Here is a 230,686-nt window from a genome sequence, read left to right as displayed (position 1 = left end):
GACGGTTATGCCATAGCCGGAACCTGGCAAATTGGCCTATCTTACCCCTCGAAAAATTGTCGCCACCAACCTGCATTAGCTGCGATGGAACTACCCATGCCAAACCTGCTCAAAGCCGCCGCCGACCGAGCGTCCGGCTGGCCCCGGCAAGCCGCCACCTACGCCGGCAACGCCTTCGACCGTGTCTTCCGCGCCGCCAGCCTGGTGCAAGCCGGTCAGACCCCATTCGACACCCTGCACAGCGACGGCCTGGTCAGCCTGCGGTACTACCCACCGCTGGACGAAGACTTCATCGAGCTGGGCGACGCGGTTATCCCGGTCGAACGCCAGACCCACCGGACCCCCATCGTCATCATCCCGCCGCTGGCGGTGAACATGCTCATCTACGACCTCTTTCCCCAACGCAGCCTGGTGCGCTTCCTGCGCGCCAAGGGCTTCGAGGTCTACCTGATCGACTGGGGCGTGCCCACCCGGGCCCACAGCCACTACAACCTGCACACCTACGTGGCCGAACTGCTGCCGGCTGCCCTGAACCGGGTCCGCCAGCACAGTGGCGAGCAGGAACTGTCCCTGCACGGCTGGAGCCTGGGCGGCATGTTCACCCTGTTCTATTCCGCCCTGAGTCGGGACCAGCACATCCGCAACGCCATCGTGGTGGGGTCGCCCATCGACAGCCACGCCTCCGGGCTCATGGGATTGCTGTACCAGGGCGTGTCCGGCGCGGCGGACTTCGTCCAGCGCCGCACCGGCTTCAAACTGCACGACCTCAAGCCAGACTGGTTTCACAGCCCCGGCTGGGCCAACACCATTGGCTTCAAACTGACCAACCCCATTGGCAGCTTCAAAGGTTACTGGGAACTGCTGATCAAACTCGGCGACCGGGATTTCGTCGCCGACCACGCCACCACCTCGGCCTTCCTGGATCGGATGGTGGCCTATCCGGGCGGAATCGTGCAGGACGCCATGGTGCGCCTGTTGATCACCAACCAGCCATCACGGGGAAAAATCCAGATCGGCGACGACGTGGCCCGACTGGAAAACGTCACTGCCAGCGTCTTCGCCATCGCCGGGGAAACCGACACCCTGGCGATGCCCGACGCGGTCGCCAAGATCCAGCAGCACATCCGTTCCACCGACGTGACCTTCCGGGTCGTACCCGGCGGCCACATGGGCATCCTGGCCGGCAGCAAGGCGCCAAAATCGAGCTGGTTGGAATTGGCGGACTGGTTGGCGGAACGGTCGGACTAAACGCCGTGGCCGGAGACGGCCCTCAGAAAAGTTTGGATGTTTGGTGGTTGGATTCTTCCAAAACTGTGCGGAGCCATGGATGGCGGAGCTCAAGCGCTACAGGGATGTACTTGAGCGGGTTTTGGAAGAATCCAGCCACCGAACAGGCCGCCAGCGCTAGAGGTTAGCCAGGGTTTCCGGAAGCTCACTCAAAGAACCAATCACCGCCGACGGCTCAATCCCCCAGTCCTCGAACACCTTCTCCGCATCCCGCTTAACCCAAACCGCCAGCAACCCGGCCGCCCGCGCCCCGATCACATCCCAGGCATTGCTGGACACCAGGCACAACGGCTCGTCCCAGGCCCCGGTCTTGCGTCGGGCATAAGCGTACACCGCCGGATCCGGCTTGAAGCTCTTCAGATCGTCCACCGACACCAGTCCTTCGAACTGGTCCAGCAGGTTGTTGTGACCCAGGACCTTCTCCAGTGCCGGATAGGAGCCGTTGGAAAACGCGAACAGCGGGTATTGGCCCTTCAGGGCTTTCAACGCCGGCAGGGAATCGTCAAACGCCGGCAGCGACAGGTAGGCGGTCATCAGCTCGTCTTCCCGCGTGCTCGACAGTGGCAGCTTGTAGGTCGCCATGGCGAAACGCAGGGCCTGACGGGTACAGACGCCAAAATCCTCGTAGGCCCGCATCAGCCCCTTGCGGAACGAAAACTCCAGCTGCTTCTCGCGCCACAGGGCCGCCACCCCGGAGGCCGCTTCGCCAGCATCCTGCTTCAACAGTTCCGACATGCCCATGGGGTCCACCAGGGTGCCGTACACATCAAACGCCAATCGCATGGTCATTTTCACTCATCCTCATCCAGTCGGGCCTCGGTGGCCGTATCATTGATCAGAGTTTCATTGAACGATCACTCAACCCTAACAGATCTGCCACCGCATGCGTCAGCCTCGGACTGAGAACCTTCGCTGCTTCACCCCTCGACCGACGTTCGCCCGAGCCCGGGCGGCCCTGGCCGGCCTGGTGCTGCTGTTCACCACCGGCTGCTCGTCCAGCTCGGCCCTGTACACCCCCGGACCCGACCGCCTGGACGCCAACCCCTTTGTCAGCTTCGAGCAATACCAGAGCCGGGTGCGCAGCTACCTGGATAGCAACCTGGTAGCGATCGACGGCTACCCCCGGGCGCAACAGATCGACTGGAACCTGCCATTCCGCCAGCCCGCCGCCAACCACTGCCCGGGCGACCGGAGCACCGGCCTGCTGCTGGTTCATGGCCTGAGTGACTCGCCGTTCGTGTTCCGCGACTTGGCCGAGTCCCTGGCGCAAAGGTGCGTGGAGGTCCGCACCCTGCTGCTGCAGGGCCACGGCACCCGGCCCGGCGACATGATCACCGCAGACGCGGCGGTGTGGCGCACGCAAGTCAGTACCCACTTTCAGGCCCTGGCACGGGACGTGGACCGCGCCTTCATCGGCGGCTTCTCCCTGGGCGGCGCCCTGGCCACCGAATACGCCCTGTCCGGCGAGGGCGCCCGCCCCGACGGCCTGGTGGCGCTGGCACCGGCCTGGCAACTGAACGGATTGCGTAACTATCTCTGGCTGGCCGGCGTCGCCCGGGTGTTTGCCGATTTTGTCGAGGAAGAACCGGAGCTCAACCCGGTCAAGTACGAGTCGGTAACCATCAACGCCGCGGTGCAGATCGGCGAGGTGCTCAAGCGCACCCAGACCGCCATCGACCAGCCAGGCGCCGGTGAGCTGCCGCTGTTCCTGGTGGCCACCGAGGCGGATTCGGTGATCAACCTGGATTACCTGACCGGCCGGTTCCACGACCGCTTCGCCCACCCGGACAGCCGCCTGCTGGTGTTCCGGGACACCCGGCAGGCCTGGCCCGCGAACCGCGAGGACGGGCGCACCACGTTCTTTAACAGCTATCTGCCGGACGCCAACATCCTGGAAATGTCGCACCAGTCCCTGGCCATCGCCCCGGACAACGAACTCTATGGCCTGGGCGCGCCGCTGCAACGCTGCCTGGAGCCCAATGGCCTGTCCCTGAACGCCTGCCAGCAGTTGCCCGACACCGAGCTGTGGTTCAGCGCCTGGCACGACGGCGCCCGATCGGTACCCACCAGCCGCCTGACCTACAACCCCTGGTACGACCAGATGGTCGCGAGCCTGACCGAGTTCCTGCAGCCCGCCCCCAGCCGGCGGCAATGAGGTTTCGCCCGGCGCCATCGCCTGGGGTAGACTGCATTCATGAACTCCGTTGATACATTCAATCTCGACATCCGCGCCCTCGGCACCTTCGTGGCGGTGCTGGACGAGGGCAGCGTGTCCCGGGCCGCGGTCAAACTGGGCGTCAGCCAATCGGCGGTCAGCCACACCCTGGACCGGCTGCGCCAGGCCCTGGGCGACCCCCTGTTCGTCAAATCCGGCCGCGGCATCGCCCCGACCCGCTACGCCCTGCAGGCCGGCCCGCACATCCGGCAGATTCTGGACGATCTGCAATCCCTGGCCTCGGGCCCACCGTTTTCACCCGACACCGCCGACTTCACCTTCACCATCGCCGCCAACGACTACCAGCGCGACCTGCTGCTACCGCCGCTGGCGAAGACCCTGCGCCAGCAGGCGCCGGGCATCCGCCTGCAGGTGATCCCGTCCGGCATTCCCAGCGCCGACATGCTGCGCAAGGACGTGTGCGACCTGATCGTCTCGCCCCATGCGCCGGAAGCCACCGACATCATGCAGCGGGGCCTGATGGCCGACCGGATGGTGGTGTTCTACGACCCGTCCCAACGGGACGCCCCCCGGGATCTGCCCGAGTACCTGAAAGCCGACCACATCGCCCTGCTGTTCGCCACCGGCGAAAAACCGGGCCTGGAGAACACCTTGGCCGCCCGCGGGCTGACCCGGCGCACGATGGTCACCGTGTCCAACTTCTCCGGTCTGCCGGAGTTCCTGCGCGGCACCGACATGCTGGCCACCGCCCCGGAGCTGATGAGCCAACACCTGCTCCGGGATTTCGCCTGGACGCCCCTGCCCTTCGAGTTCAAACCCTTCACCCTGCTGATGCTCTGGCACCGCCGCAACCAGAACGACCCGGCGCACCGCTGGCTGCGCAACCAGGTGAATGCGGTGGCGGCCACCATGAACGGCCTGAACCCGTAATCAATCAATATTGTTCATATATTGTATGAGGCCTGCGGTCGTTATTTTCTCAGGCGTCAGCCCATAGACTTCTCTTCCGATATTTGATCGCTGACTGGTGGGTGGGCGATCCAAAACTGTGCGGAGCCATGGATGGCGGAGCTCAAGCGCCACAGGGATGTGCTTGAGCGGGTTTTGGATCGCCCACCCACCAGTCGGCAGCCCCCGAAACAGGAAGACAAATGCTGACCCTAACCAGTGTCTGGACCACCATTCTGCTCGCGGCCGCCGTAGCACTCGGCCCGCTGGCGACCGATATGTACCTGCCGGCGCTGCCGCAGATCGGTCGTGACTTTGGTGCCGGCACCGACCAGGTTCAGTTGACCCTGAGCCTGTATTTGGCCGGCTTCGCCCTGGCCCAATTGATCTGCGGGCCGCTGGCCGACCGCTTCGGCCGCAAGCCGATCATGATTGCCGGTTTCGTGCTGTTCGCCGTGGCCAGTGTCGGCTGCGCCTTGGCTACCAACATCGAAACCCTGATGCTGTGCCGGGTGCTGCAGGCGCTGGGCGGTTCTGCCGGACCGGTGCTGGGGCGCGCCGCGATTCGGGACATCTACACACCGCGGGAAGCGGCCAAGATCCTCGCCATCCTGGCCAGCATCATGGCGCTGGCACCGGCGGTGGCGCCCACCATCGGCGGCGTCCTGGTGGCCAATCTGGGCTGGTCATCCATTTTCCTGGCCCTGGGCGGTTATGCCCTGGTCATGGCGCTGGTGGTCGCGTTCGGCATCCCGGAACCCATGCGCCCGGACTATCGCCAGCCACTACGGCTGTGCAGCCTGCTGCGGAACTACCGGAGCATCGGCACCGACCTCAGTTTTCTCGGCTACACCCTCACCAACGCACTGATTTACGCCGGCCTGTTCGCCTTTCTGTCGGGCTCGTCGTTCGTACTGATCGACTTCCTCGAGGTGGCGCCGGAACACTTTGGCCTGTTCTTCGCCTGCATGGTGGTGGGCTACGTCAGTGGCAACCTGACCGCGGTGCGCCTGGGCCGCACCTTGATGCCGGACCAGATTCTGGTGCGGGGTCTGGTGATTGCGGTGGTTGGCGGCGCGCTGATGGCCGGCCTGGCCCTGGCGGGGGTCTACAACGTCTGGGCCGTGATCCTGCCGCAAACCCTGTTCATGGTCGGCACCGGCATGGTGCTGCCCCAGACCATGGCCGGCGCCATGGCCAATTTCCCGCGCATGGCGGGTTCCGCCTCGGCCCTGTTCGGTTTTGGCCAGATGGCGGTGGCCGCGGTGGCCGGCGTGCTGGTCGGACACCTGCACGACGGCACCTCGGTGGTCATGGCGGTGATCATCGCCACCTGCGCCTGCGCCGCCCTGGCCAGCTACCTGCTGCTGGTGCAACGCCACCCGGCCCCCGGCTTCGAACCCCAGGAGGCTTCGGCCCAGTAAAACGCGGCCTACGGGTGCAAGACGCGTCAATCTGGGCTACAAAGAGAGGATTGAAACGCTTCAACCCACACGCACCCTAAAAAGGACGCTTCATGAGCAAGGTCAATCTCGACGGCAACCCGATCGAACTGAGTGGTAACTTTCCCAAACCGGGCGAGAATGCGCCGCCCTTTACCCTCACCAGCAGTGGCCTGGACGAGGTCAAGCTGGACCACTGGGCCGGCAAGCGCAAGATCCTGAACATCATCCCCAGCATCGACACCGGGGTGTGCGCCGCCTCCACCCGGAAATTCAACGAGAAGGCCAGCGGCCTGGACAACACCGTGGTGCTGGTCATCTCCGCCGACCTGCCCTTTGCCGCCGCCCGTTTCTGTGGCGCCGAAGGCCTGAAGAACGTGGAGACCCTCTCCACCTTCCGTAACTACAGCTTCCAGCAGGACTATGGCGTCGCCATCCAGGACGGCCCCCTGGCCGGGCTCTGCGCCCGCGCGGTGGTTGTTCTGGACGACAGCAACAAGGTGCTGCACAGCCAGCTGGTCGACGAAATCAAGGACGAACCGGATTACGAGGCGGCGCTGAAAGTCCTCTAAGCAAGCCCTCCGGTCAGCCGGTGGGTCGTTCTGACACACGCTGTGACTGCGTCCGTGTCCGCACGGTTTCAGAGCGCCCGCCGGCTGACCATCCGAATCACTTCGCAGACCTGTTAGTATGAACAGCCCAACTCAACCAAGACCCTGACTCCGGCCTGTGAACCCTCCTTCCCAATCCGCCAGCCTGCCCCGCCAGCTCTACACCATGACCTGGCCGATGCTGTTCGGCGTGCTGTCGCTGATGACCTTCCAGCTGGCCGACAGTGCCTTTATCGGTCAGTTGGGCCGCGATCCGCTGGCGGCGCTGGGCTTCACCCTGCCGATGCAGCAATTGATCATCGGTCTGCAGGTGGGCCTGGGCATTGCCACCACCGCCATCATTTCCCGCACCCTCGGTGCCGGCGATGAGCTGCGGGCGAAACGCCTGGGCGGGCTGGTGATCACCGTCGGCGGCAGTCTGGTGTTCGCACTCTGCGCCGGCCTGTGGCTGCTGCAGAGCTGGATCATGACCGCCCTGGGCGCGGAACAGGCCCTGCTGCCGATGATCCGGAGCTACTGGATTCCCTGGCTGGTGGCCGCCTGGACCGGGGCGGTGCTCTACTTCGGCTACAGCGTGTGCCGGTCCCACGGCGACACCAAGTTGCCCGGCTACATGATGGTGGCCACCAGCCTGCTCAACATCGCCCTCGATCCCCTGTACATCTTTGTCTTCGACTGGGGCCTGCCCGGTGCCGCCTGGGCCACGATTACGTCGTTCGGTCTGGGCTGTCTGGTGATTTACCCGAAGCTGGTCCGGCGGGACTGGGTCCGGTTTGATCTGGGCCAGCTGGCCCTGGGTCAGGCCCTGAGGCAGCTCAACGGCATCATGGCGCCGGCCATGGTCAGTCAGCTGATGCCGGGGGTGTCGGCGATGCTGGCCACGGCCCTGGTCGCCGGTTTCGGGTCCGCGGCGGTGGCTGCCTGGGGGCTTGGCACCCGTCTGGAGTTCTTTTCCATTGTGGTGGTGCTGGCGCTGACCATGTCGCTGCCGCCGATGATCGGGCGCCTGCTGGGTGCCGGCGATATCGAGCAGATTCGCAAGCTGGTGCGCATTTCGGTGCGTTTTGTGGTGGCCTGGCAGCTCGGCATTGGGCTGCTCTGGGTGGTGGCGTCCGGTCTGGTGTCAGACCTGTTCACCAGCGACGCCGACGTGCAGGAGGTGCTGACCGGCTATCTGGTGCGGGTCCCGCTCAGCTACAGCGGGCTCGGGGTGTGCATGCTCATGGTGTCGGTGTGCAACGCCCTGGGCCTGGCCATGCGCGCTCTGCTGGTCTCGACCCTGCGTCTGTTCCTCTGCTTCCTGCCGCTGCTCTGGCTGGGTAGCCAACTCAATGGCATTTACGGGCTGATGAGTGGCGCCCTGGTGGGCAATCTGTGCGCCGGCATCATGGCCTACGGCTTCTATCGGGCCGGCATGACCAAGCTGCGGGCGGAACCGTCAGTCGCCAAAGCGTGACCGGAAGGCCTCCGGCATGGGCGCGACCTGCTTTTTCCGGTAGTCGAAGAACACGAACCCGTACTTGGCCAGGGCCACCGGTTGGCCGCTCTCGGCCTTGGTCACCCGAAACACGAAATCGCCCCCGTAGTTGTTGAAATCCATCAGCCCCACTTCGAAGCGCAGCATTTCCGGGAAGAAGGATTCCGACTGGTACATGGTGGCCAGGTCGGTCACGATGATACCGACGCCATCCTTGCCCGCTTCCTGGAGGCCGTAGCTGACCAGGAACTGGGCCCGGGCTTCGGACAGCATGGAGATCAGGGCGTCGTTGCCCAGGTGGTTGGCGCCGTTGATGTCGGTGATCCGGACCGGCATTTTGGTCTCGAAGCAGAAGACGTCGTCCGGGAAGGCGAGTTTGATGCGGGCCACGTTGGGTACCTGTCTGGCGGGATGGGGTTACGAGGGCAGAATGATACGCCTTTGCCGGGTGCTGTTCATCCTGTGGTGAATTCCGTTATCTTGCCTGTATAACCATGCGCATCTTTTCCTGGCGTACAGGGCATTGAACCAATCCCGACAAAACCCGCTCAAGCACATCCCTGTGTCGCTTGAGCTCCGCCATCCCTGGCTCCGCACAGTTTTGCCGGGATTGGTTCAATGCCCTTGCCAACCTGGCTCGCGCGCCCCTTTGCTTTGAAAACGGGAATCCTATGGACATTCGCCCTGCTGCCACTCTGGTTTTGAGTCGGGACACCGACGACGGTGTTGAAGTTCTGCTGCTGCAACGCACCTGGGACGCGGTGTTCCTGCCCGGCTATTTTGTCTTCCCCGGGGGCGCGGTCGACCAGCAGGAAGCCAAGGCCCGGGCCCATGCCCACGGGCCGGAGGACGCCGAAATCAGTCAAACCATGAGCCTGGATGAGGGCGGTGCCGACTACATGCTGGCCGCGGTGCGGGAGTGTTTCGAGGAAGCCGGGATTCTGTTGGCGGCGGACCGCAACGGCCAGTTGATCGGCGGCGACCACCCGGTGCATCAGGACCGTGATGCGGTGTTTCGGGGCGAGCTGAGTCTGGCTAAGCTGTGTCAGCGGCATGGCCTGAGCGTGCCGCTGGACCGGCTGGCGTATCTGAGCCACTGGACCACGCCACCCGGGCCACCGCGGCGCTTCGATACCCGTTTTTTTGTCACCACCGCGCCGGCCGGCCAGATCGCCAGTCACGATGGCACCGAGACCATCGACCACCTGTGGATAAACCCCACGCAGGCGCTGGAGGATCATCGCAGCGGCAAGCGTCTGCTGGGTTTGCCCACGCTGCGGACCCTGCGGGTGCTGAGCGACTTTGACACCACCGAGGCGCTGATGCGTTACGCCCACGCCAATCCGCCGGAGGCCTATCCAAGCGAACCCTGGCCGGCCCGGAAGAAGGACAAGCCGATCACCCTGGAGCCCGGCTCCCCGGCCTACGACGAGGCGGTGGAGCTGGACCCAGAGGGCGAGGGTTCGACCCGGGCCGAGATCATTCCGGGCGAGCCGGTGACGGTGGCAGCCCGGGTCATCCGGCTGACCGCGCCGAATCCGGGCATGATGACCGGGCCGGGCACCAACACCTATCTGCTGGGCCATGAACGCTTCACCGTGCTGGATCCCGGGCCCAATCATGAGGGCCACATCGAGCGCATACTGGAGCTGACCGGCGGGGTGATCGATCAGGTCATCGTCACCCACACCCATCCGGACCACTCCCCGGCCGCGGCGACCCTGAAGGCCCGGACCGGCTGCCGGGTGATGGGGCTGGCCGCGCCCGAGGGGCCGTCCCAGGACCGCACCTTCACCCCCGATGACGAACCGGACCATGGCGACCTGATTGTCACCGAGGCCGGCATCCTCAAGGCCATCCACACCCCGGGCCACGCCTCCAACCACGTGTGCTACCTGCTGCCCGGACCGGACCTGCTGTTCTCCGGCGATCACATCATGCAGGGTTCGACTGTGGTGATTAACCCGCCGGACGGCGACATGAAGGCCTACCTGGAGTCCCTGTACGACCTGCTGGGCGAGTCGCTGCGGATCATCGCCCCGGCCCATGGCTTTCTGATCGGTTACCCGGAGGCGGTGGTGGATTACCTGATCACCCATCGCCTGGCCCGGGAGCACAAGGTCCACAAGGCCCTGTCCAGCGCCCAGGCCCAGTCGCTCAAGGCGGTCACCGCCAGGGCCTACGACGATGTCCCGGAAGCCCTGCACGGGCTGGCCGCGCGCTCCGCCCTGGCGCACCTGTTGAAGCTGGAGGCCGATGGCCGGGCCCACCGGGACGACGCCGAGACCTGGCGGGCGGTCTGAAGCCGCCCGGATCCCCTCGCTGTAACACAATCACAACCAAAATTCGCAAAACTGCCACATCGTGCGGGCAGGCTGCCGGGTATAAATAGGGTGCTGGTCATTTTATGACCAAGCAGTTACCCCATTCATTTACCGGCACTTCATGAAAGTGGCATTAAACCTTTGTCACAGCTGTATTCATGACCGCCAGGTGCGCTCTATGCTTGGGCGCTTACTGACGACGCGTGAGGAATTATGCTGTTTCACGGGCTACACAAACTGACCTGGTTTCCCCTGATGTCCGGCCTGCTGGTGCTGGGCCTGCCGGCGTTTGCCGCGGCGGAGACCACCACCTCGGAAAACGACAAGACGCCGGAAACCATGGTGGCGGCGCTGGCCGAGGACGAGAACGTCGAGGATGTGGAGCGCTCGGAGCCACGGGCCGACGCCAACAGCGACGCCCAGCCCGAACCCCAGCCCAAGACCACCGCGGCTCAGGCCACGCCCACCAAGCCCGCCAGCAAGGTGGCACCCAACATTGACCTGAAAGAGGTGGCGCCCGCGCCCGAACCGACCACACCGGCACAGGCGCCGGTCACCGAAACCGCCGCCCAGGAAGACAGCGAGGTTCGTCCCGGCGAAGAGACGGTCACCGCGGCACCGGTCAGCACCGAGCCGCAGCCGGCCAAGAGCTTTACCCTGCTGGACAGCGAGGTGCTGCCCGGCACCTCCACCCGTCTGGCCTGGTCACCCGGCATCCAGATCGCCGGCCTGTCCCAGCCGACCCCGGTGCTGGTGGTGAATGGCGCCAAGGCCGGCCCGACCCTGTGCCTGACCGGCGCCATCCACGGCGACGAACTCAACGGCATCGAGATCATCCGCCGCACCATGTACGACCTGGATCCGGAAAAACTGTCCGGCCGGGTGGTCGGTATCCCCATCGTCAACCTGCCGGGCTTCCAGCAGGGCAGCCGCTATCTGCCTGACCGCCGTGACCTGAACCGGCACTTCCCCGGCAGCCCGGACGGCAGCCTGGCCGACCGCATTGCCCACTCGCTGTTCGAGAACATCATCCGGCGCTGCAACATGCTGGTGGACATCCACACCGGTTCCCTGAAACGCACCAACCTGCCCCAGCTGCGGGCCGACATGAACAACGCCGACGTCGCCACCTTCACCCAGGGCTTTGACCGCATGGCCGTGGTGCACAGCTCCGGTTCGCCCGGCATGCTGCGCAGCGCCGCGGTGGCCGCCGGGATCACCACCGTGACCATGGAGGCGGGCGAGTCGCACCGCATCCAGGAGCACCAGATCGAGGCCGGAGTGAACAGTCTGACCAGCCTGATGGAACGTCAGGGCATGATTTCCCGGATGTTTGTCTGGGGCGATCCGGAGCCGGTGTACTACGACTCGGACTGGATCCGGGCCCAGCACGGCGGCATCCTGTTCAGCGAGGTCGAGCTCGGTGCCCGGGTGTCCGAAGGCGAAATCCTCGGCTACGTCGCCGACCCGATCACCAACGCCCAGTTCCCCATTCGGTCCAGCAGCAACGGCCGGATCATCGGCATGGCGGTGGACCAGGTGGTGATGGCGGGCTTCGCCGCCTACCACATTGGTACGGAGGCAGAAGTTCCAGGAGAGTAGTATCCTAGGCATTTTCTCGGAATCCACCTGGCCAAAGAGTCTGCGAGTGCCTTCAGAAAATCCTGGATACCTGTCAAAACTGCCCGGCCTGGCCTACGTCGGGTTGGTGCTCACCCCCCTGTTCTGGGCCGGCAACGCGGTTGTGGCCCGGGGCACGGTGGATGCCATTCCGCCCCTGTCCATGGCGTTCTGGCGCTGGGTCATCGCCCTGGCCATCCTGCTGCCGTTCGGCCTGCCCGGGATCTGGCGCCATCGCCAGATTATCCGTCAGCGCCTGGGCTCGATGCTGGCCCTGGCGACCTTCAGCGTCGGTGCCTTCAACTCGCTGCTGTACCTCGCCGCCAACACCACCACCGCCACCAACATCGCCCTGATCAACGCCACCATCCCGATTTTCGTCGCCCTGATGTCCTGGCTGTTGCTGGGTGACCGCACCCGACCCATCCAGGCCCTGGGGATTGCCCTGGCGGTGACCGGCATCGTCACCGTGGTGGCCCGGGGCGATCTGGCGGTGCTCACCGGCCTGCAGGCGCAGCCGGGGGATCTGATCATGGTCGCCGCGGTGTTCAGCTGGGGCCTGTTCTCGGTGTTGCTGCGGCGCCAGGCCGTGCCGCTGCCGGCCCTGACCTTCCTGACCACCCAGATCCTGCTCGGGGTACTGGTCATCCTGCCGTTCTACCTGACCGACCTGTTGGCCTTCTCCGGCGGCTTTGAGCTGTCCGGCGCCACCCTGGCACCGCTGCTCTATTTCGCCATTTTCCCGGGCATCCTGGCGTACGCCTTCTGGAACCACGGCGTACACGCCATCGGTCCGTCCCGGGCAGCCATTTTCATGTACCTGACCCCGGTGTTCGCCTCGATCCTGGCCGGTATTTTTCTGGGCGAAACCCTGGGGCGGTTCCATGTCATCGGAGGACTGCTTATTCTTTCAGGATTGATACTCGCAACCCGCGCCGGCCGGACGGCACTGGCCGACCGCAAACCGGGCTGAGACAAGGAGGCAAATATGATTGGCTTACGCGTATCCGGCGGCTTCCTCGCCCGCCTGTTGCTGGTTCTCGGTCTGGGCTTTAGCGCTAGCGCCCTGGCCCAGCCCTGCGATCCCGACGAGGCTGGCTGGCAACCCACCCGTTACTACACCGCCGGCGCGGCGGTGTTTCATGAGGGCCGCTGGTTCCAGGCCCGACAGGTCAACGAGGGCAAGGAGCCAGGCATCAGTTTTGACTGGAAGGAACTGGACGAAGCACCCGAGTGCGACGCCGCCCAGAAGGCCAAGCAGGAAGCCGCCGCCAAGGCTGCCACCGAGGCCCCATCAGGTACCACCGGTGGCCAGGACGGCAACCCGACCCTGTGCGAAGCACCCGAGCAATGGCGCTTCGCCGGGGACTACAACCCGGACGACCTGGTCATGCACGGCGGCATGGTCTGGAAAGCGATCGGCAAGACCCGCGGCGACATGCCCGGCATGGACGCACCGCCCAGCTGGCGCGAGGTGGAAGACCACTGCGCCCTGAAGAAGAAAATCGAGCTGGAAACCCAGTAATCAGCCCCGCGCCGCCAGGGCGTCGGCGATCCGGTCCAGGACCTCGGTCAGCACCGAACGCGGGCAACCGATGTTCAGGCGCATGAAGCCCGAGCCCTGGTCGCCGAAGGTGATGCCCGGATTCATGCCCACGCCGGCGTCCTGGACGAAAAAGCGCTTCAGCTCGGCGTCGGTCAGCCCCAGGCTCCGGCAATCCAGCCACAGCAGGTAGGTGGCTTCCGGCGCCGACACGCTCACTCCGGGCAAGCGCTGTTTGACCTGCTCGCAGACATAGTCCCGATTGGCCTTCAGATAGCCCAGAAGTTCGTCCAGCCAGGGCCCACCGGCCCGATAACCCGCCTCGAAGCCGGCCACACTGAACGGATTGCACTGGGGCATGTGCAGGGTCTGAAAAATCTCCTTCATGGCCCGGCGCCGCTCCGGATCGGCAATGACCAGCGCCGACAGCCCCAGGCCCGGCAGGTTGAAACTCTTGCTCGGCGCCACCGTGGTCACCAGTGCATCGCCCGGCTCGGCCAGGGTCGCCAGGACCCGGTGCCTGGGCGCATCGTCATAGGTCAGGTCGCAGTGGATCTCATCCGATACCACCACCAGACCGTGCCGGCGGGCGATGGCCAGGACCTCGCGCAACTCCGCCTCACTCCAGATCCGACCTACCGGGTTGTGCGGCGAGCACAGGATCAGGACCCGGGCGTCGGGCCGGGCCGCGCACTGTTCCAGATGCTCCAGATCCATGTGGTACCGGCCGGTGCTGTCGTCCCGGCGCAGCGGGTTTTCGATCACGGTCCGGTCGCTGTGTTGCACCGAGCTGAAGAACGGCGGGTACACCGGTGGCTGCACGATCACGCCCTGCCCCGGCTCGGCGTACGCCATGCAGGCGGCGTGCAGGGTGGGCACCACCCCCGGCGCCATCAGGATCCAGTCCCGCTCGATCTGCCAGCCGTGGCGGTCGGCAAACCAGTCGATCATGGCCTGATACAGGCTGTCCGGGAACAGGGTGTAGCCGTACACCGGGTGCTGGGCCCGCTCGACGAGGGCCTGGGTCACCGCCTCGGGGGCGGCAAAATCCATGTCCGCCACCCAGACCGGAATCACATCCTGCTTGCCGAACACCGCCTTGCGGGCGTCGAATTTCACCGCGTGGGTGTGGTCTCTGCTCAGGGTCTGGTCAAACGATCGGCTCACGGCGGCCTCCCTCATCAATACGGTCACTGGGTACGGATTGCCGGTATTGTGGGGCCCGGTCGGGACCATCGCAAGCGCCCGGCGCCGGCACCTGGTCTTTGGCTTTGGTCGAACATCCCTGAATAATGCTTGCCCAACCGGTCTGGTACTTGCGAACCTAATGGTTTCGCCGCCGATTTATTGATCACCCTGCGGAGCTTCTGATGATTGCGCAAATCCTGTCCACCATGTTGCCGGTCTTCGTCATCGCCGGCTGTGGTGCGCTGTACGGCCGCTACCGGACACCGGACATCCAGGGCCTGAACATCCTCAACATGGAGCTGTTCGTGCCCATGCTGGTGTTCGCGGTACTGGCCGACCAGCAGGCGCCGCTGCAGGAATACGCGCAACTGGCCCTGGCCGCCACGGTGGTGGTGCTGGGCTCGGGCATCGTGCTCTACCCGTTGGCCAAGGTGCTCAAGCTGAATCTGAAAACCTTCCTGCCGCCGATGATGTTCAACAACTCCGGCAACATGGGCATCCCCCTGCTGGTGCTGGCCTTCGGCGACGCCGCCCTGCCCGCGGCGGTGGTGCTGTTCATTGTCGAGATGCTGCTGCACTTCTCGGTCGGGCTGTACATGCTCGACCCCCACACCTCCATCGTGCAGCGCCTGAAACTGCCCATCGTGTTCGCCAGTATCGCCGGCCTGGCGGTCAATCTGGGCGGCGTGCCGCTGCCGGAATGGCTGCTGGAAACCCTGAACATGCTGGGTGGGGTGTGCATCCCGCTGATGCTGTTCGCCCTGGGCGTGCGCATGTTGGACATCGATTTCAGCGACTGGAAGCTGGGCATGCTGGGCGCCATCGCCTGCCCCGCCAGCGGCCTGATCCTGGCCTGGCCGATGATCGCGCTGCTCGACCTGCCCGGCCTGCAGGTGGCCGCGCTCTGGGTGTTCGCGGCGCTGCCGCCGGCGGTGCTCAACTACATGGTGGCCGAACAATACCGGCAGGAGCCCCACAAGGTGGCCTCCCTGGTCCTGCTCAGCAACCTGGGCAGCCTGGTGGTCATCCCCATCGTGCTCGGTCTGGTGTTTGCCCAGGGTTACGTCTGATCGCCCTCGGTCAGCGCTGGATCCGGAACAGGCTCACCCGCGACTCCAATTGACCGGACAACACCGCCAGATCGCGGCTGGAACCGGCCACCTGTTCGGAACCGGCCGAGGTCTCCACGGTGGCGTCGTGGATGCGACTGATGTTCAAATTCACCTCCTCGGCCACCGCACTCTGCTCTTCCGACGCACTGGCGATCTGCGCGTTCATGTCGTTGATGGCACCGACTTCCTCCCGAATGCTGGCCAGGGCCCGTTCCGCCGCCCGGGTCTTCTCCACCGTTGCGCTGGCCAGGTGGCGACTGTTCTCCATTACGTCCGCAGCCGCCGTGGCGCCGGACTGGAGCGAACCGATCATGTCCTGGATTTCCCGAGTCGACTCCTGGGTCCGTGACGCCAGGGATCGGACTTCATCGGCCACCACCGCAAACCCTCGACCATGGCTGCCAGCCCGGGCGGCCTCAATGGCAGCGTTCAGGGCCAGCAGATTGGTCTGTTCGGCGATGGCGTTGATCACTTCGATGATTTTTTCGATGTTGGCGCTCTCTTCCGACACCGTTTGCACCGTATCTGCCGCCTGCTCCAGAGTCTCGGCCAGATCGCCAATGGCGCTCGCGGTCTCCTGCACCACCCGGTTGCCACTGGCCACCTCCTGATCGGCTTTCTGGGTCGCGGTGGCGGCATTGGCGGCAAAACCGGACACCTCGTTCACCGTGGCCGCCATCTGATGAATCGCCGTGGCCATTTGTTCGGATTCGCTGGCCTGCACCCGCACCTGCTTGCTGTTGTTGTCGGAGGTGGCCTCCAGTTCCACCGACGCCGCCTTCAGTTCCTCGGCGGCGGAGCGAACCTCCCGGATGATGCCGGCCAGCCGGCCGACCGTGTCCTGCAGCGCCCCCATCACGCTGTCGGGGTAGCGGGTGCTGAGATTCTGGTCCAGCACCCCGTCCGCCAGTTGCCGAATGGCTTCGGACACGGCCTCCGGCTCAGCACCCAGGGTGCGTCGCAGGCGACGGATGATGATCCAGGCGATGGCCGCCCCAAGCAGTACCGCTAATCCGGTCACCATCAGGTTGAGTTGATTGAAATTGCCGGCGGTGGCTCGCACGGCGGCAACGTCCGCCGCAATGACGTCCTCCTGGTGGTCGATGAAAGCGTTCACCCGCGCCAGCCACTCGGTGTACGCCGGCGCCACCTGGTCCAGCAGAAAACGCTGGGCAGCCTGGACGTCGCCCCCCTGACGCTGGTCCAGCATGGTCGAGGTCAGGGCCAGGGTCTGGCGCTCGATCATCTTGATGGCCGATAGCAGCTCACGTTCAGTCGCCGTGGCGTCGGTCGCCGTGAACAGTTCGTCCATGGCCCGGGCATTGTCCCGGTAGAACGTCTTGAGCCGGTCGATGTCGGCCAGGTGCCGTTGCAATGCCCGATCCGAATCCACCAGGACCGCATCCCGAATCGCGATCGCCCGATCATGGACGCTGCCCCGGAAGTTGATGGCGTGGCGCTGCTTCACTGCCGCGCCATCCTCCACCGAGGTCAGGGTGCGGTCGATGAAGCCGACACGCTGGTTTCCGATCACGCTCACGACCAGCATCAGGGTCAGTATCAGCCCGAATCCGAGGGCAAGGCGTTTTGCGACAGTCAGCGGACCAAACATGGGGTCTCCAGCCAGGTTGAATGTAATGAACCTATACTTTCACCCGCCATCCAGGATTGGATCAGTCAATGAAGCCCCGCCCTCTGATTTTTAACATTAATTGTCATTGCTGAAATGAATGTTTACCCAGTCCGCACCTGAGGCTTGCAACTGGCCAGTCTTTGACCGATGGTTAATCACAAATCCGGTTGATTTCATTGACGATATGGAGGTCTCCCCATGAGTGTCCTGCTCCTGCTGATCAGTGCCCTGGTGCTGATCTACCTCGGCGTTGGCGGTACCACCGCGGCCGCGGTGCTGTGCCTTGCCACCCTGATCGGCCTGTTCCAGGACGGTTGGCACCTGCTCAGCATCCTGGCCGGCGGCGCGCTGCTGGCCCTGGCGCTGATTCTGGTGCTGCCCGGCGACCTGCGCCTGGACAAGCTCAGCCGGCCCCTGCTGGGCTGGGTGCGCAGCCGGCTGCCCAGCCTCTCGGACACCGAGGCCGAGGCGTTGAAATCCGGCTCGGTGGACTGGGATGGGGAGCTGTTCTCTGGCCAGCCGGACTGGAACAAGCTGTTCGATGCCCGTCCCGCCCACCTCACCAGTGAAGAACAGGCGTTCCTGGATGGTCCGGTGGAAAAGCTCTGCGCCATGCTCGACGACTGGAAGATCACCCACGAGCAGTACGACCTGCCGGACAAGGTCTGGAAATTCATCCGCGAACAGGGCTTCTTCGGGCTGATCATCCCCAAGGAAGACGGCGGCCTGGGCTTCTCCAACACCGCCCACTCCGAGATCGTGATGAAAATCTCCACCCGCAGTGTGTCGGCAGCGGTGACTGTGATGGTGCCCAACTCCCTGGGCCCGGGCGAACTGCTGATGCACTACGGCACCGACGAGCAAAAGCATCACTACCTGCCGCGCCTGGCCAAAGGCGAGGACATTCCCTGCTTTGCCCTGACCTCCCCGGTGGCCGGCTCCGACGCCGGCGCCATCCCGGACAAGGGCATCGTCTGCAAGGGCAACTGGAACGGCGAGGAAGTGCTGGGTCTGAAGGTGACCTGGAACAAGCGCTACATCACCCTGGCCCCGGTGGCGACCCTGATTGGCTTGGCCATCAAGGTGTACGACCCGGACAAGCTGCTCGGTGGCAGTGACGACATCGGAGTGACCTGCGTGCTGGTGCCGCGGGACACCGACGGCGTCAACGCCGGCGCCCGACACCTGCCCATGAATACCGTGTTCATGAACGGCCCGACCTGGGGTACCGACGTGTTCATTCCCATGGACCAGATCATCGGTGGCCAGGACATGCTGGGCAAGGGCTGGACCATGCTGCTGGAGTGCCTGTCCATCGGTCGTTCCATCTCGCTGCCGGCCCTGGGCACCGGCGCCGGCAAGGTCGCCAGCCTGGCCACCGGCTCCTACGCCTACACCCGGGAGCAGTTCGGCCGCTCGATCAGCCAGTTTGAGGGTGTCCAGGAGGCGCTCGAACCCATCGCCGGCTACACCTACATGATGGATGCGGCCCGGCTGATGACCGCCGGCATGCTCGACCGGGGGGTACGGCCCTCGGTGCCCTCGGCAGTGCTGAAATACCGCAATACCGACCTGATGCGCGAGGTCATCAACCACGCCATGGACGTGGTCGCCGGCCGGGGCGTGATCACCGGGCCGCGCAACTTCCTGGCCCGGGCCTACCAGGCCGTGCCCATCGGCATCACCGTGGAAGGCGCCAACATCCTGACCCGCAGCCTGATGATCTTCGGCCAGGGGGCCATCCGCTGCCACCCGTTCATCGTCGAGGAAATCGAAGCCGCCGGCATGCAGGACCAGGACCAGGCCGCGAAGAAATTCGACGCCATCTTCTACCGGCACCTGGCCCACACCACCCGCAATGCCCTGCGGGCATTGCTGCTGGGCCTAACCCGGGGCTGGCTGGAATCGGTACCCCGCCAGGGCAACATCCGGCCCTGCTACCGGCAGCTGGCCCGGTTCTCGGCCGCCTTTTCCCTGATGACCGACGTCACCCTGCTGACCGTCGGCGGTGGCCTGAAGGCTCGTCAGCGCCTGTCCGGTCGTATGGCCGACTGTCTTACCCACCTGTACTACGCCTCGGCGGTGATCAAACAGTGGCACGAGGAAGGCTACCCGGACGATCAGCGGCCGCTGGTGGAATGGTCCCTGAAGACCTCCCTGCGGGATCTGCAAAAGGCCATGCGCGAGGCCATCATCAACTTCCCAGTGCCGGCCCTGCGCTGGCCGCTGCGGCTGTTGGTGTTCCCGCTCGGCGCCACCGGCCTGAATGGCCCCGATGACCGCCTGGGCGCGGAAGTGGCACACAGCATCGTCGACGACACCCCGCTGCGCCAGCGCATCAGCCGCGGCGCCTACGTCAACATGGACCCGGAGGATTCCCTGGGCCGGGTGCTGAACGCCTACAACTTGGCACACGCCACCGAAGACGTGCGCCACCGCCTGCACCAGGCGGTCCGGAACCGCAACGAGGACGAAGTGGACGGCATTGCCCTGCTGATGGGCCACCAACGCAAGGAACTGGTGGACTGGGCCTGCGCCGAGGGGGTGGTGAAAGCAGACGAGTGCGAACAGCTGGAGGAGGCGCTGACCGCCCTGTACGACGTGATTCGGGTGGACGCCTTCGAGGGCGATGGCCTCAAGGCCCTGGCCCGCTGCGCCAAAGGCAAGCGCAAGGTGGTGGAACGGCCACCCAAGGACTGAGCGATGCCCCGGCGGGGGCTTTGCGGCCCCCGCCAGGCGCTGACTCAGCGATTCAGGATATCGATGATTTCCCGCGTGTCCTTGATCACCGTGTAAATGCGATCTTCCAGTTCAATACGCTGGCGATTGTTGCCGATATCGCGAATGTCGCCATAGCGCAGCAGGTCCCGGTCGAAGTAGTCCCCGCGCCGATAATCCAGTTTTTTCTGCCAGCCCGGTGGCAGCGGCTCGCCCCGTTCGACCTTTTTCTGCAGACCCGGCGGCAGGCCGCCGTCCGACGCTGGCTTGGCCATGACGGTATTTGCGCCTACCAGCAGTGCCAGGGCGGCACCGAACATCACTGATTTCGTCATTGATCGACTCCTCATCACTGCGTGTCCTTGGCACGTTACCACGGGACGACGCCGGAGGCTGTTACCGTTCGGTCATGGGCGGGCGCCGGCTATTCGCCCCGCAAACCGCCGCGAATGGCCTCATCCACCAGCCAGCGGCGCAGCAACTGCAGCCCCCGTTCGCCGCGTCGGCTGGTCTTCCAGGCAAAGAAGAACTCGTCGCCGGTCATCACCGGATGACAGGGCAGCCGAACGAAATCCTCGGAATCCTTGCGGGTGCTAAGCATGTAGTCGTTGGTCAGGGCGATGCCCTGGTGGAAACGCGCCGCTTCCAGGGCCAGCAGCATGTGACTGAAGTGCTGGATCCGCGCCTGCGGCGGCAGGCCCAGCTCTACCGCCTTGTACCAGGCCTCCCAGTCACCGGCGGCTTTCTCGAAAATGCTGTGGGTCGAGAGTAACGGGAACCGGGCTATCTCCTCCGGTGTGATCGGAACGTCCACCGCCTCCAGTTCCTCCCGACCCAGCTCGCGTCGGATCTTCTGCCAGTAGTCCTGGCTGCACACCGGGAACAACCGCTCCACGTACAGCAGCTCGTAACTGTAGGCCGGCGAGTCCCGGTGGATAGTAATGAAACAATCCGCCACCCGGTCCGACAGCACCGGACTCTCGGTACTCATCTCCAGCGCCAGCTCCACCTGCGGGTGCAACCGCTGCAGCTCCGGCAACCGCGGTACCAGCCAGCGCACCGCAAAGGAGCTGAACACCGACAGCCGCAACCGCGACTCCTCATGGCCCAGCAACTGCTCACTGGCGCGCTCGATCTGCAGCAGCGCCGAGCCTATGCCCTCCAGGTACTGACGACCCTCGTCGGTCAGGGTCAGGGTTCGGCCACTGCGCCAGAACAGCTTCTCCCCCAGGTAGGTTTCCAGCTGTTTCATCTGGTGACTGACCGCACTTTGGCTAACCGCCAGCTCGTCGGCGGCCAGGGAAAAGCTGTTGAGGCGGGCAACGGCCTCGAACACTGGCAGGGCTTTCAGGGGTGGCAGTTTCATTATCTATTTTTCTAATGGCAATGGAATAAACATCATTTTATCGGATAGTAGCACGCCACTAGAATGCCTGACACAAGCTGAGGGCGCCCCGGGAACCACCCTTTTCAAAACTGTGCGGAGCCAGGGATGGCGGAGCCCAAGCGCCCCATGGAGGGGCCGCAGGAGCGTGTTTTGAAAAGGGTGGTTCTCGGGGCGCGGACTCCATAAATCGGTAACAGAGGAGGTCAAAACATGTCAGGCAAAACCGTAAACAGCGCCATTCTGTTGCTGGTGATCGGCAACGCCATGGCATTGATCTCCGACGTCTTCATCAAGCTGCTGGAACCCGGCGCCCCGGTGTTCCAGTTCGCCTTCCTGCGCTGTGTGATCACCCTGGCCCTGCTGTTGCCCCTGGCTGGCCAGCTGGACAAGCGCAATCTCTTCGCCGGTTTCAGGATCCACGCCGTGCGCGCCCATATCCATCTGGTCGGCATCCTGTGCATGGTGGTGGCCCTGGGCAACTTGCCGCTGGCCACCGCCAACGCCATGTTCTATGCCGCACCGATCCTGGTTATGGTGCTGTCGGTGTTCGTGTTCCGGGAGCGGCTGACGCCACTCAGCGTGGTCGCCGTGTTCAGCGGCTTTGTCGGCATCCTGGTGATCCTGCGGCCGCTGGAGTTCAACTGGGCCGTGATTGCCGCCCTGGGCTCGGCCCTGGCGCTGGCCATCAACGCGGTCATGGTGCGCACCCTGCCGAAACAGCAGACCACCGTGCACAAGCTGTTCCTGAACTACCTGCTGATTCTGCCTGCCGCCGGCGCCCTGGCCTGGTGGGAAGGCGCCGCCTGGGACACCGGCATACTGATCAGCGCCCTGGGTTCCGCCCTGTTCATTCTGGGTTACAACATCACCGTGTTGCTGGCCTACCAGCAGGTGGACGCCAACCAGGTCACCAGTGCCGAGTACACCGGCCTGATCTGGGCGGTCGGTATTGGCTGGGTGGGCTTTGGCGAAGTACCGGACCTGTGGTTCCTGGCCGGCAGCCTGATGATCGTGGTGCCGCTGATCCTGATCGGCCTGCGTCATCGGCGTCGGGAGCCGGCGCGGGGCTTCAATGGCGGCAAGGCCCGGTACGCCTCCGAATCGGTTTGAGCCCGAGCTAGGCCTTGTCGCTCGTAACCGAGCGCAGCTGGTGTTCCAGGGCGAAGGTGTGCGGGCAGTCAGCGCCCAATTTTCGCAGGGAGTCCGCCAGCCGCAGCAGATACTCGGCGTTGGGACCACTGGGGCCGGAGGCGCTGGCGATCTGGCGGGCGATGTCGGCGTCCGGGGCGTGGCCCAGGAAGGCCTCGTTGTCCTCGGTGGCGATGTACACCAGGCCTTCCCGGTGGCTGCCGTCCTCGAAGGTCAGGGTGGTAGCGAAGCGCAAATAGCCGTTCTTCTCGCGCACATCCAGGTGCTCGAACACCTTGGGCGAAACCCGGTAGGCCATACCCTTGCACACGGCGCCGGGGCTCTGGATCAGGGTCACCACCCGGCCGGGCGCCTCCGGAGTGCCGCGATGGTCGTGGGAGCCCTGCCAGAATCGCCGTTCCCAGCCCCGGATACTGGCCGGGCGGCGCTCCAGAAACGGGAAATCCACCTTGTAGATCAGCGAGCCGTAGCCAAACAGCCAGATGGAGGACACGCCATCGAAATTCTGGCGGGTCCGGTTGTGTTCGATGGTGTTGGCAGACATACGGCTCTCGCTGCGACCTACAACGGCTTTAATCCTAAGTGGAGGCAATGAAACCGGCAATACCGGTCAATACAATTTCCGCCGCCATGGCGGACAGGATCAGGCCACTGATCTTGGACAGGATGTTCAGGCCGGTCTTGCCCAGCGCCCGCTCCAGGTAGCCGGACAAGCGCAGCAACACCGCAAGCACGAACAACCCGGCCACCAGGCCCAGCAGGCCGCCAGTCACCTCCGGCACACTCTTCAGTTCGGCACCGTACACCATGATGGCACCGATGGTGGCCGGGCCGATCATCACCGGGATGGCCAGGGGCACCACCGCGATGTCGTCGCGGTCTTCCTCCGGCAGGCCGGTGGCGTGGTTACGGGTGCCGCTGGTGACCAGGCTGATGGCGGTCAGGAACAGCAGGCTGCCGGCACCGATCCGGAACGAATTCAGAGTAATGCCGACGGCACTGAACAGCAGCGGACCAGCAAAGAACAGCACCAGCCCGAGCACAAAGGCGGAGATGCAGGCGCGGCGGATGATCGACGCCTTTTCCGGCGCCGACAGGCCCCGGGTCAGCGCCAGGAACATGGTGACCACGAAGAAGGGCGCCAACAGGAACAGAAAGCGCAGGGTGCTGCTGAGAAAGGTGGAAAAAAAGGTTTCGAGCATACCGGACAATCCAGAACGGGTTGAAAGGCGGCAAGTCTAGTGCCGTTCGACGGTTTGCGCCGTAAGGAAGTGAACGTATTCGGTTTTTCCGCCAACAGCAAGCCAGCCGTCAGCGCGGCCGGTGCACAAACACCCAGTTGGTGGCGACGTTGTCGCACACGATCACCGCCGGGTTCACCGGCTCGCACTGGCCCAGGTCCCGGGGCAGGTCCTGGTGGTATCGGGCCTGGACCGCCAGGGTCTGCTTGTCCTGCTTGAGCAGCTGAAAGGTCTGCTCCATACGCGAGGCGAAGTCCACACCCCCGGCTTCCAGGGTGTGAAAGGCATTGTGGAAGGCGGTGAAGCTCATGGTGTTGGCGCCCAGGCCAATCTCCAGCATCTTCGGGATGTAGCGGTCGTAGGCCTGGGACAGATAACGCCGCACCGCCTGCTCGTCGCTGTGGTCGCCGCTGAAGAGGCTCAGTCCCAGCCGGTTGTCGGCGTCCAGCACGCCGGGGCCGAGGTTGCCATTGGGCTGGTTCAGTGCCAGCTGGAACGACCGGTTCGGGCACCGGATCTGCTCGCCGCTAAGCCGGCAGCCCTTCAGCGACGGACTCGCCGACGGCTCCGGGCCAGTCGGCGCGGCCTTCTGCGCCGAAATGGCTGAGGTGTTCGGTGCCGGGGTCGGCGTCGAGGGTTGGGGCAGGGTCAGTCCCAGACGCTGGGCCGGGCGTTTCAGCAGCAGCGCCTGGACCTGGGGGGCGTTGCGGCGAAAATCCGATTGCGACGGCAGCCCCTGGCCACCGCCCTGCTCCACCACCTGGCAATACAGTCGCTCCAGCTCGGTCTCGGCGCTGCTCAGGCAGGCCTCGGCCTGCGCCAGCCCCGGACTGAGCCCCAGCGCCAACAGCCATGGGCACGCCGCCCTAGGGCTCATCGCTCTGCCCCATGATCGCCCGGGCCACCAGATCCTCGATCCGCCGGATGTTGTCCTCATCCCCTTTCTTGCCGGTCAGCACCACCTGGGACCCGATGGTCGCCACGTACAACAGCAGGGACAAATCCCGGACCCGCTGCGGGTCACGGCTGAGCCGGCCCAGCAGCTCGCAGTTCTGATCGATCCGCGCGGCATCCACCTCGGCCACCAGGTCCGCGGCGTAGTCGTCGCGCCGGGCAAAGTCCCGAACCGCCAGCTCCACCCGCAAACGGCGGACACTGCGCGCGGCCTCGGTGAGCAGGAAGTCCAGGGTTTTACGCAGCTCGTCGTCGACGTCGCCGCCCTGGGGTTTCCAGTACTGCAGCTCGTTCAGCCGCCGGTCCCGCCAGCGATTGAGGAAGCTGACCACCAGGTCCTCATGGTCGCGAAAGTGCCAGTAGAAGCTGCCCCGGGTCACCCCCAGCTTCTTCGCCAGGGTCATCACCCGCAACTGGCCAAACCCACCGGCCGCGATTTCACCGGCGGCGCCATCGAGCCAATCGTCGCGGGTCAGCTGGTTCTTTTCCGACGGCGTTCGGCCGCGGTTTCTGGGGGACTGGGCTTGGGTCATGTCCGGCGTCGGGTCCTGGGGTGGTCGGTCTGGTCAGCGCTTGGTCGGCATTCTACCCCATCGGGGGCGGCCACATCGAAAGCGTTGACCGGCATTAAAACATACATTAGTGTATGGATTAACAATACACCAGTGTATGGAGCCATCTCATCCCAGCTCCCTGCACCGCCACACCAACCATGTCAGTATCAGGGAGCTGCCTCATGAGTACCGCCCACTACGATGTGCACGGCAACATTGCCGTCATCCGACTCGACAACCCGCCGGTCAACGGCCTCGGCCTGGCACTGCGCCAAGGCATTGTGGATGGCGTCCTGCGGGCGGAATCCGACGACGCCGTGAAGGCAGTGGTGCTGATCGGCTCCGACCGGGCCTTCTCCGGCGGCGCCGACATCAGTGAATTCGGCACCGACAAGGCCATGGCCGAGCCCAACCTGAACACCGTGATCAACTACGTGGAAAGCAGCCGCAAGCCGGTCATCGCCGCCATCAGCGGCGCCTGCATGGGCGGAGGATTAGAGTTGGCCCTGGGCTGCCACTACCGCATCGCCAAGCCGGACGCCCAGATTGCCCTGCCGGAGGTAAAACTCGGCCTGCTGCCGGGCGCCGGCGGCACCCAGCGCCTGCCCCGGGTGATCGGCGCCGAGCACGCCCTGAACATGATCGTCTCCGGCAGCGTGGTGCCGGCCAAGCAGTTCAAGGGCAGCGCGCTGTTTGACGAACTCATCGACGGTGAGCTGCTGGACGCCGCCATCGCTTACGCCACCAAGGTGGTGAACGAACAGCTGCCACTGAAGAAAGTCCGCGACCTGAAGGTGCGTCACGACAACCCGGAAGGCTTCTTCATGTTCACCCGCAACACCGTCGGGGCCATGGCTAAGAACTACCCGGCTCCGCTGAAGTGCGTTGATGCGGTTAAAGCCGCCGTCACCATGCCCTTCGATAAGGGCATGCAAGTGGAACGCGAAGCCTTCCTCAACCTGATGCAGACACCGGAATCCCGGGCCCTGCGCCACGCCTTCTTCTCCGAGCGCCTGACCAGCAAGATCGCCGATGTGCCGGCCGATACCCCGGTCCGGGACATCAAGAAAGTCGGCGTGATCGGCGGCGGCACCATGGGCACCGGCATCAGCATCAACTTCCTGAACGCCGGCATCCCGGTCACCCTGGTGGAAATGAAGCAGGAAGGCCTGGACCGGGGCGTGGCGGCGATCCAGAAGGTCTACGAGGGCCGGGTCAAGAAAGGCCGCATGTCCGAAGACGATGCCCGCGCCAAGATGGCGCTGCTGACCCCGTCCCTGTCCTACGACGACCTGGGCGACGTCGACGTGGTGATCGAAGCGGTGTTCGAGGAAATGGGCGTCAAGCAGTCGGTGTTCGAGAAACTGGACGAGGTGTGCAAGCCCGGCGCCATTCTGGCCTCCAACACCTCCACCCTGGATCTGGACAAGATCGCCAGCTTTACCAAACGCCCGGAAGACGTCATCGGCCTGCACTTCTTCAGCCCAGCCAACATCATGAAGCTGCTGGAAGTGGTGCGCGGTGAGAAAACCGCCAAGGACGTGCTGGCGACCGCCATGAAACTGGCCAAGGCGATCAAGAAGACCGCCGTGGTCTCCGGCGTGTGCGACGGCTTCATCGGCAACCGCATGATCAATCAGTACCAGCGGGAGGCCCTGCTGATGCTGGAGGAAGGCGCCAGCGTGCAGCAGATCGACAAGGCCATCGAGAAGTTCGGCTTTGCCATGGGCCCGCTGCGCATGGCCGACCTGGCCGGCGGCGACATCGGCTGGGCCATCCGCAAGCGCCAGTACGCCGAGAACCCGGACATGGTGAAGATGGTGGTCGCCGATCGCCTGTGTGAAATGGGCCGCTACGGTCAGAAGACCGGCGCCGGTTTCTACCGCTACGAGCCGGGCAACCGCAACGCCCTGCCCGATCCGGAAGTGGACAAGGTGATCGACGAGGTGCGCGCCGAGCTGGGCATCACCCCGCGCAAGATCAGCAACCAGGAAATCGTCGAGCGCTGCGTCTACGCCCTGGTCAACGAGGGCGCCCAGATCCTGGACGAGGGCATCGCCCAGCGCGCCTCCGACATCGACATGGTCTACCTGACCGGCTACGGCTTCCCGGTATTCCGGGGTGGCCCCATGCGCTACGCCGAGGAGGTGGGCCTGCCCAACGTGGTGCGCGCCATGCAGGCCTTCACCGAAGACCGCCACACCCAGCCGGGCTTCTGGGAGCCGGCCGCCCTGCTGGCCCAGCGCGCCGCCGACGGCAAGGGCTTTGACGCCAAATAACCGGTCCACGAATTGATCCGGGGCGGCCACTCCCTCATCGCAAGGCCGCCGCTCCGAGCTGAGGAGAATTGTTATGTCCAATGATGTTGTCATCGTATCCACCGCCCGCACGCCTCTGGCCAAGTCCTGGCGCGGCGGCCTGAACATGACCCACGGTGCCACCCTGGCCGGTCACGCCATCCAGCACGCGGTCGAGCGCTCCAAGGTCGACCCGAACGAAATCGAAGATGTACTGATGGGCTGCGCCCTGCCCGAGGGCTCCACCGGCAACGACGTCGCCCGCATGGGTGCGATTCGCGCGGGCCTGCCGGTCACCGTGGCCGGCGCCACCATCAACCGGTTCTGCTCCTCCGGGCTGCAGGCCATCGCCATGGCGGCCCACCACATTGCGGTGGATAAGGTCCCGGTGATGGTCGCCGGTGGCGTGGAGTCCATCTCCACCGTACAGGCCAACCTGAACCAGAACTACTTCATGGAACCCTGGCTCGCCAAGCACAAGCCCGAACTCTACTGGCCCATGCTGCAGACCGCGGAAACCGTCGCCCAGCGTTACGGCATCAAGAAAGAGGACATGGACGAGTACGGCGTGCGCAGCCAGCAGCTGGCCACCCAGGCCCGGGAGGATGGCAAGTTCGACGACGAGATCGTGCCCATCACCACCACCATGGGCGTCGCCGACAAGGCCACCGGCCAGCTCAGCAGCCAGGAAGTGACCGTCAGCCAGGACGAAGGCATCCGCCCGGGTACCAACCTCGACGGCGTGAGCAAGATCCGCTCGGCGATGGAAGGTGGCGTGGTCACCGCCGGCAACGCCAGCCAGTTCTCCGACGGCGCCTCCGCCTGCGTGCTGATGGACGGCAAGATCGCCGAACAGCGCGGCGCCACCCCACTGGGCATCTTCCGCGGTTTCGCCGTCGCCGGCTGTGAGCCGGATGAGATGGGCATCGGCCCGGTGTTCGCGGTGCCCAAGCTGCTCAAGCGCGCCGGCCTGACCGTCGACGACATCGGCCTGTGGGAACTCAACGAAGCCTTCGCCGTGCAGGTACTTTACTGCCAGCGCAAACTCGGCATCCCCATGGACCGCCTGAACGTCAACGGCGGCGCCATCGCCGTCGGCCACCCCTACGGCACCACCGGTTCCCGCCTGGTCGGTCACGCCCTGATCGAAGGCAAGCGCCGGGGTGTGAAGTACGTGGTGGTGACCATGTGTGTCGGTTCCGGCATGGGCGCGGCCGGCCTGTTCGAGGTGGCCTAAACCCCAACGTTAACGGGTCAACCCGAGAGCTCAGACCGGCGGGCGGGAGGGGCCTTCCAAAACCGTGCGGAGCCATGGATGGCGGAGCTCGAGCCGTACAGGGACGTCTTGAGGCGGGTTTTGGGAGGCCTCTCCCGCCCGCCGCAACACCACAAGGACAAACCATGAGCGTACAACAGCTATTCGATCTGACCGGCAAGGTCGCCTTCATCACCGGCGGCTCCCGCGGCCTGGGCCTGCAGATGGCCGAGGCCCTGGGTGAACTGGGCGCCAGCGTGGCCATCAGTGCCCGCAAAGAGCACGAACTGGAGGCCGCCAAAGCGCATCTGGATGGCCTGGGAGTGAAGGTGGTTACCATCGCCGCCGATCTGGGCAACCTGGAGGGCATTCCGGGCGTGGTGGATCAGGTGGTCGAGCAGCTGGGTGACATCGACATTCTGGTCAACAACGCCGGCGCCACCTGGGGCGCGCCCGCCGAGGACTATCCGGCGGAGGGCTGGATGAAGGTCATGAACCTGAATGTGAACGCCAGCTTCTTCCTGACCCAGACCGTGGGCAAGCGCTGCATGATTCCGCGCAAGACCGGCAAGATCATCAACATTGCCTCCATCGCCGGGCTGTCCGGCAACCCGGAAGGTATGCAGACCATCGCCTACAACACCAGCAAGGGCGCCATGGTGAACTTCACCCGGGCCCTGGCCTCGGAGTGGGGGCGGCACAACATCAACGTGAATGCCCTGTGTCCCGGCTTCTTCCCGTCGAAGATGTCCCAGGGCTTGCTGGACGCTCAGGGCGACAGCATGCTGCAACGCATCCCCCTCAACCGCTTTGGCGGCGAGGAGGATCTCAAGGGTGCAGCAGTGCTGATGGCGTCCGAGGCCGGCCGTCACATCACCGGGCAATGCCTGGCGGTGGACGGCGGCACGCTTGTGGCGTAACCGGACGGGGCGACGCGCGGCGACCGCCGTGCGTCAGACCGCGACCGCGGCCTCTCCGACGGTCACGGTGTCCGTTTCGCAGTGGTACTGGGCTGAATCAAACTTCTGGGTCTGCTGACGGAACTGCCAGGTGAAGCCCGGCCAGAGGGTGGTGTTCTTGCCATTTTCGTTCACGTACCAGCTCTGGCAGCCGGTGTGCCAGACCGAGTCGCCGAGCTTGGCATGGACCGAGGCGTTGTACCGGCTCTGGGCCTCCGGTTTCACTTCCACGCTGCGCCAGCCCCGCCGTTCCATCTTTTTCACGGCATCCAGCACGTACTGAATCTGGCTTTCGATCATGTACACCATGGAGCTGTGGCCAAGCCCGGTGTTCGGCCCCATCAGCAGGAAGAAATTGGGGAAGCCGGCGACGGTGCTGCCCTTGTAGGCTTCCGCACCATCCTTCCAGGCCTCGAGCAGATCCTGGCCGCCACGCCCGCTCACCATGCCGGCGGGAATCGGGTCCTGGGCCTTGAAGCCGGTGCCGTAGATGATGCAGTCCACCGCCCGCTCCCGGCCCTGGTTATCCACAATCACGTTGCCGCGCACTTCGCGAATGCCGCCGGTCAGCACCGAGACATTGTCCTGGGCCAGCGCCGGGTAGTAGTTGTTGGAGATGAGCACCCGCTTGCAGCCAAAGTGGAAATCCGGGGTTACCTTCTTGCGCAGTTCCTTGTCCTTGATCTGGCTGCGAATGTGGCGCCGGGCCTGGAGCTCACCGACTTTCAGGATACGCGGGTTGCCGACAAAGCCGAGCACCCGGCCCTCCAGCATCCAGTACAGGCTCTGGCGGTAGGCGTTCAGGGTCTGGGGGAAGCGGCGGTACAGCAGCTTCTCCAGGGGCTGAATGGCCCGGTCCGGTTTGGGCATGATCCACGGCGGCGTGCGCTGGTACAGGTCCAGCTGGGCGGCGTCCTTGGCCACTTCCGGAACGAATTGGATGGCCGACGCGCCGGTGCCGATCACCGCCACCCGCTTGCCGCGCAGGTCGTAGTCGTGGTCCCAGTCCTGAGAGTGGAAGCTCTTGCCGGTGAAGCTGTTGATGCCCTTGATGTCCGGGTAGGCGGGGGTGCTCAGCCCTCCCATGCCGGAAACGACGATGTCGGCCTTGAAGCGCTGGAACTTGGGCAGGGCCTGGTCGCTGCGGTCCAGGGTGTCGCCCGGTTTCAGGCCTTTCACCTGCATGTAGGACCAGAGTTCCGGGCTGTTGCAGGTTTCCACCGTCCAGTGGGCGCGGGCCTCGTCGTAGCGGGCGCCGGCCACGTGGGTGTTCAGCTGGATGTGTTCCATCAGGCCGTATTTTTTTGCGCAGTGGCGCAGGTAGGCTTTGATTTCCGGCTGCTGGGCGAAGCGCCGGCTCCAGTTCGGATTCTGCTCGAAGGAGAACGAGTACAGCGCCGACTGCACGTCGCAGGCGCAGCCCGGATAATGGTTTTCATGCCAGGTCCCACCCACGTCGTCGCTTTGTTCCAGTATCACGAAATCGTGGTAGCCGGCTTCCTTGAGTTTGATGCCCATGCCCAGGCCGGAGAACCCGGTTCCGATGATGGCGATCTTGGTGTGTTGGCTCATGGCAACCTCGTCTTCCTGGGGCCGATTTGGCCTTGTCTGTTGTTGTCGATGCCGTCATGATGACGGCGGGTATACACATGTATACATAGAAAAGTAGACAGCTGTATACTGCTCGGCATAGGCTTTTGTTTAATTGGCCCGGGACGACTGATGACTGTCCCGATTGCCCAAATTCCGGGGGAGGAGGCGATCGCGAAGAGCTTTCCGAAACCCGCTCGAGCCCGTCCATGGGACGCCTGAGCTCCGCCATCCATGGCTCCGCACAGTTTCGAAAAGCTCTCCCCGATCCCCTCACCAAGCGTGGGGGCGGGGTGGACAGGGCTTCTGGAAATGCTTGGAGCCAGGGAAGGCGGAAAGCAAGCGTACAGGGATGTACTTGCAGCGGTTTCCAGAAGCCCTGTCCACCCTGCCCTGGCACCTAAAGTGAGGTCGCAATGAGCGTTCTATCGGGCGGAAAACTGAAACTGATCCAGGCGGCGCTGCGACTCATTACCCAGAGCCGGAGCCTGACCTCGCTGGGGTTGCGGGAACTGGCGCGGGAAGCGGGTCTGAACCCGAATACCTTTTATCGGCATTTCCGGAACCTGGACGAGTTCGGTTTGCAGGTGCTGGGGTACATCGCCGAGGACATGAAGGCGGGAGTGCGGGAGCTGCGCCGGACCGCGGGCTCGTCCGAGCAGGCCGCCCACGACACGGTGCAGTACGTGTACCACTATTTTCTTGCCAACCCGGCCGCCACCACCGTGGCGGTGCGGGAACTGCACGGCGCCTCGCCGTTGCTGCGTCAGGCGCTGCAGGGCCAGCTGGATGCCAGTGCCCGGGAGATGGCCGAGGACATCATCGACCGGCAACTGGTGAGCGAAGTGCCGCCGGAGACCATCCAGGAAATCTCTCACATGACCATCCGCTACATCCTGTTCCGGGCCATGGATTACATCGACCAACCCGGTGAACGGGAGCGCATCCAGAAGGAGACCGAGCGGTTCATCAACCGTCAGTTTCGGGGTGCCCTGGTGGAGCAGTTGACGGTGGAGCAGCTGCAGGCCCTGGCCCGGCCCCAGTAGCCCGGCCGCTCGCGGTTACCGGGTCCACCCTTCCAGATAGGTTTCCCCGTCCGCGTACAGGGACGCGAATTCGTCCTCGGGCACCACGGTCACGGCGATCTCGGGTTCGTGCTCACCGCCACCAAGCAGGACCCCGCGCATGGGGGTGATGTCGGAGAAATCCCGGCCCCAGCCCAGGGTAATGTGTTCCAGGCCCGGGCGCAGGGCGTTGGTGGGATCCAGCTCGAGCCAGCCAAACTCCGGCACGAAAACCGCGACCCAGGCATGGGTGGCGTCGGCCCCGATCAGTCGGGATTTTCCGGCCGGGGGGTGGGTAAGGATGTAGCCACTCATGTAACGCGCCGCCAGGCCAACGGATCTCAGGCAGGCCAACATGATGTGGGTAAAGTCCTGGCACACACCCCGGCGCGCCTCGAAGGCCTCCTCCACCGGGGTAAAGGTCTCGGTGGCCGACGGATCGAAGCTGAACTCCTTGTGGATCAGTCGCATCAGCGCATCCGCCGCCTCCACCAGGCTGCGTCCGGGCGTGAAGGCGCGCTCGGCGTAGGCGGCGTAACGGGAATCGATGGGCACGTTGGTGGAGGCAAAGCGGAACGCAGTGGCCTCCAGGTGGTCCTGGGCGAAGGTCCGGTCCGCCCGGTAGCGCAGGCTGTCCCGCACCGTCTCCCAGGGCAGTTTCAATGCCGATTTCGGCAGCTCCGGCCGGGCCAGCAGCTCGACCCAGAACTCGCTGGTGATGGACAGGTAGTCGTGCTCGGCGATGTAGTGAATGGCGGTGATCTGGTTGCCCAGGCTGTCCAGGAAATTTCGGCGCATGGACGGTTCCGGCGAGATCGCCAGATGATGCTCGAGGTTGCGCTGCCAGGGCAAGGTGCGGGGGGTCATCCGCAGCAGGTGATGGGACTCCCCCACCATCGAGTCGTACTGGTACCGGGTTTCGTGGCGCACGTGATAGCGAACAAAGGTCATGATGGCCGCCTCACTGCCCGGATGCCGACCGGTGCGGATACCGGGTGTGGATAAAGTACTGGCGCTGTATTTCATCGGACACGCGGTACACCGCCGCGCGGATGTCCAGCAGCAGGTCGCCCAGGGCTTCACAGGCCTTGTCCGGCCGCTTCTTCTCGAACGGGTGCAGATCCAGGGCCTGCAGTCGCTGCAGGCAATCGCCCAGTTCCGGCGGGAACAGCTGGCCCGTTTTCCGGCCCATCTCGGGCAGCTCTTTCTGCAGTTCGCACACCTGGAACATCACCGAGTGCGGGTTGCTGGCATCCATCACCACCGTGTGGAGCACGCCGAGCAGTTCCGGGATCCGGCGATAACGGGTCCGGTAGGTGACTTCCGAGTTGGCCACTTCCAGCAACCAGTCCAGCATCGCGTAGCGGCTGAACCGGTCGCTGAACAGCGGCACGCTGATCAGGGTACACAGGTTCGCCAGTCGCTCCAGGCGCCGGCCAACCACCAGAAAGACCCAGCTGGCATCCCGGGTGATGTCGTCCATGGCAAAACCGGACAGCGAGACACAGTCCGCCAGCACCAGATTAAGCGCCCAGCGGGCGCGTTCCGGCGTGGTTGGCGCCGGCGTCAGCGGTCGGCCCAGCCGGTTCAGCGTGCGCCAGTTGTCGGCCGACAGGCGATCCCGAACCTGGCTGGCATTGAACAGCAGGCCCTGGAGCACGGCGGCAATGGAGCCGGGTTGGCCGGGGTCGCTGACCGCCGCCAGCAAGGCCCCGGGCAAGGGCTCGCGCGGTTCGTCCTCGTCTGGCTCGGGCAGGGTTCCGAACAGGGTGGCGGCCTGCTGCAACCCCAGCAGCGCTTCCTCATCGACCCGCTCGTGCCCGGACAGGCGATTGAAGGCGGCTCGCAGCAGCCGGGCCGTGCCCTCGGCGCGCTCCGAATGACGGCCCATCCAGAACAGGTTCTCGCCCACCCGGGACGGCGTGTCCCGCTCGCCCTCAAGCAGATCGGACACCTGCAGCCGCTTCTTGAGCATCGAGGTAACCGGGGCACTGCTCCGGGCCTGCACCCAGGTGTCCTTGGACAGGCCGCCCCGCTGCATTGAGATGACTTCGACGCCATCGTCCATGGCCACCCGGGTCAGGCCCCCGGGCATCACTTTCCAGCCCGATGGCGTGGCCGCCGCGAACAGCCGCAGGCCGATGGAGCGGGTCGCCAGCGGCTGGTCCGGATCGCCTTTCCAGACCGGGGCCTGGGACAGGTGCACCAGCTCCTGGCCAACGAAGGCATGGGGGTGCGCCCGCATCTTTCGGATCAGCGCGTCCCGCTCGGCGCCCTTTACCTGATAGCCGAACACCGGCTCCATGCGCATGGTGCCGAAGGCGGGTTTGACCACCAGCTCATCCAGATGGGCGATGACGTAATCCAGCGCCGGCTTCTCGCCACACCACCAGGACGCCACGGACGGCATGGCCAGGGGCGAACCCAACAGCTTCTTGGAGATTTCCGGCAGGAAGCCGAACAACGCGGCGCTTTCCAATACCCCCGAGCCCAGGGCGTTGGCCATCAGCACCTTGCCGGCGCGCACCGCCCCCAACAGCCCGGGCACCCCCAGGACCGAATCGGCGCGCAGCTCGAGCGGGTCGCAGAAGCCGTCGTCGAGGCGGCGGTAGATCGCGTGCACCCGCCGCAGGCCCTGCAGGGTCTTCAGGTACACGGTGTCGTCACGCACGGTCAGATCCTGCCCTTCCACCAGCGGAAAACCGAGGTAGCGGGCCAGGAACACGTGCTCGAAGTAGGTTTCGTTGAAGCGACCGGGGGTCAGCAGCACACACAGCGGCGAGTCCGGGCCGGCCGGGGACAGGCTCGCCAGGCTGCTCTGGAAACCCTGGAAGAACTCCGCCAGGTGGCTGACCGGCAGGTTGTGGAAGGGCGCCGGAAACGCGCGGGAGATCACCAGGCGGTTCTGCAGGGCGTAACCCGCGCCCGAGGGCGCCTGGGTGCGATCGGCCATGACCCACCAGCCGCCATCCGGGGCCCGCGCCAGATCCAGGGCATAGAGGTGCAGGAATCGGTCACCCGCCGGCCGGATGCCCTGGCATGGCCACTGGAAACCGGCCTGACCGTAAACCAGTGCCGGCGGCAGCAAACCATCCTTCAGCAGGGTCTGGGCGCCATAAAGGTCCGCCAGCACCCGATCCAGCAGTTCCGCGCGCTGGGCCACGGCCCCCGCCAGCCGCTGCCATTCCTCCGCACCCAGCACCAGCGGCAGCAGGTCCACCTCCCAGGGGCGGGTGTCACCGCGCGGGTCCTCGTAGACGTTGTAGGTCACCCCGTCTTCGGCAATGGCGGCAGCCACCGCCTGGGACCGCAGGTTCAGCCCCTCCACCGACTCGTGGTTAAGCTGTTGCAACAGGGGTTGCCAGTGGGATGCCGGCCCGGCCCCGAGGGAGCCCAGCTCATCGAACCGATCAGGCACCGGGTCATACTGGCGGAGTATGTCCGTCACTGCTTGCTGCTTCGCCACCGCGTCCAGGGCTCCGTTGGTCTATTTGGCTGAAAGCATAGCCGCTCTACCTCCCAGGGAGCCAGCACCAATCGCCACCCAGCCTCGTCATTCCCCAGTCATACCCATGCCCCGCCCGGGCCACACCAGCCTCAGTTGTGATGGCGCAGATCGAGGGTGAACGGGAATTCTGGGTGCTCCGGCACTGGCCGCAACGGCTGCCGGCCGGAGTGGTGGCCCATCCGGAAGAACCGCGCCATGCGCCGGCCCTCGGCCTCGAAGGCGTTGACCGGCAGGGTTTCGAAACTGCGCCCGCCCGGATGGCTGACGTGGTATTCACAGCCGCCGAGGCTGCGCTCGTTCCAGGTGTCCACCACATCGAACACCAGCGGGCCGTCCACGCCGATGGTCGGGTGCATGCACTGGGCCGGCTGCCAGGCCCGATAGCGAACGCAGGCCACGTATTCGCCCACGGTGCCGGTCGGCTGCAGCGGCAGCGGCACCTCGTTGCAGGTGATCTGGTAGCGGTCCGGGGCGGCGCCGCGCACCTTGACCTGTAACCGTTCCAGGGACGAATCCACATACCGGGCCGTGCCGCCGATGGCACCGTGTTCGCCGGTGACATGCCAGGGCTCAAGCGCGGAGCGCAGCTCCAGGGCCATGCCCTGGACCTGGTAATCGCCAATGCGCGGGAAACGGAATTCGAAGTGCGGCGCAAACCAGGCCGGCTCCAGGGCAAAGCCCCGGCCCCTCAGGTCTTCGATCACGTCCTGGAAGTCCTGCCAGACGTAATGCGGCAGCAGGAACCGGTCGTGCAGCTCGGTGCCCCAGCGCACCAGCCTGGGCGGCGCGTAGGGCTGCTCCCAGAACCGGGCGATCAGGGTCCGCAACAGCAGTTGCTGGGTCAGGCTCATGCGCGCATGGGGCGGCATTTCGAAGGCCCGCAGCTCGAGCAGGCCGTGGCGGCCGCCGGGGCCGTCCGGGGAATAGAGTTTGTCGATGCAGAACTCCGCCCGGTGGGTGTTGCCGGTGACGTCGGTGAGCAGATCCCGCAGCAGCCGGTCCACCAGCCAGGGCGCCACGTCCTTACCGGGCGGGCACAGCCGCTCCATTTCCTTGAACGCCAGCTCCATCTCAAACACATGGTCGTTGCGGGCCTCATCGATTCGGGGCGCCTGAGAACTGGGGCCGATGAACAGCCCGGAAAACAGGTAGGACAGGCTCGGGTGGTTGTGCCAGTAGCTGATCAGGCTGCGCAGCAGATCGGGCCGGCGCAGGAACGGCGAATCCTCGGCCTTGCTGGCGCCCAGCACGAAATGGTTGCCGCCGCCGGTGCCGGTGTGGCGACCGTCGAGCATGAATTTTTCCGGGGTCAGGCGGCACTCGTAGGCGTCGGCGTACAGGCTCTCGGTCTGCTCCACCAGCTGGTCCCAGGTCTGGACCGGGTGCACGTTGACCTCGATCACGCCCGGATCGGGGGTGATCCGGAAATGGCTCAGCCGGGGGTCGGACGGCGGCTCGTAGCCCTCCAGCAGCACCGGCTGCTCCAGCTCCGCGGCGGTGCTCTCGATCGCCGCCACCAGCGCCAGATAGGGCTCGACTTCCGCCAGCGGCGGCATGAACACCCGCAAAATGCCGTCCCGGGGTTCCACGCACATGGCCGTGCGCACGATGTCGGCGGCGGATTTGCCCTTGGCCGGTTTTTTCCCTTCGGCTTTGGCGCGTTCCCCGGCCGGCGCCTTGTGCCACTGCCGGATGGCCTCGCTGGACAGTAACTCGCCCCGGGGCGCGAACGGATCCGGGCCGTGGATCCAGGGGTACTCCGCCTCCGCCACCCAGGGCTGACTGTCGAGCGGCAGCCGGTGACCCATGGGCGAGCCGCCGGGAATCAGGTAACAGCGCTCGCTGCGCAGGAACCAGGGCCCGCTGCGCCAGCCCTCGCCGTTTTCCGCAGCCCGCAGTGGCAGGACATAGCCCACCGGGTGGTCCAGGCCCCGGCTGAAGATGTCCTGCAGCTGTTTGCGCTCCAGCGCATTGTCGAGCCTGGACTCGAACGGGTCGACGTTGACCGGCAGCCGCCGCTCCCGCCACAGGTAATAGAAGGCGTCCTCAAAGGCCGGGAACACCTGGCTGGTGCCGACACCCAGGCGTTCGGCCAGGGCGTTCAGGAAGCGTTCGGCCTGTTCCGGGGTCGCGGTGTTGTCCTTGCGCTCGTCCGCCAGCCAGCGCTCGTCGGACCAGAGCGGTTCGCCGTCCTTGCGCCAGTAACAGTTCAGGGACCAGCGGGGCAGCGGCTCGCCCGGGTACCACTTGCCCTGGCCGAAATGCATCAAGCCCCCGGCGCCATAGCGGGCCCTCATGCGCTGGTACAGGTCGATCGCGCGCAGGCGCTTGGTGGGGCCCATGGCCTCGGTGTTCCACTCAGGTTCGTCGCGCCCATGGGTGGACACAAAGGTGGGCTCGCCGCCCTGGGTCAGCCGGACATCCAGCTCGTCCAGGCGCTGATCCACCTCGTGCCCGAGGTGATAGATCTGCTGCCACTGGGTGTCGGTGTAGGGCTTGGTCACCCGGGGCGCTTCCCAGATCCGGGTCACGCTCATGTCGTGCTGGAACTCCACCTCGCTGTCCTCGACCAGACCGGTGATCGGGGCGGCCGAAGACGGCTCCGGACTGCAGGCCAGGGGGATGTGGCCCTCGCCGGCAAACAGGCCGGAGGTCGGGTCCAGGCCGACCCAGCCGGCACCGGGCAGGTACACCTCGCACCAGGCGTGCAGGTCGGTGAAGTCGGCCTCGGGTCCGGACGGGCCGTCCAGGGCTTTCTGGTCCGCAGTCAGCTGGATCAGATAACCGGACACAAACCGGGCCGCCAGACCCAGGTGCCGGAGGGTCTGCACCAGCAGCCAGGCGGAATCCCGGCAGGAGCCGGAGCCCTTCTCCAGGGTTTCCTCGGGGGTCTGCACCCCCGGCTCCATCCGGATCAGGTAATTGACCCGTTCGGACAGCGCCTGGTTGAGTCCGACCAGGAAATCGACGCTGCGCTGCTCGGCGCGATCGATCGACGCCATCCACTTCTCGAACAGCGGCGTTTTCTCCAGCTTTCGGAAGTAGGGGGCCAGCTCGGCGCTCTGCCACTCCTCATAGCTGAATGGAAAGGTTTCGGCGCTGGGCTCCAGGAAGAAATCAAACGGGTTGATGACCGCCATCTCCGCCACCAGGTCCACGGAGATCCGCAATTCCTGGGTTTTTTCCGGGAAGGCCAGGCGCGCCAGGTAGTTGGACTGGGGGTCCTGCTGCCAGTTGACGAAATGGCCCTCGGGCTCGACGTTCAGGGAATAGCTCAGGATGCGGGTCCGGGTGTGCGGACAGGGCCGGAGCCGCACCACCTGGGGCCCCAGGGTCACCGGGCGATCGTAGCGGTAATGGGTGGTGTGGCTCAGGGCAACGTGGATCGACATGGCGTGCTTCTCACATCAGAAGGATTGCAGGGGGCTCAAACGGTCTCGTACACCGGGAACCAGGTTTCGCAGATGTCCTCGTGCAGTTCCCCGATCTCCAGTTGCAGGGTTTCCAGAAAGGCGATGCCCTCGCCCTTGCGGATCAGGGTATCGACATCCGCGTCCCGGGTGTGCCTGACCGCCTGCAACGCTGTGCGCAGGGGAATTTCATTGCGCGGCAGACGCTCGAGCGAGCCGGCGACCTCGTTCAGGCTGTGCAGCACCGACCGGGGAAACGGCTCGTTCTGCAACAGGAAGCGGATCACCGATGGCCCGTTGACCCGACGCCGGACGTTGTGACGGTACATCTGGAACGCGCTCTGGTAGCGCAGCACGCTGGTCCACAGTAGGCCGCCGTATGTCTCGGAGCCGTCCCAGCCATCCAGGAACTGCAGGGCACCGACCTCGATCTGGCGGGTTGCCATGTCGGCCCGTTCCAGGTTCCGGCCCACCCGGATGAACTCGTAGCCGGCGTCGTGACTCATGCACCCGGCCAGCAGCCCGGTGAGGGTCTGGCAACAGCTGACGATTTCGGCCAGGAATTCGTAGCGGGCCCGTTTGCTGATGCCGCTGTCCACGTGGTCCCTGACGAAGCGGTAGAGTTCGTTGATGACTTCCCAGGCGTCGGTGGGCACCTGATCCCGGGTGGTGCGCACGTTCTCCCGGGCGGCCCGCAGGCAGGAGGCGATGGAGCTGGGGTTGTAGCTATCGGCCACCAGGAATTTGACGCAATTGCGCTCATCCGCCTTCTGGTAGTGCTGGTCGAAAAGGCCACCCATGCCGGTGACCGCCACCAGCCCTTTCCAGGACAGGCGGGCATCGCGGGGCATGTCCAGGGCCAGGGAATTGAAGGCCATGATCATGCGGGCGTTGTTCTCGGCACGCTCCAGGTACCGAGCCATCCAGTAGAGTCGTTCGGCTACGCGTGACAGCACATCAATTCTCCTCGTCCACGATCCAGGTGTCCTTGCTTCCACCGCCCTGGGAGGAATTCACCACCAGGGAGCCCTTGCGCATCGCCACCCGGGTCAGGCCGCCGGCGGTGACGTAGGTGCGCACCCCCTGCAGCACGAACGGCCGCAGATCCAGATGCCGGGGCGCCAGGCCTTCCTCGGTCAGGGTCGGTGCCACCGACAGGCTCAGGGTCGGCTGGGCGATGTAGTTGCGGGGGTTCTTGTTGATCAGTGCGGCGAATTCGGTGCGCTGTTTCTTGGTGGAGTGCGGCCCCACCAGCATGCCGTAGCCGCCGGACTCGTTCGCCGGTTTGACCACCAGCTCCTCCAGGTGCTCCAGCACGTACTCGCGCTCCTGCTTGTTGACGCACATCCAGGTCGGCACGTTCGGGATGATCGGCTCCTGGTCCAGGTAATAGCGGATCATGTCCGGGACAAAGGTGTAGATCACCTTGTCGTCGGCGACCCCGGCGCCCGGGGCGTTGGCCAGGCCAACCTTGCCGTTGCGCCAGGCCCGCATCAATCCGGGCACGCCCAGGGTGGAATCGGCCCGGAACACCTCCGGGTCCAGGAAGTCGTCGTCGATGCGACGGTAGATCACATCCACCCGCTCCAGGCCCTCGACCGTGCGCATGTACACGCAGTCGTCCTCGCCCACCACCAGGTCCTGCCCTTCCACCAGCTGGGCGCCCATGCGCTGGGCCAGGAAGGAATGCTCGAAGTAGGCGGAATTGAAGATACCGGGGGTCAGTACCGCGATCTTGGGGTGATCCTGGGGCCGGGGCGAGATGGAGGCCAGCATGTCGAACAGCTGGTCGGTGTAATCGTCCACCGGCAGGATGCTGGTGTTGTCGAACAGCTCGGGGAACACCCGCTTGGTCAGCTGCCGGTTCTCCAGCATGTAGGACACGCCCGAGGGCACCCGGAGGTTGTCTTCCAGCACGTACACGGTGCCGTCCTTGTCCCGCACCAGATCGGAGCCGCAAATGTGGGCCCAGACCCCGAGCGGGGGTGTGAAGCCCCGGCATTGCTCGCGGAAATTCTTCGAGTTGGCGAAGACGTACTTGGGGATGACCTTGTCCTTGACGATCTTCTGCTCGTTGTAGATGTCGTTGATGAACATGTTCAGGGCGGTCAGCCGCTGGGCCAGGCCCTGCTCGATGGTCTCCCATTCGCGCAGGGAAATGACCCGGGGAATGATGTCGAAGGGCCAGGCCCGGTCGATGTTTTCCCCTTCGCTGTAGATGGTGAAGCTGATCCCCGTTTCCAGGATCGCCAGCTCGGCGGCATGCTGCCGGGCCTGGACTTCCTCGCTGTCGAGATTGCCCAGGTACTCGGTGATGGCGGTCGCCGAGGGCCGGGGCTGGCCCTTGGCCTTGATCAGCTCATCGAAGAAATCGTTGGGATCGTAGTTCTTCCAGTCAATCTGTTGGTTCTTTTTCATGTTGCGTCCTTACGCTCTTGACTGCCCAGAGCCATCGGCCGAATTGACGTCCGACGTCAGCCGTTGTGGATGATTCGGTGCACCAGACGGAGTTTTTCCACCACCCGATCCGCCAGCACGAAGGGGTAGGCGAAGTCGTGCCCCATGCTGCGATTCAGACTGTTCAGCGCCAGCGTCAACGGCAGCCAGTGCTTGATCAGCTCGTCGAAGCAGGTGGCCTGGTAGGGGTCGAAGTCGGGATCCGCGGCGACGCTGACATCCGCCTCGTGTCTGGCCTGGACCCGAAGTCCGAACTGCCACGCCGTTTCCAGTGTGTCGACCATATGCAGGTAATGTGCCCAGGTCTCGGCCCAGTCTTCCCAGGCATGGCTGCTGGCGTAGGCGCTGATGTAGTCGTTTTGCCACTGGGCCGGCGGGCCCTGCTGGTAATGCTGGTCGAGCGCCTGCCGGTAGTCCCGGGTGTCGTCCCCGAACAGGTCGCGGACCGGCGCCAGCCAGGTGCTGTTGCGCACCAGCTGATCCCAGTAATAGTGGCCGGATTCGTGGCGGAAATGCCCCAGGACGGTGCGGTAGGGCTCCACCATCTGGCCGCGCATGCGTTCCCGCTCCACCGGATCGGCCTCGGCGATGTTCAGGGTAATTACGCCCTGGGCGTGGCCGGTCAACACCCGGGAGCGCTCATCGAACCGGGCCGGCTGGTCCGCCAGAAAGTCAAACGCCAGGCCCGCCTGCTCCTCCTGGCGCGGCGCGCAGGGCAGCCCCAGGCGCAGCAGGGCATACACCAGTCGGCGCTTCTCTTTTTCCAGTCGATGCCAGAGGCCGTAGTGACTGGTGACGCCGAGGTCGGGGATGGTGCGGTTCAGCCGGCAGGCCACGCAGTAGTCGTGGTCATCCGAGGCCGGCACCAACCAGTTGCAGGCGCCCTGATTCTTGTAGTTGGCACAAAGACGGTACTGGCCAGCCCCGCCTACCGAGACCCAGGTGTCCTGGCCCTGGGGATCGACCGCCAGCAGATCCATGGCGCCCGGATCAAAACCCAGGGCGGTACCGCAACTGGTACAGCAACTGTTTTCAAAGTACAGCAGGTTGGCGCAGCGGCCGCAGTAAAACAGCTTCATCGGGGGGCGTCCTTGGCCTTTTCACGCATTACCGTCCTACCCAGTATTGGCGATAACGGCCGAAGTGCAAGCCGGCCCGACGATACCCGAGCAACGGTCCGGCCGAGCAATTTCCGCGTAAATCCGAGAACTTGAACTAGCATGTAGGTAATCCCAGCAAGGCTTGATCGGGCCATCCGGAGGACACAACAACAATGATCATCGGTATCCCCAGGGAAATCTTCGAACATGAACGCCGTGTCGCGGCCACCCCGCCGTCCGTGCACAAACTCATCGGCCTCGGCTACCAGGTGGTGATCGAGGCCGGCGCCGGCGAGGCCGCCAATTACGCCGACAACGCCTATGAGAAAGCGGGCGCGGCCATCGCCACCGACACCAAATCACTGTGGCAGGAAGCGGATTTCATCCTGAAAGTTCGGGCGCCGATGGAAAACCCAGCGCTGGGCAGCCACGAAGTCGACCTGATGCAGGAAGGCGCCTTCCTGGCCAGTTACATCTGGCCGGCCCAGAACCCGGACCTGCTGCAGAAACTCGCGGCCCGCAAGATCACCAGTTTTGCCATCGACAGCCTGCCGCGGATCAGCCGGGCCCAGAAAATGGACGCCTTGAGCGCCATGGCCAACATCGCCGGCTACCGCGCGGTGATCGAGGCCGCCAACCACTTCGGCCGCTTCTTCACCGGCCAGGTCACCGCCGCCGGCAAGGTTCCGCCGGCCAAGGTCATGGTCATTGGCGCCGGGGTCGCCGGCCTGGCCGCGGTCGGCGCCGCCAACAGCCTGGGCGCCATCGTGCGCGCCTTCGACACCCGGCTGGAGGTCAAGGAACAGATCGAAAGCATGGGCGCGGAATTCCTGCAGCTGGACTTCGGTGACGAGGAAGGCAGCGGCAGCGGCGGCTACGCCAAGCAGATGAGTGATGAATTCATCCAGGCCGAGATGGCGCTGTTCGCCGAGCAGGCCAAGGAGGTGGACATCATCATCACCACCGCCTTGATCCCCGGCAAGCCGGCGCCCCGGCTGATCACCGAGGACATGGTCAAGTCCATGAAACCGGGCAGCGTGATCGTCGATCTGGCCGCCGAGCGCGGCGGCAACTGCGAGCTGACCGAGCCGGGCGAGGTGGTGGAAAAACACGGGGTCAAACTGATTGGCTATACCGACCTGCCCAGCCGCATGGCCAAAGTGGCCAGCGACCTGTACGCCACCAACCTGTTCCATCTGTTGTCCGACCTCACCCCGGACAAGGACGGCCAGCCCGACGTGAACATGGACGACGACGTGATCCGCGGCCTGACCGTGGTGCACGGCGACGACGTCACCTGGCCACCGCCCGAGCCGGAGGCCCCGGTCAATCCGCAGCCGGCGCCCGGCACCGAGGAGCCGTCAGCGGCCCAGAAGGAGGCGGCGCACAAGGAGTCGCAGCGGCGCAGCCTGATGGGCAAGGGCGTGCTGTTGGCGGTCACCGTAGGCGCCCTCTACGCGGTGGGCGCTCACGCTCCGGAGAGTTTCCTCAGCCACTTCACGGTGTTTGTGCTGGCCTGTTTCATCGGCTGGCAGGTGATCTGGAACGTCACCCCGTCCCTGCACACACCGCTGATGAGCGTGACCAACGCCATCAGCGGCATCATCGTCATCGGTGCCATGCTGCACCTGGCCCAGGCCGAGCATTTCCTGGTCGGGCTGATGGCGTTCGTCGCGGTGCTGATTGCCAGCATCAACGTGGGGGGCGGCTTCCGGGTCACCCATCGCATGCTTCAAATGTTCCGCAAATAGGAGGCGCCCAGCATGAGTAGTGGTCTCGTCAGTGTGGCCTATGTGGTCGCCAGCGTGTTGTTCATTCTCAGCCTGGGTGGCCTGAGCCACCAGGAATCGGCCCGGCGCGGTAACTGGTACGGCGTCGCCGGCATTTCCATCGCCCTGGTCGCCACCCTCGCCAGTGTCAGCGATGACGGTCTGGTCTCCATCGTCATCGCGGTGCTGGCCGGCGCCAGCGTCGGCATCGCCATCGCCAACCGGGTGGAAATGACCCAGATGCCGCAGCTGGTGGCGTTGCTGCACAGCTTCGTCGGTCTGGCCGCGGTATTCGTCGGCTTCGCCGGCTACATCGAACCGCTGCGGCCAACCGTGGGCACCGAGCACACCATCAAACTGGTGGAAGTGTTCGTGGGCATCTTCATCGGCGCCATCACCTTCACCGGCTCCCTGGTGGCCTGTGGCAAGCTTGACGGCCGCATCGCCAGCAAGGCCCTGACCCTGCCCGGTCGCCACGCCATGAACCTGGCGGCGCTGGCGGTGTCGATCCTGCTCGGCGCCTGGTTCCTGGGCACCGACAGCATGGCCCTGGGCATCGTGGCGCTGGTGCTGATGACGGTGATCGCCTCGGTGCTGGGCATCCACCTGATCATGGCGATCGGCGGCGCCGACATGCCGGTGGTGGTGTCCATGCTCAACAGCTATTCGGGCTGGGCCGCCGCCTCTATCGGCTTCATGCTCGGCAACGACCTGCTGATCGTGACCGGGGCCCTGGTGGGCAGCAGCGGTGCCATCCTCAGCTACATCATGTGCAAGGCCATGAACCGGTCGTTCATCAGCGTCATCCTCGGTGGCTTCGGCCAGACCAGCAGCAGCTCGGCCGCCGCCGGCGCCGACCAGTCGGTGCAGGAAACCAACTCCGAGGAAGTGTGTGAGGAACTGCGCAACGCCCAGTCGGTGATCATCGTACCCGGCTACGGCATGGCGGTGGCCCAGGCCCAAAATGGCGTCAGCGAGATGACCAAGCTGCTGCGGGACCGGGGCGTGAACGTGCGCTTCGGCATTCATCCGGTCGCTGGCCGCCTGCCCGGGCACATGAACGTGCTGCTGGCCGAGGCCCACGTGCCCTACGACATCGTGCTGGAGATGGACGAGATCAACGACGATTTCCCGACGACCGACGTGGTGCTGGTGATCGGCGCCAACGACACGGTGAACCCGGCCGCGGCCGAAGACCCGGGCAGCCCGATTGCCGGTATGCCAGTGCTGGAGGTGTGGAAGTCGCACCGGGTGGTGGTGCTGAAACGGGGCATGGCCACCGGTTATTCCGGGGTGGAAAACCCGCTGTTCTTCAAGGACAACACCCACATGCTGTTTGGCGACGCCAAGGACAGCATCGACAAGCTGGTCAGCGGCTTGCGGGGTTAGCGAACGACAGACAAGTCGGAACGAAAAAGGCCGCCCGGTTTTCCGCGCGGCCTTTTTTCAAACGCTTACTCGGTGGTGTTGTAGACGTAGGAGGACACGGTGCCGTCCTCGTTGAAGCGCACCACCAGGTCGGTGGTCTCGGCGTCGCCGAACGCGGACCAGCGGTATTTGCCGTAGGTCCAGGTGCGCTTGCCGTCTTCCACACCGGTGCGCCAGGGCTCACCAAACAAGGCCTGAATATCGGCGCGGGTGGTTTCGCCGACGGTGATTTCATCCACGTTGTGGGTGGCAAAGTCCCGGCCCACGGTGGCACAACCGGCCAGGGTCAGAATCGCGACCAGGGCTGTGATCTTCAGTACTGCTGTCTTGAACATCCTTCAACTCCCTTGCTGTGCGAGGAACCGTCCGAGTACGGCCCGGTTCCGATGATTGAGACGCCCTCATCATAGAAGATCTGTCGCCAAACGCGATTACGGCTACGACAGGTTCCGGTTATCCACAGGCATAAAAAAAGCCCCGGAATTCCGGGGCTTTCAGGGGTCAACGCTTCGGGGATTTGATCAGACGCTAGTACAGCTTGGTCAAAGACTTCTTGGCGAACGGCTCGACCTCACCAATCCGGCCTTCCTTCACCTTGACCAGCCATTCCGGGTCCTGCAGCAGCGCCCGGCCGACGGCAATGAGCTCGAATTCCTTGGCGTTCATGCGCTCGACCAGCTCGTCGATGCCGGACTGCTCGACCGCCTCCTGCTTGCTGGCAAAGGTGCCGCTGATGAAGTCCTCGGTCAGGCCGACGCTGCCCACGGACATGGTCGGCTTGCCGGTCAGCTTCTGGGTCCAGCCGGCCAGGTTCAGGTTCGAGCCTTCAAACTCCGGCTCCCAGAACCGGCGGGTGGAGGCGTGGAAGATATCGACGCCGGCGTCCACCAGCGGCTGCAGGAACGCGTCCAGTTCTTCCGGGCTGTTGACCAGACGGGCCTCGTAGTCCTGCTGCTTCCACTGGGAGAAGCGCAGCATGATCGGGAATTCCGGGCCAACCCGGTGGCGTACCGCCTCGACGATCTCGACCACAAATCGCAGCCGGTTTTCCAGGCTGCCGCCGTACTCGTCGTCGCGCTGGTTGGTGCCTTCCCACAGGAACTGGTCCAGCAGGTAACCGTGGGCGCCGTGGATCTCGACGCCGTCAAAGCCCAGGGCCTTGGCGTCCTGGGCGGCGTCGGCGAAGGCGGTGATCACGTCCTGGATATCGTCCCTGGTCATGGCCTTGCCGTTGGGCTTGCCCGGGGCAAACAGGCCGGACGGGCTGTAACCCGGCACCGACGGATCCGGCTCGGTGCCTTCCTTGCGGACCGCACCCACGTGCCACAGCTGCGGGAAGATGGCGCCACCGGCCTCGTGCACGGCATCGACCACCTGCTTCCAGCCGGCCAGGGCGTTGTCCCCATGAAACGCGGGCACGTTCGGATACCCGTTGGCGCCGGCGTGGTTCACGGTGGTGCCTTCGGTGATCAGCAGGCCAACCCCGTTCTCGGCGCGGCGGCGGTAGTAGTTGACCACCTCCTCGTTCGGCACGTTGCCCGGCGAGAAGTTGCGGGTCATGGGCGCCATGGCCACGCGGTTGCGCAGCTTCAGGCTGTGGAGCTCAAACGGTTCGAAAAGCGGTCCAAGATTCATGGTCATTGCGGTCACTCCTCGTTGAGAGTGGAGATTGGCTGGTGGCAGTCGCCGACAATTACGTAGCGACCTTCCTAATCTGGTTTCTTTACGCAACCCTATTCAATCTGGTTTTACAATGCAACCCTATTCGGTACACTTCCGATCATGGCCAGAAAACGTTTTGACGATTCCAACTGCTCCGTCGCCCGCGCCCTCAATGAAGTGGGCGACTGGTGGTCCCTGCTCATTGTGCTGCACGCCATGTACGGCACGCGCCGCTTTGTCGACTTCCAGCAGGAACTCGGCATTGCCAAGAACATCCTGTGCGACCGCCTGGCCCGCCTGGTGGACAACCAGGTACTGAAAAAGGTGGACGTGGGTGAGCACGGGTCGCGCTTCGAATACCGCCTGACCGAGAAGGGCCGGGACCTGTTCCCAGTGGTGATTGCCCTGCGCCAGTGGGGCGACAAGTGGAATCCGGCCCCCGACGAAACCCCGCTGGATCTGCGGGACCGGGCCACGGGCCGACCGATCGGTGCGGTCGAGGTCCAGGACGCCGACGGCCAGTCGCTGTCGATTCGGGATGTGTTCGTACCGGTCACCGAGGCCGCCGACAAGAAACGCAACGCCGGCTGATTCCGCCCCTCCCCCACAGACCGCCCGCCGGTCGTGCTGTTCAGACCTGCAATGAAATGATAATATTTTTCATTTGCATTTCTATCTGACGCATTCCTATGAGCCTACCGCCCTCGTCCGGCGCGCCACTTCGCCGGCGCGTGACCGCTGTTCTGTGTGCCCTGCTGTGCCTGCCGACGTTGTTGCCGGCCGTCGGTTCGGCCGCGCCCGCCCAGGCACGGGTGATTCATCATGCCCAGGGCAGCACCACCCTAGCCGGCAGTCCGCAACGGGTGGTCACCCTGTTCCAGGGTGCCAACGACACCGCCGTCGCGCTCGGCGTCACCCCCGTCGGCGTGGTCGACGCCTGGGCCCAGGGCGCCAACTACGACTACCTGGACGCCGCCCTGGCCGGGGTGCCGCACGTGGGGCTGGAAACCCAGCCCAGCATGGAAGCCATCGCCATGCTGGAGCCGGACCTGATCATCGCCTCCAAGCGCCGGCACGAGCGCATCTACCCGCAATTGTCCCGCATTGCCCCGACCGTCTCGGTCGACACCGTGTTCGACGTCGAGGAAACCCTGGCGGTCATGGGCCAGGCCTTGAATCGCGAAGCCCGGGCCGAGGCCCTGTGGCAACAGTGGCAGCGGCGTCTGGCCGAGGTGCGCGGGCAACTGCAGGCGAGCCTCGGTGACCGATGGCCGCTGTCGGTCACCCTGCTCAACGTCCGCGCCGATCACGTGCGCATCTACCTGGGCGGCAGCTACGCCGGCACCGTGCTGGATCAGCTCGGTTTCCGGCGGCCGGCTGCCCACCCGAGCGACCAGTGGGTACTGAAACTCACCACCAAGGAAAGCATCCCGATCATCGACGCGGACCGGATTTTCGTGTTCATGGAGGACAGCCCCGCGGTCCGGGACAACTACCAGGCCTGGACGGGGCATCCGCTCTGGCAGAATCTGCAGGCGGAAACCAACGGCGCGGTCTACCCGGTGGATGCCGTGGCCTGGAACCTGGCCGGTGGCCTGATCAGCGCCCACCGGATGCTCGATCAGGTGGCGCATCACTTCGGCCTGGAGCCCAGCCCGTGACCGCCATCACCGCAATCCACACCCGCGCCGGCCGGCTGTTGGCGGGCCTCCTGCTGCTGGCGACGGCCCTGGCCGCCAGTCTCAGCCTGGGCCAGACCAATCTGGCGCCGACCACCCTGATGGCGGCGCTGACCGCGTTTGATCCGAGCAACACCCAGCATCTGATCGTCGCCGACTCGCGTCTGCCCCGGGCGGTGATCGCCGGCCTGGTGGGCGCAGCCCTGGCGGTGGCCGGTGCGCTGATGCAGGCACTGACCCGCAACCCGCTGGCGTCGCCGGCGATCTTTGGCGTCAACGCCGGTGCCGTGTTCGCCATCGTCGTGGCCAGCACGGTGCTGACCGTCTCCGCCCTCAGCCAACTGCTGTGGGTGGGCCTGGCCGGTGCCTTCGGCGCCGCGCTCCTGGTGTTCGGCCTGGGCTCTGCCGGCGACCGGGGGCCCTCGCCGCTGCGCCTGGTGCTGGCGGGTGCCGCGGTTTCGGCCCTGTTCATGGCCTTTACCCAGGCCTTGCTGGTCACCAACCAGCAGGGTCTGGACAGCGTGCTGTTCTGGCTGGCCGGCTCGGTCGCCGGCCGGTCGCTGGACATGGTCTACCCCACCCTGCCGCTGTTGCTGCCGGCCCTGGCGCTGAGTCTGACCCTGGGTCGCGCCATCAACCTGCTGGCCTCCGGCGACCAGGTCGCCCAGGGTCTGGGCCAGAACGTGGTCGGGCTGAAACTCCTGCTCGGCGTGCTGGTGGTCTGCCTGGCCGGCACCGCGGTGGCCCTGGCCGGCAACGTCGGCTTCGTGGGCCTGATCGTGCCGCACATGGTGCGCAGCTGGCTTGGTACCGACCATCGCTGGCTGTTGTCCGGCAGCGCCGTGTTCGGCGCCGCCCTGGTGCTGATGGCCGACACCCTGGGGCGCTTCCTGATCATGCCCCAGGAAATCCCTGTGGGCGTGATGACCGCCCTGATCGGCACCCCGGTGTTTATCCTCCTGGCCCGTCGGGGGCTGAACCATGGCTAAATCCCTGCGGGTGCGCGCCGGCCCCCTTGCCTTCGCCCTGCCCGGACGGACCATCGCGGTAACCGCCGCCCTGATACTGGTGGTTGCGGCAGTCATGCTGCTGTCCCTGTCCCGGGGCACCGTCGCCATCGGGCCGGGCACGGTGCTTCAGGCCCTGCTCGGCCAGGCCGAGGGGCCGGAAGGGTTTGTGGTCAATACCCTGCGCCTGCCGCGCACGGTCATGGCGTTCCTGGTGGGGGCGGCCCTGGCGGTGGCCGGGCTGATCCTGCAGGCCCTGGTGCGCAACCCCCTGGCCTCGCCCGACATCATCGGCATCAGCGGCGGCGCGTCCGTGGCTGCGGTGGCGTTTTTGTCGTTTCTCGCGCCGCAGCTGGGGGCCCAGTGGCTGCCTCTGTTTGCCATTGCCGGGGCGCTGCTCGCCGCCGCCGGCATCTATCTGCTGGCCTGGCGCTCGGGCGTCACCCCGGCCCGGCTGGTACTGATCGGCATTGGCCTGTCGGCAGCCATGGGGGCGGCCACCACCCTGATGATCACCCTGAGCCCGATCGCCACCACCATGACCGCCTACATCTGGCTCACCGGCAGCGTGTACGGCAGCGACTGGGCCGACGTGCAGGCGCTGCTGCCCTGGCTGGCGCTGCTGTTGCCGCTGGCGCTGCGTCACGCCCGCGCCATCGACCTGCAGGAATTCGGTGACACCCTGGCCACCGGGCTCGGTCTGCCGGTGCAGCGCAACCGCCTGCTGTTGCTGGTGCTGAGCGTGGCCCTGGCGGGCGTGGCCGTGGCCCACGCCGGCGCCATCGGATTCGTCGGTCTCATGGCGCCACACATCGCGCGCCGGCTGGTGGCGCGACAGTTTGCCGGTCTGGCGCCAGTCACCGCCCTGATCGGCGGAATGCTGGTGGTGCTGGCCGACCTGGTGGGCCGGACCCTGTTCGCGCCGCTGGACGTGCCGGCCGGGGTGTTTGTCTCCGCCATCGGCGCGCCGTTTTTCATTTACCTGCTGTTCCGGCAGCGGTTCTGACCTGGAGTTCTCATGTCGGCTGAGCATGCCCCCCTGACAAGTCGCCAGCTCGCCCTCGGGTACGACAACCACCCGGTCATCCACGACCTGGATCTGGCGGTACCGCAAGGCGCCGTCACCGTGCTGGTCGGAGGCAACGGCTGCGGCAAGTCCACGCTGCTGAAAGCCTTTGCCCGCTTGCTCAAGCCCGAGCGCGGCCAGGTCCTGCTCGATGGCAAGGCCATCCTGAGCCAGCCCACCCGCACCGTGGCGCAGCGGCTGTCCATCCTGCCCCAGAGCCCGACCGCACCCGAGGGCCTGACCGTGCACCAGCTGGTGTGTCAGGGCCGCTACCCGCACCAGCGCTGGCTGCGGTCCTGGACCGACGCCGACGAGCGGATCGTCCACCAGGCCCTGCGGGATACCGACCTTGAGGCCCTCGCGGCCAGCCCGGTGGACCAACTGTCCGGAGGCCAGCGCCAACGCGCCTGGATCGCCATGACCCTGGCCCAGGACACCGACATCCTGTTGCTGGATGAGCCCACCACCTACCTCGACCTGGCGCACCAGATCGAGATCCTCGACCTGCTGGCCGACCTCAATCGCCGGTCCGGCAAGACCATCGTGATGGTGCTGCACGACCTCAACCTGGCCTGCCGTTACGCCCACCACATCGTGGCGCTGAGCCAGGGCCGGGTGCATACCCAGGGCCCACCGGCCACCGTCGTGACCGAAGCCATGGTGCGGGCAGTGTTCAACCTGGGCTGCCAGATCATCCAGGATCCGCTGTTCGGAACGCCCCTGTGCGTGCCCTACGGCGCCAGCCGACCCACGGCGTCGATCGGAGCCGACCATGCCGATTGCCCTTGATCCCGGCCAGCGGGCGGAACTGGCGGAGCATTGCCTGTTGCAGCCGGCGACCGCCTGCGACCCGGCCTGGTCACTGCCGGCCGTGGACCTGCTCGACCCCGACAGCTGCCGGGCGCTGCTGGACCGGCTGGGGCCGGTCATTGGCTCCCCCAACCGCTACATCACCGCGTCCCTGCTGGCCAAACGCCTGGCGTTCCTGACCACGGGCCTGGCGCTGTACGGGATGTCGGTCCTGGACCGGGGCCTGGACCTGGCCCTGGCCAACTGGCGGCTGGATTACCGGCACCAGGACGGGCTCTGGCGCTCGCAGATGCCCCTGCTCGACCAGCGCGCCAGCACCCCGCAACCCGGTGCCCGCGAAGCCTGGCGGGCATCGGTGGTCCAGACCCTGTTTGCCGAGGGGCTCGCGCCGCTGTGGCAATCGCTGCACCAGAGCGCCCGGGTGCCCCTGCCGGTGCTGTGGGAAAACACCGCGGTGCGGGTGTACTCGCTCTACGAAAAGCGCCTGACGGCGGAGCGGCACCCGGCCCGACAGGCTCAGATCCAGGCGGATTTCCACTGGCTGGTGGCCCAGGCCCCCGCCGCGGTGTTCGGGGCCAGCCACAACCCGCTCCAACGCTTTTTCCGGCCGCGCCAGCCCGCCACGGCCAGGCCCGGCACCCGGATCCGGAAAACCTGCTGTTTCTACTACCGCGCCACCGACCCGGAGACCTATTGCGGCACCTGCCCGCTGCCCCACGCCCGCTGCAAACGGCAGACGGCGTGATCGCCACTTGTTGTTAATGAGTCTCATTTGTAAATACGTATTTATTGCATTAAACTGCGCCCGGTTTCCAAGCGACCCATTTGCAACCAGCAGGATGACACCATGGCACTGAGTTCCTTCCCCCGCAGGCTCGCCTTGCTTTCCCTCGCCGTGGCCGGCGCGTCGGCCCAGGCGGATGCCCCGACCACCCTGGACGAACTGGTGGTCACCTCCAGCCGTTCCGGCACCGAGCTGTCCAACTCGTCCCAGGTGGTGACGGTGATTACCCGGGAACAGATCGAACAGCAGCTGACCCTGTCGTCCGACTCCTCCCGGGCCCTGGCCAACCTGCTGCCGGCCTACACCCCGAACCGGGAGAAGATGACCGGCTCCGGTGAGACCTTCCGTGGCCGCAAGGCGCTGTTCCTGATTGACGGGGTGCCACAGTCCAACCCGCTGCGCAGCACCGGCCGCGCCACCCACACCATCGACCTGTCCATGGTCGAGCGCATCGAAGTCATCCACGGCGCCAACGCCATCCATGGCCTGGGCGCCACCGGCGGCATCATCAACTTCATCACCCGGCGCCCGACTGGCGACACCGTGCGCCAGCACGCCAGCGTCCAGGCTACCGCGCCGACCGATTACCCGGATTCCGACTCCCTGGGCTACAAGCTCAACTATCGGGTGGAGGGCACGCGCGAGGATTTCGAGTACCTGGTGGGTGCGACCTGGGAGGAACAGGGCGTGTACAAGGACGCCAACGGGAAACTGGTGGGGGTCGACAACACCCAGGGTGACCTGATGAATTCCCAGGCCTACGACGTGTTTGCCAAGCTGGGGTACTGGCTCGATAACGACCAGAACCTGGAGTTCGAGGTCAATCGCTACAACGTCAAAGGCAATCAGGACTACGTCAGTGTCGATGGCGACCGCGCCAACGGCGTGCCGACGACCTCGGTGAAGGGCGATCCGGTCGGCAAGGCGCCGCGCAACCAGGTCCTGACCACCAGCCTGAAATACCAGCACGACGACCTGTACGGCACCACCTTCAACGCCCAGGTCTACAACCAGCAGTTCGAGGGCCGGTTTGGCGCGGTCCTGACCCCGACCTTCCAGGATCCGGACATTGCCCCGGAAGGCACCCTGTACGATCAGTCCCAGGCCGAGTCCGACAAGGTCGGCGCCAAACTGACCGTCACCAAGGCCGGACTGCTGGATGACCGCTTGAAACTGACCACCGGTTTCGACGTGCTGAAAGACACCACCGCCCAGACCCTGGTCCTGACCGATCGCTACTGGGTGCCGGAGACCGATTTCATCAACTACGCCCCGTTCCTGCAGGCCGAACTCAAGGCCCTGGACAACCTGATCCTGAATGCCGGCGTGCGTCATGAGCGGGCAGAACTGGAGGTCGACACCTTCCAGACCGTGGCCTCGGCCAACGGCGTGACCGTTGACGGCGGCAACCCGGATTTCGAGGAAACCCTGTTCAACGGCGGCCTGGTGTACAAGCCGCTGACCTGGCTGAGCCTGTTTGCCAACTACTCGGAAGGCTTCGGCATGGCGGATGTGGGCCGGGTCCTGCGGGGCATCAACCAGCCCGACCAGGACGTTGACGACTTTCTCGACCTGCAGCCGGTGGTCACCGAAAACCGGGAAGTGGGCTTTCGTGTCGATTACGCGCCGGTCGATTTCGAGTTCAGCTACTACCAGTCCGATTCCGATCTGGGCTCACGCCTGACCATGATCGACGGCACCTACTTCGTGCAGCGGCAGAAAACGGAGATCGACGGTTTCGAGGCCACCCTGGGCGCCGACTTCTCGAACCGCCACCGGGGCGAGCTGGCGTATTCCCACATCGATGGCGAGTTCGACAGTGACGGCGACGACCGGGTCGACACCAAGCTAGACGGCCTGAACATTCCGCCCAACCGGCTGACCGCCAACTGGCAGGCCCGCTGGACCGACCGCTTCTCGTCCCTGATCCAGGCCAGCCACGCCTTCGACCGGGACTTCGACGACCCGGAGAAGGAGTTCGACGGCTACACCCTGGTGGACGCCTCGGTCGGCTACCGACTGTCCACCGGCGAACTCAGCCTGGCCATCGCCAACCTGTTCAACGAAGACTACATCACTTACTACTCCCAAAGTGCCCAGGTGAATGACACCCGCTACTTCAAGGGTCGCGGACGCACGCTCACGGTGGGTTATGCCGTCGACTTCTGACCCGGACACAAAAAAGGCCGCCCGATTGGGCGGCCTTTTTCGTTACGAGGTCTGGCGGTTGGCCGACCGGCCGGCCTGGCCGCCGGAACGGCCCCGACCACCACTGCGGCCACCCGGGCGGGCATTGCCGCTGCGGGGTTTGCCCGCCGGCTTGCCCTGGCGCCCGCCGTTGCCATTGCGGTTGCGGGCCTTGCTCGGGTCGGCCTTGGCCTTGGGCTTGAGCGGCAGGATGTTGGTCGGCTCGAAGCCCTCCACTTCCTTGCGCGGCAGCTGCTTCTTGATCAGCTTTTCAATGCCCGCCAGCAGCTTGCCCTCGTCGGCACTGACCAGGGACAGGGCGTGGCCACTCTCGCCGGCACGGCCGGTGCGGCCGATGCGGTGGACATAGTCCTCCGGCACGTTCGGCAGCTCGAAGTTCACCACCTGGGGCAACTGCTTGATGTCCAGACCGCGGGCGGCGATGTCGGTGGCCACCAGCACGCGGATGCCACCCTGCTTGAACTCGCTCAGGGCCCGGGTCCGGGCGCCCTGGGACTTGTTGCCGTGGATGGCCGCGGCGGTGATGCCGTCGCGCTCCAGCTTCTGGGTCAGGCGGTTGGCGCCGTGCTTGGTGCGGGTGAATACCAGCACCTGCTCCCAGTTGTTGTCGCGCACCAGCTTGCTCAGCAGCGCGGTTTTCTGCTTCTGGTCCACCGGGTACACCGACTGCTTGACCTTCTCGGCGGTGGTGTTGCGCGCGGCCACTTCCACCTGCACCGGGTTGTCCAGCAGGCCCTGGGCCAGGGTCCGGATCTCGTTCGAGAAGGTGGCGGAGAACAGCAGGTTCTGGCGCTTGGCCGGCAGCAGCGCGAGGATCTTGCGGATGTCGCGAATGAAGCCCATGTCGAGCATGCGGTCGGCTTCGTCCAGCACCAGGATCTCGATCTCGTCGAAGCGCACGGCGTTCTGCTGGTACAGGTCCAGCAGGCGACCGGGGGTGGCCACCAGCACGTCCAGACCCTTGCGCAGCTTCATCATCTGCGGGTTGATCTTGACCCCGCCGAAGACCACGGCGGATTTGGTCGGAATGTACTTGCTGTACAGGGTCACGCTGTCGTGGACCTGGGCCGCCAGCTCCCGGGTCGGGGCCAGGATCAGGGCACGCGGGCCCTTGCCGGAGCGCGGCCGATCGGCCAGGCGCTGCAGCAGCGGCAGGGTGAAACCGGCGGTCTTGCCGGTGCCGGTCTGGGCCGCGGCCATCACGTCCTTGCCGGACAGTACCGCGGGAATGGCCTTGGCCTGGATCGGTGACGGGGTATCGTAGCCCTGATCGGCGGTGGCACGGACCAGCTGCTCGGACAGACCGAGGGAAGAAAAGCTCATATAGGTTCAACTCTTGATTGATCTGCCTCCACTCACGCCGTAACCGGTGAATGCGGGCAGAGTCCATGCGTGGGCATGGAGAAAAAGACGACTACGATCACGCGCCGCAAGCGGGGTGATGTCCTCTGACAGGTCGTATGGATGGTTCGCAAGACGGCGTTTTGCCGGAAACTGCGGAATCCCTAGAGGCAGGATGCGGGCACACTAACAGAGGCCCCGGGAATAAGCCATAGGTGTTTGCCAGCCCGGGGCCTGTGGATAAGTCAGCGGGTCGCGGCGCTGGCAAAGGCCGCCAGGGCCTTGGTGACCTTATCCAGCACCGGGTCACAGCCTTCGATGCCGTGCCGGGCCTTGAGGTAGGCCGGGTCGTTGTAGCCCAGCCAGACCTGGCCGTCGGCGTCCTGCCAGACCAGCGCCTTCTGGGGCAGATCCGCCGCCACGCTCTGGCTGCACTGCATCAGCGGCGTACCCACTTTCGGGTTGCCGAAGATCACCAGCTCCGTGGGCCGCAGGCTGGCGCCCACCGACTCGGCATTGGCGGCATGGTCAATGCGCGCCATTACGGTCATGCCCTTCTCCGCCAGCACCGCCTCCAGCCGGTCGGCGGTCGCCGCCACGCTGTGGCTGCTTTTGACCACGATCAGCCCGTCCGCCGCCTGCGCCAGGCCGGCAGCGAGCAGCGTCATCAGGGTGATGACCAGGATCCGAATGGTGTTCATAGTCTGTGTCCTCCTGAAAGCCATGCAGCATCAATACTAGACGATGCCCGCAAGTCCGGGGCCCGATCGGATAGGCCGTCAGGGCATCCGATTGGCGCGACAGCGAGTACCATGGAGTACGCCTACGTGTTTATACGTACCAGCCATCACCCAGCAAGAGCGTGGTCATCATGTTTCGATGGAAGTTCTCAAGCAGTCTGCTCGCCCTGCCCCTCCTGATCGCCGGTTGCACCGACGGCTCCGGCCCGCACACCGCGACCGACCTGCAACCGCCCGGTGAGACCGGCGTCCTCAAGGTTGCCACCCGCAACGGATCCACCACCTATTACCTGGACCGTCACGAGAACCCGGTGGGCCCGGAATACACCCTGATCAGCGACTACGCCAGCGCCCGTGGCTGGGAGGTCGAGTGGACCATGCACGACTCCACCCGCGCGGTGCTGCAGTCCCTGGACGCCGGCACCACCCACCTGGCGGCGGCCGGCCTGACCCATCGCCCGTCCCGGACCGAACGCTTTACCCGCGGCCCAGCGCACACCGAGATCACCGAGCAGCTGGTGTGCCACCGGGACGCCCGCCCGCTGCCACGGCTGGCCGAACAGATGCCCGGCACCGAGATTGTGGTCACCGCCGACTCCAGTTACGTCGAAACCCTGAACGGGCTCGCCGACCAGCATCCGGGCATCGAATTTACCGAGGACCCGAAACGGACCACCGAAGTCATCCTGTCGGCGGTGGCCGAACAGGACATCGCCTGCACCGTGGCCGACTCCAACATTGTCCAGGTCATGCGCCGTCATTTCCCCCACCTGGAGGTGGCGATGAATCTCACCGGCGGCCAGAACCTGGGCTGGTACCTGCCAGCCGGCGCCGACGATCTGGCCGCGGACGCCCGGGAATGGATGAACAGCGTCGACGGCGACGAAGCCCTGGGTCGCATGGAAAATCGCTACTACGCCTACATCGGGGATTTCGACTTCGTGGATCTCCGGGCCCTGAATCGCCGGATCGAGGAGCGCCTGCCTGAGTTCATCGATGAGTTCCGGGAAGCCGAGGCCAAAACCGGCATGCCGGCGGACCTGCTGGCGGCGCTGTCGTACCAGGAATCGCACTGGGACCCGGAGGCCAAGTCGCCCACCGGAGTGCGCGGCATCATGATGCTGACCCAGAGAACCGCAGAATCCCTGGGTGTGGATAACCGGCTCGATCCGGACGCGGCCATTGATGGCGGCGCCCGCTACCTGGCGGACCGGCACCAGCGTCTGCCGGACACCATCCCCGAGCCGGACCGCACCTTCCTGGCCCTGGCCAGCTACAACATCGGCCGCGGCCACCTGCTGGATGCCCGGGAGCTGGCCCGCTCGCTGAACAAAAACCCGGACTCCTGGCAGGACATGGTTGAGGTGTTACCCCTGAAAGCCGACAAGCGGTACTATCCCAGCACCCGCTACGGGTATGCCCGCGGCTACGAGCCGGTGCACTACGTGCAACGGATCCGCAACTACCGGGATGTGATTCAAGCCGCCTTCGTCGACTAACCACTGCCAGACTAACCACGACCAAAGGAGAGCGCGGTCGCCAGCGACCGCCCGACACCATGCCAAAACGGATCCTGTTCTGCCTTGCCCTACTCGCTCTGACCCTCACCGCCCAGGCGGCCCAGGACGAGGCGCCCCTGCGGGTGGGCATCACCGAGGTACCACCGTTCGTAATGAAAACCGGGGACGGACGCTGGGAAGGCATCAGCATCGACCTCTGGCGCGCCGTTGCCGACGGCATGGAGCGGGAGTTCGAATGGGTGCCGCTGGCATTTCCGGATCTGCTGACCGCCACCGAGCAGGGCACCATCGATGTGGCGGTGGGCGCGCTGACCATGACCGCGGACCGGGAGAGCCGGTTCGATTTCAGCCACCCGTTCTACACCACCGGACTCTCGATCGCGGTGCCGCCGCAGCCGGAGCAGAGTCTGCTGGGCAGCCTCAAGGCGATGATCAGCTGGCAGTTCCTCAGCGTGGTGCTGGCCCTGGGCGGCTTGCTGCTGGCGGTGGGTTTTCTGCTGTGGCTGGTGGAGCGCCGGAAGAATCCGGACCAATTCGGCGGTTCGGCCGCCGAGGGCATTGGCGCCAGTTTCTGGTGGGCGGCGGTGACCATGACCACCGTGGGCTATGGCGACAAGGCCCCGGTGTCTTTCACCGGCCGGCTGATTGCCCTGGTCTGGATGTTTGCCGGTTTGATCATGGTGGCCAGCTTCACCGCGGCCATCACCTCGTCGTTGACGGTCAACAACCTGCGATCCGGCATTGAGGGCGTCGACGACCTGCCCGGCAACGTCTTGGCGACCATTGACAACACCGCCAGCCAGCGCTTTCTGGAGGAGCAGCGCATTCGCTACCGGTCCTACCCGAATCTGACCGCCGCCATGGTGTCGGTGGCCGAGGGCGAGACCGATGCCATCGTCTACGACCGGGCGCTGCTGCGCTACCGCAACCAGCAGCTGGGGGTCCGGAAACTCACCATTCTGCCCGGCATTTTTGCCGAACAGCTCTACGCCCTGGCCATGCCCGAAGGCCACCCGCTGCGGGCCCGGGTGTCGCAGCAAATCCTGCGCATGACCGAGTCCGACGGCTGGGCCGGGGTCCAGGCCAGCTACCTGGGCAACGAGTAGGTCAGGAGCCGAACAACGCCGAGCGCAGCGGCCGCAGGAACCCGCCCGAGGCCGGCGCCCGGGCGTGGGTGCGCTTGCCGTCGAATTCCAGGTAGCCGTCCTCGATCGGATCGAAGCGCAGGATTTTCACGTCCTCGAGGTAGTTCTGGCCTGCCCGCCAGGGCCCGTGGGTGCCCTGGCGCGGCAGCCGGTCGGCGGCGCGCCGGATGTAGCCGGCATTGAGCGAGCCCAGCACGGTCTCGTCGCTGGCACTGTTCTCGGTGTCCCGGGCCACCACGGTCTGATGCCCGCGCCGGTCCATCAGGTTCATCAGCCGGCACAGGTACTCGGCGGCGATGTCCACCTTCAGGGTCCAGGAGGCGTTGGTGTAGCCGTAGATCATGGCGGCGTTGGGCAGGCCCTCCACCATCACGTTCTTGTACACCACCCGATCCCGGAGTTGCAGTTCCTGGCCATCCACCCGCGGCCGGATGCCGCCGAGCATCTGGATGTCCAGGCCGGTGGCCGGGACGATGATGTCGGCCTCGAGAAAGGCCCCGGATTTCAGTCGGATGCCAGTCTCGGTAACGCGCTCGATATGATCGGTGGCGATGGACGCGGTGCCGGCCCGCAGGGCGTGGAACAGGTCGCCGTCCTTGACCACACACAGGCGCTGGTCCCAGGGATCGTAGTCCGGGGTGAAATGGCGCATGTCGGCCACGCCGGCCACCTGGCGCCGGATGATGCCCAGAAACACCTTGCGCATGAGTTTCGGATTCTTGCGCGAGCGCTGGTACAGGAAACGGGCGATGGCGACGTTACGGGCCCGGGTCAGCCGGTAGGCCAGCCGGTCCGGCAGGACCTTCTGCAGGCCCAGGGCCAGCTTGTCGGAGGACGGCAGCGGCATCAGGTAGGTCGGGGAACGCTGCAGCATGGTGACGTGCCCGGCCTGCTGGGCCAGGGTCGGCACCAGGGTGATGGCGGTGGCGCCGCTGCCGATGACCACGACGTTCTTGCCGGCGTAATCCAGGTCCTCGGGCCAGTGCTGGGGGTGGACCATCCGACCCTGGAAGGTCTCGGCCCCCGGGAAATCCGGCTGGTAGCCCTGATCATAGTTGTAGTAACCGGTGCAGCCGATGAGGAAGTTGGCGGTGTAGGTGACCGGCTCGCCCGTCGCCTCGTTGCGGGCGGTCAGGGTCCAGACCTTGTTGACGCTGGACCAGTCGGCGTCGGTCACGGCCTGGCCGAAGCGGATGTGGCGCTCGACGTCGTGCTCCCGGGCCGTCGCCTGGACATAGCCCTTGATCGAGGCGCCATCGGCCAGCACCTTGTCGCCCACCCAGGGCCGGAAGTTGTAACCGAAGGTGAACATGTCGGAATCGGAGCGGATGCCCGGGTAGCGGAACAGGTCCCAGGTGCCACCGAGGGCCTGGCGGCGTTCGAGGATGGCGAAGGATTTGCCGGGGCATTCCCGGCGCAGGTGGCAGGCCATGCCAATGCCGGATACCCCGGCGCCAATGATCGACACATCGAAATGTTGCTCGCTCATGTCCGGCCTCGTGCGGTCGTCGTTGTTATTTTGATCAGGCGTTGGCCCCAAGATATCCCAGCCGGGACCGGCAGGGAATCGGCCGACTGGTCTTAGCGGGCCATTGTATGCGCGGCGTCACAGATGGCGGTGGCGGCATGGTCGGCCCAGAGCTGATAGGCCTCCCGGCCGGGGTGAAAGCCGTCGGCGGCCAGGTAGCCCGGCTCCAGCGGGAAGCCCACCGACAGGTAGCGGGTCTGGGCCTGATCGGCGCAGAACGCCGCCATCAGGGCGTTCAACTGCCGGGCCCGCAGCCCCAGGTACCACCGCAAGGGCTGCGGCAGGGCCGGAAACAGATGCATGGGCGGGATTGCGGTGAACAGGATCTGGCGGGCGCCAAACCGGCCCGCCAGCAGGCCGGACACCTCGTGCAGGTGCGCCAGCCAGGGCCGGTCGGCGGTGCGGCCGGTGACGTCGTTGACCCCCATCGACACCAGCACCACATCGAAGCGCTGGCTCGGTGCCTGTTGCAGGACCCGCAGCAAATCCCCGGAGGTTCGGCCGGTTTCCGCCCAGAGCTGCCAGTGGAGCCGGAACTCCCGGCCCAGGCTGGCCACCAGGCGCCCGGCCAGGGCCTCATCCTGGCGCTCCACGCCCACCCCGGCGGCCGCCGAATCACCCAGGATCAGCAGGCGCAGCGCCGGGCCGGCCCCCAGCTCACCGGCGCGTTCGCCCTCGGCCTCGGGCAGACGCGGCGTCACCCGGCGCACGTACCGGCCCTGCCCCAGCAACAGCGGGCCAAGCGCGAGGGTCGAGAGCGGATAGAGCATGGTAAAGGGTCCCATGGTGGCTGGCCCGTCGTGGTTGCAAGGACGGGCCGGGGGAATGGACAAACCATAGCCCAGCCCGCCCGCCACCGGCAACAAATGCCGGTAGGGGTTTGAGCCTGACCCGACGCTATGCCACAGTTCCGGGCTCATCCACAGCGGAAGTCCCGACCCCATGAAAACCGTGTTCTCCCTCCTGCACAGCCGGCGTGCCGTCAAGACCGAACTGGACGGTGGCGTCCTGATCGAGCCCCACGAAAAGCCGTCCCGGGCCGAAACCATCCTGGCCCGGGTCAAGGGCCAGGCCCTGGGGGAGATCCTGGAACCGGAGGAATTCGGCCTGGATCCCATCCGCCGGGTCCACAGCGCCGATTACGTCGAGTTCCTGGAGCACTGCTGGACCGACTGGCTCGCCGCCGGCAAACCGGGCGAAGCCATTCCGGCGGTCTGGTGCGGGCGCGGCATGCGCGCCCGGGTGCCCAAGGACATCGACGGCCGGCTGGGCTATTACAGCTTTGCCGCCGAAACCTCGATTTCCGACGGCACCTGGGAGGCGGCGCGGGCCTCGGCCAATGTCGCCCTGACCGCGCAGAAACTGGTGGCCGGCGGCGAACGGGCCGCCTTTGCCCTGTGCCGGCCCCCGGGCCATCATGCCCACGCCGACCTGTTTGGCGGCTACTGTTTCTTCAACAACGCCGCCATCGTGGCCCAGGCGTTCCGGGACCAGGGCGCGCAACGGGTGGCCATCCTCGACGTCGATTTCCACCACGGCAACGGCACCCAGGCCATCTTCTACCAGCGCCGGGATGTCCTGACCCTGAGCCTGCACGGCGACCCGGACTTGGTGTTCCCGCATTTCCTGGGGTTTGAGGACGAAACCGGCGAGGGCGAGGGTGAGGGCTACAACCTCAACCTCGTCTACCCACCCGGCACGCCGTACGCGGTCTGGAGCCAGGGCCTGGAAACCGCCTGCCAGCGCATCGCCGGGTTCCAGCCGGATGCCCTGGTGGTGGCGCTGGGTGTGGATACCTTCGAGGAGGATCCGATTTCCTTCTTCAAGCTGAAATCGGACGATTACCTGACCCTGGGCCAGCGCCTGCAGCGCCTGGGACTACCCACGGTGTTCACCATGGAAGGCGGGTACGATGTCGACGCCATCGGCGTCAACGCGGTGAACGTGATGCAGGGCTTTGATCGGGGCTGAGCCCCGCGCCGGGGGCGTCGGGCTCAGCCCTTGAAGCCCTTGCCGAGGATGTAGACTTCCCGGGACCGGGAACGCGAGGAGTCGGGCTTGCGCACCACCACCTTGTCGAAGCTGGCCCGCACGGCTTTCAGGTAGTCGTCGTAGCCCTCGCCCTGGAACACCTTGGCCAGGAAGCTGCCCTTGGGTTTGAGCACCTGGTTGGCCATGTCCAGGGCCAGTTCCACCAGGTACATGGACGCGGCCTGATCGGCCACGGCCACGCCGCTGATGTTGGGCGCCATGTCGGAGATGACCACATCCACCGGGCTGTCGCCCAGGGTGGCCATGATGTCGTCGAACACCGCGTTTTCGGTGAAATCGCCCTGGATGAACTCGACCCCGGCGATCGGATCCATTGCCAGGATGTCGGAGGCGATCACCCGGCCCTTGTGGCCCACCAGCTTGGCCGCCACCTGGGACCAGCCGCCGGGCGCCGAACCCAGGTCCATGACCACCATGTTGGGGTGAATCAACCGGTCCTTCTTGTTGATTTCCAGCAGCTTGTAGCTGGCGCGCGAACGGTAGCCGTCCACCTGCGCCTGTTTCACGAAGGGGTCGTTGACGTGTTCTTCCAGCCAACGGTTGCTGCTTTTGGATCGGGCCATGGGGATTCAGTCGTGTCGGGAAACTAAGCCGCTATTGTACGTGCCGCGCCCGGCGCCGGCAAAATCCTGACATCCGGCCCGCACGCACGTACAATCGGCGTCTCCCTGCCGCCCTCTGTCCCGACCGGATGGCCCGGGCGGCGCCAGCGCATCAACGGGCGATTGCCGTGAAACTGACCGACATCCGGAAACTGCACCAGAAAAAATACCGCCAGTCCCTGGGCCACTACCTGGTGGAGGGCGAGCACCTGGTGCTGGAACTGGAGAAAGCCGCGGCCCGGCAGCCCGGTCTGAACCAGGCCGAACTTTACGTTACCGACGCCTACGGCGACTGGCGCAGCCCGTTCCCGACCCACCGGGTCAGCGACCGCCAGATGGCGCAGCTGGCCGACACCCGCACTCCCCAGGGCATCCTGGCGGTGGTGCCCATGCCCGAACCGGGCCATCGCCCGGTCACCCAGGCGGGCGAGAAGGCCATCTATTTGCACCAGGTTCAGGACCCCGGCAACCTTGGCACCATCCTGCGGACCCTGGCCTGGTTTGGCGGCTTTCGCTGCCTGCTCAGCCCGGGCAGTGTCGATCCTTACAACCCCAAGGTGGTGCGCGCCAGCATGGGCGCGCTGTTCCATGTCCCGCTGGAAATCGAGGTTCCCCTGTCCCAGCTGGCCAAGCGTTACCGCCGCATCGCCTGTCTGGACCTCCAGGGCGAGGCCCTGACCGCACCGGCGTTCCGGCAGCACGACTGTTACCTGTTCGGCAACGAGGCCCGGGGCGTGCCGCAGGAGGCCCTGGCGGATCTGGCCGCCACCCCCTTCACCATCGCCGGGGCCGGCGCCATTGAATCCCTCAATCTGGCCACCTCGGTCAACATCTGCGCCTACGAACTGGTGCGCGCTCAGTAACCGCTGGCCACCGCGCCCTGATCGTTCAACGCCGCCGCAAAGGCATCCAGCAAGGCATCCGCGCTCTGTCCCTCCCGGCTACGGTCCGGGTTCAGTGCCCGGCTGAACTGGTCGAACCGGACCCGCTGCCAGTTGCCCGGGGCGAGAATCCGTTCCACCCACGCCAGGTTGCTCCGGGTGGCCGGCTCCAGCTGGTAACTCAGCATCGCCGAGGACCCGGCGAAATCAGCGCCCCGGTGGTAGTCGTGCAGCAACAGCATCAGCAGCCCGCCGCCCATGAAGTGCCGCCCCAGGCTGACCGCCAGGTCGCCATCCCGGATGGCCGCCAGGGCCCGGGGTTCCCAGTCGATACCGCCGACCACCAGATCCACGCCCGGCTGCAGACCGGCCGAGCGGGCCGCGGCAATGGCGCCCAGGGCCATGCCGTCGCTGGCGTTCCAGATCGCGGTGGCCGTGGGGTAACGTTTGAGCAGCACCCGGGTCTTCTTGTGCGCCTCGGCTTCGCTCCAGTCCGCGTGCACCAGTTGGGACAGCGCCGCCTCCTGGCTCTCCACCACGGTCAGCAGACCCAGATTGCGATCGGTCGCGGCCGAGGAGTCCAGGGTGCCGGTCAGCGCGATCATCGCCGGCGCCGTGGCGGGCGCGCGCCCGGTCAATTGTCGGGCCTGCTGCCCGAGGAGCTGGGCCAGGGCCTTGCCGCCGCCGACATTGTCCGGCGCCAGATGGCCAATCCAGTTGGCGACCTGCTCCCGGGGCAGACCCAGCAGCTCCCGGGTTTCCTCGGGCACGTCGGTGTTGAAGGTGAACACCTTGACCCCGGCCTCACTGGCCAGGGCCACCATGCGCGCGGTCACGTTCTCCTTACACATGAACACCAGATACTCAGGTTTGTCCGGCCGCGCCAGCACCTCTTCCGCCAGCTGCAGATAGCTCAACCGGTGCCGTTTCTGGTCGGTCACCACCTCCAGCTCCACGTCCAGATCGTCGGCCACGGCCTGCATAAAGCCCGAGACCAGGCCCCAGAACCGGGAGGTATCCGGCGACAGGAACACCACCCGGGCCGGTTCGGCCGCGGCCAGGGCTGGCGCCGCGGTCAGCCAGGCCAGCAGGCAAAACATCCAGATTGTCCAACGTCCGTTCACGGCACCCAGTCTCCACACCCATAGCCGGTCCAATATCCACGGGAACCCGGGCGGAGGTCAAGCTGGGCCAGCGGGCGCGGTCGGCAATCGGAGACAAAAAAAGGGGCGTCGGATCGCTCCGACGCCCCTGCTCTCTCACCCGGAGTGGTCCCCGGTATCAGGCGGCCTGCTCTTCGTCGTCTTCCGCCGAGTTGCGGATGAGGAAGTCGAAGGCGCTCAGGGCGGCCTTGGACCCCTCGCCCATGGAAATGACGATCTGCTTGTACGGCACGGTGGTGGCATCGCCGGCGGCAAAGACACCCGGAATGGAGGTCTCGTTGCGGTCGTTGACGATGATTTCACCGTGCTGGCTCAGCTCGATGTCGCCTTTCAGCCACTCGGTATTCGGCACCAGGCCGATTTGTACAAACACCCCTTCCAGGGAGATGTGGTGCTCCTCACCCGAAGTCCGGTCCTTGTAGTTCAGGCCGTTGACCTTGCCATTGTCACCGGTGATTTCGGTGGTCTGGCCGGAGGTGATGATTTCCACGTTCTTCAGGCTGCGCAGCTTCTTCTGCAGCACCTCATCGGCGCGCATCTCGGCCCCGAACTCGATCAGGGTCACGTGACCGACGATACCGGCCAGGTCGATGGCGGCCTCAACGCCGGAGTTACCGCCGCCGATCACGGCCACGCGCTTGCCCTTGAACAGCGGGCCGTCACAGTGCGGGCAGTAGGCCACGCCCTTGTTGCGGTACTCGTCCTCGCCGGGCACGCCCAGCTGGCGCCAACGTGCGCCGGTGGACAGCACCAGGGTCCGGGCCTTGAGTGAGCCGCCGTTGGCCAGGCGCACCTCGTGGGCCAGCCCCGGCTTGGCCGCCGGAATCAGTTTCTCGGCGCGCTGCATGTTCATGATATCGACGTCGTATTCCTTGACGTGCTGCTCCATGGCACCGACCAGTTTCGGGCCCTCGGTGTATGGCACGGAGATCAGGTTCTCGATACCCATGGTGTCGGCCACCTGGCCACCGAAACGCTCGGCGGCGATACCGGTGGAGATGCCCTTGCGCGAAGCGTAGATCGCGGCCGAGGCGCCCGCCGGGCCGCCACCGATCACCAGCACCTCGAAGGTGTCCTTCTGGTTGATCTTCTCGGCCTCTTTTTCATCGGACTTGGTGTCCAGGCGCGCGACAATCTCTTCCAGGGTCATGCGGCCCTGGCCCCAGGCTTCGCCGTTCAGGTACACGCTCGGCACCGCCATAACCTCACGCCGCTCGACCTCGTCCTGGAACAGGGCGCCGTCGATGGAGGTGTGCTTGATGTTGGGGTTGAGCACACTCATCAGGTTCAGGGCCTGGACCACGTCCGGGCAGTTCTGACAGGACAGGGAGAAGTAGGTCTCGAACTCGAACGAGCCCTCGAGCTCCTGCACCTGCTCGATCACTTCTTGGGCCGCCTTGGATGGGTGACCACCAACCTGCAGCAGGGCCAGCACCAGGGAGGTGAATTCGTGGCCCATGGGAATACCGGCAAAGCGGACCCCGATGTCGCTGCCGATGCGGTTGATGGCGAAGGACGGCCGGCGCACGTCGTTCGACTCTTCGGTCCGCAGACTGATCTTGTCGGACATGGGCTCCAGCTCTTCCAGCAGCTGCCTGAGCTCCTGGGACTTGTCGCTGTCATCGTAAGCCGCCACCAGCTCGATCGGCTGCTGCAGCTTGTCCATGTACGCTTTCAATTGCTCCTTGATACCGGCATCCAACATAAAACGCTTTCCTCTCTGGTTACTGTGAAACCAACGGATTGATTTGTAACTTGGTTCAGAACTCAACTGCTGCCAAAGATAAGGGTTGGCCGGCGAGGCCTCAAATTGATTGGCCCAACCTGTTTGATAGATGTTTGCTATACGGCGGGCATACGTTGATAGTTCATACCCGATTTTGCCCCACCTGCCCCCGCCGGCCCAGCCGCAGCCGCAGTTGTTTTTCCCCTTCCAGGGCCAGGAACAGCAGCACCCCGACCCCCAGGATCAACACCAAGGCGGACAGTGGCATGGCTTCGGTCCGAAACACCCGTTGCAACGCCGGCACGTAGGTCAGCGCCATCTGCCCGACCAGCACCAGGGCCACGGCCAGCCACACCGGTTGCGAGCCCAGCAGGCGGCGCCAGGTCAGCCGGGGCAGGGCCAGATTGCGGATAAACAACAGCTGGAACACTTCCATCGCCACCAGGGTGTTCATGGCCATGGTCTGCGCCAGGGCAACGCTGTAGCCCTGGGCCAGGGCCAGGCGGTACACCCCGAATACCCCCACCAGGAACAGGGTCGCCACCAGCAGGATGTACCAGACCAGGCGGCCGGTGAGCAGGGGCTGATTGCGCGGTCGCGGTGGCCGCTGCATAACGTCAGTCTCGCCGGCCTCAAACGCCAGGGCGATGCCCAGGGTGACCGCGGTCACCATGTTGACCCACAGGATCTGGATCGGCGTCACCGGCAGGGCCAGCCCGGCCAACAGGGCCAGCAGGATGACCGACGCCTCGCCGGCGTTGGTGGGCAGGGTCCAACCGATCACTTTGCGGATATTGTCGTGGATGATGCGGCCCTCGCGCACCGCCGCCACGATGGAGGCAAAGTTGTCGTCGGCCAGGACCAGTTCCGCGGCTTCCTTGGCCGCTTCGCTGCCTTTCTGGCCCATGGCGATGCCGATGTCGGCGCGCTTGAGCGCGGGCGCATCGTTGACCCCGTCGCCGGTCATGGCAATAACCTGCCCCCGGGCCTGCAGGGCCGTCACCAGCCGCAGCTTGTGTTCGGGACTGGTGCGGGCAAAAACATCGGTGTCCGGGATCACCGACGCCAGTTGCGACTCGGTGAGCCCGTCCAACTCCACCCCGGTGAGCACCCGCTCGGGCTGTTCCAGACCGATGGCCCGGGCAATGGCCTGGGCCGTGGCGCCGTGGTCACCGGTGATCATCTTGACCCGAATGCCGGCGCTGCGGCACTCGGCCACGGCGGCCACCGCTTCCGGCCGGGGCGGGTCCAGCAGGCCAACCAGTCCCAGCAGCACCAGCCCCTCTCCCAGGTCCGACCGGGCCAGCACCACCTGTCCGGCCGACACCGGGCGCAGCGCCAACGCCAGCACCCGCTGGCCCTGGGCGGCAATGGCCCCGACCTGCGCCAGCCACCAGACCCGATCCAGCGGTGCACCGGTCAGGTCCTTGGCGCGCTGTTCGGTGCACAGGTCGAGCAGGGTCTCCGGCGCGCCCTTGACCAGGACGCAGGCCTGATTCTGATGATTGTGGTGCAGGGTCGCCATGTAGCGGTAGTCGGTGTCGAAGGGAATGGCATCGGTCCGGGTCCACTGCTGCTTCAAGACCCCGGCGGACAGGCCAAGACGGGTGGCAAACGACAGCAGGGCCCCCTCCATGGGATCGCCCTCCACCCGCCAATCGCCGTTGCCGTGCTGCAACTCGGCGTCGTTGCACAGGCCGGCCACTCGGGCCAGCTCCTGCAGGCGTGGGTCGGCGTCGGCGACAACCACCCGACCGTCCTCCATCAGGGTGCCGTCCGGACCATAGCCGGCGCCGTCCACGGTCAACTGTCGCGCCGCGGTGACGACCGTTACCACGTTCATTTCGTTGCGGGTCAGGGTGCCAGTCTTGTCCGAGCAGATCACCGATACCGCGCCCAGGGTCTCGATCGCCGGCAACCGGCGAACGATGGCATGGCGCCGGGCCATGGCCTGGACCCCGACCGCCAGGGTGATGGTCAGCACCGCTGGCAAACCTTCCGGAATCGCCGCGACCGACAGTCCGACCACGGCCATGAACAGGTCGGCGAAGCCATAGTCCAGCCACCAGTGGCCGTAGACCAGCATCAGCACCGCCAGGGTCAGGATGAACAGGGTCAGCCAGCGGGCGAACACCTGCATCTGGGCCACCAGGGGGGTGGTCAGCTGCTCGACCCCCGCCAGCAAGTGGCCGATGCGCCCAATTTCGGTCTCGGCGGCCGTGGCTACCACCACCCCGGTGGCCTGACCGGTGACCACCGAGGTGCCGCTGAAGGCCATGCAACTGCGGTCACCCAGTGCCAGATCGCCGGCCACGGGCTCGGTCCGCTTGTCCACCGGGACCGATTCGCCGGTCAGGATGGCCTCCTGCACCCGCAGCTCGTGGCTTTTGAGCAGGCGCAGATCGGCCGGCACCCGGTCCCCCGCCTCCAGCAACACTATGTCGCCGGGCACCAGGTCGGCGCTGGCCAGGGTGCGCCGGTGGCCGGCCCGCACCACCGAGGCCTGAAGCGCCAGCAGGGTTCGCAGCGCGGCCATGGCCTTCTCCGCCCGCCCCTCCTGCAGGTCACCGATGACCGCGTTCAGCACCACCACCGCTAGGATGACTGAGGTATCCAACCAGTGGCCGAGCAACGCGGTCATGGCCGCCGCCACCAGCAACACGTAGATCAGCACGTGATGAAACTGGCCCAGGAAACGGCGCAGGTGGCTGCGTCCGGGCGGCTCTGGCAGGCGGTTGGGACCATACTGGCGGGTCCGGGCCACCACCTCCGACTCGGTCAGTCCGGACCAATCGCTGCCCAGCTCGGTCAGAACCTGAGCCGGGGATAACTCCTGCCAGGGCTTGCTGGATGGCACCGCAACCTCCAACTCTGTGGCCGCTCTCCAGCTTTCACTTTAGGACGAATAGCGCATGTTGGGATGGATTGGACTCAACTATCATGGAGGGAGCATCTCAGGCCAACTCGCATTTTCAACTCCGCGATCAGATAAGGCAGCACATGTTCCTAGACCGCTTTCACACCATTGAGGACGGGCGTGTTCACATCAACGCGCTCCAGGCCAGCCGATTCGCCAAGGAAATTGCCGGCGATTTCAACCCGATCCACGACCCGGACGCACGCCGGTTCTGTGTCCCGGGTGATCTGCTGTTCGCGGTGGTCCTGTCCCGGTTTGGCCTGTCCACCGCCATGACCTTCCAGTTCAAGAACCTGCTCGGCGATGGGGTGGCGCTGGAATTCCGCGAACCGGCGCCGGACACCATTGAGGTCTGCGACCAGAACGGCAAGGTATATCTGGAAGTGACCCGCAGCGGCCCGGTAACCCGCGACGAGACCCTGATCGAGGATTTCACCCGCTGCTACGTCGCCGCCTCGGGCAAGAATTTCCCGCACACCCTGCAGCCGCTGATGGAATCCAAGGGGGTGATGTTCAACCCCGACCGGCCCATGGTGATGTACGAGAGCATGAGTCTGGCGCTGGAGCGCCTGGACGCCGTGTCCCTGGATCTTGAGCTGCACGACGCCGATCTGGAGGCCAATGGCAAACGAGGCAATGTCACCCTGGAATACCGCCTGCTGTCCGACGGCCAGCCGGTGGGCGAGGTCGCCAAGCGGCTGGTGCTGGGCGGGCTCCGGCCCTACTGCCCGGACGCCATGGCCGGCGTCCTGGAGGAGTTCTACCGACTCAAGGCCCGGGGCGTGGACTACGGCAGCACCCCGTAACCGGCGGATTTGACCAACCCAACCCGAACAACAACGGAGACCCGAACAATGGCGATTCAGGTAGGCGATCGACTGCCCGATGTAGAACTGCAGGTGATGGGCGAGAACGGCCCGGAGAAGGTCAGCACCGGCCAACTGTGTGCCGGTCAGAAAGTGGTGATTTTCGCGGTGCCCGGCGCCTTCACGCCGACCTGCTCGGCCGCGCACCTGCCCGGCTTCGTGGTCGACGCCGACAAGATCAAGGCCAAGGGCGTGGATCGCATCATCTGCACCTCGGTCAACGACACCTTTGTGATGGACGCCTGGGGCAAGGCCCACAACGCCGAGGAAATCGTCATGCTGGCCGATGGCATGGGCGACTTCGCCAAGGCCCTGGGACTGACCCAGGATCGCACGGCCAACCAGATGGGCATTCGCAGCCAGCGTTACGCCATGATCGTCGACGACGGCGTGGTCAAGCTGCTCAATATCGATGAGAAGGGGCTGGAATCGACCAGCTCGGAAGCCATCCTGGCGGCGCTCTGAGGCGCGGTGGTTTGATTCCGCCGTTTTTTCTGAGCCCAAACGCAACGAACCCCGGAAAACCGGGGTTCGCTGGTGGTATCGGGCCCGCTTGGCAGACCCTCTACGCGGCGTTTACCTGAGGGGTAACGCTTAGATCTTGCCGACCAGGTCCAGAGACGGAGCCAGAGTCTCTTCGCCTTCTTTCCACTTGGCCGGGCAGACTTCACCCGGGTGCTTACGCACGTACTGGGCAGCCTTGACCTTGCGCATCAGGTCGTCGGCGTCACGGCCGATGCCTTCCGCGGTGATTTCCATCGCCTGGATCACGCCATCCGGATCGATCAGGAAGGTCGCGCGATCTGCCAGGCCCTGGCCTTCACGCATCACACCGAAGTTGTTGGTGATGGTGCCGGTCTGGTCGCCAACCATGTAGTAGTTGATCTTACCAATGGTCTCGGACGCATCGTGCCACGCCTTGTGGGTGAAGTGAGTGTCGGTGGACACGGAGAACACTTCGACGCCCAGCTTCTGCAGCTCTTCGTACTTGTCGGCCACGTCGCCCAGCTCGGTCGGGCATACGAACGTGAAGTCGGCCGGGTAGAAGAAGAATACCGCCCACTTGCCTTTCACGTCGGCTTCGCTGATCTCAACGAACTCGCCCTGTTTGAAGGCAGTTGCGTTGAACGGCTTAATCTCGCTGTTGATGATGCCCATACAAGAACACTCCTCATGGATGAATTAACGGAACGATTAATTTACGGCGCCCAGACTAACGATTCGTGACGCCCGGATAAAATTGATAATTCCCAATCTTAAGATAGGCACTGCCTATTTCAAGCCAGCACCCTGAAAACCTACCCGAACCTAAATGGCGACAAATTTGCAGACTTCAACTCTTGCCGGGGCCGCGATGAACTAAACTTAACGCTCTAGCCGGGAGGGAATCGGCCATGGTTCGCTGCCTTCTGCTTGTGCTCTTCGTGTCACTGTCGGCCTGTGGTGGATCGGGCGGGGGCGGCGCCAGCTTCGGCCTGGCCGGGCGCCCCGGCAACACCCAGTGCCTGGCCTTTGCCGCCTCCGGCGAGGTTCAGTTGACCGCCCTGGTGCCCAATCTTGCCTTCGACGCGCCGCTGCTGATGGTGCCCCACCCCAGCCAAAACACGGTGGTCTACGTGCTGGAACAGGCCGGCACCGTGTACCGGGTGGACCTGGCCACGGAAACCCGCAGCGTGCTGGTCAATCTGGCCGATTTTTACCCGATCAGCGACCCCGCCAGCTGCCTGGAATGCGGCCTGCTGGGCATGGCCTTCGACCCGGCCTTCGCCGACAACGGTTACCTGTACCTGTCATTCACCCAGGGGCCGCCGAGCCTGACCTCCTACGTCGCCCGTTTCCAGTCCACCGACAACGGCCAAAGCCTGCGCGGCAACGGCGCCGGGGCCCTGGAGCGGTTCGACCTGATGACCCAGGCCCAGCCGTACCGGAACCACAACGGCGGCCACATCGCGTTCGGACCGGACAATCTGCTCTATATTGGCCTGGGCGACGGCGGCGATGCCAACGACCCCCAGAATCGGGCCCAGGACCTGTCGACCCGGCTGGGCAAGATGCTCCGCTACACCGCCGATGGCAGCCCGGCCAGCAACGGCGTGTCCGGCTCGGTGCCGGAGATCTACGCCTACGGCCTGCGCAACCCCTGGCGCTGGAGCTTCGACCGCAGCACCGGGGCACTCTGGGCCGGGGATGTCGGTCAGGACGATTTCGAGGAAATCAACATCATCACCCGGGGCGGCAACTACGGCTGGCGCTGTTACGAGGGCTTCCAGCGCACCGCCAACAGTTGCAGCGTCTCCAGTGGGTTTGAACCGCCGGTGCATGCCTACGGCCGCGGTGATGGCATTTCCGTGACCGGGGGCTACGTCTACCGGGGCGGCGCCATTCCCCCACTGCGCGGGGCCTATCTGTTCTCCGATTTTGGCTCCGGCACCCTCTGGGCCCTGACCCGCCGGCCGGACGGCAGCTACCAGCGCCGCACCCTGCTGGAGACCGGTCGCAACGTGGCGTCCTTCGGCCAGGACAATCAGGGCGAGCTGTATCTGGTCACCACCACCGGGCTGTTCCGCATTGACCCGGTGGTGGAGGAGATCGAGCTGCCCCAGCGGCTGTCGGACACCGGCTGCGTGCAGGCCAATGCGCCCTGGCAGCCGGCGGACGCGCTGATTCCCTATCAGCCGATTGAGGGGTTCTGGTCCGACGGCGCCGACAAGACCCGCTACCTGGCTTTGCCGGACAACACCACGGTAGGCCTGACCGACACCGGCGATTTCGAGTTTCCCCGGGGCTCGGTGCTGGTCAAGAACTTCAGCCTGGACCAGCGTCCGGTCGAGACCCGGCTGTACCTGCACAACGCCGACGGCAGCTGGTCCGGCTACAGCTACCGCTGGGACGAGGCCGGCTCCGACGCCGAGCTGGTGGCCGGCAGCCAGGACGTGGACCTGGGCGGCCAGGTCTGGCACTACCCGTCGGCCGGTGAGTGCACCCAGTGCCACACCCGGGCGGCCGGCTTCACCCTGGGCCTGGAAACCCTGCAACTGGACGCCCCCTTCACTTATCCACAGACCGGGATCAGCGCCAACCAGCTCGACACCCTGGCCGGCATCGGCGTGCTCGAACGCGCGCCCACCCCGGCCCAGCGCAGCCGCCGCCTGAGCGCCAGCACCGACCCGGACGCCAGCCTGGAGGCCCGGGCCCGCAGCTACCTGCACAGCAACTGCAGCCACTGCCACAGGCCCGGCGGCACCACCCAGAGCAGCATGGACTTGCGGTTTACCACGACCCTGGGCACCACCGGCACCTGTGGCATCGCCCCCAGCACCGAGGACCCGGACCGGCCCGGAGCGCAACTGCTCGCACCCGGGGATGCCGCCAATTCCCTGCTGCACCTACGCATGCTGGCCGGGGACAGCGACCGGATGCCGCCGATCAGCACCCTGCGGGTCGACCAGCGCGGCGCGCAACTGGTGGCGGACTGGATCGACAGCCTGGCCGGCTGCAATTGACGACGGTTTCGATCGGCCAAAAAAAAGCAGGTGGCCCGTAGGACCACCTGCTTTTCGGCACGGCTCTGGCGCTTCAGCCCGCCAGTTCGATCTTGCGATAATCCAGGACGTTTTCCTTGGGTGAGCTCTCAATGCTCGCCACTTCGCGGCGCTTGGTCGCCAGGATGTAAGCGAAGCAGCCGAAGTAGAGGGCGATCACCAGGGCGCCAACCCACTGGATGCGCAGGAAGTCGAGCTGGAACAGCATGGTCAGGCCAATCATGGCCACGACATTGAAGATCACGTAGTTCATGCGACCCAGCCGCTGGGCGGTCAGGTTCAGGTTGTCGGTGTACAGCCGGATCAGCGAATCCAGCGAGTTCACCACCATCAGCACGCCCACGGTGATCATGGCCAGGTTGGTGAAAGCCGCCACTTCCAGGCCAGCGTCGTGGTAGTAGTAAAGCACCGAGAACCACACGCCGATGGCGATGGACGGCACCACCAGCATGGCGATCAGCAGCTGCCAGGTACGGATGCCGCTGACGAAGCGCGCGGTGAACTGACCGATCATGATACTCCAGGAGAACCACCAGAACAGGTAGAACTCGTGGTAGTCGTTGATCGGCAGGAAGAACTGGTGGATGTTGGTGAAGTACTCACCCAGCAGGCCCACCGTGCCCAGGAAATCACCCGGGCTGCCTTCGCCCGACGCGAACGCCCGGATCCACATACCGGCAATAAGCGCGATAAACAGGGCGCTCGAACTCAGGCTGAGAATGCGCACGTACTTGATCTTCGAGCTGGAGTAGACCGCCAGGCCGATGGAGGCAAAGACGATGGCGTAGAAGGTGGGCACCACCGATTCGCCGTCGCCAATTTGCGGCAGGTACCAGGGCAGGTTGACCAGCAACAAGTAAGCGGTGAAGGCGCAGGTGCCGATGATCACCACGTTGTTAACGACTTTCACCAACGGAATCTCGAAGAACTTCACCCGCGGCTCGATGATCGCGAAGTAGAAGCAGGTCAGGAAGTAGAAGCCCCAGATCAGGAAGGCCCAGAACCCGAACTCAATGGCCAGTGGGTTGGCGAAGCCGTACTCCGGGTTTTCGGAGACGTTGCCGTAGCCGCCGAATTCGGTCAGCGGGAACATGATGAGGCCGACGTCCAGTCCCGAGGTGAACAGGATGGCAATGAAGGTGAGCGTGCGCACCGGCGTCACGCCAATGCACTGCAGATCCCACCACTTGTACAGAATCAGCGCGATGGCTGCGAAGGTGAAAATCAGTCCTGTGGATAACCAGAGTGTCATGCGGACCTCCAGTCACGGTTGTTATTGATTGTGAACAGCATGGGTGTTCCTCCTCTACTTTGAAGCTGTTGCTCGTTCGAATCGGACACAAACCCCCGCGTTTTCTGATGACGGGCCAGGACTTGCCTATCTGGCGCCCAGGGATCGACTGGCACAGTCGTCGCGCTGATAGGGAAATCCTGATGGTTTGCAAAACCCCGGAGGCGTTGCACCTCCGGGTGGGAGCGCGCGGGCCGCGCTAGCTCAACGCCCGCTTGGCGGCTCCCGGACGCTGACGCGCCTGCCACTGGTCGTCCATGACGACGGGCGCGTCAGAAGGTTGCAGGGGCTCCTTGCCCCGGATCAGATCGGCCGCCCGCTCGGCCACCATGATGGTGGGCGCGTTCAGGTTGCCGTTGGGTATGGTCGGGAAGATGGACGAGTCCACCACCCGCAGGTTCTTGATGCCACGGACCCGGGTCTTGGGGTCCACCACCGCCAGCTCGTCGGTGCCCATCTTGTTGGTGCACGAGGGGTGATAGGCGCTTTCCACCGCTTGGCGGACGAAGGCGTCGATCTCCTCGTCGGACTGCACCTCGGCGCCGGGCTGGATCTCCGGACCGCGGTAGGCGTCCATCGCCGGCTGGTTGATGATCTCCCGAGTCAGACGCACGCAGTCCCGGAAGCCTTCCCGATCGGCCTCGTGCTCCAGGTAGTTGAAGCGGATGCGCGGGGCCTGCTTGGGATCGGCCGACTGCACGTGAACAAAGCCCCGGCTCTTGGGCTTGTTGTGGCCGATGTGCAGCTGGAAGCCGTCACCGGCGAAGGCTTCCTTGCCGTCGTAGCGCATGGCCGCCGGCAGGAAGTGGTACTGCAGGTCCGGCCATTCCACCCCGGCCTTGGACCGGATGAAGCCGCAGGACTCGAAGTGGTTGGTGGCGCCCAGACCGTCCTTCTTCAGAATCCAGCGCAGGCCGATCTTGAGCTTGTTCCACCAGTCCAGCTTGCCGTTCAGGGACACCGGCTTGTTGCAGCGGAACTGGAAGTAGAACTCCAGGTGGTCCTGCAGGTTTTCACCGACGCCCGGCAGCTCGTGTTTGACCTCGATGCCGGCCTGCTCCAGCACCTCGCGCCGGCCAATGCCGGACAGCTGCAGCAGGTGCGGGGAACCGATGGAGCCGGCGGACAGAATTACCTCTTCCGCGGCCTTGGCCTCGTGCACCTTGCCGCCCTGCTCGTAGCGCACGCCGGTTGCGGTCTTGCCGTCCAGCAGCACCTGATGCACCAGGGCGTGGGTGACCACGGTCAGGTTCGGGCGCTCCATGGCCGGGCGCAGGTAGGCGTTGGCAGTAGACCAGCGCCGGCCATTCTTCACGGTCATGTGCATGGCCCCGAAGCCTTCCTGCTGGGCGCCGTTGTAGTCCTTGGTCGGGAAGTAACCAGCGTCGATGCCGGCGTCCACGAACGCCTGGTACAACGGGTTCTGCATGTTGTTGCCGTTGTTGACCCCGAGCGGGCCATTATCGCCCCGGTAGTCGTCGCCGCCGAAGGCCCAGGTTTCGGCCTTCTTGAAATAGGGCAGCACCTGGCGGTAGTTCCAGCCCTCGGCGCCCTCGGATTCCCACTCGTCAAAGTCCCGGGCGTGGCCGCGGACGTACACCATGCCGTTGATCGAGGACGAGCCACCCAGCACCTTGCCTCGGGGGCAGTGCATGCGGCGGTTGTCCAGGAACGGCTCCGGCTCGGTCTCGAACTGCCAGGCGAATTTCTTGGTGTTCATCGGGATCGACAGCGCGGTCGGCATCTGGATGAAGATGCTCTTGTCGCTGCCACCGGTTTCCAGCAGCAGCACCCGGTGCCGGGCGTCTTCGGTCAGCCGGTTGGCCAGCACGCAGCCCGCGGAACCGGCCCCGACGATGATGTAGTCGTAACGTTGTTCACTCATACACTCACTCCGGTCGGTTCACAGGCTTAAAACGGCGCGTCCAGGTCTTTCATGCCCACGTACACCGACTTGATCTGGGTGTAGTGCTCCATGGTGACCTTGCCGTTTTCCCGGCCGATGCCGGACAGCTTGTAGCCGCCCACCGGCATTTCCGCCGGCGACTCGCCGTAGCTGTTGATCCAGCAGATGCCGGCCTGGATCTGGTGGATGACCCGGTGCGCCCGGCGAATGTCGCTGGTGAACACGCCGGCAGCCAGGCCGGTGTCGGTGTTGTTGGCCCGGGCAATCACCTCGTCCTCGTCGGAGAAGGTGAGCACGGACATCACCGGCCCGAAGATCTCCTCGCGCACGATGGTCATGTCGTCGGTGCAGTCGGTGAAGATGGTCGGCTCCACGAAGTAGCCGCCCTGGGCGTCTTCCGGGGCAAAGGCCCGGCCGCCGTGGCTCAGGGTGGCGCCCTCGGCAATGCCCTTGGCGATGTAGCCGAGCACCAGGTCCCGGTGCTTGCTGGAGATCAGCGCGCCAAAGTTGGTGTCCGGGTTCATCGGGTCACCCGGCTTGATGTTCTTGCGGGTGCGCTCCAGCAGCCGTTCCATGAACCGGCCGTAGATGTTCTCGTGCACGAACACCCGGGTGCCGTTGGTGCAGATCTCACCCTGGGTGTAGAAGTTGCCCACCATGGCGGCGGAGATGGCGTTCTCCAGGTCGGCGTCGTCGAAGATGATCAGCGGCGACTTGCCACCCAGCTCCATGGTGACGTCCTTCAAGGTGGACGACGCCGCTTCCATCACCTTCTTGCCGGTGCCGACTTCGCCGGTGAAGGACACCTTGGCGATGGCCGGCTCGTGGGTCAGCCAGGCGCCCACTTCGGCCGCACCCTGCACCACGTTGAACACCCCGGCCGGCACCCCGGCCTCGGTGAAGATTTCCGCCAGTTTGATGGCGCCCATAGGCGTCTCTTCCGACGGCTTGAAGATCATGGCGTTACCGCAGGCCAGCGCCGGTGCCGATTTCCAGCAGGCGATCTGGATCGGGTAGTTCCAGGCGCCGATGCCGGCGCAGATGCCCAGCGGTTCGCGCCGGGTGTAGTAGAAGTCACCGCCCAGGTCCTGCTGGTTGCCTTCCAGCGACGGCACCAGGCCGGCGAAGAATTCGATGGCGTCGGCGCCGGTGACCACGTCCACCGCCTCGGCTTCCTGCCAGGGCTTGCCGGTGTCGCGCACTTCACAGGCGGCCAGTTCGTCGTTGCGCTCGTGCAGCAGGGCCACGGCCTTGCGTAGGATCCGGCTGCGCTCCATGGCTGGCATCGCCGACCACTCGGCAAAGCCGGCGCGGGCACTCTCGATGGCGGCTTGCTGCACCGACTCGTCGGCCACTTCCACCTCGTAGATCACCTCACCGGTGCCCGGATTCACCACCGGGAACGCCTCACCGGAACTGTTGGCGAGGAAACGGCCGTGCACGTAGTTCTGGAAACGGGGGATTGAGTTAGCCATATGCGTTGAAACCTCTCGGTGATGAATGATCCGCGTTGGCGCCCGCCAGGGTTTCCCGGACAAACCGTTTGCACAGGATTTCCCCGGCCTCGAAGCCCTCCTGGGGGTCGAGACTCAACGCGCTGCGCAGCCAGAACCCGTCAATCATGGCCGCCGTTTGCCGGGCCGCTTCCGTCGCCGCCTGGGGCGACAGAGCCTGGGCAAAGGAATAGCGAAGATTGCTGTACAGGCGCGCATTGTTGATTTGCTGCAGTCGCTTGAGCCCCGGTTCGTGCACCGAACGGGCCCAGAAACTGAGCCAGGTGTGGGCGGCCAGCTCGGAACGCTGGAACCCGGAAAAATTCGATTCGATGATGCAGTTCAGCCGCTGTATCGGCGAGCCGTCGGTCTTCGACATGCGCTCGCGCAACTCCTTGCCCAGCTGATCCAGCAAGTAGCGCAAAGCCGCCTCGATCAGGCCCTGCTTGCCGCCGAAATAGTGGCTGATGATGCCGGACGACATACCCGCCCGCTTGCTGATGCTGACGATGGTGGTGTTCTGCATGCCCAGCTCGGCAATTGAGCGCATGGTGGCGTCGATCAACTGCTGCTTGCGGGTGTCTTTCATTCCAACTTTTGGCATAGCGACTTCACTGCGTTATCGGTCCAATTTTTATTAATTGAACGTTCAATTAAAATAAAGGCTACAGAAAAGACCGGCGGGCTTCAACCTTGGGACCGACTCAGAACGTCAGGGTCACGCGTCCGGTCAGGCGACCGTCCTCGTCGGAAATCGCCGACTCGTTGGTGAGCGGGCGGCCGTATTCCAGGAACCCGGACAGGTCGCCGGCCACCAGGCGGAACCCGAGGCCAGCCGCGGCGGCTGAATCCCGACTGCCGGTGCCATGCTGTTCTGCGGTGGCCAGCCCGTAGTAGACGAAGGGGGTGATCGCCGCCGGCCAATCCCAGGGGTTGGCAAACCGACGCCGCAGTTCGACTTCGGCTCCGGCGCCCCGGTCGCCGGCAAAGGCCCCCGGCTCATAGGCGCGGGCAAACTGACTGCCACCGATGACGAATTTCTGGGAGCTGGGCAGATGGTCGGTGGCGTACTGCCCTTCCACCAGCGTGCGCACGGACAGGCCGGCCGGCAGCCGGTGCCAGAGGGTGTATTCCGCCCGGGCGATCTGGAACGACAGGTCCACGCCGTCGTCGGACTGGCTGCCCCGGCGACTGGCCCCGAGCCCGTCGATGCCGGCGCGGCCGGTCAGCACCAGGCGCTGGGCCCGGTCGGTGGTTTGGTGCAGGGCCCGGTAACCGATGTCCGCCAGCCTCAGGTCCTCGTCGAGTTCCCGGGTGCCGCGGTCGGTGCGGGTGTAACCCCGGGCCGTGAGCGCGGCAAACACGTCGCTCTCCATCTGGTCGGTGTTGTCCAGGCCGTAGCTCCATTCCGCCCCATGCTCCTGAAACCGGTACACGGTGCGACCCGGCGCCGACGGGTTGTCGAGCAAGGCCCGGCCGATCCGGGTGCCCAGGGTCAGCTTGGAACGATCGCCGGGGGCGGTCACCACCTCGCCACCGGCGACCCGGTAGGCGTCGGACGCCAGAGTGTGCAGGCCAAACACCGAGGCCTGGTGAACGACCGGCACCGGGTTGGCCACCGCCACCTGCCCGATCACCAGATCCCGTCCCAGGCGTTTGTCGCCCTCGGAGCTGTAACTGAGAAAGCCATACCAGTGGGTTTGCTTGCGCAATACCAAGGTGAACCCGCCGCCCTGTTCCCGGTTGCCGGTCGCCTGCGGTTCGGGCGCCAGGGCCACCTGATGGGTGGCCTGGTAACTGTTGACCACGTACTCCACATGACGCTTCGACACCGGTTGCACCGCCTGTAGCGGCGAAAAGGCCTGACGGATCCGGCGCGTCTCGGCCTGGTCGGCCCCGCGCACCTCAATGGCCGCCACCCGAGGTTCCGTCACCTGCACCAGCGTCACCCCGTCCACCGTGTCATGGGGTGACACCGTGACCGACGGCGCATAGAAGCCCCGATCGGTGTAAAGCTGACGAACCTTGGAGGCCAGGGTCGAACGCACCTGGCCGTTCAGTTTCTTGCCGATGCTGGACTGGTAGACGGGCCCGAGCTGATCCGGGTTGAACACGGTCACGCCCTGAAAAACCACGGCGCCGACGATGGGTTCGGGCGATGTGGCCGCGACAACCGAGACGGAACAGCTAAAGATATGTACAAATAATATACAAACCACTACAGAAGTTCGCACCACATTCTCCGCGACTGAGCTACTCTGGAAAGGTAGACCAGTTTTGTCGGTGCGAGAGCAATCTGTTGGTCGAATAGACGCAGGGACAGTTGGCTGGCCGAATTACGCAGTGATCAGTCGTCGTTCAGGGAGAACGCGCATGAACCAATCCACCCCCCAGACCGCGCCGGTCCCGTTCCTTGTCTGCCTTTTGCTCACGCTGGTACTGGCCCTGGCCTCAGCCGGAGCGTCCGCCGAGCCCGTCACCGTAGACATTGCCCAGGGTACGGTCGAATACCGCCACGACAGTGAAGGCCCTTGGCAAGCCGTGACCGCCGGCGACAGCCTGCCGATTCCGGTGGAAATCCGCACCGGTCCAGACACCAGCGCCCAGGTCCGCCAGGCCGGCACCTTCTTCGAGGTCAGCGCCGACACCCACATCCGGCTCAGCAACGAGGACGAACAGGCCGACGGCCTGGTGTCCCGGGTCAAGCAATGGATTGGCACGGTGTTTTACGACGTCGAACGCCAGCCCGACACCTTCCAGGTAGAAACCCCGTTCCTGGTGTCCACCGTCAAGGGCACCCAGTTCACCATCGTGACTACCGACTCGGCCTCGTTCGTGACCCTGAAGGAGGGCCGGCTCGAGGTGGTGGACCGCGAAACCGGCAACACCCGGACCCTGAATCCCGGCGACATCGCCAGTGTGTCCGCACTGCAGGCCGAAATCAGTTCCCTGCTGCAGACCCCGGATGCCCTGCCTGCCGCCGAGCAGCAACAGGCCCTGGCCATCGCCCGCGTTGATTATCGGTTTGGCCAGACCGAACAGGGCGACACGCAGTTGGTGGCTCAGGTTGCCAGCAGCCTCGGTCTGCAGGCGGATCTGGGCCTGACCGCGGGCCTCGGCGGGTTGGGCATCGACGCCAGCGCGGATCTGGCCTCCGACCTGGGGGCGGATCTGGTGGCCGACCTGGGTAACGAACTGGGCACTGATGTGGGCTCCATGCTGGGCGGTGACCTGGGCCTCGATCTCGGCCTGGATCTGGTTGCCGATATCGGCTCCGACATCGGGGCCGAGATAGGCGCGGAGATCGGAGGCGACCTGGGCCTGGACTTGGATCTCGACCTGGATGACGACTTGGATCTCGACCTGGATGACGACTTGGGCGGCGATCTGGGTGATGACCTGGGCGAGGCCGTCGGCGGCATTGGCGGTTCCGTCAACAACCTGCTGAATTGATCTAGGATGCCGCGGTAATGCCTGTCTCATGACCAGTGCCACTAACTTTAGCCGCAAACGCAATGCCATACTGGCGGCCGCGCTGGCCGGGATGGTGCTGGTGGTGCTGTGGTTCACGGATGCGCTTCGGGACCTAGACCGCCAGATCCAGGATCAGTGGTTCGCGCTGCTGGCGGCCCCGGTGGCAACGGACATGGTCATTGTCGAGATTGACTCCGCCAGCATCGCCGATGTTGGTCTGTGGCCCTGGCCGCGAGAGCTGTTTGCCCAAGCATTGCAGCACCTGGAAGCGGCCGACGTGCGCTCAATCATGGTCGATGTCGACTTCAGCGCCCGCTCCCGGCCAGATCAGGACCAAGCCCTGGCCCAGGCGCTGGCGGCGGTATCCCTGCCGGTCTACCTGCCGGCGTTTGTCCAGCAGACCTCGTCGGTGGATAACACCCTGATGCTGCGACAACCACTGCCGGAATTCGCCGAACACGCCCAGCTGGTGTCGGTGAACCTGCACCCGGACACCGATGGCCTGGTGCGCCGACTGGGAACCGGCTTCAACTGGCAAGGCCAGCTCTTCCCGGGCGCCTGGATTGCCATGACCTCTGGCGCCCACACCGCCACCTGGATCGACTTCAGCATTTCCCCTAGCTCCTTCGATTACGTCAGCTTCTCCGATTTGATCGCGGGGCGGATCGACCCCGAACGGCTACGGGACAAGAAAATCTTCCTCGGTGCCACCGCCATCGAGCTGGGCGACACCCTGGCGGTGCCGGTGCATCGGGCGCTGCCCGGGGTGGTGCTGCAGGCACTGGGCACCGAAACCCTGAACCGGGGCGGCCTGTACCGACTGACGGCCGCAGCCGAGGGCACGTTACTACTGCTGGCCTGGCTACTGGCGGCCCTGGTGTTTCCCCGGCTGACCTGGACTCAGGGGCTGGCCGTCCTTGCGCTGGCTTTGATTGCCGCTCCGCTGGCGGCGGTGTTCGCATTTCAGAACCTGCACCTGATCCTGAACATTGTTTCCCCAACTCTGGCCCTGGTTTTGGTATACGTCGCCGCCAACATTGCCCGGCTCGACGCCGTCACTCTCGAACACTTGTGGCTGCAGATCACCCTGCGGGACCACCAGGCCATCCACGACCGGATCATCGCCACCGCCAACGACTGCATCCTGTGCCTGAACCAACAGGGCCAGATCACTCAGGCCAATCCAGCCATGCTCCACTTGAGCCACTCCTCCTCCGCGCAGCTCATCGGCAGCCACGTGCGGGACTGGCTGCCGGACATCGACTCGGAACTGGCCAACCTGTCGGGCAAGCCGTTCGACACCGTGTTGCTGGCCAGCGACCACCGAGAGGTGCCGGTGGAGGCCATCATCAGCACCGTGGACCTGTCGGCCGAGCCGCTGTACACCATTGTGCTGCGGGATCTGACCGACCGGGTCGAGCGCGAGCGGGAGCTGGAGTACCAGGCCACCCACGATCTACTGACCGGGCTGCTGAACTGGCCCGCGCTTTTCTCCCGCATCAACCAGGACTTGCGCCAGGGGCAAACCGGCAGCCTGTTGGCGGTGAACCTGGACTACTTCCACGAGGTGAACGACACCTATGGCCAGGCGACCGGCGACCATGTGCTGAAAACCATCGCCGCCCGCATCGCCCACACAGTCAGCGACCGGCATCCAGCCGGCTGGGTGGCCCGGGTTGGCGGCGACAGTTTTGCGGTCTGGCTGCAGGGGCTGGGGTTTGCCGACGGCGGCCAGGACCTGGCCGAGGCCATCATGGCGGCGGTCGAGCAGCCCCTGCCCCAGGGTCCGCACGGCACCGACGGCGACATCACCCTGCAGGTGTTCTGCACCATCGGTATCGGCAATGCGGCCACCGCCGTACCGGAGCCAATCGGCACCGCCAGCCCGGAGTTCCGCTCGGCCAAGGCCCTGTGGCGCTGCGCCGAAGATGCCCTGCGTCGGGCCAAGGCCCGTCAGATCGCCATGCACTGCTACAGCACCGCCGACCAGCTCGCGGCCGGTCAGCGCCTGCAACTGGTGCCGGCCATACGCGCCAACATCGAGAGCGACGCCTTCAACCTGCTGTACCAGCCCAAGATTGACCTGGCCACCATGGGGGCCTTTGGCTGTGAGGCACTGCTGCGCTGGCCCTCGGACCGGGGTCCGGTGGTGCCGGTGATGACCCTGATTGAGGTGGCGGAAAACTCCCGGCAGATTGCCCCCCTGACCCGCTGGGTGGTCCAGACCATTCTCGCCCAGGAACGGGACTGGCAGGCCCGTGGCCTGCCGCGCCACATGGCCATCAACGTGTCGGCCCGGCTGATGCAGGACCGGCACTTCATCACCGAGCTGCAGGCGCTGCTGGCCTCCTCCACCGGCTATTTCCATTTCGAGTTCGAGATCACCGAGACCGCGCTGATGAGCTCCCGGGAGCTGGCGGTGGAACTGGCCAGCAGCCTGGCCCAGAGCGGCAGCAGCCTGGCCATCGACGACTTCGGCACCGGCTACTCCTCGCTGGCCTACCTGAAGGATCTGGACGCCTCGATCCTGAAGATCGACAAGTCGTTCGTGACCAACATCGACACCCACCGGGACAACCAGGCCATCGTGCGCTCCACCATCAAGATGGCCCACGAGCTGGGCATGCAGGTGGTGGCCGAGGGCATAGAAACGGAACGGGACGAGCGCTACCTGCAGTCACTGGGCTGCGATTACGGGCAGGGTTACTACTACGCCAAGCCCCTGACCGTGGAGCAACTGGCGCAATGGCTGGCCGGCCGCCAGCAGCAGACCACCGAGACCAACCACCGCTGGCCTTCCGACCTTCAGCCTTTCCGGCGGTAGAAGGGGTCCGTCCAGCACTTGGGCAGGGCTTCGCCGGACGGGAACCCCAGGGCCGATTTCTCAAAGAATTCCGGGTCCTGGGCCTCCTCGCCGTAGTGCATGCAGCCTTTGACCCGGGTGATGTGGGGGTCGAACAGGGCGTGGGTATCGGCAATCTCGATCAGATGACCGGTTGCGCGTTCTGCCATAAACATAGAGTCCTCCTGGGCATCCCCTGGGACGAAAAGGGTCAGTGGCCCGGCGGCTCCTCGGTGAAGGCACTGAGGTGATAGGCGGCCGCCTGTTCCACCTCCTCCATGCCGCACACCCGGGGCTCCGGCACCGGACCGCCAGCCAACACATCGAGCACCGAGCGCACCCCGTACGACAGCGATTCGGTGTTGTAACCGCCCTCCAGCACGAACGCCAGCCGGCCGTCACAGAGCCGGTCGGCCAGCGCCCGGACAATGCCGGTCATGGCCGCGAAGCCCTCGTAGGAGACGTTCAGCGCCAGGTCGTACCAGTGGGCATCAAACCCTGCCGAGACCAGGATCAGGTCCGGTTTGAAGTACTCGGCCGCCGGCACCAGGATGTCGTTCAGGGCCTTGAGGTAGGCCACGTCCCCGGCGCCGCCGGGCATGGGCACATTCACCGTGGTGCCTTCACCCAGGCCCGCCCCGACCTCGTACAGGCCGCCGCTGCCCGGGTAGAAGGGCGCGGCGCGGTGGATATCGAAAAACATCACGTCCGGGTCGGCCCAGAAAATGTCCTGGGTGCCGTTGCCGTGGTGGGCGTCCCAGTCGAGAATCAGAATGCGCTCGCAGCCCAGTTCACTGTGGGCGTGGGCGGCCGCCACCGCCACGTTGTTGAACAGGCAGAAGCCCCGGGCCCGCACCGGTTCGGCGTGGTGGCCCGGCGGTCGCACCAGGGCAAAAGCGCTGCGGGTGCGCCCAGACACCACCGCCTCGACCGCGGCCACCGCGGTACCGGCCGCCACCTCGGCGGCTTCGACACTGCCCGGCGACACCGCGGTGGTGTCGACATCAAGCCAGGCATGCTTGTCGCGCAGGGAAAACACGTCGTCCAGATAGGAGGTGGTGTGGACCCGGCCCAGCTGCTCCCGGGTGGCCACCTGACCGCCGGCAAACTCCAGGCCGGCAATGGGGTCGCGCTCGAGCAGATCCAGAATCGCCTGGATCCGCCCCGGGTGTTCCGGATACTTCCACTGCACATTCAGGCCCGAGAGAATGCTGCGGACCCGTTTATCGAGACGCCCCGGCAGGAAGGCCGCGTTGACGTCGGGGGAATGGTTGAGAACTCTGTCATCGTAGAAAACGGTGACCTTACTTGGCTCTGACACGGTGCGCTCCGGAGTCTGGAATTGCCGCGGACGTGTACCACGTCCGCCGGACCGATACCGAAAGCATAGTCAAAGAACCCGGGGAGGGCAGGAATGACCGCCGCGACCCTCAGGACCCCGGTCGCTGGGCCTCGCCGGCGTCGTCGGTCGGGGGTGTCCAGATCGGCACGTCGTCCTGGGTCGGCGGCTCCCAGTCCTGCTGCATGGCGCTGCTCAGGGCCTCCTCCAGCTTCATGAACAGCTCGCCGTAGCGCGGGCTGAAGCTGATGCCCTCCTCGATTTCCTGCCAGGCCTCGAACAGCTCGTCCTCGTGGGCCTGCTCGTTGTCCAGGAAGGTCCAGGTCATCTGCTTGGCCCGCAGCGGGTGCACGCCCATGGCGGTCAGGGCGTGGCCGCCCAGTTCCAGCGCCGAGTGGTAGGTCTCGCTCACCACGTCGTCGGCACCGGCCTTGCGCAGCTGGTAGCTGTGGCCGCGGTCAAAGGCCCGGGCCAGGACCCAGACCCCGGGGTAGAACTTCTTCACCTGCTCCACCATGCGCACGGTCCGGTCCCGGTCATCGATGGCCACCACCAGCAGCCGGGCCTCGGCGATGCCGGCGGTCTCCAGCAGGTCGAGGCGGCTGGCGTCGCCAAAGTAGCTCTTGATGTGGATGCGCCGGACCGTTTCGATCTGCTCGATCTCATGGTCCAGCACCACGATGGGGATGTTGTTGGCGCGCAGCAGCCGGCACACGATTTGCCCGAAGCGGCCGATGCCGGCGACTATGACCGGCGCCCGGTCGTGGATGTCATCGGCCGGGCGCTCGTCGTTCTTGGACCGGCGGTACCGGGGCAGCACCACCCGGTCGTAGACGATGAACAGCAGCGGGGTGAGGAACATGGACAGGGCCACCGCCAGGGACAGGATCTTCGAGGTCTCGACCGGGATCACCGAGTTCTGCACGCTGTAGGTCAGCAGCACGAAGCCGAATTCCCCGGCCTGGGCCAGGCTCAGGGTGAACAGCCAGCCGTTGCTGCCGCGAATCCGGAACAGCAGGGCCAGCATCAGCAGGATCAGGCCCTTGACCACCATCACCGCCAGCCCCAGCGCCAGCACCGTGCCCCACTCCGCCGCCAGCACCTGGAAATCAATGCCAGCGCCCACGGTGATGAAGAACAGGCCGAGCAGCAGGCCCTTGAACGGCTCGATGGTGGCTTCCAGTTCGTGCCGGAACTCACTGTTGGCCAGCACCACGCCGGCCATGAACGCGCCCAGGGCGGGCGAGAGATTGACCAGGCTCATCAGCGCCGCGATGCCGATCACCAGCATCAGTGCGGTGGCGGTGAAGATTTCCCGCAGGCGCGATTGCACCACGTACCGGAACAGCGGCCGGCTCAGGTAGTAGCCGCCAACGGTCACCGCCGCCATGGCGCCGACCACCACCAGCGCGTGGGCCCAGGCCGGCAGGTGCGCCACCAGGCTCAGGCTGCTGCCGTGGCCGGCGTCGGCACCGGCCTCGGCCGCCAGCTCGGGCAGGCTGAGCAGCGGAATCAGCGCCAGCATGGGAATGACCGCGATGTCCTGGAACAGCAGCACCGAGAAGGCGCTGCGGCCACCTTCGGTCTTCACCAGGCCTTTCTCATTCAGGGTTTGCAGCACAATGGCGGTGGACGACAGGGCGAAGATCAGGCCCACGGTCAGTGCGGTCTGCCAGGGCAGTTCAAACCACCAGGCCACCGCCGTGCCGGCGGCCGCGGTCAGCACCACCTGCAGCCCGCCGAGGCCAACCAGGCGCACCCGCATGGCCCAAAACGCCTTGGGATCCAGCTCCATGCCCACCAGAAACAGCATCATCACCACGCCGAATTCGGCAAAGTGTTGGATGGTGGTGGCCTCCTGCCCGACCAACCCGGTCACCGGCCCGATGACCACGCCGGCCACCAGGTAGCCCAGCACCGAGCCGAGCCCGAACCGCTTGGCCAGCGGCACGGCGATCACCGCCGCCACCAGATAGATGAATGCCTGGACAAAATACACCGTCATTACCGGGCTCTCCCTGTGCGAATGCAGTGGGAGTATAGCCCAGGGGTCATCACGACAGAACGAGGGTGAGGCTACCGGCCAGCAGCCCGGACACCAGCAGGCAGCAAACCGACATCCACAGGTTCCAGCGCAGGGCGGCGTCCCGGGCGCTGTACCCGGTCAGGCGCTCCAGCAACAGGGAATTGGCGGAATAGGGCGTGCCCGCGGTGGTCAGGCCCCAGCCGGCGACCATGGCCATGCCCAGGCCGAGCACGGCACCCACCGGCCAGATCGGACCCAGCACGCCGCCGGTCAGGGTGCCGGTGACGATGGGATTGAACCCGAGCATGCCGCCCAGGAAAAACACCCAGGGCACGCTGAATGCCGCCACCGGGTAGGCCCAGCCGGGCAGACTGAACCCGGCGCCAAGCCACTGGGCGGCAAAGACGCTGATCAGGGTACCCAGGAACGCGGAACCGCCGACGATCACCAGTTCGTTGCTCATCGGGGCCATGGACGGCAGTTGCGCCGGCGCGCCCCGGGCCTTGCGCACGGCCAGGCCCACCAGCACGGCGCCAAAGCAGCTCAGGGTGACGGCGCGGGAATAACTGAGGTCGAACGCACCGCTGAGGCTGAAGGTGGCGACACAGATGGCGCCGATGATGCCGGCAAAGCGCAGCCAGGGCGCCAGGCGCTGGAGCCGCGACACCGGTTCGGCGGGCCCGGGCACTGGCAGGTCCGGCTGTTCCGGCTCCCGGAACACCCCGCCCACCAGCAGGTACAGCACCGCCAGGGGCAGGCTGACGGCAATCAGTTCCCAGCTTTTCAGGGCGGGTACGAAGGTGATGGTCAGTACGATGGAAATGGACAGGGGCGAGAAAATCGGCGACGCGCCGAACCCGCGCAGCACGCCCCGGGAGGCGTTGCGGGTGGTGGCGGTGTCGCCGCGGTCATCCATCTCGCCACGAATCATCGTGGCCATGACACCGACCGAGCCGAAGTTCAGGGGCATGGACAGGAAGCCGGTGCCAAACGCCACGCCGTAGTATCGCACGATGGGTGAACCGGCGAACACCTGCCGGGAGATGGCCCCCAGGTCCGCGGACCGGCCCAGCATGGCGGACAGCAGCATCACCGTCAGGATCAGCGCGGTCAGCCGGGTCATGCTCGCCGCCGCGGCCGGCAACGCCGACGGGGTGAACACCGCTGCCAGCGCCAGGGTCAGCACCACCAGCACCAGCAGCATGCGCGACACCCACCGCAAGTCGCGCCAGCCCAGCAGGATGGCGGCAAACACCAGGACCGCGCCCAGTTCACCCACCCCGGGCAGGAACGACAGAATACCTGCCCCGAGCGCGGCGTAAGCCAGCCCCGAGCGTGTGCTGAGCAGGAGGTGCATGGGAACATCCTTGGATTGTGTAAAACAGCGACGACCGGAATTGCAAACTAGGCCCAGCCGATTACCGCCGTCAATCTTTTTAGAACTTTTCTCAGAATTTAATTTCACCAAGTAACACACGCCATTTGTCCCGGATTGGCTCGAAAATCAACCATTCCCAGCCGCAGAGCTCCCCTCTTTCGGTTGTTTTGAAGAAATAGGTGTATTGACAAACCATTCCGGCAAGGTCTAGTTTGAAAACCCTGATAACAAAATCATATTTCGCACAGCAAAACCTCTAGCAACACCACAACAACGACCATAAGAGGATTGTTTATGTCACGCCTGACCCGGGGCTTGCTCGGCCTCACCCTCAGCACCCTGCCCGCGCTGGCCATCAGCGCCGACAACGTCACGCTGCCCAACACCCTGGCGATGACCGCCTACGGCACCGGTTCCGCCGGCTACAGCCAGATGGTGTCGATCGGCAACCTGCTGCAGAACGAATACGGCACCTCGGTGCGCATCCTGCCCGGCGAGAACGACGTCTCGCGCATGACCCCGCTGAAAATGGGCCGCGTGCCGCTGTGTGCCTGCGGCATCGCCAGCTACTACGGCTCCGAAGGGGTCCTGATGTTCGCGGACGAAAACTGGGGACCCCAGCCGATCCGAGTCATCACCACCTCGATTGCCAGCTTCGGCCTGGGCATTGCCGTGGCCGGTGACATTGACGTCGAGTCCCCGGAGGATCTGCGGGGCAAACGGGTGTCCTGGATTCGCGGGGACGACGCCCTGAACCTCGGCACCGAAGCCTACCTGGCCTTTGGCGGCCTGACCTGGGACGACGTCGAGAAGGTCGAGTTCCCGGGCTACGGCCGCGCTTTTGAAGGCATCATCGCCGACCAGACCGACACCGGCTTCACCGTGAGTGTGGCACCGCCTCCGCAACAGCTGGCCGCCAGCCCCCGAGGCATCGTCTGGCCGAAACTGGACCCGGCCGACAAAGAAGGCTGGGCCCGCCTGCAGGAAGTGGCGCCCTACTTCCAGCCGCACACGGTGACCTCGGCCGCCGGCGATTACGGCAAGGACAAGCCCTGGGTGGGCGCCAGCTACCCGTACCCGATCCTGGTTGCGAACGCGTCGGCCGACGACGAACTGGCCCAGAGCCTGATCCGCGTGTTCAACGAGGACTACGACAAGTACAAGGACGCAGCCCCCGGTAACGCCGGCTACCACCTCGACAACCAGAACATGAAGTGGGTCATTCCGTTCCACGACGCGGTGGTGGACTACTACAAGGAAATCGGCCACTGGACCGAAGACATGCAGGCGCACCAGGACATGCTGGTGGAGCGCCAGCGCATCCTGAAAGACACCTGGGACGGCTATGTGGCGAACGATCCGCCCTCGGACCAGGACGCCTTTGCCAAAGGCTGGATGAGCGCCCGCGCCAAGGCGCTGGAAGCCGCCGGCATGAACCCGGTGTTCCGCTGATGCCAACGGCCGGGGCATGCCGCACGTGTGCCCCGGCCCGCCCGCTGTTTTCCTGCCCCGCTGTCCATCATGCGTTCGGAGTTACCCGCCATGTCTTCTGAAACGGAACAATCGTCCTCGCCGGAGAACATCTCCGGTATCCGCCAGCTCACCGGTTTCTGGCTCTGGGTACCACGACTGGCCACCGTCGTCCTGACGCTGCTGACCCTGGATTACCTGTTCAACCTGCAGTTGATCAACGTGGTGACCCAGGTCGAAAGCCAGTTCTTCTACTGCGTCGTCACCCTGATGCTGCCGCTGGTGTATTTGCTCTGGCCCATGAACCGGTTCGCCCCGAAGGACCGGGTGCCCTGGTACGACGCCGCCCTGTTCGTCGCCACCGCGGGCATCTGCGGCTTCTTCGTGATCAATGCCGAACCGATCCTGGACCGAGGCTGGGAATACGCCGCCCCGGATTACGCCATGGTGATGAGCTTCCTGCTCTGGGGCGTGATCATCGAAGCGGTGCGCCGGGCTGGCGGCCTGCCCATCGCCACCATCGTCGGCATCGCCAGCCTCTACCCCATCTTCGCGGACCTGGTACCGGGCCCGATCCAGGGTTTCCCGTCCTCGCCGGAACAGACCGCCATCTACCACGCCATGAGCCGTGAAAGCGTGATGGGCATTCCGCTGCAGGCCTTTGCCAACCTGGTGATCGGGTTCCTGCTGTTCGGCGTGGCGCTGCAGCAAACCGGCGGCGGCAAGTTTTTCATCAACCTGGCGTTCGCCCTGCTCGGCCACGTGCGCGGCGGCCCGGCCAAGGTCGCGGTGTTCTCCAGCGGCCTGATGGGGTCCATGAGCGGCAGTGTGATCACCAACGTACTGACCACCGGGGTGCTGTCGATTCCCGCCATGCGCCGGGTCGGCTTCGGTCGCTCTTACGCCGCCGGCGTCGAGGCCTGTGCCTCCACCGGGGGTGTCCTGATGCCGCCGGTGATGGGCGCCACCGCCTTCATCATGGCGGCGTTCCTGAACGTGCCCTACGGCACCATTGCCCTGGCCGCGGCGGTCCCGTCGGTGCTCTATTTCCTGGGCCTGTTCATCCAGATCGATGCCTACGCTGCCCGCCATGACCTCAAGGGTCTGCCGGCGGAGGAGCTGCCGTCGATCCGCCAGACCCTCAAGGAAGGCTGGTACTTCATCTTCGTGTTTGCGCTGCTGATCTGGCTGCTGTTCTTCCTGCGCCAGGAGGCCACCGCGCCCTTCTACGCCACCGCGCTGCTGCTGGTGATCAACCAGATCCTGCCCTACCAGCGCTGGGGCTGGCAGCAGGTGAAGGACTTCTTCTCCAGTTCCGGCAAGCTGTTCGCCGAACTGATCGCCATTCTGGCCGGGGTCGGCCTGCTGGTGGGTGCCCTGTCGGTGACCGGCCTGTCCGGCACCATCGCCAACGACCTGATCTTCCTGGCCGGCGGCAACACCCTGGTATTGCTGCTGATGGGTGCCCTGACCAGCTTCATCCTCGGCATCGGCATGACCGTCACCGCCGCCTACATCTTCCTGGCCGTGGCCCTGGCGCCGGCGCTGATCAACGGCGGCGGCATGGACCCGCTGGCGGTGCACCTGTTCATCCTGTACTGGGGCATGCTCAGCTTCATCACCCCGCCGGTCGCCCTCGGCGCCTTCGCCGCCGCCACCGTGGCCGGCTCCCGGCCCATGGAAACCGGGGTACAGGCGATGCGCCTAGGTAGCGTGATCTACTTCATTCCGTTCCTGTTCGTGCTTAACCCGGCGCTGATTTTCCAGGGCAGCTGGTCCGACATCCTGGTGGTGATCACCCAGGCGATCGCCGGGGTGCTGTTGATCGCCGGGTCCATGCAGGGCTACCTGCTGGGCGTCGGCAACCTGACCCACAGCCGGCACCTGCAGTGGCCCATCCGCCTGGCGCTGGTCGCCGGCGGCCTGTTGCTGGCGATTCCAGGCGGCGGGCCGGTACCCCTGAGCAATCTGGAGTTGTCGATGATCAGCGCCGCGTTGATTGTGCCGGCGATCGTGGCGGCCTCGATCGCCAGCCGCAGGAACCGGGCGATCGCGCCAGACCGGCGCTATCAGCGCACGGTGTAAACCGCAGGACGAGGGGTAGCAGGGGTTTCGTGGGGATGAAAGATTTATTCGACAAATGTCGGACCATCACCTACATATTCTTCGATGCTCTCTTAGCACAGGAGGCTAAGACCATGAACCCCATCAAACCCCTCGTTCTTGCAGTCTCCCTAATTGCAGTATCCGGACCCACCTTCGCAGGCAGCGACAGCGGCCTGTACCTGGGCGCCTCGGCAGGCCAGGCCAACCTGGACTTTGACGGCGAACGCGCCGACCTGGACGAAGTCCGGGACGTGGAAATCGACTTTGACGACGACGATACCGCCTACAAGATTTTCGTGGGCTACAACCTCGGCCTGATCCCGCTGGTGGACCTGGCGGTGGAGGGCGCCTACGTCGATTTTGGCAACTTCAACGGCCGGGTCGACACCAACGACAATTCGGACTTTGAAGTGGACGGCTGGACCGGTGCCGCCCTGGCCGGGGTCAACCTGGGTCCGGTGGGCGTGTTCGCCAAAGCCGGCTTCATCAGCTGGGACGGCGAGCTGGAGAACATCGGCGACGACGACGGCACCGACCCGCTGTACGGCGTGGGCGCCAAGTTCAGCCTGTTCTCGCTGCAGATCCGGGCCGAATACGAGCGTTACGACCTGGACGATTTCGACATCGACTACTACTCGGTCGGCGCCGCCATCACCTTCTGATCGAGCCTTACCTCGGCAAACAGCTGGTCGGCCACCAGGGCGACCAGCTCCCGCACGATGGCGCCGTGGCGCCGGGGGTGACGATGGCTGCAGAAGCTCAACGTGGTGCTCAGCTCCGGCTCCGCAAACTCCACCACCTTGTTGCGACTGGCCCAATCCGCGGCCAGGGAATGCTCAACCAGACCATAGCCAAGACCGGCCGAGACCATGGCCAGCGCGGTGTATTCGTCCTCGGAGGTGGCTACCCGGCGTGAACGCTGCCAGTCCGGGCCCATCAGCTGCTGCAACATGCCGTAGAAGGGACAACACTGGGTCGGCCAGACCCAGGGCAGCGCCATGACCTCGCCCGGCTCGGTGGGCAGGGCCGCCAAAGGGGTGTTGGCCGGACCGATCACCGACACCGCCACATCGGTCAGGTAACGGAATTCCAGGTTCTCATTGGGCCATTGGCCGTAGACAAAGCCGGCGTCCAGTTCGCCGCTGGCGACCTTGTCGACAATGACGTTGGAGGAAATGGTGCGCAGCTCCAGCGACACCGACGGCAGGGTCCGGGCACAGAGCTGGATCAGCCGGTCCACCCGCAGGTGTTCCGGCGGCGCATTGATGCCGACGGTGACCGACACCGACTGGTGCTGGCCCAGCTGGCGCGCCAGGTCGGCCATTTCCTCAACCCCACCCAGGGCCTTGCGGGCCGGCACCAGCAACAGCTCCCCTTCCCGGGTCAGCACCATGCCCTGACTGTTGCGCTCGAACAGCCGGACACTCAGGGCGGACTCCAGCTGTTTCAGGTGTTCGCTGACCGCCGAGGGCGTGCTGTGACGGCGCTGGGCGGCGCGGGTCAGATTGCTTTCCTCGGCCACCAGGACAAAGGATTTCAGGCGGTCGAGCTTGAGGTTCATGGCATTCATGTTTTCCGAACGCTCCATCCAAAGAATACTGATAGATACCGCCAGCCAGGAGCCCTAGAGTGTTTTCCATAGGCTTCGCGTTCAGCATACCGCAACGCGATTGATGAGAGGAAGACGACAATGACTAGCCCCAGCAGCTTCAACACCACCCTGGCCCAAGACTCTTTTGACACCGTGTGCCAGACTCTCAACGACTGCCAGACTCGGCACCTGGCCCGGCGGCGGAAACTGATCGCCCTGCTGCGCCAGTGGTGGCTGCGGGCCCGCCAGCGGGCCTCGCTGCGCCGCCAACTGATGGAAATGGACGTGGCGCTGATCGAGCGGGACATCGGCGTGCCGTCCGGCAGCCTGCAGGAAGAAGCCAGCAAACCCTTCTGGCGCGACTGACCAAGGAGACCATGGATGACCACGCTGACCATTGCCAACAAGAACTACTCGTCCTGGTCCCTGCGGCCCTGGCTGCTGATGACCGAACTGGGGATTCGCTTCCGGGAGCGGTTGCTGCCCTTCGGCGACGAGGCCACCTGGACGGCATTCCGAGCCGAGGACGGCAGCGGCAAGGTGCCGGCACTGGCAGACGGGGCGGTGACGGTCTGGGATTCCCTGGCCATCATTGAGCACCTGGCCGAGCAGTACCCGGCGGTCTGGCCCCAGGACCCGGTCGCCCGGGCCTGGGCCCGCAGCGCCTGCGCCGAGATGCATTCCGGCTTCCAGGCGCTGCGCGACCTGTGTTCCATGAACATCGCCATCACCGTGCGCCTGACCAGCCTGCCCCAGGCTCTGGAGAAGGACATCCAGCGCATCACCAGCCTCTGGCACCAGGGCCTGGAACGGTTTGGCGGCCCCTACCTGGCCGGTGACCGCTTCACCGCGGTGGACGCCTTCTTCGCGCCGGTGGTGTTCCGGTTCAACACCTACGGTCTGAGCCGCAGTCCGGTCATGGCCGACTACATCAACCGCATGCTGGCCCAGCCCGGCATGCAGGCCTGGGCCGAGGCGGCGCTGCGGGAACCCTGGCAAGACCCCAGCCACGAGGCTGAGTGCCTGCACATCGGGGAGCTGGTGGAAGACCGCCGGTCAGCGTCGGCGCGACCCGCCGAGGATGCCGCCGAGTAGCCCCCGGAGAATCTGCCGCCCCAGCTGGCTGCCCACCGACCGGGCCGCGGATTTTGCCATGGCCTCCACCAGTCCCTGGCGCCGGCCCTTGCCCCAGAGCAGCTCGGACAGCGCGCTGCTTTCCGGCGCCTCGGCGGTGGCCAGGGCCGATGGGGCCTGCGACTCGGCAGCCTCCACGGCCTGCTCGGCACGGCGGGCCAGGATTTCATGGGCCGACTCGCGGTTGACGGGGGTATCGTAGCGGGCGCCCACCGGGCTGCGACTGCGCACCTCAGCCCGCTCCTCGTCGGTAATCGCGCCCATGCGACACCGGGGCGGTGCAATCCGGGTGCGCTCCACCGGCAAGGGCACGCCCTTGTCCTGCAACGTCGACACCAGGGCCTCGCCCACGCCCAACTCGGAGATGACCTGGGCGACATGCAGCCCGGGATTGGCCGCAAAGGTTTCGGCTGCGGTCCGGACCGCTTTCTGATCCCTGGGGGTAAAGGCCCGAAGCGCGTGCTGGAAGCGGTTACCCAGCTGGCCCAGCACCTCACCGGGCAGATCGTCCGGAAACTGGGAACAGAAATAGACCCCCACGCCCTTGGACCGGATCAGGCGCACCACCTGCTCGACCCGTTTCACCAGGATCGGCGGGGCGTCGTCAAACAGCAGGTGCGCCTCATCGAAGAAAAACACCAGCCCGGGTTTCTCCGGGTCACCCACTTCCGGCAGGTTTTCGAACAGCTCGGACAGCAACCACAGCAGAAAACTGGAGTACAGACGCGGCTTCAGGATCAGCTGATTGGCGGCGAACACGTTGATGATGCCCCGGCCACTGAGGTCGGTGGTCATGAAGTCGTTCAGATCCAGCGCCGGCTCGCCAAACATCCGGTCACCGCCCTCCCGCTCCAGGGCCAGCAGCGCCCGCTGGATCGCCGCCACCGACTGGGGACTGACCAGGCCGTACGCCTTGGAGATCGCCTTGCGCGTCTCGGTGACCAGCCCCAGCAACGCCCGCAGATCCTCCAGGTCCAGCAACAGCAGGCCCTGGTCATCCGCCAACCGGAACACCACCTCCAGCACCCCGGTCTGGGTCTCGTTCAGTTCCAGCACCCGGGCCAGCAGGTTGGGCCCCATCTCGCTGATGGTGGTGCGCACCGGATGACCCAGGCTGCCGTACAGGTCCCAGAACACCACCGGACTGGCTTCGTTGCCATAGCCCTGCACGCCCAGCTCCGCGGCGCGCTGGAACAGGCGATCACTGGCCTCGCCGGGCTGCGACAGCCCGGCGACATCGCCTTTCACATCGGCGATAAAGACCGGAACGCCCATGCGGGAGAAGCCCTCGGCCAACACCATCATGGTGACGGTCTTGCCAGTGCCGGTCGCGCCGGCAATCAGGCCATGGCGATTGCCGAATGGCCCCAACAGGTGAACGGGCTGGTCGCCCTTGCCTACCAAGATCTTGTGCACCGGAAAGGCCCTCCCTGGAGGCGCTGTCCCCGCAGCGCCTTACCAGCAGTATAGTCGTCGTCAGCCCGACCGAAGCCTACTCGTAGACGTCGTGCAGGGTCAGCGCTTTGAAGTCCGGAGTGACGCCCAGTCCGGGCCGGTCGCTCAGGGTCATCCGGCCGGCGGAGACCTCCGGCGCCCCGTCCGCCAGCTGCACGGTGTTGTAGTTGTGCAGGTCGGTGGTGTTGAGCAGGACCCGGGACGGGGTACTGGCCGCCAGATGGGCGAAGGCGGCGGTGGCAATGCCGCTGCCCCAGGCGTCTTCGATGGTCAGGGCAATGCCGGCGTCGACACACAGGTCGCGAATGACCCGGGACGGCGTCAGGCCGCCAAACTTGCTGACCTTGAGCGCCATGGCATCCATGGCGTCGTCCTCGATGGCGCGCCGAACCTCGGCCAGGCAGGTCAGGCTTTCATCCAGCTTGATCGGATGCCGGGTCCGGCGTCGGACCGATCGGCATTCCTGGTAGCTGCGGCAGGGCTGCTCCAGATACAGGTCCACCCCCTCGACCGCCCGGGAGAACTGCAGGGCCTGATCGACCCGCCAGCCCCCGTTGATGTCGCCCACCCAGATTTCGTAGGGCGATTTCTTGCGACTCAGGGCCTGCACCAGCTCGATGTCCTCGACCACCCGGTGACCCAGTTTGAACTGGATGTGGCGGAACCCCTCGGCCCGGAACCGGGCCAGCGACGCTTCCATGTCCGCCGGCTCGTCCAGGGGGACAATCCGGTGCAGCGGCAGCGAGGGCGTCAGCAGGCCACCCAGGAGGGTGTAGACCGGCAGGCCGGCGGCCTTGCCCAGCAGATCCCAGCAGGCAATATCGATGGCCGCCTTGGCCACCGGCTGGCCCGCCAGGGCCTGGTCCATGCGTTCGTGCAGGCGGGTGATGTGACAGGGGTCCTCACCGAGCACCACGGCAGCCAGCATGGCCAGACAGGATGGCAGGCCCTCGGCGAACGCCGGCATGTAGTTGGGGCCGCAGGGGCAGACCTCGCCGTAGCCCATGAGCCCGGTGTCGGTGGTCAGTACCACCACGGTGCTGGTGAACGCCTGGTGTGAACGACCACCGGCGAACGCGTACGCCTTGCCGGCGTACGGCAGTGTCGCGGTGTACACCGCCATGCTCTCGATGCGCATAACCCGCCTCCCCTGGCCGGTTCTGTCTACCTTGAGCATAGACCGGCCAGACCGCCGGCGCCCGCTAGCGGCGGGGATGAACCGGGTTGGCGTAGCCGTCGCCCTTGACGCCCAACCGGTCCAGATAGACGTGCAGTTCAGCCTCACTGAGGTCGACGTACTCCAGCACCCGGCCGTAGAGCATGGCCGTGGGCACATTGCGGCCCTGCAGTTCCTGCTGGGTCTGGTGGAGGACATAGAGGATCACCCGCTCGGTGCGGGTCAGACCGTCCCGGACGTCAGGGGTGTGGTCAAGGACGGCCTGCCACTGCTCGGGGGTCACGACGCCACTCCCGCATCGCGGGCGACTGCCAGCGGCGCCCGGTCATGGTCGGCCGAGGCGGCGAAAACGTAGGTAGCGCGACCGCCATGCTTGGCCTGATACAGCGCCTCATCGGCGCAGTGAATGACGTGGTTCAGGGAACTGAAGTCGGATGCCGATCCCTGGCAGATCCCAATGGAACAACTGAGAGTGCAGCCACCGGGACTGCCCTCGTTTGCCAGCGCCTGCGCTTGCCAGCCCCTGAGAATTTCCTCCGCACGTGCGCGGCACTCGGGCTCGCTCATGCCGGGCGCCACCACCAAGAACTCCTCGCCCCCGTAGCGGCCAAGTACATCGGTCTGGCGCCGGAACACCGATCGCAACAGATCCGCCTGAATGCGGATCGCCCGATCGCCCTGCTGATGCCCGTAGCGGTCGTTGAACTGCTTGAAAAAATCCAGGTCCAGCATAAACACCGCCACCGGCTGCTCAGAGCGCTGCAACACAGCGAACAGTGTTTCCGATTCACTCATCAGGGCGCGTCGATTCGAGAGACCGGTCAGCGCGTCGGTGGTGCTCAAGCGGACCAATTCCTCGTTGGCGGCCTGTAATTGCCCCAGCAGGTAATCCAGTCGATGCCGGCCGATCACGCCAATGAACAGGGAGGCCAGCACAAAGCCGGCACTGATCAGGGTGAAATTCCCGTACACCGGATGCGCCACCATCAACGCCGAAAAGCCCACTGAGCTAAACAGCATCAGCGCAACGGCGTAGCGAAACGCCATGCCGAGCACGAAAAAGCCAAAGAAGGCGTAGAGCAGAGTGCCCTCGTAGGGAAAGCTGAAGCCGGCACGCGCCCAGCACAGGTAAATCAGGTAGTAATTCGCGTAAGTCAGCGCCATGACGGTCAGCAGAAACGCGGGCTGGCGAAATTCAGGGAATCGGGGGTGAAAAGTGAACGCGAGCAGGGCAACCACCAGGGGCAGCTGAACAAACAGGCGATTGGTCAGGTACGCCGCCTCCAGTTCGACCGGCAACAGCTCCAGATCACCGATCATGAACAGGGCTATCAGCACGCCGCCAATCGTAATAAACAGACGCACGCGGGCAGTTTCGCTCAGGGATGCTTTCATGAAGGACAGCGCACTATGTGTATTTCCTAATCATATCACCAACCATAGACCCCCTCGGATCAAAGGCGAAAAATTGACAATAATTCACAGTTTTTTAGACAAACTTTTGCTAGCTTCCAGGTGCCCAACCAAACGCAAACAATAACAATGGACACAAAAACAATGATGAAACCGGCACAATGGGCGCTGATCGCGCTTTTTACCCTTTTTTCTTTATCCACCCACGCCGCCGACACCCTCGACTACGGCCTCTACTGGTTTGACGGCAACAACACCTCGGTGAAAGCCGTGGAGGCGGACGGCACCGTCAACACCGTGCCCCTGTCCTACTACGACCCGTCCAAGCCCACCATCGTGCACTTCCACGGCTGGCAGCCGGGTTCGGCCACCCGAGGCAATGGATACGACCGGGAAGATTTTCGGTTCGTTTGGGGCAGTGAAGATGTGATCACTTCCACCGCCTGGAAGAACCAGGGCTGGAACATCGCCTACTTCTACTGGGACCAGTTTGCCGACGAATCCGAAGTGAAGGACGCGGAAGCCAAGATGTGGAGCGCCACCGGCCCGCGCGGCATGCGCTACCGCCTGAGCGACGGCAGCTACAGCACCCAGCACTCACCCAGCAAATCCGTGGGCCAGATTGCCTTTGAGCAGGTGACCGCGGCCCTGGCCGGCAACACCTCCTCCTACCTGCGGCTGTCCGGTCATTCCCTGGGCAACCAGCTCGCCACCATCGTGGCCAGCAAGATCAGCGACGCCGTCTACGCCGGCGACGTCGGCACCAACGTGCTGGTGGACCGCCTGGAGCTGCTGGACCCGTTCTGGTCCCAGGACGGCAAGGGCTACCTGGGCGATGCCAATGGCGACGGCGCCAACGACTGGGTCGGCGAGCGCACCCGCTGGACCATCGAGGAGCTGATCCAGCGCCACAACACCCCGGTGACCTGGTACAAATCCTCCGGCATCCAGGACGTCTGGATCGGCGACCGGAACACCGCCCTCGAGGGCATCGTCAGCTTTATCCACAACCGGTTCTGGTATCTGGCCTCCGGTGACTACGTCAACAAGCACAACCACGTGGTGCCCTGGTACTTCCGCTCCATGGCCTCCGCCGCCCCGGAGGAAGTCACCATCAACTGGCGCAACCAGCGCATCCCCACCGGCCTGGATGCCGCCAGCGCCGCCACCGCGGACAGTCGCATCGGCGCCATGATGGGCGACACCTACCACTGGGATCAGGTGGAGGGCCGCTACACCGCCGACCCGCAGGACGACCAGTTCGAACGCAAGAACTACTGAGTACACCCGATCCTACCCAGGCACAAAAACCGCGGCCCAGGGTCGCGGTTTTTTTGTGCCCGGATCACCATCACCGGGATCGGCCGGTTGCCTGCACCGACCTGCCTGGGCCACTATCAAAAGACAGCCTGCATGGGAGTACAGCAATGCCCACCATTGGATGGATCTTCCTGATCCTCGCCCTGGCCCTGATCGTCGGTGGCCTGATGATCCTGCGGGATTCGGCCCACAGCATGAAGATTTCCGACGAGAAGATGAAAAAGATCCGGGAGCGCCAAAAGGAACTTGAGGCCCAGGACAACGAGGACGACGACTGGAAATGATGTCGCCGACGAGCACAGAGGCGGGTTTGGCTTGCACAACAACCTGTTAGCAGCCTGTACACATTTTTCTACAGAAAACTGATTCAGATCTGCCGCCAACGGGCGATACGATTGGAAGCTGTTGCATTGAAAAATAACAACTAGAGCCTGAGGCCGGACATTCGTTGGTAAGCCACCTGTGATCCTAACCAAAGCTTTGCGTGTCACCGTTATCCTCTTGTGTGTGTTTGCCTGCAGTATTGCACAGGCCGAGACGCAGCCAATCACCGTGGCCGACGAGTCCCCCATCGAGTCTCGTTTCGAATTCTGGGAGGATCCCAGCGCCCAGGCCGGACTGGCCGATGTGCTTGCCCTGCCCGACAGTGACTGGCGCCCGCGAGATTCCGGCAGTGCCTCCTTCGGAATGACGCCCTCGGCCTACTGGTTACGCGTCGCCGTGCGCAATGGCACCCCGCAACAACTCAACCTGATTGCCGAACTGGCCTACTCCCAGCTGGACGACGTGGTGTTCCACGTTTTCGACGGCCAGTCCCGGGTGCACCGGTTCGCCACCGGCGATACCCGACCGTTCTATCCACGCGAGGTGGAGCACCCACACATGCTGCTGCGTTTCGCCCTGGCGCCCCAGCAGACCAAGACCCTGTACGTGCGGGTGGAAACCGCCGGGCCAATGATCCTGCCACTGAAGATCTGGCGCGAGAACCAGTTCTTCGGCGCCGCCTCCAACGAACAGAAACTGCATTTCTTCTACTACGGCTGCCTGGTGGTGATCGTGCTGATCAACCTGGCGGTGTTCCTCACCCTGCGGGAACGGCTGTACCTGTATTACGCCCTGGCGATTTCCGGGTACCTGCTGTTCTTTGCCTCCAGTGAGGGCTACAGCTTCCAGTTGCTGTACCCGGACGCGCCCTGGTTGCACGCCCGGGCTCTGCTGGCCTCGATGCCGATCCTGGCGCTGTTCTCGGTGCTGTTCTGCCGGAGTTTCCTGAAGGTGGCCAGCCACAGCCCACGGCTCGACCTGGCCATGCGGGTGATGATCTGCTTCGAGGTGGTCAACTTTGCGGCCGCCCTGACCCTGGACTACAACTTGGCCATGAAGATCTCCGCGTTCTCGGCGCTGGTGTTCTTCTCACTGCTGTTCGTCGCCGGCCCGATCACCTGGGCCGCGGGTGTCCGCGCCGGCGCCTTCTTCACCCTGGCCTGGACGCCGCTGACCATTGGGGTGCTGGCCACCGCCGGCCGGGCCCTGGGCTTCTTCCCGGTCAACTTCATGACCGAATACGCCATGCAGATTGGCTCCGGCCTGGAGGCGTTCATCCTGACGCTGGCCCTGGCCGACCGGCTGTACCAGGAACGGGAAGACAAGATTCAGGCCCAGGCCCACAGCCTGCGTGAGGAAAAGGCCCGCAGCGAAGCCCAGTACCGGTTGACCGAGGCCATGACCCACGATGCGGTGACCGGCCTGCCGAATCGCAACCGGTTCGAGCGCATGGTGAACGAACAGCTTGCCAACCACCCCAATGGCCAGTTCATGGTGGGTGTGGCTCGCATTACCCGGCTCGATGAGATCAATCGTACTCTGGGTCTCACTCGCAGCGAGCGCCTGCTGAAGCGGCTGGCACAGCAGATGACGGAACTGGCCTCGCAGTTGCCCAACGTTCATCACAGTCGGGATGACCTGGGTCGTGTTGAATGCGTGTATCAGCTGTCCGGCGACAGCTTTGGCATTCTGGTTCGGGCAGACCGGACCCAGGATGACTTCAGCCGCTTGAACCAGGCCCTGGCGCTGCTTTCCGAGCCGGTGCCGCTGGATAACCTGGCCATCGAGCTGCACCCGAAATTTGGGGCGTCGCTTTACCCCAATCACGGCACCAATGCCGCCCTGCTGATCCGCAACGCCCACGTGGGCATGGAGATTGCCCCCCGCGGCCCCTACGCCACCGGCTTCTATTCCCGGGACCTGGACATCTACAGTGAGGGCCGGCTGACCCTTATGACCGATCTACGCGAGGCGCTGCGGACCGATCAGACCGATCTCCACTACCAGCCCAAGCTCTGCCTCAGCACCGGCCAGATCATCGGTCTGGAGGCGCTGATCCGCTGGCACCACCCGCACCGGGGCTGGGTTTATCCCTCCGATTTCATTCCGCTGGCGGAGGAAACCGGGGTCATTACCGAGCTGACCCGCTGGGCGGTGACCCGGGGCCTGAGAGACTTGGCCGGCCCACTGGGCCACCTGACCAACCTGGGGCTCTCAATTAATATTTCTGCCCGGGATTTGAGCGCTGCCGGTCTGAAAGAACGGATCGAGACCGTTCTTGGCGAACATAAAATCGAAGCCAGCCGACTGACCCTGGAGCTTACTGAAACCGCCGCCATGGAAGACCCGGAGAAAGGCCTGAAGGCCCTGAATGCCCTGGCCAACATCGGTGTTGGGGTATCCGTTGACGATTTTGGCAGCGGCTACTCGTCGCTGTCCTACCTGAAAGAGCTGCCGGCTACTGAAATCAAGCTCGATCGCGCGCTGATCACCGACGTCTGCAGCAGTGAGAGTTCGCGGGTCATCGTCGAAACCGCCATCAACATGGTGCACGGCCTCGGCTACCGGGTGATTGCCGAAGGGGTGGAAGACGAGGACACCGCCCGGCTGCTCAAGGACCTGGGCTGTGACCACCTTCAGGGTTATTGGCTCTGCCACCCCTTGCCGCTGGCAGACCTGCTAGACTGGCTGTCAGAGCAGGCACCGGCGCGGTCCCGGGAATCCAGAGCCCAATCGCTGATGCGATAGCTGCTCTCGACGGAACCGAGGAAACAGGAGCGGGCGATCGCGCAACACCGATCGCCGGCGCGGATAACAACAGCATAAACCGTTGGGACGGACCCCTGGTTCAGACACTCATGACTGCTAAGACCCCCGCGCTTGTCCGGTACCTTCTGGCCTGCCTCCTGTGCCTGGGTGGCGCCTCCGCGTTGGCCCAATCCCCCGTCGACGTCGGCGCAGACGAACGCGGCACCCAGACCACCGGGCACAGCCAGGTCCTGCACGACCCGGACGGCCACCTGAGCCTGGCCCAGGCCGACGCCGCCCAGGCCGCCGGCAACTTCTCCGCCCTCACCAGCAAAGGCTCCACCGGACTGCAGCCCGGCGCCCATTGGAGCTACGTCCAGCTGCGCAACCCCGGCCCGGACCCCGCGCACCTGCACTTGGAATACGTGGACCACCAGCTGATCGAACTCGACGCCTACAGCCGGCCGCTGGGTACCGGCGACTACGCACCGGTTGCCCGGCTGTCCATGGAACAGCCATTCTCGCACCGGCCGGTGGCCCACAACCGGTTCGTGGTGCCGCTCACGGTGGCGGCCGGGGAAACCCGTGAGCTGCTGGTGCGCTACGGTTCCCGGGAGAGCGGCTACACCTTCCCGGCCCTGCGCATCTGGTCGCCAGAGCACCTGGAAACCCGCCAGCTGCGGGAAACCACCCTGACCGGCTTTCTGTTCGGTGGCTTCTTCCTGATGTCGATCTTTGCCCTGGTCGCCGGGGTGGTCAGCGGCAAGCTGCTGTTCTACGTCTATGCCCTGTACGCGCTGTCCAAGCTCACCTGCTGGAGCACCATCCTCGGCTACACCCATCAATTCGTGCTGCGGGACCAGTTCCACTGGAGCCTGATGTCCATCAGCGGCGCCGTCACCATTGTGCTCGGGCTGCTGTTCGCGCGGCTGTTCCTGCAGACCCGCGCACACACCCCGCGGCTGGACTACCTGCTGCTGGCCATGATCGGCAATGGCGGCCTGCTGCTGATCGCGGCCCTGTTCCAGATCAAGCCCCTGGCCCTGGTCACCATCACCCTGGCACTGCTGCTGTACCCGGTGGTGATCGGTGCCGGCCTGCTGCGCTGGCGCCAGGGCCAGACCGAGGCCGCCATCTTCTCCCTGGCCTGGGGGGTCCTGGTGCTGGGGCTACTGATGCAGGCACTCCGGGACCTTGGTCTGGTGCCGCACACCCCATTCAACTACTACTGGCCACCGGTGGCCTCGTTTACCGAGATGCTCACCATCATGTTCGCCATGGGCTTTCAGATGCGCCGGGTCTACCTGGACAAGAAGGCCGCCGAGCAGCAGTACCGGGAACACCTGGAGCTGTCCAAGGCCCAGCTGGAGGAGGAGGTGCGCCTGCGCACCCGGGAGCTGGAGCAGGCCAAGCTGGTGGCCGAACTGGAGGCCCGGACCGATCCCCTCACCGGTATCCTGAACCGGCGCAGTTTCCTGACCGACGCCGCCGTGCGGGTGAAACTGGCCCGGCGCCAGCGCAAGACCTGCTGCCTGTTCATGTTCGACCTGGACCATTTCAAACGCATCAACGACTCCCTGGGCCACAGCACCGGGGACCAGGTGCTGTGCGCCTTCACCGACACCATCCGCCAGCGCATCCGGGAAACCGACGTGTTTGGCCGGCTGGGAGGCGAGGAGTTTGCCCTGCTGGTGGAGGAACCCAAGGAATCGGTGATTGCCCTGGCCGAGCGGCTGCGCATGGACATTGCCGCCACCCAGGTGCCGGTGAACAACCGGGTGGTCACCATCACCGCCAGCATCGGCCTGGCGTTCACCGAGGGTGAGGCGAGCGTGGAGGAACTGCTGAACCAGGCGGACGAAGCCATGTACCAGGCCAAGCTGGAAGGCCGGAATCGGGTGGTCGAAGCCGGCGTCGCCGGCTGACCGGGATGGCGAGATCCACCAAATTTATGTCATTTATGACCGTCTGATTTTATCCACAGCTGTGCCACACTCGGGTCATCCAACAACGACAACAACCACGACCGAGTCTTTTGCCATGACCGACACCAAGACCCACTACCGCACCTGCAACATCTGCGAGGCCATGTGCGGCCTGGAAATCCAGCATCGGGACGGCGACATCCTGTCCATCAAGGGCGACCGGGAGGATCCGTTCAGCCAGGGCCACATCTGCCCGAAGGCCGTGGCGCTGCAGGATTTCTACCAGGACCCGGACCGGCTGAAAACGCCACTGCGCAAAACCGCCGATGGCTGGCAGGACATCAGCTGGCAGGAGGCGCTGGAGGAAATCGCCACCCGGTTCCGCGGCCTGCAGGCGGCCCATGGCCAGGATGCCGTCGGGGTCTACCTCGGCAACCCCAACGCCCACAACTTCGGCAACGCCATCATGCTGCCGGGCTTCTTCAAGGCCCTGGGTACCAACAACCGCTACAGCTCGGCGTCCGCCGACCAGCTGCCCCACCACGTGGCGGCCAATTACATGCTGGGCGCGGGCATGCTGATCCCGATTCCGGACATCGACCACACCGATTTCATGCTCATCATCGGCGCCAACCCGATTGTCTCCAACGGCAGCCTGATGACCGCGCCGGGGGTGGGCAAGCGCCTGAAGGCCATCCAGCAGCGCGGCGGCAAAGTGGTGGTGGTCGACCCGCGCCGGACCGAAACCGCGAAAAAAGCCGACCAGCACCTGTTCATCCGGCCAGAAACCGACGCCCTGCTGATGCTGGCCCTGGCCCACACCCTGTTCGACGAGCAGCGGGTCACGCTGGGCCATCTGGAGCCCCGCATTGCCGGCCTGGCGGAGCTGGCCGAGGCGGTCAAACTCTACACCCCGGAGGCGGTGGCACCGGCCTGCGGCATCGACGCGGCCACCATCCGCACCCTGGCCCGGGACATGGCTTCGGCCCGGAGCGCGGTCTGCTACAGCCGCATGGGCGCCTCGACCCAGTCCTTCGGCGGCCTGTGCCAGTGGCTGAACAACGTGCTGAACATTTTGACCGGCAACTTCGACCGCCGGGGCGGGGCCATGTTTCCCCAGCCGGCGTTCGATCTGGTGCGCAACAAGAAAGGCAAGCCCAGCTCCTACGGCCGCTACCAGTCCCGGGTGCGCAAGCTGCCCTACTTCAACAACGAATTCCCGGTGGCCACCCTGGCCGACGAGATCCTAACCCCGGGTGAGGGCCAGATTCGCGCCATGATCACCATCGCCGGCAACCCGGTGCTGTCCAGCCCCGACGGCGCGCGCCTGGATCAGGCCTTTGCCAGCCTCGAGTTCATGGTGGCGGTGGACATCTACCTGAACGAGACCACCCGCCATGCCGACATCATCCTGCCGGCCACCACCGGACTGGAGGTGCCGCACTTCGACGTGTTCTTCAACGCCTTCGCGGTGCGCAACACCGCCAAGTATTCCGAGCCCCTGTTCGAGAAAGCGCCGGAGCAGAAGCACGACTGGGAAATCCTGCGCGACCTGGCCCTGCAACTGACCGGACGCGACGACGATGGCACCACCCCGGAGCGAATGCTGGACGCCGGCCTCCGGCACGGTGCCTACGGCAAGGACGGCATGAGCCTGGACCACCTGAAGGCCCATCCGCACGGCGTTGACCTGGGCCCCCTGCAGCCCTGCCTGGAACAACGGCTGCAGACCGAAGACGGGATGATCCAGATCGCACCCCAGCTGTTCCTGGACGATCTGGACCGGCTGGATGGCCTGTTGCAACAGGCGTCAGACCAGGACTATCCGTTCTCGCTGATCAGCCGCCGGCTGCCTCGCAGCCACAACACCTGGACCCAGAACTCGCACCGGCTGGTGAAAGGCAGGAACCCCTGCACGGTACAGATGAGCCAGGGGGACGCCGAACGGCTGGGGCTGAGTGATGGCCAGACCGCCGAGGTGCGGTCGGCCACCGGCAGTATCCGGCTGCCGGTGGAGATCACCGGGGACATGTTCGACGGCGTGATCAGCATTCCCCAGGGCTGGGGCCACAACCGCAGCGACACCGGCATGACCGTCGCCGCCACCCAGCCGGGGGTGAGCATCAACGATGTGACCGATGCCGGCCGGGTCGATGCCCTCACCGGCAACGCCGCGTTCAACGGTCTTCGGGTGGCGGTCCGGGCGGCCTGACGCCCGCGTTCCGGCGCAGCTCCTGCACCGCGATCACCCCCAGGGTGACGACGGTCAACGGAATGACGAAATAGAGCATGACGCTGCTGAACGGCGTCAGGGCGTCGTGGTGGGTCGCCGCCAGCACCAGATAAAGCGTGTAGGCGACGTAGTAGCCCAGCAGCACCACCGCTTCCTGGCGGCTGATGACGCCACCGGTGAACAGGATGGGCAAGCAGGCGAAGGCCACGGCGATCATCACCGGGATGTCGAAGTTCAGGGCGGCGGCGGACACGCCAATGCCCTCAGGCGCAATCAACGCGGTGACCCCGAGCACACCCATGATGTTGAACAGGTTGCTGCCCACCACGTTGCCGACGGCAATGTCCCGTTCGCCCCGGATGGCAGCAACCACCGAGGTCACCACCTCGGGCAGCGAGGTGCCGGCGGCGACCACGGTCAGCCCGATCACCAGCTCGCTGATGCCCAGGGCCTGGGCAAACCGGATGGCGCCATCCACCAGCCAACCGGCGCCCAGCACCAGCAGCACCAGGCCCCCGACCACCAGCAGGACGTTGGTTGGCCAGCGGCCGGTGCCACGCCGGTCCGCCTCGTCCGCGTATTCCCCGGCCACCGCCGGGCTTTCCCGCCGGCTCTGCACGATGGCAAACCCCACATACAGCGCCAGCGCCAGCACCAGCACGGCGCCCTCCACCCGGCCGATGACACCGTTGAGGGCAAACAGCAACACCGTCACCGAGAGCGCAATCATCAGCGGCACATCCAGGCGGATCAGGCGCTGAGACACGGTCAGCGGGGTAATCAGCGCGGTCAGGCCCAGAATGAACAGCACGTTGAAGATGTTACTGCCCACCACGTTGCCCAGGGCGATGCCGGCCTGATCGGCGAACGCCGATTTCACGCTCACCGCCAGCTCCGGCGCACTGGTGCCAAAGGCCACCACCGTGAGGCCGACCACGATCGGGGAAATACCGAACACCGCCGCCAGCCGGGACGCGCCCCGCACCAGCAGCTCGGCCCCCACCACCAGGAACACCAGGCCGGCCACAAACAACATCAACGCCATACTTACCTCCGTGTTGGTTCAACTCGCATGGGATGCGCAGGGTGTTAGCGGGGTTTGTACTGGGTGGGACAGAACCCGCGGCTGACGTCCGGCGACCGCAGCCGCCGGTGTTTGGTGTTGCGGCCAGACACCCGTTTGCGCCAGAGTCTGAAACTACCGGGTTTCAGGTTGCGGCGCATGAACCGGATCACGTCCTGCTCCTTCAGCCCGAACTGGGCCTCGATAGCCTCGAACGGGGTCCGGTCTTCCCACGCCATCTCGATGATTCGGGACTTCTCACTGTCGGTATACACGCACAAACCTCTACCAGAAAATTCAGTCTAGTTCATACGCTTATCTTTGGTGGGCAGGATCAGGTTGGCAAACGATGGAAACAGGGGGCGGAGGGGAAAACCATCGCCGGGCTGGGGACGCCCGGCGACCGAACGGGGCTTATTGCGCGGTGATGGTGGTCATCACCAGCTTGCCGTCCTTCTTGATCGGGCCGTCTTCCTTGGCGCCCAGGGTGTACTCGAAGATGCCGGTTTTCATGCCGCCCTTCTCGCTGTGCACCATCAGCATCAGCATCTCACCAGGCTTCACTTCCTCGGTCAGAATCGCGTTCACATCCATGTTCTTGCCCTTTTTCAGGGGCGCGTGCGCGACCACCGGACCCGGCTTCATGGCCTCGTCGGTGCGGTGCACCACCAGCCAGCCGTTCTCTTCCGCCATCACCTTCTTGGCGGTGACGGTGCCCGCGGCCACCGACTGGTCATCGCCCCAGACCATGGCCTCGCCATGGTGTCCGGCCTGGGCCACGCCACCGATCAAGGCGCCAGAGATCAATGCGGTCACAAAAGCGGTCGTCTTTACGTGCTTGTTCATTGCCTTCTCCTTACGGTCAGATGGGCCCACCGGGTGAAATTCGGGATGGGCTACTGGCAGCTACGGCGTGGCAATCGGGAAAGTTTCAGCGTTGGTCAGTTTTTTTCCGCACCGGCCGGATACAGGTAGCCGTGGATGGCCGGACCGGTGGGCTGGCCGGTGGGGGAGCCGCCCGGCGGCTCCAGGCTGATGCCAAAGGTCGCCTCACGCAGCAAGGCCGGGTCGTATCCACTCAGGGCGCCTTGGTCCAGCTCCAGGTTCTGGCCCAGGACCCCGACCGAGCGCGGGTTGGGGCCCAGTTCGTCGGCCTTTATCCACAGCTGGTAGGACTTGTCCGGCTGGGCCTGCGCCGTGACCGGGCGGATGTTCAGCCGGCGCTGCTCCAGGTCAACCGTCAGCAGGAAGGCCGGCTGCTGGTCGTTGTGCTGGAACACCGCCACAAACGAGGACGGCGCCGGCTCAGGCTGAAGCATCAGCACCGCGACCAGCACCAAGGCCGCGGCCGAGGCGACGGCCGTGCTCCAGCGCCAGCGCCTGAGCTGACGGTTCAGGCGGACCACCTGACCCGACGAATCGGCATCGGCTTGCGGCGCCGCCGGCGCGCCCTGGTCCAGCAGGCGCTCAATGCGGGCAAACAGTTCCGGGTCTGGTGCCACCGGCGCCACGTCATCGGCCATGCCTGCCAGGCGCTCTTCCCAGGCGGCGATGCGCCGGTCCAGGGCGGCATCCTGTTCCCGTTGCGCGCGCAAGGCATCGCGCTCGTCCGCCGGCAGCGTCCCCAGCACGAACTCTGCAATCTGTAGGTCCAGGTCGTCGCGCTCGGTCATGATTCCAGACACCCCTTGATGGCCTGCAGCGCCCGGCGCAACTGGGTTTTCACTGTGTTCAGCGGCTGCCCATACTGGCTGGCCAGTTGATCACGGGACCAGCCGTTCAGGTACGCCAGCCGCACCATGTCCTGCCGGTCCTTCTCCAGTTGATCGATGCACTCGTTCAGGTGTTTCACCGCTTGCTGGTCTTCCATCGTTTGCTGGGACGTCGGCTCCCGGCCGGCCACCTGGTCCATCTCATCGTCGGTAACGGTCCGCCCGGCGGGATGCTTGCGCAGCTCGTCGATGGCGCCGTTGCGGGCGATGGACACCAGCCAGGCCACCGGCGTCGACTGCTTGCTGTCGAACAGCCCGGCCTTGTGCCAGACCTTCAAGAAGGTTTCCTGCACCACATCATCGGCCCAGGCCCTGTCCCGGAGGATACGCAACACCACCCCCAGAAGTTTCGGTGCCATGGCCTGATAGAGCTGAGCAAAGCCAGCACGGTCCCCGGCAGCCACCCGGCCAATCAGGGCACTGACCTCCGTCGCCGTGGCAGCGGTCGGGGTCGTTTGGGAGGAAGAATCGGTATTCGTCGGGACATCTTGAAGCATGCTGCGCACCGGCACGGATTGAAGGCTTCAGTGTAGGCGATCAGGGGCGTGTGTCTAATGACTGCCGCAATTCCACCATCACGCTTTGATCCACCTTAATCAGCCCCCGCTTGGGTCGGTCCAGATCGATGATCAGGAACACGATCATGGTGATCAACAGCGACACCAGCACGATGGGCGCAAACATGCGCTCACCCGTGAGGCCCGCGGAGTAGCCCATGATGCCGCCAGAGGATATGAACACCAGGAACAGCAGGATCAGCACCACTTCCGGCACCTGCATCTGCAACAAGGCGTTGCGCTTGCCCTGGCTGTCGATGACCTGATTGAGGGCATTGACGAAGGCACCGGTGGTCACCGGCCGGGGGTCGGCCTCGGTGGCGGCAATCGCCAGGGCCCAGAGTTCGTTCTGCAGGCGAACGATTTCCTCGTTGTAGCGCTCACGGTCTGCGGTTTTGGTCAGGTCAATCTGGCCGATGTCCACGCGCAGGCCCACGTAATCCCGGAACAGACGCTCGGCGTCGGCCTGATACTGCTCGGGCAGCAACTGGATGCGCAAGGTAGCGGTACCGATGGCGTTGGCCTCGTCGATCAGCGCCATGCTCCGGTTGTCGAAGCGCTGCATGGACATGCTGAAAGTAAAGCCCAGCAACAACGCCAGCAAGCCCAGGATGCTGGCCTGGATGGACCCGGTGAGGGATTTGATCTCGCTGTTGGTGCGGGCCTGGACAAAGCGCCCGACCCGGAACCCGACTTCGTTGAAGACCACGATCGCAACGAACAAGACGGTCACGATGACGAGGCTGTTGTAACCGTAGAGCAGTTCCGGTTGATCCATGAAAATCCTTATCGGGCCGAAGCTTACTGCTGCCATTAAGAGGCAGATTGGCGCTATTAGATCACCTGTCGCAGTCCTTATCCAGGCCCAGGCCACACCATGTGTGTACCGGCCCTAGCCTTTAGGCACGTAGGGTCGAACATCCCAGCAAAAATAGCGTTTCAGCGCGCTGTTCGCCTCCTCTTCCTTCTGGCGCCAGCCGTAGACCTTGGGTTTGCTGGTCTCGATGGCCAGGGTGCCGAACACCAGCCAGTCGTAGATCGCCAGGGTGGAGGTTACGTTCTTGGCGGAATTGGGGCCGCGGGCGTGGTGATGGTGGTGTTGGGTCGGGAACACCAGGATGTGGGCCAGCGCCCACATGCCCTTGCGGACCCAGGCCCAACGGTGGTTGTGGAAATACAGATCGTAGTTCCAGTTGACGTGGGTGTGCGCCGCCCAGAGCCCCTTGAACGCCGTGCCGATCAGGAACACCTCCACCAGCCCCAGGTACAGGCACAGCAGCTGGAAGGTGTAGTTGGGCATGATCAGCCACCAGGCCCACCCGTTCACGAAGGTCTGGGTCACCGACAACTGGCCCTTGTTGTCCTGGCCACCGGACATGTGGTGCGGGCGGTGGTTCATCTTGTAGAAGGCCTGAACCCACTGCAGGATCCGGTTATCCGGCCGGCGGCGGTGAGCAAATAGGTGGAAACTGCCGTGGATAAACTCCTCCACACAGAAGAACACGATCAGGGTGGGCCAGAAGTAGGCCTGCTCCAGCCACGCCAGTGACCCGGCACTGCCGGGCATCAGGGTCGACAGGCCCAGGGTCAGGACCAATAGCACCAGCGGCCGTTGCACCGCCACCATCATGAACGTGGCCAGGAACGCCATGCGCCAGTCCTGCTTGCTCTTGCGGCCATCGCGGGTGCGGCCACTCACGACCTCCCAGAGGGCGGTGACCAGGATAAACGCCGTGACCAGCATCGTCAGTTTTTGATCGTCCATTTCTTGTTCTCCGAGACGAGGGTTAGGGGACCCCTCTGACGCTACGGCGGCGGGTTATATTTTCCTATTCAATATTTGGTATAAGCTTTATCCATGAAACTGAACTTACGAAGCGTCGACCTCAACCTGCTGCCGGTGTTCGATGCCATCATGGAGGCCGGCCAGCTCTCACGGGCGGCGGAAACCCTGGGCATGAGTCAGCCGGCCATCAGCGCCGCTTTGCAGCGCCTGCGCCACACCCTGGGCGACCCGCTGTTCGTGCGTACCCACCAGGGCATGCTGCCCACGCCCCGGGCCCGGGAACTGCACGGCCAGCTCAGCCAGCAGTTGGCGGCCATGCGCGACACCCTGGACCCGGCCAATCGCTTCACACCGGCCACCAGCCAGCGCCGCTTCCGGGTGCTGAGCAACGACTATTTCGAACTGGTGGTGTTGCCGGCGCTGCTGGCCCGACTGCGGCAGGAAGCGCCGGAGGTGGTGGTGGAAGTGGTGCTGGCCGCCGACGATGCGCCCCAGAAACTGGTCACCGCCGAGGCGGATGTGGCGGTGGATGCCTTTGCACCGGAGAACGACCGGTTACGGCGGCAGGTGCTGCTGGAAGAGCGACTGGCGGTGGTGGCGCGCAAGCAACACCCGGTCCTCAAGGGCCACTGCAGCAAGCAACAGTTCCTGGAGGCGGAACACGTGGTGCTGCCGGCGCGCAATCGCCGACTGCCCCTGGACCAGATCCTGAACGAACCGGGTTGGCAGCGGCGGACCGGCGCCCAGGTCACCCAGTTCACCAGCCTGCTGACCACCTGCAGCGGCTCCGACCTCATTGCCACCGTGCCCGAACGTCTGGCCCGCCAGTACGCCGAGGCCCTGGGCCTGCAGACCCTGCCATTTCCGGCCGAAGTCCCGGCCCTGCCGGTGTACCTGTTGTGGTCACCGGTGATGGACAGGGACCCGGCCCAGCAGTGGTTCCGCGAGCACCTGCTGGCCAGCGTCAGAACCTGAGGGCTGCGTCTGTTTTGTTTAGGCCTCGCGCACGCCTGCCAACTCGCGGGTAAGGTCGGCGGCCGGAATCTCCTGGCAGCCGCGGGCGTTCTGGCCACTCCACAGGGGTGAGAAATCGCCACTGCCCTGGCTTTCGGCCTTGGCCCGCAGGGGCGCAATGGCGGTGGTGGCGAGCGGGAACGCCGGGGCCGCGCGGCTCATGGGCCCGAGCTCGCGCATCACCCGATTGACGATGCCCCGGGCCGCGCCGCCGCTGAACAGGTTGGTCAGCGCGGTGACCCGGCTGGCGTCGGAAGTCAGGGCCTGCCGGTGCACCGGCTTGGTATGGGCTTCCGGGCACAGCAGATACGCGGTGCCGACCTGGGCGCCGGCCGCGCCCAAAGCCATGGCCGCCTGCACGCCCCGGGCATCGGCGATGCCGCCGGCGGCGATCACCGGCACCTCAACCGCTTCCACCAGCTGCGGCACCAGGGCCAGGGTACCAACCTGGGTGTTCAGGTCGCGGGTCAGGAAAAACCCGCGATGGCCACCGGCTTCCAGACCCTGGGCAATGATGGCATCCACCCCCCGGGCTTCCAGCCAGAGCGCCTCCTCCACCGTGGTGGCGGTGGACAGGATCTTGCCGCCCCAGGCACGAATGCGGGCCATCAGCTCGGGCTCCGGCAGGCCAAAATGAAAACTCACCACCGCCGGTTGGAAGTCCGCCAGCACCTCCGCCGCCTCGGCACTGAACGGCGCCCGGCCCGCCTGCGGGGTGATGCTGTCCGGGTCGATGCCCAGTTCCCGGTAGTACGGCGCCAGGGTCTCGCGCCAGTGCTGCTCGGCGGCGGCGTCCGGTTCCGGCGGGGTGTGGCAGAAGAAATTGACGCTGTAGGGCTGGGAGGTCTTCTCGGTCAGCGCCTGCAGCTCCGTGCGCAGGCCATCGGCACTGAGCATGGCGCAGGGCAAAGAACCCAGGCCCCCGGCGTTGGACACCGCCGCGGCCAACTCATGGTTCTGCACCCCGGCCATGGGCGCCTGGATGATGGGAAGTTCGATGCCGAGCAGTTGCTGGATGGTCATTGGAGTCCTCGTCAGTAAGTTGTGCCTGTCGTTCGGTCTCTTAGGCCCTAATCCGGGAAAAGCACCGACCAACAATCCGGGGAGCCGGCGAACAACCCAAGCCCATCCGGCGCGGGTTTTCCACAGGGGCGCGTCGGCACTGCCTCGGCCACCGACGCCGCCCTGGGCGCGAAGTACAGTTTTACGTGGCAATGCAGACCACCCTCGGACTCATGGCGAATAAACACCGCCATGGCCGGTGGCCTGCCCGCCTGCTGGTAAGCGGCGGCAAAACGGTGTTCGACCCGGTCCTGCTGCTCCCCCGCCAACATGGCATCGCCCAGATCGGCAACGTACCAGGTGGCCGGATCCGGCGCGGGCCCCAATGCCTGAAAGTCGCTTGTGTGTAAGTCCCTGATGATCATGCCTTAGCGCGCCCGCCCTCTCCCGGGTGAAAAGCCCTGAGAGTGTAGCGCGATCGGCGGAAGTGGGGCGAGGAGAAGTGACTGATGACTGGGCCAGAACCCAGGCCCGGCCCAATCATCAGGCCCGGGCGCTTAGTCCCGGGCTCTGCGGCGGGACAACCCCAGGCCGGCCAGGCCCAGACCCAGCAGCGCCAGGGACCCGGGCTCAGGCACGCCCCGGACTGCGGAGAAGGAATAACTGCCGCCACCGCTGGAACAGCAGGCCTCGGTCAGCATGAAATCGAAGCTGTGGGTACCGGCCGACAGGAACAGGCCGACCAGGCTGCCGGAGAACAGCGAGCCGGCACCGGGGTTGGCGCTGGTCCAGGTCTGCACGCTACCGTCCAGCACCACCGCGAATTCGTCACCGATGACACAGCAGTCGTCGATGGCGACGTCGATCAGGGCGTCGGTGGCCACGGTGATTTCCCAACCGTCGGCGGGGTTGGTCTGGTAGGTACCGGGGGTGCTGCCGAACTGAAAACTGCCGGACAGCCCGGTCAATGGATCAATGGTGATCGGAGCCGCCTGCACGCCAGCGCCAAACAGGAACAGAACTGCAAAAACGATATTTTTCATGGGGTTCTCTCGTTTGAATGGAAGTTACTGCAGTCGTCCCTAAAGCCATATCCATACCAGATTGCTATCCCCATGATCTGCATGGCTTTTTCGAGTAACCCGTATGTCCTGTCAAACAATCCGTAAAGAATCTCGACGGGAGTGTTTCAAAACTGTGTCACATTTTTCAGTCACACCCCCGTGAAACAGGCCCTCAGCGCCCACCCATGAAGCCCTGGGTGATGTCCCCACACCGACATGGAGCCGAAACACACACTTTTTCAGGGAGTGGTTATGCTGGATTACGAGCCAGGCATCGGCGCCAAACCGTCGCTGGCGCCCCATGTGGCAGACCAGGAGCGGCGGTTTGGAAAACTCCACTGCGGCGGGCAGATCGAAGCGTCGATTCGGGAGATGTTGGCGCAGGTTAACCAGTGCGTGGCGCAAACATGATGATCGCCATGCCCACCAGCGCCACGCCGGAGCCGACCAGATCCCAGACGGTTGGCCGAACGCCGTCCACCGCCCACAGCCAGAGGATGGCCATAAAGATATACACACCCCCGTATGCGGCATACACCCGGCCGGCGGCTGTGGGGTGCAACGACAGCAACCACGCGAAGGCGGCCAGGCTCAGTGCTCCCGGCACCAGAAGCCAAACGGATTTGCCCTCGCGCAGCCATAGGTAAGGCAGGTAACAGCCGACGATTTCGGCCAGGGCGGTAACGAGGAACAGGCCCACGGTTTTCAATTCAGGCAAAAGCACGTACTCCTTGGCAGTAACCCACTGATCAACGGCCGTTATCGTGATCGATCACGATGGCGCTGGCAAAAACCGATGCACAACACGACGAGAAACACCGCGAGCGTGGGCAGAAGCACATAATCCAAATACCCCACCAACGCCGACAGCCCCACAACCGCAAACAACCACACCAGCACCGGAGTGAAGCAGCAAAGCGCTGCAATCGCGCTGCCAATGGCACCGATCTTTAGAAGCCGATTCCCTTTCTTCATGGCCTCAGCAACAGGATTGATCGAGCTGAACCGGCGGACAGGGGGTGTCGCCGTAGGAGCAGAAAACGCAACAATCACCCGGCTTTGGTTTCAGCAGGGTCTTGCAGTGCTTGCACTCATAGAAGTACTGGCACGCGTCCTCCGGCATCGTTTCCACTTGCTTGTGCCCGCAGGCCGGGCAGGTGATCTCAGCGATGAGTTTGGGCTTCATCGTGCTTTTTCACTCCTAGTCGAAGAATTCTCGTCCGGTCCCGAAGGGGCCACAGCCAGGACCGGCCGAGAACTTTCTGTCACCTACGTGTTGATTCCACCTGATGGACCCAATCACATGTGATGCCGGCCTTTGCGTGATGCCTATGAATCGCTTCCGCATCCGGGGCATCCAGCACGCAATAGATCTTGTCGTCCTGTTCGCTGAACAGGATGTCATGGTGCGTAACGCCAAACTCATCCGGCGGCGAGTTCTGCAACTTCTTCAGCTCATCCGCTGTGAATGGCGACATTGCATGAGAGTCGATGAACTTAGGCATGGTAGGCACCTCCTCCCGCGCTAATGGTATGCACTGAGCGTCTCGAGGCGGGAAATGCAAGGCGTTCGATTGCAGCTCCTCGTTGCGTAAGACCACGCAACAACTTTAATTATAGAAAAAGTTCGTGAAGGCAACGAGGTTCAGGGTTATTGAAGTGGGGGGAAGTACAGAACCAACTTGAATGATTGGTTGGGCATTTTTCAGTCTCCCGCACCGCACGGAGATGCCGGCAATTTGCCAACCAAAGTTTGCTGCCACGCAGTAGCGATCTCTTGCGAACCGAATACCCTATGTAGGTCCCCACCAGAAATTGGCCCCAAAATTGTCGCCCTCAAGAACTCTCGATCACCGACCATTAGGCGGCCCACGCGGCCAATGTTTGCTTCAGTGAACCTCTCAAAATTCGTGGATCCAACTTTTGTCAGCTTTACGTGAACCGGCCACCCATTTTCGGTCTGCGCGCCCACTGCCGCCTGCTGCACGTAGGCCGAACAAAGGTGAAAGTTTGGGTCAGCTCCTGCAACCAAAAACCCGGGGATAATCAGCAATAGAATTGCGACCCATTTCATCGTGACGATTGTCTAACACCCCGCTAAAAGGCGAGCGAAGCGAGTCCTAGTGAAGGCCACGCTTTTTTGTGGCCGAAACGAAATTCAGCGACTTGTTAGAAGTATCTATAGATTTCACTTAGCGTCACCTCAGCTTCTTCTCCAAAGATATATAGTTTGCCGCCATCTTCAATGAATTGAACAAGTATCGACAATACTAACTTTTGAGCCTCTTTGAGAGCCTGCCATGAATCTATGCCATGCATTGCTGCTAGGTTTTCATGGAGTCCTTTCATTAATACGGGGCATGCCCAAGAGTCATTTCCCTCGTCCTTTTGAGGAACTCCAACAGCCACTACTACTTCTGTACGTTCCCCGCTTGGCTTTACTGCTTCAAGATGTCTTTGGGCTATGTATTCCATGCGTAAACCTCTAACGCTAGCAGCAGGGGTGCGACGTCAGGAGCGTCCCTTGCCTGTAATTGTTAAGGATCAGCTAACCGGTAGATCAAGCCGGACACCAAAGTTACCTTGATCTCTTTTTGACTTTTTCCAGCCACCCACGATCACGGCCTTACAAAAGAATATGGGATTTTGATCTTCAAACTCTTTGACTTGCTTTCTGAAGTTGCGAGCATCTTTACGAGACAAGTACCCAACAGTTTTCCCCTCCACAGATACACAAACCGCTTTACTATCGTGAGGGTTTTCATCTTCTAGGTAGAGCTCGGCATCTACATAGTGCTCTGCACTCGACTCTTTTTTACCACCACAAATGTCCGATAACGCATCTTGATAGCTAGCTTCACCGACAATATCAAACTCATACGTTCCTGGTCCCGGCAGGTTGATGGAAGCGGAAGACCTTTTCGGCATCAGCACCCGCAGGGCGATTACTGCCAAGACGACAATCAGGACGATTACTACGGTAGTAGACATAACTTTCCTTAACGCCTGCAGTTGCGGCAGGGGCGGAGCGCAGCGTAGTGCCTGTCCGACAACCTGCATTGGTTAAATTTCGCTTCAATCGTTATCGCGTGAGGACATGAGTTCTTCGTCACCATCTAGATCAAGTTCATCTTGCAAAGATGCTTCGTCATCATCTGGCATGTCATCCAGCTCTTCGATATCACGAAGTTTTTCTTTTAGCTCCATTCTCTCAAGATAGGTCTTCCGCTTTTGTTCCCTCATGGGTTCAGCAATCCTAACTGCTGTTTTCCGATCTCGGTACAATGTGTGATAAATGTAATCGAGTTCGTGAGATCTGACGCTGTAAAAGGTAAATAAGCCCTTCATTGTTCGTCCGTCGCCACATACTTCCAATAAGTAGCTATTCACACCAATCCTTTTCCTATCGACGTGAGTCAACATAACCTGCAAAAACCGATCGCGTATTTTTCCGGAGACATTAAAGGTTCTTACAGCTTCAAAATCGTCCAGAATTGACTCATCTGGATAATCGCGATTCCAAGTGAATGTAGCCGTTCCAGAGACCGAATCTGCGTCTTGATTTAAATTTATGGTGATCTCTTGAGCCATAAATGGATCAATGCAATGCCATTCTCCAGAAACATCAACGCCTGAGTAGATGAGTGAGCGGAACCAAGGAATAAACACTCTACGAATCAATGTCGCGAGTAATAAAATAAGGACGGAGGAAAGTACCCCAGACACTACACCGATGCCTATTGCCTCTATCACCTGCTCACTCCTTGAAATTTAACAGTGTATTCAACGAACGCGGGCGTATATCACGCGTTCGTATAACTCCATTTAGAGCGACTGTCCCGACGCCCACAAAACACCCGTTTTTCAGGGTCTTAAAGCAAAAACGCGACCAACTGGTGGACGGAGTTGTAGGCCCTCTAGCTCCGGCTCGTTACCGGTATTAAGGGCGTATAACTCCAAATCTGCAATTTACTGCATCAAACGTATCAGAGAGTTGGGCATTTTGCCCGGAGGAGGGCCGGAGTTTTGCGAATCCGTTCGTCTAACTCCGGCCCTAGGGGAAGGGTTACCACTCCAACTGCGCACCCGTCTGATATTCAATCACCCGGGTCTCAAAGAAGTTCTTCTCCTTGCGCATGGTGGCCTGCTCGTCCAACCAAGGCGAGACGTTCCGGGCGCCCGGGAAGGGCTCGTCCAGGCCGACGGTGCGGGCGCGGCGGTTAGCCACGAAGCGGAACTGCTCGCTGTGGTACTCGGCGGAGTAGCCGAGGATGGGGTCGCGCAAGATGTAGTTGGCGTAGGCGCTTTCGGCGGCCTCCGATTCGTCCCACATTTCGCGCACGGCTTTCGGGTCGAAGGTGATGTTTTCCTCCTCCACGATCTGGTTCACCACCTTCAGGCCGAAGGAGAAGTGCATAGCCTCGTCCCGCAGGATGTACTGCAGCTGCTCGCCGGTGCCGCGCATCAGGCCGCGGCGCTGGAGCGCGAAGATCGGGCTGAAGCCGTTGTAGAACCAGGTGCCTTCGAACACCGCCGCGAAGAACAGGTAGGACATGATGAATTCCTGCAGGTCGTCGCGGTTGCGCAGGTTCATGTCCGGACGCATGGCGGCGTCCAGCCGGCGGTTGGCGATCTGGATCTTGCCGTTGATCGCCGGTACCACCCGGTAGCGGTTGTAGATCTCGCTCTGGTCCAGGTTCAGGGTCTCGATGCAGTGCTGGTAGGCCCAGGTGTGCATGGCCTCCTCGTACACCTGCCGGGCCTGGTAGATCTGCAGTTCGGGCGCGCTCATCTTCTCCATCACCGCCAGGCCGATGTTGCGCATGGCCAGGATGTCGGAGGTGGTGAGATAGGCCAGCACGTTCTCGTACACGTGCTTCTCCGGGGCGGTCAGCCGGTGGTGGTAGTCGTGAACGTCCTGCGCCATGTTCACGTCCAACGGCGTCCAGTGGTTCTTGTTGGCGTTCATGAAGTACTCCCAGGCCCAGGGGTACTTGAACGGCGCCAACTGGTTGATGTCGGTCTCGCCGTTGATCACGCGCTTGTCGTCCACGTTGACCGGCGCCGGGCCGGTGCGGTCACCGGCGGCGGCTGTGGTCTGGGCTTTCGGTTCGTCGTCCCAGTCGAGCATAGTCATGGCTCCTGAAATAGAAGTAAGTGGTTACTGACAGGCTTCGCAGTCGGGGTCGTCGATGCTGCAAACCTGGGGCTGCGGCGCCATTGCGGGTGTCGGCGCGGCGGCCGGAGCGGTCTTCTCGGCGCCGGTGGCACCCAGAGAGCGCAGGTAGTAGGTGGTTTTCAGGCCCCGTTCCCAGGCCAGCTGGTACAGGGCGTCCAGCTTCTTGCCGCTGGGCTCGGCCATGTACAGGTTCAGGCTCTGGGCCTGGTCCAGCCACTTCTGCCGGCGCGCGGCGGCTTCCACCAGCCAGCGGGCGTCAATCTCGAACGCAGTGGCGTAGCGGGCCTTGAGTTCGGTGGGAATGCGATCGATCTGCTGCACCGAGCCGTCGAAGTACTTCAGGTCGTTGACCATGACGTTATCCCAGAGGCCTTCGGCCTTCAGGTCCCGCACCAGGGAAGGGTTCACCACGGTGAACTCGCCGGACAGGTTCGATTTCACGAACAGGTTCTGGTACGCCGGCTCGATGGACTGGGACACGCCCACGATGTTGGAGATGGTGGCGGTCGGCGCGATCGCCATCACGTTGCTGTTGCGCATGCCGTTCTTGGCGATCAGCTCGCGGATCGGGGTCCAGTCCAGTCGGGCCTCGGTGTTAACGGAGAAGTCGCCGTCGCGGCGGGCGTCCTGCACCAAACTGATGGAGTCGATGGGCAGGATGCCCTGGTGCCACAGGGAACCGTCGTAGGTCTCGTAAGCGCCACGCTCACCGGCCAGGGTGGCGGAGGCGCGAATGGCGAAGTAGCTGAGCTGCTCCATGGCCAGGTCGGCGAATTCCACCGCCTCGGCGCTGGCGTAGGGCAGGCCCAGTTGGTACAGGGCGTCCTGGAAGCCCATCAGGCCCAGGCCAACCGGGCGATGCTGCAGGTTGGAATTGCGCGCCTGGGGCACCGCGTAGTAGTTGATGTCGATGACGTTATCGAGCATGCGCACGGCGGTGGTCACGGTGCGCTCGAGGCGCTGCACATCCAATTCGCCATCGGCAATGTGGGCGGCCAGGTTCACCGAGCCCAGGTTGCACACGGCGATCTCATCGGCGTTGGTGTTCAGGGTGATTTCGGTACACAAGTTAGAACTGTGCACCACGCCGCGGTGCTGCTGGGGCGAGCGCAGGTTGCACGGGTCCTTGAAGGTGATCCACGGGTGGCCGGTCTCGAACAGCACGGTCAGCATCTTGCGCCACAGCTGCTTGGCCGGGATTTTCTTGAACAGGGCGATCTTGCCCTGCTCCGCCAGTGCCTCGTAGTGCTCGTAGCGGGTGCGGAATTCGTTGCCGTAGAGGTCGTGCAGGTCGGGCACGTCGCTCGGTGAGAACAGGGTCCAGTCCCGGTCTTCGCGCATGCGCTCGATCAGCAGGTCCGGCACCCAGTTGGCGGTGTTCATGTCGTGGGTACGGCGGCGCTCGTCGCCGGTGTTCTTGCGCAGCTCGAGGAATTCCTCGATGTCCAGGTGCCAGCTTTCCAGGTAGGCACAGACCGCGCCCTTGCGCTTGCCGCCCTGGTTCACCGCCACGGCGGTGTCGTTGACCACTTTCAGGAAGGGCACCACACCCTGGCTCTGGCCATTGGTGCCTTTGATGTGGGAGCCGAGCGCGCGCACCGGGGTCCAGTCGTTGCCCAGGCCACCGGCCCATTTCGACAGCATGGCGTTGTCGCGAATGGCGCCGTAGATGTCTTCCAGATCGTCGCCGACGGTGGTCAGGTAGCAGGACGACAGCTGGGAATGGCGGGTGCCGCTGTTGAACAGGGTCGGCGTGGAGGCCATGTAGTCGAAGCTGGACAGCAGCTCATAGAATTCGATGGCGCGGGCGTTGGGGTCGTCCTCGCGCAGGGCCAGGCCCATGGCGACGCGCATGAAGAACACCTGGGGCAGTTCCAGGCGGGCCTTGTTCCAGTGCAGGAAGTAGCGGTCGTACAGGGTCTGCAGACCGAGGAAGCCAAACTGGCGGTCGCGCTCCGGTTGCAGGGCGGCGCCCAGGCGCTCCAGGTCAAAGGCGGCCAGGGCTTCGTCCAGCAGTTCGTAACGGATGCCGGCGTGGATGAACGCGCTCAGGGCCTGTGGATAAAGTTCCGCCAGCGGCACGTCTGTGGATAAGTTCAAGGCCGACGCGGTTTCCAGGCGCAGCTGCTCCAGCAGCAGGCGGGCGGTGACGGCGCTGTAGTCCGGCTCCTGCTCGATGCGGCTGCGGGCAGTCATCACCAGGGCGGACAGCACGTCGTCTTCGGCAATGCCGTCGTACAGATTGGTGAGGGCGTCTTCCACCAGGGAGTCGCCGTCGATGCCTTCCAGGCCGGCTCCGGCCTGCTCCACCTGCAGCTTCATCAGGCCCAGGTCCAGCGGTGCGGTCTCGCCGCTGGCCTTCTTCACGGTCAGGTGCGGGTGCGCTTCCACCGGCGCATGCAGGGCGCGCTCACGGGCGTGCTCTTCCCGGTACAGGACGTAGGCCCGGGCCACCCGCTGCTCTTCGGCGCGCATGAGCGCCAGTTCCACCTGGTCCTGGATGTCTTCGATATGGACCTTGCCGCCAGCCTTCAAGCGCCGACCAATGGCCTGCACCACCTGCTCGGTGACCCGGTGCACGGCGTCGTTGATGCGGGCGGACCCGGCGGCCTTGTCGCCTTCCACGGCGAGGAACGCCTTGGTCACCGCGACGCTGATCTTGGACGGATTGAAACCAACGAGGGTGCCGTTGCGTTTGATAACCTGAAGAGATTCGGTGTTGACCGGGGCCGAGGGCTGGGCTTCGGCCAGAGCAGAGGCGGACATGCTGTGTTCTCCTGAGTGCGCGTTGAATTCCATAACCTTCGCGTACGCAGGACGGAGCGGGGGGCGCAGGCAGCGCCTGGCGTTACTTCCCTGTCCGTTTGCTGCTCACCTTATCGGGCCGAATGCAGGCGCCTGAGTCGCGAAGGTGCAGTCGCGCTGTTTTCCGATGGACCGGAAACAGCACCTCCCTGGCAGGTCTTCGGACTCAGGAGCGTGAATCGTGTGATTCGACCTCGCGTGGCGACTTCCCGGCGGGTGCCAGTGTCGTGATGCCACGCTCGTTCTCCAATACCGCTGCGCGTCAGTTCCGGATTCTCACCGGATTCCCGATACCGCGATGTTCAAAAAAACAACATCTGGTATTTGACCAAGGATGAAAACACTATATACACGATATTGGGGTTGAACAAGGTGGGAAAACAAAAAAGGCCCCCGAAGGGGCCAAACACGTGAATCGTAACAACTGTTTTAGTCAGTGACTGATCATCCAGGGCCGCATGGACGGAAACATCTTCTTGCCATCCGCGGTGTAGAACAGCATGGATTTGCCGGGTTTCGCGCCTCCACAGCCGCAACTGCGGCTGTGTTCGGCGTCGTGCGCCCGCCGGTCCGCTGTCGAAAACACTGGCTCATAGCGCGACCGCTCGTTGCGCTCCTGAGCTTTGCGCTTGGTAGGGTCCATCGCGGCGATCTCTGGCGGCAGCACGATTACCCGAGGCGACAGTACCTTACAGGTCGGGCATTCCGCCGGTTTGGCCGCGTCCTCCATGGTGGCCAGCGTGTTAAACAAGCCATGCTCGCGGCACTTGTAATCGTAAACGGGCATGAGACTTACTCCTTGTCTTTCGACAGCGGCACATCCATGCCACCACTGACCTTCTTCTGCGGACCATCGGCCGACGGGTTGATGTCGAAGTCAAAAATGCCCGTTGGCAACCACAGCGTGGCGCAAGCGTTGGGGATGTCGACAACCCCGCTGATGTGGCCTTCCACCGGTGCACATCCGAGAATCGCGTAGGCTTGGGCCTTGGTGTAACCAAACTTGGTCATGTATTCGATGGCGTTCAAGCAGGCCTGACGGTACGCGACATGGACATCTAGGTAGTGCTGGCCACCGTCTTCATCCACGGAGATGCCCTCGAAGATCACGTAATCGTCGTAGCGCGGCTTGATCGGGCTGGGTTTGAACACCGGGTTCTTGATGCCATATTTCCTGACACCATCCTTAATCAGGTTGACCCGCAGGTGGATCCAGCCGGCCATTTCGATGGCGCCGCAGAAGGTGATTTCACCGTCGCCCTGGCTGAAGTGAAGGTCACCAACCGACAGCCCGGCACCGTCCACGTACACCGGGAAATACACCTTCGAGCCCCTGGACAGGTCTTTGATGTCGCAGTTACCCCCGTGCTCCCGGGGCGGCACGGTTCGGGCCGCTTCGGCACCGGCCGCCTTGGCTTCCTCACCACGCATCTGACCCATGTGGGCGGTTTCGCCGTTCGGCAGTGTGGCCAGCTCCGGAACCCGTTCTGGATCGGTGGCCACCAGTCCGGCCTCCCGCTTGTTCCAGGTATCGAGCAGTTCCTTCGAAGGCAGGCAGCCAATCAACCCCGGGTGAATCAGGCCGGCAAACTCCACGTTCGGGATGTGGCGCGACTTGGTGAACATGCCATTGAAGTCCCAGATACTTTTCTGAGCGTCCGGGAAGTGTTCGGTCAGGAATCCGCCGCCATTCTGCTTGGAAAAGAAGCCGTTGAAACCCCACTGGCTTTCCTCAAAGGTGCCAATATCCAGAATGTCGACTTCCAGCAGATCGCCGGGCTCGGCGCCCTCAACACCAATCGGACCGGACAGGAAGTGCACCTGGCTGAGGTCCACATCGCGCACGTCGTCCGCGCTGTCGTCGTTCTTGATCTGACCACCGGTCCAGTCGTAGCACTCAACAATGAAATCGTCGCCCGGTTTTACCGTGGCCACGAGGGGGATATCCGGGTGCCAGCGGTTGTGGACTTTGTCGTTCTCGTAGGCCGACTTGTTCAGGTCAATCTTGATGATGGTTTCAGCCATAGCGGGCGCTCCTTGGTATTGGCTTGCACGATTGGTGACGGCTCTACTATCGGCAATCCCGCGCTTGCGCGGTATTCGCGAAATGCCCCCGGTCCCTACGTCATTCGACGTATTGGCTCACCCTGATGTCACGGTCGTGAACATCGGCCCTGAACCGCGTAATCTCGGGTTGCGCCAGCAAGGCACCGGCAACGGCGGGTTCCAGTCGCTGCCGGAACGCTCTCATCATTTCCCGGGCGCCGTAGCGACGGTCGTAGCCCTGGCACAGGTGGGACCGGAGCTGGGGCGACAGCCACAACTCAGCCTGCTTGCGCGCCAGGCGGCGGTTGAGTGCGGCCAGTTCAATGTCCAGGAGGGCATCCAGCCAGTCTCCGGCGAGGTTGTTGAAGGTCAGGATCTGGTCGATCCGATTCAGGAATTCCGGGTCGAAGTGGCGGCGAAGGGCGGCATCCCGAATGGCCTCGCCCCCTGTGGGCGACACACCCAGCCAGCGTCGCCAGCCACGCTGGAAGCGCTGTTCGTGAGCCTCGGCGTCCAGGGCACCGGCGTTGCTGGTCATGAAGATCAGGGTGTTCCGGAAATCGATCTCCCGATTGCCAGCAGGCAGCACCAGGCGACCCGTGTCCAGCACGTTCATCAGGGTGCGAACCACGTCCTTGTTGGCTTTCTCGATCTCATCGAAGAGCACAACTCCCGGCTTGCTGAACGAGCCCTGAACCTTTTCCGGATCAAACAGGCTATGGCCCTCCTTGCTGCCGACATATCCGGGTGGGGCCCCGGTCAGGGCGGCCGCATAGTGCTCCTGTGCCAGGGTGTTCATGTCGATCCGGCAGAGCGCATCCTGGTGACCGTGGATAGCCTCGGCAATCAGCCGCACCGTTTCGGTCTTGCCGACCCCGGTGGAGCCGAGAAACAGATGCACCGCCAGCGGCCGGTTTTCCGCCCCAATGTCGGCTTTCACCCGCACCAGCATGGCTTCCATGGCGGCAAGCGCCTCATTCTGGCCCACAATGTTTGCCCGCAGGCGGGTCATCACGGCCTCGGGCTGGAACCGGAACCGGGAAACACGAACCGGGCCTGAATTGGCCCGGTTCGCGTCGATGGATTCCCGGTTGGCTTCCAGCCGTTCATTGATAAACGGCATAACCACCTCCCGGGCTTAGGCCCCTGCGGATTTTTCCCGGCCCTCGACGGGCAGTTCCCCAACCGGGCATTCGGCCACGCCGACGGTTGATCGCGTCATGGCCTCCACGTTTTCCTGGGCTTTTTGCGCATCCATGACCCAAGTGCGATAGAACTCGAACGGACAGTCTGCGATGCCCTTGTCGCCATCGCCCGAGGCATGGACTCCGGAATAACCCCGGTGCAGCAGTTTGAACAGGTGGTTCTGGGACTGGTCGTTAGCGCGGGCATCGCGAATCTGGCTCACGGACAGCTGGGCGTACTGCACACCCATGTCTTCCTCGCCACATTCGCCCAGGGTACGGCCATCAAAACCGATGATCGCGGAGTGGCCGAAGTAGGAATAGACGCCGTCAAAACCGGAAGCATTGGCGACAGCCACATAGCAGTTATTGGCCCACGCCATGCTCTTGGCCATCATGACCTGCTGTTCCTTGGCCGGGTACATGTAGCCCTGGCAGCGCACGATCAGTTCCGCGCCCTTCATGGCGCAGTCGCGCCAGATCTCGGGATAGTTGCCGTCGTCGCAGATGATCAGGCTGATCTTCATGCCCTTCGGGCCCTCGGTGACATAGGTGGTGTCACCCGGGTACCAACCTTCGATCGGGCACCAGGGAATACACTTGCGGTATTTCTGGACGATTTCGCCCTCGTTATTGATCAGAACGAGGGTGTTGTAGGGGGCCTTTCTCGGATGGTCCTCATGACGCTCACCGGTCAGGGAAAACACGCCCCAGGTGTTGGCCTCGCGGCAGGCAGCGGCAAAGATGGCGGTTTCGTCACCCGGGATAGTGGCGGCGGTTTCCATCATCTCGTCGTTGTCGTACATGATGCCCATGGTGCTGTATTCCGGGAAAACCACCAGGTCCATGCCCGGCAGCCCCACTTTCATGCCCTTGATCATGTCTGCAATCTTGCGGGCGTTGGCCAGGACCTCGTCCCGCGTGTGCAGGCGGGGCATCTTGTAGTTCACCACCGCGACGCCGACGGTATCATTGCTGCTGGAAATATCACCGTGTCTCATCGTTTTCCTCCTCGTTAAACCGCCAGGTAACTGGCTATTTTTTCCTGATCGGCCTCAGCCCGGCTCTCTTCGTGCACAATGCTCCCCTTTTCGATCACCAGAATCCGGTCGGCGGTGTCCATCACGAAACTCAACACCTGCTCCGACACCACGATCGACAGCCCCCGTTCGTCCCGAATACGCCGAAGGGTCTGCGCCATGTCCTTGATGATGTTGGGCTGGATGCCTTCGGTGGGTTCATCGAGCAGCAGCACCTTGGGTCGGGTGGCAAGCGCTCGGGCAATCGCCAGCTGTTGCTGCTGGCCGCCAGACAAGTTGCCGCCCCGACGGTTCTGCATTTCCTTGAGCACCGGGAACAATTCGTACAGGTCTTCGGGAACTTTCTTCTCCCCCACCGCGGCCAGTCCGGTCTCGATGTTCTCCTTGACCGTCAGGGTCGGGAAAATCATCCGGCCCTGGGGCACGAACCCGAGACCGGCGCGAACACGCTGGAAACTCTTGAGATTGGAGAGGTTAGTGCCATCCAGGCTGACCTCACCGCCCTTGGTGGCGGTCATGCCCACCAGGGACTTCATCAGCGTGGTCTTGCCCATGCCGTTGCGGCCAACGACCGCCACGATCTCGTTTTTGGTCACATCGAGGTTCAGGTCCTCGATGATGGTGCTCTGGCCATAGGCCACCGAATGATGTTTAACGCTCAGCATGGTCAGTGCCCCAGGTAGACTTCGACGACTTTCGGATCCGACTTCACGTGCTCGATGGACCCTTCCGAGAGAACCTTGCCCTGGTGCATGACCGTCACCCGGTCCGCGATGTCGCCGACAAACTGCATGTCGTGCTCGATCACCAGCACCGTGTGGTCTTTGGTTATGACCTTGAGCAATTCCGCGGTTTTCTTGCGTTCAGCCACCGACATGCCGGCCACCGGTTCGTCCAGCATGAGCAGGGCCGGCTTCTGGATCAGCAGCATGCCGATCTCCAGCCATTGCTTCTGGCCATGGCTAAGCAGAGCGGCGGGCTGGTCGAGGGCGTCAGCCAGGAAGATGGTTTCGGCCACCTCCTGCACCGCCTCGACCACGGCAGGATCGCGTTTGAACGCGAGGGCGCCCATCACGCTGTGGCCCCGGGGGAAGGACAGCTCCAGGTTCTCGAACACCGTTAGGTCCTCGAACACCGAGGGGGTCTGGAACTTGCGGCCGACGCCGCTGTGGACGATCTGGTGCTCTTTGAGTTTCGTCAGTTCCTTGCCCCCAAACTTGATAGAGCCGGCGGTGGCCTTGGTCTTACCGCAAATCAGGTCCAGTACCGTGGTCTTGCCGGCCCCATTGGGACCGATGATGACCCGGATTTCCTTTGGATCGAGGTAAAACGAAAGGTCATCCACCGCCTTGAAACCGTCGAAGGACACGGTGAGTCCCTCCACCGCCAGCAGGAAATCACCACTTTTTGCTTTGCCTGCATTCATCAGGATTTCTCCGGGCTGTAGTGATCGATCATCGGGTCGTAGTCGCGCTCCCGGGTTTCAACGGTGGCGGGTTTCCGTGCCTCGGGTATCGGTTCCGGTTTTGCCACTTTCGGCTTGCGCTTGAACAGCCGCTCTTCCAGCGGCATGACGTAGCTCTGGTACAGGCCGGCCAGACCGTTCGGAAACGCCAGTACCACGCCGATGAACAGGGCACCCATGGCAAACGGCCAGAGCTCGGGGAAGGATTCGGAGAAGCCACTCTTGGCGGCGTTCACCAGCAGTGCGCCGTAGACCGCACCGAGAATGGAGAGCCGGCCGCCGAGGGCGCAGAAGATCACCATTTCGATGGAAGCGACGATGCCGATGAACGACGGCGACATGAACCCCACGATCAGCGTGAACAGGGCACCACCAATCCCGGCGAACGCGGCCGCCAGGCAGAACACGAAGATCTTGAACGCGGCGACGTCATAGCCGGAGAAACGCACCCGGTTTTCCTGCGCATTCATGGCCACCAGGATGCGGCCGAGTTTGCGGTTCTGTACCAGTCGCGCCACAAACAGGGACAGGAAGAGCATGCCCACGCAAACGAAGTAGAGGGTGGTTTTGGCGGCATCGGTCCGGATGTCCCAGCCCATCAAGGTCTGCAGGTCGGTAATGCCGTTGACGCCCCCGGTATAGCCCTGCTGTCCGATGATCAGGATGGTCAGGATGGCGGCGATGGCCTGGGTGATGATGGCGAAGTACACCCCTCCCACCCGCCGGGTGAACATGGCGAGACCGATGGCGAACGCCAACAACATCGGCACCCCAATCACCGCAATCAGCGTGAAGGAAAAGCTGTGGAACGGTTCCCAGAACCAGGGCAGTTCAGTGAGCTGGTTCCAATCCATGAAGTCCGGAATGCCCGGCGTCGACTGGATGGCGGTGGCCTCGGGAGTGGAGGCTTCCAGCTTCAGGAACATCGCCATGCAGTAGCCGCCAAGACCAAAGAACACGCCCTGACCAAGACTCAGGATGCCGGCCTTGCCCCAACACATCACCAGACCGATGGCGACGAATGCATAGGTCAGGTACTTGCCCACCATGTTGAGCCGGAAGGGATCCAGTGCCAGGGGCAAAATCACCAGCAGCAGTGCGGCCAGGGCGAGGTAGTAGAGCCCCTCGCGGGAGGTAAACCAATTCAGAACAGACGGTGTTTTCATGACGGACTCCTAGCGACGGACCTTGAGGGCAATCAGGCCTTCGGGGCGCAACATGAGAATGCCTACGACCACCAACAGGGTGAGTACTTTGGCCATGGAACCACTGAGGAAGAACTCCATGGTCGACTGGGCCTGGGAGATGCCGAACGCGGACACAATGGTGCCGATCAGGCTCTGTGCGCCGCCAAAGACCACCACCAGGAAGGTGTCGACGATATAGGCCTGGCCAGACGAGGGACCAGTGGAGCCGATCATGGTGAACGCCGCACCGGCAATACCGGCAATGCCGCAACCGAGAGCGAAGGTGGCCCGGTCAATACCGGCGCTGTTGATCCCTACCGCTTCCGCCATGGGACGGTTCTGGACTACCGCGCGAACCTTTTTGCCATAGCCGGAGCGATACATGAGCAGGTACACACCCACGGCAATGGACAGCGCAATGATCATCACGAACAGACCGTTGATCGGCAGTTCGACCAGGTCAGTCACCTGGAACGCGCCCATCATCCAGTCCGGCAGTTCCACGCCCACCTCCCGGGCACCAAAGATGGACCGATAGGCCTGTTGCATGATCAGGCTGAGGCCCCAGGTGGCCAAGAGGGTGTCCAGGGGCCGGTGGTACAGGTGCCTTATCATGAGCCACTCAACGAGCGCCCCCAGGGCGGCGCAGATCAGAAAGGCCAACACCATGGCAACAAGGAAGTAACCGCCGAACAGTCCCGGCAGATAGCTTTGAAAGAAACCCGAGGTCAGGTAGGTGGTGTAGGCGCCGAGGATCATGAACTCCCCGTGGGCCATGTTGATCACCCCCATCTGACCGAAGATGATCGCCAGGCCCATTGCCATCAGAACGAAGACTGAAAACAGGGAGAGCCCGGCGAACCCCTGCATGGCAAATATCGACATCAACTCACTGCTGGTGTAGCCATCAAACATGACCGTTTCTCCCGTTCATACCAACATGCTTCGCGTTGTAGCGGCATAGGTTGCCGGCGCCCGGGGGCGCCGGCGGTCAAGCCTTACTGGTAGCCCTCGGGGAACGGATCCGGCTCCATCAGCTCCTCGGTCTCATAGACCACCTGGTACTGGCCATCCGTCTGAGCGCGGCCGATTCGGGTCTTGGACCAGAGGTGATGGTTTTCATGGATGCGCACGTAGCCTTCCGGTGCCTTGTTGAACTCGATACCGGCAAAGACTTCGCGGATCTTGTCGATGTCAAAGGAGCCCGCTTTTTCAACGGCGGCTTTCCACAGCCACGGCCCAAGGTAGGCAGCCTGGGTCACATCGCCGATGACCATGTCGTCGCCGTAGGTCTCCTTGAACGCCTTGACGAACTCCTGGTTGTTGGGGTTATCCAGGCTCTGGAAGTACTTCATGGAGGCGTAAATGCCTTCCACGTTCTCACCACCGATGCCACGGATTTCATCCTCGGTGACCGAGATGGTCAGCAGCAGCGGCTGCTCGTCCGTGAAATCAACGCCCGCGGCTTTCATCTGCTTGTAGAAAGCCACGTTCGAGCCACCGACCACGGATGCGAAGATCACGTCCGGTTTCTTCAGCTTGATCTTGTTGATGACCGAGTTGAACTGGGTGTGGCCCAGGGGGTAGTACTCTTCACCCACCACTTTCAGGCCCAGCTTGTCGATGTGTTTGCGGGCGATCTTGTTGGAGGTGCGTGGCCAGATATAGTCGGAGCCCAGCAGATAGAAGGTCTTGGCGCCCTTCTCTTTGACCGCCCAGTCGATCCCCGCCAGGATCTGCTGGGTGGCTTCCTGGCCCGTGTAGACCACGTTCGGCGACTGCTCGAGGCCCTCATAGAAGGTTGGGTAGTAGAGCATGCCGTTGTACTGCTCGATCACCGGCAAGATGGCCTTGCGGGAGGCTGAGGTCCAGGCACCGAAAATAGCCGCGACATCATCCTGACGCAACAGCTTGCGGGATTTCTCGGCAAAGGTTGGCCAGTCGCTGGCGCCGTCTTCCTGAACGTATTCGATTTGACGGCCAAGTACACCGCCGGAGGCGTTGATCTGGTCGATGGCCAGTTTTTCCGCCTGCACCGAACCGATCTCACTGATGGCCATGGTGCCGGTGATCGAATGCAGAATGCCGACGGTGACGCTGTCGTCGGTAACCGCCAACCCAGTGGTGTTGACCTCAGCGGTGCTTGGCACTGCCGCCTGGACGGAGGTTGCCAGCATGACCGACGCCGCCAGTGTCATCAGGCTCTTGCGAAACCCCAGCCCCTTGCCTATCGACCGCCCATTGGCGGTTAACTCTGTAGTACCCATGGTGAATCCTCGCAGTGTTTGAAAAGCCGGTACCGCACCTCCTCGCGAAAGCACAGCGCCCACGACAAACATTCTGCTCAGCCCCCTTGTGGGTGCCCATTCGGCAATCACCCCAGCGCACTACGTCATTTGACGCATTCCGGTACTGGCCCAAACCGGCTAAAACGCAGGTACCCGTGCTCACCTGACCAGAGATCCAGTCACCCCGAGCGATGGCACGGAACTTGTTTTGGCTTTCTGATCCGGTGCCCAGAACACCAAACCGCACCAAAACCGGGCATTGTCCCGGCCAAGTACACAGGCAAGGCAGCGATGGCCGCACGACAGAACATTTTCCGGGTTCGACGCAGTTACAATCAGTGGGTCGCCAATCAAACCCTGGAAGACTACGCCCTTCGATTTACTGCCAAGAGCGCACGACGCTGGTCCGCAGCACGGGTCAGTAACACCGCGCTGGGCGCCATTTCGTTCCTGGCCATGGAGGCAATTGGGGGCTCCATCACCCTGCACTACGGCTTCGATAATGCCGTGGTCGCGATTCTGCTGGTCAGTCTGGTGATCTTCCTGACCGCGATCCCCATCAGCTATTACGCGGCTCGCTATGGCGTGGATATCGATCTGCTTACCCGGGGCGCGGGCTTCGGTTACATCGGCTCCACCATCACTTCGCTGATTTACGCCTCGTTCACCTTCATTTTCTTCGCCATTGAAGCGGCCATCATGGCCATGGCCCTGGAAATGCTTTTCGACATTCCCCTGGTTTTGGGCTATCTAATCTGCGCGGTCGCCATCATTCCACTGGTGACCCATGGCATCACCACCATCAGCCGCTTCCAGGTCTGGACCCAGCCGGTATGGGTTCTGCTCCAACTCGCCCCGTTTGTGTTCATCATTTACGCCGACGCATCTTCCATCAGCGACTGGACCCAATTCGAGGGCGCTTTGGCCACCAACAATCAGGGTCTGAACGTGGTGATGTTTGGCGCGGCGGCAGCCGTAGTTTTTTCACTGATTGCCCAGATCGGCGAGCAGGTGGATTTTCTTCGGTTCATCCCGGAACCCCGTAACCAGGAGGAAAAACGGCGGTGGTGGCTGGCGGTGATGTCCGGGGGGCCAGGCTGGATTGTCATCGGCATGCTAAAGATTCTGGCGGGGTCGTTCCTGGCGGTCTTGGCACTGAACCAGGGCGTCTCTCCTGAAGAAGCCGCCGATCCGACCCAAATGTACCTCGTGGCATTCAATTATCTGACTAACTCGCCTGACGTGTCCCTGGCCATGGCAGGTATTTTCGTCATCCTGTGCCAGCTCAAGATCAACGTCACCAACGCCTACGCCGGCTCCATTGCCTGGTCCAATTTCTTCTCGCGTTTGACCCACAGTCACCCGGGACGAGTCGTGTGGCTGTGCTTCAATGTGGCCATCGCCCTGCTGGTGATGGAGTTGGGGGTCTACCGGGCACTCGAAGAGACGCTAGGCTTTTACGGCATCATTGCCATCGCCTGGGTAGGCTCGCTAGTCGCGGACCTGGTGATCAACAAGCCGCTGGGACTCAGCCCTCCTCACATTGAGTTCAAGCGGGCCCATCTCTATGACATCAACCCGGTCGGCGTCGGTGCCATGATCACCGCTTCCGTGGTCGGCATCACCTGCCATACCGGCATCCTCGGCAGCTATGCCGAAGCCCTGTCCCACTTCATCGCCCTGGCAACCGCGCTGGCCACCGCGCCGCTGATTGCCTGGCGCACCGACGGCCGGTTCTACACTGCCCGTCCGTTTACCCCGATCGCCACCGATCAGGAACTGGTGCAGTGCTGCATCTGTGAGCACCGATTTGAGCCAGAAGACGTAACCGGTTGCCCGGTGTACGAAGGCACCATCTGCTCCCTGTGTTGTTCCCTGGATGCCCGATGCGGCGACGCCTGCAAGCCCGGGGCGGGCTACCGGGAACAATTGCAACAATTCCTGGGCAAGCTGGTTCCCGATGCCATTCTGAGCCGGCTGCACTCCCGACTGGGCCATTTCCTGACCTTACTGGTACTGATCAACGGGCTCTCCGCCCTGCTGCTATCCCTGATTTACTTCAAGACTCCCGTGGCTTCGGAGCCGGAAGCTCTGTTGCTCTCGATCACGCTATGGAAGGTATTCTTCATTCTTGTCATCGTGACCGGGGTTGTCTGCTGGCTCTTCGTTCTGGCTCATGAAAGCCGGGTGGTGGCGGAAGAGGAGTCTTTTCGACAGACACGGCTACTAACCGAAGAGATTGTTGCCCACGAACGCACCGATCTGGCCCTGCAACAGGCCAAGGAACAGGCAGAAGCGGCTAATGGCGCTAAAAGTCGATATCTCACGGGCATCAGTCACGAACTCCGATCACCCCTCAATGCCATCCTCGGTTACGCCCAGCTGATGGAAAATGACGAGACCGTACCTCCCCATCGCCAGGAGGCACTGGGTGTCATTCGTCGCAGCGGGGAATACCTCGCCGATCTGATAGAGGGTCTGCTGGACATATCCAAGATAGAAGCCGGCCGCCTGGATTTGCATCGGGACCAGGTGCGCATCGAGTTGCTGATGGAACAGCTGGTTACCATGTTCCGACTCCAAGCGGAGGAAAAAGGCCTGGCCTTTGACTACCACTGCCCCTACCCCCTTCCCGAGATGGTAACAACCGACGAGAAGCGCCTTCGCCAGATTCTGATCAACCTGCTGTCCAATGCCATCAAGTACACCGATAAGGGCGGCGTCTCTCTCAGCCTTCGTTATCGAAGCCAGGTGGCGGAGTTCACCGTGCAGGACACGGGTGAGGGCATCTCCCCGGAAAACATTGAACGCATCTTCAGGCCCTTCGAACGCATTCGCACCCCCGGTCAAAGTCGAATTGGCACCGGACTGGGCCTGACCATTACCCGCCTGCTTACGGAAATCATGGGAGGGGACATCAGTGTCGACAGCAAACCTGGCCGGGGCAGCACCTTCAAGGTCAGCCTGATGTTATCGAGTGTACACAGCGCCAGCCCACGGTCGATCTCTGCACCAGCAAAACGCATTTACGGTTACCACGGCAGCCGCCGAAAAGTGCTGCTGGTGGACGACGATCAGTCCCATCGCCAGGTAGTCCGGGCCATGCTGTCGCCGCTCGGATTCGAAATAACCGATATTGGCAATGCCTTGGAGGTCCTGCCAACCGTTGCGGACCAACGACCGGATTTGGTGCTACTCGATGTATCCATGCCTGGTCAGACTGGCTGGGAAGTACTGCAGCGGTTGCGAGCGGAGAAACATGGAATGCCCGTGGTCATGGTGTCTGCCGACGCCAATGAGGGTCAGCACGCCAAAGACTCCCCGAGACTGCATGACGGTTACATCATCAAACCGGTTCGGCTGAACCTGCTGTTGGACACCATTGGCCAGGTGCTCAATCTGGAATGGCGGTTCAAGAAGAGCGCCGAGCCGTTGGCGGCCATTCCGGTCTCCGACAACGGTGACTTGCCGCTGCCCGCATTGCCCCACCGGCTGGAACTGGCAGACCTCGCCCGCATTGGCCACCGCAAGGGTCTGCTGGAAGCCCTGCATGGTTTGAAGCACCGAGGCGAGGCGGCCGAACAATTCACCCTTGAATTAACCCAACTCACCAACGACTTCCAGTTTGAAAAAATACTGGCACTGCTTGAGGTGACTGAAGATGAACCTTCCTGAAGATCGCAAGACCGTTGTGATGGTCGTGGATGACGCGATCGACTCCATTCGCATGGTCAATGACGCCCTGGAGGCAGCGGGCATGACGGTGCTTGTGGCCCTTGAGGGCAACCAGGCGCTTACCATCAGTCAGAACATCACACCCGATGTGGTTCTCATGGATGCGTTGATGCCACACATGGACGGTTTCGAGACCTGCCGACGGTTGAAGGAGAACCCGGCTTTTACCGACGTCCCCATCATCTTCATGACGGGCCTGAGCGACACCGAGCATGTGGTCATGGGCCTGAATGCGGGTGGTGTGGACTATGTCACCAAACCCATCAACACCACGGAGATGCTGGCACGCATGGACGTCCATCTGACCAACGCCCGCATGACCCGGAGCGCACGCAGTGCCCTTGATACCGCCGGCCAGAACCTGTTTGCCGTGGACCGTGGGGGCAATTTGTTGTGGAGCACTCCCCAGGTGAGCCGGTGCCTCCCGGATGCCAACCATCCGGAATACGAGCGCATTCAGGGCAAGCTCGAGGAATGGCTCGGTCACCGCCTTGAACCCGGGCATATGATGCCTCTCCGGATCATGGACACACCCAGATCGGTGGAATACCTTGCGCTGGTCGACGGCAGGGAGTACCTGCTCCGGCTGAAAACGCCCCAAAACCAGAACAGCGCCGCCGCGGCCCTGCGCGAAAGATTCCAGCTCACCCTGAGAGAATCGGATGTGCTTCTGTGGATTGCCAACGGTAAGACCAATCGGGAAATTGGCGAGATCCTCGACATGAGCCCGCGCACCGTAAACAAACACCTCGAACAGGTTTTCCGGAAGCTAGGGGTCGAGAATCGAACAGCGGCCGCGGCTGGCGCCATAAAACTGTTGGCAACTCTCTAATTTTGCTGGGCACTTTTTGGGATATGGGCTGTCACCTCGGTAATCCCACGCGCTCTGAAAAAGGAGAGCATTTTGCCTCGAACAAGACTAAGAACCCTGATTCCAGCTCTCACGCTGGCTGCGAGCCCCTGGCTACTAGGCAACGCCCAGGCCGACAGCCCCACCCTGCCCGCCTTCTCCACCCTGACCAGCCTGGACAAAAGCGCCGGTTGGGAGCCACTGGAATTTCCCAAGATCGAGCAGCATTCCCGCTACGAGCTGGTCACCGAGAACGGCACCCAGGTGGTGCGGGCCCAGACCGACGGCGGCGCCTCCGGGCTGATCGCCCGGCTCAAGGTAGAACCGTCGGAGTCGCTGGTGCTGCGCTGGCGCTGGAAGGTGTCCAATGTGTTCGAGCGCGGCGATGCCCGCAAGAAATCCGGGGACGACTACCCAGCGCGGATCTACGTGGCGTTCGAGTTCCAGCCGGACAAGGCCGGCTTTTTCGAGCGCGCCAAGCGCAAGGCGGTGGAGGTGGTGTTCGGCGAGACCCTGCCGGGCAATGCCCTGAATTACATCTGGGCCAACACCGTGCCCGAGGGTGAGATCGTGCCCAACCCCTACACCGACCAGACCATGATGGTGGCGGTGAATTCCGGCCCGGAGCGGGTTGGTGAGTGGGTGACCGTGGAGCGGGACATCATGGCGGACTACCGGGAAGCCTTTGGCGGGGCGCCGCCGCCGGTGGTGGGCATCGCCATCATGTCCGATTCCGACAACACCGGGGAAAGCGCCACCGCCTGGTACGGCGATATCACCCTGGCACCCTGATCAAGCATTGACGCCTAGCGGTAGGCCTCGGGGAAGCCGGGAATCACGAAGCCCGGGTCCAGCTCCCGCACCGGCGGCACCTGGCCGGCGTCCACCAGGCGCAGGTAGGCGTCGTCGAACTGCTCACGCAGGATGGCGGCCCGGGGGTGGGCCAGGGAGAACAGCCAGGCGGTGTTGCGGGTGCGCACTTCCGATTCCTGAAACCGGTAGTTGGGGTTCACATCCAGGATCTGCTGGATCGGCTGACGGTAGTCGAGCAGGTAATCACCGCGGTTGCGCTTGAGCATGTCCAGGGCCGAGCGGTGGTTGGGCGCTTCGGTGATGCGGATGTCCTCGGCCTCATTGAGCCAGTTGATCAGACCGGCGTAGGTGTATCCGGCAATCACGATCACGGTCTTGCCACTGAGCTGGTCCAGGTGCGCCAGCGGCTGGGTCTGTTCCGGGCGATAGAACACGCTGAGCTGGGTCGACATGGGGCTGACCCAGCTTTCCAGCACTTCCCCGTCCAGACTCGGGATCTGGGTCAGTCCCGGCCAGACATCGATCTGGCCGTTCTTCAGGTACAGGTACACCCGGCTCACCGGCAGGTAGATGAAGTCCGGCACATAGCCGGCCTCGCGCACCACCTTGCGGGTGATGTCGATCATCGTGCCGTCGGCATTGCCGGCGGCGTTGCGGTAGGTGTAGGGCGGAAACTCCACGTAGGCGATGCGCAGGGTCTGGCCGGAGCCGGTCTGACTCCAGGCCATTGACGGCGCCAGCAGGGCCAGCACAAGCAGCCAGAGACCCATAACCACGGGGCGGAAACAACCGGAGTTGGTGCGAGAGTTACTGCGATGGTTCATTCAAGCTTTTTTTATAATCGGTTTTCGCAGAGCTTAACAGACCAACAGAAATCTGCACTGATTGGTTCCGAAATTTATCGAACGGGGCCTTAAATGTGGTTGATGACCATGTACAGGCCCACTCCGCCCATCACCAGGGTGTAGGGGAAGGCCATCACCACCATGCGCCCGTAGGACAGCCGCACCAGCGGCGCAATGGCGGAGGTGAGCAGGAACAGGAACGCGGCCTGGCCGTTCGGGGTGGCCACACTGGGCAGGTTGGTGCCGGTGTTGATGGCCACCGCCAGGGCCTGGAAATGCTCCTTGCTGATGCTGCCGGCATCCAGCGCCTGCTTGACCTCGCTGATGTACACCGTGGCCACGAACACGTTGTCGCTGATCATCGACAGCACGCCGTTGGCGACGAAGAACCAGCCCGGCTGGTTGCTTTCCGGCAGGCTCAGCACCAGGTCGATGATGGGCTTGAACAGGTGCTGTTCGTGAATCACCGCGACCACGGCGAAGAACACCACCAGCAGTGAGGTGAACGGCAGGGATTCCTGGAACGCCTTGCCGATCTGGTGCTCGTCGGTGATGCCGGTGAACGAGGTAATCAGAATGATGACCAGCAGGCCGATCAAGCCCACCTCGGCCAGATGGAACGCCAGCCCCACCACCAGCACGGCGGCGGCGATGGCCTGGACCCAGAGCGCGGCCTGGTCGGCCTTGGTGCGCTTGGCGCGCTCGTTCTCGGCAAACTCTTCCAGCACCTTGCGCACCGGCTTGGGCAGGCGACCGCCGTAACCGAACCAGCGCAGCTTCTCCAGCGACCAGCAGGTGACCAGACCGGCGGCCAGCACCGGCAGGCTGACCGGCGCCATGGTCAGGAAGAAGCCGGCGAAATCCCAGCCCACCACCTTGGCGATCAACAGGTTCTGGGGCTCGCCCACCATGGTCGCGACACCGCCCAGGGCGGTACCGATGGCGCCGTGCATCAGCAGGCTGCGCAGGAAGGCGCGGAAGTTCTCCAGGTCTTCCCGGTGCAGCTCGACCACTTCCTCGTCACTGCCGGCGTTGTGGTCCTTGTGATGGTAGCCCTTGCCGGACGCCACCTTGTGGTACACCGAGTAGAAACCCACCGCCACGCTGATGATCACCGCCGTGACCGTCAGGGCGTCGAGAAACGCCGACAGCACCGCGGCGGCGCAGCAAAACAGCAGCGACAGCGCGGACTTGGAGCGCACCCCCACCAGGATCTGGGTGAAGGTGACCAGCAGCAACTCCTTCATGAAGTAGATGCCCGCGACCATGAACATCAGCAGCAGAATCACCGGGAAATTGGTCAACACCTCCAGGTACACCGCGTCCGGGGTGGTCAGCCCGATCAACAGCGCCTCCACCGCCAGCAGGCCACCGGGCAGCAGCGGGTAGCACTTCAGGGCCATGGCCAGGGTAAAGATAAACTCGGCGATCAACAGCCAGCCCGCGGTACCCGGACCGAGCAGGAACATGACGATGGGATTGGCGACCAGGAACAGCAGGATGACCTGCTTGTACCAGACCGGAGCCTTGCCAAGGAAATTATGGGTGAAGCCGGAGATCACAGTGTTGGGCATTGCGGAGTTCTTCTGAAGGATCGTGTTATTGGAATTGTGTAGAAAATGGCCTGCATAGTACCCGATCCGATTCGGAATTAGTTCGCTTTGCGAAAAAAATAGACCAAAGCACTAAACCCCTCCGTCGACCGGATTTGGCCACCCTAAAAACGTAAATGCGAATTCTTGGCATTAACATTTATTAAATAATATCATCCCGCCCATCCGGCTCATTAGCAGCCCCATTGTCCACTCCCCACTACAGGTTCATTGCCATGTCTGCCGTAGGCTTTGCGAATCCTCTCACCCGGGCCGTGCGCCTCGCGCTGGTCGCCGGGATTACCGCCAGCTCCGCCCCGGTTCTCGCCCAGGATGCGACCCAGGACGACGCCCAGGAACTGAATGCCCTGGTGGTTTCGGCCACCGCGCTCAAGGTCGAAACCCCGCTGGTGGAAACTCCGCGCCCGGCCTCGGTGGTCAACCGGGAGGAGCTGAGCGAACGCAATGTCCAGGCCCTGGACGAAACCTTCCGATACCGGGCCGGCGTGGTCTCGGGCCATTACGGACCGGACAACGACACCGACTGGTTCAAGGTCCGGGGCTTTGACCAGGCCACCTACCAGGACGGCCTGCGCATCTACCGCGAAGGCTTCTATCAATGGCTGCCGGAAACCTACGGCCTGGAGCGGGTCGAGTTGCTCAAGGGGCCGGCTTCCATCCTGTACGGCGAGGCGCCTCCGGGCGGCGTGATCAACGCCATCAGCAAACGCCCGCTGGACCAGGCCCAGGGCGAAGTCCAGGTCCAGGCCGGCACCAACGAGCACCGCCAGGTCGGGATCGACAGCACCGGCCCCCTGGCTGACAGCGACACCCTGAGTTACCGCCTCGTCGGCCTGTACCGCTCGGCCGAGGGGGACATCGATTTCACCGAGAACGAGCGTTACTACATTGCCCCAAGCCTGCGCTGGGAGCTGTCCGAGGACACCTCGCTGACCCTGCTGACCAGTTTCCAGAAGGACGACGCGGTGCCGTTCAACGGCTTCAAGCTGGCCTACGGCACGGTGCAGGACACCCCATTCGGCAAGGTCGAGCCCGCCACCTTCTACGGCGAGCCGGACTACGACACCAACGAGCGCACCCAGTCGTCCATCGGCTACAGCTTCTCCCACCGCCTCAACGGCAACTGGGAGTTCCAGCAGGACACCCGCTACACCGAGCTGGACCTGCTGCTGCGCAGCATCTACATGTCGTTCCAGCTGGGCCCGCGTGAGGGCGCCCGGGGCCTGGTGTACCGCGACGGCGAACTCAAGAGCTGGACCGTGGATAACCGCCTGGTCGGCACCTGGTTCACCGACCGCACCGAAAACACCCTGCTGGTGGGGGTCGACTACCAGGACCTGGACACCCAGGGCCGGGAACTGGACAACTTCGCCTTCTCCACGGTGGATATCTTCGACCCGCAGTACGGCAACTTTACCCCGGTGACCGACGCCGACCTGACCCGCCGCAACATCACCAAGGAGCAGACCGGCCTGTACCTGCAAAACCAGCTGCGCCTGGATGACCGCTGGATCTTCCTGGCCGGGGCCCGCTACGACCAGGCCGACATCGTGGACCGCAACCAGACCGCCGGCTCCCGCCAGGAGGCCGACGACGACGAGATTTCCCTGTCCGGTGGCGTGATGTACCTGGCCGACAACGGCCTGTCGCCGTACCTGTCCTACACCGAGTCGTTCCAGCCCATCGCCGGGACCGACAGCAACGGCAACCTGTACAAGCCCCGGTCCGGCGAGCAGATCGAGCTGGGCGTCAAGTACGCCCCGGACCACCTGGACGGCTATGTCACTGCCGCCGTCTACAACATTGAGGAGAAAAACTCCCTGGTGACCAGCCCGTCCGGCTTCCAGGTCCAGGAAGGCGTGCGTGAAACCCAGGGCTTCGAACTGGAGAGCGTGGCCTACCTGACCGACCAGCTCGAGCTGACCGCCGCCTACACCTACAGCGACGCCACCACCGACAACACCAGTGACGACCAGCCGGAGCAGGCCGCCAACCTGATTCCGCGCCATTCCGCGGCACTCTGGCTGGACTACGCGTTCCGGTCCCTGGCGCCCGGTCTGAAACTGGGCGGCGGCGCCCGCTACGTGGGCAGCACTGACGACAGCTTCTCCGGTGAGGAAGTGCCCTCCTACACCGTGGTCGACCTGATGGCCCAATACCGCTTCCTGAACCACTGGGAAGCGCAGCTGAACGTCAACAACCTGGCCGACCGCGAGTACGTCGCCAGCTGCGAGTTTTACTGCTACTACGGCGAAGGCCGCAGCGTGGTCGGCACCCTCAGCTACCGCTGGTAACCGCCAGCCCCGGCGGCCTGGCCCCCGGTGACCGGCACCCGCCGGTCACCGGTGTTTCCACGCCGGCGCGCGTTTCTCCAGGAACGCGCCCATGCCTTCCTGTCGATCCTCGGTGGTGAAACTGGCCCACAACAGGCGGCGCTCGTAGTCGATGCCGGCCTGCAGGGTGGTTTCAAACGCCTGGTTCACCGCCTCCTTGTTGATCATGGTCGCCATCGCCGAGTAACCGGCGATCTCCCGGGCCACCGCCAGCGCTTCCTCTACCAGCTGCTCGTCCGCCACCACGCGACTCACCAGGCCGCAGCGCTCGGCTTCCTCGGCCCCCATCATCCGCCCGGTCAGGCACAGGTCCATGGCCTTGGCCTTGCCCACGGCCCGGGTCAGCCGCTGGCTGCCACCGGCACCGGGCAGGATGCCCAATTTCACTTCCGGCTGGCCGAAGCGGGCCGATTCGGCGGCAATCAGCAGGTCGCACATCATCGCCAGTTCGCAGCCACCGCCCAGGGCGACCCCGGCCACGGCGGCGATCACCGGGGTGCGGCACCGGGTCACCTGTTCCCAGTTGGCGGTGATGAATTCCTCACGGTAGGCCTGGGAGAAATCCAACGAGCGCATCTCGGCGATGTCGGCCCCGGCGGCGAAGGCTTTTTCGTTGCCGGTGATCACGATGGCGCGCACGGTGTCGTCGGCATCCAGTGCCGCCAGGCACTCGGACAATTCTGACATCAGGGCGTTGTTCAGGGCGTTATGGACCTTCGGCCGGTTCAGTCGAATGAGCGCCACTGGCTCCTGCTTCTCTAGCAATATATTGCTGTAATTCATAAAAACCTCCCAAGCATATTTGTTTTTATTCAGCCTTAAAAGACCGATAAAGCATAGACCAAGTTAACCGAACAGAAAAATATAAAGCAATATGTTGACACATTATCCTGAGTGCCTCTATGTTGAATAAACCCTATCGGTCTGTCCTGGCCAGACCGCCACCAACAAAACCGAGAACAACAGGTGAACCCTATGGAAACTGGCACCACCATCTCGCCGGAACGCCGCGCCGCCATGCTTGAGAGCGGCGCCTGGAACGACCGGATCATCACCGATTACCTGGACGACGCCGTCGCCGCCACCCCGGACCGGGACGCCATCGTGGCCTATCGGGTCACCGACGACGCCCACACCCGCCTCAGCTACCGCGAACTCAACCAGCGGGTTACCCGCATGGCCGCCGGCCTGGCTGCCCTCGGCATCGAGGCGGGCGACGTGGTGGCCTGCCAGTTGCCGAACTGGTGGCAGACCACCGCCCTGCACCTGGCCTGCATGCGCATCGGCGCCATCCTGAATCCGCTGATGCCGATTTTCCGGGAGCGGGAACTGCGCTTCATGCTGCACCACAACGAGGCCAAGCTGCTGGTGATTCCCAAGGTGTTCCGGGGCTTCGACTACGAGGCGATGCTGGAGCGTCTGCTGCCGGAACTGCCGGAGCTGGCCACCCTGCTGGTGATCGAGGGCGCCGGAGAGCGCAGCTTCGAGGCTCGGCTGCTGGAACCGGCCTGGGAAGAGTCCACCGACACCGACCGGCTGTTTGCCGAGCGCAAACCCGGCCCGGATGCGGTGATCCAGATCCTCTACACCTCCGGCACCACCGGTGAGCCCAAGGGGGTCATGCACACCTCCAACACCCTGTTCGCCAACGTCCGCCCCTACGCCGAGCGCCTGGGCCTGAGCGGCGCTGACCGGGTGCTGATGGCCTCGCCCCTGGCGCACCAGACCGGGTTCCTGTACGGCATCATGATGCCGGTGTACCTGGGTACCACCGCCATCCTGCAGGACATCTGGGACGCCGAGTTCGTGTGCCGGGTGATTGCCGCGGAGCAGCCCGCCTTCACCATGGCGGCGACCCCGTTCTTGGCCGACCTGGTCAAAACCGCACCTCGGCACGAGGGCGAGCTGGATTCCCTGCGCATCTTCGTGTCCGCCGGCGCGCCCATTCCCACCGCCGTGGTCGAACAGGCCGGCAAGGTGCTGAAGGCCACCATCGTGTCCGCCTGGGGCATGACCGAGAACGGCGCCGTCACCATGACTTGCCCGGACGACCCGGCCGAGCGCGCCAGCCAGTCCGACGGCAAGGCCCTGCCCTGGGTCGAGGTGCGCGTCGCCGATTACCAAGGCCAGCCACTGCCGGCGGGTGAGGAAGGCAATCTGCTGATGCGCGGTGCCAGCCTGTTCGTGGGCTATCTGAAGCGACCGGAACTCTACGGCGTGGATGCCGAGGGCTGGTTCGGTACCGGCGACCTCGCCCGCATGGACGCCGACGGTTACATCCGCATCACCGGGCGCACCAAGGACGTGGTGATTCGCGGCGGCGAGAACATCCCGGTGGTGGAGGTGGAAAACCTGCTCTACCAGCTGCCCGGAGTCGCCGACGTTGCCCTGGTGGGCTGCCCGGACGAGCGCCTGGGCGAGCGACTGTGCGCCTACGTCACCCTGGACGAGGCCGCCACCGGCCTGGACCTGGCGCAGGTCACCCGCTATCTGACCGAGCAGCAACTGTCCAAGAACTACCTGCCGGAGTACCTGGAGGTGATCGACGCCATGCCCCGCACCGCCTCCGGCAAGATCCAGAAGTTCAAGCTGCGGGAGCAGGCCAAGGCGATCCGGCTGGAACCGGCCAAGCGCGCCTGAGCCCATCCATCATCGACAGAGGAGCAAGCCCTATGAAAGGCCTTAACGAAACCACTGTGATTGTTACCGGCGGCGGCGGCGGCATCGGCCGCGCCATCTGCCGGCGCTTCGGCGAGGAAGGCAGCCGGGTCGCGGTCCTGGACCGGGATCCGGAGGCGGCCGCGGCCACGGTCGAACTGATCCTGGAGGCCGGCGGCAGCGCCCGGGCCTACGCCGCGGACATTACCGACTACAACGCCATCGCCGAGACCCTGGCGGCCATCGAGACCGACCTGGGTGTGCCCCGGGTGCTGGTTAACAACGCCGGCTTCGACCGCTTCATGCCGTTCCTGAAAACCGAGCCCGGCCTCTGGCAGCAGTTGATCGCCGTGAACCTGACCGGCGCCCTGAACATGCACCACCTGGTGCTGCCCAAGATGGTTGCCGCCGGCGGCGGCAAGGTCATCAACATCGCCTCCGACGCGGCCCGGGTCGGCTCCTCCGGGGAGTCGGTGTACGCCGCCTGCAAGGCCGGCCTGGTCGGCTTCAGCAAGACCGTGGCCCGGGAGCTGGCGACCAAGAACGTGTGCCTGAACGTGGTCTGCCCCGGCCCCACCGACACCGCCCTGCTCAAGGGCGTGGCCGAGACCGCGCCGAACCCGGAAAAACTGCTGGAAGCCTTCCGCAACGCCGTGCCCATGAAGCGGCTGGCGCAGCCGGAGGACTACCCGGGCATTGTCGCCCTGCTCGCCAGCGACGACGCCAACTTCATCACCGGCCAGGTCATCAGTGTGTCCGGCGGCCTGACCATGGCCGGCTAAGCGACCAGTTACACGATTTAGGAGAACGCATCATGAATTACGAAGACATCTTGTACGAAGAGAACAACGGCGTCGCCACCATCACCATCAATCGGCCGGACCGTTACAACGCCTTCCGCGGCCAGACCTGCATGGAGCTGCTGGACGCCTTCAACCGCGCCGGCTGGAACAAGGACATCGGCGTGATCGTATTCACCGGCGCCGGTGACAAAGCCTTCTGCACCGGCGGTGACCAGGGCGCCCACGAAGGCCAGTACGACGGCCGCGGCCTGATCGGGCTGCCGGTGGAGGAGCTGCAGCGCACCATCCGCGAGGTCCCCAAGCCGGTGATCGCCCGGGTCAATGGCTTCGCCATCGGCGGCGGTCATGTCCTGCACGTGATCTGCGACCTGAGCATCGCCTCGGAAACCGCCATCTTCGGCCAGGTCGGCCCCAAGGTCGGCTCGGTGGATCCCGGTTTCGGCACCGCCTACCTGGCCCGGGTGGTGGGTGAGAAACGGGCCCGGGAAATCTGGTACCTGTGTCGCAAGTACTCGGCCCAGCAGGCGCTGGAGTGGGGCCTGGTGAACGCGGTGGTGCCGCCCGACCAGCTCGACGAGGAAGTGCAGAAGTGGTGTGAGGAAATCCTCGAGAAGAGCCCGACCGCGCTGTCCATCGCCAAGCGCTCATTCAACGCCGACAGCGATAACATTGCCGGCATTGGCGCCTTGGGTATGCAGGCCCTGAGCCTGTACTACGACACGGACGAGTCCAAAGAAGGCGTCAATGCCTTCAAGGAAAAGCGCAAGCCGGACTTCCGGAAATTCTACAAGTAAGCGGATCGATCCGGTGGCCGCGCGCCACCGGGTCACGGACAACGCCCGGAGAACCCCATGAATTTCGCCTTCAACGAAGAACAAAACGCGATCCGCGAGGTTGTGGCTCGCTTCAGTGCCGAGGTGCTTGCACCCGGTTACCGCACGCGGGACCAGGAAGGGATCATCGAAAAATCGGTCATCCGCCAACTCGGCGAGATGGGCCTGCTCGGTGGCGAGCTGCCGGAAGCCTTCGGTGGCAGCGGCATGGACTGCGTCACCAGCGGCCTGATCATCGAGGAGATCGCCAAGGGCGATTTCAACGTTGGCTACATTCCCCTGCTGGCCTCCCTCAATGGCCAGATCATCGCCAGCCACGCCGAACCGGAGCTGGCGAAGGAGTGGCTGCACGCCATGACCACCGGCCAGAAGGTGGCCTGCATTGCCCTGACCGAGCCCCACGGCGGCTCCGACGCCGCCAATCTACGCCTGAAAGCCGAGAAACAGGGCGATGTCTACGTCCTGAACGGCGAGAAAACCTCCATCTCCATGGCCGATCAGGCGGACGTGGCCGTGGTCTTCGCCCGCACCGGCACGGTGGAACAGCGTGCCTCCGGCATCAGCGCGTTCCTGGTACCCATGGACAGCCCGGGCATCACCACCACCCGGTTCGAGGACAACGGCCAGCGCGCCATCGGCCGCGGCTCGATCTTTTTCGACAACGTCGAAGTGCCCGCCAGCCACCGCATGGGCGACGAGGGCAAGGGCTTCAAGCAGGTGATGCAGGGCTTCGACTACAGCCGCGCGCTGATCGGCCTGCAGTGCCTGGCGGTGGCCCAGCAGTCGCTCGATGAAACCTGGCAGTGGCTGACCGAGCGCAGCGCCTTCGGCCAGCACCTGTCTGCGTTCCAGGGCCTGACCCACCCGCTGGCGGAATACCAGACCTACGTTCATGCCGCCCGCCTGCAGTGCTACCATGCACTCTGGCTCAAGGATAACAATCTGCCCCACAACGCCGAAGCGGCCATGAACAAGTGGTGGGGCCCCAAACTCGCGTTCGACGTGGTCAAGCAATGCCTGCTGGCCCACGGCCACACCGGCTGGGGCGAAGACCTGCCGTTTGCCCAGCGCCTGCGCGATGTGCTCGGCCTGCAGATCGGTGACGGCACCGCGCAGATCATGAAGAACATCATCGCCCGCGAGTACTTACCCAAGTGAGCAGCGCCCGGTCCGTGACGATGGGGGACGCTCACGCCGACGGCTGGCCCGCGCCCGCCGTTGAACCGACAGGAGCGCAGATGATCGTCAACGAATCCGGCGGCATTCCGAACCGGCTGTTTTTCCGGCTGTTCCAGACCGGCAACATCCTGCAGCGGCAGGTGCAGAATGAAATGGGCATCAGTGCCGTGCAGTGGGCGGTGCTGGGTGCCCTGTCCCGGGAAGGCTTCGAGCAGGGCACCTCGTTCAACCAGCTCAAGGAATACCTGTACGTGAGCCGGCAGAACCTCGACGGCGTGCTCAAGCGCATGGAACGGGACGGCCACGTGCAGCGGGTGCCCGATCCCCAGGACCGCCGGGCCCGATTGGTGATCCTGACCGACAGCGGTCGGGCCTTCTGGCAGACCCTGCAAGCCACCATCGCCGAGTTCTACCAGCAAGCCCTGCAGGGCATGAGCTTTGATGACGGGGTGAGCCTGTTGCACCTGCTGAAGAAACTGCAGAACGACCTGAACGGGGTGTCGCTCGAGACGCCCCCTAAATGATATTGGTTTGCATTAACATCTGGTAAGGCATAGTATCCGGTCTGGCACCCCACGCCCGGTCCGACTGGAGATCCCATGCCCCGCCCCGACCACCAGACGCAGTTGGTACGCATTGGCGAGGTTCTGAACTACGTTCATCTCAACCTCGACAAACCCATGGCGGTCGCCCGCCTGGCCAGCATGGCCGGCTGGTCCCGGTGGCAGTTCAACCGGGTGTTCGCCGACCAGGCCGGACAATCGCTCGGCCAGTACGTGCGCGAACTGAAATTGAGCCTGGCGGCGGAACTACTGCTGTTCACCGACCAGCGCATCATCGACATCGGCCTGGCCTGCGGCTTCGGCTCGGACATCAGCTTCACCCGGAGTTTCAAGCAACATTTTGGCTGCCCGCCGGCGCAGTACCGACGCCGGGGCCTGCCCTGCCTGCTGAACACGCCGCTGTGCCTGGACCCGGAACTGCTGCCGCCGGATCACCTGAAAGCCCGGATACCGCGCATTCGCCTGGACTCGAAGCCAGCCTTCACGGTGGCCGGCCAGGCCGGACGGGTGCGTGGCCTGTTCTCGGCCCGACCGGATTTCGACACCAAGGTCCCCCAGCTGTGGAAAACCCTGGGCCAGAGCCCGGGCACACCGGGGCCGCGCATCGGGGTCCTGGACCTGCGCCACCGTTCCGGCTCCGACTTCACCTACCTGGCCGGGTACCAGACCGAGGCGCCCTCCGAGGCACTGGGACCGGACCGCCTGCAGGTGCCGGCGCAGAATTACGCGGTGATCTCGTTTCGAGGCCCGATCACCTCGCTGCCGGACATCCTCAAGTGGTTTTTCACCGCCTGGCTGCCCCACGCCGGCTGCCAGGCCCTCTACGGCTACGATCTGGAGATCTACCCACCGGGGTTCGATCCGCTAGCGCCGGAGGTGGCCATGGAGTACTGGATTCCGGTCACCCTCAACGAGCCAGTAATTGCCCGTCATGCACCAATCGGTTAAGTTCCGGCCCGCGCAATCCTTATAATGGGAATGATTCGCAATTAACTCATTTTCCCATTTAGCAGGCTCCACATGCACCCATCCCGCATTACCCAGTCAGTGCTCACTCTGGCTGTGAGCGCCGCCATCAGCCAGATGGCCCACGCCAACAGCAACGACCCGGTCGCCCTGGGCGAACTCACGGTGTACGGCGAAACCTACCGCAACACCGCCACCAAGACCGCGCTGGATCCCCAAGATACGCCCCAGAGTATCTCGGTGCTGGACCGCCAGGCGCTGGAAATGCGCGATGCCGACTCGGTGGCCGCGGCCCTGCGCTACGCCCCGGGGGTGAACACCGAACTGCGCGGCGGCGCGGTCGGCCGCCTGGACCTGTTCAGCATCCGCGGCTTCATCAATTACCAGAACTTCTACGATGGCCTGCAGCTGCTGTACAACGACTGGAACCTGCAGCCGCAGATCGACCTGCTGGCCGTGGAGCAGGTCGAGGTCTTCCGGGGCCCCACCTCCACCCTGTATGGCGCCATGCCGCCGGGTGGCATGGTCAACCTGATCGGCAAGCAGCCGTCCACCGACAGCTTCAACCGGGTCGAGATCGCCGGTGGCTCCCGGGACCTGAAGGAAGCCTCGGTGGAAAGCCGCGGCCAGCTGGGCGACTCGGATCTGTCCTACAGCCTGGTGGGCCTGACCCGCAGCCGGGACGGCCAGGCCGAAACCTCCGAGGAGGAGCGCCACATGATCGCGCCCTCGGTCGACTGGCAGGTAACCGAAGACACCCTGGTGAACGTCAACGTCTATTACCAGAAAGACCCGGAGAGCGGCATCTACACCACCCTGCCCGCCTCCGGCCTGTTCCTGGCCAACCCCAACGGCAAGCTGCCCCAGGACGCCTTCTCCGGGGACGCCAACTGGAACGAGTTCGACAAGGAAGTGTTGCTGGCCGGCTACAAGGTCAACCACAACATCAACGACAACTGGACCTTCCTGCAGAACTTCCGCTACACCGACGCCGAGGTGTTCCAGACCAACACCTACGGCACCGGCCTGGCCGCCGACGGCCGGACCCTGAGCCGGGAGGCCTACCTGACCGACGAGACCACCAACGGCTTTACGGTGGATAACCAGTTCTCCGGTCGGTTCCAGACCGGTCGGGCCCGCCACAACCTGCTGGTGGGGGTGGATTACCTGAGCCTGGATTCCGACGTGAAGTACGAGGACACCTCGTTCGGCAGCGGCGCCCCGTCCATCGACCTGTTCAACCCGAATCACTATCAGATCACCCGGGACAGCATCGACATCACCGACACCGCCTACTCCTCGGACTTCAACATCCGGAAGAAGCAGCTCGGGATTTATCTGCAGGACCAGGTGGAGATCGACCGCTTGGTGCTGCTGGGCGGGGTCCGCTGGGACGACTACACCGGCGAGGAAACAGGCCGGCAGTACGGCGCCCAGATCGACCGCAAACTGGAACAGGACAACGTGTCCACCCGCGCCGGGGTCATGTACCGGGCCGGCAACGGTTTCTCCCCCTACCTCAACTACGCCGAGAGCTTTGAGCCGCAGACCGGATCCGACCGCAACGGCAACGAGTTCGACCCGTCCGAGGGCGAGCAGTACGAACTGGGCGTGAAGTACCAGGCCCCGACCGGCCGCACCACCGCCAACCTGGCGCTGTTCCAGATCACCAAGGAAAACGTGCCGACCCGGGATCCGAACGGCGGCCCCTATGACAAGGTCCAGGCCGGCGAGGTCCGCTCCCGGGGCGTGGAACTGGAAGCCCAGGCCCAGCCGATCGACAGCCTGCTGATGACCCTGAGCTACACCTATCAGGATGTGGAAGTGACGAAGGACAACTCCGGGCTGGAAGGCCAGACCCCGGTCTGGGTGCCGGAACAGCTGGTCTCGGCCTGGGCCGACTACGGCTTCTACGAGGGCCCGCTGAACGGCCTGGTGGCCGGTCTTGGGGTACGCTACATCGGCGAGGCGGAGTACGACGCCGCCACCAACGACGGCCAGGTGCCGGACGCCACCCTGATCGACGTCGCCTTCCGCTACAGCCTGGGGCAGCTGTCGCACACCCTGAGGGGCACGGAACTGGGCTTGTCGGTGAACAACCTCACCGACGAGCGCTACTACAGCTGCTTTGACGCCAATAACTGCTGGTTTGGCGAGGAGCGCACGGTGGAGGCATCGGTGTCTTACACCTTCTGAGCCGCGCTTGCATCGCCTGCTCGCGATCAGAACACGTAAATCACCCCGACACCCAACTCCGCCTCATAATCGTTCCGAGACACGGGGCTATCCGCGATGTCGCTGCCGTAGTGCTCGTACAGGGCTTCGCCAAACAGTTGCCAATGCGGGGTCAGGTTGAAGCGGTAGTTGTAGTTGATGCCAATCGATCGATACCCGCCATCCAGCTCGGTGGGTGGCAGCGATGACGCGGAGGATTGGCTCGCCGTGACGCCAAAATCACTGTTGGCTTGCTCACTGTCGTGGAACACGGCGACCACGGCAATTTCAGAACCGGTTCCGTCCGTTTGGGTGCCGAATCGATGACCGTATCCGATCAAGGCCCGATTGCCGTTGGGGCCGAAGATGACTCGGCCATCTATCCAGTTGCGCCATTGGTCGCTGAGGTCTCGACGAAATTGCAGGACTGCCTCGGCCCCTTCATCTTGATCGCCGAGGCCATCCAGATCACCATCACTGGAATCGGATTCTGCTCGACCTTCGTCAAATCCCAGCGACGCCTCCAACAACCAGGCGTCGGACACGAGTCCACGCCAACCCAGGGCTTCGCCGGCAAAATAGTACAGGTGTATACCGCTACGCCACTGCAGCGCACCGGCCGGGTCGAGTTCAAAATCGAACTCGTCGGAGCCTTCGTACTCGGATTCGTACTCAACGCCAAGTCCCAGCCCGACTCCCCAGCCATCACCATCGGTAAAATCGTCCAGGGAAGGTAGGGGGACCAGCACCGATCTGCGCTCGTCCGCCAGCGAGTAGTGGGCGCAGGAAAATGCCAGCAGGGGCGCGGTCAGCAGAATGGCCGTTGATAACTTCATGGGATTCTCCTCCTCTGTGTAGAGGAAGTCGTCCTAGTCAGTATAGCGCTCCCTGGCGGACGCTGACCGCCGCACCAGCACTTATCCACTTCTGGAATTCAGGCTCGGGTAAGCCACGGCTGAAATAGAAGCCTTGCACAACATCGCAGCCCAATCGCCGTATCGTACTCAGTTGCTGCTCGTTCTCTACTCCCTCAACGACTGTCGTCAGAGAGAGGCTGTCCGCGATAGCCACCATTGAGCGCACCAATGCCTGATCGTCCTCGGACACCGCGATATCCCGGATAAACGAACGATCGATCTTCAACACGGACACGGGTAATCGCTTCAAGTGACTCAACGATGAGTAACCAGTGCCAAAGTCGTCTATCGCCAGAGTCACGCCGATTTCCCGTAAAACGCCCAGGTTGGTATTGAGCGCCTCCGCATTTGAGACAAAGGTACTCTCGGTAATCTCGCACTCAAGCTGATCGGATGCCAGCCCCTCGCTCTCCAATGCACGGCGTATCTCATCTCCCAATTGCGGATCGTCAAACTGCTTGGGGGACAGATTAATCGCGATAGGAATGCTGTTTCCGACCTTCTGCAGCTGAGCCGCCATTCGGCAGGCCTCGCCGACTACCCAATACCCGATTTCGACAATCAACCCGGTCTCTTCGGCAACCGGAATGAACTCGCCCGGCGACACCCACCCCATCTCCGGATGTCGCCATCGCAACAAGGCTTCGGCACCAACCGTCTCACCGGTTGATGCCAGAACCTTGGGCTGATAATGCAGTTCAAACTGATGCTTTTCGACGGCTCCACGCAATCCGTCCTCGATCATCAACCGGCGGGAAGCGCGGTTTCGCAATTCCTGGGAGAAAAAGCGATGACTTCCGGGCTTGGCCTGTTTCGCCTCGATCATCGCCGAATCGGCGCTGAACAACAGATCCTCGGCGTTTTCACCGTCGTCCGGTGCCACCGAGATTCCAACGTTCACACGGGTAAACACCGGTCGGCCCTCAATGTTGAAGGCGTGACTGAACGCGTGCTGAATCTTCTCCGCCAGCCGGGTCAGTTCATAGGGGCTTTCAACCTGGCGCAGGATGACCCCAAATTCGTCCGAGCCGACCCGCCCAACGACGGCGCTGTCTCCCACCTGATGCTGGATGCGTTCCATGGATTTGCGCAGCACCCGGTCACCGGCACTGTTGCCAAAGGTGTCATTGATGCGCTGGAACCGGTGCAGGTCAATGACCATGAAGGCCACCGTTTGCCCTGAGTCCCGGTGATCAATGGCGGCCTGCAGTTCCTCCCGGAGCATCAGCCGATTGGGGCCCTTGGTTAAGGGGTCGAAATAGGAAGCCCGGTAGAGTTTTTCCTCGAGATTCAATCGCTCGGACAGGTCTTTGCCCACCGCCAGATAATGGCGGGTCTCGCCAGAGTTGCTGAGTACCGGGGTAATGGTCTGGTGGTTGTGGAACAGCTCACCGTTCTTGCGGCGATTGATGAAAATTGAACTGAAACTGTTGCCGCTGCGCAGAGTACTCCACAACTTCTGGTAGAACTCGGCATTGTGCTGATCGGACTTGAGCAACTTGGCATGTCGGCCGAGGGCTTCGGTCTGGGTATAACCGGTGACCCGTTCGAAAGCGCCATTGACGTATTCAAGATAGCCGTTGCTGTCGGTTACGAATACGATGTCCTCAGCCTGATCCAGGGCCTGGGACAGGAACCCAAGTCTCCGGTGGGTGGCCTTCAGGTCGGTGATGTCCCGGGAAATACCGAACAAGCCAATGCGTTCCCCCTGCGCATCCCGAACCACCCCTTTGGTGGTGAGCAGGCTGCGACTGAGATCGTTGGGATTGGCCTCCTCGATGGTCTCGGTTCTTCCGGCGTCAAGCACGGCCTGATCCTGTTGCTCGATGGCCTGCCAGGCACTGGCGATCGGCCAGATGTCGCGATCGGCGCAGCCGACGAATGCATCCCGTTCAATCCCCGTCAGGTCGCTCACGGCCTTGTTCACATACAGATAACGACCCGCGTCATCCTTCACAAACACCGCGTCGGTGGTGTTGTCGAACACGCTCTGCAGGATCGCATGACGGGCCGCACTCTCCCGAGCCAACGACTTCTGCTCAGTGATGTCCCGCACCACGGCCAGCAGCAGGGTGCGCTGATCGATGACCAGTTTGGACAAGCTGACCTCGGCATCGAATTCCTGACCATCCAATCGGCGATGACGCCACTCGAAGCGGATGGCCTGTTCGGTCTCCATGCGCTGAATCAGCTCCGCGGCCCGGTCGGCACTGGGTGTTCCGTCCGGCTGGTGGTCGGGGGAAAAGTCCACCGGGGATTTGCCCACCAGGTTTTCCGGAGCGGTGCCAAACAAGTCGCCGGTGCGCGGATTGCACTCCGTGAAGGCCATGCCTTCCATCAGAAAGATACCGTCGTTGGCATTGTCGAACAGGGCGCGGTACCGCTGTTCACTGACTCCGACGCGCTCCAGGGCCCGCATGGTGTCGTCCACATCCGCCATGAACCCTTCGATGTAATCGCCCGAGTCCGACTGAACACGCCGGCCCTGGTCCCGGACCCAACGCTGCCTGCCATTGGCCAGGCGCAGCCGGTAGGTCAGATCGTACGACTTGCCCTGGCTCAGCTGGGCCTCTAACTCCTTCTGGACCCGTTCACCGTCGTCGATGCGACTCCAGAAATTCATGCGGCGCTGCAGGACCTCAGCCGGTCGCAGACCAAGGAACTCCTCCACGCCATCACTGACAAACACCAGGGCCCGGGGCGGCTCGTAGTCGGTGCGGTAGACCACGCCAGGGACATTGCTCAACAGGACTTCCAAAGAGATCTGCTTGCGACGCAGTTCCGCAGACACGGCACTGCCGGTACGCACCACCCACAGGGAGCCCGCCGCCATCAGTGGCAGCGCCAACACGGCGATGAACAGGGCGGCGCCCCAATAGGGCGCGCTGAATTCGGCCTCGTCGATCTTGGCCACCACGCCCAAAGACGTGCCCTGAACGGGGGCAAACGCGGCCAGCACCTCCTCGCCATCGTAATCCATCCCGGTCATCCAGCCGGTTTCTCCCGAGAGCGCCCGCTGCATGGGCTCCGCCAGTTTGGCGTTGCGGGCGACGGTGAGGTCCTGAAGCCGCTGTTCAAACTTCTGGGCCACCAAAAACTGCAGCTCTCCGTCGTCGTGCCCGGCGACCAAAACTTCGCCGGTCTGCCCCAGGCCCCGAGCCGAGTCGAGACTCTGCAAGGCTTGGCGCAGCTCCGCTTCATCACCGAAGGCCGCCAGCACCCTGGCCAGATTGTTGACTTCGTCCTGGAGGAATTTGACCTGGTTGTCCAGGGCCTGGTTGTACAAATAGGTACCACCGGCCAACAGACTGAGGAGCGGGATCAGTGTGGAAAGGACAGCAATAACGACAAATTTTCGGTAGGCGCGTCTGGCAGAAATCGCCGTTGATGTTGCCACGTTACTCTTCCCCCTTTGGAATCCTGATCGTATCGACAGTTTTACATTGGGGCACTCGCAAGGGATGGGCCTATTCTAAGAATTCAGGGTAGCTAATCTATCCCCAATCCGACAAACCCAGGCCCACCCCGTCCGAAAGGGTGGGCGCGTCTACAGCGGCGATTTGAAGTGAAATAACTATTCGACGGTGACACTCTTGGCCAGGTTACGCGGCTGATCCACATCGGTGCCCTTGAGCACGGCGACGTGATACGACAGCAGCTGCAGCGGCACCGTGTACACGATGGGCGCGGTGATTTCGTGCACCGACGGCAGTGACATCACGTGGATGCCTGCCTCCGCCTTCACATCGGCGGCGCTGTCGGCGAACACGAAGAGTTCACCGCCCCGGGCCCGGACTTCTTCCAGGTTGGATTTGAGCTTTTCCACCAGGTCGTTGTTGGGCGCCACGGTGACCACCGGCATTTCGCTGTCCACCAGCGCCAGCGGGCCGTGCTTGAGTTCGCCCGCCGGGTAGGCCTCGGCGTGGATGTAGGAGATTTCCTTGAGCTTGAGCGCACCTTCCAGGGCCACCGGGAACTGGGAACCCCGGCCCAGGAACAGGCTGTGGTTCTTGTCCATGAACGCCTTGGACATCTCGGCGATGTCGGCATCCAGCGCCAGCACCTGGTCGACCTGATCGGGCAACTGGTGGATGGCCTTGACGATGTCCGCTTCCCGCTCCTCGCTCAGGCCGTTGTGGCGAGCCAGTGCCAGGGTGAACATCAGCAGGGCGGTGAGCTGGGTAGTGAAGGCCTTGGTGGAGGCGACACCGATTTCGGGCCCGGCCTGGGTCATGATTACCAGATCCGACTCGCGCACCAGGGAACTGCCCGGCACGTTGCAGATGGCCAGGGCGGCGCGGAAACCGGCCTGCTTGGCCTGACGCAGGGCGGCCAGGGTATCGGCGGTCTCACCGGACTGGGAAATGCACAGGAACAGGGTGTCGCGCTGGATCACGTGCTTGCGGTAGCGGAACTCGGAGGCCACCTCGACCGAGCAGGGCACGCCGGCCAGCTCCTCGATCCAGTACCGGGCGACCATGCCGGCGTGGTAGCTGGTGCCACAGGCGATGATCTGCACGTGGTTGACGTCGCTCAGCAGGTTGGCGGCGTCGGTGCCCAGGGCCTGCTCGAGCACGTGGCTGTCGGTGATCCGGCCTTCCATGGTGGCCTTGATGACCTTGGGCTGCTCGTAGATTTCCTTGAGCATGAAGTGACGGTACTCGCCCTTCTCGGCGGAGTCGGAACCGTGCTCAAAACGCAGGGTCTTGCGCTCGACCGGGGTGCCCTCGCGGTCGTGGATGGTGACCGAATCGCGGCGGATGTCGGCGATGTCGCCTTCCTCCAGGAACATGAACCGGTCGGTCACCGGCAGCAGCGCGAGCTGATCGGAGGCGATGAAGTTCTCGCCAATGCCGACCCCGATCACCAGCGGACTGCCCTCCCGGCACACCACCAGGTGGTCCGGCTCGTCGGCGTGCACCACGGCCAGGGCGTAGGCACCGCGCAGGCGGGCGATGGCGGCTTTGACCGCGTCGTACAGCTGGCCGGCGGCCCGGTAGTGCTTTTCGATCAGGTGCGCGACCACTTCGGTATCGGTCTGGGAGGTGAACTCGTAGCCTTCGGCCTTCAGTTCCTCGCGCAGCTCCTGGTAGTTCTCGATGATGCCGTTGTGGACAATCGCCAGGCGCTCACCGGACATGTGCGGGTGGGCGTTGAGCTGGGACGGCTCGCCGTGGGTGGCCCAGCGGGTATGGGCGATACCGAGCTGACCGGACAGCGGGTGGGCGGCGATGGCGTCCGACAGGGCCGCCACCTTGCCGACTTCCCGGGCACGCTGGACCACGTTGCCGCCGTCCACCACGGCCATCCCGGCCGAGTCATAGCCTCGATATTCCAGACGGCGCAGGCCCTCGAGGAGAATGCCCTGGACGTCCCGTTCCGAAACCGCACCTACAATGCCACACATGCTGCTTATTCCTGCCTGTTAACTGTTCAATCGGTTTTTTTCGGCCGTTCCCAGCCGGAAATGTTGCGCTGGCGTCCACGCGCCACCGCCAGTTCGCCATCGCCGATGTCCCGGGTGATGGTCGACCCGGCGCCAATGGTGGCCTCCGCCGCCACCGAAACCGGCGCCACCAGCGAGGTGTTGGAGCCGACAAAGACCCCGTCGCCGATCTCGGTGCGGAACTTGTTAACTCCATCATAGTTGCAGGTGATGGTGCCTGCACCCACATTCACATTACGCCCCAGGGTGGCGTCGCCGACGTAGCTGAGGTGGTTGATCTTGCTGCCCTCACCGACCACCGCCTTCTTGGTCTCGACAAAGTTGCCGACCTTGGTGCCGGCCGCCAACTCGGTGCCCGGACGCAGCCGCGCGAACGGGCCAATCTGGGCCTTGGGCCCGACCCGGGCGCCTTCGATCACGCTGTGGGCCTTGATCTCGGCGCCATCGGCAATCTCGGCGTCCTTGATCACGCAGCCCGGTCCGATGCTGACTCGGTTGCCCAGGGTGACCCGACCCTCGAACACCACGTTGACGTCGATCAGCAGGTCGTTGCCAATGGTCAGCTCGCCGCGAACGTCGATCCGGGCCGGATCGGCCAGGGTGGCGCCCTCGGTCATCAACCGATCGGCTTCCCGACGCTGGTACCAGCGCTCCAGCTCGGCCAGCTGCAGGCGGTTATTCACCCCCTGCACCTCGAAGGCGTCGTTGGGCTGGGACACCGCCACCGACAGGCCTTTATCCACAGCCATGGCAATGATGTCGGTGAGGTAGTACTCGCCCTGGGCGTTGGCGTTGGACAGGGTCGGCAGCCAGGCCTTCAGGTGCTTGGCGGCGATCGCCAGAATCCCGGTGTTCACTTCCCGGATCGCGCGCTGCTCGGCGCTGGCGTCCTTCTGCTCGACGATCGCGGTTACCCGGCCCTGGTCGTCGCGCAGGATGCGACCATAGCCGTTGGGGTCGTCCAGGGTCACGGTGAGCAGGCCCAGGGTCTGGTCGTCCAGTTCCTGCACCATGGCCTCCAGGGTCGCCTGCTGGGTCAGCGGCACGTCGCCATACAGCACCAGCACCCGGGCCTCATCCGGCAGGTCCGGCAGTGTCTGGGCCACGGCGTGGCCGGTGCCCAGCTGTTCGGTCTGGTGCACCCAGTTCACCGAGGGCTCGGAGGTGACCTCACGAACCTGGTCGGCGCCGTGGCCGATGACGGTGTGAATCTTTTCCGCACCCAGCTGCTTGGCGGTGCCGATGACGTGGTGCAGCATCGGCCGGCCGGCCACGGCATGCAGGACCTTGGGCAGCTCGGATTTCATGCGCGAACCCTGGCCCGCCGCCAGGATCACAACGTGTAACGGGCTCATGGACACTTCAGACCCCCGGAATGTCTGGATTCAGTTGGTGTAAAACAAAAAAAGCCGCGATCCGTGGGTGGCCGAAGCCCAACGCCAGGCGTTGGAATTGCGGCCGCTCAGGATGCGGCTTTGGTGTTCGGCAAACCCGAAACGAAAGCGCTTAGCGCATTTTGTTGCGCAGCTGCTGGATGGTCCGAAGCTGGGCAACAGCCTCGGCCAGCTCTGCAGCGGCACGGGAGTACTCGAATTCACCGGTCTTGTTGGCAAGTGCTTTCTCGGCTTCTTTCTGTGCCTCGAGAGCAGCGGCTTCGTCCACATCCTTGGCGCGAACCGCGGTGTCAGCCAGCAAAGTCACCAGATTGGGCTGGACCTCCAGATATCCGCCGGACACGTAAAGAATTTCTTCTTCACCGCCCTGCTTGATGATCCGAATCGGACCCGGCTTCAGCTGAGTCAGCAGCGGGGTGTGACCCGGGGCAATACCCAGGTCACCTTCAGAGCCCGCCGCGATCAGCATCTCAATCAATCCGGAATAGATCTTTGTTTCGGCACTTACCACATCACAATGCACGGTCATACCCATGTCAGTTGCCTCTCTGATCGATCCGGAAACAAGTGCAACGGCTCAAATTACTTCTCGGCCTTGCTCTTCATTTCCTTGGCTTTCTCGACCGCTTCCTCGATGGTGCCGACCATGTAGAACGCCTGCTCAGGCATGTCGTCATAGTCACCGTTGAGGATGCCCTTAAAGCTGCTGATGGTCTCCTTCAGGGACACATACTTACCGGGGGAACCGGTGAATACTTCAGCAACGTGGAACGGCTGGGACAGAAAACGCTCGATCTTACGGGCACGGGCAACGGTCAGCTTGTCTTCTTCTGACAGTTCGTCCATACCCAGGATGGCGATGATGTCTTTCAGTTCCTTGTAGCGCTGCAGGTTGGTCTGCACGCCACGAGCTACTTCGTAATGCTCATGACCGATGATCAGCGGATCCAGCTGACGAGAGGTGGAATCCAGCGGATCGATCGCCGGGTAGATACCCTTGGAGGCGATGTCACGGCTCAGTACCACGGTCGCATCCAGGTGCGAGAAGGTGGTCGCTGGTGACGGGTCGGTCAAGTCGTCCGCCGGTACGTAGACCGCCTGGATCGAGGTGATGGAACCGGTCTTGGTGGAGGTGATCCGCTCCTGGAGCTGACCCATCTCCTCAGCCAGAGTCGGCTGGTAACCTACCGCAGACGGCATACGACCCAGCAGGGCTGATACTTCGGTACCCGCCAGGGTGTAACGGTAGATGTTGTCGACGAACAGCAGTACGTCACGACCTTCGTCACGGAACTTCTCGGCCATGGTGAGACCGGTCAGGGCCACACGCAGACGGTTTCCGGGGGGCTCGTTCATCTGGCCGTAAACCATGGCAACCTTATCGAGAACGTTGGACTCCTTCATTTCATAGTAGAAGTCGTTACCTTCCCGGGTCCGCTCACCAACACCTGCGAATACGGAGAGACCGGAGTGCTCTTTCGCGATGTTGTTGATCAGTTCCATCATGTTTACGGTCTTGCCCACGCCGGCACCGCCGAACAGGCCAACCTTACCACCCTTGGCGAACGGGCAGATCAGGTCGATAACCTTGATGCCGGTCTCCAGCAGGTCTGCGGATGCCGCCTGATCGGCGTAACCCGGAGCCTTGCGGTGGATCGCCCAGCGCTCTTCTTCACCGATCTCGCCGGCTTCGTCGATGGGACGACCCAGGACATCCATGATCCGGCCCAGGGTCTGGGTACCAACCGGTACCGAGATGGCCTTGCCAGTGTTTTCTGCTTTCAGGCCACGCTTGAGGCCTTCGGTGCTGCCCATTGCGATGGTACGAACAATGCCGTCGCCCAGCTGCTGCTGGACTTCCAGAGTTGTTTCGCCACCTTCAAGCAGCAGTGCGTCATATACGTTGGGTACGGAGTCACGTGGGAATTCCACGTCGATAACCGCGCCAATGATCTGAACGATTTGTCCGCTACTCATGCTCGGTTCCTCGTTATCTTAGTAGTCAATAAAACCAGTTGGACTGTGGGGCGCTTTAGACCGAAGCCGCGCCGCTCACAATCTCCGAAATCTCTTGGGTGATGGCTGCCTGACGCGCCTTGTTGTAAGCCAGCTGAAGTTCGTCGATGATGCCACCGGCGTTATCAGTTGCGCTCTTCATGGCGATCATCCGGGCTGCCTGTTCACATGCCAGATTCTCTACCACACCCTGGTATACCTGGGATTCAATAAAACGTGGCAGAAGGCCATCGAGGATCTGCCTGGCATCGGGCTCGTAGAGATAATCCCACTGGTTCTTGATCTCTTCTTCGTCTTCGCCTTCCGGCAGGGGCAGAAGCTGCTCCACCTTCGGGCTCTGGGTCATGGTGTTCACGAACTCGTTGCTGACCACATACAAGCGGTCGATCTTGCCTTCCGAGAACGCGTCCAGCATAACCTTGACGTTGCCGATGAGTTTTTCAGAGCTCGGGTTGTCCCCCAGATGGGTCAACGCCGCAACGACGTTGCCGCCGTAGCTCCGGAAAAAGGACGCCCCTTTCTGTCCGATGGCGCACAGATCGGTTTCCACACCTTTTTCTTTCCACGCTTTCATTTCACGGACAAGCGTTTTGAACAGGTTGATGTTCAGACCACCGCAGAGACCACGATCAGTCGACACCACGATATAGCCCACGCGCTTAACCTCGCGCTCGACCATGAACGGGTGCTTGTACTGAGCATTCGCCTTGGCAATGTGCCCGATCATCTGACGCATCTTCTCGGCATACGGGCGAGTCGCCTGCATGCGCTCCTGAGCCTTACGCATCTTGCTCGCCGCAACCATTTCCATGGCGCTGGTGATCTTCTGCGTGCTCTTGATGCTGGAAATCTGGTTACGTATTTCTTTGCCGACGGCCATAACTCACTGCCTTCTCAAGTTAGACACTCGTTGCTACGAAAGCGGCCCGCGACACTTGCCGCAGGCCCCCATTCTTACCAGCTCTGAGTGGTCTTGAATTTCTCAAGTGCAGCTTTGAGGCCGGCAGCGATTTCGTCGTTGTAATCGCCTTTCTCGTTGATCTTGGCGAGCAGGTCTTTCTGCTCGGAGCGCATCCAGTCAAGCATCTGCGCTTCGAACTTCACTACCTTGTCGACATCAACGTCGTCCAGGAAGCCTTCGTTGGCTGCGAACAGAACGGTACCCATTTCTGCCACGGACAGCGGGCTGTACTGGTTCTGCTTCATGAGTTCCGTAACACGCTGACCGTGCTCGAGCTGCTTACGAGTTGCTTCGTCGAGGTCGGAAGCAAACTGGGCGAAAGCGGCCAGTTCACGGTACTGGGCCAGGGCCAGACGGATGTTACCGCCGAGCTTCTTCATGATCTTGGTCTGGGCAGAGCCACCAACCCGGGATACGGAGACACCGGCGTTCATCGCCGGACGGATGCCGGAGTTGAACAGGTTGGTTTCCAGGAAGATCTGGCCGTCGGTGATGGAGATCACGTTGGTCGGTACGAACGCGGAAACGTCACCGGCCTGGGTCTCGATGATCGGCAGCGCGGTCAGGGAACCGGTCTGGCCTTTCACTTCACCGTTGGTCAGCTGCTCTACGTAGTCGGCGTTCACGCGGGAGGCGCGCTCCAGCAGACGTGAGTGCAGGTAGAAAACGTCACCCGGGTAAGCTTCACGGCCCGGCGGACGACGCAGCAGCAGGGAGATCTGGCGGTAAGCCACAGCCTGCTTGGACAGATCATCGTAGATGATCAGGGCGTCTTCGCCACGGTCACGGAAGTATTCACCCATGGAGGTACCGGAGTAGGGTGCCAGGAACTGCATGGCGGCCGGGTCAGCGGCACCGGCGGCAACCACGATGGTGTGGTCCATGGCGCCGTGCTCTTCCAGCTTGCGGACAACCGCGGCGATGGAAGACTGCTTCTGGCCAACGGCAACGTAGATACACTTGATGCCGGTGTCTTTCTGGTTAATGATCGCGTCGATGGCGACGGCGGTCTTACCAATCTGACGGTCACCGATGATCAGCTCACGCTGGCCACGACCGATCGGCACCATGGTGTCGATGGCTTTCAGACCAGTCTGAACCGGCTCATCAACGGACTGACGGGCGATTACGCCAGGCGCGACCTTCTCGACCGGAGAGGTCAGGTCGGTGCCCAGATCGCCTTTACCGTCGATCGGGTTACCCAGACCGTCGACCACACGACCCATCAGCTCCGGACCTACCGGAACTTCCAGGATGCGGCCGGTGCAACGAACCTTCTGGCCTTCGGCCAGACCTTCGTAGTCACCCAGGACAACGGCACCGACGGAATCACGCTCCAAGTTCAGAGCCATGCCGAATGTGCCGTTGGCGAATTCAATCATCTCACCGTACATAACGTCGGCGAGACCGTGGATCAGCACGATGCCGTCGGAAACCGACAGGATCGTACCTTCGTTCTTTGCTTCGGAAGAGATATCGAGTTTCTCGATTCTCTTCTTGATGATGTCACTGATCTCGGATGGATTCAGTTGCTGCATGCCAATATCCTCAAACCTTGTGCTGAAATCAGGAGCCCAGAGCGTCGGCCAGCTTGGTCAGCTTTCCGCGTACAGAAGCGTCAATGACCAGATCGCCGGTGCGAATGATTGCGCCGCCAATCAGAGACTTGTCGGTAGACGCTGCGAGTGACACTTTTCGCTCGAGTTTGGTCGAGAGTGCCTGGGCGAGCTTCTGTTGCTGTTCGTCCGTCAGCTCGAAGGCTGCGGTCACTTCGATATCAACAGTGCGCTCCAGATCAGCCCGGTACGTGTTGAAGAGCGCTGCAATCTCAGGGAGAAGAGTCAGCCGGCGATTCTCTGCCAGTACGGCGAAGAAGTTACGAACCTGCTCGGTGACGCCGTCTTCGGCGACTTCGAGGATCAGCTCGGCCTTCTTCTGCTCTTCCAGACCCGGATTCGCGAGAAGCTGTCGAATGTCTTCGTTCGCGGTGACCTGTCCGGCAATCGTCAGCACCTGGGACCACTCAGCCAGCTGCTCGTGCTCCTGAGCGGCCTTGAATGCTGCTTTTGCGTAGGGACGGGCCAGCGTTCTCAGTTCTGCCATGATGAACCTCGTCGTTTAAAGTTCTGCCGCCAGTTTTTCCAACATCTCGTTGTGCTTGGAGGCATCGACAGAGGTTTCCAGGATCTTCTCAGCACCGGCAACGGCGATGGCGGCAATTTCTGCACGCAGCGCGTCGCGAGCCTGATTACGCTCCTGTTCAATTTCGGCCTTGGCCTGCTCAATCAGCTTCTGGCCTTCCTTGCGGGCGTCATCCTTGGATGCTTCCACAATCTGGGCCGCGCGCTTGTTCGCCTGTTCAATCAGGCCAGCCGCTTGCTGTTTGGCTTCCCGCAGTTCCTGAGCTGACTTTTCCTGAGCCAGTTCCAGATCGCGCGCAGCGCGGTCTGAGGCAGCCAGTCCGTCAGCGATCTTCTTTTGACGCTCCTGCAGTGCGGCCATAATCGGCGGCCACACGTATTTCATGCAGAAGACGACAAAGATAAAGAACGCGATGGCTTGACCAATCATCGTCAAATTAATGTTCACGTCTTCACCTCTCGCCTTGTTTGTTAAGAATCATCTGACCGGGGTGGACCCCCGGCTGGCGACTCAATTAACCGGCGATCTGGCCGACAAACGGGTTGGCGAAAGTGAAGAACAGTGCGATACCAACACCGATCATGGTTACGGCGTCCAGCAGACCAGCAACGATGAACATTTTAACCTGCAGCATCGGGGTCATTTCCGGCTGACGCGCAGCGCCTTCCAGGAACTTGCCACCGAGGATACCAAAGCCAATGGCGGTACCCAGGGCACCCAGACCAATCAGCAGTGCAACGGCAATCGCGGTCATTCCAACTACAGTTTCCATGATAACTCCCAGTTTTCAGTTTAGGTTTTCAGGTTAACGGTTAGGGTTTAAAAACTACGGCTTAATGGTGTCCGATCAGTGACTGTCTTCGTGAGCCATGCTCAGGTACACGATCGTCAACATCATAAAGATGAATGCCTGCAGGGTGATGACCAGGATGTGGAAAATCGCCCAGGGAACAGACAGCGTCCACTGTGCCCACAGCGGCAGCAGCGCAATCAGGATGAAGATCAGCTCGCCGGCGTACAGGTTACCGAACAGACGCAGGGCCAGGGAGATCGGCTTGGCGATCAGGCTCACGCCCTCCAGCAGCAGGTTCACCGGAACCAGCAGAATCTTGAGGAACAGGTTGTCGGAAGAGAAGGGGTGCAGGGTCAGCTCACCGAGGAAGCCGCCCACGCCCTTGACCTTCAGGCTGTAGTAGATGATCAGGAAGAACACCGACAGGGACATACCCAGAGTCACGTTGACGTCGGTGGTCGGAACCACCTTCATGTACTCCAGACCCATCAGGTGGAACAGCTGGGGCAGGAAGTCGACCGGCACCAGGTCCATCAGGTTCATCAGGAATACCCAGCAGAAAATGGTCAATGCCAGCGGCGCAATGACCTTGTTACGGCCGTGGAAAGTTTCCTTCACGCTGTTGTCGACGAACTCGACCATCACTTCGACGAAGTTCTGCAGACCACCGGGCTGGCCGGAGGTGGCCTTCTTGGCGGCCATGCGGAACAGGAACAGGAACAGCACACCCAAGCCTACGGCCCAGCCCAGAGAGTCGATGTGCAGCGCCCAGAAGCCCATGTCGGAGGCTTCGGCGGAAGTTCGCGCGAGTGTCCAGGTGGATTCTTCGATTACGGTTCCGTCGGCACGCTCATAGCCTGCCGGCAGCTTACCGTAGGTGAGGTTCTGGAGGTGATGCTGGATATATTCGGATGCACTTCCTGCCATAACGGTTTCCCAGGTCCAGTTAGCTTTGCTGCGTATTGCTGCCCGCCAGAAGCGGTGTCAACCAGTTGGTGACCAGCATGATCGCAAATGTTAAAAAAAGTGCCGCTATATCAAGCGGCTGAATCCATTTGAACACCATCGTGAAGGAGATGGCGCACAGGATGAGCTTGCCGGCCTCACCCTGGTAAAAAGAACTCATGATCTTTTTGGCAGACCGCGCGCCGGCGTAGCGGAATGCCTTGAGCGCAAAATAACCGTGGGGCAGTAGAAAAATAAGACCGCCCAGAAGCGCTGAATAACCGGAAACCTGACCACGCAGAGCGAGAAACGTCAGGCTGACCAAGACCAGTATCACACTCTGTATGACAAACCATCGTGCGATAGGCGGGCGGCGGATACCGCTCGGCGTTGTCTTCGTCATTGTTGTCCCGAATGTACGGTGCCTATTCACTCGATGCAGTTTAAAAATTAGACAAATACACCGATACGAGCGCCGCAGATTATATGTGTTCAATGTGCACGAATCAACAAAACCGGCGAGTCCTTGACCGGTCCAGAACGGGCGAATTCCGCGGCATTTCGGGGGGATGGTCACAAATAGGTGAACAGCGATCACCGGACCACTACATGTTGTGTAAGACGCCGATCGGCGATTTTAGCGGGGGCCGAAAGTACTAGGAAAATGGGCCAAATTACTTGATATGACCCAGAATTCCGTCAAGTTCGTCCAGGGAGCTGTATTCGATCACCAGCTTGCCCTTGCCACGCTGGCCGTGGGCGATGGAAACCCGGGCGCCCAGGCGCTCGGCCAGGTCGTCCTGCAGGGCCCGGATGTTGGGGTCGATGGCGTCGGACTTGCCGGCCTTCTTGCCTGGGGTCTCCTGCTGGACCCGGCGCACCAGGGCCTCGGTCTGGCGCACCGACAGGGATTTGGCCACCACCTGCTTGGCCACCTGCATCTGCAGTTCCGGGGGCAGGGTTAGCATGGCCCGGCCATGGCCCATTTCCAGGTCGCCGTGCTCGAGCATCAACCGCACGTCTTCGGTCAGGCCAATCAGCCGCAGCAGGTTGGTGATGGTGGTGCGGGACTTGCCCACGGCTTCCGCCACCTGGGCCTGGGTCAGCCCGAACTCGTCCTGCAGCCGCTGCAGGGCGAAGGCTTCCTCGATCGGGTTGAGGTTTTCGCGCTGGATGTTCTCGATCAGCGCCATGGCGATGGCGGCTTCGTCCGGCACGTCCCGGATGATGGCGGGGATGCGGTCGAGGTCGGCCATCTGGGTGGCGCGCCAGCGACGCTCACCGGCAATCAGTTCGTAGCGGCCTTCGGCGATGGGGCGGACCACCACCGGCTGCATGACACCTTGCTGACGGATGGAATCCGCCAGTTCCTGCAGGGCGGCCGGGTCCATGTCCCGACGGGGCTGGTACCGACCACGCTGGATCAGATCGATCGGAACCTCGCGCAGTTCGCCGTCGTGGTCGGTCAGTTCCTGGTCGAGGTTGACCTTGGAGCCCGCCAGCAGGGCACCCAGCCCACGCTCGCCCAATCCTCGTTTTTTCGCCGCCATGGTGTCAGTCATTCTTCCTGTTGAAATTCGTTGTGCGTGCTTGGATGGCTGGGCGGTATGTTACACCGCAACCGGCGCGGATGTCTTTGCCGAGCCATGGCGCCGGACCATTTCCCCGGCCAGGGCCAGGTAGGCCACGGCCCCCTTGGAGGTGCGGTCGTACTTGAGCGCCGGCATGCCGTAGCTGGGCGCTTCCGCCAGCCGGACGTTGCGGGGAATGACCGCACGATAGACCTTGTCGCCGAAGTACTCGCTCAACTGGCCGGACACATCCAGGGTCAGGCTGTTACGGGGGTCGTACATGGTGCGCAGGATACCTTCGACCTGCAGGTTGGGATTCACCGTCTCCTGGATCTGCTCGACGGTGTTCATCAGCGCCGCCAGTCCCTCCAGGGCGTAGTACTCGCACTGCATCGGGATCAGCACCGAGTCGGCGGCCGACAGGGCGTTGACGGTGAGCAGGCTGAGCGACGGCGGGCAGTCGATCAGGATGTAGTCGTAGTTGTCGCGCACGGTGTTCAGCGCCAGCCGCAGCCGGTGCTCGCGCCCGATCTCGTTCATCAACTCGACTTCTGCGGCGGTCAAGTCGCCGTTGGCCGGCAGTATGTCAAAACCCGAGGCCTCGGCCAGGAAAGTCACCTCGGCCACGGTGCCGCGCTTGGTCAGCACGTCGTAGCCGGACAGGGACAGGGCGTTCTTGTCCACACCGCTGCCCATGGTGGCGTTACCCTGGGGGTCCATGTCCACCAGCAACACCCGGCGCTTGGTGGCCGCCAGTGACGCAGCAAGATTGACGCAGGTGGTGGTTTTACCCACACCGCCTTTCTGATTGGTCACTGCAATCACGCGCGCCATGTCTCGCCTCCTAAATGCGGGTTACTGGGGTGATGCTGCCCGGGCAACCACCAGCAGGTGGCGGTCGCCGTCGGCGCCGGGTACTGCCAGCGAATGGCGGGATTCTACCTGCCAGCCGGCCGGAAGGTCAGCCACTTCATCATCCGGAAACTGACCTTTCATAGCAAGGAACTCGCCGTCATCGGCGAGCAGATCGTCGCACCAGGTCACCAGGTTGGCCAGCGCCGTGAAAGCCCGGCTGCTGATCTGGGCAAACGGCCGCTCGGGCTGGCAGGCTTCGGCCCGGCCGTGGATCACCTCGACGTTGGTCAGCCCGAGCTCGAGCACGCATTGGTTCAGGAACCGGGTTTTCTTGCCGTTGCTGTCGAGCAGGGTGAACCGGCGCCCGGGCAGGGCGATGGCCAGGGGAATGCCCGGCAGGCCGCCGCCGGCGCCAACGTCGAGCAGATGGTCGGTGCGCACCCAGGGCAGGATGCTCAGGCTGTCCAGCAATTGCCGGGACACCATGGTCCGCTCATCCCGTACCGCGGTCAGATTGTAGGCCCGGTTCCACTTGTTGAGCAGCGCCAGAAAGGCCAGCAACTGCTGTTGCTGGCTGTCACTGAGGGACAGATCCATTGCCGCCAGCCCGTCCCGGAGCTGGTCTTGCCAGATTGCATTGGAGAGTGCGTGGGTCATGGGATCAGATCAGGCACTCTGCTTGCGAAACAGGTCGCGCTTCTTCAGATGCACCAGGATCTGGCTCACCGCCGCCGGGGTCACGCCCTGGATCCGGGAGGCCTGGGCCACGGTTTCCGGCCGCACTTCCTTGAGTTTCTGCTTGATCTCGTTGGACAGGCCACCGATCACGTCGTAGTCCAGATCCACCGGCAGCTCGGTGTTCTCGTTGCGGCGCAGCCGTTCGATCTCGTCGGCCTGACGCGAGATGTAGCCTTCGTACTTGATCTCGATCTCGACCTGGTCGGCGACGTTGGCGTCCTCGGCCTGGGCCGCACCGATCTCGGCGATGTGCCGGTACTCGATCTCCGGGCGGCGCAGCAGCTCGGCCAGGGACTGGTCCCGGGTCATCGGCTGTTTCAGGAAGCCGTTGGCGCGCTCACCGGCCTCGGTGTTCGGATGGATGCGGGTGGATTCCAGCCGGCTGCGCTCGGTGGCAATGCCGTCGCGCTTGGCGTTGAACAGCTGCCAGCGGTGATCGTCCACCAGCCCCAGCTTGCGCCCGGTTTCGGTCAGGCGCAGGTCGGCGTTGTCCTCACGCAGGATCAGCCGGTACTCGGCGCGGCTGGTGAACATGCGGTACGGCTCGCTGGTGCCCATGGTGATCAGGTCGTCCACCAGCACGCCCAGATAGGCTTCGTCCCGGCGCGGGTACCACTGCTCCTTGTCCTGGGCCCGCAGCGCGGCGTTGATGCCCGCCAGCAGACCCTGGGCGCCGGCTTCCTCGTAGCCGGTGGTGCCATTGATCTGGCCGGCAAAATACAGGCCCTGGATGAACTTGGTCTCCAGAGTATGGCGCAGATCCTGGGGGTTCAGGTAATCGTATTCGATGGCGTAACCCGGCCGGGTGATGTGGGCGTTCTCAAAGCCCGGGATCGAGCGCACCGCCGCCAGCTGGATATCGAACGGCAGGCTGGTGGAAATGCCGTTGGGATAGAGCTCGTTGGTGGTCAGGCCCTCGGGCTCCACGAAAATCTGGTGCGAGTCCTTGTCGGCGAACCGGTTGACCTTGTCCTCAATGGACGGACAGTAACGCGGCCCCACGCCTTCGATGTTGCCGGCGAACATGGGCGAGCGGTCAAAACCGGAGCGGATGATGTCGTGGGTCTGCTCGGTGGTGCGGGTGACGTAGCAGCAGATCTGCTCCGGGTGCTGGTCCCGGCTACCGGTAAACGACATCACCGGCGCCGGGGTGTCGCCCCACTGCTGGTCCATCACCGAGAAATCCACCGACCGGGCGTCGATGCGCGGCGGCGTACCGGTTTTCAGCCGGCCGACGTTGAACGGCAGTTCCCGCAGGCGCCGGGCCAGGGCATTGGCCGGGGCATCGCCGGCCCGGCCGCCGGAATGCTGCTGCATGCCGATGTGGATAACTCCCCCCAGGAAGGTGCCGGTGGTCAGCACCACGGTCTTGGCGTTGAAGCGGATACCGGTCTGGGTCACCACACCGGTGACCTGGTCGTTCTCCACAATCAGGTCGTCGGCAGCCTGCTGGAACAGGGTCAGGTTCGGCTGGTTTTCCAGCACCTCACGGATGGCGGCCTTGTACAGCACGCGATCGGCCTGGGCACGGGTGGCCCGGACGGCCGGGCCCTTGCGGCTGTTGAGCACCCGGAACTGGATACCGGCGCGGTCGGTGGCCGTGGCCATGGCGCCGCCCAGGGCGTCGATTTCCTTCACCAGGTGACTCTTGCCGATGCCGCCAATGGCGGGGTTGCAAGACATCTGGCCCAGGGTCTCGATGTTGTGGGTCAGCAGCAGCGTTTGCGAGCCCATGCGGGCCGCTGCCAGCGCGGCCTCGGTACCGGCATGGCCACCACCAATGACAATGACATCGAAACGGGTCGGAAAATCCACAGTACACCTCGGAATTCGGGGAAAAAATCAGGCCGGCGAGTATAACGCCTCGCCAGGGAAAATGCAGTCGGAATGTGCAAATTTTAACCAGGATGACAGGGTATGGAAAACCACCATCCCGGGAGTGCGCCGTGAGTGCCGACCGATTTCCCGCCCGATCGTCTAGTGGAAAACCGAAACCTGCGACTTTTCATACGCTTGTGAAGCGCTTCTTAAAAAAGTTTTCAAGACAGTTATCCACATCAGAAACGCCCCCCGAAAGGCCCTAAAATCAAATATAAGATATTGTTTTAAAACACTTCTGATTAATTCGTTCAGAGCTTATCCGAAGTTTGTCCCATCAATTATCCACAACGCGCGCCCGGTCGACCCGGCGCAAGTGCCAGACCACCAGCCACACCAGGGCGTTGAGGATTGAAAGCAGCAGGAAGAATCCGGGAATGCTCAGTTCCAAGATGCCCAGGACCAGAATCCCGGTCAGGGCACTGACCACCATGAACAGGGCATTGATGACATTGAGCGCGGCAATGATCCGCGCGCGCTTGTGGATCGGGGTTTCGTGCTGGATGAACGCGTACAGGGGCACGATAAACAGGCCACCGCAGACCCCGATGCCCACCAGGTCCAGCAACACCCGCAGGTAGACCGGGTCGGTCAGCAGGGTCAGCCAGGTGGAGGTGATGGGCTCGGCCGGTACCGCGAAGTACAGGTCGACCCCCAGCAGGGTCAGGCCCAGTGCGCCCCAGGGCACCGGCACCAGGGATATCCGGTGCTTGGTCAGGCGCTCGCAAAGCATGGAGCCGACGGAGATGCCGATGGTGAACATGGCCAGCAGCAGGGTGACCACGGTCTCGTCGCCCTGCAGGTTGGTGCGGGCAAAGTTGGGGAACTGGGTCAGGTAGGCGGCGCCCAGGAACCAGAACCAGGAGATGGTCAGCACCGCCAGCAACACCCGGCGCCGTTCCGCGGCAATCGCCATCAGATGCAGGGTCTCCCGGACCGGCCGCAGGCTGATCGCCAGCCGGGCCGGCTGGTGCGGCGTGGGCGGTACCTGGCGCGCCGCCAGATACCCCAGCACCGCCATCACCAGCACCGCCACCGCGGTCAGCCGGGCCGCGGTTTCGAACCCCATCAGCAGGCCGGCGGCGATGGTCCCCAACAGAATGGCGACAAAGGTACCCATGCCGACCAGGCCGTTACCGCCCACCAGTTCGTCCTCCGCCAGCACCTGGGGCAGGATGGCGTATTTCACCGGCCCGAAGAAGGTGGACTGGGTGCCCATCAGGAACAGCAGCACCAGCAACAGCTCATACTGGCCTATCCAGAGCCCGATGGCGGCCAGGGCCATGATGGCAATCTCCGCCAGCTTGACCAGGCGGATGATGCGGGCCTTTTCGTACTGGTCGGCAATCTGGCCAGCAATGCCGGAGAACAGGAAAAACGGCAGGATGAACAGGAACGCCGCCAGATTCACCACCACGTTCACCGACAGGCCAAACAGGCCGCCGGCGCTGAAAGTTATCAACAGCAGCAGGGCATTCTTGTACAGGTTATCGTTGAACGCGCCGGAGAATTGGGTCAGGTAGAACGGCAGGAAACGCCGCTGTCCCAGCAATCGAAACTGACTCTGATTGGCCATCTATCATCCTGTTTTGGTGCACATTATTGCCCGCCCGGTGGAATCCGCACAGTGCTTGTGCGGCGCCGATCCGCCAGCCGAAGGGTCCAAGCCGCGCCGACCACGGCCAACAGGGGGTTCCCGTCATTGCGCCGAGATTGGCACGGATTGCGCAAGCCCACCCTGCCCGCACCGGATCAACCCCATGGCCAGGACGGCTCCAACGACAGCAAGGTACGAGGTTGCTGAATGAGCAGCGTAGTCCGATTTACCCGCCGAAGCCATGCCGGCCAACGGCCCGACGCCCACATTATCCACAGCCATGAGTTCCGTTCGGTGTACCAGCCGATCCTGAGCCCGACCCATCAGAAACTGGTGGGCTACGAGGCCCTGGTTCGGGTTCGCCGCGAGGACCAGGCGATCTCGCCGGTCGACCTGTTTGCCGAGGCGGCGCGCCAGGATCAGACCCCGGCCCTGGACCGGCACCTGCTGCACCTGCATCTGGATAACTTTGCCGCCGAGGCCAAACCGGTGTGGCTGTTCCTGAACATCAACCCGGACACCTGCGTGCATCCAGACGCCTCCCTGCAGCGGCTGGCCGACAAATGCCACCAGAACGGCATTCACCCAGAGAAGGTGGTGCTGGAGCTGGTGGAAACCAGCTCGAACAACCCCGAGGCGTTGCTGGCATTTATCCACAAGGCCCGGTCCCTGGAGTTCCAGATTGCCATCGACGACTTCGGCGTCGGCGATTCCAACTTCGAGCGGCTCTGGCGCATCAACCCGCTGATCGTGAAACTCGACCGCAGCCTCCTGGTCAACGCCGAAACCAACAACCGGGCCCACCTGTTACTCCAGAGCCTGGTCCGGATGATCCGCGAGAGTGGCAGTCTGGTGTTGCTGGAAGGCATTGAAACCCCGGCCCAGGCCCGCATTGCCCTGGCCACCGAGGCCGACCTGCTGCAGGGCTTCCTGCTCGGCCAGCCCGATGCCATTGCCAACAGCGCTGTGGATAAGTCCGAGGCCCGGCTGCGCTCGGTGCTGGTGGATTCCGGGGAATGGTCGCTGCAGGACCAGCAGGACCAGAACGGCTACCTGCGCCTGCTGCGGTTCGAGATCATGGACGCCTGCCACGAACTGGCCCGGGGCCAGGATTTTCGCCAGGCCTGCCAGCGCCTGCTGGCCCTGACCGGGGTCAGTCGCTGCTTCCTGCTGGACGGCAGCGGCGTGCAGCAAGGCAATCTGGCCCACGCCCGCCGGGATCTGAACCGGGGCCGGTTCAACCCGCTGTACCACTCGGCCGGGGCGCGCTGGGAGCACCGGGAGTATTTTCGCAATGCCCTGGAGCGGCCCCAGGACATCAACTGCTCCCGGCCCTACGTCGGTCTGCCCGATGCCAAGCGCACGGTAACTTTATCCACAAGCCTCTATACCGAGGCCGGGGCCCAGGTGTTTTGTGTCGACCTGCACCCGGACCAGGTGTTTTCCGGCCAGATGGCGTTCCCGTCGACCCTGTGAGCGGTTATCCACAGGCCCCGGTGGCCGCCCTGCCCTCAGAAATCGTCGGCCCGGTTCTGGGGTGAGGCGGTCAGGCCCGAGCCGCCGCCCAGGCCACCGGCCTGACGCTCCAATTCCTTCTCCACCGCGTTGGCGGACTTGGCAAACCGCGCCAACAGGTTGTACAGCACCGGAATGATGAACAGGGTCAGGGTGGTGGCGAACACCAGCCCCCCGAGAATGACCACACCGATGGCGGCCCGGCTCTCGGCGCCGGCACCGGTAGCGATCACCAGCGGCACCGCCCCGAACACGGTGGAAATGGTGGTCATCAGCACCGGCCGGAAGCGCAGGCTGGCGCCTTCCAGAATCGCGTCCCTGACCTCGTAGCCGCGATCGCGCAGCTGGTTGGCGAACTCGACGATCAGAATGCCGTTCTTGGCCATCAACCCGAGCAGCATGATGATGCCGATCTGGCTGTAGATGTTCAGGCTGATACCCGCCCACCAGAGCGCCAGCAGCGCGCCGGTCACCGCCAGGGGCACCGACAGCATGATGATCAGCGGGTGGATCCAACTTTCGAACTGGGCGGCCAGCACCAGGAACACGATCACGAAGGCCAGGCCGAAGGTCAGGTAGACCGCGGCCGAGGATTCCTCGAATTCCCGGGACAGGCCCTGGTAGCTGACCCGGGCCTCCGGCGGTAAGTTATCCACAGCCAGGTTGTTCAGGTAGGTCAGCGCCGACCCCAGGTCGTAGCCGTCCGCCAGGGAGGCACTGACCACCACCGCTGGCAGCCGGTCGATCCGGCGCAGGTCCGGGTTGGCGCCGATTTCCTCGACCGACACCAGCGCCTGCAGCGGAATCAGCTCGCCCCCGGCCCGGGGCCGCAGGAAGATCTGGCCCAGGTCGTCGGGGGTGGCGCGGTCGGCGTCCGCGGCCTGGACAATGACGTCGTACTCCCGGCCCCGGTCCAGGTAGGTGGTGACCTGGCGCGAGGCCAGCATGGTCTGTAGGGTCAGGCCCACGTCCTGCACGGTGATGTCCAGGTCCGAGGCCCGTTCCCGGTCGATGGACACCCGCAATTCCGGCCGGGTCAGTTCGAAGTCGGTTTCCAGGTTGAGCAGGTTCGGGTTGTCCTTGGCCCGTTCCACCAGCTCCTCGCTCCAGGCCTGCACCGAGTCGTAATCCGGGCCGGCGATGACGAACTGCACCGGCTGGTTGAACCCGCGCTGGCCCAGTCCCGGCGGATTGATCGCGACCGCACGGATGCCGGTGACCTCGCTCAGCTTGCCGCGCAGTTCGCTGGTGATCTGTTGCTGCTTGATGTCCCGCTGCTCCCAGGGCGACAGCCCCATGATCATGAAGGCGTTGTCCTCCTCATTGCGGAAACCGACGATGGACAGCAGCCGGTTGGCGTCACCCGACTCCAGGTACGGCAGCAGCCGGGCCTCGGCCTGACGGACGTAATGATCGGTGAATTCGACGGTGGCACCGCGCGGGGCACTGACCGGCATGATGATGATGCCGCGGTCCTCGGTCGGCGCCAGCTCCTGGGGCAGTTTCGGGAACACCACCGCGGCCAGCACCAGGCCCACCAGTCCGACCCCGATCAACAGCCCGGGCTGATTCAGGGCCAGCGCCAACAGCCGTTTGTAGCCCTGGCTCAGGCCCTCCAGCAGCCGTTCACTGGCGGCCCAGAGCCGGTGGCCCTCGGCCGATTCCGGGCTGTGCCGGAGCCATTTGGAACAGAGCATGGGCGCCAGGGTCAGCGCCACCACGCTGGAGACCACCACCGCCGCGGCCAGGGTGAAGCCGAATTCCGCGAACAGCCGACCGATGTTGCCGCCCATGAACGAGATGGGCACGAACACCGCGACCAGGGTCAGCGTGGTGGCTATGACCGCGAACGCCACCTGCTTGGCGCCCCGGTAGGAGGCCAGCAGGGCTGGTTCGCCGTTGTCGATGCGGCGCTGGATGTTCTCGAGCATGACGATGGCGTCGTCCACCACCAGGCCGATGGCGAGGATCACCGCCAACAGGGTCAGGACGTTGATCGAGAAGCCCAGGAAGCCCAGGCCGATGAAGGCGCCGATGACTGCGACCGGAATGGTGACGGCCGGAATCAGGGTGGCGCGCCAGGACCGCAGGAACAGGAAGATCACCAGGATCACCAGGGCCACGGCAATGGCCAGGGTGGTCACCACCTCCTTGATCGAGGCGCGGATGAAGATGGACTCGTCGTAGCTCTCGGCGATGGTGACTTCCGGCGGCAGGGTGGCGCGGATGTTCTCCAGCTCCGCCCGCACCGCGTTCGACACCGACACGGTGTTGGCCTTGGACTGGCGGATGATGCCCATGCCGATGGCGGTCTGGCCGTTGGCCCGGAGCCGGCTGACATCGGACTCCACCCCCATCTGGACGTCGGCCACCTCGCCCAGGCGCAGCAGTTCGTTGCCGGAGCGGCGGATCACCAGGCGGCGGAATTCCTCGACTGTGGATAACCGGCCTTCGGCCCGGACCGTGAAGTTCCGGGTCGAGGAATCCACCGAGCCGGCCGGCAGTTCCACGTTGTTGGCTTCCAGCGCCGCTTCCACCTCGGCCACGGTGATGTCCCGGGCCGCCAGGCGTTCCCGGTCGAGCCAGACCCGGATCGCGTAGCGGCGCTCGCCGCCAATGCTGACGTCGGCCACGCCATCAAGCACCGACAGCCGGTCGGCCAGGGCCCGGTCGGCGAAGTCGCTGAGCTCGGCGGCGTCCCAGACGTCGCTGCGCAAAGTTATCCACATCATCGGGCGAGCGTCGGAATCGGCCTTGCTCACCACCGGCGACTCGGCCTCTTCCGGCAGCTGGTCGGCAATGCGCGAGACCGCATCGCGGACGTCGTTGGCGGCGATGTCGACGTCCCGGTCTGTGGAAAACTCGATACTGGTGCGGGATTCGCCCTGCTCGGTGGAGGACTCGATCGAGCGGATGCCCTCGATGCCACTGATCGCGCCCTCGACGACCTGGGTGATCTGGGTGTCCACTACTTCCGCGGCGGCGCCGATGTAGTCGGTGGAAATCGACACCACCGGCGGATCAATGTCCGGGTACTCCCGCACCGGCAGTCCCAGCAGGGCGGCGAGGCCGAACACCACGATCAGCAGACTCAGGACCGTGGCAAACACCGGCCGTTTGATGGAGACATCGGACAGGATCACGGTCAGGACTCCAGGGACGGATTGAAACGGTTCTCGGGAATGGCCTGGTCGCTGTCCAGAACCCGGATACGGTCGCCGTTGCTGATCCGGTCCTGGCCGGTGACTATCACCGCGTCCTCAAGGCCCAGGCCCTCGGCGACCTCGACCCAACCCGGTATCCGGGCCCCCAGGCGCACGGAGGTGCGGCGGGCCACGCCGTCCTCGGCGACGAACACGTACTGCTCGTCCCCCCGGATCATCACCGCCTGTTCCGGGATCAGCAGCGCCTGGCGTTCCTGCAGGGTCAGGGTGGCGGTCATGAACTGGCCGGGCCGCAGGCGGCCGTCCGGGTTGTCGATCAGCGCCCGCACCGGCAGGGCGCGACTGAGCTGGTTGATGCGGGTGCCCAGCTGCACCAGTTCGCCGGTGAACCGGGTCTCGGGATAGGCCGGGGACTGGCCCACCACCGCCTGCCCCAGCCCGACCTGGCCCAGGTAGCGCTCGGGTACCGAGAAGTTCAGCTCCATGCGCTCGGTGGCGTCCAGGGTGGTGACCATGGTGCCGGCATTGACGTAGCTGCCGACCTCGACATCACTGAGGCCGACCACCCCGGCGAACGGCGCTTCAATGCGGTGATTGTCCAACCGCACCTGGGCCGCCTCGCGCTGGGCTTCGGCCACCCGCACCGCGGTCCGCAGGGCGTCGACCTCGGCCTGGGATACGCTGTTGTTGGAACTCAGGCGCTGGGCCCGGTCGAACTGGCGCCGGGCATCGGCGAGCTGGGACTCGATCACCTGCAGCTCGGCCCGGGCCTGACGGTCATCGAGCTTGAGCAACAGGGTGCCGCGTTCGACCCGCACCCCGGTCGGCAGATTCACCGCCACCACCCGGCCACTGACCTCCGCGGTCAGCTCCACGGCATTGAGGGCCTGGAGGTTGCCCACCGACTTGACCACATCCCGCACCGTGTCCCGTTCCGGCATTCGGGTGTTGACCGCACTGGGCGGGCGTTCCCGGCCGGCCTGGGCCTGACTGCCGTCCTCGGCCATGCGATAGGCCACCGCGGCGCCGGCCGCGACGGTCACCAATACCAGTGCAATGAGCCATTGCTTCCACATACGTCATTCCAGGGTCGGTAGGGTCTGTTGGGGTTTCAGGACAGCAGCACCCGCTACTGTTTCTGGATCACCAGCACGATCTCACCAACGTCGATCCCCCATTTGCTCATGGTGGTCTGGTTGATCAGGGTGTCCGGGGTGATCAGGTACATCCAGTCGTCCATGCGCACATCCAGGGTGCCATCGCCGTAGGCCACCCGCAGCACGTAGTTCATGTGAATGGCGTTGCCCTGCCAGCGCATCTGACCGGGCTCCACCACGTCGCCGGCGGTGGCCCGGTAGCCCTCGCCGTTCGGGGTCAGGGTCCAGACCCGGGTCTGGACCTCGCCGTCGTCAAACCGGAACACCTCGTCCAGGGTGCCGGTACCGTCCTGGTCCCAGGACGCGGTGATCTCGGCGTCGAAAGTTCGGATCACGGTACCGGAGTAATCCTTGACCACACCCCGGGCGGTCAACTCACCGGTGAAAAAACTGGCCGGGACCAACGCCGGTTCCCGGTCGCGGTAATCCTCCAGGGACGGACCGGCACAACCGGCCAGCAGCCCCAGGGTGAACAATACCCAGAGAAGCCGGACCGGGCCAGAGACGAACACGCTTACAGACGGAATTTGCATGACTTTTACACTCGCACAGGATCGGATGAATGGGGCAAACCTGTGCAAGATACGCCCCGGCCCCGGACTTCGATCAGCCCGTACCAAGGCCTGGCGCCGGTTGCGTCATTTCAGCCAATTGTCTTTTCTGACACGGGCACCGGCGCTTTTCGTCAATGGCAGCGGCCCGGGATTACCGTACAACGGAGGCCATCGGAGGGCCTGACCCTCCCCCGTCTGCCGATCCGAAGACACGAGGAAGCCCTATGCCAACGTACAAAGCGCCCCTGCGCGACATGAAATTCCTGCTCAACGAGGTGTTCGACTACCCCGGCCATTACCAGGGCCTGGCCAGTGGCGCCAACGCCACCCCGGACATCGTCGACGCCATCCTGACCGAGTGCGGTCGCTTCTGCGAGGAGGTGCTCAGCCCACTGTACCAGTCCGGGGACGAGGAAGGCTGCCGGCTGGACAACGGCGAGGTCACCACCCCGGCCGGCTACAAGGCCGCCTACGAGCAGTATGCCCAGGGTGGCTGGCAGGGCCTGTCGGCCCCGGAAGAGTTCGGTGGCCAGGGCCTGCCCGCGTCCATGGGCTTGCTGAAGCAGGAAATGATGGGCACCGCCAACTGGTCCTTCTCCATGTACCCGGGCCTGTCCCTGGGCGCCATGAACACCATCTTCCTGCACGGCAGTGACGACCAGAAAGACACCTACCTGACCCCGCTCACCGAGGGCCGCTGGGGCGGTACCATGTGCCTGACCGAACCCCAGTGCGGCACCGACCTGGGCCAGGTGAAAACCCGCGCCGAGCCCCAGGCCGACGGCAGCTACCGGCTCACCGGCACCAAGATCTTCATCTCCTCGGGCGACCACGACCTGACCGAGAACATTGTCCACATAGTGCTGGCGCGCCTGCCCGATGCCCCGAAAGGCACCCGCGGCATCAGCCTGTTCATCGTGCCCAAGTTCCTGCCCGGCGCCGACGGTGGCATCGGCGAACGCAACGGCGTCAGCTGCGGCAGCCTGGAAAAGAAGATGGGCATCAAGGCCTCGGCCACCTGCGTGATGAACTTCGACGACGCCACGGGGTTCCTGATCGGTCCGGAGAACCAGGGCCTGGAGTGCATGTTCACCTTCATGAACACGGCCCGGATCGGTACCGCCATCCAGGGCGTGGGCCCGGCCGAACTGTCCTACCAATGGGCCCTGGATTACGCCCGGGAGCGCCGCTCCATGCGCGCCCTGTCGGGCAAGAAGGAACCGGACCAGGTCGCCGACGCGCTGATTCACCACGCCGATGTCCGGCGCATGCTGCTGACCCAGAAAGCCATCGCCGAGGGCGGCCGGGCCATGCTCTATTACGCCGCGCGACTGGCCGACCATATGGTGGAAGGCTACACCGAGGGCGATGACAAGAAGGCGGCCCGTTACGACGACAAGCTCGGATTCCTGACCCCGATCCTCAAGGGCTTTTTGACCGAGATGGGCTGCGAGGCCGCCAATCTGGGTATGCAGGTGTTCGGTGGCCACGGCTACATTCGCGAGCACGGCATGGAACAGATTGTCCGCGACACCCGCATCGCCACCCTGTACGAGGGCACCACCGGCATCCAGGCCCTGGACCTGCTCGGCCGCAAGGTGCTGCTGATGACCCAGGGCGGCGCGGTGCGCGAGTTCACCCTGAACGTCGCCAACTTCGCGCGCAAGCAGCTGACCGACAAGCGCCTGCGTCCGATGGCGCTGGAACTGCTGAAACTGACCGGCCAATGGAACTGGCTGACGGTGCGGATCATGCTGGCCGCACGCAAGGACCGCGACCTGGTCAGCTCTGCCGCCCACGATTTCCTGATGTACAGCGGCTACGTCACCATGGCGTACATCTGGCTGCGCCAGTCCGCCGTGGCTGTGGATAAGTTGGACAACGGCGGCGCCGACGCCGAGGCCTTCTACCAGGCCAAGCTGGCCACCGCCGAGTTCTACTACGAGCGCCTGCTGCCCCGGGCCCAGAGCCATGCCACCAGCATGCTCAGCCCGACCGCCTCAGTGATGCAGCTGGCCGACGAGCACATGGCCTTTACCGGCTAAGGGATCAGGGCCGGAATTCCGGGTCTGACCGGATTCCGGCCTTGAAATTTGGCGCCAGCGTCCGCACTTATTCGACGGATTTTTATCCAATTCACGTTATTTCAAGAGGTTAGTAACGAGCACTGCGAGCATAAAAGTGAGGAGGTTCGAATATGGAAACTCGTTCTGACGACTTTTATCCCACCCGACTGGAACGTCCCACCCCCACCTTCGATCGACTGGACCCAGTTATCCACAGCACCGGCGCCGACCGCAACGACGGCCCGCTGAGTGAAACGGAGCTGGCGCAGTACGAACGCGACGGCTTTCTGGTGTTCAACAATTTCCTGGACGCCGACACCGTGCGTCGCTTTCGCGAGGACCTGCGCGCGTACGAACACGACGACGGTGTGTTGCGCTCCGAGGGCACCATCACCGAGCCCGGCAAACAGGAAATCCGCTCCATTTTCGGCATTCATCAGCTGTCCGAGCGCTTCGACCAGCTGACCCGGGATCCACACATCCTGGCCATGGTGCATCAGCTTCTGGGCAGCGACGCCTACATCCACCAGTCCCGGATCAACTTCAAACCGGGGTTCCACGGCAAAGGCTTCGACTGGCACTCGGATTTCGAAACCTGGCACGCCGAAGACGGCATGCCGCGCATGCGCGCCGTGAGCTTTTCCATCGCCCTGACCGACAACACACCGTTCAATGGGCCGCTGATGCTGGTGCCCGGGTCCCACAAGTCCTTCGTGCCCTGCGTCGGGCGCACACCGGAAGACAATTACCAGTCGTCCCTGAAGAAACAGGAACTGGGCGTGCCCAGTGACAAGGAGTTGGCCCGCATCGTCGATCAGCAAGGCATCAAGGCGCCGACGGGCCCGGCCGGCTCGCTGATCGTCTTCGAGTGCAACACCCTGCACGCCTCCAACGCCAACATGTCGCCCTGGCCGCGCAGTAACCTGTTCTTTGTCTACAACAGTGTGGAAAACCAGCTGGTGCAACCCTTCTGTGGCAACAAGCCGCGCCCGGATTTCCTCGGCAACCGCAGCGATACCCAGGCGCTCCGGCCCATCTCCACCGAAGACCTGAAACGGACCGGGTGAGCGGCCTGCAAACCGGCACAAAAAAGGGAAGCCAGCTTGGCTTCCCTTTTTGTTGCTCCGGAATACCGCGACCGGCGCGTTACCCGGTCACTGGGCGCTCTGGAACCGCTCGATGAAGGCTTCGGATTCGGCGATGGAGTCTTCCATCTCGCGGATCAACTTATCCACATCGGAACGGATCTGGCTCAGCTCCTGCTCGAGCGCGCCGATGGCCTGGGCGTTCAGGTTGTGCTTGAGGAACAACACCTGGTCCTCGAACGCCTCCAGCACCGGTGCCATCTTGGCCTCGGCCCGGTGCATGCGGGCAATCAGCGAGTCGTACTGATCTCGGGTCTCGGCCAGCTGGCGCTCGCTGCTGCGCCGCAGGGACGCGCTTTCGTACAGGTCGAGCTCGTCTTCCCACTCCTCGAACAACGCCTCGGACACGTCCTCCACCGCATCGATCCGGTCGCGCACCGCCTCGGCGGCGTCCTCGCTGTCCTCATACGCGGTGCGGATGGTGTCGTACTTGTCCTGCAGCGCCGTGTCCGGGGTGTCCACTACGCTCTGGAATCGCGCCAGGGACGAGCGGAAGGTTTCCTGGGCCTCGCTCTGGGCGTCCCGGGCGTCCCCGACCCGGTCCACCAGGATCTCGCGCTTTTCGATCCCGAGCTTTTCCATGGCGCTGTAGTACATGGAACTGCAGCCGGCCAGCCCCAGGCACAGAAACAGGCCAAGCAGGGCCACTGGGTGGCGGATAGGGTGACGGGCGGTGACAGGCGGCATCAGGGGCTCCCGGGTCGGTTACAGGCCGTATTTGGTTTCGATAGCCTCGAACATACCGGACTCGCGGATGGCGTCAAGACCGGCCTGCAACTCGTTCACCAGGGCATCGGAGGTGTCCGGGTTCAGGGCCAGGAACAGCTGGGTCTGGTTGAACGAGTACACCGGCTTCAACCCTTCCACGTTCTGCTGGGACGCCACGTAGGGGCCACCCAACTGGTCCGCCAACCAGAGATCGATCTGACCGAGTTCGAGCCGCTTCGGGTTCAGGTCGTCGCTGTCCAGGGCCGAGACTTCGTAGCCCCGCTTGATCAGGTACTCGGACTTCACGTCGTTGCGGTAGCCGCCAAACACCTTGCCCTTGGCGTCGGACAGCTCGTCCATCTGGAAGTTGGAGTCCGGCGCCGCGAACACGGTCCACAGGTTGTTGGTCAGGGGCCCGACCCACTTGAACAGCGGGGCCCGTTCCTCGGTGTAGGTGGTGCAGAAGATGCCGTGGTTGGGTTTGTTCAGGGCCCGGTTGTAGCCGTAGTCCCAGTTCCGCAGCTTGATGCGGTAATCCAGGTCGGTCTGTTTCAGGGCGGCGGTCACCAGTTCGGTGCACAGGCCGTCGATGTCCTCGGCGTTGTGTTCAAAGGCCCGGCCCGAGGCACTCATGTTGTAGGGCGGAAAGTTTTCCGTGTAGAGATACAGCCGTTCTTCCGCCTGCACGGCGCTTGCCGGCCCGATCAGCGTCAACGCCGCTGCGGCCAGGCCCAATAGTGTTCTGCTCACGTCTTCTACTCCCGATTGTGCTCAATAAGTAAATTCCGTAATAACAACGCAAGATTAGCGCCCAGCGTTCACGGATTGGGGGAGAAAAACGTTTCAATTGGTAACGGCGCTATTTGCCGATGCAGAAACTGGAGAAAATCTTGCCCAGCAAATCGTCCGGACTCAGGTGGCCGGTGATCTCGCCGAGGGCGTCCTGGGCCGCGCGCAGGTCTTCGGCCAGCAGTTCGCCGGCGCCATAGCCCTCGAGCTGACCCTGGCCCTGGAGCAGGGAATCCCGGGCCCGTTCCAGGGCATCCAGATGCCGGCGCCGGGCCAGGAAGCCACCTTCGGTGGTGCTGGCAAACCCCATGCACTGCTTCAGGTGGTCCCGCAGCACGTCCAGGCCCTCAGCGGATTTCGCCGCCAGGCGGATGACCGGGGCGGCCTGCTCGGGCTGGTCGGTCAGGCCGACGGTTTCCCGGGACAGATCGACCTTGTTGCGGATCACCGTGACCGGGGCACTGGCCGGCAGCCGGTCGATGAAGTCCGGCCAGATGTCGTGGGGTTCGGTGTGGTCGGTGGTGGTGGCATCGACCATCAACAGGATCCGGTCGGCCTGGGTGATTTCGTCCCAGGCCCGGGCGATACCGATCTGCTCGACCTCGTCCGGACTTTCACGCAGGCCGGCGGTGTCGATGATGTGCAGGGGCATGCCGTCGATGTGGATGTGTTCGCGCAGGACATCCCGGGTGGTGCCCTCGATGGCGGTGACGATGGCCGCCTCGCGACCGGCCAGGGCATTGAGCAGGCTGGACTTGCCGGCATTGGGCCGGCCGGCGATGACCACTTTCATGCCGTCGCGCAAGATGGTGCCCTGCTGGGCCTCGGCCAGAATGGTGTCGAGCCGGTCGAGCAGTTGCTGCAGGTCGCCGGCAACCTTGCCATCGGCCAGGAAGTCGATTTCCTCCTCCGGAAAGTCGATGGCTGCCTCGACGTAGATGCGCAGGTGGGTGACCGCATCCACCAGGTCATCGACCTGACGGGAAAACAGCCCCTGCATGGAGCGCACCGCACAGCGCGCGGCCTGCTCGGAACTGCTCTCGATCAGGTCGGCGATGGCTTCGGCCTGGGCCAGATCCAGCTTGTCGTTCAGGAACGCCCGTTCGGAGAATTCCCCGGGCCGGGCCAGGCGCGCCCCCCGGCTGCAGACCTCGCGCAGCAGCAGATCCAGGATCACCGTGCCACCGTGGCCCTGGAGCTCGAACACGTCCTCGCCGGTGAAGGAATGGGGGTTGGGGAAAAACAGGCCAATGCCCTCGTCGATCAGCCCGCCATCGCGGTCCAGGAACGGACCGTAATGGGCGTACCGGGGCTTGGGTTCGTAGCCGAGCATGGCCTGGGCGATGGCGGCGGCCTCCGGCCCAGACACCCGGACGATGCCCACCCCGGCCTGGCCCGGCGCGGTGGCAATGGCGGCGATGGTGTCGGTGGTCTGGCTCATGGGCATTCCTTCGGACAGAAACGACAGAGGCTCCACGAAGGAGCCTCTGTCAGGGTCAGCTTGCTGGCAGCGATCAGGCCTTCTTCGCTGCGGTCTCCGCTTCGATCTTGCGGGTAATGTACCACTGCTGGCTGATCGACAGAATGTTGTTCACCAGCCAGTAGAGTACCAGACCGGCCGGGAACCACAGGAAGAACACGGTGAAGATCAGCGGCATCATCTTCATGATCTTGGCCTGCATCGGATCCGGTGGTGTCGGGTTCAGATGCATCTGCAGGAACATGCTGGCGCCCATCAGGATCGGCAGGATGAAGTAGGGGTCCATCTGCGACAGATCCTGGATCCACAGCATGAACGGCGCGTGCCGCAGCTGCACACTCTCGAACAGAACCCAGTACAGGGAGATGAACACCGGCATCTGCACCAGGATTGGCAGACAGCCACCGAGCGGATTGATCTTCTCGCGCTTGTACAGGGCCATCATTTCCTGGGACATGCGCTGGCGATCGTCGCCGTACAGCTCCTTCAGGCGGGTCAGCTGGGGCGCCACCGCACGCATCTTGGCCATGGAGCGGTAACTGGTGGCCGACAGATGGAAGAACACCGCCTTGACCAGCACGGTCAGCAGGATGATGGCGACACCCCAGTTGCCGACCAGGCTGTAGAACCATTCCATGATCACGAACAGCGGCAGTGAGATGAAGAACAGCCAGCCGAAGTCGACGGTGCGGTCCAGGTTCGGCGCTACGGTTTCCAGCCGGTCGATGATCTTCGGACCGACGTAGGCCCGAGCGCCCACTTCCACGCTGTCACCGGGCTCGACGGTGGTGGCCGGATAGACAAAACCCATGACGTACAGCGGTCCGCGACGGGTAGTCTGGAACTGGGCCGGCTGGTCCCGCTCTGGCACCCAGGCCGACAGGAAGTAGTGCTGCAGGAAGGCCAGCCAGCCGTTGGTGACCGACTGGTTCACCGGGGTTTCGGACAGGTCGTCGAAATCGAACTTCTCGTAGGGGTCCTCGGGCGAGCTCATGACCATGCCGAGGAACGCCTGGATCCCCATGCTGTTCTGGGCAGTGGGGTCCGGGGCCTGATCACGGACGATCTTGCCGGTAAAGTTGCCTTTCCAGGCCTCGCCGGACTGGTTGTCGATCAGGTAACGGACGTCGATTTCATAGCTGTTGCGCTCGAAGGTGTAACGCTTGGTGATGGTCACACCGGCGTCGGTGGTGTGGGTCAGATCCACCACCAGCTGGTCCTGGCCTTCGCTCAGCTCGTAGCGGTTGGCCTCGGCGGTGTACACCGGTGCTTCGCCGTTGGCGCGGCTGTCCGGACCGTTGCGGCCGATGAGTCCGCTTTCCAGCACGTAGGTGCGGGTTTCGGTGTTGGTCAGGAGCTTCAGCGGTTCCCGGCTGTTCAGGGATTTGTCGTAATTGAGCAGGGAGGTTTGCACCAGGTTGCCGCTGACCCGGTTGATGGTCAGATCGAACACGTCGGTGCTGACGGTGACGAACTGGTCGTCGATGGCCTGCTCGGAATCGGCGTTGGTGCTGACCTGCTGACCGCCTTCGGGGGTACTGAACTCTTCGCTTGTGCCCGAGGTGCCCTGCTCCTGTGGCAACGTCATGGCGTCGGAGCCAGTGCCGGCGCCGTTACTGGTGGCCTGGGCGACCTGCTCGGTGGCCGGTTGCTGGTGGTAGTCCTCATTCCAGGCAAGCACCATCAGGTAGCTGACAATAGCCAGGCCGGCAAACAAAACAATGCGTTGAATATCCATAAGTTACTGTCTGGTCTGGGTTGTGGTTTGGGACCGATCAGCCTGAAGGCTGGGCGTTACGGTTGTGCTGTCAGCCACGTTTGCGGTGCCGGGAACGGGATCATAACCGCCTTCCGCCCAGGGATGGCACCTCAGCAGCCGTCGGCTTGCCAGGTACAGGCCCTTCGCCGCGCCATGATGACTGATGGCTTCGACGGCGTATTGGGAGCAGGTTGGATAATGACGGCAATGACTGGCCATCAAAGGACTGATCGCGTACTGGTAAAAGCGGATGGGCAGGAGCAGGATTGTGCGCATTAACCCATTCCTCTACCGGCAGGCTTTGATGGTGTGGCCCGGGGCGGTTGAGCGTGTTGATGTTTGCGTTTCAGTCGTCGCCAAAGCTCATTCAGGGCGTTACGGACCGCCTCGTTGTCGAGACCGACCAGACCCTGGCGTCCGAGAACCACGATGTCGAGGCCTGGGAGATCGTCCTGAGTGCGAAAGGATTCCCTGACCTGCCGTTTGATCCGGTTTCTCTGGACAGCAAGCTTCAGATTTTTCTTGGAAAAAATCAATCCGACCCTGGCGTGACCGAGTTCGTTCGGTGTCGCCAGGATCAGAAAATTCCGGTGCGGAACCTTCAGCTGTACGTCATTGAAGACTTTGCCGTAATCAGCCGGTCGTAGCAGACGGTGTGATTTCGGGAAACTCAAAGCCTTCATGAGGCGAGCTGGTTACGCAGACAGACGTGCGCGGCCCTTGGCACGACGACGGGACAGTACCTTACGACCGTTGGCAGTGGCCATACGGGCACGGAAACCGTGTGCGCGCTTACGCTTCAGGACGCTTGGTTGAAACGTTCTTTTCATGGTGATGATCTCACAATTCGTAAGTTGGGAATTCCTAACTGGCTGGAAAATGTACAGCCAAAACAGGAGCGGCATTCTATGCAAATACCGGAGCGAATTCAATGCTTATTGACCAGGGCTTTTACGGACCCGGTGCGGGCGTCGGTAGGGTCGGTCACTAATAAGATCAGTAAGTCTTTTTAGAATTCTTTTAAAAGATTATTTATTACTGTTATTAGGGTCGACGATTTCTGGGGATAAGCCAAAAAAATCCATGGAAATCGGGAAATTGGAATCTTTATAAGGGTTGTGACAAACGCCGATGAGGGCTGTGGACGAGCGCCAGACCGATTGTGAATAACTGGGCCTGCCCGTTCGACGGCCAGTTATCCACGGATCGGTCCTGTGGTTTCACACAGGGTTAGACGCAGGGTGTACACACAGGGGTGTGGGTAACTTCCGGAAGATGAATTTTCTGTACACAAGGCTGTAGGTAAGTCCATACCTGTTTGAAATAAATGATGTTTAATTTCCACAGGCTGTTCATGAAACCGGCTCGACTCTTTCACTGGCGGGGCCGTCGGGTTAGAATCCGGGGTCACCTCGTAGGATTGGATGTCTCCTTATTCTGATCTGAGACATTTCTGGGTTATCGGGAGCAGGCTGTCGTGCCGAACAGTATGTGGCATCAATGTCTTGAAGTACTCCGGGACGAGTTTCCCGCACAACAGTTCAACACCTGGCTCAGGCCCCTCCAGTCCGATCACCGGGAAGGCCAGCTGCTGCTGTTCGCGCCCAACCGGTTCGTGATGGACTGGGTCAATGAAAAATACCTTCGGCGTATAGAAGAAGTGTTGAAGGACCTGAACGGTGGTCAGGCACCCCGGGTCAACATGAAAGTGGGGTCGGCGCCCCGGGACAGCGAGTCCGAACCGAAACCGGCGGTGGCCAAGGAACCGCCGGCCCCGGTGCAGGAAGAAGCGGACAGCAGCGTCACCGACGAAGAGAAGGGCGTGGCGGTCAGTGTTGGCAACCACACCGCGGTGCGGCCGAAGACCAGCAACGAGCGCCGGTCGGTGCAGGTGGAAGGCGACATCAAGCACCAGAGCTACCTGAATGAAGGCTTCACCTTTGAAACCTTCGTCGAGGGTAAGTCGAACCAGCTGGCCCGGGCGGCGTCCATGCAAGTGGCGGAAAACCCCGGTGGTGCCTATAACCCGCTGTTCCTCTACGGCGGAGTGGGCCTGGGTAAAACCCACCTGATGCACGCCATTGGCAATGAAATCGTGCGTCGCAATCCGGGCGCCAAGGTGGCCTACCTGCGCTCGGAACGGTTCGTGGCAGACATGGTCAAGGCGCTGCAGCTGAACGCCATCAACGAATTCAAGCGCTATTACCGCTCGGTGGACGCGCTGCTGATCGACGACATTCAGTTCTTTGCCCGCAAGGAGCGTTCCCAGGAAGAGTTTTTCCACACCTTCAATGCCCTGCTCGAAGGCGGTCAGCAGGTGATCGTGACCTGTGACCGGTTCCCGAAGGAAATTGTCGACATGGAGGAGCGCCTGAAATCCCGGTTCGGCTGGGGCCTGACCGTGATGGTGGAGCCGCCGGAGCTGGAAACCCGGGTGGCGATCCTGATGAAGAAGGCCGACCAGGCCAACGTCAAGCTCAGCAGTGAGGCCGCCTTTTTCATCGCCCAGAAGATCCGCTCGAATGTGCGAGAGCTGGAAGGCGCGCTGCGTCTGGTGATAGCGAATGCTCACTTCACGGGCTCGGAGATCACCCCGCCGTTCATTCGGGAGAGTCTGAAAGACCTGTTGGCGCTGCACGAAAAGCAGGTCAGCATCGACAACATTCAGCGCACGGTGGCGGAGTACTACAAGATCAAGGTCGCGGACCTGCTGTCGAAACGCCGGACCCGCACCGTGACCCGGCCCCGGCAGGTGGCGATGGCGCTGTCCAAGGAGCTGACCAACCACAGTCTGCCGGAAATCGGCGATGCCTTCGGCGGCCGGGACCACACCACCGTGCTGCACGCGTGCAAGAAGATCGTGGAACTGCAGGAGACCGATCCGGGTATCCGCGAGGATTATCAGAACTTTATGAGACTGCTGACCACCTGATGCCGGGCGTTAGCGTGAACCATTCATCCTTCCAACAGAAAGAATGTCGAGTGCCATGAAACTGACGATCAGCCGTGAATCCCTGCTGACCCCGCTGCAGAGCATCGCCGGGGTTGTGGAAAAGAAACAGACCATGCCGGTGCTTTCCAACGTGCTGTTGGTGGCCGAAGACAACACCCTGATTCTGACCGGTACCAACATGGAAGTGGAGCTGGTGGCGCGGGTGACCCCGGTGCATGTGGATCAGCCCGGCCAGATCACCGTGCCGGCGCGCAAGCTGGCCGATATCTGTCGGGCCCTGGGCGAGGAGGCGCCGCTGGAGCTGACCCTCGAGGGTGACCGCTTGCACCTGCGCTGTGGAAAAAGTCACTTCACTTTGTCGACACTGCCGGCCGAGCATTTCCCCAACGTCGAGGACGAGGCCGAGAGCTTCCGGCTGGAACTGCCCCAGAAAGAACTGGGTCGGATGCTGGACGCCACGGCGTTCGCCATGGCCCAGCAGGACGTTCGGTACTATCTGAACGGCCTGTTGCTGGAAGTGGATGAGGGCCACGTGCGCACCGTGGCCACCGACGGCCACCGTCTGGCCATGGCCCATCTGGAGCTGCCCACCGGCAGCCTGGACCTGCGCCAGGTGATCGTGCCACGCAAGGGCGTGCTGGAACTGGCCCGGTTGCTGGACGATGTGGAAACCCCGGTGACCCTGGTGATCGGTGACAACCACCTGCGTGCCACGGTGGGCAGCTACACCTTCACCTCCAAGCTGATCGAAGGCAAGTTCCCCGACTACAACCGGGTGATTCCACGCGGTGGTGACAAGGTGGTGATGGCCGACCGGTCGACCCTGAAAAACACCCTGCAGCGGGCGGGTATCCTGTCCCACGAAAACATTCGCGGTGTCCGTCTGAACCTGGCGCCGAACGAACTCCAGGTGTTTGCCAACAACCCGGACCAGGAACAGGCCGAAGACGCGCTGCCGGTGGACTATCAGGGCGAATCCCTGCAGATCGGTTTTAATGTAGGCTACCTGGTGGACGTGATGAACGCGCTCGACGAGGACCAGGTCAAGATCACCTTGTCGAACCCGAACAGCAGTGCGTTGATCGAATCGCAGACGGATAATCGCTGCCTGTATGTGGTCATGCCAATGCGGCTATAGGAGGAATGCCATGGGCACCGTGACGAACGGAATCAAAGGCGCTTTTCGGATCGGACAGACCCTGTCCGTGTTGGGGCGCACGGGTGTCAATTGGGTACGGGGCGATCGGCCCCCTACCCCGCGTTTGCTGCGCCAGACCTTTGAGTCCCTGGGTGCGACCTACATCAAGCTCGGGCAGTTCATCGCCAGTTCCCCCACCTTCTTCCCCAAGGACTATGTCGAGGAATTCCAGTACTGCCTGGACAAGACCCCGAACCTGCCCTTCGGTGTGATCAAGAAGATCATCCGCGACGAACTGGGCCAGCCCCTGGATCAGGTCTATGCCGAGATCGATCCGGTCGCCTTGGCCTCGGCCTCCATCGCCCAGGTGCACGCGGCCCGTTTGGTTACCGGTGAGGACGTGGTGATCAAGGTGCAGAAGCCGGGTGTGGAAAACATCCTGCTGACCGATCTCAACTTCCTGTACCTGTCGGCGCGGATTCTGGAAACCCTGGCGCCAAAACTGTCCTGGACGTCGCTGTCCGGGATCGTCGAGGAGATCCAGCGCACCATGATGGAGGAGTGTGACTTCATCAAGGAAGCGAACAACCTCAAGGTATTCCGTAACTTCCTGCACGACAGCCACAACGAAGACGCCGCGGTGCCGCAGGTGTACGAACACTGCAGTACCCGCCGGATTCTGACCATGGAGCGATTCCATGGGGTGCCCCTGACGGATCTCGAGAGCATCCGGGGCTACGCCCGGGATCCGGAGCGCACGCTGATTACCGCGATGAACACCTGGTTCGCCAGTCTGACCCAGTGTGAGTTTTTTCACGCCGATGTCCACGCCGGCAACCTGATGGTGTTGCGGGATGGCCGGGTTGGCTTCATCGACTTCGGCATTGTCGGACGGATCAAGCCCGACACCTGGCAGGCGGTGAGCGATTTTATTTCGGCGGTCATGGTGGGCAACTTCGAGGGCATGGCCGACGCCATGATCCGGATTGGCATCACCCACAAGAAGGTGCAGGTCGAGGAGTTGGCCGGAGACCTGCGCCGGTTGTACCAGCAGATGGACAAGATGGTGCCGGACCAGGTGCCTTACGAAGCGGACCAGGCCGAGGACGACGTCAATCACATCCTGATGGACATGGTGAAGATCGGCGAGAGCCACGGCCTGCATTTCCCGCGGGAATTCGCCCTGCTGCTGAAACAGTTCCTGTACTTCGATCGGTATGTGCACATCCTGGCACCGGAAATGGATGTGTTCATGGACGAGCGCCTGAACATGCTGCACTGAGGCGGGTCGCCTAAGCATTCGGGCTTTTGTACACTAGGCAGCGTTGCCCCGAGCGGTAACGCTGCCTTTTTTGTGGGCGCTCGATTGCGTCCCGCCACCACCTCGAGCTGTCACCTTTATGGCGCTAGTGAAATTGCAGACCCAGCATTTTCGGAACCTGTCGTCGGCGTCTGTAAGCTTCTCCCCTTCCTTTAATCTGTTGTACGGTGCCAACGGCAGCGGCAAGACCAGTGTGCTGGAAGCCATCGGCTATCTGGGGTTGGGGCGCTCGTTTCGGGTCAGCCGGCATCAGGCCGTGGTCAGTCATGGCGAACAGCAGCTGACGGTCTTTGGTGGCCTGGATCGGGGGTTGGCCTCGGAACCGGGCGCAAACGATGGCCGACCGGTGGCGCATCGGTTGGGCATTGCCCGGGATGTGACCCGGAAAGAAACCACCCTGCGGGTGGATGGCGAAGGGGTGCGCAGTCTGTCGGCGTTGGCCATGCACTTGCCGGTGTCGGTGATCGACCCGGGGGTATTCGATATCGTCGCCGGTGGTCCGGGCAAGCGGCGGCAGTTTCTGGATTGGGCAGTGTTCCACGTGGAACCTTCCTTTGCCTCGGTCTGGCAGCAGTGCCAGCGAGTCACATCGCAGCGGAATCAAACGCTGAGAAATGGTAGACTAGACGAGGCTTTATTGCGGGTCTGGGATAGCCAGTACGCCGGCCTCAGTGACCGGATCACGGCGGCGCGTCAGACCACGTTCGAGCGCTTCAAGCACGCGTTCGACAGTCTGGTCCAGCAAGTCGACGTGGGCTGGACCCAGGGCCTGAAGTTGGAGTTTTATCCCGGTTGGGACACCAGCAAAGCCCTGGTGGATATCCTGGCCAGTCACCGGGACCAGGAACGGCGTATGGGGCACACCCTGTACGGACCGAATCGGGCGGATATCCGGCTGAAGTTCCAGGGCCGGCCGGTTGCCGAGACGTTTTCCCGGGGCCAACAGAAAACCCTCGTTATCTTGATGAAGATTGCCCAGGGCATGGTGTTGAGTGAACTGGACAAGCAGGTGACGTTTTTGCTCGACGACATCAACGCGGAATTGGATGTCGGTCACCGGGCCATGCTGGCCCAGAAATTACAGGCGTTACGGTGCCAGGTGTTCATCACCTCCATCGAGCATCCGGAACCGGAGGTGCTGTGGCCCTCGGGGGATGCGCCGGAGTACAGAATGTTCCACGTGGAACATGGCAAATTGACGGAAGAATAGAACCGGGCAAACGGTGCGAAAGATCCACCACCGGTACACCCTTCAGGAGTCTCTAATGAGCGAATCGAACTACAATTCCTCCAGTATCAAAGTCTTGAAAGGTCTGGATGCGGTACGTAAGCGGCCGGGTATGTACATCGGTGATACCGACGATGGCACCGGACTGCACCACATGGTCTTTGAGCTGGTGGACAACTCCATCGATGAGGCTCTGGCGGGGTACTGCTCCGAGATTGGCGTGATCATCCATCCGGACGAGTCCATCACGGTCAAGGACAACGGCCGTGGCATCCCCGTGGATATCCACGAGGAGGAAGGCGTGTCCGCCGCCGAGGTCATCATGACCGTGCTGCACGCCGGCGGTAAGTTCGACGACAACTCCTACAAGGTCTCCGGTGGTCTGCACGGCGTCGGTGTCTCGGTGGTCAACGCCCTGTCCTCGACCCTGACCCTGACCATTCGCCGGGACCGCAAGGTGTACGAGCAGAGCTACAAGCACGGCGTGCCGACTGCGCCCCTGGCCGAAGTGGGCGAGACCGATGCCTCCGGCACCAAGGTGCATTTCATTCCCTCGCCGGAAACCTTCACCCACATCGAATTCCACTACGACATCCTGGCCAAGCGCCTGCGCGAACTGGCGTTCCTGAACAGTGGCGTGCGGATCCGTCTGACCGACGAGCGCAGCGGCAAGGAAGAGGTATTCGAGTACGAAGGCGGTCTGCGGGCCTTTGTCGAGCACCTGAACACCAACAAGACCCCGATCAACCGGGTGTTCCACTTCAACCGCGAGCGGGAAGACGGCATCGCGGTGGAAGTGTCCATGCAGTGGAACGATGCCTTTCAGGAGAACATCTTCTGCTTCACCAACAACATTCCCCAGCGCGACGGCGGTACCCACCTGGCCGGCTTCCGCGCCGCCCTGACCCGCTCCCTGAACAACTACATCGAGCAGGAAGGTCTGGGCAAGAAGGCCAAGGTCAGCACCTCCGGTGACGATGCCCGGGAAGGCCTGACCGCCATCATCAGCGTCAAGGTGCCGGATCCCAAGTTCTCGTCCCAGACCAAGGACAAGCTGGTGTCCTCCGAGGTGAAAACCGCGGTTGAGCAGGAGCTGTACCAGAGCTTCGCCGACTACCTGCAGGAGCAGCCGAACGAGGCCAAGCTGATCGTCAACAAGATGATCGAAGCGGCCCGGGCCCGGGAAGCTGCGCGCAAGGCCCGGGATATGACCCGGCGCAAGGGTGCCCTGGACATCGCCGGCCTGCCCGGCAAGCTGGCCGACTGTCAGGAAAAAGACCCGGCCCTGTCCGAACTGTTCATTGTGGAGGGTGACTCGGCCGGTGGCAGCGCCAAGCAGGGCCGAGACCGCAAGACGCAGGCCATCCTGCCGCTCAAGGGTAAGATCCTGAACGTGGAGAAAGCCCGGTTCGACAAGATGCTGTCCTCCGCCGAGGTCGGCACCCTGATCACCGCCCTCGGCTGTGGCATCGGCCGCGAGGAGTTCAACCCGGACAAGCTGCGCTACCACTCCATCGTGATCATGACCGACGCCGACGTGGACGGCTCCCACATTCGCACCCTGTTGCTGACCTTCCTGTTCCGTCAGATGCGGGAAATCATCGAGCGCGGCCATGTCTTCATCGCCATGCCGCCCCTGTACAAGGTCAAGCGCGGCAAGCAGGAGCAGTACCTGAAGGACGAGAAGGCCAAGGAAGCCTACCTGACCCAGACCGCCCTGGAAGGTGCCCAGCTGTTCGTGAACCCGGATGCGCCGGCGATCAAGGATTCCGCCCTGGAAACCATGGTCAAGGATTACCAGGCGGTGATGGCCATGATCGGCCGCCTGTCCCGGGCCTACCCGGCCAAGGTGCTGGAGCAGATGCTGGATAACGTCACCCTCAAGTCCGAGCACCTGAAGGACGAGGCCGCGGTCACCCGCTGGGTGGCGCGCCTGGGCGACGGCCTGGACCTGGACACCCGCACCGGCACCAAGTACAGCTTCTCGGTCACCAAGGATCCGGAGCGCGACCTGTTCCTGCCCAAGGTCACCATCTACGTGCACGGCATTCCCCATGAGCACGTGTTCAATCACGAGTTCTTCGAGTCCTCGTCCTACGCCGCCATCGCGCGCATGGGTGAGACCCTGGATGGCCTGATCGAAGACGGCGCCTACGTCCAGCGGGGCGAGCGCAAGCAGGCCGTACTGTCGTTTGAGGGCGCCCTGGAGTGGCTGATGAAAGAGGCCCAGCGTGGCCTGAACATCCAGCGCTACAAGGGACTGGGCGAGATGAACCCGGAACAGCTGTGGGAAACCACCATGGATCCGGAGACCCGCCGGATGATGAAGGTGACCATCGAGGACGCGTTCGCGGCCGACCAGATCTTCACCACCCTGATGGGCGACGACGTCGAGCCGCGTCGGGACTTCATCCAGACCAACGCGCTGGAAGTGACCAACCTCGACGTGTAACGCTGAGTGCCCCGATCACGGGCAAAAAAAAGCGGCGCCGGATGCCAATCCGCGCCGCTTTTTTTGTTGCTGTGGATAACCCGGTGAGGCCCGGTGTTACTCCTGGGACATGGACTTTTTCTTTTCTTTTTCCGCCAGGTGCGGGGCCATGACCTCTTCCAGGGTGTAGCCGGTCAGGCGCCGGATGGTGCGCCACAGGTAATAGAAGATCAGCAGCATCATCACCATGGAGGGGATGGCGATCATCGGGTAGCTGACCAGGGTCATGCGCCCCAGCTCCTCGTTGAAGGCCTGGGTACCGGACGGGCTGGTGACAATCCAGCGGGCGATGATGTAGTTCATGATCGAGGAGAACAGGAAGGTGCCGGCGAAGAAATAGCTGGCGTTCAGCAGTCGGGCCTCGAACTCCTCCACCCTGCCCTGTTTTTCCAGCGACCGGTGGATCTTATCCACATCCAGGACATTGGGGTTGTACAGCAACGTGCGCACCAGTGGATAACGGGTGCGGGTGGAGATCAGCACCGCCAGGCCGATGACCGCCGGAACCGCGGCTTCCTTCACGGCCAGCCAGCCGGCATCCAGCTCCAGCAGGCCGATGCCGCCGGTGAGACCGACACTGATCAGACCCAGCACGGCGATGAAATTCTTCTTGCGGTAGCGAATCAGTTCAAACAGGCCCCAGCCTAGAGGAAACGCCAGGCCAATGATCAAGGCGTTGACCGAGCCCAGATGCTCGTCGCCACTGAATTTCATCAGGATCACCGACGGAATCACGATGCTGACCAGCAGGTCGATCCAGGGCCTGGGTTTGTGATCCGGGTGAGAGGGGGTGGTAGGTGCTGTCATAAATCCGCCTGATTGGTGAACGGCACGCGCCCAGGAACGTCGGCTCTGGGCGGGGTGTGTCGGCAGTATACGATAATTGCCGGGCCGGCCGAAGGCATAAAAAAACCGGGCCCGAGGGCCCGGCTGTTCCGGCTGCGTTGGGGGCGCCGCTCAGGCGCCGACCTCTTTCAAGGCCTCTTCCACAATCGCCAGGCCCTCTTCCAGCACCTCGTCTTCGATGGTAACTGGCATCAGGAATCGGATAGTGTTGCCGTACATGCCGCAGCTGAGCAGGATCAGCCCCTTTTCCTTGGCCTTCTTGGTGATGGCCGCCGCCAGTTCCGGCTTCGGAGTCCGGCTGTCTTTGCTCTCGACCAGCTCGAACGCCGCCATGGGCCCGAGGTTGCGGGCGTTATCCACATGCGGGAACTGCTCCTGCCACTGGCTGAAGCGCTGCTTGAGCTTGTCGCCCAGCGCCTGGGCCTTGCCCAGGATGTCCTCTTCCTTGAACACATCGAACACCGCCAGCGCCGCGGCGCACGCGGTCGGGCTACCGGTGTAGGTGCCGCCCAGGGAATTCGGCCCGGACGCGTCCATGTGCTTGTCGGTACCCACCACCGCGGAGATCGGCATGCCATCGGCCATACTCTTGGCCATGGTCATCATGTCCGGCTCGACCCCGCTGTGCTCGATCGCAAACATCTTGCCGGTCCGGCCAAAGCCGCTCTGAACCTCGTCCACGATCATCAGGATGTCGTGCTCGTCACAGATCTTGCGGATCTCTTTCAGGAAGCTGGCGGGCGCCGGATAGAAACCACCCTCGCCCAACACCGGCTCGAGGATGATGGCGGCGGTTTCGTGGCCCGGGGAGTCCGCCTTCATGGCCATCTTCAGACCGCGAATCGCCTCTTCTTCGCTGACGCCGTGATACGGCACCGGATAGGGGGCGCGGAACACGGTGCCGGGCATGGGGCCGAAGTCGGTCTGGTAAGGCGCGGCCTTGCCGTTCATGGCCATGGTATAGAAGGTGCGGCCATGGTAGCCGCCGTCAAAGCAGATCACGTTCGGGCGTCCGGTCGCGGCCCGGGCAATCTTGACCGCGTTTTCCAGGGCTTCGGCGCCGGAGTTGGCGAGCATGACCTTGGCGTGGCCACGCACCGGCACCACACCGCTGAGTTTCTCGGCCAGTTTGACGTAGCCCTCATAGGGCATCACGGTCTGGCAGGTGTGCATCACTTTGTCGAGCTGGGCCTTGACCGCTTCCACCACCTTCGGGTGGCGGTGGCCAATGTTCAGGACCCCGATACCGCCGGCAAAGTCGATCATGCGCTTGCCGTCGGCATCCCAGAGTTCGGCGTTGCGAGCGTGGTCGGCAAACTGTTCGTTGGGACTTGCCGCGCCCGCCGCTACGTAGCGTTCTTTGAGTGCTTGCAATTCTTTGTTGCTCACTGTGCTTTCTCCCTGAGTTCAGGTTCGAAACGTTCATCGACCAGTGTAAGGAGTACGCGCGGGAACCACAAACCGACCAGTGTCGAAGATCCGGCGCTCAGGCCGAGGCTTCCCGGAACTGAAGTTTGGCCAGACGCCGGTACAGGTCGTTGCCGCGCATTAGTTCGTCGTGACTGCCGACCGCCAGCAGCCGGCCCCGATCCAGCACGGCGATGCGATCGGCGTCGCGCACCGTCGCCAGCCGGTGCGCAATCACCAGGGTGGTACGGCCCCGGGTCAGCGCCGGCATGGCGGCCTGAATCAGGTGTTCGCTCTCGGCGTCCAGGGCACTAGTGGCCTCGTCCAGCAGCAGGATGGGGGCCTTGGCCAGCAGCGCCCGGGCAATGGCCAGCCGCTGTTTCTGGCCGCCGGACAGGCCCAGCCCGGCATCCCCCAGGCGGGTGTCGTAGCCCTCGGGCAGGCTGTGGATAAAGTCGTCGGCGTGGGCCACCCGGGCCGCTTCGTGGACCTCGGCCTCGCTGGCGTCGGGGCGGGCGTAGCGGATGTTGTCGGTGACGGTGCCATGGAACAGCGCCGGATTCTGCGGCACCAGGGCGAAACAGCGGCGCAGCTCGGCCAGCGCCAGGGTGGCGGTATCCACGCCATCCAGCAGGATCCGGCCCCGCTCCGGGGCGTAGAAGTGCAGCAGCAGATCGAACAGGGTGGATTTGCCGGCCCCGGACGGGCCCACCAGGGCCAGGGTTTCGCCCGGTCGGATCGCCAGCGACAGCCCGACCAGCGCTGGCTCATCCGCACGTCCCGGGTAGTGAAAGCTCAGATCCTGAATCTCGATGGCGCCGGCCACCGGTTCGGGCAGCGTCGAGCCGCCCTGCTCGGACTGGGGCCGGACAAAGGCCGGTTCGGTCTGCAGCAATTCGAACAGCCGGGCCGCCGAGCCCGCCGCCCGTTGCAGTTCGCCGATCACCTCGCTCAGGGCGCCGGCGGCCAGACCCACCAGCAGGCTGTAGAACACGAACGCGGCCAGTTCACCGGGACTGGTCCGACCCTCGATCACATCCAGCCCGCCGATCCAGATCACGATCCCGACCGCGCCCATGACCAGGCCGATGGCCAGGGTGGTGAGCCAGGCCCGTTGCCGGATCCGGTCCCGGGCTATAGAGAAGGCGCGTTCGGAGACCTCGGCGAAGAACCGGCGATCGTGGGGCTGGTGATTGAACGCCTGCACGGTCTTGATCTGGGTCAGGTTCTCGCCGACGTAGCTGCCGACGTCGGCGACCCGGTCCTGGCTCAGCCGGGACAGCTGCCGCACCCGGCGCCCGAAGATGAGGATGGGGGCAATCACCAGGGGGAACCCGAGCAGGATGATACCGGCCAGTTTGGCGTTGGTGACAAACAGCAGCACCAGACCGCCCACCAGCATCAGGGCGTTGCGCAGGGCGATGGAGACGGTGGAGCCGATCACCGACTGCAGTACGGTGGTGTCGGCGGTAAACCGGGACTGGATTTCCAGCGCCCGGTTCTGCTCGAAGAAGCCCGGGTGCAGATCGATCAGATGGTTGAACACCCGCTTGCGGATGTCCGCCACCACCCGCTCGCCCAACCAGGACACCAGGTAGAAGCGGGCGAAGGAACCCACGGCCAGGCCCAGCACCAGCACGAAAAACAGCCCGACTGCCTGCGCCAGCATGCTCGCCGACTGGGTCGCCAGGCCCTGGTCCACCAGGATGCGCAGGCCCTGGCCCAGGGCCAGGGTGATGCCGGCGGTGATCACCAGTGCCACCAGCGCACCGGCCACGGTTTTGCGATAGGGTTGGAGGAATTCGTAAACCAGCTGCAGGGCCTGACGGTGACGGTGCTTGATGACGACTCTCCCGGGGCGCGTGAACGGGTGACGGAGGAACCGGCCCGGCTTTGCGGTACACTCAGACCCCCGGCTCGGCTCAGCTACCCTCATCATACGGTGCTGGCCGAGGCTTTGCCCTGTCCGATAAGGAAATTTCCGTGCGCGCCTACGCCGATCACGACTACCCCGCCCACCACAAACCCGACTGGAAACTGATTGCCGGGCTCTGGCCCTACCTGGCCGAATACCGGGCCCGGGTCGGGCTGGCCCTGACCCTGCTGGTGCTGGCCAAGCTGGCCACCGTCGCCACCCCGGTGGCGCTGAAGTACATCGTTGATTATCTGGACCAGAACCGTGGCGGCGAGCTGCTGCTGTGGATACCGGTGCTGCTGGTGCTGGCCTACGGTTTGCTGCGCTTTGGCGCTACCCTGTTCTCGGAGTTGCGGGACGCAGTCTTCGCCCGGGTCGCGGAGCGGGCCATGCGCCGGGTGTCCCTGCGGGTGTTCCGGCACCTGCACAACCGGGAATTGGCGTTTCATCTGGACCGCAAGACCGGCGGCCTGGCCCGGGACATCGAGCGCGGCACCAACGGCATCAGCTTCCTGCTGCGTTTTACCCTGTTCAACATCGTGCCCACGGTGCTGGAAATCCTGCTGGTGGCGGCGATCCTGCTGGTGGTGTTCAACGCCGGTTACGTGCTGGCGATTCTGGTCGCGGTGGTGGTCTATGTGCTGTTCTCGATCCGGGTCACCGAATGGCGCACCCGGTTCGTGCGCGAGGCCAACGCCCGGGACAACCAGTCCAACTCCCGGGCGGTGGACAGTCTGCTCAACTACGAAACCGTCAAGTACTTCAACAACGAACGCTTCGAAGCCGACCTCTACGACCGGGACTTGCAGGACTGGGAACAGGCCCGGCTGAAGAACCGGCTGTCCCTGGCGGTGCTCAATGGCGGCCAGGCCCTGATCATCGGCCTGGCGTTGATCGTGATCATGGCCATGGCGGTGCAGGAAGTGGCCCGGGGCAGCATCACCCTGGGGGACTTCACCATGATCAACGCCTACCTGATCCAGCTGTTCATCCCCCTCAATGCCCTCGGCTTCGTGTACCGGGAAATCCGCCAGGCCCTGGTCAACGTCGAGCGGCTGTTCGCCCTGCTTGGGGACAAACCGGCGATCGAAGACGCCCCGGACGCGCAACCGCTGCGGGTGAGCCGGGGCGAGGTCTGCTTCGACCGGGTCCATTTTGGCTACCGCCCGGACCGGCCGATCCTGACCGACGTCAGTTTCCGGATTCCGGCCGGGCACACGGTGGCGGTGGTGGGCGCCAGCGGCGCCGGCAAGTCGACCCTGGCGCGGCTGCTGTTCCGGTTCTTTGACGTGGACGCCGGCGCCATCCGCATCGACGATCAGGACCTGCGCTCGGTGACCCAGGACAGCCTGCGCGCCGCCATTGGCGTGGTGCCCCAGGACACGGTGCTGTTCAACGACACCCTGTACCGCAACCTGGCCTACGGCCGACCGGAGGCGACCGAGGCCGAGGTGCACCGGGCCGCGCGCCTGGCCCATCTGGAGGAGTTTATCCACAGCCTGCCGGAGGGCTACGAGACCCGGGTCGGCGAGCGCGGTTTGAAGCTGTCGGGCGGCGAGAAGCAGCGGGTGGCCATCGCCCGGGTGATCCTGAAGAACCCGCCGCTGCTGATCCTGGACGAGGCGACCTCGTCCCTGGATTCGCTGTCCGAGCAGGCCATCCTGGGCGCCCTGGGCGAGGTCAGTCGGGAGCGCACCACCCTGGTGATTGCCCACCGCCTGTCCACGGTGCGGGACGCCAACACCATCATCGTCCTCGACCGGGGCCGGGTGGTGGAAAGTGGCCAGCACCACAGCCTGCTGGCCCGCGACGGCCATTACGCCCGGCTCTGGCACCAGCAGCACCGACCCAGTGCGGTCGACACCCCGGACGGCCCGGAGCTCAGTCCGGACTGAGCCGCTCGGCCAGACCCGAGGCCCGCACCACCCGCTGCTGCACGCTGGCGTTGAACACCCCGGCGTCGCCGGTGATCAGGCTGAACCAGTTGCGGGCCCGGGTGATGCCGGTGTACACCAGCTCCCGGGTCAGCACCGGGCTGAGCCGGTCCGGCAGCACCAGGCAGGTGTGGTTGAACTCCGAGCCCTGGGATTTGTGCACGGTCATGGCGTAGACCGTTTCCAGCTGCTGCAATCGGCTCGGGGAGATCCAGCGGATGGCCTCGGTGCCATCACCGCCGGGAAACGCCACCCGCAGGGTCGGTTTCGCTCGGCCCTCGGCGTCCCGGTCCCAGGGCACTTCGATGGCAATGCCGACATCCCCGTTCATCAGGCCCAGGTTGTAGTCGTTACCGGTCACCAGCACCGGCCGGCCAGGGTACCAGCCCTCGGTCCGGGGGATCAGCCGGTGCGCCAGCAACTGCCGCGCGATCAGCTCGTTCAGCCCCTCCACGCCCCACGGGCCTTTGCGCAGTGCGCACAGCACCTGGAAATCGGCAAACGCCTCCAGCACCTGGCGGGCCAGCTCGTCCCACTGCGCCCGGGAACTGCTGGCGATCAGCTCGTGGTCGGCCAGGAGCCGCAGGTAATGCCGATAGCCCACCGGCGGCGCCAGCGGGCCGGTCGGCCCGACCCGGCCCTCACCACCCTGGCGGAACGCCTGGGGGCTGCCCGCCAGGGCGTGTTCGGCCACCAACGCCAGGGTCCGCTCCGGCTCGGCGGGCCCCGCGCCGTTGAGCCAGATTACGTCGTCGAACTGGCCGTCGCGACAGGCCGCGAGCATCGACGGCGCAAGGCTGTTGGTGTTGACCGCCTGGGCCAGCTGACCAATGCCGCTGCCGGCCCCGAACCGGAAACTGGTGCGCAGCATGGCCACCGCCTGGTCCAGGGGCTGGCCCTGGTCATCCACCAGCGACTCGGGCAGGTGCTGGCCGGTGACCGCGGCCAGCCACCGGGCGGTGGCCGGGGTGTAGTGGGCCTGTTCGGCACGCCGGCACAGCTCGCCCAGAACCGCGCCCGCATCCACCGACGCCAACTGGTCCTTGTCGCCCAGCAGGATCAGCTGGGCGGACGCCGGCAGGGCATCGAACAGCGAGGCCATGAGATCGACGTCGACCATGGAGGCCTCGTCCACCACCAGGATATCCACAGGCAGCGGGTTGTCCCGGTGATGGCGAAACTGGCGGGTGTCGGGCCGGCTGCCGAGCAGTCGATGCAGGGTGGTGACCCGGGTCGGGATGTCGTCCGGGCCGACCTGGCCGGGCAGCTGGTCAAAGGGCAGCTTGCGGACCGCACCGGCAATGGATTCGTTCAGCCGGGCCGCAGCCTTGCCGGTGGGGGCGGCCAGCCGGATGCGGTATTTGCGCCCACCGCGGTCGCCGGTGTGCCCGGCGATGGCCTGCAGCGCCGCCAGCAGCCGGACCACGGTGGTGGTCTTGCCGGTACCCGGGCCGCCGGTGATCACCGCGAACCGATGGCGGGCCGCCAGGGCGCAGGCCAGTTGCTGGTAATCCACCTCGGACTGGCGTCCGAACAGGGTCACCAGGGCCTGGCCGAGGGTGACCGAGGCCGGACTGTCCGGGTCGGCCAGGGCCGACGCCAGCCCGAGCCGATGCTTGATGCCGGCGGCAATCTGCTGCTCGTAGCGCCAGAACCGGCGCAGGTACAGCCGCTGTCCGGTCAGCACCAATGGCGTGGTCAGTGAGCCATCACTGACGGCGAAGGCCCTGTCCAGACTGCTCAGGAAACTCGGGAGACTGGCCGATTGCAGAAGCTGGCCGGGAGTGATCGGGGCTTCGCCCGGCTCACTCGGGCCCAGCGGCGCGTCGTCCGGTGGCAGCGCCAGGGTGCCATTGGCGTCGGCCAACAGCTGGCCCAGATCGATACAGACATGGCCGCGGCCGACCTGATGCGACACCAGGGCGGCCATCAGCAGCACCAGCGCGGGTACCGATTCGCCCTGCTCCGCCGACAGCGTCTGGATCAGTCGGGCAAAACCCAGGTCCAGGGGGCGCAGCCAGCCCAGCTCTTGCCAGCTCTCCAGCACGGCCGCCATGGCCTCGACGTCGGCCAGAGCGGCGGGCGCAGAGCGGGTGCCTGGCTCGGTGCCGGGATCCGGGTCCGTCGGCCCCAGGTCCAGGGCGAATTGCTGGTCGGTGTGCCGGGTCTTGCTCATGCGGCGTCCTCCGTGTTGTCCGATGCACCGTCGAACAAGGCATCCAGTTGCTCGATCAGGGTTCGCGCCGGCTTGTCGGTGAAGGCGCCGGCGGAGCCGGCCCGGTAGCCGCGCAGGAACAGGTACACGGCGCCGCCCATGTGCCGGTCGTAGTCGTAGTCCGGCAGCCGGGTCTTCAGCAACCGGTGCAGGGCCAGCAGGTAGAGCACGTACTGCAAGTCGTAGCGCTTGTCGAGAATGGCCTCGCCCATGGCCTGGTCGGTGTAGTCGGCGTCGCTGTCGCCGAGGGCGTTGGATTTGTAGTCGAGCACGTAATAGCGGCCCTGATGCTCGAACACCAGGTCAATGAAGCCCTTGAGCATGCCATTGAACCGGCCGGGTTCGGCCTGGGGCCGGTCGGCCTGATTCAGGGTGTGGGCGGTCACCAACTGGTCCAGGGTCCGGGTGCTGACGTTGCGGCTCTCGAACCAGAATTCCAGCTCCGGTCGCAGCTCGGTGAGTTCGGCCAGGCTGGCCTGGGCATCTCCGCCCCGCTGCAGGGGCAGGGGCTGGCGCAGCAGCGCCAGGATCCAGTGCGCCAGGGGGTCGGCCCAGTCGCTCCAGCCCCGGGTGCCGCAGCGCCGGGTCAGGTATTCCCGCAACAGGGCCGGTTCCGCCACCACCGTGGCAAAGCCCTGCTGGCAGCACCACTCCAGCACCTCGTGCAGGAAGGTGCCGGGGCCGGCGCCCCGGGGAAACCGGTGATGGTCTTCGGGCGTGACGCGGGGCGTGACCGGCTCGTCGACGTCCTGGCCGGCTTCCTCGATCAGGTTCTGGGTTTCGGCGTCCTCCACCTCGCCTTGGAACAGCACCCCGGTGCCGGCCATGCCGCGGTAATCGATGGCCGAGTAACTGGCGATCCACCAGTCCTCCCGGGCTTCCCGATGGGCACTCAGGGCCGGGCCCAGGGCTTCGGGCTCGGGCTGTTGATAACTCAGCTCGGACGCCTCCGGCAGCCCGGTCAGGGCGATGGCGCCCTGGTCCTGGGCCAGGGGGCGCAGGCTGTCACTGACGCTGGCCGAGTCGGTCTGGTCCGGCGCCACCAGGTAACCCAGTCCGCTGAGCGACCACTGATCCAGCGCGGCCGCACCCACCCAGGTGGCAAACCGGGCCCGGGTCAGGGCCACGTACAGTTTGCGGATGTCCTCCCCGAGCCGCTCCCGGTCGCTGCGGGCCAGGTCCGCCGCGGTGGGCTCGAACACCGTGACCAGCGCGCCCTGGTCGTCGTGGTAGCGGACCCAGGCCTGCTTGTCGCTCTCGGCCCGGAACGAGGTGCCAAAAGGCAGGAACACCAGCGGGTACTCCAGACCCTTGGACTTGTGCACGGTGATCACCTGCACCAGGCCGGCGTCACTCTCCAGGCGCAGGGTCCGGTGCTCGTCCTCGTCGTCGGCGGCGCGCAGGATCTGGGTGAAGTGGTGCACCAGCGCGTGTTCGCCATCCAGCTGCAGGCTGTCCTGCTGCAGCAGTTCGGCGATGTGCAGGATGTCGGTGAGCCGGCGTTCGCCGTCCGGGCGCTGCAGCAGCCGGCCCGGGACCTCGAAATCCATCAGGAAACTGCGCAGCATGGGCAGTACCCCCTGCTGCTGCCACTGCTGCTGATACCCCATGAACCGCTCGATCTCCCGCTCCAGCGCCAGCTCGTCGGTGTGCAACCGGTCCAGCGCCTGCCAGGACAGGCCCAGGGTCGGGGTGGCCAGCGCCGCCCGGGCCAGACCCAGCTGCCTGGGCTCGGCGAAGGCCCGGAGCCAGCACAGCACCTCGGCGGCCTCCGGCGAGCCCAGCACCGAATCCCGGTCGGACAGGTACACGCTCTTGATCCGGCGCTGGCCCAGGGCGTCCCGCACCGCACGGGCCTCGTTGCGGTTGTTGACCAGGATGGCGATGTCGCCCGGGCTGACCGGTTGCAGATCCGCCGGCGCCCCGGCCACGGCAAAGCCGGCCCGGCCCTGTTGGCCCAGGGTCAGCAGGCGGGCGATCTCGCTGGCGCAGGCCTGGGCCAGGTCTTCGGTGGCGGTGCCCTTGGCCACGCCCTTGGCCTGGTCGGGGTCGGCATCCAGGGCCCAGAAGGTCAGGCTTGGCTGCCCTTCCCCGTCCACCGTCCACAGCCGCTTGGTGCCATTGGCGGCCACGGCCTGGAACGGCAGCGGCGAACGGTCGCCGGGCCCGAACAGGAAGGCGCCGTCGCGGCTGTGCCGGTCGGCGTACTCGAACACCCGGTTCACCGCCTCGACCATGGTGGTCGCGGAGCGGAAATTGCGGCCCAGGGTGTAGGTCCGGTCCCGGGCGCCCTGTCGTGCGGCCAGGTAGGTGTAGATGTCCGCCCCCCGGAAGCCGTAAATGGCCTGTTTCGGGTCGCCAATCATCAGCAGGCAGGTGGCCGGGTCGTTGTCGGCAACCCGGTACACCCGATTGAAAATCCGGTACTGCACCGGGTCCGTGTCCTGGAACTCGTCGATCAGCGCCACCGGGAACTGGCGCCGGATGGTGGCCGCCAGTTGCTCGCCGCGGTCGCCGTGCAGGGCCTGGTCGAGGCGGGTCAGCAGGTCGTCGAAGCCCATTTCCGAGCGCTGCTGTTTTTCCGACTCCAGGCGCTCAGCGATCCAGACCGTGGCATGCCGGAGCAGGTCGGAACCGGCACTGGGCAGGGCCTGGGCGAAGTCGAGCAGGGCCTGGATGGCGGCAAAGGCGGGATGCTCGGGCGCCGGGTCCTCGCCCTTGAGCTTGGTCGGCAGCAGCGCCGGGGTCTGGTTCTGGAACCCGGCCTTGTGCAGGCCTTCCGGTACCAGCGCTTCGGAGGCCTGCCAGGCCAGCAGCTGGTCCCAGGCGCCGACCATGGCCTTCTTGCTGCTGGCGTGCAGGCGCTTGCCTTGCTGCAGTTGGTCAAGCAGCGCCAGCACCTCGCCGTGCCAGTCGGCCCAGGGCTGGGCTTTCAGGGCCTCGGCCTGGCTCTGCCGGGCCGCCAGGGTGGCCTCGATGACGCCGTGCACGTCCCGGTCCGGGGCCTGCAGCTGGCCGGCGTCGGGGATCAGGTTGCGGACCGCCTGACGCAACTGGTCCGGGGTCTGCCAGTGGTCCAGCACCTCGGCCATCAGCGCGGTCGGCAGCGGGTAGATGAAGGTACGCCAGTAGTCGCGCACCACCTGATCGAGCAGCTCGCTCTGGTCGGTTTCCAGGGTCAGCTTGAACAGGCTGCCGCTGTCGAAGGCGTGCTCGCTGAGCATGCGGTTGCACCAGGCGTGGATGGTGGACACCGCGGCTTCGTCCATCCATTCCGCCGCCAGCAGCAGCTTTTTTCGGCACTCGGGCCAGGTCGCCGGGTCCGGGTAATCCCGGTCCCGCAGCTGGAACAGCAGCGCGGTTTCCGGGGACGCCTGAGCGGCGTCGGCGGCCTCGGAAAACACCTCGGCGGCCTGGGTCAACCGGGTCCGGATGCGGTCCCGCAGTTCCTTGGTGGCGGCGTCGGTGAAGGTCACCACCAGCAGGTTCGGGGGCAGCAGGCCCTGGGCCAGCGGACTGTCCGCCGGCTGCCGGTGCCCGAGCACCAGGCGCACGTACAGGATGGCGATGGTGAAGGTCTTGCCGGTGCCGGCACTGGCCTCGATCAGGCTGCTGCCGTTCAGGGGCAGCGCCAGCGGATCCAGATCGGGGTTGCGGTTGTCGGCGGTCATGGGCGCTCCTCCATCACGTCCTGGGCCCGTTTGCCCTGCTCCGCCTCCCACAGCGGCAGGTACAGCTGGCCAACCAGAGCTTCGAACTCGCCGCTGGCCAGCAGATCGTCGGCGCCCTCGTAGGCTCCGCGCAGGTAGCCGGTGTCCCGTTCCAGGGCCAGGTTGAAGGCCTGACTGGCGTCCTGCCCGGCCCGCTCGGCGTCGCCCCGGTATTTCTTGCTCTGGTAGTAACTGTAGATCCAGGCGAAGCCGGCCTCGCAGTGCAGCGGCAGGGCCCGGGTGGTGGCCGTCATCCAATGTGCCAGGATCCGGTCCAGGTGGGTCCGGGCCTGGTCTGGCACCAGGGCCGGGAAGCGGAAACTGCGGCCCTCCTCCTTGGCCAGGATCAGGGTCTGGAACGGCCGCTCGCCGAGCTGGCCGGCCAGATGGGTGACCCAGTCGGCGAGCAGGTTGGCGTAGCGTACCCGTTTGCTGGCGCCGGACCCGGACAGCAGGCTGGACCGGGCCACCACCAGTCGGCACAGCTCGCCGTCGGCGTTGCGACGCAGGTCGCCAATCAGGTCCACCAGCTCCACCGAGCCGGTGTCATCCCGGTACGGGTAATCCAGCGTCTGGGGCTCGGCCACGGCGGTTGGCCAGTCCGCCAGCGCGGCCTGATAGCGGCTGAACAGATCGGGCAGGCGCGCTGACAGTTCGGTGCGTAGCCGGTGCTCGGTCACCCCCATGCCCAGGTCGCCGCGCCGGGCCATGCGGTCCAGGGTCTGCACCGTGAGTTCGGCCAGCTCGGTGTCGGATCCGGCCGGCAGCACCGCGCGCTGGATCAGTTCCTGGTCCAGGCGCCAGCGCTCCAGGCCGTCCAGGTCGAAATTCTCGGTGTCGGTGTCGTCCTGCGCCACCGCCTCGAACCGCACCTGCAACCGGCGCAGGTAGAAGGTGTCGATGGGCTTTTTCAGGAACTGGGCCAGATCGTTCAGGCTGATCGGCTCCTCCGGCGCCTGGTACGGCAGGGGCGCCCGGGCCTCGGCCCCGGGCTCGTCGCTGTGGGCGCTGCGCCATTCCCGCTCGAAGGTGAACAGGGTGCCGGCCTGGAGGATCTCGGCCAGCGGCCTTGCCTGGGTGCCGTCGGTGCCCGGAGCGGCGTTGGCTGGGGGAAAGTAGGCGCGGCTGAACGGCTGCAGCGGGTGCCGGGTGGTCAGCGCGGCGCTCACCGGCTGGTCGCCGTGCGCCAACTGCCACAGGCCGTCCAGGTGGTCCCGCAACTGGCCCACCAGCACCGACGGCGGTCGGGCCGAATCGTCCCGGATGCTGCGCCCGACCCAACTGATGTACAGCTGCTCCCGGGCCGACAGCAGGGCCTCCAGGAACAGGTAGCGGTCGTCTTCCCGGCGCGAGCGGTCGCCCGGGCGGTAGTCCTCGGCCATCAGGTCGAAATCCACGGGTGGCCGCGACCGCGGGTAGTCGCCGTCGTTCATGCCCAGCAGGCAGACCCGGCGAAACGGGATGGCGCGCATCGGCATCAGGGTGGCGAAATTGACCTTGCCGGCCAGGAAGCGCTGGTTCAGGCCGCCCTCGTCCAGGCCATCGAGCAGTACGTCCCGGACAATGTTGAGCGGCAGCGGCTGGTCCGCCAGGCCGGCCGCCAGGGCGTCCTCCAGCCATTGCTCCAGCTGGCGCCGGAACCGGTTCAGCAGCAGCAGGTCGGTGCCTTCGACGCGCTCGAAGAACCACTCCAGCATGGTGGCCAACAGGGCTTCCCAGTCGGCCGGGGTGCGCGCTTGTTGCAGCGCCTGCCAGAGCTGTTCCAGCCGTTGCAGGAAGGCGTCCAGCCGGCCGGCGAGGCTGGCCTGCAGGCCGCCAATTTCGCCATAGGGTTCGACCCCGGCCCAGGGCTCGTCGGCGCCCATGCCATAACCCAGCAGCATGGACCGCAGTCCGGCCTGCCAGCTGTTGCGCTCCAGGTTGGCGGGTAGCGCCAGGCTCTCCCGATGCCGGCCGTGCAGGCCCCAGCGGATGTTGGCGCCCTCCACCCAGCGCCTGGCCTGGGGAATCTCGTCCTCACCGATGTCGAACCGGGCCCGCAGCCCGGGCACTTCCAGCAGGCTGAGGATCTCGCTCACGCCAAACCGGCTGCGCGGCAGCGACATCAGGGTTTCCAGGGCGATGAGTACGGGTTCGTGATGGCGCTGGCCCTGGTCGGAAATGGTGAATGGAATGTGCCGTTTGCGCCCGGCCGGGTAGCGGCCGAACACCGCCTGGATGTGGGGCGCGTAGACGTTGATGTCCGGCACCATGACGATGACATCCCGCGGCCGCAGCTGCGGATCGGTGTTGAAGGCGGCCAGCAGCTGGTCGTGCAGGATTTCCACCTCGCGCTGGGGGCTGTGGGCCTCGTGGAACACCAGCGAGTGGTCCCGCGCCGGATCGGCCCGACGCCCTTCGGCGCGGATGTCCTGCAACGGGGTCAGGTTGTGGATGTCGTTCTGCAGCTGGTGCAGCAGCCGGGGTGCCTGGGGGTCACCGTGTTCGGAGAAGATGTCGATTTTCTGGTCCGGGGTTTGGAACCGGCCCCGGTAGTCGTCGGGGTTGTCGAATTCGTCCAGCAGCCGGATGTAGTCCCGGCCTTGCTTGCCCCAGGCCGCCAGCAGCGGGTTGGCGTGCTGGTGCAGCTGGTCCGGGTCGCCGATCTGCGACAGGGTCGGGTGCGCGCGCCCGCGTTTGCGCTCGGCGTTGAGCAGTTCCCGGTCGCTGATGATGTCGGCCCAGTAGAACTGGCAGGGGTTGTGGACACACAGCACCACCTGGCTGAACCGACTGAGCACGTGCAGGGCTTCCAGGGCCTGGCGTGGCAGCGACGAGACCCCGAACACCACGATCCGGCGTGGCAGCCGCGACGGGTTGGCCGGTCTGGCCGCCCGTTGCCCGACCTCGAGGAACCGGGTGTGGATGAGCGAGCGGCTGGTGTGGGCCTCGGCACCGACGTCCTCGACCAGGTGGCGCCACAGCACCGCCTGCCAGCGGCACTCCTCGGTCAGGGCCCGTTCCTCGCCGCGGGCGGTGATCAGCACGTCCCGGCCCTGCTCCCAGGCGCTGAGCCAGTCGGCCCGGAACACCTGGTACTGGTCGAACAGATCCGCCACCTGTTCGGCCAGCTGGAAATCCCGCAGTTCGGTGTCGGTGCCGTCCAGGAATCGGGCCAGGGGCGCAAACACCGGATCCTGGTCCACCAGGGTGGGCAGCAGCCGGTACAGCCGCCATACCAGTCGGCGCTTGTCGAAGGGTGAGTGCTCGGGTACCTCGCCCGCGGGCAGGACGGCCCGGTAGGCTTGCCAGATGAAACGGGCCGGGAACAGGAAATCCATGCCTGCGGCAATGCCGAGGCCGCCACCCGCGCCCCGATCCTCCCGGGACTCGGCCAGCGCCAGTTTCAGCCACTGGGCAATGCCGTTGCTCTGGACCAGGAAAGTTTCACTGGCCAGGGGCGGTGGCGGTGTCTGCTGGCAGATGAAGACCACTGCCCGGCGCAGGTCTTCCAGATGATTGGCGTGGATGGCGTGGAAGCCGGGTTCGATGGCGGAGGGGTCGGCCATGGGTGTCCTTGTCGGATGCGGGTGTCGGTCCTGGGCCACAGGTTACCGCAACTGGCGCCAGATTCAGACCGTCGATTCCGAACTCACCGACCGGGACACCGCCGGGGTCACAAGGGCACGCGCATGGTCTCCGAGTGGGTCACCGGCATGCCGATCATCTCATCGGTTCCGGTTGGCGGCAGCACTTCGGTCTTGGCCACCGGCAGGCCGTGGAACGCCTCCCGGGCGGCGCAGGCGCCGGTGAACATCATTACATGGTCGTGCTCGTCGGTCAGCACATAGCCGGTGCCGCCGAAATAGAAACGGGCCATGTAGTAGCGGCCTTCCATGGACACAATCTCTAGCAGATCAATGGGCTGACTCCGCAGTGCCCGCATGGAACTGAACGTCATGTGCATGATGGATCTCCTCGCGTTAAGAACGGGGTTGTCTTCCATCCTACGCCGGGCCGCGAGTGATAGCTCATTAAATGATCAAAAAAACAATCCGGAGTCTGGGAGAAGGCGTAAGCTGAGGGTAGGGCTTGTTCAGGAGGGTCATTGTCATGAACAACACCACCTCCCATACCGGCGTGGGTCTACCCGCGCTGGTTCTGGCCGCTGGTTTGGCGGCCCTGTTGTCGGTTTCCCTGCAGGCCGACGACACCGACGTCGCCATCCACGACGCCATCCTCATGCAGATCGAAGCCTTCGCCAACGACGACGACGAGGCCGCCTGGACCTACGCCTCGGACGGCATCAAACGTCGCTTTGGCTCCGCCGATGTGTTTCTGAGCATGGTCCGGGAAGCCTACCCGGCCGTGCATCGGCCCAGCTCCATCGAGTTTGTCGAGCGGGTGCCCCATGGCCCCTTCGAAATCCAGGTGGTGCGCCTGGAGGGGCCCCAGGGCAAGCGCTGGGACGCCTTCTACCGAATGGTACTGACCAAGGGGGTCTGGAAGATTGCCGGCGTGCGCCTGCAGCCGGCAGACCTGGGTATCTAGCCCGTCACTTCAGGTGCCGGCCGCCATCCAGCGCCAGTGAGCGGCCGGTGATGTACGGATTGTCGAGCACGAACTGCAGGGTCTGCACCGCCACGTCCAGGCCGGGCTCGATTCCGAGCAGGGATTTGTTCAGGGTTTTTTCCCGGTAGGCGGCACTGTCGCCCTCGTTGAACAGGATCAACGACGGCGCCAGGCTGTTGACCTTGACCCGTGGCGCCAACAGCCGGGCGAAGGACAGGGTCAGGTTGGCCAGCGCCGCCTTGCTGGCGGAGTAGCCGATGTGTTTGGCACTGCCCTGCTCGACCACGTAATCGGTCATGTGGACAATGTCGGCGGGGCCGTCGGACTGTTCCAGCAGGGTCCGGCACGCCAGGTTGATGCGGTAGGGCGTCATCGCGTGGATCTGCATCATGGCCTGCATGACCTCGGCCGGGTCGGTATCGTCCCGTTCCGGCAACCAGTCCGAGGCGTTGTGGATAATGGCCCGGAGCGCGCCGGTGCGTTCCTTCAGGGTGGTCAGGAAGGCATCGACCCCCTGGTTCGTGGCAAAATCCGCATGGATGCAGTCGGCCCCGGCCTTCTGCAGGGCATCCACGGCCGGGCGATAGGTCCGGTAGGTGGCAATCACCGGCTGGCCCCGGTCCAGGCAGGACTGGGCGAAGGCCAGGCCAATGCGTTGGCTGGCGCCGGTGATCAGTATGGGAGCGGTCATGGCATTCTCCTGTCGTTGATGCTTCTGCATACGCTGCCCGCCCTGACCCGGCTCAGTGGTCCGCCGCCTCAGGCGTCAATCCAGCACCCAGGAGACAGAACCCCGACCATGGCCAGTCGCCACCCCAGCGCCCCGCCCCAGGCCCTCGCCCCGGGCACCGCGGATCTTGAGAACCCGCTGTACTACCTGGAGAACATGGAAACCCTGGTGGGTTGGGTCCGTGACCATCACGCCGATCTGCTGACCGCCGCCGAGCGCGACCGTCTGGCCGGGTTCTTCGCCCTCAGCCAGCCGGCCCGGGCCTTGCTGACCCGGCTGGTGATGCGGACCGGCGAGCACTTTCGCGCCGACCGGCTGAACTACCCGGAACTGGGGGTGGCCGAAGCCGTGGCGCTGGCCGAACTCATCGACGGCGACTGGCTGGATCCGGCCCCGACGCTTGAGCTGGACCAGCTGTTCCGGCTCTACACCCTGCCGGAGCTGCGCCCGGTGTTTGCCGACGACCTGGCCGACCTGGGCCAGCCCCGGTCCCTGGCCAAGGCGCGCATGCGCGAGCTGCTGCAGGCGCACTACCCGGAGCCGCGGACCGTCACCGACTGGCTGGGGCCGGCGGCCGCGCCGGTGGTCCGGATCAACCAGATGGCGCTGTTCGATCGGGTCCGGCTGATGTTCTTCGGCAACCTGCGCCAGAGCTGGTCCGACTTTGTCCTGGTGGAGCTGGGGCACCAGCGCTACGAGACCGTGCCCTTCACCCCCGACGCCCGGGCTTTCGCCCGACGCGAGGAGGTGGATCATTATCTGGTCATGCACCAGTGCCGGCAGTGGCTGGACGAGGGCGTGCCGGCGGCCGAGGTCTGGCCCGAGGTGCCGGCACCGGTGGCCAACCCCTGGCTGACCAGTCGCCGGGACCGGCTGCTGCTGGAACTGGGCCGGCAGGCGGAGCGGGAGGGCGAGCGCGAACTGGCGCTGCAGGCCCTGGCCGCCAGCGGCCACCGGGAAGCCCGGCTGAAACGGCTGCGCCTGCTGGAACGCCTGCAGCGGTTCGAGCAGGCCTGGGACCTGGCCTGCCGTTGGCAGATGACGCCCCTGAGTGACGCCGAGATCCAGGGCCTGGGCCGCATCCTGAAACGCCTGGCCCGGCGCCTGGACCGGCCCTCGCCGTTGCCGGACGTCCGCTCCCGGCCCGAGGCCTGGACCCTGGAGTTGCCCCGGCCAGGCCACGGCTCGGTGGAGCTGGCAGTGGCCCAGCACCTGGGCCAGGACCAGTCGCCGGTGTACTACGTGGAAAACACCCTGATCAACGGCCTGTTCGGGCTGCTGTGCTGGTCCACCATCTTCGCGCCCCTGCCCGGGGCGTTCTTCCACCCGTTCCACACCGGCCCGGCCGACCTGACCCGGGACGACTTCCTGGCCCGGCGCCGGGACGCCTTCGACCGGTGTTTCGGCCACCTGGCCGACGGCAGCTACCGGCAGCGGATGCGGGACACCTTCGCGCGCAAGCAGGGCCTGGCCAACCCCTTCGTGATCTGGCCGGTGCTGACCGAGGCGCTGCTCGACCTGGCCCTGGACAGCATTCCGGCCGCGGACCTGCGGCTGCTGTTCGAGCGCCTGCTGCTCAACATCCGCGAACACCGCAGTGGCTGGCCCGACCTGATCCAGTTCCTGCCCGAGGATGATCGGGACTCGGCCGGGCGCCGCTACCGGATGATCGAGGTCAAGGGACCGGGTGACCGATTGCAGGACCACCAGCGGCGCTGGCTGGCGTTTTTCGAGGCCCGGGGCATTCCGGCCAGCGTCTGCTACGTGCGCTGGCAGTCGCAGGACGCACCGTCATGAAGGTGGCCGTACGTACCCTGTGCGAATTTGCCGCCCGCGAGGGCGACCTGGATTTTCGCTACACCCCGGCGCCAAGCGCCGAGGAGGGTATCGCCGGGCACCAGGCCATCCAGGCCCGGCGTGGCTATGGCTACCAGAGCGAGTATTTACTGACCGGCGAGTGCCTGGGATTGAAGCTTTCCGGGCGCGCCGACGGCTACAACCCGCACCGCGGCCGGCTGGAGGAGATCAAGACCCACCGGGGCGATCTGGCCCGGATTCGCCACCACCAGCGGGCCCTGCACCGGGCCCAACTGCGGGCCTATGGGGCCCTGCTGTGTCGGCAGGAGCAGCGGTCCAGCCTGGAGCTGGTGCTGGTGTACTACGACACCGGTCGGGACAAGGAAACCCTGGTGACCGAAACCGCCAGCGCCGAGGTGCTCTGGCAGGAGCTGGAGCAGTTGTGCCGGCACTACCGGGCCTGGGCCGACCAGGAGGCCGACCACCGGGAGCGCCGGGACGCGCACCTGGCCCGGTTGCGCTTCCCCTTCCCGGCCTTCCGGCCCCGGCAGCGGCAGCTGGCGGAAACCGTGTACAACAACAGCCGCGGCGGCAGCCGGCTGTTGCTGGAGGCACCTACCGGGCTGGGCAAGACCCTCGGCACCCTGTTTCCGGCCCTGATGGCAATGCCCGCGGCCGGCACCGACCGGCTGTATTACCTGACCTGTCGCAACACCGCCCGGCAACTGGCGGTGACCGCCCTGGACCGGCTGCGCCAGGCCCAACCCGAGCCCCTGCCGCTGCGGACCCTGGAGCTGGTGGCCAAGGACGACGCCTGCGAGCACCCGGACAAGGCCTGCCACGGTGAGTCCTGCCCCCTGGCCAAGGGCTTTTTCGACCGACTGCCGGACGCCCGGGCCGAGGCGGTGCAGACCCGGGGTCCGCTGACCCGGGAGGTTCTGGCCACCATCGCCGCCGGGCACCAGCTGTGCCCCTATTTCCTGGCCCAGGAAATGGCGCGCTGGAGCGACCTGGTGATCGCCGACGTCAACCGGCTGTTCGACCAGTCTGCCCTGCTCCATGGCCTGATCCGGCAGAATCAGTGGCAGGCCTCGGTGCTGGTGGACGAGGCCCACAACCTGGTGGACCGGGGCCGGGGGATGTACTCGGTGCGTCTGGACCAGCAGCGCCTGCTGCGGCTGCGCAAGACCGCGCCCCAGGTGCTGAAGCGGCCGCTGGATCGCACCGCCCGGGCCTGGCAGGGCCTGGTTCGGGACCAGCCGGAGACTACCCCGGTGTTCCTCGACGCCCTGCCCTCGGCCCTGATCGCCAGTCTGCACGGGCTGGTGTCGGCGCTGACCGAGTACCTGGCCGAGCAACCGCCGGACCTGGCCCTGCAGGAGCTGCTGTTCGAATCGGTGGCGTTCCTGAAGCTGGCCGACACCTATGCCGACCATTCCCTGTGCGAGTTCCACCGCGCCGGTCGGGGCCGGGCCAGCGTCAGCATCCAGAACCTGGTGCCGGCGGATTTCCTGCGCGCCCGGTTCGAGGCCGCCCAGTCGGTGCTGTTGTTCTCCGCCACCCTGAGCCCCGGCGTCTACTATCGCGACCTGCTGGGCCTGCCCCAGAGCAGCCGTTTTACCTCGCTGCCCAGTCCCTTCTCGGCGGACCAACTGCAGGTGCGGTTCACCCCCGACATCAGCACCCGCCAGGCGCACCGGTCGGCGTCGGCGCCGGCGATCGCCGAGCTGATCGCCCGCCAGTACCGTAGCCGCCCCGGCCACTACCTGGCGTTCTTCAGCAGCTTCCAGTACCTGGAGCAGGTGCGCGCCACCCTGGCCGAGCAGGCCCCGGAGGTTCCCCAGCGTGCCCAGGCCCCGGGCATGTCCAGCCCGCAGCGCTCGGAGTTTCTGGCCGGGTTCCAGGCACAGACCGGCAGCGTGGCGTTTGCGGTACTCGGTGGGGTGTTTGGCGAGGGCATCGATCTGCCCGGTGACCAGTTGATCGGGGCGTTCGTGGCGACCCTGGGGCTGCCGCCGTTCGACGCCTGGCACGACGTGCTCAAGGATCGACTGCAGCAGCGGTTCGGCGCGGGCTACGACTACACCTATCGGGTGCCCGGAATGCAGAAGGTGGCCCAGGCCGCGGGTCGGGTGATCCGTACCCCGAGCGACCGGGGCGTAATCTGGCTCATCGACGACCGCTTTCTCACGCCACCGGTGCGGACCCTGCTGCCGGCTTGGTGGTTCGAGTCGTCGCCGGCTGCGGACGGAGTTTCAACGACCGGTTGATGGTGATCGGCCCGGCCGGTACCGGTTCCTCGTTGATTGCGGCCAGCGCCTGGTCCAGGGCGGCGGTGGCAATGGCCTCGTGGTTCTGGGGCAGGGAGTGCACCGGGACCGGCAGGAAATCCAGCAGCCGGTCGTCGCCGAAGGTGGCCAGCTTCAGGGCCGTGGGTAAACCGCCTGGCTGCTCCAGCAGCACGTCCAGCACCCCCTGCAACAGGGTGTAGGAAGCGGTGACCAGGGCGTCCGGCAGGCCCTGGTCGGCCAGCAGGCTGCGGGTCAGGGCCGCGCCGGTGGCGCGGTCGTAGCGCCGGCCACTGTGGATCCAGGTCTGGCGCCCGGGCTGGTGCGCGGCGGCTTCGAAGCCGGCCCGGCGGTCGCGGGTCATGGCCAGTTCCGGCACCGCGTCCAGCCAGGCCACCGTGCGGGTGTCCCGATCCAGCACCGACCGCGTCAGGATGCCGGCGGCCTCGCGGTTCTCACTCACCACACAGCGGATCCGTTCCGGCGACTGGGCCCGATCCACCGCAATCACCGGCAGGCCCTCGGCCTGCAGCGCCGGGTAGAAGGGGTCGTGTTCGGCCAGGGCGCTGGCGACGATCAGGGCGTCGCACCGGCGCGCTTTCAGGGCATTGGCCAGGGCTTTTTCGGTGCTCGGATCGTCGTCGGAGCCGGCGATCAGCAACTGGTAGCCCCGCTGCCGGGCCCCTTGCTCGAGCAGCTTGGCGAGCCGGGCGTAACTGGTGTTCTCCAGATCCGGCAGGATGAACCCGAGGGTCTTGCTGGCGCCACCGCGCAGGGCGGCCGCCTGGGTGTCGACGTGAAAGTTGTGAGCCCGGGCCAGGGCCTGCACCCGGTCGATGGTGGCCGGCTTGATGCGGCGGGCCGCGCCCTGGCCGTTCATCACGTAACTGGCGGTGGTTCGGGAGACGCCGGCTAGGCGGGCAAGTTCGGCGAGTGTCATCCGCAGGGTCCCTATTCAGGTTTGCTTCCGGGTTTGCTTGATTTCTGAACACATCTGATTCATGATCGATTCTATGGCTGCTGACACGATTCAGCAACCCCAAATTTCGACGCTGGTAACAAACCCGACAACAACAAAGTGAGACAAGGCCCATGCTGACGCTGACCGCCAACGACGTCCGACTCGGCGCCACCGCCACCGACTGGCAGCACGCCCTGGCCCAGGCGGCCGGGGAACTGGAGCGCGCCGGCCGCACTACCGCCGACTACCTCACCGGCATGATGACCCGGGAGCAGCAATCCTCCACCGTGCTCGGCAACGGCATTGCCATCCCCCACGGCACCCCCGACAGCCGATCGGCGGTGCTCGATACCGGCATCCGCTTGCTGCAGTTTCCGGACGGGGTGACCTGGCATGACGGCAACCGGGTCCATGTCCTGGTGGCCATCGCCGCGCAGTCGGACGAACACCTGGACATCCTGCGCGACCTGACCCGGGTGCTGGACCAGCCCGGCCTGGCGGACCAGCTGGCCCGGGCCGACGATGCCGAGGCCCTGGTTCGCCTGTTGTCGACGCCCCCGGTCCAGGTCAAGTGTGACCGCGACAGCCTGTGCCTGGGCGTGGACGCCGGCTCCGCCACCGAGCTGGCGCTGACCGCTGCGGCGCGCCTGCAGCGGCTGCAGTGCGTTGACCGCGACTTCCTGGGTGCGATTGTTGGGCAGACGCCGGTGTCCCTGGGCCAGGGCTTCTGGCTGGTGCACCACGGCCTGGGCGCACGTCGGCCGGCACTGGCCCTGGCGACCCCGAAACAGCCCGCCCCCGACCTGCAGGGTGTGTTCTGTCTGGCGGGCCCGGGCGACCAGTGCCGGGAATTGCTGGAGCGTCTGGACGGTTTCCTGGCGGTCGGCGAGCGTATCGACACCCTCGGTGCGGACGCCCTGCTGGCCCGTCTGGCCGGCGAAGCACCGGATGCGGTCTCGGCCCAGGTGGTGCTGCTCAATACCCACGGTCTGCACGCCCGCCCGGCCAAGCAGCTGGTGCAGGAAGCCCGGCGCCACAACGCCCGCATCCGGGTGCGCCTGCTGGACGGTGACGGCGCGGCGGTGTCCGCCACCAGCCTGACCCGGATCATCGGCCTGGGCGCCCGTCGGGGCCAGACCCTGGTGCTGAGCGCGACCGGCGAGGATGCCCAGCCGGCGATCACCGCCCTGGCCGCGGCCATCACCGGTGGCCTCGGCGAGGCAGTGACGCCCCTGGCCAGCACCCCCGCGTCGGCGCCGGAGCCGGCCGCCGCCGAGCCCGAGCCGCTGGTGGACGATCAGCCCCTGAAAGCGGTGGCGGCGTCACCGGGCCTGGCCCTGGCGCCCGCCTTCGTGCTGCGACAGCCGACCCTGGACTACCCGGCCACCGCGGCCGATCCGGAAGAGCAGATCCAGCGCCTGAACCGGGCCATCGACGAGTCCGACGGCCAGTTGCGCAGCCTGATTCGCCAGGCGGAAGGGGGCGAGGCCGCCCCCATCCTGTCGGTGCACGTGGAAATGCTGCAGGACGAGGACCTGTACCAGGCCACCCTCGAGGCCATTGGCGAGGGCGCATCGGCAGAAGCCGGCTGGTGGCAGGCCATTGACACCGCAGCCCGGGCCCAGGAAGCCCTGGCCGACCGGTTGCTGGCGGAGCGCGCGGCCGATCTGCGCGACGTCGGGCGCCGGGTCCTGGCCAATCTGTGCGGGGTGTCCATGCCCACGCCCCCGGACAGTCCCTACATGCTGGTGGCCGAGGACCTGGGCCCGTCCGACGTGGCCCGGCTCGACACCACCCGGGTCCGTGGCCTGGTGACCGCGCGCGGTGGCGCCACCGCCCACAGCGCAATCCTGGCCCGGGCCCTGGGCCTGCCGGCCGTGGTCGGCGCCGGTGAACGGGTGCTGACCCTGACCGACGGTGCCGAACTGGTGGTGGACGGTGAGCGCGGCTGCGTGGTGGCCAATCCCGCCGCCGAACGTCGGGACCGGATCCAGCGCCGCCTCGAGCAGCTTGCGGAGTTGCAGGCCGAGGCCCACAGCCAGCGCCACGAGCCGGCCACCACCCTGGACGGCCACACCCTGGAAGTCTGCGCCAACCTGGGCAACACCGCTCATACCCCGGATGCGGTGGAACGGGGGGCCGATGGCATCGGCCTGCTGCGCACCGAGTTCATCTTCATGGCGCACCCGGAGGCGCCGGATCTGGCGACCCAGGAGCGCGAATACCGGCACGCCTTCGACGCCCTCAATGGCCTGCCCCTGGTGGCCCGGACCCTCGACGTCGGCGGCGACAAGCCGCTGGATTACTGGCCCTTGCCCCAGGAGGACAATCCCTTCCTGGGCCTGCGTGGCATCCGGCTGTCCCTGACCCGGCCGGAGATTCTGGAAACCCAGGTGCGCGCCCTGCTGCGTGCCGCCGGTGACCGTCCGCTGCGACTGATGTTCCCGATGGTGAAGGACCTGGACGAGTTCCGGGCCGCCAAGGCCATCGTCCAGCGGGTGCAGGATGAGATCGGCGCGCCGGATCTGCAGATCGGGGTGATGATCGAGGTGCCCTCGTCGGCCCTGCTGGCCCCGACCCTGGCCCCGGAGGTGGACTTCTTCTCGGTCGGCACCAACGACCTGACCCAGTACACCCTGGCCATCGACCGCGGCCATGGCCAGCTGTCGGCGGAATCCGACGCCCTGCACCCGGCGGTGCTGCGGCTGATCCAGATGACCGTGGCCGCGGCCCACGCCCACGGCCGCTGGGTCGGGGTGTGTGGGGAACTGGCGTCGGATCCGCTGGCGATTCCGGTGCTGCTGGGGCTCGAGGTGGACGAACTGTCGGTGACCAGCCGCCGGGTGCCGCTGGTCAAGGCCTGCATTCGCAAGCTGAGCCTGGAGACGGCCCGGACCCAGGCCGCGCTGGCGTTGTCGAAAGCCACCGCGGTTGAGGTGCGCGATGCCCTGGAGGCGTCCTGATGGCCCGCATCCTGACCATCACCCTGAACCCGGCGCTCGACCTCAACGCCGAGTTGCCCGGCCTGGAGCCGGGCCGGGTCAATCGCACCAGCGCCACCCGCCTGGAACCGGCGGGCAAGGGCATCAACGCCGGCCGGGTGTTGGCCCGGCTCGGGCACCAGGTCACCGTCAGCGGCCTGCTGGGCGAGGCCAATGCCGCGCCCTTCGAGCGGCTGTTCGCCGATGAGGCCCTGAGCGACAGCTTTGTCCGGGTGCCGGGTCAGAACCGGATCAATATCAAGATTGCCGAACACGGCGGCCGGGTCACCGACGTCAACGGACCCGGGTTCAGTGCCCCCGCCGATGCCCTCAGCCGGCTGGAATTCCGGTTGGCGCCGCTGCTGGCGGACCAGGACGTAGTGCTGATTGCTGGCAGCCTGCCGGCGGATCTGCCGGCGTCGGCGGTGGCCCGGCTGGTGACCCTGGTGCGCCGGGCGGGCAAGCCGGTGTGGCTGGACGCCAGCGCCGAGGCCCTTGACGCCGGTCTGTCGGCCGGGCCCGATGCGGTCAAACCCAATCTGGATGAATTGTCGGTCTGGGCTGGAACGGCCCTGACCACCCTGGATCAGGTCGCCGAGGCGGCGGGGCGCATGCGCGCCGGCGGTGTCGACCAGGTGATCGTGTCCCTGGGCGCGGACGGGGTGCTCTGGTTTGGCCCCGAGGGCTGCTACCGTTCGACGCCGCCGCCGGTCACCGTCGTCAGTACCGTGTGCGCCGGCGACAGCCTGCTGGCGGGCCTGCTCCATGGCCAGCTCAAGACCGACGCCGCCGCCACGGCGCGGGCGCGCCTGGCCTTTGCCACTGCCCTGTCGGCCGAGTGCGTCCAGCACGCGGGCGTGGCCGACCCGGCCGCACCGGACTTCACCACCCTGCTCGATCACACCCGGGTCCAGCCCTGGCCCGACGATAACAATAATGGGGAGATGCCGTTATGAACATCATCATTGTGACCTCCTGTCCCCAGGGCGTCGCCACCAGTTTTCTGGCCGCCCGGGCCCTGACCCGTGCCGCCGACCAGCGCGGCTGGCAGGTCCATACCGACGTCCGCGGGCCCGGGGACCGAGCCGATGCCCTGCCCGCGGCCGCCGACATCGCCGGCGCCGATCTGGTGGTGGCCGCTCTGGGCGCGCCGACGGACCTGAACGCCTACGCCGGTAAACCGCTGTACCAGGTGCCGGTGGCCGAGGCACTGCCGGATCCGGCCGCGGTCCTGACTGCGGCGGAACGCCAGGCCGAACCCTGGTCACCGGCCCAGGCCGAGACCCAGGCTCCGGTGGCCGACGCCGCTGCCGAGTCGGGGCAGCGGATTGTTGCGGTGACCGCCTGCCCTACCGGCGTGGCGCACACCTTCATGGCGGCCGAGGCCCTGACCGCGGCCGCGGAGACCGCCGGCCACCGGATCCGGGTCGAAACCCAGGGCTCGGTCGGGGCCCAGGACCCGCTCACCGAGGCCGAGATCGCCGACGCCGATGTCGTGGTCCTGGCCTGCGACATCGAGGTCGATCCGAGCCGGTTCGCCGGCAAACGGGTCTGGCGCTGCTCCACCGGCGCCGCCCTGAAACAGCCGGCGGACACCCTGGCCGGAGCCCTGGCCGAGGCCCAGGTGCTGAAGGCCGACGCCCAGCGTGCCGGCACCGGCGGCGGTGAGGAAAAGCGGGGCCCGTACAAACACCTGCTGACCGGGGTGTCGTTCATGCTGCCCATGGTGGTGGCCGGTGGTCTGCTGATTGCCCTGTCGTTTGTGTTCGGCATCGAGGCGTTCCAGGAGCCGGGCACCCTGGCCGAGGCGCTGATGCAGATCGGCGGTGGCACCGCGTTCAAGCTGATGATTCCGCTGCTGGCCGGGTACATCGCCTGGTCCATTGCCGACCGACCGGGGTTGGCGCCGGGCATGATTGGCGGCTACCTGGCCGGTGAGCTGGGCGCCGGGTTCCTCGGTGGCATCGCCGCCGGTTTCCTGGCCGGCTACGTGGCCCGCCTGATCAGTCAGAAGCTGCCGCTGCCGGAAAGTGTGGAATCGCTCAAGCCGATCCTGATCATTCCCCTGTTCGCCAGCCTGGTCACCGGCCTGGCCATGATTTACGTCATCGGCGAACCCATGGCCGCGATCATGGACGCCCTGACCGGGTTCCTGGAGAGCATGGGCACCACCAACGCGGTGCTGCTGGGGGCTATCCTCGGCGCGATGATGTGTTTCGATCTGGGCGGACCGGTCAACAAGGCCGCCTACACCTTTGGTGTGGGTCTGCTGTCCGAAGGCAGCGGCGGCTCTGCGCCGATGGCGGCGATCATGGCCTCGGGCATGGTGCCGGCCCTGGGCATGGGGGTGGCGTCGTTTGTCGCCCGGCGCAAGTTTGCCGAGGCTGAACGTCAGGCCGGGCGGGCGTCGTTCGTACTCGGGCTGTGTTTCATCTCGGAAGGTGCCATTCCGTTCATGGCCAAGGACCCGCTGCGGGTGATTCCGGTGTGCATGGTCGGTGGCGCCCTGACCGGAGCCCTGTCGATGCTGTTCACGGTCAAGCTGATGGCGCCGCACGGAGGCCTGTTTGTGCTGGCCATCCCGAACGCGGTCAGTACGGTACTGCCCTACCTGATCGCCATCACCGTCGGTGCCCTGGTGATCGGCTTCGGCTACGCCGCGGTCAAGGGCGGCAAGGCGGAAGTGGCATCGGCGTCGATCTGAGTATCGTTGACCGGACGCCGACCAAAAGGCCCTCGTGACGAGGGCCTTTTTGGTTCTAGCCGAAGTGGAAAAACGCCAGCTTGTTGCCGTCCGGGTCTTTGACGTAGGCGCCGTAGAACTGGTTCGGGATGCGCTGGCCGGGCTCACCATCGCAGGTGGCGCCCAGCTCGATGGCCTTGTGGTAGTGGCTGTCCACCGCCTCTTTGGAACCCGGATGGATGGCCACCATGTTGCCATTGCCGGGGTTATTGGGCTCCTTGTTGAAGGGCTCGCACACCGCCAGCATGGGCGAGCCCATGCTCTTGCCGATAAACGCGATCCGGCCCATGTCCAGCAGGACCTTGGCGTCCAGGTCGGCCAACAGCTCCGAGTAGAAGGCCTTGGCCTTGGCCATGTCGCTGACCCCGATGGTGACGTATCCAATCATTGCGTATACTCCGTTGGTTGTTGTTGCTGTGAAGGTGGAACGGGCCACCGGTCTCAGGCGTTCTGGTTGGCTTCGCCCTGGATGACGACCCGGTTGCGGCCCGCGCGCTTGGCCTCGTACAGCGACCGGTCGCACTGGGACAACAGCTCCCGGACCGTAGCCACCCCGGGTGACCAGCTCACCACCCCGGCACTCAGGGTGACGGTGAAGTCCTCGCCTTCGTCGCTGACAAAGGTTTCCGACTCCAGCGCAATGCGCAGGGCCTCGGCGACGTGGCGGGCATCGTCCAGCCGGGTATTGGGCATGAGCACGATGAATTCCTCGCCGCCGGTGCGGGCCACCACGTCTGTTTTACGCGTGCCGTGCTCGATCAGTTCGGCAAAGGTGCGCAGGACCGTGTCGCCCATGGGGTGGCCCCAGGAATCATTGATGGCCTTGAAGAAGTCGATGTCCAGGGAAATCAGTGAGAACGGGTGGCCGTACCGTTCCTGCTGGGCGGTCAGCTCCTCGAGCCGCTGCAGCATGTACCGGCGGTTGTACAGGCCGGTCAGCTCGTCGGTGATCGATAACTCCTGCAGCTCGAGTTCCAGCCGTTTGCGCTCGTCGATGTTGGTGATCACCCCGTGCCAGGTGATGCTGCCATCCAGGTCCTGTTCCGGGGTGGACACGCCCCGCACCCACTGGACCTGATCACCGACCACCACCCGGTAGTCGCAGACCCACTCGTTCAGGGTCCGGGCCGACTCGTCGATGCTGGCCTGCAGCCGGTCCAGGTCGTCCGGGTGAATGGTGTCGAACAGCAGCTGCGGATTGGCCCGGGCCTGTTCGGCGCTGATGCCGAAGAACTCCTCGGTTTTCCGGCTCAGGTAGGGAAAATGGAACTGGCCGTCGGGTTCGACCACGTAGGTGTAGATGACGCCGGGCAGGGATTGCGCCAGCCGGTGCAGCTGGTTCTGGACCAGCTTCTCCTCGGTCACATCCAGGTGGGTACCCATGAGCCAGCGGCTGTCCGGGTCGTCGCCATGGTTGAACAGGGTGCCGCGGGTGTGGATGTAGCGCCAGTCGCCGTCGCGGTGGCGCATGCGCAGGACACACTCGTATTGTGGGCTGTTGCCGTTCAGGTAGTCGGCCAGGGCCAGATGGGCAGCGCGAACGTCGTCCGGGTGGCACAGCCGCTCCCAGGTTTCGAAAGAAACGGGGTTCAACTCATCCAAGGTGTAGCCGAGCATCTGGGCCCAGCGTTCGTTGAAGATCACCTCGTAGGTGTCCAGATTCAGTTCCCAAGTGCCGGCCCCGGTTCCCTCGAGGATGGCCTTGAGCCTGGTCTCTGCCGATAGCTGCATGTAGTCCCTCACCTGACCGATAGTCACTCACCCAAAGCCTGGCGCTTGGATGGGCGTCGGTAGTCCCTGCCAGATCGGTGCTCCGAGCCGGCGCGTGTGCCTATGGCATGGATAGACTCTAGCCGATAATGAACGCGGTTTCACACCCTGAACTGGGGGTAGGGAGACAAGCAGGGAAAATCGGAGAACAGTCGGGGAAAAGCGGGAAAATGGTCGGCGTGGCAGGATTTGAACCTGCGACCCCTTCGTCCCGAACGAAGTGCGCTACCAAGCTGCGCCACACGCCGAACAACGGCCGGTATTATACGGATTCACTCCGGTTTTACCAGCCCTCTGCGGATAAAAGCGCATCCGTAAAGGTGCTGAGGGAGTCGTAGATGGCCACCTCGGCGCCGGGAATGGGCCGGGCGTCCAGATGGCGCTCGGTGTCGGTGCCGTTTCCGGTCCGCACCAGGACCGGCTGACAGTCCGCTGCGAAGGCGGCTTCCAGGTCCTTGCGGCTGTCCCCCACCATGATGGCGCCGGCCAGGGAGTCCAGGTGGTAGTGGCTCTGGATCTGGCCCAGCAGCCCGGTCAGCGGCTTGCGACAGCGGCAGTGGTCGTCCGGATGGTGCGGGCAGTAGGCGATCAGGTCGATGCAGCCGCCGGCCGCCTCCACCAGCTGCTCGAGCTTGTCGTGCATGGCGTCGAGTTCGTCGACGTCGTAGAAGCCGCGGGCGATGCCGGACTGGTTGGTGGCGATGGCGATGCGGTGGCCGGCGTGGCACAGCCGGGCCACCGCGTCGATGCTACCGGTGATCGGGTGCCAGTCGTCGGCCGAGCAGATGTAATTGCCATCGTACTCGTTGATGACCCCGTCCCGGTCGAGGATGATCAGCATCTGGTCCCGTTCGCCCCTGCGCCAGCGTCCGTCAGCCTGCCGTGGGCAGCAGCGAGATGTCGGCCACACGCAGGAACAGATTGCGCAGGCGGTTCAGCAGCGCCAGGCGGTTGTTCCGGGTGGCGTCGTCCTCGGCCATGACCATGACCTGGTCGAAGAAGTTATCCACCGGTTCCCGCAGGCTGGCCAGGGAGCGCAGCGCGCTGGCGTAGTCGCCCTGCTCGAACAGCGGCAGGACCTGCTCGGCCTGGTGCGCGACCTGCTCGGCCAGGGCTTTCTCGGCGGCGTCCTGGAGCAGGCCGGTATCGACCGACTCGCCGATGTCGTCCCCGCC

186 protein-coding genes, 1 tRNA gene, 1 pseudogene and 1 riboswitch (1 of these 189 running past the window's edge) are annotated in these 230,686 nt (G+C 64.2%); of the genes and pseudogenes, 73 read left to right on the top strand and 115 right to left on the bottom strand.

The window, feature by feature from the left end; all coding sequences use genetic code 11:
* Nucleotides 1-96 precede the first annotated feature (96 nt).
* Nucleotides 97-1,248 carry an alpha/beta fold hydrolase gene (locus tag U5822_RS06790; protein ID WP_322854873.1) on the top strand — a complete coding sequence of 384 codons (1,152 nt, stop codon included), beginning with the start codon at nt 97-99 and terminating at the stop codon, nt 1,246-1,248.
* 156 nt (nt 1,249-1,404) lie between these two features.
* On the opposite strand, the gene U5822_RS06785 is transcribed toward U5822_RS06790, so the two are convergent.
* Nucleotides 1,405-2,076: a haloacid dehalogenase type II gene (locus tag U5822_RS06785; protein WP_322854872.1), complete on the bottom strand. Its 672-nt coding sequence runs from the start codon at nt 2,074-2,076 to the stop codon at nt 1,405-1,407.
* 94 nt (nt 2,077-2,170) lie between these two features.
* Here U5822_RS06785 and U5822_RS06780 point away from each other — a divergent pair, with 94 nt between their 5' ends.
* The 5 genes from U5822_RS06780 to U5822_RS06760 all read left to right on the top strand — a co-directional run bounded on the left by U5822_RS06780 (nt 2,171) and on the right by U5822_RS06760 (nt 7,920).
* On the top strand, nt 2,171-3,442 hold the full coding sequence (locus U5822_RS06780; RefSeq protein ID WP_322854871.1) for an alpha/beta hydrolase: 1,272 nt from the start codon (nt 2,171-2,173) through the stop codon (nt 3,440-3,442).
* A 39-nt stretch (nt 3,443-3,481) separates the two neighbouring features.
* Nucleotides 3,482-4,393 carry a LysR family transcriptional regulator gene (locus U5822_RS06775; protein ID WP_322854870.1) on the top strand — a complete coding sequence of 304 codons (912 nt, stop codon included), beginning with the start codon at nt 3,482-3,484 and terminating at the stop codon, nt 4,391-4,393.
* A 221-nt stretch (nt 4,394-4,614) separates the two neighbouring features.
* Nucleotides 4,615-5,835 (top strand): multidrug effflux MFS transporter, encoded by a 1,221-nt coding sequence (locus tag U5822_RS06770; protein WP_322854869.1) that lies wholly within the window; start codon nt 4,615-4,617, stop codon nt 5,833-5,835.
* 92 nt (nt 5,836-5,927) lie between these two features.
* Entirely contained in the window at nt 5,928-6,425 is a 498-nt protein-coding gene (tpx, locus tag U5822_RS06765; protein WP_322854868.1) for a thiol peroxidase, read from the top strand.
* A 205-nt stretch (nt 6,426-6,630) separates the two neighbouring features.
* Nucleotides 6,631-7,920, top strand: coding sequence for an MATE family efflux transporter (locus U5822_RS06760; protein ID WP_322856893.1), 1,290 nt, complete (start codon nt 6,631-6,633; stop codon nt 7,918-7,920).
* Here the strand turns inward: U5822_RS06760 and U5822_RS06755 are convergent.
* The gene (locus U5822_RS06755) at nt 7,903-8,331 is read right to left on the bottom strand and encodes a thioesterase family protein (protein WP_322854867.1); all 429 of its coding nucleotides are present in this window, start codon (nt 8,329-8,331) and stop codon (nt 7,903-7,905) included. The two genes, U5822_RS06760 and U5822_RS06755, sit on opposite strands and share 18 nt — an antisense overlap.
* A 281-nt stretch (nt 8,332-8,612) precedes the next feature.
* Between U5822_RS06755 and U5822_RS06750 the strand changes: the two genes are divergently transcribed.
* The 4 genes from U5822_RS06750 (at nt 8,613) to U5822_RS06735 (ending at nt 13,410) form a co-directional block, all read left to right on the top strand.
* Entirely contained in the window at nt 8,613-10,244 is a 1,632-nt protein-coding gene (locus tag U5822_RS06750) for an MBL fold metallo-hydrolase (protein ID WP_322854866.1), read from the top strand.
* Between the two features lie 234 nt (nt 10,245-10,478).
* Nucleotides 10,479-11,867: a succinylglutamate desuccinylase/aspartoacylase family protein gene (locus U5822_RS06745; RefSeq protein WP_322854865.1), complete on the top strand. Its 1,389-nt coding sequence runs from the start codon at nt 10,479-10,481 to the stop codon at nt 11,865-11,867.
* A 46-nt stretch (nt 11,868-11,913) separates the two neighbouring features.
* Entirely contained in the window at nt 11,914-12,858 is a 945-nt protein-coding gene (locus U5822_RS06740) for a DMT family transporter (protein ID WP_322854864.1), read from the top strand.
* Between the two features lie 15 nt (nt 12,859-12,873).
* Nucleotides 12,874-13,410, top strand: coding sequence for a carbohydrate-binding protein (locus U5822_RS06735; RefSeq protein ID WP_322854863.1), 537 nt, complete (start codon nt 12,874-12,876; stop codon nt 13,408-13,410).
* Here the strand turns inward: U5822_RS06735 and U5822_RS06730 are convergent, their stop codons facing one another.
* Nucleotides 13,411-14,595 (bottom strand): MalY/PatB family protein, encoded by a 1,185-nt coding sequence (locus tag U5822_RS06730; protein WP_322854862.1) that lies wholly within the window; start codon nt 14,593-14,595, stop codon nt 13,411-13,413.
* Nucleotides 14,596-14,798: 203 nt separating this feature from the next.
* Between U5822_RS06730 and U5822_RS06725 the strand changes: the two genes are divergently transcribed.
* Nucleotides 14,799-15,686 (top strand): AEC family transporter, encoded by an 888-nt coding sequence (locus U5822_RS06725; RefSeq protein ID WP_322854861.1) that lies wholly within the window; start codon nt 14,799-14,801, stop codon nt 15,684-15,686.
* 10 nt (nt 15,687-15,696) lie between these two features.
* Here U5822_RS06725 and U5822_RS06720 read toward each other — a convergent pair whose 3' ends face one another.
* Nucleotides 15,697-17,340 carry a methyl-accepting chemotaxis protein gene (locus tag U5822_RS06720; protein WP_322854860.1) on the bottom strand — a complete coding sequence of 548 codons (1,644 nt, stop codon included), beginning with the start codon at nt 17,338-17,340 and terminating at the stop codon, nt 15,697-15,699.
* A 219-nt stretch (nt 17,341-17,559) separates the two neighbouring features.
* Here U5822_RS06720 and U5822_RS06715 point away from each other — a divergent pair, with 219 nt between their 5' ends.
* Entirely contained in the window at nt 17,560-20,061 is a 2,502-nt protein-coding gene (locus tag U5822_RS06715; RefSeq protein ID WP_322854859.1) for an acyl-CoA dehydrogenase, read from the top strand.
* 44 nt (nt 20,062-20,105) lie between these two features.
* Here the strand turns inward: U5822_RS06715 and U5822_RS06710 are convergent, their stop codons facing one another.
* Together U5822_RS06710 and U5822_RS06705 are read right to left on the bottom strand one after the other, a co-directional pair.
* On the bottom strand, nt 20,106-20,414 hold the full coding sequence (locus U5822_RS06710) for a hypothetical protein (RefSeq protein WP_322854858.1): 309 nt from the start codon (nt 20,412-20,414) through the stop codon (nt 20,106-20,108).
* Nucleotides 20,415-20,503: 89 nt separating this feature from the next.
* Nucleotides 20,504-21,445 carry a LysR substrate-binding domain-containing protein gene (locus U5822_RS06705; RefSeq protein WP_322854857.1) on the bottom strand — a complete coding sequence of 314 codons (942 nt, stop codon included), beginning with the start codon at nt 21,443-21,445 and terminating at the stop codon, nt 20,504-20,506.
* Between the two features lie 231 nt (nt 21,446-21,676).
* Here U5822_RS06705 and U5822_RS06700 point away from each other — a divergent pair, with 231 nt between their 5' ends.
* On the top strand, nt 21,677-22,576 hold the full coding sequence (locus tag U5822_RS06700; RefSeq protein ID WP_322854856.1) for a DMT family transporter: 900 nt from the start codon (nt 21,677-21,679) through the stop codon (nt 22,574-22,576).
* 7 nt (nt 22,577-22,583) lie between these two features.
* Here the strand turns inward: U5822_RS06700 and U5822_RS06695 are convergent, their stop codons facing one another.
* From U5822_RS06695 to U5822_RS06680, 4 genes are all read right to left on the bottom strand, one after another.
* Entirely contained in the window at nt 22,584-23,159 is a 576-nt protein-coding gene (locus tag U5822_RS06695) for a gamma-glutamylcyclotransferase (protein ID WP_322854855.1), read from the bottom strand.
* Between the two features lie 34 nt (nt 23,160-23,193).
* The gene (locus U5822_RS06690; RefSeq protein ID WP_322854854.1) at nt 23,194-23,817 is read right to left on the bottom strand and encodes a MarC family protein; all 624 of its coding nucleotides are present in this window, start codon (nt 23,815-23,817) and stop codon (nt 23,194-23,196) included.
* 109 nt (nt 23,818-23,926) lie between these two features.
* On the bottom strand, nt 23,927-24,733 hold the full coding sequence (locus U5822_RS06685) for a hypothetical protein (protein ID WP_322854853.1): 807 nt from the start codon (nt 24,731-24,733) through the stop codon (nt 23,927-23,929).
* A complete protein-coding gene (locus tag U5822_RS06680; protein ID WP_322854852.1) occupies nt 24,723-25,343 on the bottom strand; it encodes a TetR/AcrR family transcriptional regulator in 621 nt (206 codons plus the stop codon). The genes U5822_RS06685 and U5822_RS06680 overlap by 11 nt, the downstream gene beginning before the upstream one ends.
* A gap of 203 nt (nt 25,344-25,546) precedes the next feature.
* Here U5822_RS06680 and U5822_RS06675 point away from each other — a divergent pair, with 203 nt between their 5' ends.
* From U5822_RS06675 to U5822_RS06665, 3 genes are all read left to right on the top strand, one after another.
* Nucleotides 25,547-27,643, top strand: coding sequence for a 3-hydroxyacyl-CoA dehydrogenase NAD-binding domain-containing protein (locus U5822_RS06675; protein WP_322854851.1), 2,097 nt, complete (start codon nt 25,547-25,549; stop codon nt 27,641-27,643).
* A 73-nt stretch (nt 27,644-27,716) separates the two neighbouring features.
* Entirely contained in the window at nt 27,717-28,898 is a 1,182-nt protein-coding gene (locus U5822_RS06670; protein WP_322854850.1) for an acetyl-CoA C-acyltransferase, read from the top strand.
* A 164-nt stretch (nt 28,899-29,062) separates the two neighbouring features.
* Nucleotides 29,063-29,836, top strand: a complete 774-nt coding sequence (locus tag U5822_RS06665; protein ID WP_322854849.1) for an SDR family oxidoreductase — start codon at nt 29,063-29,065, stop codon at nt 29,834-29,836.
* Nucleotides 29,837-29,869: 33 nt separating this feature from the next.
* Here U5822_RS06665 and U5822_RS06660 read toward each other — a convergent pair whose 3' ends face one another.
* The gene (locus tag U5822_RS06660) at nt 29,870-31,447 is read right to left on the bottom strand and encodes a flavin-containing monooxygenase (RefSeq protein WP_322854848.1); all 1,578 of its coding nucleotides are present in this window, start codon (nt 31,445-31,447) and stop codon (nt 29,870-29,872) included.
* A gap of 434 nt (nt 31,448-31,881) precedes the next feature.
* Between U5822_RS06660 and U5822_RS06655 the strand changes: the two genes are divergently transcribed.
* On the top strand, nt 31,882-32,511 hold the full coding sequence (locus U5822_RS06655) for a TetR family transcriptional regulator (RefSeq protein WP_322854847.1): 630 nt from the start codon (nt 31,882-31,884) through the stop codon (nt 32,509-32,511).
* 15 nt (nt 32,512-32,526) lie between these two features.
* Here U5822_RS06655 and U5822_RS06650 read toward each other — a convergent pair whose 3' ends face one another.
* The 6 genes from U5822_RS06650 to U5822_RS06625 form a co-directional block, all read right to left on the bottom strand.
* Entirely contained in the window at nt 32,527-33,480 is a 954-nt protein-coding gene (locus U5822_RS06650; protein ID WP_322854846.1) for a transglutaminase family protein, read from the bottom strand.
* Nucleotides 33,481-33,490: 10 nt separating this feature from the next.
* Nucleotides 33,491-35,977, bottom strand: a complete 2,487-nt coding sequence (locus U5822_RS06645; protein ID WP_322854845.1) for a circularly permuted type 2 ATP-grasp protein — start codon at nt 35,975-35,977, stop codon at nt 33,491-33,493.
* Nucleotides 35,978-36,126: 149 nt separating this feature from the next.
* Entirely contained in the window at nt 36,127-39,429 is a 3,303-nt protein-coding gene (locus U5822_RS06640; protein ID WP_322854844.1) for a transglutaminase family protein, read from the bottom strand.
* A 35-nt stretch (nt 39,430-39,464) separates the two neighbouring features.
* Nucleotides 39,465-40,403, bottom strand: a complete 939-nt coding sequence (locus tag U5822_RS06635; RefSeq protein WP_322854843.1) for an alpha-E domain-containing protein — start codon at nt 40,401-40,403, stop codon at nt 39,465-39,467.
* A 1-nt stretch (nt 40,404) separates the two neighbouring features.
* Nucleotides 40,405-41,865 (bottom strand): circularly permuted type 2 ATP-grasp protein, encoded by a 1,461-nt coding sequence (locus U5822_RS06630; protein ID WP_322854842.1) that lies wholly within the window; start codon nt 41,863-41,865, stop codon nt 40,405-40,407.
* A gap of 56 nt (nt 41,866-41,921) precedes the next feature.
* Nucleotides 41,922-42,983 carry a zinc-binding metallopeptidase family protein gene (locus U5822_RS06625; protein ID WP_322854841.1) on the bottom strand — a complete coding sequence of 354 codons (1,062 nt, stop codon included), beginning with the start codon at nt 42,981-42,983 and terminating at the stop codon, nt 41,922-41,924.
* Nucleotides 42,984-43,177: 194 nt separating this feature from the next.
* On the opposite strand from U5822_RS06625, the gene U5822_RS06620 reads away from it, so the two are divergent.
* Both U5822_RS06620 and pntB read left to right on the top strand, forming a co-directional pair.
* On the top strand, nt 43,178-44,755 hold the full coding sequence (locus tag U5822_RS06620; protein WP_322854840.1) for a Re/Si-specific NAD(P)(+) transhydrogenase subunit alpha: 1,578 nt from the start codon (nt 43,178-43,180) through the stop codon (nt 44,753-44,755).
* A gap of 12 nt (nt 44,756-44,767) precedes the next feature.
* Complete coding sequence (gene pntB, locus U5822_RS06615; protein ID WP_322854839.1) at nt 44,768-46,162, top strand: Re/Si-specific NAD(P)(+) transhydrogenase subunit beta; 1,395 nt, start codon at nt 44,768-44,770, stop codon at nt 46,160-46,162.
* A gap of 65 nt (nt 46,163-46,227) precedes the next feature.
* Here pntB and bamE read toward each other — a convergent pair whose 3' ends face one another.
* Both bamE and U5822_RS06605 read right to left on the bottom strand, forming a co-directional pair.
* A complete protein-coding gene (gene bamE, locus U5822_RS06610) occupies nt 46,228-46,536 on the bottom strand; it encodes an outer membrane protein assembly factor BamE domain-containing protein (protein WP_322854838.1) in 309 nt (102 codons plus the stop codon).
* Between the two features lie 193 nt (nt 46,537-46,729).
* The gene (locus U5822_RS06605; RefSeq protein ID WP_322854837.1) at nt 46,730-47,842 is read right to left on the bottom strand and encodes an NADH:flavin oxidoreductase; all 1,113 of its coding nucleotides are present in this window, start codon (nt 47,840-47,842) and stop codon (nt 46,730-46,732) included.
* A 141-nt stretch (nt 47,843-47,983) separates the two neighbouring features.
* On the opposite strand from U5822_RS06605, the gene U5822_RS06600 reads away from it, so the two are divergent.
* The 7 genes from U5822_RS06600 (at nt 47,984) to U5822_RS06570 (ending at nt 55,378) form a co-directional block, all read left to right on the top strand.
* Nucleotides 47,984-48,454: a winged helix-turn-helix transcriptional regulator gene (locus tag U5822_RS06600; RefSeq protein WP_322854836.1), complete on the top strand. Its 471-nt coding sequence runs from the start codon at nt 47,984-47,986 to the stop codon at nt 48,452-48,454.
* A 98-nt stretch (nt 48,455-48,552) separates the two neighbouring features.
* Nucleotides 48,553-49,524 carry an ABC transporter substrate-binding protein gene (locus U5822_RS06595; RefSeq protein WP_322854835.1) on the top strand — a complete coding sequence of 324 codons (972 nt, stop codon included), beginning with the start codon at nt 48,553-48,555 and terminating at the stop codon, nt 49,522-49,524.
* The gene (locus tag U5822_RS06590; protein WP_322854834.1) at nt 49,521-50,531 is read left to right on the top strand and encodes a FecCD family ABC transporter permease; all 1,011 of its coding nucleotides are present in this window, start codon (nt 49,521-49,523) and stop codon (nt 50,529-50,531) included. The genes U5822_RS06595 and U5822_RS06590 overlap by 4 nt, the downstream gene beginning before the upstream one ends.
* On the top strand, nt 50,524-51,555 hold the full coding sequence (locus U5822_RS06585; protein WP_322854833.1) for a FecCD family ABC transporter permease: 1,032 nt from the start codon (nt 50,524-50,526) through the stop codon (nt 51,553-51,555). Before U5822_RS06590 ends, U5822_RS06585 begins: the two co-directional genes overlap by 8 nt.
* Before the next feature lie 12 nt (nt 51,556-51,567).
* Entirely contained in the window at nt 51,568-52,404 is an 837-nt protein-coding gene (locus U5822_RS06580; RefSeq protein WP_322854832.1) for an ABC transporter ATP-binding protein, read from the top strand.
* Entirely contained in the window at nt 52,388-53,170 is a 783-nt protein-coding gene (locus U5822_RS06575; protein ID WP_322854831.1) for a (2Fe-2S)-binding protein, read from the top strand. The genes U5822_RS06580 and U5822_RS06575 overlap by 17 nt, the downstream gene beginning before the upstream one ends.
* Before the next feature lie 102 nt (nt 53,171-53,272).
* Nucleotides 53,273-55,378 (top strand): TonB-dependent receptor, encoded by a 2,106-nt coding sequence (locus U5822_RS06570; RefSeq protein ID WP_322854830.1) that lies wholly within the window; start codon nt 53,273-53,275, stop codon nt 55,376-55,378.
* A gap of 42 nt (nt 55,379-55,420) precedes the next feature.
* Here the strand turns inward: U5822_RS06570 and U5822_RS06565 are convergent, their stop codons facing one another.
* Nucleotides 55,421-56,740, bottom strand: coding sequence for a DEAD/DEAH box helicase (locus tag U5822_RS06565; RefSeq protein ID WP_322854829.1), 1,320 nt, complete (start codon nt 56,738-56,740; stop codon nt 55,421-55,423).
* A 263-nt stretch (nt 56,741-57,003) separates the two neighbouring features.
* On the bottom strand, nt 57,004-57,459 hold the full coding sequence (locus tag U5822_RS06560) for a DUF302 domain-containing protein (protein WP_322854828.1): 456 nt from the start codon (nt 57,457-57,459) through the stop codon (nt 57,004-57,006).
* Nucleotides 57,460-57,629: 170 nt separating this feature from the next.
* Here U5822_RS06560 and mltF point away from each other — a divergent pair, with 170 nt between their 5' ends.
* Entirely contained in the window at nt 57,630-58,997 is a 1,368-nt protein-coding gene (gene mltF / locus U5822_RS06555) for a membrane-bound lytic murein transglycosylase MltF (protein ID WP_322854827.1), read from the top strand.
* A gap of 59 nt (nt 58,998-59,056) precedes the next feature.
* Nucleotides 59,057-60,124 carry a transporter substrate-binding domain-containing protein gene (locus U5822_RS06550; RefSeq protein WP_322854826.1) on the top strand — a complete coding sequence of 356 codons (1,068 nt, stop codon included), beginning with the start codon at nt 59,057-59,059 and terminating at the stop codon, nt 60,122-60,124.
* A 1-nt stretch (nt 60,125) separates the two neighbouring features.
* On the opposite strand, the gene U5822_RS06545 is transcribed toward U5822_RS06550, so the two are convergent.
* Both U5822_RS06545 and U5822_RS06540 read right to left on the bottom strand, forming a co-directional pair.
* Nucleotides 60,126-61,652, bottom strand: coding sequence for a flavin-containing monooxygenase (locus tag U5822_RS06545; RefSeq protein WP_322854825.1), 1,527 nt, complete (start codon nt 61,650-61,652; stop codon nt 60,126-60,128).
* A gap of 92 nt (nt 61,653-61,744) precedes the next feature.
* Nucleotides 61,745-62,461, bottom strand: a complete 717-nt coding sequence (locus U5822_RS06540; protein WP_322854824.1) for an SGNH/GDSL hydrolase family protein — start codon at nt 62,459-62,461, stop codon at nt 61,745-61,747.
* A gap of 172 nt (nt 62,462-62,633) precedes the next feature.
* Here U5822_RS06540 and U5822_RS06535 point away from each other — a divergent pair, with 172 nt between their 5' ends.
* Nucleotides 62,634-63,662 (top strand): histone deacetylase family protein, encoded by a 1,029-nt coding sequence (locus U5822_RS06535; RefSeq protein WP_322854823.1) that lies wholly within the window; start codon nt 62,634-62,636, stop codon nt 63,660-63,662.
* Nucleotides 63,663-63,685: 23 nt separating this feature from the next.
* Here U5822_RS06535 and rlmE read toward each other — a convergent pair whose 3' ends face one another.
* Nucleotides 63,686-64,306 (bottom strand): 23S rRNA (uridine(2552)-2'-O)-methyltransferase RlmE, encoded by a 621-nt coding sequence (gene rlmE, locus U5822_RS06530; RefSeq protein ID WP_322854822.1) that lies wholly within the window; start codon nt 64,304-64,306, stop codon nt 63,686-63,688.
* A 167-nt stretch (nt 64,307-64,473) separates the two neighbouring features.
* Between rlmE and U5822_RS06525 the strand changes: the two genes are divergently transcribed.
* Complete coding sequence (locus U5822_RS06525; protein WP_322854821.1) at nt 64,474-65,208, top strand: TrmH family RNA methyltransferase; 735 nt, start codon at nt 64,474-64,476, stop codon at nt 65,206-65,208.
* Here the strand turns inward: U5822_RS06525 and U5822_RS06520 are convergent.
* The 3 genes from U5822_RS06520 to U5822_RS06510 all read right to left on the bottom strand — a co-directional run bounded on the left by U5822_RS06520 (nt 65,202) and on the right by U5822_RS06510 (nt 70,972).
* A complete protein-coding gene (locus U5822_RS06520; protein WP_322854820.1) occupies nt 65,202-66,326 on the bottom strand; it encodes an ABC transporter substrate-binding protein in 1,125 nt (374 codons plus the stop codon). The two genes, U5822_RS06525 and U5822_RS06520, sit on opposite strands and share 7 nt — an antisense overlap.
* A 181-nt stretch (nt 66,327-66,507) precedes the next feature.
* Nucleotides 66,508-68,094: an alkyl hydroperoxide reductase subunit F gene (gene ahpF / locus U5822_RS06515; RefSeq protein WP_322854819.1), complete on the bottom strand. Its 1,587-nt coding sequence runs from the start codon at nt 68,092-68,094 to the stop codon at nt 66,508-66,510.
* A gap of 163 nt (nt 68,095-68,257) precedes the next feature.
* Nucleotides 68,258-70,972, bottom strand: a complete 2,715-nt coding sequence (locus tag U5822_RS06510) for an HAD-IC family P-type ATPase (protein WP_322854818.1) — start codon at nt 70,970-70,972, stop codon at nt 68,258-68,260.
* 143 nt (nt 70,973-71,115) lie between these two features.
* Here U5822_RS06510 and U5822_RS06505 point away from each other — a divergent pair, with 143 nt between their 5' ends.
* Nucleotides 71,116-71,838, top strand: coding sequence for a DUF3581 domain-containing protein (locus tag U5822_RS06505; protein WP_322854817.1), 723 nt, complete (start codon nt 71,116-71,118; stop codon nt 71,836-71,838).
* 48 nt (nt 71,839-71,886) lie between these two features.
* Complete coding sequence (locus tag U5822_RS06500) at nt 71,887-72,363, top strand: peroxiredoxin (protein WP_322854816.1); 477 nt, start codon at nt 71,887-71,889, stop codon at nt 72,361-72,363.
* A gap of 129 nt (nt 72,364-72,492) precedes the next feature.
* Here U5822_RS06500 and ahpC read toward each other — a convergent pair whose 3' ends face one another.
* Nucleotides 72,493-73,056: an alkyl hydroperoxide reductase subunit C gene (gene ahpC / locus U5822_RS06495; RefSeq protein ID WP_322854815.1), complete on the bottom strand. Its 564-nt coding sequence runs from the start codon at nt 73,054-73,056 to the stop codon at nt 72,493-72,495.
* A gap of 236 nt (nt 73,057-73,292) precedes the next feature.
* Between ahpC and U5822_RS06490 the strand changes: the two genes are divergently transcribed.
* A complete protein-coding gene (locus U5822_RS06490; protein WP_322854814.1) occupies nt 73,293-75,401 on the top strand; it encodes a PQQ-dependent sugar dehydrogenase in 2,109 nt (702 codons plus the stop codon).
* A 73-nt stretch (nt 75,402-75,474) separates the two neighbouring features.
* Here the strand turns inward: U5822_RS06490 and U5822_RS06485 are convergent, their stop codons facing one another.
* From U5822_RS06485 to U5822_RS06465, 5 genes are all read right to left on the bottom strand, one after another.
* The gene (locus U5822_RS06485) at nt 75,475-76,692 is read right to left on the bottom strand and encodes a BCCT family transporter (RefSeq protein WP_322854813.1); all 1,218 of its coding nucleotides are present in this window, start codon (nt 76,690-76,692) and stop codon (nt 75,475-75,477) included.
* Between the two features lie 238 nt (nt 76,693-76,930).
* Complete coding sequence (gene betA, locus U5822_RS06480; protein ID WP_322854812.1) at nt 76,931-78,616, bottom strand: choline dehydrogenase; 1,686 nt, start codon at nt 78,614-78,616, stop codon at nt 76,931-76,933.
* 26 nt (nt 78,617-78,642) lie between these two features.
* Entirely contained in the window at nt 78,643-80,100 is a 1,458-nt protein-coding gene (gene betB, locus U5822_RS06475; protein WP_425259395.1) for a betaine-aldehyde dehydrogenase, read from the bottom strand.
* A 4-nt stretch (nt 80,101-80,104) separates the two neighbouring features.
* The gene (betI, locus tag U5822_RS06470; RefSeq protein ID WP_322854810.1) at nt 80,105-80,734 is read right to left on the bottom strand and encodes a transcriptional regulator BetI; all 630 of its coding nucleotides are present in this window, start codon (nt 80,732-80,734) and stop codon (nt 80,105-80,107) included.
* Between the two features lie 100 nt (nt 80,735-80,834).
* Entirely contained in the window at nt 80,835-82,349 is a 1,515-nt protein-coding gene (locus U5822_RS06465) for a POTRA domain-containing protein (protein WP_341850468.1), read from the bottom strand.
* A 154-nt stretch (nt 82,350-82,503) separates the two neighbouring features.
* Between U5822_RS06465 and U5822_RS06460 the strand changes: the two genes are divergently transcribed.
* Complete coding sequence (locus U5822_RS06460; protein WP_322854808.1) at nt 82,504-83,583, top strand: FecR domain-containing protein; 1,080 nt, start codon at nt 82,504-82,506, stop codon at nt 83,581-83,583.
* Nucleotides 83,584-83,611: 28 nt separating this feature from the next.
* Complete coding sequence (locus tag U5822_RS06455) at nt 83,612-86,428, top strand: EAL domain-containing protein (protein WP_322854807.1); 2,817 nt, start codon at nt 83,612-83,614, stop codon at nt 86,426-86,428.
* Here the strand turns inward: U5822_RS06455 and U5822_RS06450 are convergent.
* The 4 genes from U5822_RS06450 to U5822_RS06435 form a co-directional block, all read right to left on the bottom strand.
* Entirely contained in the window at nt 86,410-86,616 is a 207-nt protein-coding gene (locus U5822_RS06450; protein ID WP_322854806.1) for an acetyltransferase, read from the bottom strand. The genes U5822_RS06455 and U5822_RS06450 overlap by 19 nt on opposite strands.
* 41 nt (nt 86,617-86,657) lie before the next feature.
* Entirely contained in the window at nt 86,658-87,767 is a 1,110-nt protein-coding gene (locus U5822_RS06445) for a histone deacetylase family protein (RefSeq protein ID WP_322854805.1), read from the bottom strand.
* 109 nt (nt 87,768-87,876) lie between these two features.
* Nucleotides 87,877-89,790, bottom strand: coding sequence for a monovalent cation:proton antiporter-2 (CPA2) family protein (locus U5822_RS06440; protein ID WP_322854804.1), 1,914 nt, complete (start codon nt 89,788-89,790; stop codon nt 87,877-87,879).
* Nucleotides 89,791-89,839: 49 nt separating this feature from the next.
* Entirely contained in the window at nt 89,840-91,168 is a 1,329-nt protein-coding gene (locus U5822_RS06435; protein ID WP_322854803.1) for a hypothetical protein, read from the bottom strand.
* 315 nt (nt 91,169-91,483) lie between these two features.
* On the opposite strand from U5822_RS06435, the gene U5822_RS06430 reads away from it, so the two are divergent.
* From U5822_RS06430 to U5822_RS06420, 3 genes are all read left to right on the top strand, one after another.
* Complete coding sequence (locus U5822_RS06430) at nt 91,484-92,641, top strand: TAXI family TRAP transporter solute-binding subunit (RefSeq protein ID WP_322854802.1); 1,158 nt, start codon at nt 91,484-91,486, stop codon at nt 92,639-92,641.
* A 90-nt stretch (nt 92,642-92,731) separates the two neighbouring features.
* Nucleotides 92,732-94,744: a TRAP transporter permease gene (locus U5822_RS06425; protein ID WP_322854801.1), complete on the top strand. Its 2,013-nt coding sequence runs from the start codon at nt 92,732-92,734 to the stop codon at nt 94,742-94,744.
* Nucleotides 94,745-94,857: 113 nt separating this feature from the next.
* Nucleotides 94,858-95,427 (top strand): outer membrane beta-barrel protein, encoded by a 570-nt coding sequence (locus U5822_RS06420; RefSeq protein ID WP_322854800.1) that lies wholly within the window; start codon nt 94,858-94,860, stop codon nt 95,425-95,427.
* Here U5822_RS06420 and U5822_RS06415 read toward each other — a convergent pair.
* The gene (locus tag U5822_RS06415; protein WP_322854799.1) at nt 95,397-96,335 is read right to left on the bottom strand and encodes a LysR family transcriptional regulator; all 939 of its coding nucleotides are present in this window, start codon (nt 96,333-96,335) and stop codon (nt 95,397-95,399) included. The two genes, U5822_RS06420 and U5822_RS06415, sit on opposite strands and share 31 nt — an antisense overlap.
* A gap of 120 nt (nt 96,336-96,455) precedes the next feature.
* On the opposite strand from U5822_RS06415, the gene U5822_RS06410 reads away from it, so the two are divergent.
* Complete coding sequence (locus U5822_RS06410) at nt 96,456-96,722, top strand: DUF1127 domain-containing protein (RefSeq protein ID WP_322854798.1); 267 nt, start codon at nt 96,456-96,458, stop codon at nt 96,720-96,722.
* Between the two features lie 15 nt (nt 96,723-96,737).
* Nucleotides 96,738-97,451, top strand: coding sequence for a glutathione S-transferase family protein (locus tag U5822_RS06405; protein ID WP_322854797.1), 714 nt, complete (start codon nt 96,738-96,740; stop codon nt 97,449-97,451).
* On the opposite strand, the gene U5822_RS06400 is transcribed toward U5822_RS06405, so the two are convergent.
* The 4 genes from U5822_RS06400 to U5822_RS06385 all read right to left on the bottom strand — a co-directional run bounded on the left by U5822_RS06400 (nt 97,413) and on the right by U5822_RS06385 (nt 101,517).
* Entirely contained in the window at nt 97,413-98,906 is a 1,494-nt protein-coding gene (locus U5822_RS06400; protein ID WP_322854796.1) for a helicase HerA-like domain-containing protein, read from the bottom strand. The genes U5822_RS06405 and U5822_RS06400 overlap by 39 nt on opposite strands.
* Before the next feature lie 76 nt (nt 98,907-98,982).
* Nucleotides 98,983-100,083, bottom strand: a complete 1,101-nt coding sequence (locus tag U5822_RS06395) for a mandelate racemase/muconate lactonizing enzyme family protein (RefSeq protein WP_322854795.1) — start codon at nt 100,081-100,083, stop codon at nt 98,983-98,985.
* 64 nt (nt 100,084-100,147) lie between these two features.
* Nucleotides 100,148-100,405, bottom strand: a complete 258-nt coding sequence (locus tag U5822_RS06390) for a hypothetical protein (RefSeq protein ID WP_322854794.1) — start codon at nt 100,403-100,405, stop codon at nt 100,148-100,150.
* Entirely contained in the window at nt 100,402-101,517 is a 1,116-nt protein-coding gene (locus U5822_RS06385) for a GGDEF domain-containing protein (protein ID WP_322854793.1), read from the bottom strand. Before U5822_RS06385 ends, U5822_RS06390 begins: the two co-directional genes overlap by 4 nt.
* A gap of 162 nt (nt 101,518-101,679) precedes the next feature.
* Between U5822_RS06385 and U5822_RS06380 the strand changes: the two genes are divergently transcribed.
* The 5 genes from U5822_RS06380 (at nt 101,680) to U5822_RS06360 (ending at nt 110,064) form a co-directional block, all read left to right on the top strand.
* Complete coding sequence (locus U5822_RS06380; RefSeq protein ID WP_322854792.1) at nt 101,680-102,816, top strand: hypothetical protein; 1,137 nt, start codon at nt 101,680-101,682, stop codon at nt 102,814-102,816.
* Between the two features lie 146 nt (nt 102,817-102,962).
* The gene (locus tag U5822_RS06375) at nt 102,963-103,139 is read left to right on the top strand and encodes a DUF2897 family protein (RefSeq protein WP_322854791.1); all 177 of its coding nucleotides are present in this window, start codon (nt 102,963-102,965) and stop codon (nt 103,137-103,139) included.
* A gap of 268 nt (nt 103,140-103,407) precedes the next feature.
* Nucleotides 103,408-105,927 carry an EAL domain-containing protein gene (locus tag U5822_RS06370; RefSeq protein ID WP_322854790.1) on the top strand — a complete coding sequence of 840 codons (2,520 nt, stop codon included), beginning with the start codon at nt 103,408-103,410 and terminating at the stop codon, nt 105,925-105,927.
* Nucleotides 105,928-106,037: 110 nt separating this feature from the next.
* Nucleotides 106,038-107,852: a diguanylate cyclase gene (locus U5822_RS06365; protein WP_322854789.1), complete on the top strand. Its 1,815-nt coding sequence runs from the start codon at nt 106,038-106,040 to the stop codon at nt 107,850-107,852.
* Between the two features lie 115 nt (nt 107,853-107,967).
* Entirely contained in the window at nt 107,968-110,064 is a 2,097-nt protein-coding gene (locus U5822_RS06360; RefSeq protein WP_322854788.1) for a molybdopterin-dependent oxidoreductase, read from the top strand.
* Here U5822_RS06360 and U5822_RS06355 read toward each other — a convergent pair.
* The 7 genes from U5822_RS06355 to U5822_RS06325 form a co-directional block, all read right to left on the bottom strand.
* Complete coding sequence (locus tag U5822_RS06355; protein WP_322854787.1) at nt 110,030-111,130, bottom strand: calcium/sodium antiporter; 1,101 nt, start codon at nt 111,128-111,130, stop codon at nt 110,030-110,032. The genes U5822_RS06360 and U5822_RS06355 overlap by 35 nt on opposite strands.
* A gap of 44 nt (nt 111,131-111,174) precedes the next feature.
* Complete coding sequence (locus tag U5822_RS06350; protein ID WP_322854786.1) at nt 111,175-111,423, bottom strand: TIGR03643 family protein; 249 nt, start codon at nt 111,421-111,423, stop codon at nt 111,175-111,177.
* A gap of 139 nt (nt 111,424-111,562) precedes the next feature.
* Nucleotides 111,563-111,994, bottom strand: a complete 432-nt coding sequence (locus U5822_RS06345; RefSeq protein ID WP_322854785.1) for a DUF7282 domain-containing protein — start codon at nt 111,992-111,994, stop codon at nt 111,563-111,565.
* Nucleotides 111,995-112,089: 95 nt separating this feature from the next.
* A complete protein-coding gene (locus U5822_RS06340) occupies nt 112,090-112,821 on the bottom strand; it encodes an anti-sigma factor (protein ID WP_322854784.1) in 732 nt (243 codons plus the stop codon).
* On the bottom strand, nt 112,818-113,417 hold the full coding sequence (locus U5822_RS06335; protein WP_322854783.1) for a sigma-70 family RNA polymerase sigma factor: 600 nt from the start codon (nt 113,415-113,417) through the stop codon (nt 112,818-112,820). The genes U5822_RS06340 and U5822_RS06335 overlap by 4 nt, the downstream gene beginning before the upstream one ends.
* Before the next feature lie 40 nt (nt 113,418-113,457).
* A complete protein-coding gene (locus U5822_RS06330) occupies nt 113,458-114,255 on the bottom strand; it encodes a bestrophin-like domain (protein WP_322854782.1) in 798 nt (265 codons plus the stop codon).
* Between the two features lie 114 nt (nt 114,256-114,369).
* Complete coding sequence (locus U5822_RS06325; RefSeq protein WP_322854781.1) at nt 114,370-115,242, bottom strand: sterol desaturase family protein; 873 nt, start codon at nt 115,240-115,242, stop codon at nt 114,370-114,372.
* Nucleotides 115,243-115,335: 93 nt separating this feature from the next.
* On the opposite strand from U5822_RS06325, the gene U5822_RS06320 reads away from it, so the two are divergent.
* Complete coding sequence (locus U5822_RS06320; protein ID WP_322854780.1) at nt 115,336-116,238, top strand: LysR family transcriptional regulator; 903 nt, start codon at nt 115,336-115,338, stop codon at nt 116,236-116,238.
* An 18-nt stretch (nt 116,239-116,256) separates the two neighbouring features.
* Here the strand turns inward: U5822_RS06320 and U5822_RS06315 are convergent, their stop codons facing one another.
* The 3 genes and pseudogenes from U5822_RS06315 to U5822_RS18355 form a co-directional block, all read right to left on the bottom strand.
* Complete coding sequence (locus tag U5822_RS06315) at nt 116,257-117,300, bottom strand: NAD(P)H-dependent flavin oxidoreductase (protein ID WP_322854779.1); 1,044 nt, start codon at nt 117,298-117,300, stop codon at nt 116,257-116,259.
* A gap of 47 nt (nt 117,301-117,347) precedes the next feature.
* Nucleotides 117,348-117,704: a hypothetical protein gene (locus tag U5822_RS06310; RefSeq protein ID WP_322854778.1), complete on the bottom strand. Its 357-nt coding sequence runs from the start codon at nt 117,702-117,704 to the stop codon at nt 117,348-117,350.
* Nucleotides 117,705-117,836: 132 nt separating this feature from the next.
* Nucleotides 117,837-117,926 (bottom strand): annotated as a pseudogene (locus U5822_RS18355) (PEP-CTERM sorting domain-containing protein); the annotation flags it as partial.
* Between the two features lie 669 nt (nt 117,927-118,595).
* On the opposite strand from U5822_RS18355, the gene U5822_RS06300 reads away from it, so the two are divergent.
* Nucleotides 118,596-118,754, top strand: coding sequence for a hypothetical protein (locus U5822_RS06300; RefSeq protein ID WP_322854776.1), 159 nt, complete (start codon nt 118,596-118,598; stop codon nt 118,752-118,754).
* Here the strand turns inward: U5822_RS06300 and U5822_RS06295 are convergent.
* The 18 genes from U5822_RS06295 to urtA all read right to left on the bottom strand — a co-directional run bounded on the left by U5822_RS06295 (nt 118,729) and on the right by urtA (nt 135,426).
* Complete coding sequence (locus tag U5822_RS06295; protein WP_322854775.1) at nt 118,729-119,061, bottom strand: YnfA family protein; 333 nt, start codon at nt 119,059-119,061, stop codon at nt 118,729-118,731. The two genes, U5822_RS06300 and U5822_RS06295, sit on opposite strands and share 26 nt — an antisense overlap.
* A gap of 41 nt (nt 119,062-119,102) precedes the next feature.
* Nucleotides 119,103-119,318, bottom strand: a complete 216-nt coding sequence (gene merF / locus U5822_RS06290) for a mercury resistance system transport protein MerF (protein ID WP_322854774.1) — start codon at nt 119,316-119,318, stop codon at nt 119,103-119,105.
* A gap of 4 nt (nt 119,319-119,322) precedes the next feature.
* A complete protein-coding gene (locus U5822_RS06285; RefSeq protein ID WP_322854773.1) occupies nt 119,323-119,529 on the bottom strand; it encodes a GDCCVxC domain-containing (seleno)protein in 207 nt (68 codons plus the stop codon).
* Between the two features lie 79 nt (nt 119,530-119,608).
* A complete protein-coding gene (locus U5822_RS06280; protein WP_322854772.1) occupies nt 119,609-119,848 on the bottom strand; it encodes a nickel-binding protein in 240 nt (79 codons plus the stop codon).
* A gap of 664 nt (nt 119,849-120,512) precedes the next feature.
* Complete coding sequence (locus U5822_RS06275) at nt 120,513-120,818, bottom strand: DUF6968 family protein (protein ID WP_322854771.1); 306 nt, start codon at nt 120,816-120,818, stop codon at nt 120,513-120,515.
* A 69-nt stretch (nt 120,819-120,887) separates the two neighbouring features.
* Nucleotides 120,888-121,334, bottom strand: coding sequence for a hypothetical protein (locus U5822_RS06270; protein ID WP_322854770.1), 447 nt, complete (start codon nt 121,332-121,334; stop codon nt 120,888-120,890).
* 84 nt (nt 121,335-121,418) lie between these two features.
* Entirely contained in the window at nt 121,419-122,096 is a 678-nt protein-coding gene (locus tag U5822_RS06265) for a hypothetical protein (RefSeq protein ID WP_322854769.1), read from the bottom strand.
* A gap of 313 nt (nt 122,097-122,409) precedes the next feature.
* Nucleotides 122,410-123,474, bottom strand: coding sequence for a ribonucleotide-diphosphate reductase subunit beta (locus U5822_RS06260; RefSeq protein ID WP_322854768.1), 1,065 nt, complete (start codon nt 123,472-123,474; stop codon nt 122,410-122,412).
* Nucleotides 123,475-123,504: 30 nt separating this feature from the next.
* Nucleotides 123,505-126,288 carry a ribonucleoside-diphosphate reductase subunit alpha gene (locus U5822_RS06255; protein ID WP_322854767.1) on the bottom strand — a complete coding sequence of 928 codons (2,784 nt, stop codon included), beginning with the start codon at nt 126,286-126,288 and terminating at the stop codon, nt 123,505-123,507.
* 173 nt (nt 126,289-126,461) lie between these two features.
* A riboswitch (cobalamin riboswitch) is annotated at nt 126,462-126,675 on the bottom strand.
* An 85-nt stretch (nt 126,676-126,760) separates the two neighbouring features.
* Nucleotides 126,761-127,114 carry a zinc ribbon domain-containing protein gene (locus tag U5822_RS06250; RefSeq protein WP_322854766.1) on the bottom strand — a complete coding sequence of 118 codons (354 nt, stop codon included), beginning with the start codon at nt 127,112-127,114 and terminating at the stop codon, nt 126,761-126,763.
* Between the two features lie 5 nt (nt 127,115-127,119).
* Nucleotides 127,120-128,352 carry a formamidase gene (gene fmdA, locus U5822_RS06245; RefSeq protein ID WP_322854765.1) on the bottom strand — a complete coding sequence of 411 codons (1,233 nt, stop codon included), beginning with the start codon at nt 128,350-128,352 and terminating at the stop codon, nt 127,120-127,122.
* Between the two features lie 100 nt (nt 128,353-128,452).
* Complete coding sequence (locus U5822_RS06240; protein WP_322854764.1) at nt 128,453-129,496, bottom strand: AAA family ATPase; 1,044 nt, start codon at nt 129,494-129,496, stop codon at nt 128,453-128,455.
* A gap of 15 nt (nt 129,497-129,511) precedes the next feature.
* Nucleotides 129,512-130,558 (bottom strand): aliphatic amidase, encoded by a 1,047-nt coding sequence (locus U5822_RS06235; RefSeq protein ID WP_322854763.1) that lies wholly within the window; start codon nt 130,556-130,558, stop codon nt 129,512-129,514.
* A gap of 14 nt (nt 130,559-130,572) precedes the next feature.
* Nucleotides 130,573-131,262: an urea ABC transporter ATP-binding subunit UrtE gene (gene urtE / locus U5822_RS06230; protein WP_322854762.1), complete on the bottom strand. Its 690-nt coding sequence runs from the start codon at nt 131,260-131,262 to the stop codon at nt 130,573-130,575.
* A 2-nt stretch (nt 131,263-131,264) separates the two neighbouring features.
* Entirely contained in the window at nt 131,265-132,023 is a 759-nt protein-coding gene (gene urtD / locus U5822_RS06225; protein ID WP_322854761.1) for an urea ABC transporter ATP-binding protein UrtD, read from the bottom strand.
* On the bottom strand, nt 132,023-133,228 hold the full coding sequence (gene urtC / locus U5822_RS06220; RefSeq protein WP_322854760.1) for an urea ABC transporter permease subunit UrtC: 1,206 nt from the start codon (nt 133,226-133,228) through the stop codon (nt 132,023-132,025). Before urtC ends, urtD begins: the two co-directional genes overlap by 1 nt.
* A gap of 9 nt (nt 133,229-133,237) precedes the next feature.
* Complete coding sequence (gene urtB, locus U5822_RS06215) at nt 133,238-134,164, bottom strand: urea ABC transporter permease subunit UrtB (protein ID WP_322854759.1); 927 nt, start codon at nt 134,162-134,164, stop codon at nt 133,238-133,240.
* A gap of 83 nt (nt 134,165-134,247) precedes the next feature.
* A complete protein-coding gene (gene urtA, locus U5822_RS06210) occupies nt 134,248-135,426 on the bottom strand; it encodes an urea ABC transporter substrate-binding protein (RefSeq protein WP_322856892.1) in 1,179 nt (392 codons plus the stop codon).
* Nucleotides 135,427-135,828: 402 nt separating this feature from the next.
* Here urtA and U5822_RS06205 point away from each other — a divergent pair, with 402 nt between their 5' ends.
* The 3 genes from U5822_RS06205 (at nt 135,829) to U5822_RS06195 (ending at nt 140,914) form a co-directional block, all read left to right on the top strand.
* Nucleotides 135,829-139,212: a hybrid sensor histidine kinase/response regulator gene (locus tag U5822_RS06205; RefSeq protein ID WP_322854758.1), complete on the top strand. Its 3,384-nt coding sequence runs from the start codon at nt 135,829-135,831 to the stop codon at nt 139,210-139,212.
* Entirely contained in the window at nt 139,199-140,104 is a 906-nt protein-coding gene (locus U5822_RS06200; RefSeq protein ID WP_322854757.1) for a DNA-binding response regulator, read from the top strand. Before U5822_RS06205 ends, U5822_RS06200 begins: the two co-directional genes overlap by 14 nt.
* Nucleotides 140,105-140,203: 99 nt before the next feature.
* Nucleotides 140,204-140,914 (top strand): DUF3047 domain-containing protein, encoded by a 711-nt coding sequence (locus U5822_RS06195; RefSeq protein WP_425259393.1) that lies wholly within the window; start codon nt 140,204-140,206, stop codon nt 140,912-140,914.
* A 14-nt stretch (nt 140,915-140,928) separates the two neighbouring features.
* Here U5822_RS06195 and U5822_RS06190 read toward each other — a convergent pair whose 3' ends face one another.
* Together U5822_RS06190 and nhaB are read right to left on the bottom strand one after the other, a co-directional pair.
* Nucleotides 140,929-141,759, bottom strand: a complete 831-nt coding sequence (locus U5822_RS06190; protein WP_322854756.1) for a substrate-binding periplasmic protein — start codon at nt 141,757-141,759, stop codon at nt 140,929-140,931.
* 89 nt (nt 141,760-141,848) lie between these two features.
* Nucleotides 141,849-143,354: a sodium/proton antiporter NhaB gene (gene nhaB / locus U5822_RS06185; RefSeq protein WP_322854755.1), complete on the bottom strand. Its 1,506-nt coding sequence runs from the start codon at nt 143,352-143,354 to the stop codon at nt 141,849-141,851.
* Nucleotides 143,355-143,608: 254 nt separating this feature from the next.
* Between nhaB and U5822_RS06180 the strand changes: the two genes are divergently transcribed.
* A complete protein-coding gene (locus U5822_RS06180) occupies nt 143,609-145,687 on the top strand; it encodes a TonB-dependent siderophore receptor (RefSeq protein WP_322854754.1) in 2,079 nt (692 codons plus the stop codon).
* 45 nt (nt 145,688-145,732) lie between these two features.
* Here the strand turns inward: U5822_RS06180 and U5822_RS06175 are convergent, their stop codons facing one another.
* Complete coding sequence (locus U5822_RS06175; RefSeq protein ID WP_322854753.1) at nt 145,733-146,509, bottom strand: enoyl-CoA hydratase; 777 nt, start codon at nt 146,507-146,509, stop codon at nt 145,733-145,735.
* Nucleotides 146,510-146,701: 192 nt separating this feature from the next.
* Between U5822_RS06175 and U5822_RS06170 the strand changes: the two genes are divergently transcribed.
* From U5822_RS06170 to U5822_RS06140, 7 genes are all read left to right on the top strand, one after another.
* On the top strand, nt 146,702-148,366 hold the full coding sequence (locus tag U5822_RS06170) for an AMP-binding protein (protein ID WP_322854752.1): 1,665 nt from the start codon (nt 146,702-146,704) through the stop codon (nt 148,364-148,366).
* 32 nt (nt 148,367-148,398) lie between these two features.
* The gene (locus U5822_RS06165) at nt 148,399-149,166 is read left to right on the top strand and encodes an SDR family NAD(P)-dependent oxidoreductase (protein WP_322854751.1); all 768 of its coding nucleotides are present in this window, start codon (nt 148,399-148,401) and stop codon (nt 149,164-149,166) included.
* A gap of 32 nt (nt 149,167-149,198) precedes the next feature.
* Nucleotides 149,199-149,981 carry an enoyl-CoA hydratase-related protein gene (locus U5822_RS06160; RefSeq protein WP_322854750.1) on the top strand — a complete coding sequence of 261 codons (783 nt, stop codon included), beginning with the start codon at nt 149,199-149,201 and terminating at the stop codon, nt 149,979-149,981.
* A gap of 57 nt (nt 149,982-150,038) precedes the next feature.
* Nucleotides 150,039-151,178 (top strand): cyclohexanecarboxyl-CoA dehydrogenase, encoded by a 1,140-nt coding sequence (gene aliB / locus U5822_RS06155; protein WP_322854749.1) that lies wholly within the window; start codon nt 150,039-150,041, stop codon nt 151,176-151,178.
* Between the two features lie 80 nt (nt 151,179-151,258).
* Nucleotides 151,259-151,723, top strand: coding sequence for a MarR family winged helix-turn-helix transcriptional regulator (locus tag U5822_RS06150; RefSeq protein ID WP_322854748.1), 465 nt, complete (start codon nt 151,259-151,261; stop codon nt 151,721-151,723).
* A gap of 75 nt (nt 151,724-151,798) precedes the next feature.
* Complete coding sequence (locus U5822_RS06145; RefSeq protein WP_322854747.1) at nt 151,799-152,710, top strand: AraC family transcriptional regulator; 912 nt, start codon at nt 151,799-151,801, stop codon at nt 152,708-152,710.
* A 72-nt stretch (nt 152,711-152,782) separates the two neighbouring features.
* Nucleotides 152,783-154,924, top strand: coding sequence for a TonB-dependent siderophore receptor (locus U5822_RS06140; RefSeq protein WP_322854746.1), 2,142 nt, complete (start codon nt 152,783-152,785; stop codon nt 154,922-154,924).
* Nucleotides 154,925-154,950: 26 nt separating this feature from the next.
* Here the strand turns inward: U5822_RS06140 and U5822_RS06135 are convergent, their stop codons facing one another.
* The 18 genes from U5822_RS06135 to U5822_RS06050 form a co-directional block, all read right to left on the bottom strand.
* Nucleotides 154,951-155,778 (bottom strand): MipA/OmpV family protein, encoded by an 828-nt coding sequence (locus tag U5822_RS06135; protein WP_322854745.1) that lies wholly within the window; start codon nt 155,776-155,778, stop codon nt 154,951-154,953.
* Between the two features lie 37 nt (nt 155,779-155,815).
* Nucleotides 155,816-159,256, bottom strand: coding sequence for an EAL domain-containing protein (locus U5822_RS06130; RefSeq protein WP_322854744.1), 3,441 nt, complete (start codon nt 159,254-159,256; stop codon nt 155,816-155,818).
* 177 nt (nt 159,257-159,433) lie between these two features.
* Complete coding sequence (glmS, locus tag U5822_RS06125) at nt 159,434-161,266, bottom strand: glutamine--fructose-6-phosphate transaminase (isomerizing) (RefSeq protein WP_322854743.1); 1,833 nt, start codon at nt 161,264-161,266, stop codon at nt 159,434-159,436.
* Between the two features lie 26 nt (nt 161,267-161,292).
* Nucleotides 161,293-162,660, bottom strand: coding sequence for a bifunctional UDP-N-acetylglucosamine diphosphorylase/glucosamine-1-phosphate N-acetyltransferase GlmU (gene glmU, locus U5822_RS06120; RefSeq protein ID WP_322854742.1), 1,368 nt, complete (start codon nt 162,658-162,660; stop codon nt 161,293-161,295).
* A 151-nt stretch (nt 162,661-162,811) separates the two neighbouring features.
* Complete coding sequence (locus U5822_RS06115; protein WP_322854741.1) at nt 162,812-163,234, bottom strand: F0F1 ATP synthase subunit epsilon; 423 nt, start codon at nt 163,232-163,234, stop codon at nt 162,812-162,814.
* A 47-nt stretch (nt 163,235-163,281) separates the two neighbouring features.
* Nucleotides 163,282-164,676 (bottom strand): F0F1 ATP synthase subunit beta, encoded by a 1,395-nt coding sequence (gene atpD, locus U5822_RS06110; protein WP_322854740.1) that lies wholly within the window; start codon nt 164,674-164,676, stop codon nt 163,282-163,284.
* A gap of 55 nt (nt 164,677-164,731) precedes the next feature.
* Nucleotides 164,732-165,595, bottom strand: coding sequence for a F0F1 ATP synthase subunit gamma (atpG, locus tag U5822_RS06105; protein ID WP_322854739.1), 864 nt, complete (start codon nt 165,593-165,595; stop codon nt 164,732-164,734).
* Nucleotides 165,596-165,669: 74 nt separating this feature from the next.
* On the bottom strand, nt 165,670-167,214 hold the full coding sequence (gene atpA / locus U5822_RS06100) for a F0F1 ATP synthase subunit alpha (RefSeq protein WP_322854738.1): 1,545 nt from the start codon (nt 167,212-167,214) through the stop codon (nt 165,670-165,672).
* A 28-nt stretch (nt 167,215-167,242) separates the two neighbouring features.
* On the bottom strand, nt 167,243-167,779 hold the full coding sequence (locus U5822_RS06095; RefSeq protein ID WP_322854737.1) for a F0F1 ATP synthase subunit delta: 537 nt from the start codon (nt 167,777-167,779) through the stop codon (nt 167,243-167,245).
* A gap of 15 nt (nt 167,780-167,794) precedes the next feature.
* Nucleotides 167,795-168,265: a F0F1 ATP synthase subunit B gene (locus U5822_RS06090; protein WP_322854736.1), complete on the bottom strand. Its 471-nt coding sequence runs from the start codon at nt 168,263-168,265 to the stop codon at nt 167,795-167,797.
* A 67-nt stretch (nt 168,266-168,332) separates the two neighbouring features.
* Nucleotides 168,333-168,590, bottom strand: coding sequence for a F0F1 ATP synthase subunit C (gene atpE, locus U5822_RS06085; protein WP_012138088.1), 258 nt, complete (start codon nt 168,588-168,590; stop codon nt 168,333-168,335).
* Nucleotides 168,591-168,665: 75 nt separating this feature from the next.
* Complete coding sequence (gene atpB / locus U5822_RS06080) at nt 168,666-169,538, bottom strand: F0F1 ATP synthase subunit A (protein WP_322854735.1); 873 nt, start codon at nt 169,536-169,538, stop codon at nt 168,666-168,668.
* Between the two features lie 19 nt (nt 169,539-169,557).
* Nucleotides 169,558-169,959, bottom strand: a complete 402-nt coding sequence (locus tag U5822_RS06075; protein ID WP_322854734.1) for a F0F1 ATP synthase subunit I — start codon at nt 169,957-169,959, stop codon at nt 169,558-169,560.
* 271 nt (nt 169,960-170,230) lie between these two features.
* Entirely contained in the window at nt 170,231-171,106 is an 876-nt protein-coding gene (locus U5822_RS06070; RefSeq protein WP_322856890.1) for a ParB/RepB/Spo0J family partition protein, read from the bottom strand.
* Nucleotides 171,107-171,166: 60 nt separating this feature from the next.
* A complete protein-coding gene (locus U5822_RS06065; protein ID WP_322854733.1) occupies nt 171,167-171,961 on the bottom strand; it encodes a ParA family protein in 795 nt (264 codons plus the stop codon).
* A gap of 21 nt (nt 171,962-171,982) precedes the next feature.
* Nucleotides 171,983-172,639: a 16S rRNA (guanine(527)-N(7))-methyltransferase RsmG gene (gene rsmG / locus U5822_RS06060; protein ID WP_322854732.1), complete on the bottom strand. Its 657-nt coding sequence runs from the start codon at nt 172,637-172,639 to the stop codon at nt 171,983-171,985.
* 9 nt (nt 172,640-172,648) lie between these two features.
* On the bottom strand, nt 172,649-174,535 hold the full coding sequence (gene mnmG / locus U5822_RS06055) for a tRNA uridine-5-carboxymethylaminomethyl(34) synthesis enzyme MnmG (protein WP_322854731.1): 1,887 nt from the start codon (nt 174,533-174,535) through the stop codon (nt 172,649-172,651).
* A 340-nt stretch (nt 174,536-174,875) separates the two neighbouring features.
* Nucleotides 174,876-176,174 (bottom strand): MFS transporter, encoded by a 1,299-nt coding sequence (locus tag U5822_RS06050; RefSeq protein WP_322854730.1) that lies wholly within the window; start codon nt 176,172-176,174, stop codon nt 174,876-174,878.
* A gap of 228 nt (nt 176,175-176,402) precedes the next feature.
* Between U5822_RS06050 and U5822_RS06045 the strand changes: the two genes are divergently transcribed.
* A complete protein-coding gene (locus U5822_RS06045; RefSeq protein WP_322854729.1) occupies nt 176,403-177,671 on the top strand; it encodes an EAL domain-containing protein in 1,269 nt (422 codons plus the stop codon).
* Nucleotides 177,672-177,706: 35 nt separating this feature from the next.
* Here U5822_RS06045 and U5822_RS06040 read toward each other — a convergent pair whose 3' ends face one another.
* From U5822_RS06040 to U5822_RS06030, 3 genes are read right to left on the bottom strand one after another with little or no spacing between them, the layout of a single operon-like run.
* Nucleotides 177,707-180,853, bottom strand: a complete 3,147-nt coding sequence (locus tag U5822_RS06040; protein ID WP_322854728.1) for an efflux RND transporter permease subunit — start codon at nt 180,851-180,853, stop codon at nt 177,707-177,709.
* Between the two features lie 2 nt (nt 180,854-180,855).
* Nucleotides 180,856-181,950 carry an efflux RND transporter periplasmic adaptor subunit gene (locus U5822_RS06035; RefSeq protein ID WP_322854727.1) on the bottom strand — a complete coding sequence of 365 codons (1,095 nt, stop codon included), beginning with the start codon at nt 181,948-181,950 and terminating at the stop codon, nt 180,856-180,858.
* 53 nt (nt 181,951-182,003) lie between these two features.
* Nucleotides 182,004-182,564 carry a DUF3833 domain-containing protein gene (locus U5822_RS06030; RefSeq protein WP_322854726.1) on the bottom strand — a complete coding sequence of 187 codons (561 nt, stop codon included), beginning with the start codon at nt 182,562-182,564 and terminating at the stop codon, nt 182,004-182,006.
* Between the two features lie 245 nt (nt 182,565-182,809).
* Here U5822_RS06030 and U5822_RS06025 point away from each other — a divergent pair, with 245 nt between their 5' ends.
* Nucleotides 182,810-184,630, top strand: coding sequence for an acyl-CoA dehydrogenase C-terminal domain-containing protein (locus U5822_RS06025; RefSeq protein ID WP_322854725.1), 1,821 nt, complete (start codon nt 182,810-182,812; stop codon nt 184,628-184,630).
* 152 nt (nt 184,631-184,782) lie between these two features.
* A complete protein-coding gene (gene thpD / locus U5822_RS06020) occupies nt 184,783-185,718 on the top strand; it encodes an ectoine hydroxylase (protein ID WP_322854724.1) in 936 nt (311 codons plus the stop codon).
* An 87-nt stretch (nt 185,719-185,805) separates the two neighbouring features.
* Here the strand turns inward: thpD and U5822_RS06015 are convergent, their stop codons facing one another.
* The 7 genes from U5822_RS06015 to rpmH all read right to left on the bottom strand — a co-directional run bounded on the left by U5822_RS06015 (nt 185,806) and on the right by rpmH (nt 191,362).
* On the bottom strand, nt 185,806-186,483 hold the full coding sequence (locus U5822_RS06015; protein WP_425258833.1) for a DUF2959 domain-containing protein: 678 nt from the start codon (nt 186,481-186,483) through the stop codon (nt 185,806-185,808).
* Nucleotides 186,484-186,501: 18 nt separating this feature from the next.
* Nucleotides 186,502-187,254: a substrate-binding periplasmic protein gene (locus tag U5822_RS06010; RefSeq protein WP_322854723.1), complete on the bottom strand. Its 753-nt coding sequence runs from the start codon at nt 187,252-187,254 to the stop codon at nt 186,502-186,504.
* A gap of 109 nt (nt 187,255-187,363) precedes the next feature.
* Complete coding sequence (gene mnmE, locus U5822_RS06005) at nt 187,364-188,734, bottom strand: tRNA uridine-5-carboxymethylaminomethyl(34) synthesis GTPase MnmE (RefSeq protein ID WP_322854722.1); 1,371 nt, start codon at nt 188,732-188,734, stop codon at nt 187,364-187,366.
* Nucleotides 188,735-188,807: 73 nt separating this feature from the next.
* Nucleotides 188,808-190,511, bottom strand: a complete 1,704-nt coding sequence (yidC, locus tag U5822_RS06000) for a membrane protein insertase YidC (protein WP_322854721.1) — start codon at nt 190,509-190,511, stop codon at nt 188,808-188,810.
* A 3-nt stretch (nt 190,512-190,514) separates the two neighbouring features.
* The gene (yidD, locus tag U5822_RS05995) at nt 190,515-190,808 is read right to left on the bottom strand and encodes a membrane protein insertion efficiency factor YidD (protein WP_322854720.1); all 294 of its coding nucleotides are present in this window, start codon (nt 190,806-190,808) and stop codon (nt 190,515-190,517) included.
* Nucleotides 190,808-191,215 carry a ribonuclease P protein component gene (gene rnpA / locus U5822_RS05990; RefSeq protein WP_322854719.1) on the bottom strand — a complete coding sequence of 136 codons (408 nt, stop codon included), beginning with the start codon at nt 191,213-191,215 and terminating at the stop codon, nt 190,808-190,810. The genes yidD and rnpA overlap by 1 nt, the downstream gene beginning before the upstream one ends.
* 12 nt (nt 191,216-191,227) lie before the next feature.
* Nucleotides 191,228-191,362 carry a 50S ribosomal protein L34 gene (rpmH, locus tag U5822_RS05985; RefSeq protein WP_091704626.1) on the bottom strand — a complete coding sequence of 45 codons (135 nt, stop codon included), beginning with the start codon at nt 191,360-191,362 and terminating at the stop codon, nt 191,228-191,230.
* Between the two features lie 647 nt (nt 191,363-192,009).
* Between rpmH and dnaA the strand changes: the two genes are divergently transcribed.
* From dnaA to gyrB, 5 genes are all read left to right on the top strand, one after another.
* Complete coding sequence (gene dnaA, locus U5822_RS05980; RefSeq protein WP_322854718.1) at nt 192,010-193,464, top strand: chromosomal replication initiator protein DnaA; 1,455 nt, start codon at nt 192,010-192,012, stop codon at nt 193,462-193,464.
* 55 nt (nt 193,465-193,519) lie between these two features.
* Complete coding sequence (dnaN, locus tag U5822_RS05975; protein ID WP_322854717.1) at nt 193,520-194,623, top strand: DNA polymerase III subunit beta; 1,104 nt, start codon at nt 193,520-193,522, stop codon at nt 194,621-194,623.
* 10 nt (nt 194,624-194,633) lie between these two features.
* Entirely contained in the window at nt 194,634-195,905 is a 1,272-nt protein-coding gene (locus U5822_RS05970) for an ABC1 kinase family protein (protein ID WP_322854716.1), read from the top strand.
* 118 nt (nt 195,906-196,023) lie between these two features.
* The gene (gene recF / locus U5822_RS05965) at nt 196,024-197,154 is read left to right on the top strand and encodes a DNA replication/repair protein RecF (protein ID WP_322854715.1); all 1,131 of its coding nucleotides are present in this window, start codon (nt 196,024-196,026) and stop codon (nt 197,152-197,154) included.
* Nucleotides 197,155-197,209: 55 nt separating this feature from the next.
* On the top strand, nt 197,210-199,624 hold the full coding sequence (gene gyrB, locus U5822_RS05960; protein ID WP_322854714.1) for a DNA topoisomerase (ATP-hydrolyzing) subunit B: 2,415 nt from the start codon (nt 197,210-197,212) through the stop codon (nt 199,622-199,624).
* A 96-nt stretch (nt 199,625-199,720) separates the two neighbouring features.
* Here gyrB and U5822_RS05955 read toward each other — a convergent pair whose 3' ends face one another.
* The 3 genes from U5822_RS05955 to U5822_RS05945 form a co-directional block, all read right to left on the bottom strand.
* Complete coding sequence (locus U5822_RS05955) at nt 199,721-200,470, bottom strand: VC0807 family protein (RefSeq protein ID WP_322854713.1); 750 nt, start codon at nt 200,468-200,470, stop codon at nt 199,721-199,723.
* Between the two features lie 150 nt (nt 200,471-200,620).
* Nucleotides 200,621-201,898, bottom strand: coding sequence for a 4-aminobutyrate--2-oxoglutarate transaminase (gabT, locus tag U5822_RS05950; protein ID WP_322854712.1), 1,278 nt, complete (start codon nt 201,896-201,898; stop codon nt 200,621-200,623).
* A gap of 97 nt (nt 201,899-201,995) precedes the next feature.
* Complete coding sequence (locus U5822_RS05945; protein ID WP_322856888.1) at nt 201,996-203,735, bottom strand: ABC transporter transmembrane domain-containing protein; 1,740 nt, start codon at nt 203,733-203,735, stop codon at nt 201,996-201,998.
* Between the two features lie 164 nt (nt 203,736-203,899).
* Between U5822_RS05945 and U5822_RS05940 the strand changes: the two genes are divergently transcribed.
* Nucleotides 203,900-205,726 (top strand): ABCB family ABC transporter ATP-binding protein/permease, encoded by a 1,827-nt coding sequence (locus U5822_RS05940; RefSeq protein ID WP_322854711.1) that lies wholly within the window; start codon nt 203,900-203,902, stop codon nt 205,724-205,726.
* Here the strand turns inward: U5822_RS05940 and recD are convergent.
* From recD to U5822_RS05920, 4 genes are all read right to left on the bottom strand, one after another.
* Nucleotides 205,713-207,941 (bottom strand): exodeoxyribonuclease V subunit alpha, encoded by a 2,229-nt coding sequence (gene recD, locus U5822_RS05935; RefSeq protein WP_322854710.1) that lies wholly within the window; start codon nt 207,939-207,941, stop codon nt 205,713-205,715. The genes U5822_RS05940 and recD overlap by 14 nt on opposite strands.
* Nucleotides 207,938-211,651, bottom strand: a complete 3,714-nt coding sequence (gene recB / locus U5822_RS05930) for an exodeoxyribonuclease V subunit beta (RefSeq protein ID WP_322854709.1) — start codon at nt 211,649-211,651, stop codon at nt 207,938-207,940. The genes recD and recB overlap by 4 nt, the downstream gene beginning before the upstream one ends.
* Nucleotides 211,648-215,238 carry an exodeoxyribonuclease V subunit gamma gene (recC, locus tag U5822_RS05925; RefSeq protein ID WP_322854708.1) on the bottom strand — a complete coding sequence of 1,197 codons (3,591 nt, stop codon included), beginning with the start codon at nt 215,236-215,238 and terminating at the stop codon, nt 211,648-211,650. Before recC ends, recB begins: the two co-directional genes overlap by 4 nt.
* 107 nt (nt 215,239-215,345) lie before the next feature.
* Complete coding sequence (locus U5822_RS05920) at nt 215,346-215,636, bottom strand: DUF6482 family protein (protein ID WP_322854707.1); 291 nt, start codon at nt 215,634-215,636, stop codon at nt 215,346-215,348.
* Between the two features lie 146 nt (nt 215,637-215,782).
* Between U5822_RS05920 and U5822_RS05915 the strand changes: the two genes are divergently transcribed.
* A complete protein-coding gene (locus U5822_RS05915; protein ID WP_322854706.1) occupies nt 215,783-216,220 on the top strand; it encodes a DUF4864 domain-containing protein in 438 nt (145 codons plus the stop codon).
* A gap of 4 nt (nt 216,221-216,224) precedes the next feature.
* Here U5822_RS05915 and folM read toward each other — a convergent pair whose 3' ends face one another.
* Entirely contained in the window at nt 216,225-216,932 is a 708-nt protein-coding gene (gene folM / locus U5822_RS05910; RefSeq protein ID WP_322854705.1) for a dihydromonapterin reductase, read from the bottom strand.
* Between the two features lie 108 nt (nt 216,933-217,040).
* Between folM and U5822_RS05905 the strand changes: the two genes are divergently transcribed.
* Both U5822_RS05905 and U5822_RS05900 read left to right on the top strand, forming a co-directional pair.
* A complete protein-coding gene (locus tag U5822_RS05905; protein WP_322854704.1) occupies nt 217,041-218,768 on the top strand; it encodes a VRR-NUC domain-containing protein in 1,728 nt (575 codons plus the stop codon).
* Complete coding sequence (locus U5822_RS05900; protein ID WP_322854703.1) at nt 218,765-221,038, top strand: ATP-dependent DNA helicase; 2,274 nt, start codon at nt 218,765-218,767, stop codon at nt 221,036-221,038. Before U5822_RS05905 ends, U5822_RS05900 begins: the two co-directional genes overlap by 4 nt.
* Here U5822_RS05900 and cra read toward each other — a convergent pair.
* The gene (gene cra / locus U5822_RS05895; protein ID WP_322854702.1) at nt 220,956-221,996 is read right to left on the bottom strand and encodes a catabolite repressor/activator; all 1,041 of its coding nucleotides are present in this window, start codon (nt 221,994-221,996) and stop codon (nt 220,956-220,958) included. The two genes, U5822_RS05900 and cra, sit on opposite strands and share 83 nt — an antisense overlap.
* A gap of 152 nt (nt 221,997-222,148) precedes the next feature.
* Between cra and ptsP the strand changes: the two genes are divergently transcribed.
* Genes ptsP through U5822_RS05880 form a run of 3 tightly spaced genes read left to right on the top strand, consistent with a single transcriptional unit; the run spans nt 222,149 to nt 227,702 of the window.
* Entirely contained in the window at nt 222,149-224,980 is a 2,832-nt protein-coding gene (gene ptsP / locus U5822_RS05890) for a phosphoenolpyruvate--protein phosphotransferase (RefSeq protein ID WP_322854701.1), read from the top strand.
* A complete protein-coding gene (gene pfkB, locus U5822_RS05885) occupies nt 224,980-225,954 on the top strand; it encodes a 1-phosphofructokinase (RefSeq protein WP_322854700.1) in 975 nt (324 codons plus the stop codon). Before ptsP ends, pfkB begins: the two co-directional genes overlap by 1 nt.
* Complete coding sequence (locus U5822_RS05880) at nt 225,951-227,702, top strand: PTS fructose-like transporter subunit IIB (protein ID WP_322854699.1); 1,752 nt, start codon at nt 225,951-225,953, stop codon at nt 227,700-227,702. The genes pfkB and U5822_RS05880 overlap by 4 nt, the downstream gene beginning before the upstream one ends.
* Nucleotides 227,703-227,757: 55 nt before the next feature.
* Here the strand turns inward: U5822_RS05880 and U5822_RS05875 are convergent, their stop codons facing one another.
* From U5822_RS05875 to glyS, 5 genes are all read right to left on the bottom strand, one after another.
* Entirely contained in the window at nt 227,758-228,129 is a 372-nt protein-coding gene (locus tag U5822_RS05875; protein WP_322854698.1) for a VOC family protein, read from the bottom strand.
* A gap of 53 nt (nt 228,130-228,182) precedes the next feature.
* Nucleotides 228,183-229,472 carry a sensor domain-containing diguanylate cyclase gene (locus U5822_RS05870; RefSeq protein WP_322854697.1) on the bottom strand — a complete coding sequence of 430 codons (1,290 nt, stop codon included), beginning with the start codon at nt 229,470-229,472 and terminating at the stop codon, nt 228,183-228,185.
* A gap of 210 nt (nt 229,473-229,682) precedes the next feature.
* Nucleotides 229,683-229,759 (bottom strand) — tRNA-Pro (locus tag U5822_RS05865).
* Nucleotides 229,760-229,794: 35 nt separating this feature from the next.
* Nucleotides 229,795-230,352: a D-glycero-beta-D-manno-heptose 1,7-bisphosphate 7-phosphatase gene (gene gmhB / locus U5822_RS05860; RefSeq protein WP_322854696.1), complete on the bottom strand. Its 558-nt coding sequence runs from the start codon at nt 230,350-230,352 to the stop codon at nt 229,795-229,797.
* Between the two features lie 31 nt (nt 230,353-230,383).
* On the bottom strand, nt 230,384-230,686 hold the end of the coding sequence (gene glyS, locus U5822_RS05855; RefSeq protein ID WP_322854695.1) for a glycine--tRNA ligase subunit beta. 1,779 nt of this gene lie beyond the right edge of the window; 303 of the gene's 2,082 nt are visible here — the last part of the coding sequence; its start codon lies beyond the right edge, outside the window; it ends in the stop codon at nt 230,384-230,386.

The organism is Marinobacter qingdaonensis, assembly GCF_034555935.1.
Taxonomy (GTDB): Bacteria; Pseudomonadota; Gammaproteobacteria; order Pseudomonadales; family Oleiphilaceae; genus Marinobacter; species Marinobacter qingdaonensis.
Note: the sequence above shows the minus strand (reverse complement) of the source record. Positions and strands in the feature narration are given on the sequence as shown.

What these genes read in the sequence shown, in the direction of transcription:
- U5822_RS06790 (WP_322854873.1), top strand. Translation starts at nt 97, where the DNA reads ATGCCAAACCTGCTCAAAGCCGCCGCCGACCGAGCGTCCGGCTGGCCC.
- U5822_RS06785 (WP_322854872.1), bottom strand. Translation starts at nt 2,076, where the DNA reads ATGACCATGCGATTGGCGTTTGATGTGTACGGCACCCTGGTGGACCCC.
- U5822_RS06780 (WP_322854871.1), top strand. Translation starts at nt 2,171, where the DNA reads ATGCGTCAGCCTCGGACTGAGAACCTTCGCTGCTTCACCCCTCGACCG.
- U5822_RS06775 (WP_322854870.1), top strand. Translation starts at nt 3,482, where the DNA reads ATGAACTCCGTTGATACATTCAATCTCGACATCCGCGCCCTCGGCACC.
- U5822_RS06770 (WP_322854869.1), top strand. Translation starts at nt 4,615, where the DNA reads ATGCTGACCCTAACCAGTGTCTGGACCACCATTCTGCTCGCGGCCGCC.
- tpx (WP_322854868.1), top strand. Translation starts at nt 5,928, where the DNA reads ATGAGCAAGGTCAATCTCGACGGCAACCCGATCGAACTGAGTGGTAAC.
- U5822_RS06760 (WP_322856893.1), top strand. Translation starts at nt 6,631, where the DNA reads ATGACCTGGCCGATGCTGTTCGGCGTGCTGTCGCTGATGACCTTCCAG.
- U5822_RS06750 (WP_322854866.1), top strand. Translation starts at nt 8,613, where the DNA reads ATGGACATTCGCCCTGCTGCCACTCTGGTTTTGAGTCGGGACACCGAC.
- U5822_RS06745 (WP_322854865.1), top strand. Translation starts at nt 10,479, where the DNA reads ATGCTGTTTCACGGGCTACACAAACTGACCTGGTTTCCCCTGATGTCC.
- U5822_RS06735 (WP_322854863.1), top strand. Translation starts at nt 12,874, where the DNA reads ATGATTGGCTTACGCGTATCCGGCGGCTTCCTCGCCCGCCTGTTGCTG.
- U5822_RS06725 (WP_322854861.1), top strand. Translation starts at nt 14,799, where the DNA reads ATGATTGCGCAAATCCTGTCCACCATGTTGCCGGTCTTCGTCATCGCC.
- U5822_RS06720 (WP_322854860.1), bottom strand. Translation starts at nt 17,340, where the DNA reads ATGTTTGGTCCGCTGACTGTCGCAAAACGCCTTGCCCTCGGATTCGGG.
- U5822_RS06715 (WP_322854859.1), top strand. Translation starts at nt 17,560, where the DNA reads ATGAGTGTCCTGCTCCTGCTGATCAGTGCCCTGGTGCTGATCTACCTC.
- U5822_RS06710 (WP_322854858.1), bottom strand. Translation starts at nt 20,414, where the DNA reads ATGACGAAATCAGTGATGTTCGGTGCCGCCCTGGCACTGCTGGTAGGC.
- U5822_RS06705 (WP_322854857.1), bottom strand. Translation starts at nt 21,445, where the DNA reads ATGAAACTGCCACCCCTGAAAGCCCTGCCAGTGTTCGAGGCCGTTGCC.
- U5822_RS06700 (WP_322854856.1), top strand. Translation starts at nt 21,677, where the DNA reads ATGTCAGGCAAAACCGTAAACAGCGCCATTCTGTTGCTGGTGATCGGC.
- U5822_RS06695 (WP_322854855.1), bottom strand. Translation starts at nt 23,159, where the DNA reads ATGTCTGCCAACACCATCGAACACAACCGGACCCGCCAGAATTTCGAT.
- U5822_RS06690 (WP_322854854.1), bottom strand. Translation starts at nt 23,817, where the DNA reads ATGCTCGAAACCTTTTTTTCCACCTTTCTCAGCAGCACCCTGCGCTTT.
- U5822_RS06685 (WP_322854853.1), bottom strand. Translation starts at nt 24,733, where the DNA reads ATGAGCCCTAGGGCGGCGTGCCCATGGCTGTTGGCGCTGGGGCTCAGT.
- U5822_RS06680 (WP_322854852.1), bottom strand. Translation starts at nt 25,343, where the DNA reads ATGACCCAAGCCCAGTCCCCCAGAAACCGCGGCCGAACGCCGTCGGAA.
- U5822_RS06675 (WP_322854851.1), top strand. Translation starts at nt 25,547, where the DNA reads ATGAGTACCGCCCACTACGATGTGCACGGCAACATTGCCGTCATCCGA.
- U5822_RS06670 (WP_322854850.1), top strand. Translation starts at nt 27,717, where the DNA reads ATGTCCAATGATGTTGTCATCGTATCCACCGCCCGCACGCCTCTGGCC.
- U5822_RS06665 (WP_322854849.1), top strand. Translation starts at nt 29,063, where the DNA reads ATGAGCGTACAACAGCTATTCGATCTGACCGGCAAGGTCGCCTTCATC.
- U5822_RS06660 (WP_322854848.1), bottom strand. Translation starts at nt 31,447, where the DNA reads ATGAGCCAACACACCAAGATCGCCATCATCGGAACCGGGTTCTCCGGC.
- U5822_RS06655 (WP_322854847.1), top strand. Translation starts at nt 31,882, where the DNA reads ATGAGCGTTCTATCGGGCGGAAAACTGAAACTGATCCAGGCGGCGCTG.
- U5822_RS06650 (WP_322854846.1), bottom strand. Translation starts at nt 33,480, where the DNA reads ATGACCTTTGTTCGCTATCACGTGCGCCACGAAACCCGGTACCAGTAC.
- U5822_RS06640 (WP_322854844.1), bottom strand. Translation starts at nt 39,429, where the DNA reads ATGTCGATCCACGTTGCCCTGAGCCACACCACCCATTACCGCTACGAT.
- U5822_RS06630 (WP_322854842.1), bottom strand. Translation starts at nt 41,865, where the DNA reads ATGAAAAAGAACCAACAGATTGACTGGAAGAACTACGATCCCAACGAT.
- U5822_RS06625 (WP_322854841.1), bottom strand. Translation starts at nt 42,983, where the DNA reads ATGAAGCTGTTTTACTGCGGCCGCTGCGCCAACCTGCTGTACTTTGAA.
- U5822_RS06620 (WP_322854840.1), top strand. Translation starts at nt 43,178, where the DNA reads ATGATCATCGGTATCCCCAGGGAAATCTTCGAACATGAACGCCGTGTC.
- pntB (WP_322854839.1), top strand. Translation starts at nt 44,768, where the DNA reads ATGAGTAGTGGTCTCGTCAGTGTGGCCTATGTGGTCGCCAGCGTGTTG.
- bamE (WP_322854838.1), bottom strand. Translation starts at nt 46,536, where the DNA reads ATGTTCAAGACAGCAGTACTGAAGATCACAGCCCTGGTCGCGATTCTG.
- U5822_RS06605 (WP_322854837.1), bottom strand. Translation starts at nt 47,842, where the DNA reads ATGACCATGAATCTTGGACCGCTTTTCGAACCGTTTGAGCTCCACAGC.
- U5822_RS06600 (WP_322854836.1), top strand. Translation starts at nt 47,984, where the DNA reads ATGGCCAGAAAACGTTTTGACGATTCCAACTGCTCCGTCGCCCGCGCC.
- U5822_RS06595 (WP_322854835.1), top strand. Translation starts at nt 48,553, where the DNA reads ATGAGCCTACCGCCCTCGTCCGGCGCGCCACTTCGCCGGCGCGTGACC.
- U5822_RS06585 (WP_322854833.1), top strand. Translation starts at nt 50,524, where the DNA reads ATGGCTAAATCCCTGCGGGTGCGCGCCGGCCCCCTTGCCTTCGCCCTG.
- U5822_RS06580 (WP_322854832.1), top strand. Translation starts at nt 51,568, where the DNA reads ATGTCGGCTGAGCATGCCCCCCTGACAAGTCGCCAGCTCGCCCTCGGG.
- U5822_RS06575 (WP_322854831.1), top strand. Translation starts at nt 52,388, where the DNA reads ATGCCGATTGCCCTTGATCCCGGCCAGCGGGCGGAACTGGCGGAGCAT.
- U5822_RS06570 (WP_322854830.1), top strand. Translation starts at nt 53,273, where the DNA reads ATGGCACTGAGTTCCTTCCCCCGCAGGCTCGCCTTGCTTTCCCTCGCC.
- U5822_RS06565 (WP_322854829.1), bottom strand. Translation starts at nt 56,740, where the DNA reads ATGAGCTTTTCTTCCCTCGGTCTGTCCGAGCAGCTGGTCCGTGCCACC.
- U5822_RS06560 (WP_322854828.1), bottom strand. Translation starts at nt 57,459, where the DNA reads ATGAACACCATTCGGATCCTGGTCATCACCCTGATGACGCTGCTCGCT.
- mltF (WP_322854827.1), top strand. Translation starts at nt 57,630, where the DNA reads ATGTTTCGATGGAAGTTCTCAAGCAGTCTGCTCGCCCTGCCCCTCCTG.
- U5822_RS06550 (WP_322854826.1), top strand. Translation starts at nt 59,057, where the DNA reads ATGCCAAAACGGATCCTGTTCTGCCTTGCCCTACTCGCTCTGACCCTC.
- U5822_RS06545 (WP_322854825.1), bottom strand. Translation starts at nt 61,652, where the DNA reads ATGAGCGAGCAACATTTCGATGTGTCGATCATTGGCGCCGGGGTATCC.
- U5822_RS06540 (WP_322854824.1), bottom strand. Translation starts at nt 62,461, where the DNA reads ATGCTCTATCCGCTCTCGACCCTCGCGCTTGGCCCGCTGTTGCTGGGG.
- U5822_RS06535 (WP_322854823.1), top strand. Translation starts at nt 62,634, where the DNA reads ATGAAAACCGTGTTCTCCCTCCTGCACAGCCGGCGTGCCGTCAAGACC.
- rlmE (WP_322854822.1), bottom strand. Translation starts at nt 64,306, where the DNA reads ATGGCCCGATCCAAAAGCAGCAACCGTTGGCTGGAAGAACACGTCAAC.
- U5822_RS06520 (WP_322854820.1), bottom strand. Translation starts at nt 66,326, where the DNA reads ATGTTTTGCCTGCTGGCCTGGCTGACCGCGGCGCCAGCCCTGGCCGCG.
- ahpF (WP_322854819.1), bottom strand. Translation starts at nt 68,094, where the DNA reads ATGTTGGATGCCGGTATCAAGGAGCAATTGAAAGCGTACATGGACAAG.
- U5822_RS06505 (WP_322854817.1), top strand. Translation starts at nt 71,116, where the DNA reads ATGTTCCTAGACCGCTTTCACACCATTGAGGACGGGCGTGTTCACATC.
- U5822_RS06500 (WP_322854816.1), top strand. Translation starts at nt 71,887, where the DNA reads ATGGCGATTCAGGTAGGCGATCGACTGCCCGATGTAGAACTGCAGGTG.
- ahpC (WP_322854815.1), bottom strand. Translation starts at nt 73,056, where the DNA reads ATGGGCATCATCAACAGCGAGATTAAGCCGTTCAACGCAACTGCCTTC.
- U5822_RS06490 (WP_322854814.1), top strand. Translation starts at nt 73,293, where the DNA reads ATGGTTCGCTGCCTTCTGCTTGTGCTCTTCGTGTCACTGTCGGCCTGT.
- U5822_RS06485 (WP_322854813.1), bottom strand. Translation starts at nt 76,692, where the DNA reads ATGACACTCTGGTTATCCACAGGACTGATTTTCACCTTCGCAGCCATC.
- betA (WP_322854812.1), bottom strand. Translation starts at nt 78,616, where the DNA reads ATGAGTGAACAACGTTACGACTACATCATCGTCGGGGCCGGTTCCGCG.
- betI (WP_322854810.1), bottom strand. Translation starts at nt 80,734, where the DNA reads ATGCCAAAAGTTGGAATGAAAGACACCCGCAAGCAGCAGTTGATCGAC.
- U5822_RS06460 (WP_322854808.1), top strand. Translation starts at nt 82,504, where the DNA reads ATGAACCAATCCACCCCCCAGACCGCGCCGGTCCCGTTCCTTGTCTGC.
- U5822_RS06455 (WP_322854807.1), top strand. Translation starts at nt 83,612, where the DNA reads ATGACCAGTGCCACTAACTTTAGCCGCAAACGCAATGCCATACTGGCG.
- U5822_RS06450 (WP_322854806.1), bottom strand. Translation starts at nt 86,616, where the DNA reads ATGGCAGAACGCGCAACCGGTCATCTGATCGAGATTGCCGATACCCAC.
- U5822_RS06440 (WP_322854804.1), bottom strand. Translation starts at nt 89,790, where the DNA reads ATGACGGTGTATTTTGTCCAGGCATTCATCTATCTGGTGGCGGCGGTG.
- U5822_RS06435 (WP_322854803.1), bottom strand. Translation starts at nt 91,168, where the DNA reads ATGCACCTCCTGCTCAGCACACGCTCGGGGCTGGCTTACGCCGCGCTC.
- U5822_RS06430 (WP_322854802.1), top strand. Translation starts at nt 91,484, where the DNA reads ATGTCACGCCTGACCCGGGGCTTGCTCGGCCTCACCCTCAGCACCCTG.
- U5822_RS06425 (WP_322854801.1), top strand. Translation starts at nt 92,732, where the DNA reads ATGTCTTCTGAAACGGAACAATCGTCCTCGCCGGAGAACATCTCCGGT.
- U5822_RS06420 (WP_322854800.1), top strand. Translation starts at nt 94,858, where the DNA reads ATGAACCCCATCAAACCCCTCGTTCTTGCAGTCTCCCTAATTGCAGTA.
- U5822_RS06415 (WP_322854799.1), bottom strand. Translation starts at nt 96,335, where the DNA reads ATGAATGCCATGAACCTCAAGCTCGACCGCCTGAAATCCTTTGTCCTG.
- U5822_RS06410 (WP_322854798.1), top strand. Translation starts at nt 96,456, where the DNA reads ATGACTAGCCCCAGCAGCTTCAACACCACCCTGGCCCAAGACTCTTTT.
- U5822_RS06405 (WP_322854797.1), top strand. Translation starts at nt 96,738, where the DNA reads ATGACCACGCTGACCATTGCCAACAAGAACTACTCGTCCTGGTCCCTG.
- U5822_RS06395 (WP_322854795.1), bottom strand. Translation starts at nt 100,083, where the DNA reads ATGCGCATCGAGAGCATGGCGGTGTACACCGCGACACTGCCGTACGCC.
- U5822_RS06385 (WP_322854793.1), bottom strand. Translation starts at nt 101,517, where the DNA reads ATGAAAGCATCCCTGAGCGAAACTGCCCGCGTGCGTCTGTTTATTACG.
- U5822_RS06380 (WP_322854792.1), top strand. Translation starts at nt 101,680, where the DNA reads ATGATGAAACCGGCACAATGGGCGCTGATCGCGCTTTTTACCCTTTTT.
- U5822_RS06375 (WP_322854791.1), top strand. Translation starts at nt 102,963, where the DNA reads ATGCCCACCATTGGATGGATCTTCCTGATCCTCGCCCTGGCCCTGATC.
- U5822_RS06365 (WP_322854789.1), top strand. Translation starts at nt 106,038, where the DNA reads ATGACTGCTAAGACCCCCGCGCTTGTCCGGTACCTTCTGGCCTGCCTC.
- U5822_RS06360 (WP_322854788.1), top strand. Translation starts at nt 107,968, where the DNA reads ATGACCGACACCAAGACCCACTACCGCACCTGCAACATCTGCGAGGCC.
- U5822_RS06355 (WP_322854787.1), bottom strand. Translation starts at nt 111,130, where the DNA reads ATGGCGTTGATGTTGTTTGTGGCCGGCCTGGTGTTCCTGGTGGTGGGG.
- U5822_RS06345 (WP_322854785.1), bottom strand. Translation starts at nt 111,994, where the DNA reads ATGAACAAGCACGTAAAGACGACCGCTTTTGTGACCGCATTGATCTCT.
- U5822_RS06340 (WP_322854784.1), bottom strand. Translation starts at nt 112,821, where the DNA reads ATGACCGAGCGCGACGACCTGGACCTACAGATTGCAGAGTTCGTGCTG.
- U5822_RS06335 (WP_322854783.1), bottom strand. Translation starts at nt 113,417, where the DNA reads ATGCTTCAAGATGTCCCGACGAATACCGATTCTTCCTCCCAAACGACC.
- U5822_RS06330 (WP_322854782.1), bottom strand. Translation starts at nt 114,255, where the DNA reads ATGGATCAACCGGAACTGCTCTACGGTTACAACAGCCTCGTCATCGTG.
- U5822_RS06325 (WP_322854781.1), bottom strand. Translation starts at nt 115,242, where the DNA reads ATGGACGATCAAAAACTGACGATGCTGGTCACGGCGTTTATCCTGGTC.
- U5822_RS06320 (WP_322854780.1), top strand. Translation starts at nt 115,336, where the DNA reads ATGAAACTGAACTTACGAAGCGTCGACCTCAACCTGCTGCCGGTGTTC.
- U5822_RS06315 (WP_322854779.1), bottom strand. Translation starts at nt 117,300, where the DNA reads ATGACCATCCAGCAACTGCTCGGCATCGAACTTCCCATCATCCAGGCG.
- U5822_RS06310 (WP_322854778.1), bottom strand. Translation starts at nt 117,704, where the DNA reads ATGATCATCAGGGACTTACACACAAGCGACTTTCAGGCATTGGGGCCC.
- U5822_RS06300 (WP_322854776.1), top strand. Translation starts at nt 118,596, where the DNA reads ATGCTGGATTACGAGCCAGGCATCGGCGCCAAACCGTCGCTGGCGCCC.
- merF (WP_322854774.1), bottom strand. Translation starts at nt 119,318, where the DNA reads ATGAAGAAAGGGAATCGGCTTCTAAAGATCGGTGCCATTGGCAGCGCG.
- U5822_RS06285 (WP_322854773.1), bottom strand. Translation starts at nt 119,529, where the DNA reads ATGAAGCCCAAACTCATCGCTGAGATCACCTGCCCGGCCTGCGGGCAC.
- U5822_RS06280 (WP_322854772.1), bottom strand. Translation starts at nt 119,848, where the DNA reads ATGCCTAAGTTCATCGACTCTCATGCAATGTCGCCATTCACAGCGGAT.
- U5822_RS06275 (WP_322854771.1), bottom strand. Translation starts at nt 120,818, where the DNA reads ATGGAATACATAGCCCAAAGACATCTTGAAGCAGTAAAGCCAAGCGGG.
- U5822_RS06270 (WP_322854770.1), bottom strand. Translation starts at nt 121,334, where the DNA reads ATGTCTACTACCGTAGTAATCGTCCTGATTGTCGTCTTGGCAGTAATC.
- U5822_RS06260 (WP_322854768.1), bottom strand. Translation starts at nt 123,474, where the DNA reads ATGCTCGACTGGGACGACGAACCGAAAGCCCAGACCACAGCCGCCGCC.
- U5822_RS06255 (WP_322854767.1), bottom strand. Translation starts at nt 126,288, where the DNA reads ATGTCCGCCTCTGCTCTGGCCGAAGCCCAGCCCTCGGCCCCGGTCAAC.
- U5822_RS06250 (WP_322854766.1), bottom strand. Translation starts at nt 127,114, where the DNA reads ATGCCCGTTTACGATTACAAGTGCCGCGAGCATGGCTTGTTTAACACG.
- fmdA (WP_322854765.1), bottom strand. Translation starts at nt 128,352, where the DNA reads ATGGCTGAAACCATCATCAAGATTGACCTGAACAAGTCGGCCTACGAG.
- U5822_RS06240 (WP_322854764.1), bottom strand. Translation starts at nt 129,496, where the DNA reads ATGCCGTTTATCAATGAACGGCTGGAAGCCAACCGGGAATCCATCGAC.
- U5822_RS06235 (WP_322854763.1), bottom strand. Translation starts at nt 130,558, where the DNA reads ATGAGACACGGTGATATTTCCAGCAGCAATGATACCGTCGGCGTCGCG.
- urtE (WP_322854762.1), bottom strand. Translation starts at nt 131,262, where the DNA reads ATGCTGAGCGTTAAACATCATTCGGTGGCCTATGGCCAGAGCACCATC.
- urtD (WP_322854761.1), bottom strand. Translation starts at nt 132,023, where the DNA reads ATGAATGCAGGCAAAGCAAAAAGTGGTGATTTCCTGCTGGCGGTGGAG.
- urtC (WP_322854760.1), bottom strand. Translation starts at nt 133,228, where the DNA reads ATGAAAACACCGTCTGTTCTGAATTGGTTTACCTCCCGCGAGGGGCTC.
- urtB (WP_322854759.1), bottom strand. Translation starts at nt 134,164, where the DNA reads ATGTTTGATGGCTACACCAGCAGTGAGTTGATGTCGATATTTGCCATG.
- urtA (WP_322856892.1), bottom strand. Translation starts at nt 135,426, where the DNA reads ATGCTGGCAACCTCCGTCCAGGCGGCAGTGCCAAGCACCGCTGAGGTC.
- U5822_RS06205 (WP_322854758.1), top strand. Translation starts at nt 135,829, where the DNA reads ATGGCCGCACGACAGAACATTTTCCGGGTTCGACGCAGTTACAATCAG.
- U5822_RS06200 (WP_322854757.1), top strand. Translation starts at nt 139,199, where the DNA reads ATGAACCTTCCTGAAGATCGCAAGACCGTTGTGATGGTCGTGGATGAC.
- U5822_RS06190 (WP_322854756.1), bottom strand. Translation starts at nt 141,759, where the DNA reads ATGAACCATCGCAGTAACTCTCGCACCAACTCCGGTTGTTTCCGCCCC.
- nhaB (WP_322854755.1), bottom strand. Translation starts at nt 143,354, where the DNA reads ATGCCCAACACTGTGATCTCCGGCTTCACCCATAATTTCCTTGGCAAG.
- U5822_RS06180 (WP_322854754.1), top strand. Translation starts at nt 143,609, where the DNA reads ATGTCTGCCGTAGGCTTTGCGAATCCTCTCACCCGGGCCGTGCGCCTC.
- U5822_RS06175 (WP_322854753.1), bottom strand. Translation starts at nt 146,509, where the DNA reads ATGAATTACAGCAATATATTGCTAGAGAAGCAGGAGCCAGTGGCGCTC.
- U5822_RS06170 (WP_322854752.1), top strand. Translation starts at nt 146,702, where the DNA reads ATGGAAACTGGCACCACCATCTCGCCGGAACGCCGCGCCGCCATGCTT.
- U5822_RS06165 (WP_322854751.1), top strand. Translation starts at nt 148,399, where the DNA reads ATGAAAGGCCTTAACGAAACCACTGTGATTGTTACCGGCGGCGGCGGC.
- U5822_RS06160 (WP_322854750.1), top strand. Translation starts at nt 149,199, where the DNA reads ATGAATTACGAAGACATCTTGTACGAAGAGAACAACGGCGTCGCCACC.
- aliB (WP_322854749.1), top strand. Translation starts at nt 150,039, where the DNA reads ATGAATTTCGCCTTCAACGAAGAACAAAACGCGATCCGCGAGGTTGTG.
- U5822_RS06150 (WP_322854748.1), top strand. Translation starts at nt 151,259, where the DNA reads ATGATCGTCAACGAATCCGGCGGCATTCCGAACCGGCTGTTTTTCCGG.
- U5822_RS06145 (WP_322854747.1), top strand. Translation starts at nt 151,799, where the DNA reads ATGCCCCGCCCCGACCACCAGACGCAGTTGGTACGCATTGGCGAGGTT.
- U5822_RS06140 (WP_322854746.1), top strand. Translation starts at nt 152,783, where the DNA reads ATGCACCCATCCCGCATTACCCAGTCAGTGCTCACTCTGGCTGTGAGC.
- U5822_RS06135 (WP_322854745.1), bottom strand. Translation starts at nt 155,778, where the DNA reads ATGAAGTTATCAACGGCCATTCTGCTGACCGCGCCCCTGCTGGCATTT.
- glmS (WP_322854743.1), bottom strand. Translation starts at nt 161,266, where the DNA reads ATGTGTGGCATTGTAGGTGCGGTTTCGGAACGGGACGTCCAGGGCATT.
- glmU (WP_322854742.1), bottom strand. Translation starts at nt 162,660, where the DNA reads ATGAGCCCGTTACACGTTGTGATCCTGGCGGCGGGCCAGGGTTCGCGC.
- U5822_RS06115 (WP_322854741.1), bottom strand. Translation starts at nt 163,234, where the DNA reads ATGGGTATGACCGTGCATTGTGATGTGGTAAGTGCCGAAACAAAGATC.
- atpD (WP_322854740.1), bottom strand. Translation starts at nt 164,676, where the DNA reads ATGAGTAGCGGACAAATCGTTCAGATCATTGGCGCGGTTATCGACGTG.
- atpG (WP_322854739.1), bottom strand. Translation starts at nt 165,595, where the DNA reads ATGGCCGTCGGCAAAGAAATACGTAACCAGATTTCCAGCATCAAGAGC.
- atpA (WP_322854738.1), bottom strand. Translation starts at nt 167,214, where the DNA reads ATGCAGCAACTGAATCCATCCGAGATCAGTGACATCATCAAGAAGAGA.
- U5822_RS06095 (WP_322854737.1), bottom strand. Translation starts at nt 167,779, where the DNA reads ATGGCAGAACTGAGAACGCTGGCCCGTCCCTACGCAAAAGCAGCATTC.
- atpE (WP_012138088.1), bottom strand. Translation starts at nt 168,590, where the DNA reads ATGGAAACTGTAGTTGGAATGACCGCGATTGCCGTTGCACTGCTGATT.
- atpB (WP_322854735.1), bottom strand. Translation starts at nt 169,538, where the DNA reads ATGGCAGGAAGTGCATCCGAATATATCCAGCATCACCTCCAGAACCTC.
- U5822_RS06075 (WP_322854734.1), bottom strand. Translation starts at nt 169,959, where the DNA reads ATGACGAAGACAACGCCGAGCGGTATCCGCCGCCCGCCTATCGCACGA.
- U5822_RS06070 (WP_322856890.1), bottom strand. Translation starts at nt 171,106, where the DNA reads ATGGCGGCGAAAAAACGAGGATTGGGCGAGCGTGGGCTGGGTGCCCTG.
- U5822_RS06065 (WP_322854733.1), bottom strand. Translation starts at nt 171,961, where the DNA reads ATGGCGCGCGTGATTGCAGTGACCAATCAGAAAGGCGGTGTGGGTAAA.
- rsmG (WP_322854732.1), bottom strand. Translation starts at nt 172,639, where the DNA reads ATGACCCACGCACTCTCCAATGCAATCTGGCAAGACCAGCTCCGGGAC.
- U5822_RS06050 (WP_322854730.1), bottom strand. Translation starts at nt 176,174, where the DNA reads ATGGCCAATCAGAGTCAGTTTCGATTGCTGGGACAGCGGCGTTTCCTG.
- U5822_RS06045 (WP_322854729.1), top strand. Translation starts at nt 176,403, where the DNA reads ATGAGCAGCGTAGTCCGATTTACCCGCCGAAGCCATGCCGGCCAACGG.
- U5822_RS06035 (WP_322854727.1), bottom strand. Translation starts at nt 181,950, where the DNA reads ATGTGGAAGCAATGGCTCATTGCACTGGTATTGGTGACCGTCGCGGCC.
- U5822_RS06030 (WP_322854726.1), bottom strand. Translation starts at nt 182,564, where the DNA reads ATGCAAATTCCGTCTGTAAGCGTGTTCGTCTCTGGCCCGGTCCGGCTT.
- U5822_RS06025 (WP_322854725.1), top strand. Translation starts at nt 182,810, where the DNA reads ATGCCAACGTACAAAGCGCCCCTGCGCGACATGAAATTCCTGCTCAAC.
- thpD (WP_322854724.1), top strand. Translation starts at nt 184,783, where the DNA reads ATGGAAACTCGTTCTGACGACTTTTATCCCACCCGACTGGAACGTCCC.
- U5822_RS06015 (WP_425258833.1), bottom strand. Translation starts at nt 186,483, where the DNA reads ATGCCGCCTGTCACCGCCCGTCACCCTATCCGCCACCCAGTGGCCCTG.
- mnmE (WP_322854722.1), bottom strand. Translation starts at nt 188,734, where the DNA reads ATGAGCCAGACCACCGACACCATCGCCGCCATTGCCACCGCGCCGGGC.
- yidC (WP_322854721.1), bottom strand. Translation starts at nt 190,511, where the DNA reads ATGGATATTCAACGCATTGTTTTGTTTGCCGGCCTGGCTATTGTCAGC.
- yidD (WP_322854720.1), bottom strand. Translation starts at nt 190,808, where the DNA reads ATGCGCACAATCCTGCTCCTGCCCATCCGCTTTTACCAGTACGCGATC.
- rnpA (WP_322854719.1), bottom strand. Translation starts at nt 191,215, where the DNA reads ATGAAGGCTTTGAGTTTCCCGAAATCACACCGTCTGCTACGACCGGCT.
- rpmH (WP_091704626.1), bottom strand. Translation starts at nt 191,362, where the DNA reads ATGAAAAGAACGTTTCAACCAAGCGTCCTGAAGCGTAAGCGCGCACAC.
- dnaN (WP_322854717.1), top strand. Translation starts at nt 193,520, where the DNA reads ATGAAACTGACGATCAGCCGTGAATCCCTGCTGACCCCGCTGCAGAGC.
- U5822_RS05970 (WP_322854716.1), top strand. Translation starts at nt 194,634, where the DNA reads ATGGGCACCGTGACGAACGGAATCAAAGGCGCTTTTCGGATCGGACAG.
- recF (WP_322854715.1), top strand. Translation starts at nt 196,024, where the DNA reads ATGGCGCTAGTGAAATTGCAGACCCAGCATTTTCGGAACCTGTCGTCG.
- gyrB (WP_322854714.1), top strand. Translation starts at nt 197,210, where the DNA reads ATGAGCGAATCGAACTACAATTCCTCCAGTATCAAAGTCTTGAAAGGT.
- U5822_RS05955 (WP_322854713.1), bottom strand. Translation starts at nt 200,470, where the DNA reads ATGACAGCACCTACCACCCCCTCTCACCCGGATCACAAACCCAGGCCC.
- recD (WP_322854710.1), bottom strand. Translation starts at nt 207,941, where the DNA reads ATGAGCAAGACCCGGCACACCGACCAGCAATTCGCCCTGGACCTGGGG.
- recB (WP_322854709.1), bottom strand. Translation starts at nt 211,651, where the DNA reads ATGACCGCCGACAACCGCAACCCCGATCTGGATCCGCTGGCGCTGCCC.
- recC (WP_322854708.1), bottom strand. Translation starts at nt 215,238, where the DNA reads ATGGCCGACCCCTCCGCCATCGAACCCGGCTTCCACGCCATCCACGCC.
- U5822_RS05920 (WP_322854707.1), bottom strand. Translation starts at nt 215,636, where the DNA reads ATGCACATGACGTTCAGTTCCATGCGGGCACTGCGGAGTCAGCCCATT.
- U5822_RS05915 (WP_322854706.1), top strand. Translation starts at nt 215,783, where the DNA reads ATGAACAACACCACCTCCCATACCGGCGTGGGTCTACCCGCGCTGGTT.
- folM (WP_322854705.1), bottom strand. Translation starts at nt 216,932, where the DNA reads ATGACCGCTCCCATACTGATCACCGGCGCCAGCCAACGCATTGGCCTG.
- U5822_RS05905 (WP_322854704.1), top strand. Translation starts at nt 217,041, where the DNA reads ATGGCCAGTCGCCACCCCAGCGCCCCGCCCCAGGCCCTCGCCCCGGGC.
- U5822_RS05900 (WP_322854703.1), top strand. Translation starts at nt 218,765, where the DNA reads ATGAAGGTGGCCGTACGTACCCTGTGCGAATTTGCCGCCCGCGAGGGC.
- cra (WP_322854702.1), bottom strand. Translation starts at nt 221,996, where the DNA reads ATGACACTCGCCGAACTTGCCCGCCTAGCCGGCGTCTCCCGAACCACC.
- ptsP (WP_322854701.1), top strand. Translation starts at nt 222,149, where the DNA reads ATGCTGACGCTGACCGCCAACGACGTCCGACTCGGCGCCACCGCCACC.
- pfkB (WP_322854700.1), top strand. Translation starts at nt 224,980, where the DNA reads ATGGCCCGCATCCTGACCATCACCCTGAACCCGGCGCTCGACCTCAAC.
- U5822_RS05880 (WP_322854699.1), top strand. Translation starts at nt 225,951, where the DNA reads ATGAACATCATCATTGTGACCTCCTGTCCCCAGGGCGTCGCCACCAGT.
- U5822_RS05875 (WP_322854698.1), bottom strand. Translation starts at nt 228,129, where the DNA reads ATGATTGGATACGTCACCATCGGGGTCAGCGACATGGCCAAGGCCAAG.
- U5822_RS05870 (WP_322854697.1), bottom strand. Translation starts at nt 229,472, where the DNA reads ATGCAGCTATCGGCAGAGACCAGGCTCAAGGCCATCCTCGAGGGAACC.
- gmhB (WP_322854696.1), bottom strand. Translation starts at nt 230,352, where the DNA reads ATGCTGATCATCCTCGACCGGGACGGGGTCATCAACGAGTACGATGGC.